A 230686-nucleotide genomic window follows, 5' to 3' on the forward strand; every position below is an offset into this window, starting at 1 on the left:
AAGATCAGACGTTTGCCGCAATCGTATATTCAAAAGCAATTGTTAAATCGGAATTATTTTCCAAGGCCTGCTCCGCGATCCATATCGGCATTAATGACGTGCGTCGCCTCACATTTCGCCGGATTCGTAAGTCCCCCGCAAAGCAGCGCACGGCGGCAGCATCATAGCTGCATCCAACTGAATCTTCCCTTTCTCGGTGCGATGACCCGGTCGCTGCGCGCTCTAACTCCAATGCGGCAGCGCTAAGGGGGCGTCGTACCTATTTCTGGATCAGGCGGGTCTCCAGCCGAGGAGCGTCCGCCATTCATGTGGTGTACATAGCCGAAGCTGAATGTTTTTCACTCTGTAAAAATGTAGTATCGAAATCAGCGAAGCCCGATAAGCTAATTACGGCACTCGATGTCTCGCTAACGTCAGTCCGATGCACCCTGCCACCACCATGACTGTATGCACCGGCTCCCCATTACTGAGCCGGCCGCCGCCTTACCGAAGCCGCAATCCCCTTCGCCATCAGATCAAGCTCCTCTGTCGACACAGGCGCATTCCCCTTTGCATACTTTGCGTTTCTCTCGACCAGAACAAGCAGATTAGGCATATCAGTCGGTGCACTGGAATCCCCTTGCACCGTAGCTAGATATCCATAATCCGTCGAGTCGTCGTCGCGCGTGATGATCGCCGAAGTCTCGACACCCTCCCGGCCATCGAGCTTGACAGTCCGGTAAGGCGCCTCTCCAACAAGCTTGATCCGCTTGCCAATTCCGTATTCATAACCCCATACGAACTCACTCTTCTGTTTAGACGTAAGCTTGGGGTCAACTGCCAACGCTTTCTCATCGAGAAAAAAAATCGTGACGTCGGGGTGATTTTTCAAGCGAAACGTTACGCCCACTTGACGCGCCGAGTCTTTCCCGTTATCGGCAACGAACATGCCCGGCAGACATACACCGTCGCCTTTAGGAATTTCGTAGGCATTGCGGGCGGAAAGACCCTTTAGAACCGCTTCAGTACGTTGCTTCGCCACAGATGGTTCCGACGATGACTCGCGAAAGCTGATCGCCCGCCGATTCTCATAAATGTAGAACCCGGCCGCACGTTGACCGGCCCAGGCAAATGCGTCCGGCCGTCCCACCGGCACCACCTCAAACCGACCGTTCTCATCGGTCGACACTGAGCTTGAAGACACCCGCGTTTTGATCCCACCCAGGATCGAACCGAACTCAGCATGCGACATCGATCCGGTTATCCGGAAGGTACCGTTATAAATAAAAACGGAGTGCACAGCTGGCTGATCGTTGGAAAACCGAATTGGATTTTCCTGCGGCTTGGAGAACGCGGTGGGAATGGTCAAAGCGACATCGGCATCGTCAGGCATCGTCAATTCGTAGCGGCCGACGCATTCCTGGCGTGCTTCCGCCATGGCACGAGACGACACAGATTGCATCGCACACACCAACGACGCGAATGCGATCGAATTCCACCGACTTCTAAACTGTCTCATCAGCTAAGTTCTCCGCCCTTGCTCGCATCGGCAGCCGACGCATCCTGTTCATAAGCGTCAGTCGGCTTCGGCACCTGATAATTCTCCGCAACAAGCGAAGTGGCAAAACCCAAGTTGTTGTTCTCGCCCCTCGTCCACTCGATAGGCAGGGAAACAATGAATCCCTTCAGTTGGGCCAGATTGGCTGCGGCTCCCTCGTGTTGCGGCTTCGTCCAGAAGGCGTCGTCGAAAGGCATCTTCCCATCGGTCGACTTCCTCTCCGGATCCCATGTTGGCCATATAGACGCGAAATCGCCTTGCTCGTCCGGCGAATCAGACAACGCTCGATTGCGAGGGATAAAGGCAAATGCCGCTTCATATAACTTCTGATTCGCGTCCGCCACCGTCTGTATCGCTTTCCAGTTCGCTGGCTTAGCAGGCTGATTGATAGTTTTCGACTAGCGGCGCGGCAATCTCCTTTTCCACGCTGGAGAACAAGAACGTCATGCAGTACAAGTTTTCTGTCAATGGCGAGCCGGTGAAACTGACGGAAGGGATGTTTGCCGATTGATTGATGAACCTGAATTAGCGCGCGAGAACGGTAGTCGATTACATCATGCAGACCCTCGACAAATTAGCAGTTACTTTGATGAAACAGTAACAAACCGTACCGCGCAGCCGAACGCCTGAACTGAATAAGGGCTGCGCGATCTGATACGGACAATCCTGCACTGACCTACGACACAGACAAAGTTGTTCCACGACTCACCAGCGTGCAGCCACAGGCAACGCGATGTCCGTGCAAGGCTACCGGCTGATCACTGACCATATTGGTGTCATCGCCTTCGCTGATCGTCTGCTTGCCGTGCTCCTTGCAATCGACCAGATCATTCTTACGCGCGATAGGCTTGCCGTCCACAGTATCGGCATTTGAGCCCGTTATCACTGTTCCGCCGTGTGGGGCAACGCTGTCGCCGACCACGATAACTTGCTTGACCACTTTGTTCTCCGCAAACCAGCGTCGAGCAACTGCATAGAGCAATTCCGACACCTGTTCCCATCACTAAAGAGTAATTTCCCGTACGCCCGGAGTGCCTGAATCGGCATTCGGGCTACCTTGATATGTCCAGCGCAATTCGTCGGTGCCGATGCCCAGGAACCGGTCGCGCGGATGCGGGAAATCCTGACCTTTTTCAACAAACGCTTGCTGATCCCATCGGTTATGAAGCGTAGCGAGCGGATGATCCGCCGCAACTCGAGCTTCCCAAATCCCAGTCTTCGTACAAGATTGTGAGCCGTTACATTGAAGCACCAATTCTGGCTCTGCAATTTCACGCAGCAACCCCGCTTCCACGGTATGCCTTAGAAAGTCCTCCCGTTGCGGCGGGGCGAGGAACGCCTCGCCGAGGTAATGCCACTGCACCTGATCTACGCCGAGCCAAGAGAATGCGGAAGGCTCGAAACGTTCGCCAGCTTGGTACCTTTCTGGCGAGCTGCTCCGCGCGTTCATCAATTGGTCCTTTGGTGCAGATCCCGGGCCAAAGAGCGCTAGCCAGTAACCATCGCGCGGCACAAGCTGATCTCCCGTTACCGCGAGCGAACTTTGCTTGAGCGACGGCACCGAATAGCCTTTCGGTACGAATTCTCGCCCTTGCAAAACCGCGCCCTGTTGCGACTTGGGTGGTTGGGTCACGGCCTTTGCGCCGTCGATGAGCATCTGAGTGTCGCCGTCCCAACGGGGCAGCGGCGCAGGCGGCGGCGGAAGAACCTTATCGAGATTGGGCAGCTTCAGGCGCCCTTGATAAAGACCTAACATATCCCCGATCTTGCTATATCGCTGGGCGCGCGCCTTATCGATGTGACCAACCAGATTGGTACCATCAGTAAGGCCAAGACCCCGATATTCAGAGCTCAGTGAATTTGCGCACTCTGCACTGCCTAGCTTTACACCTTCATGCATGATCTTTAACGCGCGCTGCTTGGCTTCCGCAGTGCCCGGGCGAGCGTAGATAAGACCAAGCTTCGCTGCGGCGTCGCCGTAACCTTGTGCGAGTGCACATTCCAACATTTGAGTTGCGACAGGAAGATTTCCCCAGAAGCCCTCGGCAGGATCATCGTATGTAGCGGCCATTTTGTAGCCGAGATAAGTCATTGCTGCCGGACTTCCCATGTCCGATGCGCGTTGAAAGAATGCATATGCGCTGGTGGCGTCGCCACCTTTGATCATTCCGTTCTGGTGATAGGTTCCCATCACGTCATACGCGTCCGGTACGCCAAGTTGCATAGCTTTTTCGACCCAGCGGATCGCCACCTCCGGGTCATGCTCAGGCACTCCGGGCGACTTGGACACTATCAGCGATGCGAGGTTGAGCATCGCTTTCCAATGATTGCGTTCAGCGGCCTGCAAGTAGAGCTGATAAATCTTTGGGTAGTCACGGTTTTTATAGTAGACATCCGGGTTATCCAGCGCTAAGGCCTGCTGAAACCATAACTCGGCTTGCGAATCAATTGGCGGCACATGTTGAGCCTGATAAACACATGCGAACGTCTTCCTGTGCGGATCGAAGAGGGGCAGTTTTTCATTTCGCGGAAGATCTGACATGGCGGTGCTCGTTTTGCTTGTGAGAATGGTGAGCGGGTTTGCTGGGGCGTTTGCGAGTGGCAGGCACGCCGTGACAACGAGGACGCGCATTAAAAAAGAGAAAAATTTCGTCATAGTTTCATTCGTATCAAGCCAGTTCTGCCGTCGTAGCGGACGGAACGCTAATCGACGCATGGAGAGTCGTAGTAGCTCGATGATCTTCGAAGGGCAACAGAAATCCTTTCATTTTTTTGGTCCCCGCCATCTGGGTATCTCGATTCTTCGCCATCAGCGTTTTCCAGTCCGTGAATGCATCCGACCATTCGCCTGCATTTCCGCCTCCTTGGACATCGCCGCCCGATTGCAGGCTGAATATCTTCTGGCGTAGTGGCGCCGCGTAGGCCTGACCCGTTACGCCAATGTTGATTTCACTGTCGGACGCCATGCTCCGCTGGTTAAGGTTCGCGCTGCCGACCGTCCCAACCCACCCTTCGATGAAGACGACGTGGGAACCGAAAGCCGCAGCACGCCCCACCGATTTGCATGAAACAACGCCTGCGCCCGCTCATTCAAGCACAGGCCCTCGCTGATGTCGACGCGATGCGCGATCAGCACCTGCTCGAGGCTCGACTGGGCCGAGCCCCAATGCAGGCGGAAGGCGCGGTTGCTTTGCGTCAGGGACGGGGAGGCGAAGGCGCGGAGCAGGTCTGTGGATAGCGCAGTGACGACATATATGCCACCAGCACAGTCCGGGCAAACTGAATGCATAACCGTGCCGCCACTGAACGGGTAAGTCACCGACACTAACACTAATTCGGCGGATATGCGAATTAGGTCAAATTAGCGGAATTACAATTTTATTCATAACCCGTCAAAACTTATCTAAAATACGCCCCACAGATTGGTGAAATTTGAACCGCGATCCTCATTTTTCGTTTTAGATTTTCACTGCGTCAATTTGTTAAATTTGAGTTGATCTACAATTACCCGCCTTTCACGAGAAAAGCGAGATTTGGGGGTTGTCTTCCGTGAGTGATGTCCAGTTATTTAGAGAGGCCCTGTCCGGGACGCTCGATCAAGAACGACGCCCGGTGCGTCTGCATTGGGGAAAGACGCAGGCTTCACTCGAACAGGCGTTGCTAGTTCAGCGTCTTGAGATCGCGGAAGGGCTCATGACCGGAATTGAGGGCCACCTAACCTGTCTGTCTTCCAGAGCGGACTTGCCCGGCAACGCGTTTCTGGGTTTGCCCGTCACAGTGCAGTTCGTGACGGACGTCGGGAAGCTACACGCCATTAGCGCTATCGTAACGGCGTGTTCCGCCGGGCAATCGGACGGTTCTCTTGCCTGCTATCAACTGACGATCAGCGATGCATTATCGGTGATGGAACGTCGCGTCAATTCACGAATGTTCCGCGGGAAAAGTTTGCCCGACATTCTAGATGTGCTGATGCGCGAATGGACACAGCGCAGTCCTGCGCTCGCTAGCGCCTTCGAGTTTGACCTGTCGGGATTGACACGCTCACGCTACCCGACCCGTGAACTCACTCGCCAGGTTAACGAATCGGACGCCGCCTTCATCCGTCGCCTTCTGCGGCGCGATGGTGCGAATGTCTTCGTCAGGGCCGGGCGCGCCTCCAACAGCGACAACGCCGGCGATAGCCCTGTCCATACGCTCGTATTCTTCGACGATCCAATGAAGCTGCCGCAGACGACAGCAGGTACGGTTCGCTATCACCGGGACGCAGGCACGGAGGAGCGCGACACGGTCCAACTTTGGGCAGAGTCACAAACGCTGATAGCTGGCGCGATACGGCGCTCGTCTTGGGACTACAAGGTCGCGGCAATGTCGCAGACAGATCAGGTGACGATTGTCGATCAAGGAAAAGCTGGCAACGACCTTGCTCGTTTGCTGTCGGATTCGGCGACTGATTCACCGCATGCCGGGGACTCGTGGGCCGACTACGACCGGATCGGAAAGGACCGAATGCTAGCTCACGAGTTGCGAGCGCAATCCGTGCACGGCGCAGGCACAGTGCGCGATCTCGCTGTGGGCCACTGGTTTACGCTCACTGGCCACCCGGCTGTCGATTTACGGCCCGCGGAACAGCGCCAGTTCATTGTCACGTCATTGCGCCACCAAGCAGAAAACAATCTACCAAAGGAATTTAACGAACGAGCGCAAGCGCTGCTGAACGCGAGTAGCAGCGTCTTTGGAACGCCCGCCGCGTCCGGGAATTCTGGCAGCGTAAGTAACTCCGATACGCGCTATGAAAACGGATTCACATGCGTTCGCCGTGGCGTGGCGCTTACACCCGCGTACGACTCACGCATTGACCTGCCAGTAGTGCACCCCATAACCGCCACGGTCGTTGGACCGAAGGATGAGGAAGTGTTCTGCGATGAGTCGGGGCGTATTCGCGTGCAAATCCAAGGCCTCAATTCTGAAGACCATACACATGCGCAGGGCGCCGGCACAAATGGCAATGAGACCGACAGCGCGCCGGTGCGGGTCGTATCTGCGCTGGCCGGCGCGAACTTTGGCGAGAACACGGTACCTCGCATCGGTATGGAGGTGTTGCTGGACCATATAGACGGTGATCCGGACCGGCTCGTGGTGATCGGGGTCCTGTCAAACGGCTCCAACACGCCAGCGACCTTCAGCCACACCGGCGCACTGCCCGGCAATCGCTATGTGTCGGGTCGAAAGACGAAAGAAATCAAAGGACAGCGATATAACCAACTCCGGTTCGACGACACAGCCGGCCAGATCAGTAGCCAGCTGGCAAGCGAACACGCTTTCACTCAACTCAATCTAGGCTACTTGACCCAGCCACGCACGGATGGAAACGGTGATGCGCGTGGAGAGGGCGCAGAGTTGAGAACGGACGCAGCGGCCGCGTTGCGCGCTGCCCAAGGCGTCCTTCTGACAACCTATGCTCGTTCTCAAGCAAGTGGACACCAACTCGATCGCGATGAACTGATCCAGTTGCTTGCAGAGTGTACCGAGCTGTTCAAGTCGCTAGGCGACTATGCCGGCCAGCACGGTGGTCAGGCAGCAGACACAGCGGGTCAAAACGAAATTGTGTCGGCGTTCAAGTCATGGAATTCGACCGACAGCACACAGTCATCGACAGGTAGTTCGCAGGCGCTCATGGCGTTCGGCGCGCAGGCTGGCTCCGTCAATATCACGCCCAAAACCCACGTTACTTACGCAGGCGAAAACGTGGACCAGGTCGCCCAGCAACATCTGCAGCTTATGAGCGGCCAGCGGTTTAACGCCACGGCCGGCCAAGGCATGCAATTGTTCGCCCGCGGAACTGGAGTACAAGCGATCGCCGGCGAGGGTCCGCTTTTGCTCCAGGCCCAGGCCGATGCCTTGACGGCCAATGCGCAGAAGGGTGTGAGAATCAGCACGAACGAAAATGAAGTGCTGGTCACTGCGCCCACAATTCGCCTCGTTGCCGAGGACGGCAGCTACGTGAAGATCGGCGGCGGCGTTACGTTGGGAACGAACGGTGACGTGAAAATTCTATCGGCCTCGCATCAATGGGGCGGTCCGTCGACGCAGACAGCCACCAAGACCGCGTTCAACAATGCGCCCACCGATCAGCGCTTCAAGTTGCACTATCCCGGGCACACCGAATCGTCGCCCGCAGTTGCTGCGCAGCAGCCGTATCGCATGACGCTCGACGATGGTCGAGTGATCGAAGGCAAGACCGATGCGAACGGTCTAACAGACCTCGTGCAGGACGACGCTATGCGTATTCTCAAGGTCGATATCCTTAAGCCCGCCCTCTAAAGAGCAACTGGAGAACGGAATGGCGAATGCCAACGATGATTACCACGTGATCGGCCAAGGGGCGGCGGTCACGCACGCTAGCCGCGCAAACGACAGGCCTGTCGCAATGCCACGCGATCTGCCGGGCATTGTGATCTTCCTTCACGGCGTCAACGATCCAGGGGCCGTCTACTCGTTCGTCGAGGAAGGGCTCTGCCACGGGCTCAATGATCGGCTGTCTAGAGACGATCTGAAGTCGGGTCTGTACGGTGCGAAATACCAGGCGCTCGCGAAAAAACCAAAGGCCGATGTTCGCATCAATGATGAGAGCATTCTCGGCGATCCGGACACGTATCTGTATCAACGAACAGCGGACAAAACCACCAACAGCGTATTGATTCCGTTCTACTGGGGTTACAGAGCGGACGACAGCAATATTGCGAAATTGATCAATCCGGGAAAGGTGAAAAGTCGCGCGGCAGACCCTAACGGCAATCTCATGACGCGCGCCCAGTACCAGGACCTTCAGGGCAACCGGCTCGACAAACACTTCGCCAAGGCAGGCGGGTTCTTTGCGAACGCGACGAACAATATCCCGGACATGTACGGTAGAGGGTTCGTTGCTGGAAAGGACGCACAGTTTGTGACCTGGTCAAATATCGCGGGCAATTATCTGTATGCCGCCAACGCGCCCGATCGCACCTACTTCGTATTGGCTGCGACGCGGCTTGCCAATCTGATCTTCACGATTCGCGCGATCAAGGCAAAGGATCTTGCCGCGGCCCAAGGCATGCTGCCTGAACACGAAACGATTACCATCATGGGACACAGCCAGGGCACGATACTGACCCTGCTTGCGCAAGCAATTCTGAAAGAGAAAGGTCATCGCTGCGTTGACACCATCATCATGGTGGATACGCCGTACGGTCTTTACGAGACGGCGGATTCAAGTCAGACCGGCCATGCGAAGCTCAAGACGCTGATTGATATCGTCAACGAAGTCGCGCAAAAACCTTACACCGTTCCGGATCTAGCCGACATGCTAATCGAGCATGACAGGCATGGTGGTCGGGCGGGACCGGGTTGGACAAAAACCAAAGGGAAGCGTCTGGACAAGAGCGGTAAGAACTGGATCACGTTCGACGAGCGGGACAATCGCGGCAAGGTCTATCTGTATTTCTGTCCTGAAGATACGGTCGTCGGGCTTAAGTCGGTGCATGGTATCGGCACGTTCGGCGTGCCTGACGAAGTGCCGGCAGATGGCGCGGCGCTCAAGGCCAATCCCAAAAAGAAGACGATGCCGGCGATGACAGCCTTGTCGCCTAAGCGGTTCTTCCAGCGGATGTGGACGCGCATGGAGCGTGATCACAACGGCGACGGTAACTACAAGAAGGTACTGGTCGGCACTAAGCCTGCGCGCGTGCCTGTACGCGAGCAATTTGAGCGACTGTCGCCAGGACCTGATATCGGCTCGCCGGCGAGCGGATTTTTTTCCCAGATCGGGGGGAGCGCGGCATCGCAAGCCCAGAATGTTGCACTGCAAGCCAAGTTCGAGCGGAATGACATCCGGTTCATCAACGGTGAAGAACTCAAACCACCATGTGAGCCTGATCTATATGGTGGTGAAGTCGTGCGGGGCGGCCCGAAACCAGGATATGCCGATGTGCCCGGCGTCTTTTCACCGGACGATGTGACGAAGAATGTTGCATTGGGCAACCAGTATGCAAGCTTGCGTTGGGTAACGGTTGAACACTCAATGGTCCCCGAGCTGGATCTTGAAAAGCTTAAAGCGCAGTTCAATTCCGGCAAGTCGCCGGACCAGCAATCGCAGAACTGGAAAGTCGGCGGAATCGGCGGGTTCGCTGTGCTGCGCGAGGAGACTCCCGAAGAGGCACGCGCACGGATGGCAAAAGACAGCAATGCTTATGATGCGAACAACTACCACTCCGGCGTATTACATAGCGCAGAGAATCACCGCTGGGTGACTGCAATGGATGTCGCCATCGGACAAGCCGTTATGCTGGACGATCCAGTGTGGCGCGACCTGCTGATTGGTATTGCCGACTGGAAATTGGATAGCACCGCACTGTCGAGACTTCAAGCGAACAAAAATTACAGCCGACTGCCAAACGAAACGAGGCAGCTAGTTGAAGCCTGCGCGAAGTATTACCAAACAGGGATGTTCCCGGAAGACAAGGTTTCTACGTATCCTCCGTCGTTAGTTACCAGCGAACTGACTCCAAAAGAGTCGGCCGCGCAGCAGGCCGCTCAACAAGAACAGTGGGCGCAGGAACAGCGATTCATGCAGGATCAAGTAGCCAAGAACTGGGGTCAACTTTGATGAGACCTCGCATTTGGCCTTATGCTTGCGCGCTTGCACTGGTCGCGGTCATCTGGACCGCGTACGTGATGACAGGGCACTACAAATATTGGCAGACGACTGGTCAGGAGATGCCGCATATGGGCAGCAGTATTCGAAACGGCGTGTTGATCGCACTGGGCGTTGCAGCAATCGTGTATGGAGCGAGCTTCGCCTGGCTTCATCGTCCTTCGGGCACATCTGCCATTGCCGCTGAGACGCCCGCGAGAAAAGATGCTCCTGCGTTGGTGACACACGGGTTCAACGGTTCTCCCGCGTTACTCTCGCAAACGGGGCAGAAGTTCGTACTCGAGGTTCGAGGAGTTGGTGTTGTGACCGGATGGGATACGAACGCGGAGATTACGCGCGGGATCGATGCCAAAGCGGACAACCACGCAACCTATTTCTCTACCAACCCCGAAGACTACCCAGACAGTGACGGCGACCGAGCAACCAATCTCAATGTGACAACCGGCACGGCGTTCGGCCTCGCCGCTCGCCATGCGGTTGAACGATGGCCGGTTCCAGTCATCGTCTGGGAGCCACCTAAGGATCCAAAGAATCAATTCCGCGCAGCGACGATCATCGCCGACGGCCGTACACAGGCGAGCCTTGGCGTGACCCTGTTTCTCTGGCAAGAGGATGCCAACACCGGCGACGGCGCCGACATGATCGAAAAGCTCTTCGCGTTTTTTGATGCGCATCCCGATGTGCCTGCCGCGCTGGTCTACAGTCGGGATGGCTCCACAGTGAGGTCACTGCTAAAGGCACCCGGCAGCGGCGGGGCACCTGCATACGGTCACGCCATCCCTGCCCTTCCTGACAGCGTCGGTGCGGTCCTGGTTTCCCGGTCCGACCGGGTCGACAAACTGATCCGGCCTTTCGCCGTCGACCAAACGCCTGAGGTCAACAAAAACGATACCGAGTACGACGTCGTCAAGCTCTGGAATTTCTACTGGGCTCGAGATCGCAGATTTCAAGAAGAAGTCGATAAAGCGAATGGCGGTTTTTTCAACGCCATTGTGCCTCGTGCCGATTGGTGGCAAACCCAATTGCCGGAGTTATGGAAAACGACCCTCAACAAGGGTCCGGGCCAGTTCACCCCGACCCCGTACATTCCTGTGCGCTGGACTGCGTGGCAAGTTGAACAGTTCGACAAGGCGCCTTTGGTTGGTTATCTGCATCGACCGGTCGACGTGAAACTCACCGACGAACACGGGCAGCCGCTGAAAACTTCGGCACAGGCTGAAGCACTCGCCACCGGCTGGAAACAGGCCGTTGCCGCGCTGCCTGACCAGAAGGAACCCAAACGGGTCTTCTATGACACGACTGGCGATAAGCAGTGGGCGATTCCCCTCACACAAGCGTTGGGGCAAGCGGGCCCTTCTGCGCCGAGCCTTGGCGATGTTAAGGAGGGTTACGACATCGGAGCGCGCATCGGCAATACCGGCGTGAGTTCGCCTTTAGTTCAGATTGGTTTGGGTGCGATCTCGAGCTATCAGGAAGGTGGGGCTAGTGCGACCATTAATCGGCGGCCAAATGGAACGGTGAGCATCGTTATGGTTAGTCCTCCGGATGCGGCGGCAAAGGCAGCGTGGGCGCAGGCGAACAGCGGTGCAAGTCCGTTTAAATAGTAGTTTTGCGACGCGTAAGTTATCTATGGATAGCGCGTCGACATAAAGTAACTGATCGCTGAGAACGAACGGGTGAAAACATGCGCGGTGTGATCCGGGTGGGGGATTCGACAAGCCACGGCGGGAAGGTGGTGACCGGTCGCGATCAATCTGTTGTGATGGGTCGTCCGGTCGCTTGCGTCGGTGACAGTTGCACGTGTCCGAAGTCGGGCCATCACGACTGCGTGATTATCGAGGGCGATCCAAATGTGCTGATCGACGGAAAAGCCGTTGCCCTCGACGGCCACAAGACGTCGTGTGGCGCTAGTTTGATTTCGAGTCTTTCGTCGTCGGGTAAGCAATGAGGTCCCTGCGGCGGCGCTGACGTTCGACCTGTGTCAACTGTTGCCCGGCTGGTGATGGCTTACTGTCGCGCGCAATGGGAAGAAGGAGCGATGCTCGACTTCAGTCGAGCATCGACGTGCCTGATTTAATACGACGCCCGTCAGGACTACTCCCTCTCAAATTTGGCGACTGAGTGTGTGCGAAATTTAGTCGTTCACCGAGCGTTCGACGTTGTTGCACAACCCCTGACAATGCGAGAAAATAGATCGGATGCCTAATGACATAGCCGACGATCACGACAGGTTGTGCTTATAAAGCATCACTGAATGGTTGGCTCGATGATGTGCAGAAGATAACGCGAAAGGGCTGAGCCAAGCAAAAAGGAGAACGAGGAAGGAGATGAAGCGCGGGACGCATGGGCTGCCACCCACACGACCCGCTGACCACAAACAACCCTACAGATCTAGGAGTTGATCATGGCTGACGCCAATCATAAAGCAGTTGCGCGTGTTACCCAACGCATCTTGACCATTTCGTCACAAAGACGACCGCGGCCGATGAAAACGTACGCGCCGGCTCATATCGAATTCTTTCCAGATTTGCCACCGGCGCCTTGGATTCGGCTTTCTGGGAGGTGGTTGGCGAAGGCGGGGTTCAATATCAGCGACAGGATTCAGGTAGAAGTGCAACGAGGGCGACTGGTCATTACGCCAAGATGACCAATGTTTCGACAACAGCCTCGGCTGGAACTGAGGCTGCTGCGACGCGTGTCGACGCCGTCACTCGATAATTGCGGCTTTGTGGGGAAGGCTAGTTATAGCGACTCGATGGGTGACTCGAAGTGGCATAATCCGCAAGGCGTTGCGCGTGGTCACATCTTAAAGTTCGGACGCGGTGAAGCCACCGTGGGATAAGACAAAGTTTGGCAAATGCGGGGGCGATTGTGGATAGTGATGTAGAAAATCTGGTCCGCTCGATAGGATTGCCTGCAAAACGGGCAATGATTCCTTTGTTTGAGGCGGTCTCAAACAGCATGCACGCAATTGACGAGTGATTTAACGACGATACTCGCAAGGGCAACATAGAGATCGAAGTATGCGAACGCCGTGACCTCCTAGACCTTCCCCATAATGAAGAAGCGGTATGGCCAGTAGAGGGATTAATCATCTCCGACGACGGGGCTGGTTTCCATAAAGAAAACTTGGCATCTTTTGAAAAGGTCTATAGCAGCCGAAAACTCAATATCGGCGGCAAAGGTTTCGGACGCTTCACTTTCCTAAAGGTATTTTCAGACGCGAAGATCGAGAGCGTATATGCCTCCGCCGTCGACTCCTATGAGCGCATTTGCTTCACTTTTGACGCGGCCAAAGAAGTTCAGATCGAGTCGAAAGAGGTGCATTCCGGCAAGCAAAAAACTATTGTCCGCCTGCACGGAGCACGTGAAGTTTACGTAAAACATCTTTCCGCAGACCCGGGCATTATCGCCAAGCGAATAATTGAACATTTCCTACCTCTCTTTGCACTTGGCAGAATGCCGCGCATCCTTGTACACGGTCGAGGAAAGACTGTAGATCTGAGGTCCGTCTATGAGGAAAGTATCGGCTCGCGCACCGCACGAGACACCATCAATTTTTCTGGCCACGCTTTCGAGTTGGCGTACGTTCGTAGCTACCGAGCGAATGTAGTTCCGCGAATCGTTCTTTGCGGAAATGGGCGCGCAGTTACGGACGAAGAATTGGGCAAGATCGCGACTGAGATGCCCGAACGCCTCCTCGACGAGGAGGGTAGACCCTACGGACTGAGGGTACTCGTGAGTGGGGATTACTTAGATCGACATCTTGATCTCACGCGGACAGATGTTATTTTCCAAAGCGACGAAGGCGACTTCGAAGACGAGCAACTGATCAACAAAGCCGATCTCTTGGAGAAAATTGGTGCGACAGTGCGCGACCGTTTCAGCAAGGAAATTGAGGAGACAGTCGCAAAACGGGAAGCGCAGCTCCAAGAGCTTGTCCGAGAAATGCCCGAATACAGGATTTTGACGCACTCGAAGTATCGGGACCGTGTTCTTCGTCGAGTTCGACTGAGCGGGGGGAAGAGCGCTATCGATGCAGAGCTGTGGCGTGAATTACGAGAGATCGAGTCCGAACACCGCGTCGAAGGTACGCAAATTAAGAAATTGCTGGATGAAGGGTTGGAGAAAGAGTACCGCTTGAGGCTCGAAGACTACACGGAGACGGAAAATGAACTTGGAAAATCGCAGTTGGCCAAGTACATCGTCCATCGCCGGGTCATCTTGGACTTGCTTGAGAGGTCTTTGCAAAAACTTGCAGGAGATGCAAGCTATGCACTCGAACAGGATCTACACAATCTCGTCTTTCCGATGGGGAAGACGTCCGTTGACATATTTCGCGATCAGCAAAATCTGTGGGTGATTGACGAGGGCCTAAGCTTCCATTCCATCTTGGCATCGGACAAGAAAATGAAGTCGGTGCCCGGACTAGGTAGCACCTCAAATAAAGAGCCGGACATTATCGGGTGCTTCTACGACCGTGCGATTACTGTTGGTCCGGACCCAGATGACGCGACGGGCGCGGCGGTGGTGATCGAATTCAAGCGACCCAAACGCGACGACTTTTTGACCTCGGATCCTCTGCGGCAAATTACTGATCGTTTTTTTGAGTTACAGGAAGGGGTGGTGACGTCCGTTACTGGACGCCAAATCAACGGAAAAAATTTGCGTTTCGTCGGGTATTTTATTGCAGACCTGACACCTTCTCTTAGACGGTGCTTGCGAAGTTTTGCGCATGAAACATTCGACGGCGAAGGATATTATTTTCAACCACCAAATTTGCCTGCGTACATTGAAGTCATTTCTTATGATCGCCTCCTTCGGAATGCACAGCGTCGCAACAGAATTCTTTTTGAAAAGCTGGGCTTGAGTCAGTAATGATTCGCAGTCGGAGCGCATCCTCGTTCCGACAAGAGGCAAGAAATGACACCGGAACGTTCACCGCGCGCGGGGACGCCGCGACGCTCGCCCAATGTCTATGTGAAGCTCTCGTCTACTTCGGCGGTACGCCGCAACATTTGCTGTTCTATGACGCGAATTAGTATGCATCAAGCGCGACGGATTCGGCGAGGACGAGGGTCGCCGAAATTGTTCGCGCTGGTAGCGACCTACGTGCAGGGAAGCGGCGCTCTAAGCCGCCGCTCTCGCACGGATTAAATCCAGCGCCGTAACCAACTGATCGACTTGATCCGCGAGAAAGATTGTCTCTGGCCCAGAAGGACACATATCCACGAACGGAGTCTCGTATAGACGCGATGGGTCCATTACGCCGTTCTGGATCAATTCTTCAACAACAAGGTTAATGAATTCGATTTGATCGGGCGTAGCGGTTGTTCCACTAACGAACTCGCTAAACGCCTGCATCGCGACTTCGCGCTCCAAGCCTACTAGCGACCGGATAAAGATACCTAGGCCCTCACTCTGATCCGTCGCGGCTTTGATGAGCTCTGGGGAACCGCCCGCTTCGACCAGCATCCTCTCCAACTCCTCAAGGTCGGCGGCCGTTAGCGGTTGGTTCCGACGGAGCCGCTGAAGAGCCAGATGATTCTCGTGCGCCCGCAGAAATGCTCTCGCTTTTACCTTGAACTTAGCCATGTTCAGGCCCGCCGTCACTTGAGGAAGCGTGACTTCGGACATTTCGCCGAGTTCGTCCTCAAAGTCCGTATAGACGATCTTCCTTTTGACCTTCGGAATAAGCTTGATAAGCGCACGAAGCCGGCGACGCGCGATCTCCAGCATCGGCACTGTGACGTCTTCCCACCATTCGTCCCCGGCGACCGCGCTAATCAGTGCGATTTGCGTCTTGATTGCAGGAATCGCAATCTGTTCCTCCAGTTCGCCAGCGATACGCTGGATCTTCTCGCGTAGACCGACGAAACCTAGGCCTGCTTGCAGAATAGCGAGTTGGGCACGTAAGACGAGCATGTCGAAACGCTTGGCTTCTTCGTCGCTGTCAGTCAGTTCGGTCGGCAAGTCCGCCACACGCGCCGACAATTCATGAAAGTCTTCTGGCGAGAGAATCTGCCACGCCTCCGCCTTACTGAATTTGTCGACGAACTGGCGCTGCGGCCGAACGACGAAGTTGTCGACGTTCATCGCTGCAACTTGCGAATGCAGCAGGGCGGCTGTTGCCGCACGCAGTTGGCCTTCGGAAATAGGGTCTCCGTAAGGCGGCGGTTCAGGTTCGCCTATTTCGTCTTTGAAGCGCTGATCAATCGCGCCAATCATTTCCAGTCGAGCCTTGAAGAGTCTGGTCCCGAGCGGTTCCGTTGTTGAGCCTTCGGCAAAATCCTGACTCGCGCCAAAAAATTCCAGGTTCTGGCAGAAATCGAAGATGAAGAAGTTCTTCTTGTCCTCGCCCGGCCCAAATAGATCGGAGCGCAGACGCGTGCCGCGTCCGACCATCTGCCAGAACTTTGTTTTGGAGCGCACCGCCTTGAAGAAGACGAGATTGACGATCTCCGGCACGTCGATGCCGGTATCGAGCATATCGACCGAAACCGCAATATGCGGCATCCTCTCAGGCTTCGAAAAGTCGTCGATGATCGATTGCACGTACGTGGTCTTGTACGTCACCATCCGCGCGAAGTGCCCCTTGTACTGCGGGTAATTATCGTCAAACCGTTTGGCGATGAACTCGGCGTGATCGTTGTTCTTAGCGAAGATAATGGTTTTACCCAGCAGATCGCCGCCCGCCACTTTCTGCCCCTTTGTCATCAGCACTTCGAGCGCTTTGTCGACTGTATCGATGTTGAAGAGCCACTTGTTCATAGCCTCTGTATCGACTTCAGCAGGCATCGTGCCGTCTTCGTTCCATTCAACGGCGTCCCATTGCTCTTTCTCTTCCTCGGAGAGATCGTCGTAACGAATGCCTTCGCGCTGAAACTTGAGCGGAACGGAAATCGGCACGGGTGGAACAAGATGCGAATTCGCCACAGCTTCGTCGAGACCGTATGCGTCGGTGGGCACGCCCTTTTCGAGGTCGAACAGGCTATATGTATCCTTGTCGACTTCGTCCTTCGGCGTGGCCGTCAGGCCGACGAGCATCGAGTCGAAATAGTCAAAGATCGCTCGATATTTCCGGTACACCGAGCGATGAGCTTCATCGATGACGACGAGATCGAAGTGCCCGACGCCGAAGCGTCGCACGCCGTTGTGAGCGTCGTCGATGAGTCCCATCATTGTCGGGTAAGTCGACACGAACACGCGGCCCTCAGTGTACTTTTCTGTGACGAGATTGACCGGCGACGCATCGGGCAGATGCGTTTTGAACGCGCCGACCGCCTGATTCACGAGCGCCACGCGGTCCGCTAGAAACAGAATGCGTTTGGCCCAATTGCTGCGCATCAGCACGTCGGCGAGCGCAATGACCGTACGCGTCTTACCAGTGCCCGTCGCCATCACGAGCAATGCCTTGCGCTGGTTCTCGATTTCGAACGTTTCTCCGACACGGCGAATGGCGCGCGTCTGGTAAAACCGCTCAACGATCTTTGTATCGATGACCGCTTCCGCCAACTTCTTGCGACTTGTGCGACGTTGAATGACGAGTTCTAGTTCTGACCTTTTATAGAAGCCTTGCAGCGCGCGGCGTGGATAGGACTGGTCATCCCAGATCCAGTTCTCGTACCCGTTTGACAGGAAAATGACCGGACGTTGGTCGTGTTCCTTTTCGAGGCAATCGGCATAGAGCTTTGCCTGTTGCTCGCCTTCCAGCGGACTTTTCGTCGTACGCTTGGCTTCGATCAGCGCGAGTGGCTTGCCGTCGTCGGACCAAAGTACGTAGTCGACGTAGCCGATGCCTTCGCTGTTCGGCATGCCGGTGACTTTGACTTCGTGGTCCTTCGCCGGGTCTAGTGTCCAGCCGCTTTCCTTGAGCATCAGGTCGATAAAGGCACGGCGCGTTTCCGCTTCCGAGTAGTCGTGTGTGTCCGGCTGCGCGCTGTTGGCCTTCTTTGCGGCGGCAACTTCTTCACGCAGTTTCTGGAGTTCTTCGTCGAGCGCAGTTTTATCGGCGAGCAGGTCGGAGAGACGTTTGTCCTTCGCGTGAAGTTCGTCGTTGAGGCGCTGGATTTGTTCCGGCGTCTTGGCGGGCGGCGCTGCACTGGCGGGCTTAGAAATCAGATCCAGCGAGAACGCGAGGCCCGGGTCAGGACGGGTCGTGCGGCTGTAGGTTCGGGCGAGCCAATAGCAAAGATGGAACAGTTCCCGCGTGGCGCCGAGCGCATCGGAGACGGCGATTTTCTTCACGCCGTGAACAGCGTGATTGCCGAGTTCCTTGATGAGGCGCGCTTTGGTAAAGAGCGCTTCGCCGACGTTTTGACGGAACGTCGGCTCGTGGATCAATGCACTGAGGTTGTCCTGGTAGGGAAGCTTGAACGCCTTGTCATGCATGTAGAGCCATGCGACTGTTATTTCTAGTGTACGACGCGCGTAGAAGCAGGACACACGCGGGTCGGTGTTCGCGGATGCCTCCGCCCTGCTCGCCGCGTCGAAGAGCATGGACCATTCGGGGGAGAGGAAGGCGAAGTTGGTCATTTTATTGTTGGTTTTTATAGGGTGCCGGTGAAGGCGCGGTGTTGGAGGGAGGAGAAGCAAAACTCCAACGCTTGGAGAGATTGCTCGTGTTGTTGTCTCATCCTATGTATTGCGCCAACGCGCAACGCATAGGCTCGTTGAAGTTCGATTGGCGCCATCGGCAAGGGCATTTCCTTAATAGTGCCCATGTTCAGGCCGTCCATAATCGCGCCTTTAGCCTTCTGTTGCAAATACCTAAGCGCCGTAGGATGCAACAGGAAATAGGAATGCAGAAACTCTGGCAAGCAGCGTTTTTGGTCCAATGTGATGCAGCAGAGATGCTTTGTGTTGATTGCCAACGGAATCGTGGAAGGGACTATCGCGCACCGCCCGCAAGTTCCCATGATCGTAATCAAAACATCGCCCGGACTGACTTTATATCGTTTCAGACTCTCGAACTTCGTCGAAGTGATGAAGCGAGACGCTCCCCACCGAAATTCATTGGCTACGACGTTGTCGATACCCAACACGGCGATCCCCTCGTCCACGAATTCGGAGTGCAGCAACTGGCTCCCAAACGGGCCCGTGCGAATACCGCCTTCAGAGGCCGCCACAGCATTTATCGTGGTCGTGGTCCAAGATTTCGCCGCGTGATCTCCGAACATCTCCAAGAAGATCGATCGCGCTAAGCTATCGAGTAGTGCGATGGCTTGCGTGCGCTTGACGCGCAGTGCATCGGCTTTATCGAGAATCGCGGCGATGCGGCGTTGTTCGGCGAGCGATGGAACTTTGATCTGAATCTGAGCTACCTGCGCAGGTCTTGCCCTAAGAAGAGAACCCCCGACTCCAGACACGGTCGTCATGAATTGCGCGTGAAACGCATCTCCTCTAAGCAAATGTCGAAGGAACTGCGGTGCGACACTTTCGCTTCGGAATACAATCCACTCACCCGAGGCGATAAGTCTTCGCCCTCGGTTTTCGCCCACGATCCACGTCCTGCGAATATGCGGGACGATCTTCGACAATAGTACGTCGTTTGGAGCGACAATTTGTTTTGTCGATCCTATCGCTGAGCCCAATTCTACTTGTGGAATTTGCGCGTCGTACGCAGGTATGCTGTACAGGTCAAAGCTTTCATCAGGAAACCGGCTCGGATCAACCGAACCGAGCTTGCTCGCCATAATCTCACCAAGCGCGAGAGTCTTTCGATCTCTCACTTCAGCATCCCCTCAAGCTCCTTCATCCCCGCCTGAATCTCCGTTTCCAGCGCATGCAACTTCGCCAAAATCTCCAGCGGCGGCAAATGCTCAACCGCCTCGTGCACCACTTCCTTATACCGATTGATCGACAGGTCATAACTCTGCGCCTCGATATCCAACTTCGGCACGCAGAAGCTCCGCTCGGTGCGTGCTCGCTCACGCTCCGTGCCCTCACGCGCATTCCAGCGCGCAAGCACATCGGGCAAGTTGTTCTTCTCGTGCTCTGCTTCCGTCAACGGCGTCGCCGGCGTCACGCCAAGCTTGTCCTCGCTCAACAGCGGCTGACGCTTGTCATCGAGACTACGCCCATCAGCCTCCATGTCGTAGAACCACACGTGATCGGTGCCGCCTGAATTCGTTTTCGTGAAAAGCAGAATCGCAGTGGACACGCCCGCGTAAGGCTTGAACACACCCGAGGGCAACGAAACGATCGCATCGAGCTTTTGATCCTCGACGATCATCCGGCGCAATTCCTTGTGCGCCTTGCTCGAGCCAAACAACACACCGTCCGGCACGATCACTGCCGCGCGCCCGCCCGGCTTCAGCAAGCGCAAGAACAGCGCGAGAAACAGCAGTTCTGTCTTCTTCGTCTTGACAATGCTCAACAAATCCTTCGCCGTGTTCTCATAATCGAGCGACCCTGCAAACGGCGGATTCGCGAGAATCAGCGAATACTTCTCATCGTCCTCCACGTGGCCTTGCGCAAGCGAATCCTTATAACGCACGTCTGGATTCTCGACACCATGCAGTGCCATGTTCATGCTGCCGATTCGCAGCATCGTGTTGTCGAAGTCGTAGCCGTGGAACATACCGTGATGGAAGTGCTCGCGCTCAGTGGCATCGCGAAGCATCGTAGGATGCTTGTCGCGAAGATATTCGCCTGCTGCAACGAGAAACCCGCATGTACCGCTGGCGGGATCGCAGATCACATCCGCGGGCGCCGGCGCGGTGAGTTCGACCATCAACTGGATGATGTGCCGCGGCGTACGGAACTGGCCGTTCTGTCCGGCGCTCGCGATCTTGCCGAGCATATATTCGTAGAGATCGCCCTTCGTATCGCGATCTTCCATCGGCACGTGATCGAGCATGTCCACGACCTTCGCCAGCAAACCCGGTGTCGGAATGGTGAAGCGCGCGTCGCGCATGTGGTGCGCGTAGGTCGAGCCGTCCGCATTCATCGTGCGCAGAAACGGAAACACGTGCTTGTCGATCAGCGAGAACATGTCCGGCGCAGCAAAGTGCTTGAACCGCGACCAGCGCATGTCATCGTAGGGTTGTCCGCCAGCGTCGCTTCCCTCGGGGAAAATGCGCCGCGCCATCGGCTTCTTCGTCACAGTGGCCTTGCGCTCTTCCAGAGTATGGATGTCATCCAAACGACGGAGGAACAACAAGTAGGTGATTTGCTCCATGACTTCGAGCGGATTTGAAATTCCGCCCGACCAGAAGGCATTCCAGATGGAATCGACTTGATTGCGTAGTGCGCCAGTGAGCATCAGTATTAGCTTTATGAGTTAAATGGCGCCAAGCGATAAGCGCGAGGAGCCCGATTTCGCTGCATTCTACTCGCAACGTTAGAGTGCAAGCTGCTCAAAACACCCTCGCCGGAAAGCGATTTCGACTTCGCCAGAATATTGGCGTCAGCATCGCGGCGCGCTGCTGACAGTATGTATTCGACGGCTCGTTGATCGGCGATTACGAAAATCGTTAAACTCCGTTCCCAGACTTACTAGATAAAGCCCATCGCCTGCAATCCGCGCGCCCTTTAGACTGTCATCGACTGAACACCGGTGCTAACGGCTAGCTCTTGAATTCGTCAAAAAATTGCGCGTCGACGGTAAAAGTCCGCACGGGCCTCAATCCCAGTTCCAGGTGCTCCAGCATGTCGATGAGCTTTTCGCCATCGATGAGCTCGATTGGAGGGACGCCGTCGCGGCCCGCCTCGCGACGCGATTCCGCTGTAAATGTGCCTGTCGTAATGATGATGCCTTTGTCGGTTCGTCCCGACATTGCTCCTCGGAAATCACGAACTTGTGACGGCGACACCGACTTTGCGTAGCGCTTGCATTGGAACAAGACTTTGAACGAGACAAGTGGATTAATTTGCAGGGTGCCGTACCCGTCTATGCCTCCATCACCACTGCTTCCGGTTACGACCACTTGCACGAAACCAGCCTCGCGAAGAAGTCGTTGAGACAACCGTTCAAATCCCGATGCGGGAAGATTCTTCAGTATCTGGATGAGTTCGTAACGATAGTCACCCGTGGCCGCACCTGTGGGTTCTGAAATTTCGGCCGACATAGGCTCCGCACCGCCGGCTCTCGCTCGCCGCTCCTCTCCAAAAATGCGGTTCCACTTCGTAGCTACGCCGCGCGCCTGCTCAATCGAGAGACTCGTGCGACGTCCGGCGTCGGTGAGCGCCCAGACTCCGCGTTGCGACGAGTCAACGAGCCCCTCTCGCACGAGATAAAGTCGTGCCCATCGCACACGGTTGCGGAAACGTCCTTCGCCTGATGGCAAGACTTCGTTTTGTGCCTCATCTGGAAGATCAAGGTCTTGCGCAATACGCTCCACGACCTCGTCAGGGCTGCCGGACCCACCGAGTGTTCTAAGTGCGTCCAACGCGGGTCCCATGTAGCGAAATATTGAAGCAATATCTTTCTTTTCTTTTGCCATCTGTATGGGTATCCCAACACTCGCAGCCCCGGTTCATGGGACGATCCGAGGATCAGACCAGTTTGCCTCTTCGCGAATGTTGTTGCTTCAGTAAAACGGATGTGGAGACCGAGCCATAAAAAAAGACCCATAAGTTTGTCGACTTAAGGGTCCTATTTTCTCAACTTATGCGTTCATCTGAGCAGCAGCCCTCAAACATCAATATTCCCCGCCCGCAACGCATTCGACTCAATAAACGCCCGACGTGGCTCCACATCATCCCCCATGAGCGTAGTGAAAATGCCATCAGCCGCAATAGCATCCTCAATCTGCACCCGAAGAAGACGACGCACTGTCGGATCCATCGTCGTCTCCCAAAGCTGCCCAGGGTTCATCTCACCGAGCCCCTTATAGCGCTGCTTCGAGATATTTCGTTCAGCATCAGCCAACAACCACTTCATAGCGGACTTGAAGTCAGTAACAGCCATACTCCGCTCGCCACGTTTAATGACAGCGCCAGTCCCAATCAACCCCTTAAACGTATTAGCGGTATTGATCAGCTGTTGATAGTCAGCAGTAAGTTGAAAATCCTGATCCAACACAGAAATCTTCTGATTCCCGTGATGCGTCCGCGCAACCCGCAGCGACCGCAACTCACGCACCGGATCATACATCGTCGTAACCTTAACCTCAGGCTTCAACGGATCATCCCTTAGCTTCGCTTCCAGAGCCTTAGCCGACGCATCAGCCGCTTCTTCGCTCGACAGGTCAATAGCAATCCCATCCATCACAGCCTCAAGCGCGCCAGCGTCATACAACCGGCTCAACCGATTAACAACAGCCTGAGCCAGCAAGTAAGCCCGGGCCAACTCACCCAAAGCATCGCCTGTAATCGGAGTCGAACCTTCAGAAGCCAACAACTCCGACCCCTGCAGCGCCAGCTTCAGAATGTGAGCATTAACCTCAGCCTCATCCTTCAAATACCGCTCATCCTTCCCAGCCTTGATCTTGAACAACGGCGGCTGCGCGATATAGATATACCCACGCTCGATCATCTCCGGCATTTGCCGATAGAAGAACGTCAACAACAGCGTCCGAATGTGCGCACCGTCGACGTCAGCATCGGTCATGATGATGATGCGGTGATAACGCAGCTTATCGAGGTTGTAGTCTTCCTTACCAATCCCGCAACCGAGAGCCGTAATCAGCGTAACAATCTGCTCCGAAGAAAGCAGCTTGTCATAGCGCGCTTTTTCGACATTCAACACCTTGCCGCGCAGCGGCAAAATCGCCTGAAACTTCCGATCCCGCCCCTGCTTCGCCGACCCGCCTGCCGAGTCACCCTCGACGATATAAATCTCGGACTTCGCCGGATCCTTCTCCTGGCAATCCGCCAGCTTCCCAGGCAGCCCAACACCGTCGAGCACGCCCTTGCGACGCGTCATCTCACGCGCCTTCCGAGCCGCATCCCGCGCGCGCGCTGCATCGACAATCTTGCTGCAAATAATCTTCGCGTCATTCGGCGTCTCGAGCAGAAACTCTTCGAGCGCCTTCGCGACCACATCCTCCACCGGCGCGCGCACTTCCGACGAGACCAGCTTGTCCTTCGTCTGCGCGCTGAACTTCGGCTCCGGCACCTTCACCGACAGCACGCACGACAACCCTTCACGCATATCGTCGCCCGAAGTCTCGACCTTCGCCTTCTTCGCAACTTCGTGATCGTTGATGTACTTGTTCAACACGCGCGTCATCGCCGCACGCAACCCGGTCAAGTGCGTCCCGCCATCACGCTGCGGAATGTTGTTCGTGAAGCACAGCACGTTTTCGTTGTAGCTGTCGTTCCACTGCATGGCCACTTCCACGCCCACGCCGTCTTTTTCGCCGCTGATGTGGAAAATATTCGGGTGCAGCACGGACTTGTTCTTGTTGATGTACTCGACAAAGCCCTTCACGCCGCCCACGAACGCGAAATCTTCTTCCTTGCCGGTGCGTTGATCGAGCAAGCGAATCCGCACGCCGTTATTCAGGAACGACAGTTCGCGAATCCGCTTGGCCAGAATGTCGTAGTGATATTCGATGTTGCCGAAAATCGTCTCGTCGGCGAGGAAGTGCACTTCGGTGCCGCGGTTCTCGGTCTCGCCGGTGATCTGAATCGGCGAAACAGCCACGCCGTCGATCTCTTCGATAATGCGGTTCTGCGGCACGCCACGATGGAATTCCATGAAGTGCTTCTTGCCGTCGCGGCGAATGGTCAAACGCAGCCACGCCGACAGCGCGTTCACGCAAGACACGCCCACGCCGTGCAGGCCGCCGGACACCTTATAGCTGTTCTGGTCGAACTTGCCGCCGGCGTGCAGCTCGGTCATCACGATTTCAGCGGCGCTGCGCTTCGGATCGTGCTTGTCGTCCATCTTCAGACCGGTCGGCACGCCGCGGCCGTTGTCGGTGATGGAAATGGAGTTGTCCGCGTGAATGATCACCTGAATGTCGTTGCAATGCCCCGCCAACGCTTCGTCGATGGAGTTGTCCAGCACTTCGAATACGAGGTGATGCAGACCGGTCCCGTCCGATGTATCCCCGATGTACATCCCGGGCCGCTTGCGCACCGCCTCCAGACCTTCGAGGATCTGAATCGAGGATGCGCCGTAGCTGTTGTCGGGTTGCGAATTGTTCGTTTCAGTCATGGATTTTTTCCGGTTCTGCGTTGCTGCAAGGTTGCTGCTCGGGACTTTTCAAAACACCATAAAAACGCCAAAGGGGCGCTGCGCCCCTTGGTGTGTTCTTTGGTGTTGGACGCGTTAGATGCGCATCGGCATCACCACGTATTTGAATTCGTCGTTCTCGGGAATCGTGATCAACGCGCTGGAGCTGGCGTCGCCCAGGCTCACTTGCAACGTGTCGACCTTCAGGTTCGCGAGCACGTCGAGCAGATACGTGACGTTGAACCCGATATCGACGCTGTCGCCGTCGTATGCGATTTCCAGTTCTTCCTGCGCCTCTTCCTGATCGGCGTTGGTCGACATGATCTTCAACTGGCCCGGCTCGATGATGCAGCGCACGCCCTTGAATTTGTCCGACGTCAGAATCGCGGCACGTTGCAGCGAGCGCTGCAGTTCTTCACGGCCGATCACGAACTGATTCTTGTGCGACTTCGGAATCACGCGCTGGAAGTCGGGGAATTTGCCTTCCACCAGTTTCGACACCAGTTCGACCTGGCCGAAGGTGAACTTCACCTGCGTTTGCGCGATGTCGATCTTCAGCGTGTCGTCGATGTCTTCCAGCAGGCGCTGCAATTCCAGAATCGTCTTGCGCGGAATGATCACTTCCTGACGCTGGAACGAGCCTTCGATCTTCATGGACGAGAACGCCAGACGGTGGCCGTCCGTTGCGACCGCCATCAGCTGGTCGCCGTCCACCACCAGCAGCATGCCGTTCAGGTAGTAGCGGATGTCCTGCTGGGCCATCGAAAAATGGACCATGCCGAGCAACTGGCGGAACGTCTTTTGGGGAACCACGAGGTTCGCGCCGTAGTCTTTAGCTTGCGCGACCGTAGGGAATTCGTCCGCGGCGAGCGTTTGCAGCGCAAAGCGGCTCTTGCCGGATTGCACGGTCAGACGCTTGTCGTTCAGCGTGAGCGTGACCTGCCCGTCGGGCATGGCGCGCAGAATGTCGAGGAGCTTTCTCGCTGCCACCGTGGTCGCTACCGAATCGCCGCCCACGCCGAAATCGGCACGCGTGGTGATCTGCAACTCGAGGTCGGTGGACAGGAACGACACGTCGGGGCCGTTCTTGGTAATCAGCAAATTGGCGAGGATCGGCAACGTATGGCGGCGTTCGACGATGCCGCTCACAGTTTGCAGCGGCCTGAGGAGGTTATCGCGTTCGGTCTTGACCAGTTGCATAGAGTTCCTTCGTTGATATAACGGCCTGCGCGCCTTCAGGCAAAGCTTCTTCGCGCGCCGCCACGACTCCCCGCCGGCGCCACGCTGCGCCTGTCACGGCGTGAAATCCGCCCGCGGCCGCCGGGCGGTTAAACCTGTATTGTGCCTGAAAACGGAACCGCCTCACTAAAATGGGGGCGAGTTTGGAAATAAACAGGTCGTTTTTTCCAGACAGACCGCTCAGCCCTTTAGCGTCTGCTCCAGCACGTGCAGTTCGTGGTTCAGTTGCGCGTCCTTGCTGCGCTCGTCGGCAATTTTGCGCACCGCGTGCAGCACGGTGGTGTGGTCGCGTCCGCCGAACAGCTCGCCGATTTCCGGCAAGCTCTTCTGGGTCAGCTCTTTCGCCAGATACATGGCGATCTGCCGCGGCCGCGCGATGTTCGCGGGACGCTTCTTCGAATACATGTCCGCGACCTTGATGCTGTAGAAGTCAGCCGTGGTCTTCTGGATGTTTTCCACCGAAATCTGCCGGTTCTGCACCGTCAGCAGGTCTTTCAGCGCTTCTTTCGTGACTTCGATCGTGATTTCGCGGCCGTGGAACTTCGAGTACGCGAGGATCTTACGCAGCGCGCCTTCGAGTTCACGCACGTTCGAACGCAAATGTTTCGCGACGAAGAACGCGACGTCCTCATTCAGGCTCACGAACTCGGATTGCGCCTTGCGCATCAGAATCGCGACGCGCATTTCCAGCTCGGGCGGCTCGATCGCCACGGTCAGGCCGGAGTCGAAGCGCGAGATCAGGCGGTCGTCGATACCCGAAATTTCCTTCGGATACGTGTCGCTGGTGATGATCACCTGCGCCTTGTTCGCCACTAGCGCCTCGAACGCGTAGAAGAATTCCTCTTGCGTGCGCGATTTGCCAGAGAAGAATTGAATATCGTCGATCAGCAGCAGGTCGAGCGAGTGGTAGTAGCGCTTGAAATCGTCGAACGCCTTGCGCTGGTAAGCCTTCACCACGTCGGACACGTACTGCTCCGCGTGGATGTAGCGGATCCGCGCGCCGGCCTTGTCCATTAGAAGCTGATTGCCGATGGCGTGAATCAGGTGGGTCTTGCCGAGGCCCACGCCGCCATACAGAAACAGCGGGTTGTACGAGATGCCAGGATTGTCCGCGACCTGGATCGCCGCGGCGCGCGCCAACTGGTTGGCCTTACCGGTCACGAAGTTGTCGAAGGTCAGAACCGGGTTCAGCTTGGAGCGCTCGTACATCGAGTCGTTTTCGCCGCTGTTGCCGTTCGAACTCGCGCTTTGGCCCGGACGCCATGTGCGGCGGGCGGCCGCGGCTTCGTTCGCGTCGAGGCTGGGCAGATCGAGATCGGCGGAATCTTCAGCGGCCGCGGCGCGCGCGTTCGCGTTTTGTTCGGCTGCGGCGCGGGCATTGGCGTTCAGATTGGCCATCGCGTTGTTCGCGCCGTTCGTACCAGCGGTGCGCGCGGCCTGCGCCGCTTGCACGGCGCCGACGGCTGCGTCCACAGCCGCACTATTGCCGGCGCTACCGCCCATCGAGCCCGGCGCGGAAACCGGACGCGCGGAAGCCGGTGCGGGCGCGGCTGCGACAGGGGCGCGCATGCCGGCTTTCGGGTCGAGTACGAATTGGACGTCGACGGGAGCCTGCCAGAAATCGCGGGCCATATCCGCGATGCGGCCGGAAAACTGGCTCTTGACCCAGTCGAGCTTGAAACGGTTCGGCGCAGCGATGCTAAGCGTGTTCGCAGCGGCGTCGAAGGCGACCGGGGCCAACGGTTTGATCCACGTCACGTACTGCTGGGGCGTCAGCTCGCGCTCCAGCAATGCGGAACAGTGTTGCCAGAAATCGTTCATCGAGTTGCTGTCGTTATGGTGTGCACGGCGGTTGCCGCTGCCCCTGTCGCGCGCACGCAACAAGGCCCTGAGCAGCCAGGCTAACCAGGCGTAATGGCTCCAGGCGCTTGTGCCACAAGGGTTTGCGGGGCAAGCGAGCCGGAGCGGCGTGCAGGATTTTTGGGAAGTAAGGCGAGATTCTAACGCCAAAACGGACCCGCAAGGGAGTTATCCACAGGGACGGATCACGAGGCTCGCTCCTCATGGAGCCGGCGCGAACCAGGCTAAACTATTGACGGTCAACGAAAAACCGGTTTAAATAGCGGGTTCCGCGAAAACCAATTCAGTGAACCACCGGCCATTGCGCTTTCAGCGATGATCGCGCGGTTATTTTTCGATCAAGTGAGAGCAACATGAAACGTACTTACCAACCTTCCGTTACCCGTCGCAAGCGCACCCACGGCTTCCGCGTTCGCATGAAGACCGCAGGTGGCCGCAAGGTCATCAACGCACGTCGCGCGAAGGGCCGCAAGCGCCTCGCCATCTAAGGCAGGCGTTGCACGCGACGCTTATGCCGGGTAGTGAAGCCCGCGGTGAAGCGGGAACGGCTGAGGCGCAGCAACTGGGCTCGGTTCCGTTGCGAGCGCAAGCCGCCTTCCCCAAAGCCGCAAGGCTGCTGAAAACGGATGAATTTTCATCCGTTTTTCGTTTGCGCCCGTGGCGCCGCACCGCTCACTTCGTGGTGTACGGCCGGCCTACCGGCAATGAAGCTCGCCTGGGCCTCGTGATCGGCAAGAAGTATGCGCCGCGCGCGGCCACGCGTAATCTGGTACGTCGAATCGCGCGTGAAGCCTTCCGGCTGCGTCGCGCGGAATTCGGCGGTTGGGATGTGCTGCTGCGTTTGCACACGCGCTTCGACAAGAAAGCTTTGCCGAGCGCCTCGTCGCCGCCGTTGAGGGCGCTGTGCCGCAGCGAAATCGAGGCGCTGCTCGACAAGGCAGCGCGCGAAGTGACCCGTCGCCAGGCGCCGCCCGCGGAAGCGCCCAAGACGGAATGACGCTCAAGTGACCACCCGCTTTGCAGTTCAGACCGCTCCGGCGGCCGTGCTGCGCGGGCGTCGCCCGGTACTCCACGTTGCGCGGCGCCGTTCGGCCGCACCAGCCATGCAAACGGTACTCATCGCTTTACTGCGTTTCTACAAGGTTGCCGTGAGCCCAATGCTCGGCAACCGGTGCCGTTTTTACCCTTCCTGCTCTGATTACGCGCGCGAAGCAATCCAGTATCATGGCGCCGCGCGCGGGACTTATCTCGCCGCCAGGCGTATTTGCCGCTGCCACCCGTTTTCCGCGGGCGGCATCGATCTCGTCCCGCCTCCCACTTCTGAAAAGCGCTGACGCGCCGTTCCATCGACACTGAGACAACGCATGGATATCAAACGCACCGTCCTATGGGTCATCTTTTTCATGTCAGCGGTCATGCTGTTCGACAACTGGCAACGCGACCACGGACGCCCGTCGATGTTCTTCCCGAGCGCCACGCCGACCAAGACCGTCGGTAGCGCCGCACCGGGAACCACGACGCCGGGAACCCAGCCCGCCGATCTGCCGGCCACCAACGCAGCTGCTCCGGGCAACGCGCCGGCGGCCACGCAAACGCAACTGGTCAAGTTCAACACCGACGTTTATAGCGGCGAAATCGACACTCGCGGCGGCACGCTGTCGAAGCTGTCGCTCGTGAACAAGGGTGACGGCAAGCAGCCGGACCTCGTCATCACGCTGTTCGACCGCACCGCGAACCATACGTATCTGGCGCGCACGGGCCTGCTCGGCGGCGATTTCCCGAATCACAACGACATCTACACGCCGTTGCCGAACCAGCAGCACGACCTGACCGGCGACGAAAAGTCGTTCCAGCTCAGCTTCGAATCGCCGGTTAAGGGTGGCGTGAAGGTCATCAAGACCTACACGTTCACGCGTGGCAGCTATGTGATCGGCGTCGACACGAAGATCCAGAACGTCGGCACCACGCCGGTGAGTCCGTCGGTCTACATGGAACTGGTGCGTGACGATCAGCCGGTGGAAACGCCGCGCTTCTCGCACACGTTCATCGGGCCGGCTGTCTACACCGACCAGCATCACTTCCAGAAGATGACGTTTAGCGACATCGACAAGAACAAGCAGGATTACGCGACCTCGGCCGACAACGGCTGGATCGCGATGGTCCAGCATTACTTCGCGTCGGCCTGGATTCCGCAGCAAGGCGTGAAGCGCGACATCTACGTCGAGAAGATCGATCCGACGCTGTATCGCGTCGGCGTGAAGGAGCCGGTGCCGACCATCGCGCCGGGTCAAACTGTCGACGTGTCCGCGCGCCTGTTTGCGGGTCCGGAAGAAGAGCGCATGCTCGAAGGCATCGCGCCGGGTCTGGAACTGGTGAAGGACTACGGCTGGGTGACGATCATCGCCAAGCCGCTGTTCTGGCTGCTCGAAAAGATCCACAGCTATGTCGGCAACTGGGGCTGGTCGATCGTGCTGCTCACGCTGCTGATCAAGGCGGTGTTCTTCCCGCTGTCGGCCGCGAGCTACAAGTCGATGGCACGCATGAAGGCGATCACGCCGCGTATGCAAGCGCTGCGCGAACGCTTCAAGGGCGATCCGCAGAAGATGAACTCGGCGCTGATGGAGTTGTACAAGACCGAGAAGGTCAATCCGTTCGGCGGCTGTCTGCCGGTCGTGATTCAGATTCCCGTGTTCATCTCGCTGTACTGGGTGCTGCTGTCGTCGGTGGAAATGCGCGGCGCGCCGTGGATTCTGTGGATTCACGATCTGTCGCAGCAGGATCCGTTCTTCATCCTGCCGGTGCTGATGGCCGTCTCGATGTTCCTGCAGACCAAGCTGAACCCGACGCCGCCGGACCCGGTTCAAGCCAAGATGATGATGTTCATGCCGATCGCGTTCTCGGTTATGTTCTTCTTCTTCCCGGCCGGTCTGGTGCTGTACTACGTCGTGAACAACGTGCTGTCGATCGCCCAGCAGTACTACATCACGCGGATGATGGGGCAGACGAAGGCCAAAGCGGCTTGATGAGATTGGCTTGAGGTGGGCGGAAGCGCCCACCGTCGTCCGAAGCTCAGATAGCAGCAGTAGAAAAGAAAAGCCGCCCGGCGCAAAACCGGGCGGCTTTTTTCATTCTCTCGGCAAAACACGTCGCGCGATGCCGCGCCTATTCCTCTTCCGCGTCTTCACCGTAAAAGCGCACGATCATCTCTTCGACCAGAAAGCGGTCTTTCGGCGTGAGCGACTCGATCTTGGAAGCGAGCTCGATTGTCTCGGCCGACGGCGGATATTTCTCGCCACGCGCCAAAGGCCTCGCGTTCACGCCCGGGGACGGCCCATAGTGCAGCCAATGCTCTTTCACGTTCAGCCATTCGGCCAGCGTACGCAACTTATCGGGCTTGGGAATCGTCGTACCGGATAACCACTTATGAGCGGTTTGCGGTGTAACCTCCCGCTCGCCTCGGTAGCGAAGGTTGAATTGCTCGGCGAGCTTGGTCCCGCCGCGAATCTTCAGCGGCTCCAGCAGATCCTTCAGCCGTTTGGCGAAGGCGGCTTTTTCTTTATTGGTCGGCATGGGCCGGATTGTGCAATTCAACGTTCAAGCAGTTGACAACCGGGCGAGTTTAGTTTTAGCGTATTTGAGATACTTTTAGCTTGCGAGCCGCGTCAGGCAACGTGTCTGCCGAATTTGTAGATTTTTGGTGTTTTTCCTTGTCTGGCGTGCCTGTCTGCGACTTCGCCGCCCTACAACTTCTTATTTATTCGCAAGGGGCGCAGTAGCAATCCTAGCTCGTTTGAGATAAATCCGAACTGCGCGAATAAGTCAGCTTCCGCCATCAACAAGAGCGTCGCGACACGGGCACCGAAAGCGCCCGCGTTACAATGCCTCGCGCCGCGCTGACCGGCGCCGCCCTCCCCTCCTCTCCGTTTTTGCCACGCTCTCTATGCTCACCACCGATTCCGATCCGATCGTCGCCATTGCCACCGCGCCCGGCCGGGGAGGCATCGGTGTCGTGCGAATTTCGTTCGGCCGCGCGGGAGAGGCGGCAGCCCAGCCACTAATGCAGGCGCTCACCGGCCAGACATTGGCGCCGCGCCACGCCAGCTACGTCCCGTTCCTCGACGTCAGCGGCAACGCGCTCGACCGCGGCATCGCGCTGTACTTCCCGGCGCCGCATTCCTACACCGGCGAACATGTGCTCGAACTGCAAGGCCACGGCGGTCCGGTGGTGCTGCAACTGGTGCTGCAGCGTTGCATCGACGCCGGCCGTGCGTTCGGTCTGCGCCTCGCCGAGCCCGGCGAATTCACGCGCCGCGCCTTCCTCAACGACAAGCTGGATCTGGCGCAAGCCGAAGCGGTCGCCGATCTGATCGAGGCCAGCACCGAGGCCGCCGCGCGCTCAGCGGGTCGCTCGCTCGACGGTGCGTTCTCGCGCGACATTCACGCGCTGGTCGAAGACGTGATCACGCTGCGCATGCTGGTCGAAGCGACGCTGGACTTCCCCGAAGAAGAGATTGACTTTCTCGAAGCCGCCGACGCCCGCGGCAAGCTCACGCGCATACGCGAGCGTCTCGCGCACGTGCTGAGCGAAGCGCGGCAAGGCGCGTTGTTGCGCGAAGGGCTCTCGGTGGTGCTGGCCGGGCAGCCGAACGTCGGCAAATCGTCGCTGCTGAACGCGCTGGCCGGCGCGGAGCTGGCGATCGTCACGCCGATCGCCGGCACGACGCGCGACAAGGTCGCGCAGACGATTCAGATCGAAGGCATTCCGCTGCACGTGATCGACACAGCCGGCCTGCGCGATACCGAGGACGAAGTCGAAAAGATCGGCATTGCGCGCACATGGAGCGAAATCGAGCGCGCGGATGTAGTGCTGCATCTGCTCGACGCGCGCACCGGCATGACGGCTGAAGACGGTGCGATTGCCGGACGCTTTCCGGGCGGCGTGCCGGTGGTACGCGTGCTGAACAAGACGGACCTGACCGGCCTCGCGCCCGCGACGCAAGCGCTCGACGCGGACCTCGAACTGAGCGAAGTGCGGCTGTCGGCGAAACAGGGCGACGGCGTTGCGCTGTTGCGCGACGAACTGTTGCGGATCGCCGGCTGGCAGGCGGGCGCAGAGAGCGTCTACCTGGCGCGCGAGCGGCATCTGATTGCATTGCGCGCGGCCGAGGAGCATCTGGCGACTGCGGCCGCGCACGCCGATCAGAACTCGCAGGCGCTTGATTTGTTCGCTGAGGAACTCAGGCTTGCGCAGGATCAGTTGAATTCAATCACCGGCGAGTTCAGTTCGGATGACTTGCTCGGAGTGATTTTTAGCAGGTTTTGTATTGGGAAGTGAGCGACGGAGCGGCGATAAGGCTAACCCGCTTTACCACAAAAGCTCTTCGCACAATTCAAAGCGCCGGATCGCCGCCGTAAACGCACACTCCGTTGACCCAAAAATCGCCAAACCTTTGGTACACAGCTGCCATAAGGTTTAAAATCGCCGCTGTCCGAGCACCCGCGATCCGAACATGCCCCGCCTAGCCGTCCCTCTCACCGAAGCCCAAGTCCGCGCGCTCGAACCGCGAGACGCCCGCTACTGCGTCGCTGACGGCAATGGTCTCGTCATCGAAATCATGACGACCGGCACCAAGATCTGGCGCTTCCGCTACACGCTGAACGGCAAGCGCCAACCGCTTGCCACCATCGGCGACTACCGGATGATCTCGCTGCGTGTCGCGCGCGCCAAGGCGCAGAAGTATGCGGAGATGGTCGCGCAAGGCATCTCGCCGGTCGCCACGGCGCGGCGCGACCGCGGCGCGGAAAGCAAAGCCGATGTCCTGCGCGAAGCCGCCGAGCTTTATCTCGCGACTGAAATGGCCGGCAAGTCGGAGGAATACCGTCGCACCACGCGGCGGGCGCTCGACAAAGACGTCTTGCCCGCCATCGGCCACATGCAGATCAAAGCGGTGACCGCCGACGACATCGTCGCGATATGCGACAGAATCAAGAGTCGCGGCTCGCCGAAAATGGCGCTGCATACGCGCAACGTGGTGAAGCGTCTCTACGAATATCTGATCGCCCGGCAACTCGCATCCAGCAATCCGGCCGAGGTCGTGCCGGCGCGCTCCATCGCTACTTTCGACAGCCGTACCCGCGTGCTTTCCGGCGACGAGATCGGCGCCATGTTCCGCTCGATCGACGCGTCGAGCATTCGCCGACCGTTGAAGCTGGCGCTGCACCTGCTCGTGCTGACGATGGTGCGCAAGTCGGACCTGGTCGAATCGACGTGGGCCGAATTCAACCTGGACAAGGCGATGTGGACGATCCCCGCTGCGCGCCTGAAAAAAGACCGCGATCGGCGCGTGCCGCTTTCCCAGCAGGCCGTCTCGATGCTGCGCGAACTCGACCACGCCAAGGCCAGCCGAAAATTCGTATTCCCGAGCGTCAGAGGCGACGATCGGCCGATCGCCAAAAGTACGCTGAACCAGGCGGTCAAGGCGCTCGGTCTGGACGTGGAGCATTTCGTCCTGCATGACTTCCGGCGCACCGCCACCGCGCACCTGCGCGAGCTGACGCAGCCGTCAGACGCGCTCGACCAGAACACGGCGACGACGCCCGAGCGTATCGAGCAAGGCGCGAGCGCGGAAAATGCCGCGAAGCAGCGATGGGTCATGCAGCGGTGGGCGGATTTTGTGGATGCGCAGATCGAAGGCGCGCGTAGAGCCTCCACCAGTACGCCTTGAAACCGGCCTCGTCGGGCGCCAAACCTTTGAAATATGGGATTTTCAATGGTACACAAAACCCGTCTCGCACGATCCAACTCACTGTTAAAAATAAGAAATTCTATTCCTCCACTAGGTTTCAAAGGTGAGGAACAAGACGCTACGAAACTGCCCGCCGCAATCTCATCACACAGACCTTTTCTCCGGCGTTTCATCGCCTAAACTGAAGGGTGGACGCAACTCGATACGGAGGCTCCCATGTCTGAATCGTTGATCGCTTATTTATTGGGGCCTGCTGTCATGCTGCTGGTCGGCGTTGCTATCTGGGCCGCGTCCCACTACCACCAGAAGACAAAGCCGCAAAGACTCGAGCGCTGGCTCGACACGCACTATGCGGAGTGGCTGCATCACAAGCACTGAGTCGCGCCTGAAATGAAAAGGCCGTCGCGTAACACGACGGCCTTTTTGTCTGTGGCGCGCGCAACGACGCGCGCGCTGCACGATTGATTACCAACCCGGCTGAGGCTCCGGATATCCGTATTGAGCCGGCGGCGGTGGCGCACCGCACGCCACATAGGCACGTTGGTACTGGTCATAGCAGTATCCCGGCGGCGCTTGCGCATAGACCGGCGCGGGCTCATACGCCGGCTGCGCATACACGGGCTGCTGGTAAGCCACCACCGGCGCCGGATTCAGCACGGAGGTCACCACCGCCCCGAGCACGGCCCCGCCGATCAGCGCGCCGACGACATCGCCGCCATTACCGTGCGCCGATGCTTGCCCGGCCACGCTCAGACTTCCCACCATCACCAACGCCACTGCGATCTTTTTCATGTTTGACTCCCCGCCGTTCAGGCATGGAACAGATTGTGGCGGGCGCGCGCAGAAATAGATGCTGCAAGTGGTAACGGGACATTACTCGTGTAACGCGGCGGGCGGCACGGCTGGCTATGCGTCGAAGTGATTACCCCGCTTCCCCATTCCACCGATCAATGTAAAATCCGCCGCATAACCTGTCAGATAGTTCTGACAACCCGCAAAGCTTTTCCAGCCCGTCGATTGAAGGATCGGACCACGTCGGCAACACGGGTCGAGACAAGCGAAAAAAGTAAGGGGCGTGCGCGTGAAACAATGGACCATCCGGCAACGGATTCTGTGCAGCTTCGGAATCGTGCTGATCGTGATGCTGGCGATGGCAATCGTCACGTTCGAACAGCTCGGCGGCATCGACCGCGACGCGAAGAGCCAGCAGGAAGATTCGATGCCCGGCCTCTACTACGCGACCGCGATGCGCGCGGCCTGGTTCGAGAACTATACCGTCACACAGCGCCTCGTCTACGTGGACGCGGATCCCGAGTCCGTCAAGCGCGACACCGAACGTTTGCAAGACACCGAGCAAACCCTTCAGAAGCTTCTCGGCGACTACGGCGCGACTATCTTCCGCGACAACGACCGTGAGTTCTTCAACGACTTCCGCCAGCAACACACCCAGTACCTGCCGATCCAGGCATCGCTGTTGAACGCCCTGCCGAGCTCAAAAGAGAACGCCGTGCGGATCTTCAACGCGCAGCTGACGCCGATCTGGGAAGCGGGCCGCCTCTCGGCGCGCAAACTGGTCGAAAACAACAAGGCCGACGCCGATAAAGCCGCCGAAAGCATCCGCAGTTCGGTCGAGGCAACCCGCGTGGTGTTGCTCGTCATGCTGTTGATCGCCGCCATCGCCGCCGTGCTGGCCGGGTACTGGCTGCTGCGCGCGGTCACCATGCCAATGGCCAAGGTGCTGCGCGTTGTCGACGTGATGCGCACCGGCGACCTGACCCAGCGCCTGCAACTGAATCGCGCGGACGAAATCGGCGCGCTCGAAGCGGGCTTCAACCGCATGACCGACGAACTCACCGCACTGGTCGGCCAGGCGCAGAAATCGGCGGTGCAGGTCACGACATCGGTGACGGAAATCGCCGCGACTTCGCGCGAACAGCAAGCCACCGCGAACGAGACCGCCGCCACCACCACCGAGATCGGCGCCACGTCGCGTGAAATCTTCGCGACCTCGCGCGACCTGCTGCGCACCATGAACGAAGTGTCCGAAGTGGCCGGCCAGTCGGCGGCGCTTGCGGGCACCGGCCACGCCGGGCTCGCGCGCATGGAAGAGACCATGCGTCTCGTGATGGAAGCGGCCGGCTCGGTCAACGCGAAGCTCGCGATCCTCAATGAGAAGGCCAGCAACATCAATCAGGTTGTCGCCACCATCACCAAGGTCGCGGACCAGACCAACCTGCTCTCGCTGAACGCGGCGATCGAAGCGGAAAAAGCCGGCGAATACGGCCGCGGCTTCGCGGTCGTGGCAACCGAGATTCGCCGCCTCGCCGATCAAACCGCCGTGGCGACCTACGACATCGAACAGATGGTCAAGGAAATCCAGTCCGCGGTGGCCGCCGGCGTGATGGGCATGGACAAGTTCTCCGAAGAAGTGCGGCGCGGCATGCTCGACGTGCAGAACGTCGGCGGCCATCTCACGCAGATCATCCAGCAGGTGCAGCAGCTCGCGCCGCGCTTCTCGATGGTCAACGAAGGCATGCAGACGCAGGCCACCGGCGCCGAGCAGATCACCCAGGCGCTGACGCAACTCTCGGAGGCCGCGCAGCAGACGGCGGAATCGCTACGCCAGTCGACCCAAGCGATCGACGATCTCACGCACGTCGCCAACAGTCTGCGCACCGGCGTGTCGCGTTTCAAGGTGACGGCCTGACGCGCCACGGCGCGCCACTCGACGCCGACACCCGCACGCTCACCACCGCCCACGCACACGCCGATGCTCTTCATCCTCTTCACGCTCGATAGCGAACGGTACGTAATCGACGCGACGCAGGTGGAGCGTCTGATGCCGCTCACACCGCAGCAGCCGCCGAAGACAATCCCCGGCGCGCCGTCGTGGGTCGCGGGCGTGCTCGATCACGAGGGCGCGCCGTTGCCGCTGATCGATCTGCCGGCGCTAGCGCTCGGCCGTCCCGCCGCGCAATTGATGTCGACGCGCATCGTGCTGGTGCGCTATCCGCATGCGGGCACGACGCGCCTGCTCGCACTGCTGCTGGAAGGCGCGACTCGCACGATTCGACTGGACGTGACGGCGTTTCACGATGCCGGACTCGACATGCCGCACGCGCGCTATCTCGGCCCGGTCGCGAGCGAAGCGGGCGGCCTCGTGCAGTGGATCCGCGTCGAACATCTGCTGCCCGACGACGTCAAAACGCTCATCTTTCCCGAGGCGCACGCATGAACGCGCATCACGACAACGCACCGCTCTATCGACGCTTCGCCGAGCTGTTGCATCGGACGATCGGGCTCGATGCGGCATCGCTCGGCCATAGTGCGATCGAGCGCGCGGTCGATCAGCGCGCGGCAGCATGGTGCGCGGACGGTCACGCCGAAGCCACGCTCGCGGACTACTGGGAGGCCGCGCAATGTTCACCTTCGATGGTGCAAGCGCTGATCGAAACGGTCGTCGTGCCCGAAACCTGGTTCTATCGCGACGCCGACGCGTTCAAGGCACTCGCGCGTCTCGCGCGTGAACGTCTCGCCGAGCGCGGCAATGCGTTGCCGCTGCGCGTCCTGAGCCTGCCCTGTTCGACCGGCGAAGAACCCTACACGATCGCGATGACGTTGCTCGACGCAGGCTTCGACGCCGCGCAGTTGCGCATCGACGCAATGGATATTAGCGACCGCTCGCTCGCCGTCGCGCAACGCGCTGTCTACGGACGCAATTCGTTTCGCGGCAATGCGTTTGCGTACCGCGACGCGCACTTCACGCGCACAGACGACGGCTGGCGTCTCGCACCGCGCATCGTCGAAGCGGTGCGTTTCTCGCGTGCCAATCTGATGCAACTCGACGTGTCGTCGCTTGGCGTCTATGACTTCGTGTTCTGCCGCAACGTGCTGATTTACTTCGACCGCGACGCGCAGCAAAAAGCCCTGCAGGCGCTCACCAGCGTACTGGCCGGAAACGGCACGCTGTTCGTCGGCCCCGCGGAAACTGGGCTTCTGATGCGCTACGGCATGCAGTCCGCGAAGATTCCGCTGGCCTTCGCGTTTCATCACGGCGCGCCCGAGGAAACGCAGTGGAATAGCTGGGACACCGCGCCGCTCGCTACCGCCGCCGCGCTTGCGATGACGCATTCGCGGATTCCCCCGCTCTCGTCGCCGCAAGTGTTTTCCGCGGAGCCTTTCGCGTGGCCCGATCCGGTTGCGCGCACGCCGTTCGGCGGCGCGACGCAGTTCGCCCCGCGTGACAACAGCGCAACGCAAGCGTACACGCACAAGACGTCGGTGCCAGCCGCCACGCCGCTGGCACACAACCCGTTGTTGCCGCCAGTCACCGCTCCGACCAACGCCGTACGAGACACACTACAAACCGCGCACGCGCTGGCCGACGCCGGCCGCCTCGCGGAAGCCGCCACGGCGATCAACGCCTATCTGGAACACCACGCTCCACACGCCGACGCGTTTTATCTGCTCGGCGTGCTGGCCGATGCCAACGGCGATGCTAACCTCGCGCGCAGTCAGTATCGCAAGGCGCTGTATCTCGATCCTCAGCACGCGGAAGCGCTCGCGCATCTCGCGGCCTTGCTCGAACTCGAAGGCGACCGCGACGCCGCACGACTGTTGATGCAACGCGCGTCGCGCGCACAGAGAGCGCAACATGGTTGACGCGCAAACGGTGAGCTTCGACGATTGCTGGAATCGCATCGGCGTGCGCGGCGATTCGTCGTGCGAGCGTCTTGTCGAGTACGTGCGCTGCCTCAATTGCCCAGTGTTCGAAGCGGCCGCGGCCAAACTGCTGGAACGGCCGATTCCATTGGTGGACCTCTCGCGACACGACGTGCGCGCGCGGGCACAACCGCAGCAAAATGCCCAAGGCGCGAGCGAATCGTTTCTCGTCTTTCGCATCGGCGACGAATGGCTCGCGCTGCCCACGCCGATCTTCAAACGCATCGTGCAAACACGGCCGATTCATACGTTGCCGCATCGGCAGCATCGCGCGGTACTAGGCGTGGTAAATGTACAAGGTGAATTGCTGGTGTGCCTGTCGCTCGCGCACCTGCTCGGTTTCGAAACCGGCGCCGGCGCACGCGACGATCGCGCGCGCCACGATCAGCCGCGTTTCCTCGTTGTCTCGCGCGCTGAAGAACACGCGGTGTTCCCGGTGGATCAGGTCGACGGCGTGCACCGGATCGCGACGGCCAGCTTTTGCGCGCCGCCTGCCACACTTTCGCATGCCGCCGCTGCCCATACGCGAGCGGTCGCGCCGTGGCGCGGCATGAGCGTCGGCCTGCTCGACGCCGACGCGCTCTTCGACACTTTGAACCGGAGTCTCGGATGACGGACGACCCACGCCGCCCGTCGCTGATCGATCTGTTCCGCGAGGAAGCGCGGACCCAGGCGCGCGTGCTCAACGACGGCCTGCTCACACTCGACCGCGCGCCTGGCGATGCGGCCGCGCTCGAGGCCTGCATGCGGGCCGCGCATTCGTTGAAGGGCGCGGCGCGCATCGTCGGCGTGCAGGTGGGCGTCGAGCTTGCGCATGCCATGGAGGATTGCTTCGTCGCCGCGCAGGAAGGACGTGCGTTGCTCGACGCGGCCTGGATTGACGAGTTGCTGCGCGGGGTGGATATCGTCGCGCGCATCGGCAACGATGAAGACGAGTCGGCGCGCGACGCGGTCAGCGTGTGTGTGGCGGCATTGCAGGCGCGGAAGACGGGCGTGCCGCCGCATGGCGCGGCAATACGGCGGGACGCTACGCCACCGGCGACCGCGACGGTCGCCGAACCACCTGCCATCGCCCCCGGTGCAAATGCGGCCCTAGACGCTGACGCTGACGCTGCGTTCAACGATTTAGCCCGCGCACTGCGCGCCGAAGGCACGTCGGCTATCTCGACCGCGCAGCCGGACCCCGACGCCGTATTCAACTCGCTAGCCGATGCGCTGCGCGCTGAAGCCAGACCGGCCAACGCTACGCCCGCTCCTCCACAAGACAACCACGCCGCCCTCGCACTCACGCAGAAGCAGCACGACGCGGACGCCGCTCCGTCCGCGTCGAACAGCACAACCGTCGCCCCCGCCACCGAACCCGGCCGCATGCTCCGCGTGCGCGCTGACAACCTCGACCGTCTGCTATCGCTATCCGGCGAGTCGCTGGTCGAATCACGCTGGCTGAAACCCTTCGCGCAATCGATGCTGCGTATCAAACGCGTCCAACGCGACGGCACTCGCGCGCTGGATCAACTGCACGAAACGCTCGCCGACCTCAAACTCGATCCGCGCACCCAGGCCGCGCTCGAAGAATTGCGCCGCCTGACCGCCGAATCGCAGCATATGCTGGCCGAGCGTCTCGCCGATCTGGAGAGCTTCGACCGCCGCTCGACGCACCTGTCGCAACAACTCTACGACGCTGCCCTGCAATGCCGCATGCGTCCGTTCGGCGACGGCACCAGCGGCCTCGCACGAATGGTGCGCGACGTCGCGCGTTCGCTCGGCAAGAAAGTGCGCTGGCAACTAGTGGGCGAATCGACCCAAGTGGACCGCGACATTCTCGACCTGCTCGAAGCGCCGCTCGGCCACATGCTGCGCAACGCGCTCGACCACGGCATCGAGGCACCCGCCGTGCGGCTCGCGCGCGGCAAGCCGGAAGAAGGCACGCTCACGCTCGACGCGCGTCACACCGCCGGCACGCTGCTCATCACCGTTTCCGACGACGGCGCGGGCATCGATCTCGACGCCTTGCGCGCGTCGATCGTGCGCAAGAAACTCGCGAGCGAGGAAACGGTCGCGCGCCTATCCGAAGTCGAGTTGCTCGAATTCCTGCTGCTGCCTGGCTTTTCACTACGCGATCAGGTGACCGAAGTTTCGGGCCGCGGCGTCGGACTCGACGCGGTGCACGACGTCGTCAAACGCGTGCGTGGCTCGGTGCGAATCACGCATGAACCGGGACTTGGCACGCGCGTGCAATTGCAGTTGCCGCTGACGCTTTCGGTGATCCGCAGCCTGCTGGTCGAAGTCGCGGGCGAGCCGTACGCGGTGCCGCTCGCGCATGTGAACCGCACGCTGCACGTGAGCCGCGCGGAGATCGAATTGCTCGAAGGGCATCAGCACATCGCCTTCTCCGGGCGGCGTATCGGCGTCGTCACCGCGCATCAGATTCTCGACGCCGCGCCGCCCGCGGACGAAAGCAGCACCGTCAGCATGATCGTCATCGGCGACGGCTCGCAAACCTACGGCGTGGTGGTCGACCGCTTTCTCGGCGAGCGCATGCTCGTGGTGCAGCCGCTCGATCCGCGCCTCGGCAAGATCCGCAACATCACCGCCGGCGCGCTAATGGAGAACGGCGATCCGGTGCTGATCGCCGACGTCGACGACTGGCTGCGCTCCGTCGAACGGCTCGTGGCGGGTGGCGATCTCAAGCACACGCAACACGGCGCCGCGCGCGCGGCTCAACGTGCCACGCGCCGCGTGCTGGTGGTCGACGATTCGCTCACCGTGCGCGAGCTCGAACGCAAACTGCTGGCCACGCGCGGTTACGACGTGACGATCGCCGTCGACGGCATGGACGGCTGGAACGCTGTACGCGGCGAGCGCTTCGACCTCGTCATCACCGACATCGACATGCCGCGCATGGACGGCATCGAATTGGTCACGCTCATCAAACGCGATCCGCAGTTGCAGTCGCTGCCGGTGATGATCGTCTCGTACAAGGATCGTGAGGAGGACCGCCGCGCCGGGCTGAACGCGGGCGCGGACTACTATCTGGCGAAAGGCAGCTTTCATGACGAAGCACTGCTCGAAGCGGTGCGCGATCTGATCGGCGAAGCATACGGTTAGTCCCGGGGAGAAACGGATGAAAATCGGAATCGTCAACGACATGCCGCTCGCCGTCGAGGCGCTGCGCCGCGCGCTCGCGGCGCGCCACGACTACGAAGTGCTATGGATCGCGCAGGACGGCCAGCAGGCGGTCGATTTCTGCACCGCGCAGCGCCCGGACATCGTGTTGATGGATCTGGTGATGCCGAACGTCGACGGCATCGAGGCCACGCGGCGCATCATGGCGCGCGCGCCGTGCGCAATCCTGATCGTCACCGTCGACGTGGGCGCGAACGCGTGGCGCGTCTATGAAGCGATGGGCGCGGGCGCGCTCGATGCCGTCGATACGCCTTCGCTGAACGGTCCCGACGCGCACAAGAGCATCGCCACGCTGATCGCGAAGATCGACCGCATCGCGGCGCTCGTCAAGGAACGCAACGCGCCTGGCGCGGCGGACGCGGCAACGCCCGCCTGCGCGACGAATCGCGACACGCCGCTGGTGGCGATCGGCGCATCGGCGGGCGGACCGGCGGCGCTTGCCACGCTGCTCGCCGGCCTGCCGAAGGATTTCGCGGCGGCTATCGTGATCGTGCAGCATGTGGACGCGGCGTTCGCCGCCGGCATGGCGGACTGGCTGAACCAGCAATCGGCGGTGCCGGTGCGGATCGCCCGCGAAGGCGACCGCCCGCAAGCGGGCGTCGCGCTGCTCGCCGCCACCGACGACCATCTGCATCTGAAACTGCCCAATGTGCTCGGCTATACGCCCGTGCCGGAAGAGACGCCTTACCGGCCTTCCGTCGACGTGTTCTTTCATAGCGTGGTGGCGCGCTGGCCGGCGCGCGCGGTCGGCGTGCTGCTGACCGGCATGGGCCGCGACGGCGCGATCGGACTTAAGGCGATGCGCACCAAGGGCTATCACACGATCGCGCAGGACGAGGCGACCAGCGCCGTGTACGGAATGCCGAAAGCGGCCGCGGCACTCGACGCCGCCGCCGCGATCCTGCCGTTGCCGCGCATCGCCGCCGCGCTCGCGACGGCGGTCAACGCGCGCTAGGCACGCATTCGTCACTTATGAGCCGTTTCGATTCACTCACATTCATTCTGGCCGAACATCATGGACACTCCTAAGCCGCATCAGAACGCCGCCGCGCAGGATTTCGCGTCGGACGCGGTGGACGCCCCCAATCTCGCGATCGACGATGCCCTCGCGCGCATCCTCGGCAATCCGCCCGCAGCCGAGTGCCCGATCATGGTGCTGCTGGTCGACGATCAGGCGATCATCGCCGAGGCGATCCGCCAGGCGCTGGCCGACGAACCGAGCGTCGACTTTCACTACTGCGCCTCGCCTGAAGAAGCGCTGCGCTGCGCCGCAGAAACGCGCGCCACGGTGATCCTCCAGGACCTCGTGATGCCGGGCACCGACGGCCTCACCCTCGTGCGCCAGTACCGGCAGAATGCGGCGACGCGCGACATTCCGATCATCGTGTTGTCGACCAAAGAAGAGCCGCTCGTGAAAAGCGCGGCCTTCGCTGCCGGCGCGAACGACTATCTGGTGAAGTTGCCCGACCGCATCGAGTTGATCGCGCGCATCCGCTATCACTCGCGTTCATACCTGAACCTGATTCAACGCGACGAGGCCTACCAGGCGCTGCGTCAATCGCAACAGCAATTGCTCGCGACGAATCTGGAATTGCAGCGGCTCACGCATTCGGACGGCCTGACCGGCCTGTCGAATCGCCGCTACCTCGATCAATACCTAGCCGCCGAATGGCGTCGCAGCACACGCGACAAGACCGGCCTCGGTTTTCTGATGATCGATGTCGATAACTTCAAGGCTTATAACGATACCTACGGGCACGTTACCGGCGACGAAGTCCTCAAGACGGTCGCGCATACCGTCGAATCGTGCCTCGGGCGCTCGGCGGACCTCGCGGCGCGCTTCGGTGGCGAAGAGTTCGCGGTGGTGGTGCCGGGCACATCGTCGGGCGGCTTGCGCCTGCTCGCGGAAAAGGTCCGCATTGCAATCGAAGGGCTGGCAATTCCGCATTCGGGCTCCGCGACCGGCATCGTGACGATCAGCATCGGCGCGGCGACGCTCGTGCCCACGGCCGCCGAACCGGTGACGAAGCTGATCGAAGCGGCCGATGTCGGCTTGTATCGCGCGAAGCGGGATGGGAAGAATCAGGTTGCGGTCAGCGATTGATTGTTCGGCCTGCGGGTCTACTAACGTGGAATGAAAACGCGCCGGTTTGCAGGGCGGGTTTTCATTTGCGGCAGTAGCGGTAGCAGTAGCAGTGGCACCAGCACTGGCAGTACATACGGCGGTTTCTAACGTGTGCGCTTCTTAGCATTGCCACGACGCGGCACCGACCGGCGCATCGCCGCGATACTTGCTGCGTGCTTCGACAAGCACGCTTGCGTCAATTGCGCCCTCGTCCACCAGCGCCTTCAACGCGGCGATCACAATCGACTTGCGGTCCACTTCGAAAAACTCGCGCAACGCCTGACGCGTATCGCTGCGGCCGAAACCATCCGTGCCGAGCGTGACATACCGGCGCGGCACGTACGCGCGAATCAGTTCCGGCACAGCGCGTACATAGTCGGTCGCGGCGACGATCGGACCTTGCGATGCATCGAGCGCCTGCGTGACATACGGCGCTGCGCTCGCTTCGCCGAGACGCGCGAGCCGTTCCGCCGCCATGCCGTCGCGCTGCAACTCGGTGAAGCTCGTCACGCTCCACACGGCGGCGTCGATCTGCCAGTCGCCCTTCAACATCTGCTGCGCCGCAATCACTTCGCCGAGAATCGCGCCCGCGCCGAGCAACTGCACCTGAGCTTGCGTGCTCTCCTGATCCGGCGCCGGCACTTGCACCGTCAGCGGATAGAGGCCCTTGAGAATCCCTTCACGCAGCGCCTGCAAGTCGCCGCCCGGCACGGAAGGCTGCGCGTAGTTTTCGTTCATCACCGTGACGTAATAGAACACGTCGCGCTGCTGCTCGACCATTTCACGCATGCCCTCGTCGACGATCGCGGCAACTTCGTACGCGAACGCCGGGTCGTACGCGCGGCAATTCGGAATCGTCGATGCCGCCAGATGGCTCGAGCCGTCCTGATGCTGCAAGCCCTCGCCGCCGAGCGTCGTCTTGCCCGAGGTCGCGCCAATCAGGAAGCCGCGCGCACGCTGATCCGCCGCGGCCCAGATCAGATCGCCGATGCGCTGGAAGCCGAACATCGAGTAGTAGATGTAGAACGGCAGCATCGGCAGATCGTGCACGCTGTACGACGTCGCCGCCGCGATCCACGACGACACCGCGCCCGCTTCCGAAATGCCCTCCTCCAGAATCTGGCCTTTCGTGTCCTCGCGGTAATACAGCATCGAGCCGAGATCTTCGGGCTCGTACAACTGCCCGAGCGGCGAATAGATCCCGACCTGGCGGAACATGTTCGCCATGCCGAAAGTGCGCGCTTCGTCGGCGACGATCGGCACCACACGCGGGCCGACGTCCTGATCCTTGAGCAGCGCGGTCAGCATGCGGACGAGCGCCATCGTCGTGGACATCTCGCGGCCGTTCGAGTCCAGCGAAAATTGCCCCCAGGAGGACACCGGCGGGACGGTCAGCCCCTTCGATGCAACTCTCCGCCTTCTGGGCAGATAGCCTCCGAGAGCCGCCCGGCGTGAATGCAGGTAGTGCATTTCCGGGCTGTCTTCCGCGGGTTTGTAAAACTTCACCTGTTCGACGTCCTCGTCCGTGAGCGGCAGGCGGAAGCGATCGCGAAACGCCTTGAGGTCATCGAAGCCCAGCTTCTTTTGCTGATGCGTGGTCATGCGGCCCTGGCCCGAGGTGCCCATGCCGAAGCCCTTCATCGTCTTCGCGAGAATGACCGTCGGCTGGCCGCGATGTTCGAGCGCCTTCGCGTAGGCCGCGTGCAGTTTGCGCACGTCGTGGCCGCCGCGGCGCAGACGGTCGATGTCGTCATCGCTCAATTGCGCGGCGAGCGCGGCAAGCTCCGGGTTCTGGCCGAAGAAGCGTTCACGGTTATACGCGCCGTCGTTAGCCGAGAAGGTCTGGAACTGGCCGTCGACGGTATGGGCGAACGCGCGCAGCAAGGCGCCCGTGCGGTCGCGCGAGAACAGCGCGTCCCAGTCGGAGCCCCAGATCACCTTGATCACATTCCAGCCGGCGCCGACGAAGTGCGCTTCCAGTTCATCGATGATGCGGCCATTGCTGCGCACCGGCCCGTCGAGCCGCTGCAGATTGCAGTTGATCACGAACACGAGATTGTCGAGCCCCTCGCGCGCGGCCAGCGAGAGCGCGCCGGTCGATTCCGGCTCGTCCATTTCGCCGTCGCCGAAAAAACCCCATACCTTGCGGCCTTCCGTTTGCACGAGGCCACGATTGGCGAGATAGCGCATGAAACGCGCTTGATAAATCGCGTTGATCGGGCCGATACCCATCGAGCCGGTCGGGAACTGCCAGAAGTCCGGCATCAGCCACGGATGCGGATACGAACACAAACCCGGACCGCCGATCTCGCGGCGATAGTGCTGCAAATGCTGCTCGCTCAAGAACCCTTCGAGGTAAGCCCGCGCATACACACCCGGAGACGAATGCGGCTGGAAATACACGAGGTCGCCCGTGCCCTCTTCTCCGCCCGGTGCGGCCGCGCGAAAGAAATGATTGAAGCCGACCTCGAACAGATCCGCCGCCGACGCGTAGCTCGCGATATGGCCGCCGAGTTCGCCGTAGGCCTGGTTCGCGCGCACCACCATCGCCAAGGCATTCCAGCGCAGCGCGGCGGCGAGCCGTTCTTCGAGTTCGAGATTGCCCGGATAGCGCGGCTGCTGGTCGAACGGGATCGTGTTCTGGTACGGCGTGACATTGGTGCGCGCCGATTCGACACCCAGCGACAGCGCGTGGCTTGCAAGCTTGTCGAACAGGAACTGCGCGCGATCGCGGCCGACATGCGCGACGACTGCATCGAGCGCCTCCAGCCATTCGGCGGTTTCCTGCGGATCCGTATCCGCCCGCTCCGCGCTTTCAACGCGTCGTGGATTGGATAACCGCAACTGCTCGCTACCGCTGGACAAATCCGTCATGGCACCACTCCCGCATCGACGCGTTCGGTTCAAGATCGAGTGAGTCAATGGTAACCATGTGCTCACAAAATGAGCGTCTCATTTGCTTGTGAACCCGGACTGCGATAGGCTATTTATTCCTGATTTCGCCATCACAACAGAATATTTCATCTATGACCACGCCACCCAGACGGCTGGACCGCATCGACATCGGCATCCTCAGCCAGTTGCAGCAGAACGCGCGCATCACCAATGCGGATCTGGCGCGCTCGGTGAACCTGTCGCCCACGCCGTGCTTCAACCGCGTGCGGGCACTCGAAAAGCTCGGTCTGTTCAAGCAGCAGGTCACGTTGCTGAACCCGGAGCCGCTCGGGCTGCGCATCAACGTGTTCATTCAGGTGAGTCTGGAAAAGCAGGTGGAAGACGCGCTGCAGCGTTTCGAGCGGGCGATTTCGGAGCGCCCCGAGGTGATGGAGTGCTATCTGATGACCGGCGACGCCGACTATCTGCTGCGCGTGGTGATGCCGGATATGCAGACGCTGGAGCGCTTCATCGTCGATCATCTGACGAAGATTCCGGGCATCTCCAATATCCGCTCGAGCTTCGCGCTCAAACAGGTGCGTTACAAGACGGCGCTGCCGTTGCCGTCGTCGGGACTGACGTTGATCGATCCCGACGACGTGTCGACTGACTGGCGCTGAAGGCGGTTTCAGTCCGTCCCGGCGTTATGCCGCCGAGGCGCCGCGCGTGTAGCGTGCGGCCGGCAGCTTATGCGACAGGTTCGGCTGCAATTGCTGACGTGCGTCGTTGAAGCGTTCCCAATCCGCCGCATCCGGCAACGACGGAATCGTCACCAGTTCGCCCTGGTCGAGGCCGGCAAGCGCGGCGTCCACCATGTCTTCGGCAGTCATCACGATCTGCTGCGGCAGATGTTCGACCGCGAGACCCGCACGGTCCCAGAACGCCGTGCTGGTGGCGCCCGGCAACACAGCCTGCAATTGCACGCCCTTGCCACCCACTTCGTGATGCAGCGACTGCGTCAAGTTAAGAACGTAGGCCTTGGTGCCGCTGTACGTGCCGTTCAACGTTTCCGGCGATAGCGCGACGATCGACGCAATATTGATCACGATGCCGTTGCCCCGCTCCACCAGGCCCGGCACGACCGCCGCCGTCAGGCGCGTGAGCGCGGTCACGTTCAGGTCGATCATTTTTTCGAGCGCGTCGACGTCCGAATCGATCAGCGAGGCGGTCGCGCCGACGCCGGCGTTGTTGACCAGCATCGTGATGTCACGATCCGTACGCAGCTTTTCTTCGATGCGGCGCACGTCGGCTTTGACGGTCAGGTCCGCGCCGATCGTTTCGACGTGGCGGCCGGTTTCCGTCGTGAGACGCTCGGCCAGGCCGTTCAGCCGCTGCACGTCGCGCGCCACCAGAATCAGGTCATAGCCGCGCCGCGCGAGGCGGTCCGCATACACCGCGCCGATACCCGACGATGCGCCCGTCACCAATGCCGTGCCCTTGCCTGTTTGCGTTGCCATTTGAATCTCTCCTTGCGGGCGTGGCGCTTCGCGCCTGTGCCCTGTCCGATAAGTGAATGGGAAAAACCGGGAAACTCCGCCGCCGCTGCCTGGCTGTTGTGCGGCATTGCGGTGTTGACGAAGCAAGTCTAGACGCGTAGCCTGCTGTCTCAAATGTCGTGTTTACCTCGTTTTAGGACATTGCGATGAGACACGTCGGCGTGGTGGTTTTTCCAGGCTTCCAGATCCTCGATATGGTGGCGGTCTCGATCTTCGAACTGGCCAACCTGGAGGCCGGCCAGCCTGAGTACGAGGTAGAGATCATTTCCGAGCATGGCGGCATGGTGCGCAGTTCGGCGGGCGTCGAGGTCGCCACCCGGCCGTTCGGCGATCCGGCGTACGACACCGTGGTGGTCACCGGCGCAATGCAGATCGCGCCATCGTCGCCGGGATTGCGGGCGTTTCTGAACGAGGCGCTCGGCGCGGCGCGGCGCACCACGAGCATTTGCACGGGTGCGTTCGTGCTGGCCGAGGCCGGGATTCTCGACGGCCGCCACGCGACCACCCACTGGTTTCACGCCCGCGATCTGCAACAACGCTTTCCGCAAACGCGCGTGGATGAAGACCGCATCTTTATCGTCGACGGTTCGGTGTGGACGTCGGCGGGTATGACCGCGTGCATCGATCTGTGTCTGGCGCTGGTTGAAAACGATCTCGGTGTGGAAGTGTCGCGCGCGATCGCCAAGAAGCTCGTTGTGTACCATCGCCGCACCGGCGGCCAGTCGCAGTTCTCGGCCATGCTGGACCTGGAGCCGAAATCCGACCGCATTCAGAACGCGCTCTCGTACGCCAAAAGTCATCTGCGCGAACCGTTGACTGTCGAGCAGCTCGCCGACGTCGCGCATCTCAGCCCGCGCCAGTTCAGCCGCGCGTTTCGCGACGAAACCCGCCAATCGCCGGCCAAAGCCATCGAAGCATTGCGCGTCGAGGCCGCGCGCGCCATGCTGGAAGCGGGCCGCCATTCCATGGAGGCGGTGGCCGCTGAAACGGGCTTCGTCGATACCGAGCGGATGCGGCGCGCCTTTCTGCGCGCGTTCGGTCAGCCGCCGCAGGCGATCAAACGCGCAGCGCGCGTGGGCGTGCTGTAACACAGGTGATGGACAATGTCGGCAACAGCGCCTTACCCGATATGACCTTCCACGATAAGAGGAACGCGATGAACTACGACGACAGCAATCCCTTCGCAAGGATTCTGCGTGGCGAACTGCCCTGCATCAAGGTGGCCGAAACCGATGCCGCCCTCGCCTTCATGGATCTGATGCCGCAAGCCGACGGGCATTTGCTTGTGGTGCCGAAGGAAGCCGCCGCTGAGATTTTCGAGTTGTCGGATGCCTCGACGGTGGCCTGCATGCGCATGACGCAGAAGCTCGCGATCGCGGTGCGCGCGGCGTTGCGGCCGGACGGCGTGTTCATCGGACAATTCAACGGCGCCGCAGCGGGACAAACCGTGCCGCATGTGCATTTTCACGTGATCCCGCGCTGGGAAGGCCAGCCACTGCGAATGCATGCGCGCGACGTCGCCGACGCGGACACGCTCGAAGCGCTCGCCAAACGTATTCGCTCACATTGGCGCGCCGACTGAGGCGATGCATCGCCCGGTTCCGCGCGCGGTCATGCGCCGTAACATGTGTAAAGGCCGCTGAAACCAGCCGCTTGCACCGTACGGCTAGACTGGTCCTTGCCTTGGTTCTCGCAAGGCATTGAGTGTGGATCTCTTTTTAGCCTGCCCGACACGGGCAGGCTTTTTTATTTGCCTTGGGTTGCCTCGCCGCCGCGCTCGCGGCACGCATTAAAAAAACCCGCACACGGCGGGTTTGATTTTGCTACCGATGGTACGGCGGCGGACCATGATGCGGCGGTGGCGGACGCCGATGATGACGGTGGTGACGCGGCGCCGGCACGCGGTGGCAACGATTTACCAGACGGCCATGTACCCACACGCGCTTGCACACCACTCGCGAATGCGCTTCGGCGGTAGTCGGCACGAAGGTGATGGCGGTTGCAGCCAGCAGCATCAATGACATCAGTTTGCGCACGAATCCTCCTGTTCAACGGGCCGCTATTTTAGGGCGGCGAGTTGATTCGTGCAGGGCGGCACGCAGGCGGACCGGGCTGGCAAGCACAGCGCGTCAGAGACGATCCCGCGAACGGCGCAGCGGATGCCGCCAGTCGATGCGGCGCGGTCTTACGTGCATCGGTCGCATCTCGTGCAAATGCCGGTGTTCTTGCCACAATTCGTCGGAGAAAAGAAAGGCGACGATGAGCAGCGGAATGACCAGAAACGCACCCAATATCAAGTTCTCGATCACGGCAGCCTCCGATTGCAGGAGCATGATTTCATTGTAGAGCACCGCGCGTACCCGTACCGTGCCGCGCACCTCACAATTGCCGCGTTCGCGCCGGGGGCGGCTCTGCGACGACGCGACGCCCTGCGCGTGCGGCACCCGCATGGCGCCTGGCTTATCGTAAGAAAGTCTCGTGGGGACGAGATAGCTTGCAAGAACTCCTCGCACGGTGCCCTGACTAACTGGAAAGCGCGCAAGCCCGCACAAACCGCGCGCATTCAAACCAAAAATTCTTGAGGGGAATTCCAATGACAACCGAACGCAGCAGCGAACTCACTTTGCGCCCGCTCGAGCGCACCGATCTGCGCTTTGTCCATGAAGTGAACAACAACGCGAAAATCATGCGTTACTGGTTCGAGGAGCCGTATGAAACCTTCTCGGAACTGACCCAGCTGTACGACCAGCACGTGCACGATCTGCGCGAGCGACGCTTCGTGGCGATCGACAACGAGGGGCAAACCGTCGGCGTGGTCGAGTTGATCGAGCTGGACTATATTCACCGACGCGGTGAGTTTCAGATCATCATCGCGCCGCATGCGCAAGGCCGCGGCTACGCGACCCTCGCCACCCAGCTCGCCACCGACTATGCCTTTTCGGTGCTGAACTTGCGCAAGGTCTATCTGATCGTCGACAAGTCGAATACGGCGGCGATTCACGTTTATGAAAAGTGCGGCTTCAGACACGAAGCCGAGTTGATCGAGGAATTTTTCGGTAATGGCAGCTATCACAACGCTTTGCGAATGTGCATGTTCCAGTCCGAGTTCTTCGAGGCGAATCGACGCGTCGACTGATTTCACGAAAGGCGCAGGCTGCCTTTTATGGCGCCCCTGCGCGCACCGTTCGTCAAGCTGGCACTCTTTATCTTCTGCAAGCACACCGTTATTTCGTGACTCTGCTTTAGTCCGTTGAATGACTTGGTGTGCAACGCACCAAATGCGCGGATTAATTGTAGTAAATCACTTAATTGACGCCTCTCGTTTACGCGAATACACGCCGCAAAGCTTTACTGGTTAAAGCGGCGTGGCCTGCTTGCCTTTTTATTATCCGTTGCAACCGCAGCCAATTAGGCCGTTGCCCAACGATTAAGCAGGTGCAAATGACGGTGCGACATTTCGCCGCTGTTGCGACCGCACACAAGATGTGCTTGTCGTTCTCTCGCGTTCTCCTAAAGTGCAAGATGCGGGTTCAAAGTTAAAGTTAAATACATAGCTAACCTGAGTATCCACCCGCACCGGAGGAAAATATGAAAATGCGAATTGCCGTTGTTTTCGCCATTGCGGGATTGGCTGCCGCTACTGTTCAGGCGCAAGACGTCATGATCAAGCCGCAGCAAACCATCCAGTTCAAGGCCAACGCGTATGGCTGCCTGTCGAAGGATAAACTCGACGCCGCCGACCAGCATGCGCAAGCCGGCGAACAGCAAAAAATGCAGGAATTCTTCTCCGGATATCAATGTGTTTCCACTCCGGAAAACTCGAGCTTCCGTGTCGTCCGCGTGGTCGGTCACGACATCGAATTCGTGAATTCCGGCAATAGCGATACGCAAGGCCTTTGGGCAAACGACCGATTCATCAAGCAATAAGCTGAACGCCGTCCATTCCGGCGAAAAGCCGGAATGTAATTTTGCGCGTCTGTCCTCTGACTTGATAAGCCGGAGGTGGTGAAGCTGTGAGTTAAAAAAATCGGCTTGGCATGACAATGCCCGGCCGATTTTATTTGCGTACACTTGCTTCGCTTCTGAACGGACAGAAAAAAGCCGATGCGGATTGTCTCGATCCGCATCGGCAGTACGCCTTCTCGCAAAGCGCAGGGAACAACCGTTTAACGCATGAACAGCCGCTCAGTGTGAATCGCGCGGCACCGGAGCGCCGCTCGATCCCACCAGGAAGTCGAGATCCGCGCCCTGGTCGGCTTGCAGCACGTGCTCGACGTAGAGCTTGTAGTAGCCGCGCTTTGGCGCCTCGGGCGCCTGCCATGCGGCGCGCCGGCGCGCGAGTTCCTCGTCGGTGACGTCGAGATGCAGGCGGCGTTCTTCGACGTCCAGTTCGATCATGTCGCCGGTCTGCACGAACGCGAGCGGGCCGCCCGCGGCCGCTTCCGGCGACACATGCAGCACCACCGCGCCGTACGCCGTGCCGCTCATGCGGCCGTCGGAAATGCGCACCATGTCCGTGATGCCTTTTTGCAGCACCTTTTTCGGCAGCGGCATATTGCCGACTTCCGCGAAGCCCGGATACCCCTTCGGCCCCGCGCCCTTGAGCACCATGATGCAATGCTCGTCGATATCGAGCGACTCGTCGTCGATCTTCGCGTGCAGTTCCTCGATGTTCTCGAACACCACCGCGCGACCGCGATGCTTGAGCAACGACGCCGTTGCCGCCGAAGGCTTGATCACCGCGCCATTCGGCGCGAGATTGCCCTTGAGCACCGCGATGCCGGCCTTCGGCTTGAACGGCTCGGCGAACGTCGTGATGACCTTCTCGTCGTGATTCGGGGCGTTGCGCACGTTATCCCAAAGGGTCTTGCCGTTCACGGTCAACGCTTCTTTGTGCAAGAGCCCTTGCTCGCCGAGTTGCTTCAACACCGCCGGCAAGCCGCCCGCGTAGTAAAAGTCCTCCATCAGATATTCACCGGACGGTTGCAGATTCACCAGACACGGCACGTTCGACCCCAGCTCCCAATCCTCAAGCGACAACTCCACGCCAATGCGCTTGGCGAGCGCAATCAGATGGACGACCGCATTGGTCGAGCCGCCGATCGCCGCATTCGTGCGGATCGCGTTTTCGAAGGCCTGGCGCGTGAGGATCTTGTCCATCGTCAGATCCTCGCGCACCATGTCGACGATGCGCCGGCCCGCAAGATGCGCGAGCACCTGGCGGCGCGCGTCGACGGCGGGAATCGCCGCGTTGTGCGGCAAGCCCATGCCGAGCGATTCGACCATCGAGGCCATGGTCGACGCCGTGCCCATCGTCATGCAGTGGCCGCGCGAGCGGTTCATGCACGACTCGGCTTCGGTGAATTCTTCCTGCGTCAGGGTGCCGGCGCGCACTTCCTCGGACATCTGCCAGACGCCCGTGCCGGAGCCGATGTTCTTGCCGCGAAACCGGCCGTTAAGCATCGGGCCGCCGGAAACGGCCAGCGCGGGCAAATTGCACGACGCCGCGCCCATCAGCAGCGCGGGCGTGGTCTTGTCGCAGCCGACCAGCAGAATCACGCCGTCCATCGGATTGCCGCGAATCGACTCCTCGACGTCCATGGAGGCGAGGTTGCGAAACAGCATCGCGGTAGGCCGCAAATTAGTCTCGCCGAGCGACATCACCGGGAATTCGAGCGGCAAGCCGCCGGCTTCATGCACGCCTTTCTTCACGTACTCCGCCAGCTCGCGAAAATGCGCGTTACACGGCGTCAGTTCCGACCACGTATTGCAAATGCCGATCACCGGGCGTCCGTCGAATTCGTCGTGCGGGATGCCCTGGTTTTTCATCCACGAGCGATGTAGAAAACCGTCGCGGTCCTTGAGGCCGAACCACGCCTGGCTGCGTAGCGGCTTTTTAGTCTGGTTCGAATCAGCCATGAAATCTCCTGTTGGCAAACGTGGGGGCGGGGCGCGCTTCAGTGCACGCGCTTGCTGCGGCGGAACTGGTCGAACAGCACCGCCAGCAGCAGGATCCCGCCGCGAATAAGGTATTGGTAAAAGGTCGGCACGTTGAGCAGGCTCATGGCGTCCTGCACCGAGCCCATGATCAGCACGCCGACCAGCACACCGGAAATCGTCGCGACGCCGCCCGTGAGCGAGACGCCGCCGAGCACGCATGCGGAAATCACGCCGAGTTCGAGGCCGACCGAGGTCTTCGGATCGCCCAGACTCATACGCGACGCAAGCATCACGCCTGCAAATCCGGTGACGAGGCCCTGCAATACGAACACTGTGATCTTGATCCGCGTCACCGGCAAGCCCGCCAGCAACGCAGCCTCGCTATTGCCGCCGACGGCGAGTACGTTCTTGCCGAACACAGTTTTCTTCAGCAAAAAGCCGAACAGCACGAAGCCGACGATGTTGCTCCAGATCGGATACGAAATGCCGAGAAACGCGCCGCCGCCGAGGTCGAAGAAACGTTCTTCGGAGATCATCACGGCGTCGCCGTTCGAGGTGATGTAGGCGAGGCCGCGCACGACCTCCATCATGGCCAGCGTAACGATCAGCGAATTGATCTTGTAGCGCGCGACCAGCACGCCGTTGACGAGTCCAACCGCGCCACCCGCAAGCACGCCGGCCGCGACGCCGAGCATCACGCTATGCGTCGCGGTGATCAAGGTCGACGCCACCACGCCCGCGAACGCGACGATCGACGCCACCGACAAATCCACTTCGCCGAGCGCGAGAACGAACATCATCGTCACGGAGATCGAGCCGATCAGCGTGACGGAGAGCAGCAAGCCCTGGATGTTTCGCGAGCTCAAAAAATCCGGCACGGTGAACGACAAAGCCGCAAACAGAATCACGAACACCATCACGATGCCGGACTTGTTGATCAGGTCCCAGGTGCGCGCGGCGCGCGCGCTCAAGCCCGCTGAGGCGACCGCTGGGGTGGAGGAATCGGTTGAAGGTGTCTGCATGGTGTTTATTCCGTTTCTATGGCTATGCCGTAATTCGATTCGGTTGCTTCGCTGTGTTGAGGATTCAAGGCGGCGTCAGCGGGGCAGGGCGAGCTTGATCAGCGCATCCGGCGTGGCCTGCGCCTTGGGCAGATCGCCGACGATGCGACCTTCCTTCATTACGATCACGCGATCCGTCACGCCGATCACTTCGGCGAGATCGCTCGACACGACGATCACCGTGCGGCCCGCTTCGGCGAGCCCATACAAAAGCCCATAAATCTCGCTGCGCGCGCCGACATCGATGCCGCGCGTGGGTTCGTCCATCAGGAAAACGTCGATGTCTTCGGCGAGCCAGCGCGACAGAATCACCTTCTGCTGATTGCCGCCGGACAGCGTGCCGATGGGCGTGTCGCCGTTGCGCGTCTTGATCGCGAGCTTGCCGATGAACTCTTTGGCGGTCTGCGCTTCCTTGCGTCCGTTGAGCACGTTGAAGCGGCTGAAATGGCGCCGGCAGCTGATGTTGAGGTTGTCCGATACCGAGGCGATCGAAACGATGCCTTCCTGCTTGCGGTCTTCGGGACACAACGCCACGCCCGCGCGCACGGCATCGCGCGGTGTGGCAAAACGCACGCGCTTGCCTTTAAGCGTGATCTCCCCGGCATCCGGTTTGACCGCGCCATAGATGAGCTTCATCAGCTCGGAGCGTCCCGCGCCGACTAGCCCGAAGAAGCCGACGATTTCGCCTTTGCGTGCCGTGAAAGAAGCCGGCTCGCGCAGGCCGCGTCCCATCATTTCCTTCACGTCGAGTTGCACGTCGCCGAGATCGCGCGAGCGATAGCCGTACACGTCGGCGATCGAGCGGCCCACCATGCAGCTGATCAGGCGATCACGGTCGAGTCCTTCACCCGCTTCAAATGTATCGATGCGGCGACCGTCGCGAAACACGGTGACGCGATCGCACAGTTCGTAGACTTCATCCATCCGATGCGTGACGTAGATGATCGCGCGTCCTTCGGCCTTCAATGCGCGAATGATCCGGAACAATTGCGTCGTCTCACGCGACGACAGCGAACTGGTCGGTTCGTCGAATGCGATCACGCGCGCGTCGCGCATCAGCGCCTTGCCGATTTCGATCATTTGCCGTTGGCCGATCGAAAGATTCTTGACCTGCTGCGACGGATCGATTCTTTCTCCGAGCCGTTCCAGTTCGCGCACGGCACGCGCGACCAGCGCTTTTTCGTCCAGTACGCCGAAGCGATTCGGCAGGGCGCCGAGCATCAGATTTTCCGCAACCGTCAGTTCCGGCACGAGATGCAGTTCCTGATAGATGATCGCCACGCCCGCGGCAATCGCGGCCTTCGTCGTGGTGAATTGCTGTTCGACGCCGTCGAGCGACAAGGTGCCCGCCGCCGGTTGATTCACGCCGGACAACACCTTGAGCAGCGTCGACTTGCCGGCGCCGTTTTCGCCCATCAAGCCGTGCACTTCGCCGCGCCGCACTTCGAGCGACACCTGGTCGAGCGCGAGCACGCCGGGAAAGCGCACGGTGATGCCGTCGAGCCGCAGATACGGCTCGGTGGAGGCGAGCGCAGGCGAGGGCGCTGCTTGCGCGGCGTGGGACTCGGTGTGTGAGAACGTCATCGAAAAACCTCAAGCTGGTGAACAACCTGTGCGGACCGCTCTCGCCTGAGCGAGAAGCGGCCCGCAGCGTGCGAACTCGAATACCGCTTAAATGCCGAGTTCTTTGCGCACGTCCTGCCAGTTGCTACGCACCATCAGCTTGCCGGTGGTCTGCGTATCGGCGGGCGGCTGCTTGCCGTCCTTGATCCACTCGACGAGGTTCTCCGTGCTTTCCTTGCCGTGCATCGTCGAGCTCACGGCGATCGTGCCGTAGAAGCCCGTCGGTTCCTTCTTCTGGAATTCGGCGAACGCTTCGCCCGCGCCGTTGATGCCGACACCAATCACGTCCGCGGCGGGAATGTGCAATTGCTCGGTCGCGCGTACGCCGCCCAGCACGCTTTCTTCGTTGAGCGCGAAGATCACCCACTTCTTGATGTTCGGATGCTGTGCGAGCACCGGTGAGGAGGCGTTGAAACCGCCTTCGTCGTCCGTCGTCTTTTGCGGGGCGTCGAAGATGTTTTCCTTCTTGAAGCCGCCGGCCAGCAGCGATTGCGTCGCGCCGTCGGTGCGCAGTTTCGCGGTCGGCAATTCGTAGTTCGTGATGCGCAGCGCGCCGACTTCTTCCGGCTTCCAGCCACGGCGCTTCATCTCTTCGGCGATAGCGGTGCCGACCTGATTGCCGATCTTGAACGCAGACATGCCCAGATGCGGCACGTTCGGCAGCGGCTTGCCGGTCGAGTCGACCAGTTGATCGTCGACGGTGACGAACTTCATGTTGTAGCGCTTGGCCCGCGCCTGGATCGCCGGTCCGAGACGCACGTCGGGCGCGCAAATCACGAAGCCTTTGGCGCCTTGTGCGCCGAGGTTGTCGATCGCGGCCAGCACTTTTTCACCGTCCGGCGTGCCGATGTTCACCACGGAGAAGCCGTCCTTCTGGCCGAGCGCGCTCGCGGCTTTCTGTTCGTTGATGAACCATGCCTGCTCCGGCATCTTCACGAGGAAGCCGACTTTGAGCGGCGCATCCGCGTGCGCGGAAAGTTGCATGGCAAAAGGCGCGGCGAGGGCGGCGGCCGCCATCGCGGATAGCGTCAAACGGCGAAGCTTGCTGGTCATATCTGTCTCCTGAAGTTAAAAAAGCTGCGTTGATTTGTTTGATTGCAGCGGGTGATGCACGGCGGCGTCAGCCGGGACGCGGATGAACGTTGGGGTGCGTGGTGAGGTGAAGCGATCGCATGACCATCAGCCCGCCACGTACGCCGTTTTGACAGCGCTCCAGAAGGCCGCGTCCGTCGCACCATAAGCGGACGCTTTGCGGCCGCCGCCGGGCGCGTGATGCTCGACGGCAGTGGTCGGCAGATTGATCGTGACGAGGCCGCTATGCACATGACGGCGGAAATGCCGCGCCCGATTGAGCGAGCGCGTGCAAATGCCGGCGCACAGACCGTAAGCGGTGTCGTTCGCGAGATGCAGCGCGTGGTCGTAGTCGTCCGCGCGCAGCACGACGGCGACGGGGCCGAAGATTTCCTCCCGCGCGACACGGTGTTCTGATTCGCCGATAAAGAGCGCCGGTTCGAAAAAATAGCCACGTGTCGCGCGTTCCAGTTGCCGGCCGCCGCTCAGCAATTGCGCGCCTTCCTGCTGACCGATGCGCACGTAGTCGAGATTGCGCTCCAACTGCACGGCGTTGGCCACGGGACCCATATCCGTGCCGTGCTTCAAGGCGTGATCGATCGAGAGTCTGGCGAGCTTCGCCTGCAATGCGTCCACGAACGGTTCGAACACCGCGCCTTCGACGATCAGTCGCGCCGCCGCGGTGCTGCGTTGGCCCGTCGAGCCATAGGCGCCGCTCAAGGCGGCGTCGACGGCGCCTTCGAGATCGGCGTCGGCCAATACGACGAAGGGATTCTTGCCGCCCATCTCCAGTTGCACGCGCGCTTGGCGCGCGACGGCGGTTTGCAGCACGCGCGTGCCGGTTTCCGCCGAACCGGTGAAGCTGATCGCCGCCGTCAGCGGATGCGCGGCGATTCGCGCGCCGACCTGACGGCCGCTGCCCATCACGAGGTTGAACACGCCCGCGGGCAAACCGGCGCGGCTGATGATCGAGGCCAGCGCCGCCGCGCAAGCCGGCGTCGATTCGGCCGGCTTGAAGACGACGCAATTGCCATGGGCGAGCGCCGCGCCGATCTTGGCCGCCGCAACCGCCAGCGGCGCGCTCCATGGCGCGATGATGCCGACCACGCCGAGCGGTTCGCGCGTCACGTCGATCTCGACGCCGGCACGTGCCGACGCGACGGGCTCAGTGAAGGCGCGCATTGCCTCGGCCGCGCAGAGCTTGAAGATCTGCCCGGCACGCGTCGCTTCAGTCAAGGCGTCGGGCAGCGTCTTGCCGACTTCGCGCGCCAGCAGCCGGCCGAGTTCGTCGCGACGCGCGAGCATCTCGCTGCCGATGGCGTCGAGCGCGTCCGCGCGGCGCTGCGCCGAACCCAACGACCACTCGCGGAAGGCCGCGTGCGCCGCTTCGATGGCCATATCGGTTTGCCGCACGTCGGCTCGTACATATTCGCCGACCGGATCGTCCAGGTCCGATGGATTGAGCGAGACGCCCGTGGTCGCGCCCGTCTCCCATCCGCCATTGATGTAATGGCGCAACGGACTTGCAACGAGTGGGACGAGCGGATCGCGGTTCATCGACGGAAAGGCGCCACGTAAGGAAGCTCAGAAAGTCCACGAATGGTATGAGCCGCCCCAATAACTTTCCAATCCCTTTTTAGGCTATCCCGATATCAATTCCGGTATGGCATGATGGAGCCTTGCCTTGGCAGCGTTTGCGGCTCGTGACTGCGAGCCGCCTCATCGGAAACAGGTCGGAGACAGGCCATGACACGTAGCTACTCGAACTGGTTCGTGCGGGCGCGGCTCAAGACGCGGCAGTTGCTATTGCTCGCGGCAATGGAAGAGGAAGGCAACGTCCGGCGTGCCGCCGACGTGCTCGGCATGACCCAGCCCGCCGCGTCGCGTCTGCTGAAAGAGCTCGAGGACATGCTGGAAGTGAGCCTGTTCGACCGCACGCCGCATGGCATGCATGCCACGCTGTATGGCGAAGTCATGATCCGTCATGCACGCATGGTGCTGTCGAATCTGAGCCATGCGCACGACGAAATCTCGGCGTTGCGTTCGGGGCTCGCGGGGCAAGTGCGGATCGGCGTGATCGCGGCGGCCGCAGCGACCATGGTGCCGCGCGCGATCGCCAGCGTGAAGGAACGCTATCCGCAACTGCAAATTTGGGCCGAAGTCGAAACCTCCGACGTGATGCTGCCGCGACTGGCGGAAGGCGAACTGGACATCATGATCGGCCGCGTATTGGAGCGGCAGAATCAGTTCAAAACTGAAGTGCGCTACGAACCGCTCGCCGACGAACCGCTTTGCGTGGTGGCGCGTCCCGGTCATCATCTCGAAAATGAGACAGGTTTGACACTGCGTGGAATCGTCAACGCGAGCTGGGTTTTACATCCTCCGGGCAGTGTTTTGCGTCATCGCTTCGATCTGATGTTTTCGCAAATCGGGCTAAATCCGCCGCAAAACGTGGTCAATACCAACAATTTTCTCGCGATTTCGAGCCTGCTGCTCCAAAGCGACATGTTGGCGGTTTTACCGGACGAAGTGGCGCGTCAGTACCAACAGTATGGCGTTCTGAAGCGGATACCGATCGATTTACCGTGCAGGATGGACACATTCGGTATCATCACGCGCCAGTCGCACCTGCGTTCTCCGGCGGCCTCGGTCGTGCTCGAAGCCTTGCGGGAAGCCGCTGGCGAGGTCTACGGCACCGCTTTCGAACCGACAGTGGCGCGATAAATGCTTCTCTCGCGGTATGCCAGCCGGCTGACGGCGCGGGAGGAACAGAAGATGTACAACAAACACGGAAAACGGCAACGCGCCGTCGACGATTCTTTTTCAGTTCGCTCCGGTGGAGCGAGCGCCTGGTTTAGCAACGGCATGGCTCTCAAATCGACGATTTACAAGGCGGAATTGCAGATCGCCAACATGGACCGGCATTACTACGCCGACCATTCGCTGACGATCGCACGCCATCCCTCGGAAACCGACGAACGGATGATGGTTCGCGTCGCCGCGTTCGCGCTGTTCGCGCAGGAGCGGCTCGAATTCTGCAAAGGTTTGTCGGATGTGGACGAACCGGATCTGTGGGAGAAGGATCTGACCGGCGCGATCGAAACCTGGATCGAAGTCGGCCAGCCGGATGAACGGCGCATCGCCAAGGCAAGCGGCCGCTCGAACGAAGTGATCGTGATCGCCTACGGCGGCCGCGCGTCGGACATCTGGTGGCAGGGCGTGCGCAACAAGGTGGAACGCATGCGCAACGTGACGGTATGGACGCTCGGCGAAGACGTCGCCACGGCCCTCGGCTCGCTGGCCGAACGGACCATGCGGCTGCAATGCACCGTGCAGGACGGCGAGGCGTGGCTTGGCAGCGCCGAGGCCGATGCGGTGAAAATCGAATGGACGGTGTTGAAGGCGCCCGCCAACGCCTGACGCTTCCTTCAATGGCGTAAGCCTTAGAGCGACGTGACGCGCGCCGCTTCCGGCGGCCCCTTGAGTTCGACCATATTGCCTTCCGGGTCGAACAGATACAGTGACTGTCCATAGCCGTCCGCGCCGTAGCGCTGGCCTAGTTCGCCAAGCCGCGCGCCGTGTTCGGCCAGATGCGCCTTGAGCGCTTCGGCGTCGAACGGATCGATGCGCAAACACACGTGATCCATGTTCCGCCCGGCGCCCGGCACGCCGTTTTCCGCGTGGTCGAGTTTGCCGCCCACCTGCAACAGATCGATCAGCGAGCGCCCCGCTCGCAACTGTGTCAGGCCCAGATCGCGCTGTTCCTTCTCGACGCTGCAGCCGAGCACGTCGCAATAGAAACGCGCCATGGCCTCGACGTTCGTCGCCCGAATGACAACGTGATCGATCTCGCGAATGTGGATTTTCATGTGGAACGCCCCTTGGCTGGCTCGCAGAACCGGTGAATCGCCAGTGTAGAAGAAGAAAGGGCAGCCCTGCGAGTGCAGTCCGTGGAAGCCGCCGTGAGGGCCGGATCAGAACCGTATGGGCGAAAAAAAGCCCGCTCTATGTGGAGCGGGCTGAATCCATATCAGGAGGAGACATGGAGGAGACAAGTACTAATATACACATCGGCCTGGTGCGACGCAATAACTTTTTAAGGGAAAACCCGATATCGTGCCAAATTGTCGCAGTTTTCCGCTAAACGGACGCCTGGCGGGGCTTCGGGTCTACGAAGAAGCGCAATGACAGAGCAAGAACCGGAGCGTAGTGTGTCGGCATGCGGCCTACATTGGTGAGCATCGACACCGTCTCTTCGGGACCATCATGAACCGCAAATCTACCGATACCGCCACCGGCGCCAGCCACTGGACTTCCGACGACGCGCGCTGGGAAGCCGTCACGCACCGCGAATCGCAAGCCGACGGCGCGTTCTTTTATGCCGTCAAAACAACCGGCGTGTTCTGCCGTCCGTCGTGCGCCTCGCGCCTGCCGCGCCGTGAGAACGTCGCTTTTTTCGCCGATGCCGCCGCCGCGCGGGCCGCGGGCTTTCGCGATTGCAAGCGCTGCCAGCCCGGCGGCCTGCCGCGCGAGCTGGAAATCGTGAATCGCGCGTGCGCCGCGCTGGACGCCGACCCGCAAGAGCGCCTCACGCTCGCGCAATTGAGCGACGCCGTGCACGTCAGCCCGTTCCATCTGCAGCGTCTTTTCAAGCGGGTGGTGGGCGTGTCGCCGCGTCAATATCAGGCCGCGCAGCGGGGCGCCGCCTTGCGCGACGCGCTCCAGAGCGGCTCGGACGTCACGCGCGCCACGCTCGACGCGGGTTTCGGCTCGCCGTCGCGGATGTACGACAGCGCATCCGCCGAACTGGGCATGGCGCCGTCCGCATATCGCCGCAAGGGCGCCGGACTCACCGTTCGCTATGCCAGCGCGCCGACCTCGCTCGGTCATGTACTGGTCGCGGCGACGGAGAAGGGCATCTGCAAAATCGGCTTCGGCGACGACAAAGCCATGCTCGCCGACGACCTGCGCGGCGAATTCGCCAACGCCGACGTGTTGGAAGATACCGAACACATGGCGCCGTTCATCGCGCAGATCGACGCCTATTTGCGCGGCACGCGTCAAGATTTCGATCTGCCGCTGGACATCGCCTCGACGGCATTCCGGCAGCGTGTGTGGGACGCGTTGCGGCGCATCCCATACGGTGAGACGCGCAGCTATTCGCAGATCGCCGAAACGGTCGGCGCGCCCCGCGCGGTGCGCGCGGTGGCCAGCGCGTGCGCGACGAATCCGGTGGCACTCGCAATTCCTTGTCATCGCGTGGTGGCCAAGGGCGGAGCGTTGGCGGGGTACCGCTGGGGTTTGCCACGCAAGGCCGCGCTGCTGGACAACGAGGCGCAGCACGCCGGCGACTTTTCGGGCGGCCAGGCCGAGCGCAACCGCCGCGCCGATGCAGACGTTGACCTCGATATCGAAACCACCACCAAACTGGACCACGCCGCGTGAGTACGCCTGACGAAGTCGCTACCCTTGAATTGCCGTTCAAACCACCCTTCGACTGGCCGCGCCTGCTGCGTTTCTTCGGCGGACGCGCGACGCCTGGCGTCGAGGCGGTGGAAGACGGCGCGTACCGTCGCGCGATCGCCTGGGCCGGCGACAGCGGCACGCTGAGCGTGCGTCTGCATCCGCGCAAGCGTTGCCTTGTCGCGAGCATGGAAGGGCCGGTGAGCCGTCACGCCGACGCGCTCGCCGCGCCGATTTCGAAGATGTTCGACCTGCACGCCGATCCGAAAAAGATCGGCGCCGAGCTCGCCGCTGACCCGTGGCTCGCGCCACTGGTCGAAGCCGTGCCCGGCTTGCGTGTGCCGGGCGCGTGGTCGGGCTTCGAGCTGGTGGTGCGCGCGATCGTCGGGCAGCAAGTCAGCGTGAAGGCGGCGACCACCATCATCGGCAGACTGGTGCAGCGCGCCGGCGAGCGCATCGAGGGGCATCCGCATGAGAACACCGCCTGGCGCTTTCCGACGCCTGCCGCGCTGGCCGCCGTGGATCTTGCGCAAATCGGCATGCCGGGTAAACGTGTAGCGGCGTTGCAGGGGTTCGCGCACGCGGTCGCCACCGGTGATGTGCCGCTCGACAGCAACATGGCCGACGCCGGCAGTCTGCGCGCCGCGCTGCTCGCGCTGCCCGGCATCGGCCCGTGGACCGTCGAGTATGTGGCCATGCGCGCATGGCGCGATGCCGACGCGTGGCCCGCATGGGACCTCGTGCTGATGCAGTCGATCTGCGCGCGCGATCCGTCGCTCGTGCGGCCCACGCAGCAGCGCGCCCGCACCGACACATGGCGGCCGTGGCGTGCGTACGCGGCGATGCATCTGTGGAATGAAGTAGCGGACCGCGCGGGCGCCGCGCGTGGCGGGTAAGTCGCCGCGTCGCGCCTGTCGTTCGACGCGGTGCGGCGCCGATGGTGGCCAACGCATCGCGCGGTTTCGGGAGAGGAAATGCGGATCGCGCGCAAGGCGCGTGGCGGATAGAGTAACGTGGCACAGATCCGACTGACTGGCGCGAAATAGCGCGAAATTGGCCCGAAAAAGCAGTGGTCCGCCATGCGCCGGCGACCCGCCGAAGCGGCCTCAAGCAGCCGTTCTGGCGAGATGTTAAAGTGCCCGCTACCGAAAATTCCGCCGAACGTTGTCAACCGCAGTGCTGCGGCACATGGCGGCCGGCAACGCCCGACTCGCATCAATGCCAAACACGACACCTTCCCACACGACCGACGCGTTCTCGCACCGCCTGTCCGTGCTGACCTCAGGCCCGCAGCGCGACGCGCTGATACGCGGCCTGCGCGGCATCGAAAAGGAAAGCCTGCGCGTGACGCACGAGGGCAAGCTCGCCTTGACGCCGCATTCGCGCGCGCTGGGTTCGGCGCTTACGCATCCATCGCTCACTACTGACTATTCCGAGGCACTGCTCGAACTGATCACGCCGGCTGAGCACGACGTCGCGCTCACGCTCGACAAGCTCGACACGCTCCACCGTTTTGTCTACGCGCAACTCGGCGACGAGATCCTGTGGAACAACTCCATGCCGGGCCTGCTGCCTGACACGGACGACGGCATTCCGATCGCGCACTACGGCACTTCGAACATCGGCAAGTTGAAGTACGTGTACCGCATCGGCCTCGCGCTTCGCTACGGCCGCACGATGCAGTGCATCGCGGGCATCCACTACAACTATTCGCTGAACGAAGAAGTGTGGCGGCGCTTGCATGCGGACCAGCAGTCCACCGCGAACGCGGTCGACTTCCAGTCCGACCGCTATCTCGCGCTGATCCGCAACTTCCGGCGCACCAACTGGCTGCTGATGTATCTGTTCGGCGCATCGCCGGCGCTGGATCGGCGTTTCCTCCGCGATCGCAAACACACGCTCGATTCGTTCGACGCCGACACGCTCTATCGTCCGTACGCAACCAGTTTGCGCATGAGCGACCTCGGCTATTCGAACACCACGGCGCAAGCCGAGTTGCACGCCGATTACGACACGCTGCCCGGCTATCTCGACGCGCTCGCGAAGGCCGTGAGCCAGCCGTATCCCGCGTACGAGGCAATTGGCACGCAACGCGACGGCGAGTGGGTGCAGATCAACACCAACGTGCTGCAGATCGAAAACGAGTTCTACTCGACGATCCGTCCGAAGCGCATCACGCATCCGGGCGAACGTCCGCTGCACGCGCTGGCCGCGCGCGGCGTGCAATATGTGGAAGTGCGCTGCATGGACATCGACCCGTTCGAACCAACCGGCATTTCGCTCGAGACGTCGCGCTTTCTCGATGCCTACCTGCTGGTCTGCGCGCTAGACGACAGCGCGCTGTTGCCGCCTGATGCTTATGCCGAAGCCAACCAGAATTTCGGCCGCGTGACCATGGAAGGGCGCAAGCCGGGCCTCGAACTGACCCGCGACGGCCAACCGGTCGCGATGACGGACTGGGCGAACGAGCTGCTCATCAAGATCGACGCTGCCGCCGCCGCGCTCGACACTCTGCACGGCGGCGACGCGCATGCACGCGCCGTCGCGGTTCAACGCGCGAAGCTGGCGGATGCATCGCTGACGCCGTCGGCGCGCGTGCTGCAGACCATGCGCGAGAAGCAGCAAAGTTTCCTCGCATTCGGTCTTGAACAAAGCGAAGCGCACGCGGCGTATTTCCGCGCGCGTCCGCTGGATGCAGAGCAGACCCAGGCTTTCACCGATCTGGCCGCGCAATCGCTCGCCGAGCAAGCCAAACTCGAACAGGAAGAAGTCGGTTCGTTCGACGCATTCGTCGCCGCGTATCGGGCGTACACGCTGAACCGGTTCAGCGTCTGAATAACACTCGCGGGTGACGTGACGAAAGAGCGGCCAACATGGCCGCTTTTTTTATTCCATGCCGGTAACGTCTACGCAACGTGCGGCGCGTTTCAAACGCCATCGGCAAATACTCCGCGCGTTCCGACGATTCTCTGATCCAGATGAAACACCGTACCCGCGCCGTAGTCCAAACTGATAGGACGCGCACCACAGAGGGAGGATTCAACGTGATGAAGAAAAGTCTGTTGGCCATGCTGTGCGTAGCGGCGGCGGGATGTTCGACGCAAGGGCAGGTCGATCCGGACGTCATGCAGATTGCGACCACGCCGCTGACGTGTTCGAACAAAACGGAATGCGATGTTTGGTGGCAACGGGCGCAAGCGTGGGTGGCGAGCCATTCGACCTACAAGATCGATGCCTCGACCGACACGTTGATCCAGACCGCCGGCCCGGATGGCGGCAAGCGCGCGTTGGCGTATCAGATTACGCGCGCCGCGAATCCGGACGGCACGGCAACGATCGGCTTCGCTGCGCATTGCGACGGATCGATGGGCTGCAAGCCGAACCCATGGGAAGCCGGCGCCGACTTCAAGCAATACGTTCGAGGCACGGCGGCCGGCGCGCCGCAAAGCGGCGCTAAACCCCCGCAAGCCGCGCCTGCGACGCCGCATCCGGATGCCATGCAGGGTCAATCGATCCCGGCGACGAATGGCGAAGCCGTCACGCAATAAAGGCTGAAGACGCGCGCGAAGAGTCGAAGGAAAAATATTGTTTCGGCGCGCGTCTGCTTAAGGCATGGTCAGACTTCAATGCCCCATTGAAGGGCCCACGCCCTTGCGCGGCTTGGTGACCCAGACCAGCGCCGCGAGCACGATAAACGCCGCGCATGAAATGCGGAAGAAATCGTTGGTGGCCATCATATAAGCCTGCGCCGTCACGACCTGGTTCAACTGCGCGGTAATGCCATCGCCGGAGAGCCCGAGACCGGCCAGTGCATTGGTATAAGCATTGGTGTTCGCGGCGTAGACGTTGACCGAATCGGTCAGCATCGCGTGATGGCGGATCGTGTCGTTCTCCCAGTAAGTCGTACTGATCGCCGTGCCGATCGCACCCGACAGCGTCCGGAAGAAATTCGACAGACCGGATGCGCTCGCCAGCCGCTCATCCGGCACGCTGGAGAGCGTAATTGTGGTCATCGGCACGAAGAAGCAGGCGACGCCGATGCCTTGCACGAGCCGTGGCCAGATCACGTGATTGAACGGCACGTCGAGCGTGAACGTGGAGTTCCAGAACGAGACGAACGCGAACACGATGAACGCAAAACTCGCCACCACGCGCAGGTTCAGCCGGTGCATGTTCTTGCCGATCATCGGCGACAAAAACAGCGCGAGCAGACCGACCGGCGCGGTCGCCAGACCCGCCAGCCCGGCGGTGTAACCCATCACCGTTTGCAGCCAGAGCGGGAAAATCACCACCGAGCCGAAGAAGGCCATAAAGCCGAACGAGACGATCACCACGCCGAGCGCGAAGTTGCGATCCTTGAATAGCGAAAGATCGACTACCGGCTCTTTCTCCGTCATCTCCCACACCAGCATGAAGGCGAGCGAGATCACCGCGATCACCCCCAGCGTCACGATAAACGTCGAGTTGAACCAGTCGCGGTCCTTGCCGAGGTCAAGCACCATCTGCAGGCACGACACGCCGATCACGAGCAGCGCGAGCCCGACCGCGTCGATGCGCTGTTTTGTCGTCTTCGTCTCACGGCCGCGCAGCAGCAGGAACGCACATACCGCCGAAAACAGACCGATCGGCACGTTGATGTAGAAGATCCACGGCCACGTGTAGTTGTCGGTGATGTAGCCGCCCATCACGGGCCCGAAGATGGGCGCGCAAATCACTGTCATCGCCCATAGACCCAGCGCGAGGCCGCGCTTTTCCGGCGGATACGAGCGCATCAGAATGGTCTGCGAAAGCGGCACCATCGGCCCGGAAACGAGCCCCTGCACCAGCCGGAACGCAATCAGCGATTCGAAGTTGTGCGCGAAACCGCACAGCGCCGAAGCGATCGTGAAGAGCAACACGGACAGCGTAAAGAGCTTCACTTCGCCGACACGCCGCGCGAGCCAGCCTGTCAGCGGCACCGCGATCGCCGAGGCGACCGAATACGACGAGATCACCCAGGTGCCCTGGCTGGTCGCTACACCAAGGCTGCCGGAAATGGTCGGCACCGCGACGTTCGCAATCGACGTGTCGAGCACTTCCATGAACGTACCGAGTGCAAGCCCGACTGTGAGCAAAGCCAAGGCGCCGCCCTTGAGCGGAGCGGGTTCGGCGGCGGGTAGGGCGGCGGCGGAAGCCGTGGCGTTCATCATTCTTCTCCTCAGCGGGAAAGCTTGTCGCGGCAGCTTTATCTGCGACTCTCGGTGGTGCGCTTACATGCCGCATCACTCTCTGCCCAGACAGACATCTTCAGACAACGACGCGCTCGGAAAAACGCGTCTAAGTTAGTGCTCGCCGTGTTCGCGCGGCGAGGCTTCGGGTGATTCGTCCAGCGATTCCTGCTGCGGCCCCAATCCGCATCCCGCGCTTGCTCCCGCGTCGATGCCGTTCGCGATGAAACGGCCGAGCAGGTCGATCAACGTGGCGTGGTCGGCGGCCGAAAATCCACGCAGCTGTTCGTTCAGCACCGCCGCGCCCAAGCCAGGTAATTGCCGTGCGGCGTCGTGGCCCTGCGGCGTCAACTCCAGTTCCACCATCCGCCGATCGGTCTCGCTGCGCGAACGCACGATAAAGCCTTTCTTTTCGAGGCGATCGAGCAAGCGCGTCATCGATCCGCTGTCATACGACATGGCGCGCGACAGTTCGAACGGCGTGCTTGCGCGCCGCGACGACAGCATCATGATCACGCCGATCTGTTGCGTGGTCAGCCCCAACGGCTTGACGGCACGATCCGTCCGCTCGACCAGCACGTTTCGAGCTTTCGTCAGGTAGTAGCCGAGACTCGATTCGAGGTGAATCTCGTCCGCCTTGTAGGGGCCTTCAGTCATCGTGTATCCGGAAACGTCTCAAGCAGAACGAATTTTAGCTGCCTAAGCAGACAAGTCAAACCTAGTTTCGCGTAGTGCGAACGACAGGAAAGCAACACGACCGCCATTCGCGGGTGGAAGTATCTTGAAATTTAATTGCATAGTCAATATTATTATAGGCAACGAGTTACGCGCGACCCGCGCCACCCGAGACCATGTTCTGACCGATTGTCTGCACGCCGCGACCGCGACGCGCGAAAAGGATTTCCCTGATGCTGTACCTCAAAAACACGCTTGGCGGCCTGAGCCGCTCCCTGACCGATTCCGCACTTAGCACCTTTCAAGGGCCGCACCGCTGGTGGAAACTCGCGTTGTTCGCCGTGCTGTTCGTATTGCCTGGCGGATCGGTCGGCGTGGCGGTGCTGGCGTGGTTCGAGCATCGGCGGGGACAGAAGGGCGTCAAGACAGCGAAAATCCAGTTGGTAGCGGCGGCCGTGCCTGCGGTGAACGCCGCTGTCGTTCCTACCGGCGCGGACAAGCACGTAGGCCCCACCGGCGCCTGTCAGGCGCGCGGCGATGCGCCGTGCCGGGCCGCTGCCGGCAAGCTGGCTCGCCAGGCGAAGTCGACGGAATCACGGGTTTGACGCCTCGCCGGTAACAGCGCGTAACCTTCGCGACACCCTCCGTAACACACCTGCCTCCTTCCTCGCTTTACCCTTTCAGTTTGCCGCGCCCAGCGGGCTCATACGCTAACATTCCGGCAGACCAAGATCTCGCCCGGCCGGCGGTATCGCCATTGGCCGCGCCGCGGCGTCCAGAAGGAATTCATTGCATGCAGTCTGATCGAATCTCGCGCGCGCGGATGCTTGCGCCTCGCGCCCTGACTATTGCCGTGGCTGCAGCCCTCGCCGGCCTGCTGGCGGCTTGCGCGGTCGGCCCCGACTACAAGCGGCCTGCCGCCGAGATTCCGGCGTCGTACAAGGAAGCCGCGCCTGGCTGGAAAGTCGCCGAACCGGCCGATCAGCAGGATCGCGGCGACTGGTGGAGCATTTACGAAGATCCTCAGCTCAACGCGCTCGAGGAGCGCCTGAACACCGCCAACCAGACAGTCGCCCAGTTCGCTGCCGCCTACCGGCAGGCGCGCGCGCTAGTCGGCGAGGCGCGGGCGGCGTATTTCCCGACTATCGGCGCGTCGGCGGGTGCAACGCGTTCCGGCAACGGGAAGTCCTCCGGCGGCAACTCGACCACGGCGACGAGCCGCTCCGGCGTCAGCAACAGTTTCAACGTGCAGCTCGATGCAAGCTGGGAGCCGGATCTGTGGGGTTCGGTCACCCGCTCCGTGAACGCGCAGAAAGCCGGCCAGCAAGGCGCCGCGGCGGACCTCGCCAACGCGCGGCTGTCGGCCCAGGCCACGCTCGCCCAGACCTACTTCTCGCTGCGGGCGCTCGATTCGACCCAAAAGCTGCTCGACGACACCGTCGCGGCCTACCAGCGCTCGCTGCAACTCACACAGAACCAGTACGCGGCCGGCGTTGCCGCGCGCTCCGACGTGATTCAGGCGCAGACGCAATTGCAATCGGCGCAGGCGTCCGCGATCGACAACGGCGTTCAGCGCGCCCAGGATGAGCACGCGATCGCCGTCCTGGTCGGCGAACCGGCCTCGACCTTCTCGATTCCGCCGGCGCCGCTCACCGCCACGCCGCCCACCGTGCCGGCGCAGATGCCGTCCGCGCTGCTCGAGCGGCGTCCGGACATCGCCTCGGCGGAACGCAAGGCCGCGGCGGCGAACGAACAGATCGGCGTCGCCATCGCCGCGTTCTTCCCGTCGCTTACGCTGTCGGCTTCCGGCGGCTTCGAAAATTCGGTGTTCTCGCAGTTGCTGACTGCGCCGTCGCGCTTCTGGACGCTCGGCCCGCAGCTCGCTGCGACCCTGTTCGACGCCGGCCTGCGCCAGGCTCAGACCGACGCGGCGCGCGCCGCCTATGACGGCGACGTCGCGACCTACCGTCAAACGGTGCTGGCCGCGTTCCAGGACGTCGAGGACAATCTCGCGTCGCAGCGCATCCTCGCACAGGAAATCGTCGTGCAGCAGCAAGCGGTGGCCTCGGCGCGCCAGGCGCTCGCCATCGTCACGAACGAGTACAAGGCCGGCACGGTCGGTTATATCAACGTGCTGACGGCGCAGACCACGGCTTTCACGGCCGAGCAGAAGCTGGAGAACATTGCCGGGCAACGGATGGTGTCGTCGGTGGGTTTGGTGAAGGCGCTGGGCGGCGGCTGGGACGCCTCGCAGATGAATCGCGAAACCGGCGATGTGGCAGCGCCGACGCCGCTGCCGGCATCGTCGGCTGCGCCTGTCGCGCAAAGCACGGCGACGCCGCCGTCACGGACGCAAGCCGAGTAGAAGCGCTGGCCGCTTTACGCAACAACATCAATGCGCTGCGATCTCGATCGGCCCGCCCCGCAACGCCAGACCCCGCGCCTCAGTGCACGAACGTCAACGCTACCGTGTCCGGCCCGCTCGGCCGCCCCAACAGGTTCAGCAATCCCGCGAGGTTATCGCGGGCCTCCGGCGCGGCGCTGGCTGTCCCATGAAACGACGTCGACGCCGCCGACACCGTGCCATTGCCGCTCAGCATCAACGGGCCCTTGGTGGTGGTCAGGTCGAGCGTGGACGACTCGCCCTGCGCCTGAAACAGCACGCGGTAGGAGCCAAGCGGCTTGACCAGCGAGACGCGCGAACTGACGTCGGTCAACGTGATGGTCAGTTGCCCGAACGCCTCCCGATTGAAACTGCGCCAGTCCGACCAGGACAGCTGCACATTGCCCTGCAGATCGAGCGTGTTAAAGGGCGCGCCAAGACCGCTCAGCAGCGAAGCCGGCACGGCGATCGCGCCGGGCGTAACAGTCGCGGTGCGCGGCGTGGCGTCGACGGTGATCGGCTCCGGCATCGCTTCGCTGTGCCGCATGATCATGCGTACGCGGCCCGTAAACAGCGGCCAGAATGCCGTGTGCCATTCGATCCGGCCAGGCAGCAGCGTCGCCGCGCTCATGTCTGAGCCGGCGGCCAGCATCAGCGTGGCCGAGCCGTGCCACAGCGAACCGGCCGGATTGACGAGATTGACGTGGCCGCCCGTCTGTTTGGCGAACTGCGGGGTGATCCAGGCGGCCGGCAGCATCGTCAGCATCACGGCCGCGGCGGACAGCACCGCGACCACCAGCCAGGGCAGCGCGACGCGCAGGCGCCGCATCCAGTAATTCATGCGAGATCCTGTGACGGCGAGATCGCGGTTATTGTCATTTCGCGGTGGACGGCTGCAACGACGCCGTCAGGTCCACCTGGCCGTCTTCCTTGAGCGCCGTGGCGTGCGCCTCCGAGACTTGCACCTTGAACTGCTTGCGCACGTCGTCGACCCAGGCGGTCCACGCCGGGAACGACGCGTTCTTCAACTGGATCTGGACCGCGTTGCCGATCACCTGAACCTGCGTCGCCGCGAGGCCGTGATCGCTGAGCGAAGCGGTAAGGGCGTCCTTCAGCGCGGCGCCGGTCGGCGCAACGCCTTGAGCCGCCGCCGACAGCTGGCGCGCTTCGTTCGCCTGCGCGGTCATCTGCGCCAACTGACGCTGCATGGCGGGCAGCGATTCACGCAGGTGTGAGCGGCCTTCCTGCGCCGGCGCCCACAGCACCGACCACGCGATCACCACGGCGAGCACGCCGCCGCCCCACGTCAGCAGGGCTTTTTCGCGCTCGGTGCGCTGCTCCCAGAATCCGGCCCATGTTTGAGCGAGTTCAGCTTTCATTGTCCGTTCCTGATGGTCCACTTGCCGGTATTGCTGTCGATCGCGCCGCTCAGGCCGTTACGCGCCAGGCGCTTCGCGAAATCGGGATCGAGCTTGACCTCCGGCTTGAAGTTCACATCGAGCCGGCGGTCGTGATAGTCGAGCGCGGCGATGCCGTTGACCGGCACCGGCGCCAGAGAGCGCGCGAGCCCATCGGCGAGCGGCAGGAAATCGTCCGGCGACAGTTCGCCCGCCGCGACGCGCAACTGCTGCAACTGGCGCGACATCTGGTCGGGCGCGTCGAGCACGACGGTCGTTTTGGGGAAGGTATTGAGCAGCAGTTCTGTCATCTGCGTGTTGATTGCATCGCGTTGGCGCGCGAGCATCAGCCACTGCACGTTTGCGCCGATGACCGCAACCAGCAGCGCGCCGACCGCGAGCAACACCGGCAGCCGCAGACGCCGCAGCGTCGCGCGGTCGAGCCGCCACGGCTGCGAGGCGAACTCGAACTGGCACAGGTCGAAGCGGCACTCCAGCGCGCGCCGCGCAAGCTGTTCGAACGGCAGCGGACTGGCCCCGTGGATGTGCGCGGCCAGCCGCGCCGGGCTATTCGGCGCGAGACTCGGCTCGTTGCCGGGCACCTCGGTGAGCATGTGCAGCGAGACCGGCGCCGCCCCGGCGAGCGCGCTGAGCGTCGCGTTCACGGCGCTGGCCGGTACCGCCAGCCCTTCGCCTTGCACTCCGCGTGCAATCGCCAGTTCGACGCGCGGCACGCCGCGCTCGCCTGCGCTGTTTGCCACGCCTTCGAGCAGCAGGGCGGGCGCGGTCTGCACCACGGCGCCGAGCACGGCGGCCACCATCGGCACCGCAGCCGCGACGCCGGGCGCCACGCCCGGCAGCGACGTCGCCACGTCGGCCGCGCCCGCCATGGCCGGCTCACCCGCATTCACCGTTTCGGCGACTTCGGCGGGCACATCGGCATCGAGCGCGGCCGCCTGCGGCAGGCAGCGCGTGACCGGCACGGCGCGCAAGCTGCGATGGCCGGCGTTGGTGAACGATTCGCAGATATACCGGAACCAGCCGCGGTCGATGATCGCCAGCAACTGCCGGCCGCCCGCGAGCGGTTTCGGGTCGACGGCGATGTGACAGGTCTGCGGGTCCTGGATCAGTTGATCCTCGACGATATTGGGCAGCGCCTGACGCAGCCGCGGGCCGCGTAGCGGCGGAAGCGTGGCGGGCATCATCAGCAGATCGCGCGCGGCGACCATCAGCACCGTGGTGGAGGCGCGCGGCAGCAGCGCGAGCGCCGACCGGCCGGTCCGCTGGGCGCGGCCCGACTTGTCGAGCAGCACGAACGGCAGCTCCGGCAGTTGCCATTCCTGCGATGGCACCGCCGGATCACGCGGCGGCAATAGAACGATCAGCGTGCTCAAAGGCCACTCTCTCTGGGAAAGGCGTTATTCATAGTTGGTCTTCTACTCGCACGATACGCGTAGTGTGAGTCAATGCGTCGCGATAGACGAGGGTCGTGCGGTCCACCTCGGCGCGTTCGTGCTGCACGCGGCCGTGGATGAGGAAGTAATTCGAGTTGACGTCGAGTTCGCTCGGGTCGATCGAGACCGATTGCACGCCGGCGCCGCGCAACGCGAGCTGTATGTCGCCGACATTGCGGAAAAACACCGTTTGCCGGCGCGCGACGAAGGCTTGCGCCGTCGACACGCTCATTCCCGGTATGACCGCCGCGATGACTTCGGCCGAAGCCGTGTTCACGTTGACTGCCGATACCGTCGGCAGCACGGTGACGAACGGCCGCAAGCGCGCGACCATTTCTGGCGTATAGCCGGGGATATCGAGCAGCGAGTCGACGCTGGTCAGCTGGATGGGGGCGTTCGCGGAGCTGTCCTCGCTGTCTTCGATACCCGGTTTGTTGGTGAAGCTGCCGCCGGTGGCGCCGCCCTGGATCGGCGGCGGGGTTGCGGTTGTGCCGTTCGTGGACGTCACGGTCTGAAAACGGGTCGCCGATTGTGCCAGGCTCGCGCGGACCTGGATTGCGGTGGTTTTTGCCAGCTGGCTGTTTGCGCCGAGCGATGCCAGTAGGCGCTGGTAGGCGCCGATTTGGTCCATGTCCAGTTGCATCACGCCTGGGGCTGGGCTCTCCACCAGATTTCTCAGGTTGAATTTTGCCTGGGCGTCTTCGATTGAACCCGATAGGTAGGTTTCTGCGCCTTGTTGTGCTCTTACTTCGCCTATTTGGCCCAGGAAATCGGATAGGCGGGTTTTGGCGATTGGGACGCCCCATAGACCGCCAAGGTAGGTGATGCCGGCTGATGTGTCGCCTTCTGAGCGGAGGATCAGGCGCGTCCAGTCTAGCGCGCCGCGGGCTACCCATTGGGCTTGTGAGAGGAGGCGCTGGTTTTCTATCCGGCGGATTTGGACTTGCTGGCGCCAGAGCATGCCCGATACCAGGATCGCTGATAGCGCGACTACTAGTAAGGCGCTGATTATGGCTACGCCGGTTTGGGTTTTTTGGGGTTGGGTTTTTTTGGTGGCCTTTTTGTTGGCCTTTCCTTGAATTCTTTGTGGTCTATTAGCGTTGCCCCTGTGCGGGGCGGCACCTACTTTCTTTGCCGCGGCAAAGAAAGTAGGCAAAGAAAGCCGCTTTACACCGCCAATGCTAAGCGGATCCCGCGCACAGCCCCGGTAGTGGACCATCTGGAATCCGTCACTTCGCACATTCAACACCCGTGACAAGGCCGTCATACCTCCCGCCTCGCACGATGTGCTCGCCGGAAGGGTATAGCTCAATGGCTTCGCTTTTGCGAAGCGGGGGCCGTCGGCTTCGCCTCGGCGAAGCGCCGGAGGCGCGGATGCACGCATAGGCGAAGCAGGGCAAAGATACCGTGACGAGCCGTCAAGCTTTGCCACGGCCCCGTGGTTCGGTTGCTTGCCGCTCGGCGCGCGGAGCGCCGCCGGAACGGATGACTGCCTGGTCACTGCCGTTTGCTGTGGGAGGGAATGTGCGTTGATCGCGCCACAAGAGTGGCTGTGCGGGGGACCCGCTTGTACGTTAGCGGTGTGAAGCCGCTTTCTTTGCTTACTTTCTTTGCGGCGGCAAAGAAAGTAAGTGCCGCCCCGCACAGGGGCAACGCTAATAGACCAAAAAGACATCAAGGAAAGGCCAAAACCAGCACCCAACAAAGAACCACCCCGTCGGACAGACAAAAAAGCGAACCTCATATCACTCTCCGACGAGAAAAACCCGAGTAACAGGCCGCGCCAACGACTTAGCCCCAACACTCACCTGCAACCCAGTCACAGACCGCGGCAGCGGCGCACTCCCCAACTGGGGCACCTTAAGATTATTGTCCGCCTCCGTAATGGCACTCTGCACCTCTCCCATCTGCGTAGTCCACCCCACCTTAGGCACATAAACCTGAGCAGAAATAGACCCAACACCGCCCATCAACGGCACACCGCTCCACCCATCACCTTCACTGCCGCGCAGCGCCCGCTGCAACTCCCCCATATTCGCCAACGGCGGCGACGCATACCGGATCACGCGTCCATCGGACACCCGATACCTCACCACCTGCAACCGCGGCGCCGCACCCGGCAAGCGGAATTCCCGCACGATCTGCAACACGCTGCCGGACACCGACACCGCCGCCTGCCCAGCCTCGTCATCCGACGCGGCCTGCCGCGCATCAATCCGCATCTGGTCGAACAACTGCGCAAAAACGCGCTCGTCCTCCATCGCGCTCGTGATGGTCTGCCGGCCGCGAATGATCTGGTCGAGCCCGCGCCACGACAGCACGGCAATCACCGCCAGAATCGCAATCGCCACCAGCAATTCGATCAGCGTGAAACCACGCGCGCCCCTCACGCCCAATCGGCGCCGGCGCTCAGAGCGAACGGTTGTTTTCATTCGCGACCACCGTCACCATCTGAGCCAGATTGCCGGACCCGCCGGGCATCGTCACCATCACTTCCACTCGACGAAACACCGGATTCGGCGTGGCCGTCACCTGCTCCGTGCAGATCAACTGCAAGTTGCCCTGCGAACAGTCGAAACTCGTCGAGCCGACGTTCGGCCAGGCATGCGTCAGATGCAACTGCGCCAACGTATTGTCCGCGCTCCAACCGGCCAGCAGGCGGCGGTGCAGATCGGCTTCGCCGCTCGCGAGACTGCCCACCGCGCGCAACGAAGCGGCCAACGCGATGGCGATAATCGCCAGCGCCACCAGCACTTCGATCATCGTGAAACCGCGCTGCGCGCCGTGGACCTTCTCGCGAGCCGTCATGCTCCTGCAAAGACGCATCTCAGTGCACCTCGTAGCGGCCATTGCCAGTGCCGACGATCGTCGCGCTCCCGGCTGCCGAAAACAGCGTGATCTGCACAGGCACGTCGATCGCCTCGGTGCCGAATACGATACGGCTGGGCTGCGAATCGGAACCCGGATAGCTGATGCTCACGCCGGTCACGCCGCCTTCCCAGCGACGCGGTCCAAGCAGGTCATCGCGCAGCGGACGCCAGCCGTCTTCCGTGCGCAGGTCGAAACGAAAGCCGCCATCGAGCGGTTGCCAGGCAATCGGCCGCGCGCGCACCTGCGCTTCGTCGCCGGCCGATTCGAACAGCAGCGCGAGACGCTGCGCTTCCTCGTTCAGATCGGTGCGCGGATTGCGTGTCATCGTCAACGCGGTCAGGGACACCAGCAAGCCCGCGATCACCAGCACCACCAGCATTTCCAACAGCGTGAAGCCCGCCGCGTGTTTGCCGGCGCCGCGCCTGCCCGCGTCTGCCGGGCGGCGCACGCCACGCGCGCACGCGCCGGCCCACGCCGCGCGCGGCAACGAAGCCGTACAGGGCGTGTCCACACGGGACTTGCAAGGGGACAATTGCATAGTGCCGGCCACAAACAATCAACTCAAAATCAAACGACGATGCATCGACAGGAATGCGCGGAGTTCAATCCCACCGCGCGCATGAAAACACCGACCCCATAAGCGCTTACTGCCACGAGCCGACGTCGGCGTCATTGCCTTCGCCGCCCGCCTTGCCGTCCGCGCCATAGCTGAACACGTCGATCTCGCCGTGCACGCCCGGATTCAGAAACTGGTAGGCGTTACCCCACGGATCGTTCGGCAGACGCTCGAGGTAGCCGCCGTCTTTCCAGTTGCTCGGCACCGGGTCCGTGCTCGGCTTTTCGATCAGCGCGCGCAAGCCTTGCTCCTGGGTCGGATAACGGCCGTTGTCCAGACGATAGAGTTTCAGCGCCTGCATCATCGTGCCGATGTCCTGCTTGGCGGCGACACGGCGCGCTTCGTCGGGACGGCTCATGATTTTCGGCACGATCAACGCGGCCAGAATGCCCAGAATCGCGATCACGACCATGATTTCGATCAGCGTGAAACCGCGTTGACGACGGCTGCGCGAACCCGCGATGTCATGACGGCGAGTGGTCGACAGTTGCATAGCTTGCTACCTCTTTTCAGGTGAAATTTTTGACTGGGCGGGGTTCGCATTTTGGCAATCAGGGTGCCATTGAACACGCCCGGCCGGTCATTTTAATGTCATGCAGTTGAAGGGTCGTGAGAAGGCGCTTTCAGCCCAACGCAATTTTCACAATAGTCCGTACAATGATGCGCATGAACGCCATCCAAATCCGCCTTCTGTCGCTCGCGCTGTTCGCCGTGTTCTGCGCGACGCTCACCTACTGGGTGATCACGCTCAGCACGTTGTCCGGTGCGCCGTTGCCCGCCGCCGCCGCGCACGCGCAGATCTCGACCGAGCAGGCTGGCACGCTGTTCGGCGGCCAGCTCACGCGCAACGCCAACCAGGACGTGCGGCTGTTCGGCATCCTCGCTTTGCGGGAAGGCGCCGCGGCCATCGTCAGCGTGGGCGGCGAACCGCCGCATGCGGTGTCGCTCGGCAGCGCGCTGATGCAAGGCACCAAACTCTCCGAAGTCCGCGCCCGCTCGATCATCATCGACCGCAATGGCGCGCATTCCGAAGTGTTCCTGCCAGCCAATCCCGCAGGTCCAACCATCTACGTGCGCTGAAGCTCAGGCGCTGAACAGCAGCGCCGCTTCAATCGATTGCGCGGTCACCCTTAGCGGTAATCGCGCAATCCACTCCTACTGCACCAGGTTGTTCAACTCGATGATCGGCAGCATCACCGCCAACACGATCACCAGCACCACGCCCCCCATCGCCAGAATCAGCAACGGCTCCAGCAGACTCGTCAGGAACATCGTGCGGCGTTCGAGTTCGCGCGCTTCACCGTCGGCCGCGCGGTCGAGCATCGTGGTCACGTCGCCGGTAGCTTCGCCCGAACGGATCAGGTGCACCAGCACGGGCGGAAACGTCTTCGTATTGCCGAGCGCGCGTGACAGCGACGTGCCTTCGCGCACACGCACGATCGCATCGTCGATGTTCTCGCGCATCGCGTTGTTGCTGAGCGTTTCGGCTGCGGCTTGCAGCGCGCGCAGAATAGGCACGCCGGCCGCGGTGAGAATGCCGAGCGTGCTGGCAAAACGCACGGTGTTGTAGCCGCGCACGAGCTTGCCGAGCAGCGGGGCAGTGAGCAGCCACCGGTCGAACGCGAGGCGCGGGCCGGGCTGCCTGAGAATCGAGCGCACCAGATACATCAGCACGATCACGCCGATCAGCATCGCCCACCACCAACTCCGCACGAACCCGGAGAGCGCCATCATCATGATGGTGAGGAAGGGCAGTTGCTGCTTGGTGCTGGCGAACACGTTCACCACCTGCGGCACCACATAGCTCAACAGAAACGTGACGATGCCGAACGCGATGATCGTGACAATGGTGGGGTACGTGAACGCGAGCACGATCTTCTGCTTCAGCGCGTTGCGTTGCTCGATGTAGTCGGCGAGCCGCGACAGCACGAGGCCGAGCTTGCCGGTGTGTTCACCGGCCGCGACCAGCGCGCGGTAAATCTCGGGGAAGTCTTTCGGATGCTGCGTCAGCGCATTGGCCAGCGAATGGCCGCCGAGCACTTCCGCGCGAATCGACGCCATCAGCTCGCGAATGTAGTCGCGCTCCGATTGCTCCGTGAGCACGGCGAGCGCTTCGTCGAGCGGCAGGCCCGCGATCAGCAGGCTGGCGAGCTGGCGCGTCAGGATCGCCTGCTCGCGTTGCGACAGACGCCGCCCCAGCGACAGCCGTTGATTGCGCTCGCCACGCGTGCGCGTCGCCGCCGGCTCCACGACGAGCGGCGTCAGTCCTTGCGAGCGCAGATTGGTCCGCGCGCCGCGCGCGCTGTCGGCGTCGAGCACGCCTTTTTGCGCCTTGCCCGTCGCGTCGATTGCTTCGAAACGAAATGCCGGCATGCGCTTAGGCTCCGCCCGTGACGCGGATCACTTCTTCGAGCGATGTCAGCCCGGAGGCGAGCCAGCGGTCCGCATCCTCACGCAGCGTGCGCATGCCTTGCGCACGGCCGGCCGCGAGAATTTCGGCATCGGCTGCGTTGCGGTGAACCAGCGTGCGGATGTCGTCGTCGATCAGCAGCAATTCGTAGACGCCGCGGCGTCCCGCATAACCGGAATGGCCGCACCGGTCGCAACCGACCGGATGGTAGCGCACGCTGCCGTCTTCCTCGACACGCTCTTCGCGGCATATCGGGCACAAGCGCCGCACCAGCCGCTGCGCCAGCACGCCGAGCAGCGACGACGCCAGCAGATACGGCTCGACGCCCATGTCGGTCAAACGCGTAACGGCGGATGCCGCGTCGTTCGTGTGCAGCGTGGCCAGCACGAGGTGGCCTGTCAACGACGCCTGCACCGCGATCTGCGCGGTCTCCAGGTCGCGGATTTCACCGATCATGATGACGTCCGGATCCTGCCGCAGAATCGAGCGCAGCGCCCGCGCGAAGGTCATGCCGATCCGTTCGTTGACCTGCGTCTGACCGATGCCCGACAGGTCGTATTCGATCGGATCCTCGACCGTCATGATGTTCGTGGTCGCGGTTTCGAGCCGCGACATGGCCGCATACAGCGTGGTCGTTTTACCGGAGCCGGTCGGCCCGGTCACGAGCACGATGCCGTGCGGCCGGCCGATCAGCTTGTCGAACGTGCCGAGCGTATCCGGCGCCATGCCGAGCGCTTCGAGGTTCAGGCGCGACGCGTCTTTTTCCAGCAGACGCAGCACCGCGCGTTCGCCGTGACCGGTCGGCAGCGTCGAGACGCGAACATCGACTGGGCGGCCGCCCACGCGCAGCGTGATGCGGCCGTCTTGCGGCAAACGCTTCTCGGCGATATCGAGTTGCGCCATGATCTTGATCCGCGAAATCAGCGCACCGTGCAGCGCTTTCTTCGGCCGCACGACGTCGCGCAACGTGCCGTCGACGCGAAAGCGCACCACAGAAGAAGTCTCGAACGGCTCGATATGAATATCCGACGCCTGCTCGCGCGCCGCTTGCGTCAGCAGCGCGTTGATCATGCGGATGATCGGAGCGTCGTCTTCCGATTCCAGCAGATCCTCCACCTCGGGAATGTCCTGCATCAAGCGCGAGAGATCGACTTCGCCTTCCACTTCGCCCACCACCTGCGCAGCGCTGCCGTCCTGGCGCGCATAGGCCTGGTTGATCGCCTGCGTGAGCTCATCGGCGGGCAGACGGACGATCGACACTGCGCCGAAGTTGCGTGCTACTTCGGACAGCGCGGCATCGCTCGTGCGTTCGCTGATCCAGACCTCCAGGCTGTCCGCATGCTGATGCGCGACCAGAATCTGGCCGGCGCGGGCGAAGCCGTACGGCACGAGCCGTGCGGCGATGGCTGAAGGCGCCTCGCGGCCACCGTGCTCCGTCGCGCCGGAGGGCGATATTGCCGCGGCTTGCGTCGCTTGCGTCGCGGCACCGGCTCGCGTTGCGGCTGGCGTAGCAGACGCTGACGGCGGCGTGGACGGCGTGCTCACGGCCGCACTCCTGGCGACGCCGTGGAAGGCGTCGCCGTGACGGGGCTGCTCTGTATCGCGGGCCCGACGGTGGCCGGACTACTCTGCACGGCGGTGCCGTTGGTTGCCGCAGCGCCATTCGTGACCGCTCCACCGTTACCCGGCGGCGGCGCCAGCTGCTGACGGCGCATCTTGTCCAGATCGAACAGATTCATCGCGGGCGAACCGCCCTGGCTCGGACCGATCGGCATCGGCGGAACCACCGGGTCGTCGTTGTCCTTCATCAGGTTGTTGTCCTGCTTGTACGCGCCCTGCACGCCTTGAATGTAGTCGTAGCGATTCGACGTCACGGCCTGTGCGGTACCACGATCGCTGATGATCACGGGTCGCAGGAACACCATCAGGTTGGTCTTGTTGCGGGTCTTCTGTTCCGAGCGGAACAGCTGGCCGATCCACGGAATATCGCCGAGCAGCGGCACCTTGCTGTTGCTCACCTGGTAGTTGTCCTGCATCAAGCCGCCCAGCACGATGATCTCGCCGTTATCGGCGAGCACCGTCGACTGGATCGAACGCTTGGTGAATTCCGGGCCGGCCGGGTTGGTCGCCGCGTTGTTCGTGCCGGTGACGATCGCCGAGTCTTCGGTGTAGAGCTGCAGCTTGAGAATGCCGCCGTCCGTGATTTGCGGCTTCACGTGCAGCGTCAGACCGACGTCGACGCGGTCGTAGGTATTGAACGCCGAAGTGGCCGTCGCGCTCGTCAGATTCGAATACGAACCCGTCTGAATAGGCACGTTCGTACCCACGACGATCTTCGCTTCCTCGTTGTCGAGCGTGATGAGATTAGGCGTGGACAGCACGTTCGCATCGGCGGTTTGCGAGAGCGCCTGGAGCAGCGCGCCGAGTCCCTGTACACCAAAGATGTTGTGAATCCAGCCGATATTCAACCCTTGCTGGAGCGTCCCGTTTCCGAGCGCGCCGGCGAGGCCGCCGGTGGATCCGGCCGCCACAGCCGCCGCCGTCAGATTGACAATGCTGTTGCTGCTGCCGGTTTGCAGATTGGTGCCGGCGAAAATCGAGTTGTTCGCCACTTGCCACTGAATGCCGAGGTTGCCGCTCGTGTTCGAGTTCAACTCGACGATCAGCGCCTCGAGATAGACCTGTGCGCGACGTGCGTCGAGCTGGTCGATCACCGCGCGCAGATTGCGGTACACCGGCTCGGCCGCCGTGATGATCAGCGAGTTGGTCGCGGAATCCGCCTGGATCATGCCGCCTTGCTGATTGTCGTCGCTCTTTTCCTTGTCGTTGCCGAAGCCGCCGTTGTTGGAACCGCCCGCGCCGTATCCGCCGCCACTGCCGCTGCCGCCCATCGGCGATGCCAACGAGCTGCTGCCGAGTCCGCCCGACGGCAGCGGCGGCGTACCCGACGAGCCCGTCGAATTGTTGCCGCCTATGCCGCCGCCGTTGTTCTGGTTGAACGAATTCGCGTCGTTCGAGTTGCTCGACGAGCCGGTCTCGCCGCCTTTGCCGAACATGCCGCGCAAGGTCTTGGCGAGCTTCGTGGCGTCCGCGTTGCGCAGCGGCACGACGTGAATGTTGCCGGGCATGGTGGTCGGCGTATCGAGTTCTTTCGCCAGCGTCCTCGCCGCCGCGAGGCGCGCGCCGTTCGACGCGCGGATCAGCAGCGAGTTGGTGCGCGGGTCGGCGGTGACCGACACTTTCAGCGTCGCGTCGGTGCTGCCGATCGAACCCGGGTCGAGCATCTTGTTGAGTTGCGTGGCGATGTCGATCGCATTGGCGTTCTTCAGCTGCACCACCGAAACCGACTGGCCCGCGGCGGAATCCACGCCCTGGATGATCTGGGCAATCCGCCGCACATTGTCGGCGTAGTCGGTAACTACAATCGTGTTGTTGGCGGGGTAGGCCGCCACGGTATTGTTCGGCGAGATGAGCGGACGCAGCACCGGCAACAGATTGTTGGCCGATTCATTCTTCAGAACGAATACCTGCGTGACCACCTGGTCGCCGCGCGCGACTGGCGCATTGCCGACGTAGGTCGGCACGCCTTGCAGTTTCGCGTCGGCCTCGGGCACGACTTTCAGTACGCCGTGATCCTGCACGAGCGCGAAGCCCTGCATGCGCAATGCGGACTGCAAGGTTTTCAGCGCCTGATCTTCCGGCACTGCGTTTTCCGACACGAGATTCAACTGACCTTTCACACGCGGGTCGACGATAATCGTTTTGCCGGTTGCCGCGCCAATCGCCTTGGCCACCTGGTCGATATCCGCGTTGACGAAGTTCAGTGTCACCTGTGCCTGTGCTGTCTGCGCGGTGATCAAGCCAGCCACCAGCAGCGCCGTTGCGACGCGACGCAAAGCCATACGATTTCTTCTCATGGAATAGGGTATCGATGCCGGCGGCCGTAGCCGCCGACGGTCATGCAGTGTGGACATGGGAGCAGGCCGCCGCCCTGTCGATCTGCCGGTCGGCCTCGCGGACGATCATCGTCCTCGTTGCCCACCGCCCGATGTCCGAAAAAAATGAACAGTAACAGTTTTTCATGTCGGATTTGTCACAAAACGAACTGTCGCGTGCGATTTCTCTAGAGACCGCCGTCTGTTGTCAAGCAATTGAAAGCTGAAGAATAGCCGGGCGATGGGCGTGAAAGCGCTTCGTTTTCTGCTCTCTTATGTCGGTTAGCCAACTTGACGGGAGTCCGCCTGCCGGTATGATACGAGCCGTTCGAGTCCCTGCTGCCAGTTGCCGACGCGGGGTTTTCCCCGATGTCCGACAATCGTCCCGGCCAGCGTGGCCCGGCGGCTGTCAGTGGCTGAAGTATGGCCGATACGATGCCTTACCGAACCTTACTCTTGCGCTTTGCTTAGTGGTCTTGACTGATGAAACGAAACTTCGTCACCGTCGCAGTAGGACTTGCCGTGCTGATGGCAGCAGGGTGCGCGCGCGCCGATTGCTTTGACGAAGCCGCGAAGTATCAGAAGGTCAACCCCTTGATTCTGCGCGCAATCGCGTGGCAGGAGTCGCACAATCGTCCCGACGCGACGCATAAAAATGCGAATGGCTCGACCGACTACGGCGTCATGCAGATCAATTCGATCCATCTGCCCGTGCTCGCCCAGTATGGCATCTCGCAAGGCACGTTGATGGAGCCGTGCAAGAACGTCTACATAGCGGCATGGCATCTGCGCCGCCAGATGAACAAGTACGGCAACACGTGGCAGGCAATCGGCGCCTATCACTCCGAGACGCCGTCGCTGCGAGACAAGTACGCGCAGCAGATCGCCGCGATCCTGCGCAAGTGGAATCTGATGCCGGCCGCGCGCTGACCGAGCCTGTCACGCGACCTCTACCCGTTTTGATGCACAATGCGGCTTCGTGTTGCCGTCGAGGCTCGTCCTCGTCGCGCTCCGCAGTCATGCGGCGCCGAGTCCGGCACGCCTTCCAATCCTCTAGCTTCTCCGTACTGCGATGAACCAGCCGCTATTGCCCGTCACCGTGCTCTCCGGTTTTCTGGGCGCCGGCAAGACCACGCTCCTGAATCACATCCTTGCGAATCGCGCGGGTTTGCGCGTTGCCGTGATCGTCAACGATCTGGCCGCCGTCAATATCGATGCGACTCTCGTGCGCGACGCCGCCGCGCTTTCTCACGTCGAGGAGCAACTCGTCGAGCTGTCGAACGGCTGCATCTGCTGCACGCTGCGCGACGATCTGCGGGTCGAGATCAAACGGCTGGCCGACGAGCAGCGCTTCGACGCGATCCTGATCGAGTCGACCGGCGTGGCCGAGCCGATGCCGATCGCCGAGACCTTCGCCTTCGTCGATGATGAAGGCGCGTCGCTCGCCGACGTCGCGCGCCTCGACACGATGGTGACGGTAGTGGATGCGTTCAACTTCCTGCGCGACTACGGTTCCGCCGACGCGCTCGCCGAGCGCGGCATCGCGGCGACCGAGGAAGACGACCGCACACTGGTCGAGCTGCTGATCGAGCAGATCGAATTCTGCGACGTGCTGGTGGTAAACAAGGCCGATCTGGTGAGCGCGGACGAACTCACGCGCCTGCAGCGAATCCTCGGCCGGATCAATCCGCGCGCAGTGCAGGTAGTCGCCCGTTTCGGCGATGTGCCGCTCACCCAGGTGCTGAACACCGGCCGCTTCGATTTCGACGAAGCGGCGAGCGCGCCGGGCTGGCTGGCATCGCTCAATCACGAACATGACCACGAGCACGGCCATGCTCATCACGGCGAGGCGGACGAATTTGGCATCGGCAATTTCATTTACCGCGCGCGCCGGCCGTTTCATCCGGAACGCCTGTGGGCGTTGCTGCATCAGGAGTGGAAGGGCGTGCTGCGCAGCAAGGGCTTCTTCTGGCTGGCTACGCGTAACGATATCGCCGGTTCGCTTTCACAAGCGGGCGGTGCTTGCCGGCACGGTCCGGCGGGCATGTGGTGGGCCGCTCAGGATCGCAGCGAGTGGCCCGACGGCGACGACGAGCTGGCCGCCGAAATCGCCGCGGACTGGTACGGCGATCCTGATGATCTGAGCATCGGCGATCGTCGTCAGGAGCTGGTGATGATCGGCGTTGGCATCGACGCGACGGTCTGGAAGGCGAAGTTCGACGCGTGCCTGCTGACCGACGAGGAATACGCGCAGGGACCGCAAGCCTGGGCGCAATTCGGCGATCCGTTCCCGGCCTGGGACTTCGACGAAGACGACCACGATCATCATGGTCACGATCATGACCACGACCACGACGGTCATGGCCACAATGAAATCGTGCATCGTCACGACTGAACTGAACGGCTTTTGCAGCTTAGCGCAATCACGCCGCGACGCCCGTCGCGGCTTCTCGATGCGCCATTGCGCGGGCAAAAAAAAACCCGCCGTTGGCGGGTGTCAACTGCCTGGCAGTAGTCTGCTTAGCGCTTGTTGACTGCGTCCTTGAACGCCTTACCAGCCGTGAACTTGACGGTCTTGGCGGCCGGGATCTTGATAGTTTCGCCGGTCTTGGGGTTACGACCCGTACGCGCTGCGCGCTTGCCCGAACCGAAGCTGCCGAAGCCGATCAACTGGACCGCATCACCCTTCGACACAGACTTCTTGATCACTTCAAGCAACGTGTCCAGCGTTTCACCGGTTTGAGCCTTGCTGGCGCCCGTCTGTCCTGCGACGGCGTCGATCAGTTCCTGTTTGTTCATTAAGGTTCCTTTCTGAGTTTAGGTTGACACGAACAGCGCGAACGCGCCGATTATACGTGCGCGGGCCGCGCCGTCGAGCAGCGCCGGCTCCGGATCCCCTCCGGACCAAAGGCGCCGGACAGATGACTGCCCGTCGGCCGTGCTGCCGCTCTCTTCGCGGCGCTTGCTATGATAGCGCAGCGCAAACCCAATCAGGACAAGGGTTTCGAAGATTTACGCGGTTCCGGGGCCGATATCGCAAGGAAAGCGCAAATATTGCGTTCGGCGACCGTCAACCGAGGCCTGAAACCCAGTATGGACGGGGCTTGCCGTTGGTTTTTGCCAACGTTCGGCGGGTCTTTTTCGCCGTCCGGCGAGCCAGGCGTGCGCGATAACGTTCGAGCCCACGCGCGGGTAACCACCGGCAGCCTCAAATTTTCTCACTCTCCCTCGCGGCGCCTGGCGCGAAGCGACAGGCCCGGGGGCATTTTTCCAGGCGTCATTTTTCGTCGCGCATGACCGATCCGCTGATCCCCGCCGTCCTCGCTTTTCGCGACAATGGCACGCCTTTTTCGCCGCTTTACGACGACATCTATCACAGCGCCGTAGGTGGTCTCGAACAGGCTCGATACGTATTCCTGCACGGCAATTCGCTGCCCGACCGGTGGCAGGGCCGCCGCATTTTCACGGTGCTGGAGACTGGCTTCGGCATGGGCATCAATTTTCTGGTGACCTGGGCCGCGTGGCGCGCCGACCCGTCGCGCTGCGAGCGGCTGCATTTCGTGTCGACCGAGAAGCATCCCTTTACCGTCGGCGATTTACGCAAGGTGGTTGCAGCGACGATTTCCGATCCCGAGATTGCCGCCCTCGCGCAAGCGCTCGCAAACGCCTGGCCGACGCTCGTTCCCGGCACGCATCGGCTTGAATTCGATGAAGGGCGCGTGGTGCTCACGCTGGTTTTCGGCGACGCGCAGGAGCGCTTGCCGGCCTTGAGGCTGCGCGCCGATGCGTTTTATCTCGACGGCTTCGCACCCGCCAGGAATCCCGAGCTTTGGACTCCGACGATCTTCAAGGCGCTCGCGCGGCTGGCAGGCGAGGGCGCCACCTTCGCCACTTACAGCAGCGCCGGCGACATCAAGCGCGCGTTGACGCAATGCGGCTTCGAGTACCGCAAGGTGGACGGCTTCGGCTGGAAACGGGCAATGCTGGTCGGCCGTTTCGCGCCACGCTGGCGTGTGCGCCGTCATGAGCCGCCGGCGCCGCTCGCCGTCGACGAAAGGCATGCGGTGGTGATCGGCGCGGGGCTGGCCGGCTGCGCGGCGATCGAACGGCTCGCCGCGCGCGGCTGGCGCGTCACGTCGCTGGAGCGGCATGCTTCGGTGGCGCAGGAGGCATCGGGCAATCCGGCCGGCGTGTTCCATCCCATGATTTCGCGCGACGACAGCGTCGCCTCGCGCGTCACGCGGGCCGGCTTTCTGTATGCGCTCCGACGCTGGGCCGCGCTTGAGCGGCTCGGCCACGCGCCGCTGTGTGGCGCTCAAGGCTTGTTGCAGATCGCCGCGGACGACGACGAGGCCCGCTCGATCAGCGAAGCAATCGCTGCATTCGGCTATCCGGCCGACTACGTCACGCCCGTCTCCGCAGCTGAAGCGCAGCGGCTCGCCGGCATGCCGCTCGTGCGCGGCGGATGGTTCTTTCCACACGGTGGCTGGATCGACCCGGCGTCGCTGTGCGCCGCGCAATGCGCCGCGGCGGGTTCACTGCTCGAGCGCCGCTTCGGCGTGGACGTCGCGCGGATCGAGCGGTCCGGCGGTCAGTGGACTGTATTCGACACCTCGGGCGAGGCCATCGCGCGCGCGCCGGTGGTGATCGTCGCCAGCGCGCACGATGCCGCGCGCATCGCCGGTTTACAGCATGCGCCGACGCGCAGCATTCGCGGTCAACTCACTTTGTTGCCGCCCGGCGCCGTGCTGCCGCCGCTTCAGATGCCGGTAATCGGCGAGGGTTACGCCGTGCCGCTGGCGGACGGCGTCACGCTCACCGGCGCCACCTATGAGCTCGACGATCCCGACACATCGCTGCGCGCAGACGGTCATCTGGAAAACCTGGAACGCGTCGCGCAGATGCTGCCGGCCTTTGCAAACGTCGCCGATCCGGCGCAATCGACTGCGTTAACGGGACGCGTCGCGTTCCGCTGCGTCACCAGCGACCGCATGCCGATGATCGGCCAACTCGCCGACGAAGCGCAGGCAGCGCTCGACGCCAAGCGTCTGCGTGGCGCATGGCCGCTCGATCTGCCTCGCACCGACGGCCTCTATGGTGCTTTTGCGTACGGTTCGCGAGGTCTCGTATGGGCGGCGCTCGGTGCGGAACTGATCGCCTCGCAACTCGAAGGCGAACCTTGGCCGCTCGAACGGGATCTCGCTGAAGACATCGACCCGGCGCGCTTCCTGTTGCGCGCATTGCGTCAGGGAACGCTGAGTTAACCTCAGGCCCCGGCCAGCATGCTCGCCGGGATGAGTTATCCACTGAAAGTTGTGGATAACCCGGCGGTTTACCGGCGCAACAGGTGTGGAACCGTTGTGGACGTAAACGGGGTAACTCTGCCGTCCCTGAAAATCGCCAAAAGTTACCCTCGTATACGCGCCGCTCCCGCACATGCTGTGCATCCTGTTATGCCGTCGGCAAGGCGATGATTCGTTTCGGTAAACAGGAGTTATCCACAGAAATCGAGGCACCTTGTTAACTGTTACTACGTATACATACAGTAAACCTGTAAACAGAAAGACCGTGGCTGGAAGAGAGCTTATTGGCGCAGCTCGGACCGCGTCAGAACCCGTAGAAAACTTCCTCGGCGATGTCCCGAAAAGCACATCTGTCGCGTTCAAACTAGCCCTCTGATCGGCCGGATTCACGCTCAAAGCGGTCGGTTTTTCCTCATGTCGGCGAGATAACGTACGTTTTTACCGTTTTGCCAGCATGTTCGCGCCTTTTCGGTCAAGGCTGAAAAAGCTATGGCACAATCGCCGTTCTTTTCCGCGTCGTGCCTTGTCTCTACAGCGGCACACGCAGCAAACGGAACGGTGCCGCTCAATCAGAATCTGATTCAAAGTCGCGGCGCTCTTTCACCGTGCCGGTTGCTACGGCCGCACCCCGAATGCGCCAGGTTCCTTGCTGCCGCAGCGCATTCAGATCATCCGATCGTTGAAAAACTCGCAACGCTGGTCACGCGAAGCGATCTCGACAGTGAGCGCTTCATGTGCTCACCCGCTCGCCGGTGTTTGCGCCGGTTCGTGTCGCCTGCCGTTGCTGCTAAGGAGAACCCATCACGATGAATTCGGCGTTTTCATTTTTTCCAGCCTGGCCGCTTTCACCCGACGCCATTTTTTGGGCTGGTCTCGCATTGCTCGCCGCCGGCCTGTGCGGTGAGCTGTGCTACCGCGCGTGGCGTTTACCGCGCATTTCCGGCTATGCGGTCATTGGCCTGATCGCCGGTGCGGCCGGTTCGGGCGTGATCGACGCGGATTCCGCGAGCGCCGCGCGGCCGCTGCTCGATGTCGCGCTCGGTTTGCTGCTGTTCGAACTCGGCAGCCGGCTCGATTTGCGCTGGATTCGTCGCAATCCGTGGTTGATTTTGTCGAGCGTCGCCGAAGCCACGCTGACTTTCGCGCTCGTGTTGCCCGTCTTGCTGTTCCTGAACGTGCCGCTGATGGTGGCAACGGTGCTCGCCGCGATCGCCATGGCGACGTCGCCGGCCATGGTGATTCAGCTGAAAACGGAATTGCGCGCGGAAGGCCAGGTCACCCAGCGTCTGTTGACCTTGACCGCGCTGAACAGCATGTATGCCGTGGTGATCGAAAAGCTCGTGTCGAGCTGGCTGCATCAGGAGATGTACGGCAACGTATTCGCGACCATCCTGCAGCCGCTTTATCTGCTGGTCGGCTCGCTCGTGCTCGCGTATCTGCTCGCGCGTACCTGCACATTCTTTTATCGACGGTTGAACATGCAGGACGAGCACTCGTTCGTCGCGCTGTTCGGCCTCGTGCTGCTGGCCATCGCGATCGCGCATCTGTTCAAGCTGTCGACCATTCTTGCGTTGCTGGCCGCGGGCATCATCGTGAAGAATCATGAGGCGCGTCCGCAGTTGTGGCCGGAGCACTTTGGCACGGCCGGCTGGTTGTTGACCGTGATTCTGTTCGTGCTGACGTTGACCTCGTTCGAATGGAAAGACATCGCGCTCGGCGGCGTCGCGGCTCTGGGTCTGATTGTTGCGCGCCTTGTGGCGAAACTGGTTGGTGTGCTGGCGTTCGCCAAGCCGAGCGGCTTGAACTGGAAGCAGGGGATGGCGCTCGGTTTGTCCTTATCGCCGATGTCGGCGCTCGCGTATCTGCTCGTCGACGACACCTACAACCTGTATCCGAACTTCGACCCGCAACTGCGCGCGATCGTGATGTGTTCCATTTTCGTGCTGCAGATCCTCGGGCCGTGGCTCGTCTATCGCAGCCTCGCGCTGGTCGCTGAGCGGCGCGAATAGCAAGCGCGAGCCAAAGAGCGCGTTGCGCTGCTCGAAGCTCGATGTTTGACACGCTTTTTCCAACTTATATTCGATTCAAAAACGGCCGGGCATGTGACTCACACCCGGCCGACCTGACTCAGGGGACGCCATGTCACTCGAACCCTTCATCGATTCGAAACCGTTTACATTTGGTGTCGAACTCGAGATGCAGATCGTCAATACGCATGACTATGATCTGACCAAAGCCGGCTCGGATCTGCTGCGCCTCATCAAGGACGAAAAGATTCCCGGCAATATCACGCCGGAAATCACCGAAAGCATGATCGAGTTGTCGACCGGCATTTGCACAACACACGAGCAGGCCGTCACCGACTTGCGCAAGATTCGCGACACGCTGGTTTCCGCGGCGGATCATTTGAACGTCGGCTTGTGCGGCGGCGGCACGCACGCATTCCAGCAATGGAGCGAGCGGCAGATCGTCGATACGCCGCGTTTTCAGTATCTGTCCGAGTTGTACGGCTATCTCGCCAAGCAATTCACGGTGTTCGGCCAGCACGTGCATATTGGCTGCCCGGATCCGAACAGCGCGCTCTATCTGCTTCATTCGATGTCGCGCTTCATTCCGCATTTCATCGCGTTGTCAGCGTCGTCGCCGTTCGTGCAGGGTGTCGATACCGGTTTTCATTCGGCACGACTGAATTCCGTGTTCGCGTTCCCGCTGTCGGGCCGCGCGCCGTTCGTGCTGACGTGGGACAGCTTCGAGGAATATTTCTCGAAGATGGTCCACACCGGCGTCGTCAACAGCATGAAAGATTTCTACTGGGACATCCGGCCGAAGCCGGGTTTCGGCACGATCGAAGTTCGGGTGATGGACACGCCGTTGTCGGTGGATCGCGCCGCGGCGATTGCGTGCTACATCCAGACGCTCGCCCGGCATCTGCTGCTCGACAAACCGATCACGCCGCAGGAAGACGATTACCTCGTCTACACCTTCAATCGTTTCGAAGCGTGCCGCTTCGGTCTGGCCGGTACCTGCATCAATCCGCAGACCGGCGAGCGCAAGACGATTTCAGAAGACATCCTCGAAACATTGGACCTGATTGCTCCGCATGCCGAAGCGTTGGGTTCGGGCAATGCGCTTGCCGAAATCGGCGCGATCGCTCGCGGTCAGGTGAATGATGCAACCTGGTTACGCGGTGTGGTCGAACGGGAAAAGTCTCTGCACGAAGCCGTCAGACAGCAGTGCTTGCAGTGGCGGGCTTAACCGAAGGCGGCATGGGCTGCGTGCAATCGTAAGGAAACCCGCTTCGAGCGGGTTTTTTTCAATAAATTATTTTCCAGCTCGACGTGCCTTAGGTTTTTATACCGTTAACGTATACAAACGTAGTAGTAGTTAACAAGCATTGCATCTGCCTGTGGACAACTGAATAATTCCCTGCAAAGTCAATGCGCTGCGTAAACCATAACTGAACTGGTCGAGAGCGCGTTGGCACCGGTATACGAGGACAACTTTGTGACAGGTGGACTTGCTCGGGGGCTTATCAAGAATCGGCGCACAAGCCATCCCTGAGTTTTCCCGTGGTTATCCACAGCTTGTTTAGGATAAGTTAGCTGTACGATTCGCCGCTCTCGCATAGAATGTCGTTTTCGCGGCCTTGCCTTGCAAGGCAGTAAATTTTTGAGATAGTAGAAAACCGTCTTGCCGCAGTTGGGCGAGGCTACCCCACACAGGCTACGGGCGCGGTCGGCGGATAGTTCGCCGGCATCGTACGAAAGCTGTAAATAAACAATTGAAGATTATGAGCGAAGGCGTATACGGAGAACAGGCGACCGGGCGGGTGACCCACAGCCTATTGCGATTGAGCACGGCAATGCGGAGCCAGGCTTGGGAATGGGCGGAGGGCGCTGGCCTGACGCCGACCCAGGGCGAAATTCTGGTCTTGCTGATGCAACGCAAAGGCCCGATGCGTCTCGGCGAAATTGCCCGTGAAACGGCGCTCACCGCCGCGACGACCAGCGATGCAGTCAGCACGCTCGAAACCAAGGGGCTGGTCGAAAAGCGCCGTGCCCTCGACGACGGCCGTGCCCTCGCGGTCCGCCTGACGGCTCGTGGCCGTACGGCCGCGAAGCGCGCCGCGCAATGGCCGGACTTTCTGGCCAAGGCGGTCGGCACGCTGCGTGACGACGAGCAGGCGGTGTTCTATCGCACGCTGCTCAAGACCGTTCATCAGCTGGAAGCGCAAGGCACGATTCCGCCGCATCGCATGTGTCTGAGCTGCACGCATTTCGAGCCGAGCAAGAATCCGAAGAAGACGCCGCATCATTGCGCGTTGCTCGACCTGAACATGTCGGATACGGATCTGCGCCTCGACTGCTCGGTGTATGAGATGGCCGACGTCGCCACCCAGAAGAAGACCTGGAAGATCTTCGCCCAATAAGGCGGCTTCTTCCGGGACAATCCGCTACACTGCCAAGCCGGCTTCAGCGGGCGGCGTTTGCCGCCCGTCAGCCGTCCGGTGCCGCGTGGCGGCAAGTCTTTAGTCAACCTGAAGGTGGGACAGGCCGATGAATCGCGAAGTTCTGGCCATTCGCCACGTGCACTTCGAGGATCTGGGCAGTCTTGAGCTGGTGCTCGGCGAGCGCGGGCGCCCGGTCCGCTATCTCGATGTCGGCTTTGCCCGCATCGAAGCGCCGAATCCGGTTTCCGCATCGCTGATGGTGGTGCTCGGCGGCCCGATCAGCGCAACCGACGACGCGCTTTATCCGACGCTCGTGCCGTTGCTGTCCCTGATCGAGAAACGCATCGCGGCGGGTTTGCCGACTCTCGGCATCTGCCTCGGCGCTCAATTGATCGCGCGTGCCCTTGGCGCTCGCGTCTATCCCGCAAGCCAAACCGAACTCGGCTGGTCCCCGCTGACGCTGACCGACGCCGGCCGCGCTTCGCCGGTTCGTCATCTGGATGGCGCGCACACTTCCATGCTGCATTGGCATGGCGATACCTTCGATCTGCCTGACAACGCAACGCGTCTTGCGTCGACGCCGGCTTGCGAAAACCAGGCGTTCGCCTGGGGCAATCATGTGCTGGGTCTGCAGTGTCATCCGGAGATCCGTACCGATCGCTTCGAACCCTGGCTGATCGGCAACGCCGGTGAACTGGTTGGCCACGGTATCGACGCGCGCCAGTTGCGGGCCGAGACCGTGAAGTTCGGTCCCGCGCTCGAAGCCGCCGCGCGACGGATGTTCGGCGAATGGCTCGATCAGGTCGAGGCGAAACCGTAAAGGCCTGAAAAGCGCCAAGCCAGCACTAAATCAGTTGCGGTGCTATGCTCGATCGCTCTCGGGTTTCTACTGGGCGTAATCCATGAGCGCGCTTTTTTCTCCGCTCACGCTGCGTAGCGTGACGCTTCCCAATCGTATCGTCGTGTCCCCGATGTGCCAGTACTCCGCCGACCGTGGCGAGGCAACCGCGTGGCACATGATCCATCTAGGCAGCATGGCGTTGTCCGGTGCCGGCATGCTGTGCATCGAGGCGACCTCGGTCGAGCCGGATGGCCGCATCACACCCGGCGATCTCGGCTTGTGGGACGACGTGACCGAAGCCGCGCTCGTGCCGGTGCTGGCCGCGATCCGCAAGCATTCGCACATCAAGGTTACGATGCAGTTGTCGCACGCCGGGCGCAAGGCGTCGAGCCACGCGCCGTGGGAAGGCGGCCAGCTGATTCCGGTGTCGCAAGGCGGATGGCTGCCGCACGCGCCGTCCGCGTTGCCGCACAAGGCCGGCGAAGAGCCGCCGCTGGCGCTCGACACGTCTGGGCTGAACCGTATCCGCGAAGCATTCGCGGCGTCGGCTCGCCGTGCCGCGCGGCTCGGTGTCGACGGACTGGAAGTGCATGCTGCGCACGGCTATCTGCTGCATCAATTTCTCTCGCCGATCGCCAATCAGCGCGACGACGACTACGGCGGCTCGCTTGAAAACCGCATGCGTTTTCCGCTTGAAATCTTCGATATCGTGCGCGCTGCGTTTCCCGCCGACAAACCGGTCGGCGTACGTGTCTCCGCGACCGACTGGGTCGACGGCGGCTGGACGCTCGAAGACACGATCGCGTTCGCGCAGGAGCTGAAAAAGCGCGGCTGCGACTGGATCGACGTGTCGTCCGGCGGCGTCTCGCCGTTGCAGAAGATTCCGCTTGAACCGGGTTATCAGATCCCGTTCGCCAAAGCGGTCAAGGAAGCCACCGGCCTCACGACCATCGGCGTGGGCCTCATCACCGACCCGTTGCATGCCGAGCAACTGATCGAAGCCGGCGACGCTGATTTGATCGCGCTGGCCCGCGCGCTGCTGTACAACCCGCGTTGGCCGTGGCACGCCGCGGCGCAGCTCGGCGCGACGGTCGAAGCGCCGCCGCAGTACTGGCGTTCGCAACCGCGCGAGCAAAAGGCATTGTTCGGCGACATTTCGTTCGGACAACGGTGAAGTTGGCAAGCCGTCGCCAGCGCGCGTCTTTTTGACGGTTGAACGAAGCCGTCTTCACCGTGTAGGATGCCGGTTGTGGCGCACGTGCGTCGCAGGTCGACGCGGCGCTCGCAAGGCGCCGCGTTTGCTATCCGCGTCAGAAAAAAGCAGCGCGTCAGACGCGGGCATTTTCGACGGCTGCCAAACTTCACCCCCAGTTCTTCACAAGGATTCATTCAATGAGTTCACGCAGGATCGCCGTGCGCCGTTCGGGTGTGCACGGCAAAGGCGTGTTTGCCCTCGAACCGATTGCGGCCGGCGAGCGCCTGATCGAATACAAAGGCGAGCGGATCTCTTGGAAAGAAGCGTTGCGCCGGCATCCGCATAATCCGGCCGAACCGAATCACACGTTCTATTTCGCGCTCGACAGCGGCAAGGTGATCGACGGCAAAGTGGACGGCAATAGCGCGCGCTGGATCAACCATTCCTGCGCGCCGAACTGCGAAGCCGAAGAAATCGACGGTCACGTGTACGTGCACGCGTTGCGCGATATCGCGGAAGGCGAGGAAGTCTTTTACGATTACGGCCTCGTGATCGACGCGCGTCAGACCAAGAAGCTCAAGAAGGAATATGAATGCCGTTGCGGCGCGCGTAAGTGCCGCGGCACGATGCTGGCGCCGCCGGAGAAGGAGAAGGGCGCGGGCAAGTCCGGCAAGGGTAAAGCGTCAGCGAAGAAAGCGAAGAAGAAATGATCCGCAGGCTGTTTGAATCGATCACGTGGGCGATCGATTCAAACGCCCGTCAAGCTTCCAGACAGTCAGATATCCACCGGCGCCGAGTGCGCCGATTTTTTTGCCGGGCGCCTCGGTTCAACGGCTTCCATATTGCTCTCCACGCTGATCGGCACGAGCGGAATACGCACGATGAAACGTGCACCGCCTTCCGGGGCGTCTTCGTAATGCACGCTGCCGTGATGCAGCACCATGATGTCGTGGACGATCGCAAGGCCGAGGCCGGCGCCGCCATCTACGCCGGCGTCGCTCTGACCGTCGCCGCGGAAGAACCGCTTGAAAAGATCGGCCTGCTGGTTGTGTGGCACGCCCGGCCCGTTGTCTTCGACGATGATCTCCGCCATGCGCAATTCGTCGATCACCGTTTGCGACACCGTCACCGTGATGCGGCCGCCATCGAAGCGCGACGGCGGCACGTACTTGAGCGCGTTATCGAGCAGATTGGCGATCACCTCGTGCAGCAGCACGGGATTGCCGCGCGCCATCAGCGGATGGCCATTGCTGGGGTCGTCCAGACGCTGAAAGCCGAGGTCGACGTGGAATGTCAACGCACGCGGCACCCATTCGGCGCCCGTGTCGAACGCGAGCGCGGCCATGTCCACGTTGACGAAACGAGCCGCCTGTTCGCCCGGCTCGGCGCGTGCGAGCGAGAGCAGCTGATTCGACAGCCGCACCGCGCGATCTGCCGCGGCACGCAGTTCACGCACGGCGGCCAGGGTTTGCTGTGGATCGCGCGCGACGGCTGCTTGCTCCGCATGCAGCTTGACGGCGGTGAGTGGCGTGCGCAGTTGATGCGCGGCGTCGGCGATGAATTTGCGCTGACCGTCGAGCGCCGTTTTCAGGCGGCCGAGCAGCGCGTTCAGCGCGCCGGTGAGCGGGCGAATTTCGACCGGCACATAGGTTTCGTCGACCGGTTCGAGCGACGTGTGAGTTTGCCGGTTCAGCGAATCGGCCAGGTCGGTGAGCGGATTGAGCTGCTGATTGACCACGCGCCACACGATCACCCATCCCGCCAGCAGCAGCAACAGCAGCGGCATCATGATCGCAACCAGGAACTCGGCGGCGATCCGAAACCGGTGATGCACCGGCTGACCGACTTCGACGACGATCGGATTACCCGTCGGCTGATCGACCCGGACCTGCGCCACTCGCACCGTCACGCCTTGATGCTGCGTTTCGAAAACGTACGCGTAATGCATGCGCCGCACGCTCGTGCCTTGCAGCGGAAGATTGTGATCGCCGGCAATTTCCGTTTCGCCCGTGCTGATGCGATAGACGAGGTGTTCGACCGGGTCCGAGAACATGGCCTGCGCGAGCGGCGGCACCGTGATGCGCGCATTCGGGCCGGCAATCTGGATCTGCTTGGAGATGGCGGTGGCGAGATCGGCGAGCGAACGGTCGACCACGTGCTGCGTGTACTGCCACGCCAGCCAGTAAGCGATCAGGCCGCTCATGAGCGCGAGCAGCGAAAGGGGAGCAGCGAGGCGCCGCAGCAGCGTGCGGCGCAGACTATTGGCGGCCGGCTGAGGCATGTTCGAACGCACGGGAAAGGAGCAACGGCGCAAGCACCGCGAAATTTCGCCGGATGCCGGCGAAGTGCGCACCCAGTGCGCGGCGCCGGCCCGGCGCCGTCAGGCCGCAGCAGAGCGTGCGGCCTTCATGACGATTATGCGGCCTGACGGATTTCCTGCAACAGATAACCGAAGCCGCGTACCGTGACGATCTCGACACGGCAGCTTTCGAGCTTTTTACGCACCCGGTGCACGTAGACTTCGATCGCGGTGTCGCCGAGATCGCCGCCGAAATGCGTCAGATGATCTTGCAGTTGCGCCTTGCTGACCACGCGGCCATGGCGCAGCAGCAGCATTTCGAGCACCGCGAATTCACGCGGTGAGAGTTCGAGTGGCTTGTCGTCGTTGAAAATGCGGCGGTCGACGCCCGACAGGCGCACACCGCCCAGCGACACTTCCGGACGCGGCATATCGCCGTGCGGACCGCTGCGGCGCATCACCGCGCGGATGCGCGCTTCGAGTTCGGTGGGCTCGAACGGCTTCAGCATGTAGTCGTCGGCGCCGGAATTCAGGCCTTGCACGCGGTCGTTGAGCTCGTCGCGCGCGGTGAGGATGATCACCGGCGTGTGACGATTGCTCTGACGGAAGCGCGAGAGCAGCGTCATGCCGTCGATGCCGGGCAGACCCAGATCGAGGATCACCAGCTCGTGGCGATTTTGCGTGAGGGCCTGCTCGGCGAAAATGCCGTCGTGGACCATGTCGACGGTGAAGCCGGCTTGTTCGAGACTGCTTTGGATGCCGCGTGCGATGGGGCGGTCATCTTCGATCAGAAGGAGTCGCATGGGTTTCGCTCAAGTACAATGGGTTAGGCGTTTGGGCAAGCGGTTCGCCGGGGCGCCTGCTGCACAGGCAGCGTGCGGCGTGGCCGTACCGAACTGGCACGAAGCGGCCACGGAGCAGGCATTGAGCGGCCTCGAAACGCCGACCGGGCGCTTCTCAACCTTGTCACATCGCACCAGTCTCCCGAAGGGCCAGGATAACTTTCGACCACCCGGCGTTTTCCTGAAAGCAATCACGAAGTCATGTCCGAGATAAGCATTCACGAACTGGAAGCCGCAATCAACTTCTGGCGCGCCCGCTCACCTTCGAGCGGCGACGAACTCGTTCTGTGCAAGGAGGCAAGCGCGCTCTCCAAGCCGTATGCGCTGATGATTGTACAGCGTCAGCACACGCTATCACCGGATCGTTTAGACGGGATTGCCAGGCAAGCGTGGGATTCTTACGTGCACCTTAAGAATAGCCTGTAGAACTGAAGGTTTGGACAAGGGATTACCTGCAATGCCCTTTCATTGCTGCCGAATTACCCGATGTTCGGCGCATAAACACGCCTGAGACCATTAGTTCGTCTGTATTACGCCGTAATACTGTCGATGAACGTCGCCAATTTGATGTCGCGTTCGGTCAGGCCGCCGGCGTCATGCGTGGACAGCGTGATCTCCACCTTGTTGTAGACGTTGAACCATTCCGGATGGTGATCCATTTCCTGCGCCTTGATCGCCACGCGCGTCATGAAGCCGAATGCTTCGTTGAAGTCGGCGAATTTGAACTGGCGCTGGATCGCGTCGCGGTCTGCCACGGCTTGCCAGCCGTGCAAGCCTGCGAGTTGCGCAGCGCGTTGTTCGGAAGTCAGTTTCTGAATCATGGTGCTACCTCGTTGGATCTGGACAGGCACGCCGGCGGGCGTGCGCATCCCTATTTTTTCACGGATGACGTCTGCCCGCAGTCGGCCTTAGTTTTTAGACATCACCGTCGGCCAGCCAGCCTTCCTGCGACCCGCGCGTGATGATGCGATCGTGCTCGAGCACGTCGCCCGCCGCGAACGCCGGTTCGGCGGCAAGTTTTGCCAGCAGTGGCGCGAAATCGGTTTGCGCCACCTTGAATAACTGCGCGAAGTCGTCGATCACGAAGTAGGTTTTCTGGAACGTGTCGATACGGTAGCGCGTGCGCATCACGCGTTCGAGATCGAAGCCGAGCCGGTTCGGCGCGGCGCTCCGCTGGCTGTAGAGCGTTTCGCCCTTGCTCGACACGATGCCCGCGCCGTAGATCTTCACGCCGTTCGGACTCGCCGCGTCGCGGATCAGCCCGAACTCCACTGTGTACCAATAGAGACGCGCGAGCAGCGGCAGCGCACCGGCGTCATGAGCAGCGAGCGCGGCGCGGCCGTAGGCGTGCATGTAGTCCGCGAATACGGGGTTGATCAGCAGCGGCACGTGGCCGAACAGATCGTGAAAACAATCCGGCTCCTGCAGATAGTCGAGCTGATCCAGCCGCCGCATCCACCACGTTACGGGAAAGCGGCGATTCGCCAGATGCTCGAAGAACACCTGGTCCGGTACGAGGCCCGGCACGGCGACGATCTGCCAGCCCGTGGCGGGTGCGAGCTTCGCGTTGATCTCGTCGAACGAGGGCACGCGGTCGGGCGACATGCCGATGGTGTCGACGCCCGCCAGAAACTCGTCGCAGACGCGCCCTTTGAGCAGCGCGGTCTGGCGCGCGTAAAGCTGTTGCCATACCGCGTGGTCGACGGCGCCGTAGCGCTCGGTCGGTTGATCGATGGTGAAATCGGCGCGGGTTTCGAGGCCGGCGTCGAATTGCTCTTTCAGTTTGGCGGTATTGGCGGTGGACATGATGCTGCGCTCTACAGCGATGGCTGTTGTGTATCGGTGATGCAAGTGTAGAGCGGCGGGAGTGCGGAATGGGCGCAAAGAAGGCGAGTTATGGGATAACTATGCAATAATCGTGCATCAACAAGCCATTCGATGCGGATATTCGACATGTTAGAACTGGATCACTTCGATCTTGCGCTGCTGGACGTGCTTCAACGCTTCGGCCGTGCGACGCATCAGCAATTAGCGGAGCAGGTCCCGCTGTCGCCGTCGCAGATTGGACGGCGTTTGCAGCGGCTGGAACAGGTGGGCGTGGTGGACGGCTATCGTGTCGTGCTCCGGCCGGAAAGACTCGGACTAGGCGTCACCGCGTTTACCAGTCTGAAGTTGAAGCACCACGGTGATTCGATCATCGAGCAGTTTCAGCAGCAGATCGATGTGCTGCCTGAAGTGCTGGAATGTCACGCCGTGGTGGGCGACGCCGACTATCTGTTGCGCATCGTCGCGCCCGATCTGAATTATCTGTCGACGTTCGTGATGAAGAAGCTGATGCGTGTGCCGGGCGTCGACAGCGTGCGCTCAAATATCGTGCTCACCACGTTCAAGCGCAATGGCCCGTTGCCGCTGGGACATCTATCGCCTGGGACGGCCGCACCTTGATGCGGCCCCGGTCGCGCTGACGCCGCCCGCGGCACTGCATTGCGTCAGTCTTAGGCCGCTTGCTTCGGCTCGTTGTCCGGGCTCAGCAAATCGACGTAGGCCACGGCCACCAGATCCGATTCCGGCACGCCGAGTGTGGCGAACATCGCGTGCGCCTCGGCGTGGCCGCCTTCTTCGTCGTCGTCCTGGGCGAGCAGCACTTCGAGTTCGATAAAGTCGCCCAGACCGTCCACCCGATCCAGATGGATCCGCGTACGCCCGGTCAGATACACATGCCGTTCCTTGGTGACGATGCCGCGCGTGGTCAGCGCGGTGGCGAGCAGCGCGTGCATGGCCTCCGGATTGGTCACCGGGCTGCGCGTGTAATACGACGCCTTCGGACCGTCGCGGTCGTCGCGCTGATAAAAGATCAACTCGGCCGGCGTGCCGTCGTCGAACTGGCGCAACTTCAGACGGCCGCGCGGCACGTCGTAGAAAAAGTCCTGCTGGCGGAAGATCAGCGGTGCGTCCGGTGCGAGCTGCGCCGCGCGTTCGCGGAGTTGCTCGAAATGCTGGGCGCGGGCTTTGATTTCAATGTTGCGTGCCATGTCAGGTTCCTGTTGAAGGATGGATTGGTCGGCGGCTTCCGGTGTTGCCGGGGCGAAGCTGCCGGGAAGGACAAATCAGGTGGAGCGGAAAAGGATGCGGAGCCGGCGCGTGAGCGCGAACCCTCAATCTAACAAAAACTGCGTGACGGTGTGGTTTCAGGCGTGGGGCAAGTGGCCGCGGTTGCTGTGCAAGCAGATCGTGCGGGTTACCTATTGCGATATGGCCACACGGGCTGCGGCTGTCATGAGAGCGGCTCATATCGCGCACTCGGCGGCGCTGTCGTATCCACCACGCAAGCAACGCTTGCGGGATCCTCAAGTCGCCCACTGCTGCTCGATCAGCTTCAACGCCGCGGCGATCGCCGGTTCCTCCTTGCGCTGCGCGAGCGTGATAAAGGTGAGCTGAGTCGGCACGGTAACACCTTCGACGATGGTCAACGCATGTGCATGCGCTTCGGCGATCGCGGTGGCGTCGCGTGCAAGCGTGAGACCGACGCCGGATTTGACCAGATCGAGCATCGACGGCTCCTGGTCCACTTCCGCGACCTTGACCGGCTTCACACCGGCTTCGTCGAAGCAGCGCGTCAGCAGCCGGTTATGCGCCGATGCTGGCGGCGTCCAGATCCACGGCAGCGCCGCGAGCGAGCGCCAGTCGCGCGCGCCCTTGACGCGGTCTTTCCAGCCGGCCGGCGCGAGCACGCGGTACTGGAAATGGGTCAGCGTGAGTGCGTAAAAAGCCGGGCCGTCGCGCGGTTCGTCTTCGGACGGCAAGCCAATGTAGTAGCCGACATCCAGTTCACCCGCGCGAACCTGCTCCAGCACCCAGCCCGACATGCCGTGGCGCAAGGCCGTCTCGATGTGCGGCCAGCTCTCCACGAGCTGTTTGAGAAAGCCGCCCAGGCGCAGAAACGCCGGGTCGAGGATGGTGCCGATCCGCAGTCGTCCACGTACTTCGTGACGCAGCGATTGCGCCGCCCGCTGCACGTCGTTCGCCGCGCCGAGCGCGCGTTCAGCGTGAGGCAGTAGCGCTTGTCCGTCGCGCGTGAGCGAGAGCCCGTGCGAGGTTCGCGTGAACAGCGTGACGCCGAGCGTCTCCTGCAAATGCTTGATTTGCAGGCTGACAGCAGGTTGGGTCAGGTGCAGTTGCACGGCGGCACGCGTGAGGTTGCCCTCGCGTGCCACGGTGACGAACGCCCGGAGCAGAGTCAGATCCATATCCTGATATTAGCGCGCCTTATAGTGCAGTTGAGCATTACTCATTGGATTTCCCGGCCCGAAGCGCCGTACGCTTCACCTTCAGCACGCCTTTATCACGCCCGGGGCACGCCGGGGCGGAAGACTTCACAGGAAAGAGGACACCATGAGCGAGACATATCAGGACGAAACCCAGCGCAGCGCGACCAGCGCCCGTGCGCTGACCCATTTCATCAACGGCAAGACGCTCGAGGGCACGAGCAGCCGTTTCGGCGACGTCTTCAATCCCGCGCAAGGCAGCGTGAGCGCGCGCGTGCCGCTGGCGAGCGTCGCCGAGGTCGATGCGGCCGTCGCCGCCGCCAAGGCCGCGTTTCCCGCGTGGAGTGAAACCGCGCCGATCAAGCGCGCGCGAGTCCTGTTCAAATTCAAGGAACTGCTCGACCGTCACCACGACGAACTCGCGGAACTGATCACGCGCGAGCACGGCAAGGTGTTTTCGGATGCGAAGGGCGAGGTAATGCGCGGCATCGAGATCGTCGAGTTCGCGTGCGGCATTCCGAACCTGTTGAAGACCGACTTCACCGATCAGATCGGCGGCGGCATCGACAACTGGAATCTGCGTCAGCCGCTCGGCGTGGTCGCGGGTATTACCCCGTTCAACTTCCCGATGATGGTGCCGTGCTGGATGTTCCCCGTCGCGATTGCATGCGGCAATACGTTCGTGCTGAAGCCATCGGAGCGCGATCCGTCCTGTTCGAATCGTCTCGCGGAATTGCTGAAGGAAGCCGGCCTGCCGGACGGCGTGTTCAACGTGGTGCATGGCGACAAGGTCGCTGTCGATGCATTGCTCGTGCATCCGGACGTCAGCGCATTGTCGTTTGTCGGTTCGACGCCGATTGCCGAATACATCTACACGGAAGGCACGAAGCACGGCAAGCGCGTGCAGGCTTTGGGCGGAGCGAAGAATCACCTGGTGGTGATGCCGGACGCGGATCTCGACCAGGCGGTGGATGCTTTGATCGGCGCCGCGTACGGTTCAGCGGGCGAGCGTTGCATGGCAATTTCGGTCGCGGTGGCAGTGGGTCATATCGCCGACGAACTGATCGAGCGACTCACGCCGCGTGTGAAGAGTTTGAAGATTCTCAACGGCATGGAATCGGATGCCGAGATGGGACCGCTGGTGACCGCGGTGCATCGCCAGAAAGTGGTCGGCTATATCGACTCGGGCGTCGAGGCGGGTGCGAAGCTGGTGGTCGACGGGCGCGGCCATCAGGTCAGTGGTCACGAGAAAGGTTTCTTTCTCGGCGGCACCTTGTTCGACAATGTCTCGACCGACATGAAGATCTATCGCGAAGAGATTTTCGGACCCGTGCTCTGCGTAGTGCGCGTGCCGGATTTTGCTTCCGCGGTGGAACTGATCAACGCCAACGAGTTTGCGAACGGCGTGTCGTTATTTACGTCCGATGGCGGCATCGCTCGCGCTTTCTCGCGGCAGATTCAGATCGGCATGGTGGGTATCAACGTGCCGATTCCCGTGCCGATGGCGTGGCATTCGTTCGGGGGATGGAAGAAGTCGCTGTTCGGCGATCATCACGCGTATGGTGAAGAAGGCGTACGGTTCTATACGCGCTACAAGAGCATCATGCAGCGCTGGCCAGACAGTATCGCCAAGGGTGCTGAATTCACGATGCCAGTGGCCAAGTAGTGTGAAAGTCAGGCGGTTGCCTTCGGCAGGCGGCGCTCCTGGTCGCATGTCGAAGGCAGAAAAAACAAATAGAGCCTAACGCCACAGTCGCATGACAACCATGCGACTGATCGGCAAAAAAGCTTAGGAGACGGAAATGAGCTATACCGACACGACGCACGCAGCCCGGCGCCTCGAAGGCGAATTCGACTACATCATCGTGGGCGCGGGGACAGCGGGTTGTGTGCTGGCCAATCGCCTGAGCCAGGATCCCGACGTGCAGGTATTGCTGCTCGAAGCCGGCGGCAAGGACGACTACCACTGGATTCACGTGCCGGTCGGCTATCTCTACTGCATCGGCAATCCGCGCACGGACTGGCTCTATAAAACGCAGGCGGAAGCGGGCCTCAATGGCCGCGCGCTGTCGTATCCGCGTGGACGCGTTTTAGGCGGCAGTTCATCCATCAACGGCATGATCTATATGCGCGGTCAGCGTGAAGATTACGATGAATGGGCGCGCGTCACCAACGACGCATCCTGGTCATGGCACTCGGTGTTGCCGGTCTTCAAACGCAGCGAAGATCACCATGCCGGCGCGAGCGAATCGCATGGCGCGGGCGGACCGTGGCGGGTCGAAAAACAGCGGTTGAAATGGAAAATTCTCGAAGAGTTTTCACGCGCCGCGCAAGAGGCCGGCATTCCCGCCACCGATGATTTCAACCGCGGCGACAACACCGGTGTCGGCTATTTCGACGTGAATCAAAAACGCGGCATTCGCTGGAACGCATCGAAGGCGTTTTTGCGTCCCGCACTCAAGCGGCCGAATCTCACCGTGATCACCGGCGCGCACACGCAACGCGTCGTATTCGAAGGACGCCGTTGCACGGGCGTCGAATATCGCGGCGACAACACGGACTATCTGGCCAAGGCGCGTTGCGAAGTGATCCTCAGTTCAGGCGCGGTGAATTCGCCGCAATTGCTTGAACTCTCCGGCATCGGCAATGGCGCGCGTCTGCGGAGTCTAGGTATCGAGGTCGTCGACGATCTGCGTGGCGTGGGCGAAAATCTGCAGGATCATTTGCAATTGCGTATGGCCTATAAAGTCGACGGCGTGCGCACGCTCAATACAGCGTCCGCGCATTGGTGGGGCAAGTTGCTGATCGGCATGCAGTACGCGTTCTTTCAAAGCGGCCCGATGTCGATGTCGCCGTCGCAACTCGGCGCGTTCGCCAAATCCGATCCGGGCGATCGCTCGCTCACGCGACCCGACCTCGAATATCACGTCCAGCCGCTTTCGCTCGATCGCTTCGGCGAACCGCTGCATCGGTTCAATGCGTTCACGGCGTCGGTGTGCCAGTTGCGGCCCACTTCGCGCGGCAGCATTCACATCGAATCCGCCGATGCTTCAGCGCCGCCCCTGATCGCACCGAACTATCTCTCCACCGATTACGACCGGCACGTTGCCGCCAACGCGCTACGTCTCACGCGCCGCATCGCGGCGGCGCCCGCGCTCGCACGTTACCGGCCGCAGGAGATTTTGCCGGGCATTCAGTACCAGACCGAAGAGGAGTTGCAGCAGGCTGCCGGCGCGGTCGGCACGACCATCTTCCATCCTGTCGGCACTTGTCGCATGGGGACGACCGACGACCCCGGCGCCGTCGTCGACAACCGGCTACGGGTTATCGGTGTTGACGGACTGCGCGTGGTCGATGCGTCTGTCATGCCGACTATCACCTCGGGCAACACCAATTCGCCGACGCTGATGATCGCCGAGCGCGCCAGCGACATGATCCGCGAAGATCGCCGTGCGCGTGTGGGCGGCAGCTTCGCGGCAGAAGCTAGCGCGACGCGGTCCATGTCCGCGGTGTGACAGACTCGCGCACGAGCCGCATGAGATGCCCGTCCGACCTGTGCGGCGGGCATCTCGCACGTATGCGGCCCGTTCGGAGCCGGTGTCATCTACTTCCACTAAGTGCAAATCCCAATGAATGCGCTGCATCATTGGCGCGACAATGGCAGCCATGCTGCGTGCCGCCCCATGGATTACCGTCCGGATTGGTGCAGTACGCCAACGAGCGGCACGGGGTGCCGCCGTCATAAAAAGTCGCGCAGTGGTTCGCGCGGAAGATCGTAATGCTTCGCCTTACTCCGTATGGAAGGGAACATGATTCTCGGCGATACGATTCTCGAAACGCGCGGCCTCACCCGTGAGTTCAAAGGCTTCATCGCCGTGAACGGTGTGAACCTGCGCGTGCGCCGTGGCTCGATCCATGCGCTCATCGGCCCGAATGGGGCAGGCAAGACCACCTGTTTCAATCTGCTCACCAAATTTCTGGAACCCACTGCGGGCCAGATCGTTTTCAACGGCATCGACATCACGGGTGAACGCCCGGCGCAAATCGCGCGGCGCGGCATTATCCGTTCGTTCCAGATTTCCGCGGTATTTCCGCATCTAACAGCATTGCAGAATGTGCGCATCGGTTTGCAGCGCCAGCTCGGCACGGCATTTCATTTCTGGAAGAGCGAGCGCACGCTGCGCCAACTCGATGATCGCGCAATGGATCTGCTCACCCAGGTCGGACTGACCGATTTCGCCGATGTGTTGACGGTCGAACTTTCCTATGGCCGCAAACGCGCGCTGGAAATTGCCACCACGCTCGCCATGGAACCTGAGCTCATGTTGCTCGATGAGCCGACGCAAGGCATGGGCCATGAAGACGTCGATCGCGTGACGGCGTTGATCAAAAAAGTATCGAGCGGCCGCACCATCCTGATGGTCGAGCACAACATGAATGTGATTGCCGGCATCTCCGACACGATTACGGTCCTGCAACGAGGCGAAGTACTCGCCGAAGGCAGCTACGCCGAAGTGTCGAAGAATCCGCTCGTGATGCAAGCCTATATGGGCAGCGCCGACGCGGCGCTCGCCGGAGCCCACGCATGAATACGATTGCCGAGCGTGAAAGCCTCGACGTAAGCGGAACGGAGAACGCCGTTCCCGCGCTGGACATCAAGGGTTTGCAGGCGTGGTACGGGGAGTCTCATATTCTCCATGGGTTCGATCTGACGGTGAACCGCGGCGAAGTCGTCACCCTGCTGGGCCGCAACGGCGCGGGACGTACGACCACGCTGCGCGCCATCATGGGCCTGACCGGACGGCGCACCGGTTCGATCCGCATTGGCGGACGCGAAACCATCAATCTGCCCACGCATCGCATCGCGCATTGCGGCGTGGGCTACTGCCCGGAAGAACGGGGTATCTTTTCGAGCCTGTCGTGCGAGGAAAACCTGCTGCTGCCGCCGCCCATCGGCGACAAGGCGCACATGATGTCGCTCGAAGAAATCTATTCGATGTTCCCGAATCTGCAGGAGCGCCGCGCGAGCCAGGGCACGCGGCTATCCGGCGGCGAACAGCAGATGCTGGCCGTGGCGCGCATTCTGCGCACCGGCGCGAGCCTGCTGCTGCTCGACGAGATCTCGGAAGGGCTCGCGCCTGTCATCGTGCAGGCGCTTGCGCGCATGATCATGACACTCAAGGCGCGGGGCTATACCGTCGTGATGGTCGAACAGAACTTTCGTTTTGCCGCGCCGCTGGCGGACCGCTTCTATGTGATGGAGCACGGCGCGATTGTCGAGCACTTCGGGGCGAGTGAGCTCGAAAGCAAGATGCCGGTCCTGCACGATCTGCTGGGCGTATAAAAACGCCCGATTGCCTCTGATAACCACAAGCGAAGAAACCAGGAGACAGGAATGAAAAAGAACCCACTCGCGCGGCTTGCCACACTTTGTTTCGCGGTCGCCGCCGGCGCCGCATTGACGATGGGCAGCGCGCAAGCGGCTGACGACGCGGTGAAGATCGGTTTCATCACCGACATGTCCGGTCTGTATGCGGACATCGACGGGCAGGGTGGACTCGAAGCGATCCGCATGGCGGTGGCGGATTTCGGCGGCAAGGTCAACGGCAAGCCGATCACCGTGGTGTATGCGGACCACCAGAACAAGGCGGACATCGCGGCGTCGCGCGCGCGCGAATGGTTCGACCGCGACGGCGTCGATCTGCTGATCGGCGGCACGAATTCGGCAACCGGTCTGTCGATGAACACCGTGGCCGGCGAAAAGAAGAAGGTGTACATCAGCATTGGCGCGGGCGCGGACACGCTGACCAATGAGCAATGCACACCGTACACGATCCATTATGCGTACGACACCACGGCGCTCGCCAAGGGCACGGGCTCGGCCGTGACGAAGCAGGGCGGCAAGACGTGGTACTTCCTGACGGCCGACTATGCCTTCGGCAAGGCGCTGGAGAAGAACACGTCGGACGTGGTGAAAGCGAACGGCGGCCAGGTGCTGGGCGCGGTGCGCCATCCGCTGTCGGCGTCGGACTTCTCGTCGTTCCTGTTGCAGGCGCAAGCATCGAAGGCGCAGATTCTCGGCCTCGCCAACGCGGGCGGCGACACGATCAACTCGATCAAGGCGGCCAAAGAGTTCGGCATTACCAAGACGATGAAGCTCGCCGCGCTGCTGATGTTCATCGACGACGTGCACAGCCTTGGTCTGGAAACCACGCAAGGCCTCGTACTGACGGACAGCTGGTACTGGAACAAGGACGCCACCACGCGCAAGTGGGCGCAGCGCTATTTCGACAAGATGAGGAAGATGCCGTCGAGCCTGCAGGCCGCCGATTATTCGGCGACCATGACCTATCTGAACGCGGTGAAGGCGGTGGGTTCGACCGACTCCGACAAGGTGATGGCGCAGCTGAAAAAGACCAAGATCGACGACTTCTATGCGAAGGGCTACATCCGTCAGGACGGCAGCATGATCCACGACATGTACCTGATGCAGGTCAAGACGCCGGCCGAGTCCAAAGAGCCGTGGGACTACTACAAGATCACGGCGACGATTCCCGGCGAGCAGGCGTTCACGACCAAGGCCGAAACGCGCTGCGCGTTGTGGAAATAATCACTGTTTCGTAACCAGATAGCTGTCTGCCTGCTTGTCTTGACGGGCGATGCGTGATGCCATGATGGTACACAGGCTGACGGCGAAGCGTTTCATATGCCGCGCGCGATCGGCGTCGTTTGCCGCTGATCGCGCGCCGGCCGGATCGTGCGTGACCGATCTCACCTTCGCGATGGGTTAAGGCTTCAATGGAAATCTTTGGCGTTCCGCTACCGGCGATGCTGAGCCAGCTGTTGCTGGGGCTCGTGAACGGCTCGTTCTATGCAATTCTGAGCCTCGGGCTGGCGGTGATCTTCGGCTTGCTCAACGTGATCAATTTTGCGCACGGCGCGTTGTTCATGCTGGGCGCCATGCTCGCGTGGATGGGCTTTTCGTATTTCGGCCTGCCGTACTGGGTGATGCTGTTGCTGGCGCCGCTGGTCGTCGGATTGTTCGGCATCGCGATCGAACGCTCGATGCTGCGCTGGCTCTACAAGCTCGATCATCTGTATGGGCTCCTGCTGACCTTTGGGCTCACGCTCGTGGTGGAGGGCGTGTTCCGCTCCATCTACGGATCGTCGGGCCAGCCGTACGACGTGCCGTCGGCGCTTTCCGGCGCAACCAATCTCGGCTTCATGTTCCTGCCGAACTATCGCGCGTGGGTCGTGGTGGCCTCGTTGGCGGTGTGCTTCGCGACCTGGTTCGTGATCGAGAAGACGCGTCTTGGCGCCTATCTGCGCGCCGGTACGGAAAACCCGAAACTGGTCGAAGCGTTCGGCATCAACGTGCCGCTGATGATCACACTCACCTATGGCTTCGGCGTAGCGCTGGCGGCGTTTGCAGGCGTGCTCGCCGCACCGGTGATTCAGGTCTCGCCGCTGATGGGCCAGCCGATGATCATCACCGTGTTCGCGGTGGTCGTGATCGGTGGCATGGGTTCGATCATGGGCTCGATTCTCACCGGTTTGCTGCTCGGCGTGATCGAAGGGCTGACGCGCGTGTTTTACCCGGAAGCGTCCGCGACCGTCGTCTTCGTGATCATGGCGCTGGTGTTGCTGGTGCGCCCGGCGGGTCTCTTCGGCAAGGAAAAATGATGCAGAGAAAAGTGCTCTACGGTCTGCTGCTGATCGTGCTTCTCGCGGTGCCCGTGCTCGGCATCTATCCGCTCTTCGTCATGAAGGTGTTGTGCTTCGCGCTGTTCGCGGCGGCGTTCAATCTGCTGATCGGCTACACCGGTTTGCTGTCGTTCGGCCACGCCATGTTTCTGGCTTCGGCCGGTTATGTGACGGGCTATGCGATCCAATCGCTCGGCTTCTCGCCGGAACTCGGCGTGCTCGCCGGCACCGCGGCGGCAACCTTGCTTGGGCTGATCGTGGGTATCTTCGCGATTCGCCGCCAGGGCATCTACTTCGCGATGGTCACGCTAGCGCTCGCGCAGATGGTGTACTTCGTGTTCCTGCAGGCGCCGTTCACCCATGGCGAGGACGGTCTGCAAGGCGTGCCGCGCGGCAAACTGTTCGGCGTGCTGGATCTGTCGTCCGACGTGGCGCTGTATTTCGTCGTGCTCGCCGTGATGGTGCTGGCCTTCCTGTTGATCGTGCGGATCGTGCATTCGCCGTTCGGGCAGGTGCTGGTGGCCATCAAGGAGAACGAGCCGCGTGCGGTGTCGCTCGGCTACGATACGGATCGCTTCAAGCTGCTCGCGTTCGTTCTGTCAGCGGGGATCGCCGGTCTCGCGGGTTCGCTCAAGGTGTTGGTGCAAGGCTTCGAGACGTTGAGCGACGCGTATTGGACCATGTCCGGCCTCGTGATCCTGATGACGCTCGTCGGCGGTATGGGTACGTTGTTTGGACCGCTGCTCGGCGCGGCGCTGATCGTCGCGCTCGAGGACCGGCTCGGCGATATCGGCGGGGCGTTGGCGGCGACCACCGGTGTCGAGTGGTTCCGCTCGCTGGGCGAATCGGTGACCATCGTCACCGGCGTGATTTTCATTGCCTGCGTGCTGGCGTTCCGGCGTGGCATCGTCGGCGAAATCATCGCGCGAGTGCGACCGCTGCGAGCTTGACGTTCAGTGAAACGGGCAATTGCTTCGGCATCCGATATAATTCGGACGTCTCGATGCGGCAGGTTGAAGAGAGTGGCAATCGAGTCGAAATGCATACACGGTATGGCTCCCGCAACCGTGCCCCAATTCAGTGCCGCAGTGCACCACTAGGGTAATTGCTAGTTGTAGTACGCGGAGTGCTCGTTTAATCTTCATGCAGTTCTGATGCACCACGAATTTTGCAGGTGGAGAGCGAGGAGACAATGAGGCACTCAGTGCCCAGACGAAAGCGCTGTTGGATTGATATCCAACAGCGCTTTTTATTTGTATTTCTGGTTAATCGCCATTCAAATTCCCGCTAATTCGGTGACCCTTTTTCATTCACCGAACATGTCTCTATTTCACATCTCCGAATCCTGCAAAACGCTTGCCGCGCGTGGCTTTCGTCCGCTAAACTCGCTATTCACCGACCGCTTGGTCGGGATTTAAATCCACAGATTTAAATTCGAATGAATAACGGGGTTGATAGGGGAGCGGGATGAAGTCGGCATTGCGTTGGATCAGCGCGGCATTGGTCGCCACCGGAGTGAGCGCAACATGGAGCGGCCATGCATTCGCGGACGTAAAAATCGGCGTGACCTTGTCGGCAACGGGCCCGGCCGCGTCGCTCGGTATTCCGGAAAAGAACACGATTGCGCTGCTGCCTAAAGAGGTGGCGGGCCAGAAAATCGACTACATCGTGCTCGACGACGCCACGGATTCCACCCAGGCCGTCAAGAACACGCGCAAGCTCACGAGCGAAGATCACGTGGATGCGCTGATCGGCTCGACCGTCGTGCCGAATTCGCTGGCCATGATCGACGTCGCCGCTGAGACCACCACGCCCATGATCTCCATGGCAGCGGCGGCGAGCATCGTCGAACCGATGGATGCGAAGCGCGCGTGGGTCTTCAAGACGCCGCAGAACGACATTCTCATGGCCACCGCGATCGCGCAGCACATGTCGAACCACGGTGTGAAGACAGTGGCCTTTATCGGTTTCTCCGACGCATACGGCGAGAGCTGGTTCAGGGAATTCGGCAAAGCCGCGGATCTCGCGAAGATCAAGGTTGTCGCGAACGAACGCTTCGCACGCAACGACGCATCGGTGACCGGGCAGGTGCTGAAGATCATGTCGCAGAATCCGGACGCGGTCCTGATCGCCGGCGCAGGCACACCGGCCGCGCTGCCGCAGAAAACGCTCAAGGAGCGCGGCTACAAGGGCAAGTACTATCAAACGCACGGCGTCGCCAACAACGACTTCCTGCGCGTGTGCGGCAAGGATTGCGAAGGCACCTATCTGCCGGCGGGTCCGTTGCTCGTCGCAGAACAACTGCCCGATTCGAACCCCGTGAAGAAGAGTGCGCTCGCCTATAAGCGCGCGTACGAAACCGCATATGGCGCCGGCTCGGTGTCCACCTTCGGCGGCCACGCATGGGACGCGGGCCTGCTGCTGCAACGCGCGATTCCGCAGGCGTTGAAGAAGGGGCAACCGGGCACGCCTGCCTTCCGCGAAGCATTGCGGACCGCGCTGGAAAGCACCAAAGACATGCCCGCGTCGCACGGCATCTTCAACATGAGCGCGAACGACCATGCCGGTCTGGACCAGCGGGCGCGCGTGATGGTGGAGATTGTCGGCGGCAAGTGGAAGTTGTCCGGCGACTGAGCGAAGGCAAAGCGATATGGACCTTCAATAGACAGAAGACGCGTGCAGTTGACGCGTCTTTTTTATTGTCCGCATCGCGTGAAAAAGTGTGGCTCCGTGGCTTCAGGACAAACCCGCATTTGGGTTGCCGTCTATTGACCTGCAATCATGCAGAACGCAATACTACTAACATGTTAGTGTTTTGTTCACAGGATATCGCAGCAGTTTGCAGTCGTGGTATGCAGCAGTGAAGTAGCACCAAAGCGGCGACGGTATTCGCGCCTGGCAGGGAAAACCATGCTTGGCACGCCAGAACCCGATAACTAGATTCAGACACCCGGCCCACGAGTCGGATTTCAGATACGCGCTTCAAAGCGTTTGGAGACTTGCAATGAGAAAGACAAAGCAGTGGGTTCGCACCGGCATTGCCATGGCATTGATGTGCAGTGCGGGCGCGGCGTTCGCTCAGGTGAAGATCGGCGTGACGCTTTCTACTACGGGGCCGGCCGCATCGCTCGGGATTCCTGAAAAGAATACGATTGCGCTGCTGCCGAAAGAGATCGGCGGCAAGACCGTGCAGTACATCATTCTCGACGACGGATCCGATACCGGCAAGGCCGTGCAAAACACGCGCAAGCTGATCGACGAAGACCACGTCGACGCGATCATCGGCTCGACCGTCACGCCGAATGCGCTCGCCATGCTCGATCCGGCTGCAGAAGGCAAGACGCCGGTGATCTCGCTGGCGGCATCGGCGGCGATCATTTCGCCGATGGACGCGAAGCGCGCATGGGCCTTCAAACCGCCGCAGAACGACAGTCTGATGGCCGATGCCATCGCCGATTACATGGAGCATCACGGCGTGAAGACGGTGGGCTTCATCGGCTTCGCGGATGCCTACGGCGACGGCTGGAACAACGTCTTCACCGCGGCGGCCGCGGCACACAATCTGAAGATCGTCTCGAACGAGCGCTTTAACCGCACGGACGCATCGGTGACGGGCCAGGTGCTGAAGACGATGGGCGCGAATCCCGACGCGGTGCTGATCGCGGGCGCGGGCACGCCGTCGGCGCTGCCGGCCAAGACGCTGAAGGAGCGCGGCTACAAGGGCAAGGTCTATCAGACGCACGGTGTCGCCAACAACGACTTCCTGCGCGTGTGCGGCAAGGATTGCGAAGGCGAATTCCTGCCGGCCGGCCCGATCCTCGTGGCGGATCAACTGCCTGACTCGAACCCGGTGAAGAAGTCGTCGCTGGCCTATAAGGCGGCTTACGAGAAAGCATATGGCGCGGGCTCGGTCGCGACCTTCGGCGGTCACGCATGGGACGCCGGCCAGATGCTGCAAGCAGCGATTCCGGTCGCGCTGAAGACCGCTCAGCCGGGCACGGAACAGTTCCGCGTGGCACTGCGCGGCGCGCTTGAGAACATCAAGGAACTGCCGGTTTCGCACGGCATCATGAACACCACGACGACCAACCACAACGGCCTCGACAAGCGCGCACGCGTGATCGTGCAGATCGTCGACGGCAAGTGGAAGCTGCAGAACGACTAACGACAAAAGCGGTATGCGCCTCTCGCGCAACGTGCGGCATGTGACGCCGCATTGCCATTCTGTTCGATGACAATGGCATCGACCGCCGCGCCGTGTTCCGGCGCGGCCGTCGCCTTTTCAGGCATAGCGGGTCGGTGGACGGCCGCGAGTTCTGCCGCCACGACGGTTTCCCAGTTTCGATTTCGACGCTTCAGGACGAGGAAGTATGGATCTATCAATTGCGGCGATCCTCGCGCAGGACGGCATCACCACCGGCGCGATCTACGCGCTGCTCGCGCTCGCGCTGGTGCTGGTGTTCTCCGTGACGCGGGTGATCTTCATCCCGCAGGGGGAGTTTGTTTCGTACGGCGCATTGACGCTCGCCGCACTGCAAACTCAGAAGTTTCCGGCCACCTGCTGGTTGCTGATGGCGATGGGCGCGGCCTGCTTCGTCGTTGAGATAGCGGGGCTGGTGCGGCATCCGGAACGGCGCCGGCATGCGGCGCGCACGCTGGTCATGCTGGTCGGCAAATATCTGCTGTTTCCGATCGCGGTCTACGCGCTCACGCAAGGCGTTTTCATGCATACGCTGCCGATGATCGCGCAGATAGCGTTGACGCTGCTGATCGTGATTCCGATGGGGCCGTACGTGTACCGGCTCGCGTATGAGCCGATCGCGGAAGCGACCACGCTGCTGCTGTTGATCGTGGCGGTGGCGGTGCACTTCGCGATGGTCGGCCTGGGTCTCGTGATGTTCGGCGCGGAGGGTTCGCGCACCACGGCGTTTTCCGACGCGACCTTCAACATCGGCACGCTGACGATTTCCGGGCAAAGCCTGTGGGTGGTCGGTACGGCAGTGGTGTTGATCGGCGCGCTGTATCTTTACTTCGATCGCTCGATCTCGGGTAAGGCGTTGCGTGCGACGTCGGTGAACCGGCTCGGCGCGCGGCTCGTCGGCATCGGCACGACGCAAGCGGGGCGCCTCGCGTTCACGCTGGCGGCGGGCCTCGGCGCGCTCTGCGGCATCCTCGTCGCACCCTTGACCACCATTTACTACGACTCGGGCTTCCTGATCGGTTTGAAGGGCTTCGTGGGGGCGATTATCGGCGGACTCGTCAGCTATCCGCTGGCGGCCGCGGGCTCGATCCTGGTTGGCCTGCTGGAGTCGTATTCGTCGTTCTGGGCGAGCGCTTATAAGGAAGTGATCGTGTTCACGCTGATCATCCCCGTGTTGCTCTGGCGGAGTCTTGCCAGCCCGCACGCCGAAGAGGAAGAGGAGTGACGCGATGAAACGGATCATGCAAAACAAGTTCTTCTGGTTGTTCCTCGTGGTGCTGTTTGCGCTGCCGGTGTTGCCGCAACCGATTCACGTGCCTGAGTACTGGGTGACGCTGCTCAACTACATCGGTCTGTATTCGATCGTCGCGATCGGTCTCGTGCTGCTGACCGGCATCGGCGGGATGACGAGCTTCGGCCAGGCCGCGTTCGTTGGTATCGGCGCCTATGCAACCGCGTATCTGACAACGCGTTACGGCGTTTCGCCGTGGCTCGCGCTGATCGCCGGCGTGATCGTGACGGCATTGATCGCGCTGATGCTCGGACTGGTGACAATGCGTCTGTCGGGACATTTTCTGCCGCTCGGCACGATCGCTTGGGGTCTCGCGCTGTTCTACCTGTTCGGCAATCTTGAAATGCTCGGCAAGTACGACGGCATCAACGGGATTCCAGTGCTGAATGTGTTCGGCATCGACCTCGAATCCGGCCGCCATATCTATTACCTGATCTGGCTGGTCGTGCTTGGCGCAGTGATTTCAGTTCAGAACCTGCTTAATAGTCGTCCTGGGCGGGCGATCCGCGCGTTACGCGGCGGCGGCATGATGGCCGAGGCGATGGGCGTGAACACCGGGTGGATGCGCGTGGTGATCTTCGTGTACGCGGCGGTGCTGGCCGCGGTCTCGGGCTTCCTCTACGCTCACTTGCAGCGCGCGGTGAACCCGACGCCTTTCGGTCTGAATCACGGCATCGAGTTTCTGTTCATGGCGGTCGTGGGCGGCGTTTCGCACGTTTGGGGCGCGGTACTCGGCGCGGCGATCCTGACGGTGCTGCAGGACTATCTGCAAACCTTGCTGCCCAAGCTACTCGGCGAGAACGGCAACTTCGAAGTGATCGTGTTCGGCATTCTGATGGTGCTGTTGCTGCAGTACGCGCGCCAAGGCGTTTGGCCGTTCGTTGCGCGTTTCTTCCCCAAAGGACCGCGCGCACATCTGGCGGATCATGCCGAGCCGTTGCCGCAGCGCAGCAAGCCGGCAGCCGGCGAAGACCTACTGACGGTAAACAAGGCGCGCAAGCAGTTCGGCGGACTGGTTGCGGTGAACGATGTCAGCTTCGAAGTGAAAGCAGGGCAGATCATCGGCCTGATCGGGCCGAATGGCGCCGGCAAGTCGACCACCTTCAATCTGGTGACCGGCGTGTTGCAGGCGACCAGCGGTGAGATCACGTTCCGCGGCGAGCGCATCGATTCGCTGAATTCACGTGAAATCGTCAAACGGGGAATCGGCCGCACTTTCCAGCACGTCAAGCTGCTGCCGGGGATGACAGTACTCGAGAACGTCGCGATCGGCGCGCACTTGCGCGGACAGGCGGGCGTGTGGCGCAGCGTCGTGCGCCTGAACAGCGCGGAAGAAGCGCGCCTGATGGCTGAGGCGGCTCGCCAGATTCGCCGCGTCGGCCTCGAGCACCACATGTACGACGAAGCCGGCAGCCTCGCGTTGGGACAGCAGCGGATTCTCGAAATCGCTCGCGCGTTGTGCTGTGACCCCACGCTGCTGCTGCTGGATGAACCGGCCGCCGGTCTGCGCTATCAGGAAAAGCTGCAACTGGCCGACCTGCTGCGGCGCCTGAAGGCGGAAGGTATGAGCGTGCTGCTGGTGGAGCACGATATGGATTTCGTGATGAATCTCACCGATCGGCTGGTGGTCATGGAGTTCGGGACGCGTATCGCCGAAGGTTTGCCGCAAGAGGTGCAACAAGATCCGGCGGTGCTGGAAGCCTATCTCGGCGGGGTGGAGTGATGGAGAACACGATGAATGCTGTTAGCCCGATTCTCGACGTTGACGGTTTGTCGGTCCGCTATGGCAAGGTGGAAGCGCTGCACGGTGCGGCGATCAAGGTGCGGCCCGGCCAGATCGTCTCGGTAATCGGCCCGAACGGTGCGGGCAAGTCCACGCTGCTGAACGCGATCATGGGCGCATTGCCGACCACGGGCCACGCGAAGGGCGCCGTCCTGTATCAAGGTGAAGACGTCAGCGCCGTGCCGGTCGAAAAGCGCGTCGCGCGCGGCATGTGCTTGGTGCCGGAGAAGCGCGAACTGTTTGCGTCGATGACGGTGGAAGACAATCTTGTCCTCGGCGCCTATCGACGCAAGCGGGCGGGGGAGCGCAACTTCCTCGACCAGCTCGAACCGGTCTTTACGCTGTTCCCGCGACTGAAGGAACGGCGCAAGCAGGCTGCCGGAACCTTGTCCGGGGGCGAACGGCAGATGCTCGCAGTGGGCCGGGCGCTCATGGGCAAGCCGGATTTGCTGATGCTGGACGAACCGAGTCTCGGTCTTGCGCCGTTGATCGTGAAGGAGATCTTCCACATTATTAGCGCTCTGCGACAGACCGGCGTTGCTACATTGCTGATCGAGCAGAACGCGCGCGCCGCGCTGCAAATTTCAGACTACGGCTACGTGCTGGAAACGGGTGAGCTGGCGCTGGAAGGCCCGGCGGCCGACTTGGCGCAAAATCCGCGCGTGATCGAAACCTATCTGGGACTGGCGAAGAAAGTGGCTTAGCACTTGGACTTGCTGCTGTTTCCCGCTCTTCAAAGCGGTGTGTTTCACGTGAAACACACCGCTTTTTTATGGGTTGGCCATTCGGCCTAAATTCGGGCCTAAACCGAACCCGTTATAATTCGCCCATACTTTTCTTTTGAAGGCTCACGCGACGATCTGGCGTGAGATCTCGCGATGCTCTTTCCCACAGAATTTGACGTAATCGTCGTTGGCGGCGGTCATGCCGGCACCGAAGCGGCTTTAGCCTCGGCTCGCATGGGTAACACGACGCTCCTGTTGACCCACAACATCGAAACCCTTGGCCAGATGAGCTGCAATCCGTCTATTGGCGGCATTGGCAAAGGCCATCTGGTGAAGGAAGTCGACGCGCTCGGCGGTGCAATGGCGGCCGCAACGGACGAGGGTGGCATCCAGTTCCGTATTCTGAATTCGTCGAAGGGTCCGGCCGTTCGTGCGACGCGCGCTCAGGCTGACCGTCTGCTGTACAAGCAGGCGATCCGGCATCGGCTGGAGAATCAGCCGAATCTTTGGCTATTCCAGCAAGCAGTCGACGATCTCATGGTGGAAGGCGACCGCGTCGTCGGCGCTGTGACACAAGTGGGAATCCGTTTTCGCGCGCGCGCGGTTGTTTTGACGGCCGGGACGTTCCTTGACGGCAAGATTCACGTGGGTTTGAACAACTACACCGGCGGCCGCGCAGGCGATCCAGCTGCAGTGTCGCTGTCCGCGCGTCTTAAGGAATTGAAGCTGCCACAAGGTCGCCTCAAGACGGGGACGCCGCCGCGGATCGACGGTCGCACGATCGATTTTTCGCAGCTTGAGGAGCAGCCGGGCGATCTCGATCCGGTGCCGGTCTTCTCGTTTCTTGGGCGCGTTGAGCAGCATCCGCGGCAAGTGCCGTGCTGGGTGACGCATACGAACGAGCGCACGCATGACATCATCCGCGGCGGTCTCGACCGTTCGCCGATGTACACCGGCGTGATCGAAGGAGTGGGGCCGCGCTATTGCCCGTCGATCGAGGACAAGATTCACCGGTTCGCATCGAAGGAGTCACATCAGATCTTCCTCGAACCGGAGGGGCTGACGACGAATGAATTCTATCCGAACGGGATTTCCACTAGCCTGCCATTTGATGTGCAGCTGGAACTCGTGCGTTCGATGCGTGGCCTGGAGCATGCACACATTCTGCGGCCCGGCTATGCCATCGAGTATGACTACTTCGACCCGCGCGGGCTGAAGGCGTCGCTGGAAACCAAGGTGATCAACGGACTGTTCTTCGCCGGTCAGATCAACGGTACAACTGGCTATGAGGAGGCGGCGGCGCAGGGTCTGCTCGCGGGCATCAATGCCGGTCTGTTTGTTCAGGGTAAGGAAGCGTGGTGCCCGCGGCGCGATCAGGCTTATCTCGGTGTGCTCGTCGACGATCTGGTGACGCGCGGCGTTTCGGAGCCGTATCGCATGTTCACAAGCCGCGCGGAATACCGCTTGAGCTTGCGTGAAGACAATGCGGATATGCGCCTCACGGAGATTGGTCGTGAGTTGGGCGTTGTTGACGACATCCGCTGGGACGCGTTTAGCCGCAAGCGCGATGCTGTTTCACGTGAAACAGAGCGTCTGCGCACGACGTGGGTCAATCCTAAGACATTACCGGCTGACGACGCGACGGCATTGCTCGGCAAGCCGATCGACCACGAGTACAGCCTGGCGGATCTCCTGCGTCGCCCGGGTGTGTCCTACGACGGGGTTTGCGGGTTGCGCGCCGGCGCCTGTGCCGCGCCGGAGGCCTTGGCCGAAGACGACGTGCTGCTGGCCCAGATCAAGGAACAGATCGAGATCGGCATCAAATATCAGGGCTATATCGACCGGCAGGCTGGCGAAATTGAGCGGAACGAGGCGCACGAAAGCACGCGTCTGCCTGAAGGACTGGACTATTCGGAAGTGCGGGGGCTGTCATTCGAAGCACGTCAGAAACTGACGCAATTCCGCCCCGAAACTATTGGCCAGGCATCGCGTATTTCGGGCATTACGCCTGCGGCGATCTCCTTGCTGATGGTCCATCTGAAGCGCGGTTTGGGCCGTCGCCCGACAAAACCCGCCGAGCCCGGCACTGACAGCACGCCGGTGACGCAATGACGGTGAGCCAGACGGGAAGCGGTGGGGACGCGTTGGCGCCGCTGCTGGCGGATGGTGTACGCGAGCTCGGCCTCAATTTGAGCAACGCGCAGCTGGACAAACTACTCGACTATGTCGCGTTGCTGTCGAAGTGGAATGCCGTCTACAACCTCACGGCGATCCGCGACCCGCGCCAGATGCTGATTCAGCACATCCTGGATTCGCTTTCGATCGTGCCGCACCTCGCGCCGCTAGGACCGTCCTCAGTACTCGATGTCGGCTCGGGCGGTGGCCTGCCGGGCATCGTGCTGGCGATTGTCCTGCCGGAATGGACCGTCACCGTGAACGACATCGTTCATAAAAAGACGGCATTCCAAGTGCAGGCCAAGGCCGAACTCGGCCTCGCGAATCTCTCCGTGGTGACCGGCCGGGTCGAGACTTTGCAGCCCGGCGCCGAAGTACCGACAAAGTTCGACGTAATTGTCTCGCGCGCATTCGCAGAGCTCGCGGATTTCGTTACACTGGCCCGTCATCTGGTTGCGGAGCAGGGTTCGATCTGGGCCATGAAAGGCGTACGGCCGGAAGGCGAGATCGAGCGCCTGCCGGTGGGCGCCCACGTGGAACGGATTATTCGGCTGAACGTGCCGTCGCTCGATGCGGAGCGACATCTGATCAAAGTTTTGGTGGATGCCGGCAGCTAGCGGCGCTAGCCGCTGGCGCGTGCCAGCCCCACAGCCGCATCCGGCATCATCCGCGATTTTTACTTCATCCAAGCTGCAAAAGGGACACACCAACGATGGCAAAAATCTTCTGCGTTGCGAACCAGAAGGGCGGCGTCGGCAAAACGACGACCACAGTCAATCTGGCCGCGAGCTTGGCAGCGCAGGGACAGCGAGTCCTTCTCATCGACCTGGACCCGCAGGGCAACGCCACGATGGGCAGCGGCATCGATAAGGCTGCATGCGCAAATACCGTCTACGAAGTGCTGGTGGACGGCGTCGCGGTGGCCGATGCGCGGGTGCGGCCGGAGGCTGTCGATTACGACGTGTTGCCCGCGAACCGCGAACTCGCCGGCGCCGAAGTTGAACTAGTCAGTGTGCAGAACCGCGAGCGCCAATTGAAGATTGCGCTCGCGGCGGTCGAAAACGAATATGAATTCGTGCTGATCGACTGCCCGCCGGCCTTGTCGCTGCTAACGCTCAACGGCCTGTGCGCCGCGCACGGCGTCGTGATCCCGATGCAGTGCGAGTACTTCGCACTGGAAGGCTTGTCCGATCTGGTCAACACCATCAAACAGGTGCACGCGAACCTCAACCGCGACCTGAAGGTGATCGGTCTGTTGCGCGTGATGTTCGATCCGCGCATCACGTTGCAACAGCAAGTTTCGGATCAGCTGAAAGAGCATTTCGGCGACAAGGTGTTCGACGTGGTAATCCCGCGCAACGTGCGTCTCGCCGAGGCGCCCAGCTATGGTTTGCCAGGCGTGGTGTTCGACAGGGCATCGCGCGGTGCGCAGGCGTATGTGCAGTTCGGCGCGGAAATGATTGAGCGGGTGCGCGCATTGAATGACGCGCCCCAGGCATCCTAAGCGGATCGAGGAAGCACGATGAACGCAGTAGCGAGAAAGAAGGGATTGGGCCGCGGCCTGGAAGCATTGCTGGGCGGTACGGCAGACATTACCGAGGCAGTCACGATCGAAGGGGCGCCGAACGTGCTGCCGCTTAGCAAGATGCAAGCGGGCAAATATCAGCCACGTACGCGCATGGACGAGGGCGCATTGCAAGAACTGGCGGCCAGCATCCGCGCGCAAGGCGTGATGCAGCCGATTCTTGTGCGCCCCATCTCGGCGGACAGTTACGAAATCATCGCCGGCGAGCGGCGGTTCCGCGCGGCGCGTCTCGCCGGCCTCGACGAAGTGCCGGTGCTGGTGAAGAACGTGCCGGACCAGGCTGCCGCCGCAATGGCGCTGATCGAGAACATTCAGCGTGAGGATCTGAATCCGCTGGAAGAGGCGCAGGGCATCCAGCGCTTGCTCGACGAGTTCAATTTCACTCATGAGCAGGCGGCGGAGTCGGTCGGCCGCTCGCGTAGCGCGGTATCGAATCTGCTGCGTCTGCTCAACCTGGCGTCGCCCGTACAGACAATGTTGTTGGCCGGCGATCTCGACATGGGGCACGCTCGCGCGCTGCTTGCCGTCGATGCCGCGACGCAAATCACGTTGGCCAATCAGGTGGTCAACAAGCGCATGTCGGTGCGCGAAACCGAAAAGCTCGTGACGGCGACTACAAAAGCCGCGCCAGCGGTGAAGGCGCGTGCGAATGGCGATGGTGGCCGCGATACTCGGCGGCTCGAAGAAGAACTGTCGGACTTGCTGGCGGCGACGGTCAAGATCAAGCTCGGCCGACGCGGGCGCGGCCAGGTGCTGGTGGACTTCGGTGATCTGGACGCACTGGAAGGCATTCTGGTCCGGTTACGTGGCAACGCCACGGCTTGATTGATGAATTGGCTGGGAAGGGCATCTGACAGCTTGCGATAAGGCCGACTGCCAATCGCAGGCTGTTGGATTCGCCGTGGATGTTTTGACGCGGCTGGTCTGCAAAAAGCGCATAGCATTGATCATTGATCGGACTTTGCGGCGGACCATTGGCCCATATCGGCATTCGACGGATTCCTAAATAAAAGCGACGCACGATAATCAGGATTACTAATATATTGAGTCGTCTCACGGCATTTGCTGGCCATCAGGATTACGGCCGTCTGCACCAGCAACTGCCATGCGGCCATCGCGATCGGACGCATTTGAGCCTGACTGATGGCGGGAGCCGCGAAGCGGTTACACCGCAAACTCGACAAGGATAACTCCTCACGGAGGAGAGCGTGTCCGACGCCAAGGCTGAGAGTTGGTCGCCATGTCGCCAGCGCATTCATGTAGCGCAGGCGAGCGGATACTTCCCGAAGGCTTTCCTTGTGGATCGTCACACGCCGCGCCGGTCCACGAATTAGCGCGCACCTACCCGGCAGCGCCCGCCGTGTCCACTTGCTTAGGCAGAAATCGGCGTTTGTTGCGTTTTCGAGACGTCTGCTACGGCGTTTAAACGACCCATCGGCGAGGGCAAATTCTCACGTTTCGCACCGCGTGTTTTGGCACCGCCCGACAGCCTTACATTTGACGTCTTTCGCCCGGTGAAACAGCCGTTCCCGCATGGTGAGGAGCCTTTTCACGCTGGTTATTGAACGGCCTAAAGTCTTGAATTGCCTGCAACTATCGCTTACAATCGCCCGGATTTAATTGCACGGGAACCCCGTAAGCGCAGCGTAAGCTCGCGGGCTGGAACAAGACTTTCGGAACACTGCGATGGCGGTCAAAACGTCGAATCAAGCGCCGAAGAATGGGCACGACGAACACCGCGCTGAACGCAAAGCTTCCGTTGCGTCCACCGGTCAGCAAGCGACACCTGACGAAGCGTGGGATGTCGAGCAGCAAGATAACAATATCGTTCCGCTCACGCGGACTGAAGCTGAAAAGCTATTTGGTCCTAACGTGAGCCGTCCATCGCGCGTCACGCCTTTCAAGGTCGTGGCAGCGCAAATGGTTTTGTCCCTGGGTGCTACGCTGGTGTGGTGGCTGTTCTACAAGCCGCCGGGCGCTGCTGCGCTGTCCGCGTTCCTGGGAGGAGCGATCTGCTGGGTGCCGAGCGCGTTGTTCGCGGCACGACTGAGAACGCTGAGCGGCGCCGAAACAGCAATGAGCTGGATGATCGGCGAAGCGCTCAAGATGGGGACAACGATCGCGATGTTTGTAGCCATCGCCTTCTGGTATCACGACGTACGCTGGGTTCCGCTGCTCGTGACTTACCTCATCGCGCTCAAGACGTACTGGATCGCCTTAGCCTGGCGCTAAGGTAGCAGCAACGAAAGTAGCAGCAAAAAATTCAGGCTGGCGCGCAGCGCCGGCATCAGGAGTGCGGATATGACATGGTCCGCACCCGGCGTGTTCCCGCAATACAGAATTGCTGCGGGACCGGCCTAAGACGATTTTCGACAATTTGGGTGGCATTAACGATATGGCAGCTAGCGAAGGCACGCGCGCTCTGGATCCGTCCGAGTACATCGCGCACCACTTGCAGAACTTTTCCACAGCGCACCAGACGTCGATTTTCGACATTCACGTCTGGAATCTGGACACCCTTTTCTGGTCGATCGTTTGCGGTCTGGCCACGATCCTGATTCTGCATCTCGCTGCCCGCAAGGCAACGTCCGGCGTGCCGGGCCGTTTCCAATGCGCGATCGAAATGCTGGTTGAAATGGTTGAGGATCAATCGAAGTCGATGATCCACGGCACGCGCACTTTCATCGCACCGCTGGCCCTGACCGTGTTCGTCTGGGTCGCGCTCATGAACTCGCTCGACTTCATCCCCGTCGATCTGCCGGGTCGCGTGATCGGCTGGCTGGGTCTGTCGGAAGTCATCCCCCATCACCGCATCGTGCCGACCGCCGACCTGAACGGCACGCTCGGCATCGCACTCGGCGTGTTCGCGCTGATGATTTACTACAACTTCAAGATCAAGGGCGCAGGCGGCTTTGTGCACGAACTGCTGTCCGCTCCGTTCGGCGCGCATCCGCTCCTGTGGATCCCGAACCTTGCATTGAACATCATCGAGTTCGTCGCAAAGACGGTCTCGCTCGGCATGCGGCTGTTCGGCAACATGTACGCGGGCGAACTGTTGTTCCTGCTGATTGCCCTGCTCGGCAGCATGTGGGGTTTCGGCGCGGACGCGTCAGTGCTCGGCTTCATCGGCCACGTTATCGCTGGCACGGTTTGGGCGATCTTCCACATCCTGATCGTTCTGCTGCAAGCATTCATTTTCATGATGCTGACGCTGGTGTACATCGGACAGGCACACGACAGCCACTAATCACGGCGTGTCGCACGACGAATTGTTTTTAGTTTTGTTTCATTTAAATCCCAGTTCCAACCAGTTCTAAAAGACTTTTCACAAAGGAGTGATCATGCAAGCTTTCATCGCCAACATCCAGGGTCTGACCGCCATCGGTATCGGCATCATCATCGGCCTGGGTGCAATCGGCGCCTGTATCGGTATCGGCCTGATGGGCGGCAAGTACATCGAAGCATGTGCACGTCAGCCTGAACTGATGAACCCGCTGCAAACCAAGATGTTCCTGCTGGCTGGTCTGATCGATGCGGCGTTCCTGATTGGCGTTGGTGTGGCAATGCTGTTTGCGTTCGCGAACCCGCTGCTGTCGAAGCTGGCAGGCTGAGGTTCCTCGGAAGTTTGCGCCTGAGCTATAACTGGTAAAGGCGCAGGGCGGAACGGGCACTCGGGCGCTGATCGAATACAGAATCGATGAGCGCCTTGCCGTTTCACTTTCCGAACTAGCAACGTTTAAGGAAACACCGTGAATCTCAACGCAACCCTGTTTGCGCAAATGGTCGTGTTCCTGATCCTCGCGTGGTTCACGATGAAGTTCGTGTGGCCGCCGTTGATCAACGCCCTCGACGAGCGCTCGAAGAAGATTGCTGACGGTCTGTCCGCTGCTGAAAAGGGCAAGGCAGAACTCGAAGCCGCTCACAAGCGCGTCGACCAGGAACTCGCTCAGGCACGCAACGACGGTCAGCAACGTATTGCTGACGCAGAAAAGCGCGCTGTGGCAGTCGCTGACGAAATCAAGGCTCAAGCACAGGCTGAAGCCGCTCGCATCATCGCGCAAGCGAAGGCCGACGCGGAGCAGCAAGTCGTGAAAGCGCGCGAAACGCTGCGCGGCGAAGTCGCCGCACTCGCTGTGAAGGGCGCTGAACAGATCCTGAAGCGCGAAGTCGACCAGGCAGCGCATGCTGACCTGCTGAATCAACTGAAAGCCGAGCTCTGATCATGGCCGAACTTGCAACCATCGCCCGTCCGTACGCAGAAGCGCTGTTTGGCGTGGCCGAAGCTGGTGACATCGCCGCCTGGTCCACGCTCGTGCAGGAGCTGGCACAGGTTGCGCGTCTGCCCGAAGTGCTGTCGATCGCCTCGAGCCCGAAAGTAAGCCGCGCCCAGGTTAGCGAACTGCTGCTGGCCGCGGTCAAGTCGCCGCTCAAGGACAACGCGCAAGCGAAGAATCTGGTGCAAATGCTGGTGGACAACCATCGTCTGCAATTGCTGCCGGAAATCGCTGTGCAGTTCGAAGAGTTGAAGAACGCCCGCGAAGGGGCGGCCGATGTGCTGATCGTCAGCGCATTCCCGCTCGAAGGCGCGCAGTTGAACGACCTCGTCGCAAGTCTCGAACGCAAGTTCAAACGCAAGCTGAAGCCGACGGTCGAGATCGACTCGTCGTTGATCGGCGGCGTACGCGTGACAGTCGGCGACGAAGTGCTCGATACCTCGGTCCGCGCGCGGCTTGCCAGCATGCAAACGGCTCTGACGGCCTGAAGCGCCTCAAGCGCCGAAGCGGCTGGCACGCAACAGAATTGACTATCAGGAGCGAATAATGCAACTCAATCCCTCTGAGATCAGCGAGCTGATCAAGAGCCGGATCCAGGGCCTTGAAGCGAGCGCAGACGTTCGCAACCAGGGCACAGTGATCTCCGTGACCGACGGTATCGTGCGTATCCACGGCCTGTCGGAAGTGATGCAGGGCGAAATGCTCGAATTCCCGGGCAACACCTTCGGTCTCGCACTGAACCTCGAGCGCGACTCGGTCGGCGCCGTGATTCTGGGTGAGTACGAACACATTTCGGAAGGCGACATTGTCAAGACGACGGGCCGCATTCTGGAAGTGCCGGTGGGTCCGGAGCTGCTCGGCCGCGTGGTCGACGCCCTCGGCAACCCGATCGACGGCAAGGGCCCGATCAACGCGAAGAAGACCGACGCAATCGAAAAGATCGCTCCGGGCGTGATCTGGCGTAAGTCGGTTTCGGAACCGGTCCAAACCGGTCTGAAGTCGATCGACGCGATGGTCCCGGTTGGCCGTGGCCAGCGCGAGCTGATCATCGGCGACCGCCAGTGCGGCAAGACCGCAGTCGCAGTCGACGCGATCATCAACCAGAAGGGCAAGAACCTCTTCTGTATCTACGTTGCGATCGGCCAGAAGGCTTCGTCGATCATGAACGTGGTGCGCAAGCTGGAAGAAACCGGCGCGCTGGAATACACGATCGTCGTGGCCGCTTCGGCTTCGGAATCGGCTGCCATGCAATATCTGGCGCCGTACGCCGGCTGCACGATGGGCGAATACTTCCGCGACCGCGGTCAAGACGCGCTGATCGTTTATGACGATTTGACCAAGCAAGCTTGGGCGTACCGTCAGATCTCGCTGCTGCTGCGCCGTCCGCCGGGCCGTGAAGCGTACCCGGGCGACGTGTTCTATCTGCACTCGCGTCTGTTGGAACGCGCGGCTCGCGTGTCGGAAGACTACGTCGAGAAGTTCACCAACGGTGAGGTGAAGGGCAAGAGCGGTTCATTGACGGCACTGCCGGTCATTGAAACGCAAGCAGGCGACGTGACCGCATTCGTTCCGACGAACGTGATCTCGATTACCGACGGTCAGATCTTCCTGGAAACCGACCTTTTCAACGCAGGTATCCGCCCGGCAATTAACGCTGGCGTGTCGGTGTCGCGCGTCGGTGGTGCGGCTCAGACGAAGGTCGTGAAGAAGCTGTCGGGCGGTATCCGTACCGACCTCGCGCAGTACCGTGAACTGGCTGCGTTCGCGCAGTTCGCCTCGGACCTCGACGAAGCAACCCGCAAGCAACTGGAACGCGGTCGCCGCGTGACGGAACTGCTCAAGCAGCCGCAATATCAGCCGCTGCAAGTGTGGGAACTGGCTGTCGCGCTGTTCGCAGCGAACAACGGCTACCTCGACGATCTGGAAGTTGCGCAAGTGCTGCCGTTCGAAAAGGGCCTGCGCGATTACCTGAAGTCGAAGCACGCAGATCTGATCAAGCGCGTCGAAGACACGAAGGAACTCTCGAAGGACGACGAAGCCCTGCTGCACACGGCTCTCAAAGACTTCAAGAAGTCCGGCGCTTACTGATCCGCGAGTGACCCGCAAGGCATAAGCGAACCTTGAAGCGGCGCGGGCCGCAGTCACACAACCCGCGCTGCTTTGGCAGCTATGCATGGGATCCGGGTAAGAGCGGAAGCGCTTAGCCGGATCGACATAGGAGCAAGCAATGGCTGGAATGAAGGAAATTCGCGGCAAGATCAAGAGCGTGCAAAACACGCGCAAGATCACGAAAGCGATGGAGATGGTGGCCGCATCGAAGATGCGCCGCGCTCAGGAGCGCATGCGCGCTGCTCGCCCGTATGCCGACAAGGTCCGCGATATCGCCGCGCACATGAGCCGTGCGAACCCGGAGTATCGTCACCCGTTCATGGTGTCGAACGAAGGCGCGAAGGCGGCCGGCATCATCCTCGTTACGACCGATAAGGGTCTGTGCGGCGGCATGAACACCAACGTGCTGCGTGCGTCGCTGCAGAAGTTCAAGGAACTGGAAGGCCAGGGCAAGACGATCGAAGCAACCGCGATCGGCACCAAGGGTCTGGGTTTCCTGAATCGTCTGCGCGCCAAGGTGGTGTCGAATGTCGTGCATCTGGGCGATACGCCGCATCTGGAAAAGCTGATCGGCGCGGTGAAGGTGCAGCTCGACCTGTACTCGGAAGGCAAGGTTTCGGCGGTGTACCTGGCGTACACGCGCTTCGTCAATACGATGAAGCAGGAGCCGGTGATCGAGCAACTGCTGCCGCTGTCGGCAGACCAGTTCGAGCGCAAGGAAGAAGACGGCGCGACGCCGAGCACGCAGTGGGACTACATCTACGAGCCGGATGCGCAGGCAGTGGTGGACGAACTGCTGGTGCGTTATGTCGAAGCGCTGGTTTATCAGGCCGTCGCGGAAAACATGGCATCGGAACAGTCGGCACGAATGGTCGCAATGAAGGCCGCTTCGGACAACGCGAAGACGGTCATCAACGAACTGCAGCTCGTGTACAACAAGAGCCGTCAGGCCGCGATCACGAAAGAACTGTCGGAAATCGTCGGTGGCGCGGCGGCAGTCTGACCTTGACGGTCAGGCACGCCGCTTCGTGTGCGCCTTCGCGGCGCACCCCACCGAAACTGCGCCTTTGCGCGAGTGAAGAATTGAGTATCTAAAGGAAAAGCGATGAGTACTACTGCTTTGGTAGAAGGCAAGATCGTACAGTGCATCGGCGCGGTGATCGACGTGGAATTTCCGCGCGACCAGATGCCGAAGATTTACGACGCGCTCATTCTCGACGGTTCGGAATTGACCCTCGAAGTCCAGCAACAGCTGGGCGACGGCGTCGTCCGTACCATCTGTCTGGGTGCATCGGACGGTCTGCGCCGTGGTACGACGGTGAAGAACACCGGCAACCCGATCAGCGTGCCGGTCGGCAAGCCGACTCTGGGTCGGATCATGGACGTGCTGGGTCGCCCGATCGACGAAGCCGGCCCGATCAACTCGGACGTGGTTCGCGGTATTCACCAGAAGGCGCCGGCGTTCGACGAACTGTCGCCGTCGACGGAACTGCTCGAAACCGGCATCAAGGTTATCGACTTGATCTGCCCGTTCGCCAAGGGCGGTAAGGTCGGCCTGTTCGGCGGCGCCGGCGTGGGCAAGACCGTGAACATGATGGAACTGATCAACAACATCGCTAAGGAACACGGTGGTTACTCCGTGTTCGCCGGTGTTGGCGAGCGTACCCGTGAAGGGAACGACTTCTATCACGAAATGAAGGACTCGAACGTTCTGGACAAGGTCGCGCTGGTGTACGGCCAGATGAACGAGCCGCCGGGCAACCGTCTGCGCGTCGCGCTGACCGGCCTGACGATGGCTGAGCACTTCCGTGACGAAGGTCTCGATGTGCTGTTCTTCGTCGACAACATCTACCGTTTCACGCTGGCAGGCACGGAAGTGTCGGCACTGCTCGGCCGTATGCCGTCGGCAGTGGGCTATCAGCCGACGCTGGCTGAAGAAATGGGCAAGCTGCAAGAGCGTATTACGTCGACCAAGACCGGTTCGATCACGTCGGTTCAGGCCGTGTACGTACCTGCGGATGACTTGACCGACCCGTCGCCGGCTACGACTTTCGGCCACTTGGACGCAACGGTCGTGTTGTCGCGTGACATCGCTTCGCTGGGTATCTACCCCGCAGTCGACCCGCTCGATTCGACCTCGCGTCAGATCGACCCGAACGTGATTGGCGAAGAGCACTACTCGATCACGCGCGGCGTGCAGCAAACGCTGCAGCGCTACAAGGAACTGCGCGACATTATCGCGATTCTGGGCATGGACGAACTGGCGCCGGAAGACAAGCTCGCCGTGGCGCGCGCTCGTAAGATCCAGCGTTTCCTGTCGCAGCCGTTCCACGTCGCTGAAGTGTTCACGGGCTCGCCGGGCAAGTACGTGCCGCTGAAGGAAACGATCCGTGGCTTCAAGATGATCGTCGACGGCGAGTGCGACCACCTGCCGGAACAAGCGTTCTACATGGTCGGCACGATCGACGAAGCCTTCGAAAAGGCCAAGAAGATCCAGTAAAGGTCGGGAGTAGCGAAGCGGGCGCCGGCGTCCGCGTGGCACAGATACCATCACGGTATCGAATCCCGAAGCCGGTGCCTCTTAATACGCTCAACCCAGCCTTGCATGGGACGAGAGTCAGCGTTAAAGCGTTAGCTCTCGTCGAGCTTTGCAGGGGACCCGAGTAAGCGCCAAAGCGCCAACTCTGGTCGCCACAGGAGTCGACACTTATGGCAACAATCAAGGTAGACGTCGTCAGCGCGGAAGAGCAGATCTTCTCGGGCCAGGCGAAGTTCGTCGCGCTGCCGGGCGAAGCAGGTGAACTCGGCATTCTGCCGGGCCACACGCCGCTCATCACGCGGATTCGTCCGGGTGCGGTGCGCATCGAAGCTGAAAACGGTGAAGAAGAGTTTGTCTTCGTCGCCGGCGGCATCCTCGAAATCCAGCCGGGCGCTGTGACGGTCCTCGCCGACACGGCTATTCGCGGCAAGGATCTCGATGAAGCCAAGGCTGAAGATGCACGCAAGCGTGCGGAAGAAGCGCTGCAGAACACGGGTTCGAACCTCGAATACGCGACCGCGCAAGCGGAACTGGCGTACGCGACGGCTCAGCTCGCTGCGATTCAGCGTCTGCGCAAGCTGCGCGGTCAGAACTAGGCAAAACGTATCAGAGAGAAAGCAGCCTTCACGGCTGCTTTTTTTTGATCTCTGCTTGACGTTTACGGAAAGGTCAGCAAAATCGTGTTTTGATTCATCGTGGCGCTTCGGCTCGCGCGGCGCGGCAATGCGCTGCGGGTAAGACTTGATGCCGGACCGACACACGCCGATGGCACAATCGATTTCAAATTCATTTCAATAGACGAGCTTGCGCTGAGCTCACGGAGATAACACCATGGCAACGCATGTGTCAGGCGAAGGTGCACTCATCGAACCCAAAGATGGGCTGTCCTATGTCCGCGGGTCGACCGACATCCCGCTGAGCGAAGCGACGGTCGGCCGGTTTCTGCGCGATACGGCGGCAAGCTTTCCGGACCGTCCGGCCGTGGTGTTTCGCGAGCAACGCATTCGGTGGACATGGAAGGAATTCGCTGAAGAAGTCGATATTTTGGCAGCAGGGCTGCTCACGCTTGGTATCGCGAAGGGTGACCGCGTGGGCATCTGGTCGCCAAATCGCGTGGAATGGTTGCTGACCCAGTTTGCTACCGCCCGCATCGGCGCCGTGCTGGTCAATATCAATCCCGCATACAGGCTCGCGGAACTCGAGTACGCGCTTAACAAGGTCGGCTGCAAGGCAATCATCGCCGCCGAGCGCTTCAAGACGTCCATGTACCTGGAGATGCTGCAGGAGCTTGCACCTGAACTGGCTACGCAGGCGCCCGGTGAACTGCACGCGGCAAGGTTGCCCGAACTGCGTTATGTGATTCGCATGTGCGACACGGAAACACCCGGCATGCTGACCTTTTCCGACGTGATCGAGCGCGGGCGCGTGTCACTCGACGTGGCGAAGCTCGACGCCATTGGCGCCACGCTCTCGTGCCACGAGCCGATCAATATCCAGTTCACCAGCGGCACGACCGGCAATCCGAAGGGCGCGACGCTGACGCACAGCAACGTGGTGAATAACGCGCGTTACATCGCGATGGCGATGCGTCTGAGCGAGCAGGACGGTTTATGCATCCCTGTCCCGCTGTACCACTGTTTCGGCATGGTGCTGGCGGTGCTGGCATGCGTATCGGTTGGCGCCAATATGGTGTTTCCGGGCGAGGGCTTCGACCCGGCCGCAACGCTGGCCGCGGTCGCGGAAGAGCAGTGCACCGCGTTGCATGGCGTGCCGACCATGTTCATCGCCGAACTCGATCATCCGAACTTCGCCAGCTACGACTTCTCGCGCTTGCGCACCGGCATCATGGCGGGCTCGCCTTGCCCGATCGAGACCATGAAGAAGGTCGTCTCCAGAATGCATCTGAGCGAAATCACTATCGCGTATGGGATGACCGAAACCAGCCCAGTCTCGTTCCAGAGCTCGACGACCGATCCGCTCGACAAGCGCACGACAACAGTCGGCCGCATTCAGCCGCATCTGGAAGTGAAAATTGTCGATCCCCTCGGCGCGATCGTGCCAGTGGGCGAAACCGGCGAGCTATGCACGCGCGGCTATTCGGTGATGCAGGGCTATTGGGGCGACGAGGCGAAGACGCGCGAAAGTATTGTCGACGGCTGGATGCATACCGGCGATCTGGCAACGCTCGACGCCGAAGGCTACTGCAACATCGTCGGCCGGCTGAAGGACATGCTGATTCGCGGCGGCGAGAACATCTATCCGCGCGAGATCGAGGAGTTTCTGTTCCGGCACCCGAAGATTCAGAGCGTGCAGGTGTTCGGCGTGCCCGACACGAAGTACGGCGAGGAGGTCTGCGCGTGGGTCGTATTGCGTTCGGGGGAGCAGGCGACGGCTGAAGAGATCCAGCAGTTCTGCCAAGGGCAGATTGCGCACTACAAGGTGCCGAAGTACATCCGCTTTGTCGATGAACTGCCTATGACGGTGACCGGCAAGGTGCAGAAGTTCATCATGCGCGAGCAGATGATCAGCGAATTGAAGCTGCGGGAAGACAAGACGGCGTAACCGTCGATGGCAGGTCCGCGCGGGCAAAACATCGCGCGCCGCGGATCGGCCAGTGAGGCACAAAGATAAAGCGTAAGGGGGCAAATCGTTTGCCGTGCAACTTCGCTCAAGTACCGCGAACGTACCCGATATAGCGCGCTATTGCGCTGCGCAAACGTTTGGCCAGACGAAAAAAAAGCGGGCCTGGAGCCCGCTAAAAACCACACGCTACGGGGTTAGCGCGAGGAGACCAAAGAAGGAACCGACTGAGACGACGACCCTGCGTCGACTACGGCCCCAGCAGGGATGCCCCTTTACAGGGCTTCGGCATAGGCCGACCGGCAAGTGCATCGTATCCGCTCACACCAAGCACCCAGCCACATCCGTGTTGAAACCGTGAGGGCATTGTGGGCGAATTAATCTACGAGCGCGGTAACAAAGTGTTTCAGGTTGTAACGCCCGCCAGATAAGGCGCTGCAGGATATTTTGCCAAAAAGAAACGATTGAACCGTAATTTTTACCGATGACTCGCTCGCAATTTCATACGCCTGATTGATGCTATTCGCGACGCATAGTGCGGCGTAATCCGTTAAGTCGATTCTGCATGAAATGGTTGCACGTTCATCTTTTGGACGCAGGATCCCCCGCGTTACAGGTCCTTGCCCGACTTCACGAGTTTCCGTAATCCAAATCACGGCAGCATTGCATCGCAGCATTCACTTGCGTACGCAATTGGGGCGCAAAGCCCGTGCTGACCGAGAGTTATGACGGCTTTATTGTTCGGGTTTTACTTAACAGCGCCTCGTACCGTTACATGATTGGCGCGTGAACGTGGTCATTTGGCGTTTCCCGACCGCCGCCGCCTTCCAGTAAAAAATGGAAAAGGAGACGGCCAAAAAACGCGTTACGCTACTTCAGCCACTTGTCCGAAATGGCTTGGTATTCGCCGGTTGCTCGCGCGAGGTGCAACCACTGGTCGACGTATTGCTGGAACGGCACATCGCCGCGCGGTAGGAGCCAAGCCTTCTCCCCGTACTGGAACGGTTTGTCCGGATGAACCGAGCAAAGGCCGGGATTCAGCTTTTGCTGCAACAAGGTTTCCGACGCGTCAGTCACCATCACGTCCGCCTTGCCGGCGAGGATCTGCTTGAATATCGTCACGTTATCCGGATAGACGGTCAGGTTCGCATGCGGAAAGTACTGTTTCGCGAAGCGCTCATTGGTGCCGCCCGGATTGACGATCACGCGTGTCGCCGGCTGGTCGATTTGCGCGACGGTCTGATATTTGTTGACGTCGTCGCACCGAACGATCGGCGTCTTACCGTCGACCATGTAGGCCTCCGTGAAAAACGCGCGCTTCTGCCGCTCGAGGGTCGGCGATACACCGCCCACGCCCACGTCGCACTTGGCGACAAAGTCGTTCATCAGATTCGACCATGACGTCTTGATGTACTCCGCCTTGACGCCGAGCGACTTGGCGAGCGACTCCGTCATGTCGATATCGATGCCTTCGAACTGGCCGTCCGCCTTGTAAAACGAGTACGGCTTGTAGTCGCCCGTGGTGCAGGCGCGCAGCGTGCCGCGCGCGAGAATTTCGTCGAGCCGCGAGGGCGTTGCCGTGGTGGCGCTGGTCTGTGCCCCAGCCACGCCTGCGTGCATCAAAACGCCGGCCAGCGCGCCGAGCAGTGCGAGTGCTGCCTTGTTCATCGAGTCTCCTTGGTTGTAAGTAATTGTTTGGTAAGTCCGTTGGATAATAGCCCGGCAATTTCCGCTTGAACATTGGCCGTTCAGCCAGGTGATGACGCCGCGGCCAACCCACCCAAAAACCGGCCGCGAGCGACGCGGCCCAACAGTTATTGGCCGGATCAAGCACGATGCGGCGGCCAGGCTCCGGTAAAATGCCCCTTTGCCCTCAGTCGTAAGCAACGTGGCCCATAAACTCCTGAACGACACTTTCCTGCGCGCACTCCTGCGCCAGCCGACCGACTACACGCCGATCTGGCTGATGCGGCAAGCTGGCCGCTACCTGCCGGAATACAACGCCACGCGCGGTCGCGCGGGCAGTTTTCTCGGTTTGGCGAAGAGCCCGGCGTACGCGACAGAAGTCACGTTGCAGCCGCTCGACCGTTATCCGCTCGACGCCGCGATACTGTTCTCCGACATCCTCACCGTGCCCGACGCCATGGGTCTGGGCCTCGAATTCGTGACCGGCGAGGGTCCTAAGTTTGTTCGCCCGGTTCGCACGGAAGACGACGTCGCGCGCCTCGCGGTGCCGGACATCGACGCCACGCTGCGCTACGTAACCGACGCCGTGCGCGAAATTCGCACCGCGCTGACCGACGCGCAAGGCCGTCAACGCGTGCCGCTGATCGGCTTTTCAGGCAGTCCGTGGACGCTCGCGTGCTACATGGTCGAAGGCGGCGGATCGGCGGATTTCCGCACCGTCAAGTCGATGCTCTACGCGCGTCCGGATCTGATGCACCGCATTCTCGACGTCAACGCGCGCTCGGTCGCGGCGTATTTGAACGCCCAGATCGAAGCCGGCGCGCAAGCTGTAATGATTTTCGACACGTGGGGCGGGGCGCTGGCTGACGGCGTGTATCAACGTTTCTCGCTGCAGTACATCCAGCAGGTGGTGAGTCAGTTGAAGCGCGACCACGACGGCGAAAAAGTCCCGGTCATTACCTTCACGAAGGGTGGCGGCCTGTGGCTCGACGAAATCGCCGACACCGGCGTGGATGCGGTCGGCCTCGACTGGACGGTGAACCTGAGCAAAGCGCGCGAGCGCGTGGGCGGGAAGGTGGCGCTACAGGGCAATATCGATCCATCGGTGCTGTTCGCGCCGCCGGCTTCGATCCGCATGGAAGCGCGCGCGGTCCTCGACAGCTTCGGGAATCATCCCGGTCACGTGTTCAATCTCGGCCACGGCATTTCGCAGTTCACACCGCCGGAGAACGTCGCCGAACTGGTTGACGAGGTGCATCGTCATAGCCGGGCGATTCGCAGCGGGGCTCATGCACCGGCATGAAGCCGTAATCGTTACCATTTTTTGTTGCGCCGCAGCGAACTGGGCTCTCGGTCTAAGGGAAAATTTGCAGCTAACAGGCCGTCAGATGGCGGTCCTGCGAAAGTCAAGACTTGACTTATGCACATTCATCACGCTGCGGCGCGGTAGAAGCTTTAGTCGTGTCCTGGCCCTTGCACATTGCAGGCGCATTTGATCTAAGCCTTGTCTGGCAAGGGTTTGACGGGTTCTGGTCAGACTGTGCGGAACCCCACAGAAGGCCGCTGCGGCGCGGTTCCCGGGCCGTCCGGGCAAAGTTCTCAACAAAGTTATCCACAGGCACTCGGACCGATTGCAATTGTTCAGCGGAATCCAAAACTTAGCGCCGAAATTGAAGTTTTACTTTAACTTCTACGGATTCGCCGTCTGCTCAATGGGCACCACGATGTGGCATCGTGTCGCGCTCATTCCTCTGATCCCTGCTGACGCGTGAGCGAAGTGTTCGTCCGCGTCGCACTCGACCATCCGCTGGCGACCTTGTTCGACTACCGTTTCGACACGCCTGTGCCTGTCGCGCCGGGCATGCTGGTGAGCGTGCCGTTTGGGAAGCGCCATATCGTAGGGCTTGTCTGCGAAGTGACCGCTCACAGCGACGTGCCGGCGGATCGTCTTCGCTCCGTGAATGACGTGTGCACAGCTTGCCCGCCGGTGTCGCCGGAATGGCTGAAGCTGGCTGCGTTCGCCGCCGACTACTACCAGCGCGGCCTCGGAGAGGTCGCGTTGCCCGCGTTGCCGCAGGCGTTGCGCGATGCGTCGCGCTGGTCGCGCCTGTTCGCGCCGGAAGAGCGCTACAGTCTCACGCCCGAAGGCCGCGCCGCGTTGCCCGATGCCCTGCCGGCGCGGGCAAGCGCCTTGCGGAAACTGGCGCAGGCGTTGGCCGAAACGGAGTTCCTGCTTGCCGCCGAGGCCCGCGCGCTACACCCCAAAGCGATTGCAACACTAGACGCCTGGCAGGCTGAGGGCTGGGTTGCGTTGGACATCATCGAAGCCGCGGCGGCGCTGACCGCAGCCGCTTCGTCTGACGCGCCCGCGCCCGCGCTGCCCACGCTCACGGACGAGCAGGCGGCCGCCGTCGAAGCCATCCGCGATGCAGACGGCTTTGCGCCGTTCCTGCTGCACGGCGTGACGGGCAGTGGCAAGACGGAGGTCTATTTGCGCGCGCTCGCGGAGATTCTGGCCGCGAAGCCTGACGCCCAGGCGCTTGTTCTCGTCCCCGAAATCAATCTGACGCCGCAGTTCGAAGCGGCCTTCCGCGGGCGCTTCGCCGCGCTCGAGGGCACGTCGATCGTCACGCTGCACAGCGGCCTTGCGGAAGGCGAGCGCGCCCGCAACTGGTTCGCCGCGCACACCGGCCGCGCGCGCATCGTCCTCGGCACGCGGCTGGCGGTGCTGGCGTCGCTGCCCAAGCTCGCGATCATTGTCGTCGACGAGGAGCACGATCCGGCTTACAAGCAGCAGGAAGGTTTGCGTTATTCGGCGCGCGATCTGGCGATTTATCGCGCCAAACAACTCGGCTTGCCGGTCGTGCTCGGTTCGGCCACACCGTCGCTGGAAAGCTGGTGGCAGGCGGACCAGGGCCGCTACAAGCGGCTCACCTTGTCGCGCCGCGCCGTCGCCGAGGCCGTATTGCCCACCGTCAAACTGATCGATCTGGAAGAGGAGCGGCGGCGCGGGCGGGCATCGGTGGAAGGTTTGTCGGGGCCGCTGATCACGGCGCTGAAGGCGCGGCTCGAACGCGGTGAACAAAGCCTCGTGTTCCTGAACCGCCGCGGTTACGCGCCGCAGCTTGCCTGCGACGCCTGCGGCTGGGTCGCCGGATGTCCACGGTGCAGCGCGTACGTCGTGCTGCATAAGCCCGAGCGCGCGCTGCGCTGCCACCATTGCGGCTGGGAAGCGCGTATCCCGCGTTCGTGCCCGGAGTGCGGCAACGTCGATATCGCGCCGATGGGCCGCGGCACGCAGCGCGTCGAAGAAACGCTGGCGAGCGCGGTGCCCGGCGCCCGCATCTTGCGCATCGACGCTGACAGCACGCGTCGTAAAGGCAGCGCGCAGGCGCTATTCTCCGACGTCCACGCGGGCGAAGTCGACATCCTCGTTGGCACGCAGATGATCGCCAAAGGTCACGACTTTCAGCGCGTGTCGCTGGTCGGCGTGCTGAACGCCGACACCGCGTTGTTTTCCCACGACTTCCGCGCGAGTGAACGGCTTTTCGCGCAACTGATGCAGGTGAGCGGCCGGGCGGGCCGTGCGGGTTTGCCGGGCGAAGTGCTTGTGCAGACACGCTATCCGCGACACGCGCTCTATCACGCGCTGGGGCGCCACGACTATGTCGGCTTCGCCAATTCCACGCTGGCCGAACGGCGTGACGCGCACTTGCCGCCATTCGTCTATCAGGCTTTGCTGCGCGCCGAAGGCCGCACGCTCGAAGCCGCGCTCGCCTTTCTGCAACAGGCGGCGGCCGAGTTGACCGGCATTGCGGCCGCCGAACGCGTGACCGTCTACGACGCCGTGCCGCTCACCATCGTCAAAGTCATGCACGTGCACCGCGCGCAATTGCTGATCGAGAGCGCGTCGCGGGCCGCCTTGCAGGCGACTTTGCGCGCCTGGCAGCCGCTGCTGCGCGGCCTGAAAGGCGTGCTGCGCTGGAATCTGGAAGTCGATCCGCTCGACATCTAAGGCGCGTCGGCGGTCTGGCGCCGTCGCTACTCCTCAGTCATGTTCTCAGAGCGAATGGTCGTTTCGTTCTGCGACGCCGCTCGCCTAAATTTCGCCGGGACACCCGTGCGCAGTTCAAAACCGCTCCCCGACATCGGCACGTGCCGACCCCACGCCGCGGCATGAAGTCCGGCGTTGAACTCGCCCGGCAACCGGAGTCAGCGTAAAAAGCCGCATCGCCACATCCGGCACGGAACACCGGACGCAACCGCTCAATCGCTCAATCGTTCAACGCGGCCCGCGCATCGCCCGCCGAAGCGCGCGATGCCGCCGTCGCACGTTCGTCGTCGGACTCGCGCCTTCCCGGTCCGCTTGTCGCGCCGCGTATGAAGAGCACGCCGCAGGTCGCGCACATCGCCCAGATGCCCAATATCACCAGCCACTTTTCCATTTCGCCTGTCCTCTAAACCCCGTACCGTTTTTTTGTGCGTGCCCGGAGGCCGCGTGCCGCTATGTTCCGTATAACGGCGCGCCGACCCGTTCTGATAAGGGTAAAAGCAAAAAGAATCACGCCAGGGAAAGTACTAAGCGCAACCGCTGTGCAGGCGCACAGCGCCATCTGGCGCAAACCCCCGCCGCACAAGGCTCCCAGCAGGGTGCAACCATACTCGGAACATGGTTGCACCTTTTTATTGGGAGGCGTACGATTCGCCCAACTTTGAGTCTTTCCCAGCGCATTCGTTTGGTATCCGAAGAAGGAAACATGGCTAGCACCACCCTTGGCGTCAAGGTCGACGACCTCCTGCGTTCCCGGCTGAAAGATGCCGCTACCCGTCTTGAACGCACTCCGCACTGGCTCATCAAGCAGGCCATCTTCGCGTACCTCGAAAAGATCGAGCACGGTCAGTTGCCGCCCGAACTGTCGGGCGTGACAGGCTCGGCGGATCTTGCCGATGGCGCCTCGGTCGAGCAGGAAGAAGACGGCGCGTCGCACCCGTTCCTCGAGTTCGCGCAAAACGTGCAACCGCAATCGGTGCTGCGCGCGGCGATCACGGCCGCTTATCGTCGTCCCGAGCCGGAATGCTTGCCGTTCCTGGTCGGTCAGGCGCGTTTGCCTGCGAACCTCGCGGGCGATGTGCAGACGATGGCCGGCAAGCTGGTCGAAACGCTGCGCACCAAGAGCAAGGGTGGTGGCGTCGAAGGTCTGATCCACGAGTTCTCGCTGTCGAGCCAGGAAGGCGTGGCGCTGATGTGCCTCGCCGAAGCGCTGCTGCGCATTCCCGACCGCGCCACGCGCGACGCGCTGATCCGCGACAAGATCAGTAAGGGCGACTGGAAATCGCACATGGGCCAGGCGCCGTCGATGTTCGTCAACGCCGCGACGTGGGGCTTGATGATCACCGGCAAGCTGGTGACGACCAATAGCGAAACGAGCCTCTCGTCGGCGCTGACGCGTTTGATCGGCAAGGGCGGCGAACCGCTGATCCGCAAGGGCGTCGATATGGCGATGCGCCTGATGGGCGAGCAGTTCGTCACCGGTGAGAACATCTCCGAGGCGCTGGCCAACAGCCGCAAATACGAAGCACGCGGCTTCCGCTACTCGTACGACATGCTCGGCGAAGCGGCCACCACCGAAGCCGACGCTCAGCGCTACTACGCGTCGTACGAGCAGGCCATCCACGCGATCGGCAAGGCCGCCGGCGGCCGTGGCATCTACGAAGGCCCGGGCATCTCGATCAAGCTCTCCGCGCTGCACGCACGCTACTCGCGTTCGCAGCAGGAACGCACAATGAGCGAACTGCTGCCGCGCGTGCGCTCGCTGGCGATCCTCGCGCGCCGCTACGACATCGGCCTGAACATCGACGCCGAAGAAGCCGACCGCCTCGAAATCTCGCTCGATCTGCTCGAAGCGCTGTGCTTCGATCCGGAGTTGGCCGGCTGGAACGGCATCGGCTTCGTGGTGCAGGCGTATCAGAAGCGTTGCCCGTTCGTGATCGACTACATCATCGATCTGGCGCGCCGCAGCCGTCACCGCATCATGGTGCGCCTCGTGAAGGGTGCGTACTGGGATACCGAAATCAAGCGCGCGCAAGTGGACGGCCTCGAAGGCTATCCGGTGTACACGCGCAAGATCTACACGGACGTGTCGTACCTCGCTTGCGCCAAGAAACTGCTGGGCGCGCCCGACGCGGTCTATCCGCAGTTCGCCACGCACAACGCCCACACGCTCTCGGCGATCTATCATCTCGCGGGCAACAACTACTACCCCGGCCAGTACGAGTTCCAGTGTCTGCACGGCATGGGCGAGCCGCTGTACGAGGAAGTCACCGGCCGCGACAAGCTGAACCGTCCGTGCCGCGTGTACGCGCCGGTCGGCACGCATGAAACGCTGCTCGCGTACCTCGTGCGCCGTCTGCTGGAAAACGGCGCGAACACGTCGTTCGTGAATCGCATTGCCGATGAAAACGTCGCGATCAAAGACTTGATCGCCGACCCGGTCGACGAAGCCTCGAAGATCGTGCCGCTCGGCGCGCCGCACGCGAAGATTCCGCTGCCGCGCAATCTGTACGGCGCCGAGCGTCTCAATTCGATGGGGCTCGATCTGTCGAACGAGCATCGTCTGGCGTCGCTGTCGTCGGCTTTGCTGGCGAGCGCGCATCATCCGTGGCGCGCCGCGCCGATGCTAGAGGACAACGAAATCGCCGTGGGCGCCGCGCGCGATGTGCGCAACCCGGCGGATCATCGCGACCTCGTCGGCACGGTCGTCGAAGCAACCCCGGAACATGTCAGCGCCGCGCTGGCGCATGCGGTCGCCGCCGCGCCGATCTGGCAAGCCACGCCGGTCGATGCGCGCGCCGATTGTCTCGCGCGTGCCGCCGATCTGCTCGAAGCGCAGATGCATACGCTAATGGGTCTGGTGGTGCGTGAAGCCGGCAAGTCGCTGGCGAACGCCGTCGCGGAAATCCGCGAAGCGATCGACTTCCTGCGCTACTACTCCACGCAGATTCGCGACGAGTTCTCCAACGACACGCATCGCCCGCTCGGTCCGGTGGTTTGCATCAGCCCGTGGAATTTCCCGCTGGCGATTTTCATGGGCCAGGTGGCCGCGGCGCTGGCCGCCGGCAACACCGTGCTCGCGAAACCGGCCGAACAGACGCCGCTGATCGCCGCGCAAGCCGTGCGTATTCTGCGCGAAGCCGGCGTCCCGGCGGGCGCAGTGCAACTGCTGCCGGGCAATGGTGAAACGGTCGGCGCTGCATTGGTGGCCGATCCGCGCACGCGCGCGGTGATGTTCACTGGTTCGACTGAAGTCGCACGCCTCATCAACAAGACGCTCTCGGGCCGCCTCGATCCGGACGGCAAGCCGATTCCGCTGATCGCCGAAACGGGCGGCCAGAATGCCATGATCGTGGACTCGTCGGCGCTCGCTGAACAGGTGGTCGCGGACGTGCTGCAATCGTCTTTCGACTCCGCCGGTCAACGGTGTTCCGCGCTGCGCGTTCTTTGTCTGCAGGACGATGTCGCGGAACGCACGCTGGAGATGCTAACGGGCGCGATGCGCGAACTGGCCGTGGGCAATCCGGACCGTTTGTCGATCGATGTCGGCCCGGTGATCGACCTCGACGCGAAGCGCGGTATCGACGCGCACGTCGCGACGATGCGCGAGAAAGGCCGCAAGGTCGAGCAATTGCCGATGCCCGATGGTTGCGCGCAAGGCACCTTCGTTCCGCCGACGCTGATCGAGCTCGACAGCATCGACGAACTGAAGCGTGAAGTGTTCGGCCCGGTGCTGCATGTGGTGCGTTACCGCCGCAGCCAGCTCGACAAGCTGCTCGAACAGATTCGCACGACGGGCTACGGCCTGACGCTCGGCATTCATACGCGGATCGACGAAACCATCGCTCACGTGATCAGCCGCGCGCACGTCGGCAACATTTATGTGAACCGCAATGTGATCGGCGCGGTGGTGGGTGTGCAGCCGTTCGGCGGTGAAGGTTTGTCGGGCACGGGTCCGAAAGCAGGCGGCGCGCTGTATTTGCAGCGTCTGCTGGCGACGCGTCCGGCCGGGTTGCCGAAGTCGCTCGCGCAGGCATTGGTTGCGGATGTACCGAACGCAGCCGAAAACAGCGACAATCCGTCCGCTGCATTGACGGCTTATCGCGATTGGCTGATCGCCGAGCAACAGCCGGTGCTGGCCGCGCGCTGCGACGGCTATCTGTCGCATATGCCGGCGGGCGCCACGGCGGTACTGTCGGGACCGACTGGCGAGCGCAACACGTACACGTTGGGCGCGCGCGGCACGGTGCTGTGCATTGCGTCGACGGCGAGCGGCGCGCGCGTGCAGTTTGCCGCGGCGCTGGCTACGGGAAATCGCGCGCTGTTCGAAGGCGCGGCTGGCGAAGAATTGGTGGCGCAGTTGCCCGCGTCGCTGAAGTCACATGCGAGCGTGAAGAAGAGCGCGGATGCAACGTTCGACGCCGTGCTGTTCGAAGGCGATAGCGACGAGCTGCTGGCGCTGGTCAAGGAGGTCGCGAAGCGTCCGGGCCCGATCGTTTCGGTGCAGGGCGTGGCGGCTCGCGCGCTGGAAAGCGGCGATGAGGATTACGCGCTCGAACGTCTGTTGACGGAACGTTCGGTCAGCGTGAATACGGCAGCAGCAGGCGGTAATGCGAATTTGATGACGATCGGTTGAGCGAACCTTAACGATCTTTTCAAAAAAGAAGGAAGCGGTACGGCGACCCCGAAACCGCTCCATCCACACCTGGTATCAAGGAGAAGCTATGCAACACAAGATGAAACAGCTGGCAGGCGCTGCACTGGTTGCAGCGATGTCGCTGGCGGGGACGGCCAATGCTCAATCGACGGAAGATGTGAAGGTCGGCTTTGCCGGCCCGATGACGGGCGCGCAGGCGCACTACGGCAAGGACTTCCAGAACGGCATCACGCTGGCAGTGGAAGACATGAACGCGACCAAGCCGGTGATCGGCGGCAAGCAAGTCCGCTTCGTGCTGGACTCGGCCGACGACCAGGCCGACCCGCGCACCGGTACGACGGTTGCACAGAAGCTGGTGGATGACGGCATCAAGGGCATGCTCGGCCACTTCAACTCGGGTACCACGATTCCGGCGTCGCGCATTTACGCGAACGCCGGCATCCCCGAAATCGCCATGGCGACGGCGCCGGAATACACGCAACAAGGCTTCAAGACCACGTTCCGCATGATGACGTCCGACACGCAGCAAGGTTCGGTCGCCGGCACGTTCGCGGTGAAGTCGCTGGGCGTGAAGAAGATCGCGATCGTCGATGACCGCACGGCCTACGGCCAAGGTCTGGCTGATCAATTCGAAAAAGCGGCGAAGGCAGCGGGCGGCCAGATCGTCGATCGTGAATACACTAACGACAAGGCTGTGGACTTCAAGTCGATCCTGACCAAGCTCAAGTCGGTCCAACCGGATCTGATCTATTACGGCGGCGCGGATTCGCAAGCGGCACCGATGGTCAAGCAGATGAAGGCACTGGGCATCAAGGCGCCGCTGATGGGCGGCGAAATGGTCCACACGCCGACGTTCATTCAGATCGCGGGCGACGCGGCGAACGGCACGGTGGCATCGCTTGCGGGCTTGCCGCTGGAAGAAATGCCGGGCGGCAAGGACTACGTCGCGAAGTACAAGAAGCGTTTCAACGAAGACGTGCAAACGTACTCGCCGTACGCTTACGACGGCGCAATGGCCATGTTCGACGCAATGAAGAAGGCGAACTCGACCGATCCGGCCAAGTACCTGCCGGTGCTCGCGAAGACTTCAATGCCGGCAGTGACGGCGTCGAACCTCGCGTACGACAGCAAGGGTGACCTGAAGAACGGCGGTATTACGCTGTACAAGGTTGTCGATGGCAAGTGGACGACGTTGCAAAGCGTGGGTGGGAAGTAAGTAGCTTTTCCTGCTAGAGCAGCTTGGCTGCCGTGTGATGGTTTGACACGGCAACAGGCGCAAAAAAAGCCCTGCGGTTTTCGAACACGCAGGGCTTTTTGTTTGGTATTTTGCGACGTCGCGTGCCAATCGAATGGCAGCGCGATTACTCCCCTCGCATCTTCCTCCCCTGCTCGCGAATCTGCTCCAACGTCGCCCCCGGCGTGCTCGCCTCTTGCGGCATACGAATCTCGATCACTGCCGCGCGCTTCGCCTCAATCGCACGTTTTAACGCGGGCAGAAAATCCTCAGTCCGCTCCACCGTCTCACCATGCGCGCCGAACGAGCGCGCGAACGCCGCGAAATCCGGATTCGTGAGTCCGGTGCCATGTACCCGCCCGGGATAATGCCGCTCCTGATGCATCCGGATCGTGCCGAAGTGACCGTTATTCACCACGATGAAAAGCACGTGCAGGTCGTACTGCATCGCCGTCGCGAGTTCTTGCGCGGCCATCATGAAGCAACCGTCGCCGGCCAGCGCCACAACCGCGCGTTGCGGATACATCGACTTCGCCGCGATTGCCGCCGGCACACCGTAGCCCATCGCACCACTCGTCGGCGCGAGTTGCGAGCGGTAATGGCGATATGAAAAGTGCCGATGCAGCCACGTCGCGTAATTGCCCGCGCCGTTGGTGAGAATCGCGTCGTCCGGCAGATGCGCGCGCAACTGCTGAATCACTTCGCCCATCTGCACATCGCCGGGAATCTGACGCGGCTTGCGCCAGTCGAGATACGCCTGATGCGCCTCGCTCGCTGCGCCCGACCAGGCGAGTTGCTCGGACAAAGGCTCCAGCTCGGCAAGCATCGCTGCCAACTCCGGCATGCCGGAGACGATCGGCAGATCCGCCGCATACACGCGACCCAATTCCTCAGCGCCCTGATGCACGTGGATCAGCGTTTGCTTGGTCTTTGGAATATCGAGCAACGTGTAGCCGTTGGTGGTCGCTTCGCCCAGGCGCGGCCCGATCGCGAGCAGCACATCGGCATCCCGGATGCGTTGCGCCAGCGCCGGATTGATGCCGAGACCGACGTCGCCGGCATAGTTCGGATGCTCGTTGTCGAGCGTGTCCTGAAAGCGGAATGCGAGGCCGACCGGCAATTGCCAGTTTTCGACAAAGCGTCGAAAGTCCGCGCACGCAGCCGGCGTCCAACCGCTGCCGCCCGCGATCACCATCGGCCGCTGCGCGCCTTCGAGCAATCCACGCAACTTCTCGATCTGCGCCGCCGACGGTGACGCCGCCACGCGCTGATAAGCAGGCGCGCCGGCCACGGCTTCGCAGGCGTCGCTCAACACGTCTTCCGGCAACGACAACACCACGGGGCCAGGCCGTCCGGACGTCGCCGTGTGGAACGCGTGGCTCAGATATTCGGGAATACGCTTCGGATCGTCGATTTGCGCGACCCACTTCGCCATCTGACCGAACATGCGCCGATAGTCGATCTCCTGGAACGCCTCGCGATCGAGATGCTCGCGCGCGCATTGGCCGATCAGCAGGATCATCGGCGTGGAGTCCTGATATGCGGTGTGCACGCCGATCGACGCATGCGTGGCGCCCGGTCCGCGCGTGACGAGCGCGACGCCCGGGCGCCCGGTCAACTTGCCGACGGCTTCCGCCATGTTCGCCGCGGCCGCTTCGTGACGGCAAACAATGGTCTGGATGCGTTCGGTTTCGTCGTGCAGCGAATCCAGTACCGCGAGAAAACTCTCGCCAGGCACGCAGAAAACACGTTCGACACCGTGCGTGAGCAAAGCATCGACGACGAGACGCGCGCCAGTGGTTTGAGCGGCGGCGGATCCGGAAACGGGAGCGTTCGGCTGCGACATTGCGATGAAGCCTCCAGGCAGTGCATGAGTGCGGTGTGAGGATGCACGCATCGGCGGGATACTCGCCGATGCGGCGCTTCGACAGCTTACGCCGAGCGCGCCTGCGCTGTCATGGCGCAGCGCAACCGTCCTGCTCGCGCGTAACGTGACACGCAAATAAAAAACGCGGGCCTGATAGCCCGCGTCGTCATTCGTCGTGAAGCCAGCAAACCGCGCGACTCAACACTCGACGATATTCACCGCCAACCCCCCGCGCGACGTTTCCTTGTACTTGGTCTTCATATCCGCGCCGGTCTCGCGCATGGTCTTGATCACCGAATCGAGCGACACATAGTGACTGCCGTCGCCGCGCAAAGCCATGCGCGCGGCATTGACCGCCTTCACTGATGCCATCGCATTGCGTTCGATACACGGAATCTGCACCATGCCGCCGACCGGATCGCACGTCAGCCCGAGGTTGTGTTCCATGCCGATTTCCGCGGCATTCTCGACCTGGCGCGGCGTGCCGCCCATGACGGCGGCGAGCGCGCCCGCCGCCATCGAGCAGGCGACGCCTACTTCGCCCTGACAGCCGACTTCGGCGCCCGAAATCGACGCGTTCAGCTTGTACAAGATGCCGATCGCCGCCGCGGTCATCAGGAAGTCGATCACGCCTTGCTGATTCGAGCCCGGCATAAAGCGCATGTAGTAATGCAGCACGGCCGGGATGATGCCGGCCGCGCCGTTGGTCGGCGCTGTCACCACACGTCCGCCGGCGGCATTCTCTTCGTTGACGGCGATCGCGTAGAGATTGATCCAGTCGATCATCGACAGCGGATCGCGCAACGCCAGCTCGGGATTGCCCGACAGCCCGCGATACAGCTGCGGCGCGCGACGTTTCACCTGGAACGGGCCGGGCAAGTTACCGTCGGCATCCGGATTGTTGATGCCGCAACCCCGTGATACACACGATTGCATCACGTCCCAGATCTTCAGCAGGCCTGTACGCGTCTCTTCTTCCGTATGCCAGACGCGCTCGTTTTCCCACATCAACTGGGCGATGCTCTTACCGGTCGATTCGCACAGCGCGAGCAACTCGTTGCCGCTGCGAAACGAGTACGGCAGCTGGTCGACGGCGGCCAACACTTTCGTATTCGGCGCGCCGGCCGTCACCACGAAGCCGCCGCCCACCGACAGATAGGTCGACTCGCGCAACGTCTCGCCCTGCGCGTCGAGCGCACGCAGCTTCAGGCCGTTCGGATGCTCGGGCAGCGCCTGACGATAAAACGAAATGTGATCCTTCAGCACGAACGGCACCTCGTGCGTGCCGAGCAATGCCAGCTTGCGGGACACGCGTACTGCCTCGAGCCGCTGCGCTATCGTGTCCGGGTCCACGGTGTCGGGCGCATCGCCCATCAGGCCGAGCATGACGCCGCGATCGGTGCCGTGCCCTTTGCCCGTCGCGCCGAGCGAGCCGTACAACTCCACTTTGACCGATGCAGTCGCGGCAAGCAGCCCATCGCGTTCGAGCCCTTGAGCGAACATCAGCGCCGCGCGCATCGGCCCGACCGTATGCGAACTGGACGGACCAATGCCGATTTTGAAGAGGTCGAAGACGCTGACTGCCATTTACTGCTCCCTGCAATTGATAAAGTTGGATTACCGCGCCGGCAGCGGCAAACACACGGCGAGCCACGCGGGCGGCGTCGGTGCGAGCTGCAGCGCGATCGGCGTAAAGCGCCCGTCGAGGCGCGCCGCGAGGTGAAACAGTTCCGTCGCGTTCTTCGGATCCCACTGACCCGAATAGCCGGGCAAGCCGGCCTCGCGACGTTTTGCATCGAACGGAACGCTCGAATGCACGAATTCTTCATGCGTCTTGCTGCCGGCCGCATACGGCGCCAGCCAGTTGAGCGCGGCTTGCAGCGAGGCGCCGTCCGCGCCCTTCTCAGGCAACCAGTTGCGGTTATGGCGACGCGCGGCGAGCGCGGCTGTCACGAGCGGCTGCAGGTCGTAGGTGACGTAATGCAGCGCGTCGCGTTCGCTGAAATCGATCGTCGAACCATCCGGCTCGATGTTGTCGCCGATATGCTCGACGAACAGACGCTGGGCCGCGTTGATCATCTTGCGGTTGTCGAGCGTGAACGCGGCCATGGCAATCAGTTTGATCCGATGGCTTTGCCAGTTGTTTCTAAACGTTCCCTTGAGCGGGCGCGGCTGCGCGTCGATTTGCCCGATGTAGCCGTTCGCGAGTTTCGTCAGAAACGCCATCGCCGCATTGCGCGTTTTCACCGGCAACGCGCTCGCCGTCATGTCGTACGCGAGGACCAGTCCTTCGAAACGGGTTTCGTCGATCGGATTGAAGCTCGGTTGATAGGTCGTGACCCAGGCGTACAGCAAGCGGTCCACGAGCTTGAGATAGCGGTCGTCGCTCGTGGCGCGCCAGGCGAGCGCGGCGTCGCGCAACAGATCGAGATCTTTCTCCGCTTCGACGCTCTGGTCGTAAATGCCTTCGTGCGGCAGCGTGCCTTCGGTATGCAGTTTCGCCAGCGCATGCGGCTGGTCGTTCAGATGCGCCTGCACATTGCTCACCAGCGCTTTCACACCGGGATCGGCGTTCGTGCGTTCGCTGGTTTGCAGCGCGGGCGCCGCGCAAAAATTCATCGCGGCCTGTGCTTGCCGCAGCGGCAGCAGCACGGCTGCGCCAGCCAACAGCAGCGCGCAGGCTTGCCGCCAGTTCGGCGCTCGCGTTGCTTCCGTCCGGCTTTGCATCAATCGCACCTTTCGCGCCATGCGAAACTCCTCGTTAGGCTGATTCGGTGTGTGATGTTAGCCGTTTGCGGGCACGAACGACAGAGAACGCAGGACAGAACTCCGCACCGCCCTGCCGCCTCTATTCGAGACGGTGGGCGATGCGCGGCAGCGAGCCTGCTTACTCGTAGTCGGCGATCGGCACGCAGGAGCAGAACAGATTGCGGTCGCCGTACACGTTGTCCGCGCGGCCGACGGGCGGCCAGTACTTCTTCGCGATCAGCGTGGGCAGCGGATACGCCGCGGTTTCGCGCGCATACGCGTGCTTCCAGTCATTCGCGATCACCACCGCTGCCGTGTGCGGCGCATGCTTCAGCGGATTGTCCTCGCGATCCGAGCGGCCTTCTTCGACCGCGCGGATTTCCTCGCGGATCGCAATCATCGCTTCGATGAAACGGTCGAGTTCTTCCTTCGATTCCGATTCGGTCGGCTCGACCATCAGCGTGCCCGGCACCGGGAAGCTCATGGTCGGCGCGTGGAAGCCGTAGTCGGCGAGGCGCTTGGCGACGTCGTCGACGGTGATGCCGCTGGTTTCCTTGATCGGACGCAGATCGAGAATGCACTCGTGCGCGACCAGTCCGCCCGGGCCCGAATACAGCACCGGATAATGCGGCGCGAGTTTCTTCGCAACGTAGTTCGCGTTGAGAATCGCGGTTTCGGTGGCGGCGGTGAGGTTCTTCGCGCCCATCATCGCGATATACATCCACGAGATCGGCAGGATCGACGCCGAGCCGTACGGTGCGCCCGACACCGCGCCGATACCGTTCGGCGCGCGTTCATAACCCGACGAGATCTGGTTCGGCAGGAACTGCGCGAGGTGCGCGCCCACGGCGACCGGACCGACGCCCGGCCCGCCGCCGCCATGCGGAATGCAGAAGGTCTTGTGCAGATTCAGGTGCGACACGTCGCCGCCGAACTGGCCCGGCGCGGTCAGACCGACCATCGCGTTCATGTTCGCGCCGTCCACATAGACCTGGCCGCCGTGCGCATGCACGATCTCGCAGATTTCGCGTACGTTCTGCTCGAACACGCCATGCGTGGACGGATACGTGATCATGATCGCCGCGAGTTTGTCGGCGTGCTGACCGGCCTTCTTCTTCAGGTCTTCGATATCGACGTTGCCTTGCGCGTCGCACGCCACCACGACCACCTGCATGCCGGCCATCTGCGCCGAAGCTGGGTTCGTGCCGTGCGCGGAAGCGGGAATCAGGCAGACATTGCGATGCGCTTCGCCGCGCGACGCGTGATACGCGTGGATGATCAGCAGGCCGGCGTATTCGCCTTGCGAGCCAGCGTTCGGTTGCAGCGACACAGCCGCGTAACCGGTGGCCGCGACCAGCATCTCTTCGAGCTGATCGATCATTTCGCGGTAGCCGACGGTTTGCTCAGCCGGCGCGAACGGATGGATCTGGCCGAATTCAGGCCACGTAACCGGCAGCATTTCCGAGGTCGCGTTCAGCTTCATCGTGCACGAACCGAGCGGGATCATCGAACGGTCGAGCGCGAGGTCTTTGTCCGACAGGCTGCGCAGATAGCGCAGCATTTCCGTTTCCGAATGATGACGATTGAACACGTGATGCGTGAGGTACGCGCTGGTGCGTTCGAGCGCGGCCGGCACCGACGCGGTGTTCGATGCCGCGAGCTTTGCGTCGAGTGCATCGACTTGCGGCACGTTGTTGGTGAAAGCCGCTTGCGCAAACACGGCGAGCAGATCGGCGAGATCGTGGCGTGTCGTGGTTTCGTCGATCGACAGGCCCACTTGCGTGGCGCTTACGCGACGCAGATTGATACGCTTCGCGGTGGCCGCGTCGAGTAGCGCTTGCGTGCGCGCGCCGGTGTCGAACGTCAGCGTGTCGAAGAAAGTTTCGTTCGCGAGCGTGTAGCCGAGCTGCTTCGCGCCTTCGGCCAGCAACGCGGCGATGCGGTTCACGCGCAACGCGATGGTCTTCAGGCCGTGCGGGCCGTGATAGACGGCGTACATGCTGGCCATGATCGCGAGCAGCGCCTGTGCGGTACACACGTTCGAAGTGGCTTTCTCGCGGCGGATATGTTGTTCGCGCGTTTGCAGCGCGAGACGCAGCGCGGGATTGCCTTGCGCGTCGACGGTCACGCCGACGAGACGGCCCGGCATCTGGCGCTTGAACTCGTCGCGCACGGCGAGGTAAGCCGCATGCGGGCCACCGAAGCCGACCGGCACGCCGAAGCGCTGCGTATTGCCGACGGCCACGTCCGCGCCCCATTCGCCCGGCGGCGTGAGCACGGTCAGCGCGAGCAGGTCGGCGGCGACCACCACGTGGCCGCCCGCTGCGTGAATTGCTTCGGTGAGCGCGCGGTAGTCGCGCACGTCGCCGTTCACACCCGGGTATTGCAGCAATACGCCGAATGCGTTTGCGTTTGCCGCGTCTGCTGCCGGGCCCACTTTCACTTCAATACCGACCGGCGTGGCGCGCGTCTTCACTACTTCGATGGTTTGCGGCAGCACGTCGTCGGCCACGAAGAACACGTTCGACTTCGGCTTGCCGATGCGTTGCAGGAGCGTCATCGCTTCAGCGGCGGCGGTGGCTTCGTCGAGCAGCGACGCATTGGAGATCGCCAGACCCGTCAGGTCGACGATCATCTGCTGGAAGTTCAGCAGCGCTTCCAGACGGCCTTGCGAAATTTCCGGCTGATACGGCGTGTACGCGGTGTACCACGCCGGATTTTCCAGCACGTTACGCAGGATTACCGTCGGCGTGTGCGCGTTGTAATAGCCCTGCCCGATGTATGAGCGGAACACCTGGTTCTTGTCCGCGAGTTCGCGCAGCGCGGCGAGCGCTTCCGCCTCGCTCTTCGGTTGCGTGAAGGGTCCGAGCGGCAGCGTTTCGGTGCGGCGGATCGTCTTCGGAATGACGGCGTCGATCAGCGCGGCGCGCGACGCAAAGCCGAGGGCTTCGAGCATGGCGTGCTGGTCGGCCGCGTCCGGGCCGATGTGCCGTTCGGCGAAGGCGTCATGCACTTCGAGCGCGGCGAGCGAGAGAGGAGTGCGGTTCATCAGACGATCCGGGTGTTCGAGCTTCATGGGTGTTCCTGGCGGTGCGGTGTCCTTTTGGCATTCGAAAAAAGGACGCGCCGCACCTGTCGGGTTAAACGTAAAGGTGAATCAGGCACCGATCGACTTGGTGTAAGCGTCGGCGTCGATCAGACGGTCTTGCGTGGCGTCAGCTGCCGGCTTGATCTTGAAGAGCCAGCTTTCGTACGGCGTGCTGTTGACCGAATCAGGCGTGTCGGCCACGGCGGTGTTGGCTTCAATGATCTCGCCCGAGACCGGCGCGTAGATGTCGGAAGCGGCTTTCACCGATTCGATGACGGCGACGGTCTCGCCCGCGGTAACGGTCTTGCCCAGTTCCTGGACTTCGAAGAAGACGATATCGCCGAGCGCTTCCTGCGCGTGGTCGGTGATGCCGACCGTCAGCGTGCCGTCCGCCTCGGTGCGGACCCACTCGTGCGATTCGGTGTATTTCAGATCGGCCGGGATGCTCATCGGATGCTCCTATGCGGTGTGATTCGGTTGTGACTTGGGAAGTAGACGCGCGCGCAGGTTTGCTTAAACCGCGAGCACTTTGCCATTGCGCACGAACGGCAGTTTTACCACGCTTGCAGGGACGTTTTTGTCACGAATCTGAACGTGTACGGTGTCGCCCGGCTGGACGCCTTTCGGCACGCGCGCGAAGGCGATCGATTCCTGCATGGTCGGGGAAAACGTACCGCTGGTGATTTCGCCTTCGCCCTGCGGCGTGACGACTTTCTGATGAGCACGCAGCACGCCCGCCGCCTTGCCGTTTTCCTTCAGAAGGATCAAACCGACGAACGCAGCCTGCGAGCCGTCCGCTTCCAGCTTGCCCTTGCCGACGAAATCGCGCGGCGAGGTGAGGTCGACGGTCCAGGCGAGCCCGGCGTCGAGCGGCGAGACGTCGTCGTCCATGTCCTGGCCGTACAGGTTCATGCCGGCTTCGAGCCGCAGCGTGTCGCGCGCGCCGAGACCGGCCGGGCGCACGCCTTGGGCTTGCAATGCATTCCACAGCGCTTCGACGTGATCTGCGGGGACGATGATTTCGAAGCCGTCTTCGCCGGTGTAGCCGGTGCGGGCGACGGTCAATTCGCCGAACGGCGTGTCTTCGATACGTGCGGCGTTGAAGGGCTTCAGCGCTTCGGTGGCGGCGCGTGCGGCCGGCACGGTTTGCCAGACCTTTTCGCGCGCATTCGGACCTTGTACGGCGACGATCGCATAGTCGCGGCGCGGCGTGATGGTCAGGCCAAAGCTGCCTTCGGCGTTGAGCTGGCCGAACCAGGCGATATCTTTATCAGCGGTGCCGGCGTTGACGACCACGCGGAAGTGGTCTTCGCCGAAGTAATAGACGATCAGATCGTCGATTACGCCGCCGTTCGGATTCAGCAGGCAGGAATACAGTGCGCGGCCGGGCGTTTGCAGCTTGGCGACGTTGTTCGCCAGCGCGTATTCGAAGAAAGCGCGCACGCGCTCGCCAGTGAAATCGACGACGCACATGTGCGAGACGTCGAACATGCCGGCGTCGGTACGCACGGCGCGGTGTTCGTCGATCTGCGAGCCGTAATTGACGGGCATGTCCCAGCCGCCGAAATCGACCATGCGGGCATTGAGCGCACGATGGGTGGCGTTGAGCGGGGTGTGTTTGAGTTCGGTCATGGGGCCTCGGGCGTCTCGCGAAACAAAAAAGGCCATGCGGCGCTACACCTCGCGGCCTTTCGGCTGCGAGCGATGCGTTGCATGGCCCCTCTGTCCTCGATACCTGAGAGATTGCGTTGCCGTGGTCACGTTGACGTGCCGCGGTGAAACGCGCGCCCCTTCGGTGGGCAGCCTGCCAGATCCGCTCGATTAAAAACGACGCGGACGGCTACTGCCGCTCTCCAGAGTGCGAAAAACCGGTGCCTCGATGTTGCCGGGGAGGCGGGTTCTTCGACGCGGTCGGTCCTTTTGCCTGAGAGTTTGCGGGTGTGCCCCTTCGGCGGCGCGGCCTGCGGTTTTCTGCGGCCAGCACGCTCTCCCGACGCGTGCGGCGAATGTACGCGAGGGCCGGGGGCTTGTCAAATAAAGGCCCGCGAGCGGCGCGGCGGTTGACTTGGCGCCTTTGCAACTGTCAAAAAAAGCGCGGGACGTGATGCCCGCGCTCATGCTGTTTCGGTGTGGAAGCTGGAATTGATTGCGGCGCGATTATTCGCCGATAGCGTGTGCCGCGTTGTCCAGTTCCTGGTTCAGCACGCGCTGTTCGTCGCCGGACAGGCCGCCGCCGTGCTGCGCGGCCATGTCGTGCGCCTCCTGACGGATCACGTCTAGGCGATGGTGCAGCGCGCCGCCTTGGGGCGGCGGGTAATAGCCCTGATTCACGCGGTTGTCGATCCGGCGGCTGAGATTGTCGATGCGACCGTCGACCTGACGCAGGCGCTGATCCGCGATCTGTTGCGGGTTGGGACGAGGCGCCGGCTGGGGTTGAGGCGCCACCACACAGGCGGCGAGGGAACTGAGCAAGGCGCACGCGGCGAGCGCGCGAATAGTACGGGGCATGGACACTCCGGTAGTCATTGTCGTTTTGTGGTGCTACCCCGGTAGCAACGGATGACCGCCGGGCCGCGCTGACCGGCAGCACGGCCTCATTTGTAACGTTATGTTCCTTTCGGGCTTGTCAGCGTTTTTTGGCCCGCACCGCGTGCACAGCGAGTGCTGTTTTAGGTACACAAGCCGTTTCGACGCGCAGGCCAAACCGTCAACGAACTCGCTCGAACGGCAGCCGGACGCCTTCTTCCGAGCTTCGGCTGGCAAGCTCGATAACCGTCATTACGTCGACGGCGTCCTGTGCGCTCACCGGGAATTTGACGCCGTTCTGAATCGCGTCGGCCACCGCGATATAGAACCCCGTGTATTCCCCATTGCGCGTCGGCAACTCGCGCTCGACTTCCTGATCGCCTTCCAGCACGCGCAGCACACCTGCGGCATTGCCCGCGCCGAAGCCGTCGTCGCCCGGACGCAGGCCCGCCTTCAACTGGTCTTCCTGCGTGTCGAGCCCGTATTTCATATAACTGCCGCGCGCGCCGTGGATGGTGAAGCGTGGCGCGAGGAGCGCCGTCAACGCGCTGGCGTGCAGCACCACTTCGAATTCACCGTAGCCGAGCTGGATATGCACATAGTCGGGCGCGCCGGCGTCGTCGCGATGGGTGCGCACCGTTGCCGATACCGTTTGCGGCGTGCCGAACAGCGCCAGTGCCTGGTCGATCAGATGCGGTCCGAGGTCAAGCAGCAAGCCGCCGCCTCGCGACGCTTCCTCGCGCCAGCGCTGCCGCACCTCCGGCCGGAAACGATCGAAGTGCGATTCGTATTGCGTGATCCGTCCCAATTCGCCGCTCGCGAGCAGATCGCGCACGGTCAGGAAATCGCCGTCCCAGCGACGGTTGTGAAACGGTATGAACAGTTTGCTTCGGGCAAGCGCGATGTTGGCGAGCGTGTGCGCGTCGGCGGCGTTCAGCGTGACCGGTTTGTCGACCACCACGTGCTTGCCCGCTTCCAGGGTGCGGCGCGCGAGGTCGAAGTGCGTGTCGTTCGGCGTGGCGATCACGATGCAGTCGAGTTCATCCAGCGCCAGCAGCGCGTCGAGGTCGGCCACCACCTTCGTGTGCGGATAGTCGGCGAGCGCGCGCTCGGGCTGGCTCGTGGCGATGGCCGCGACGCTCGCGCGGCCGCAGTGCTCGATCACCGGCGCATGGAAGGTCGCGCCGGCGAAACCGTAACCCATCAATCCAATCTTCAGCGATGCGGACATGCGTGTCTTCCTGCAAAAACGGCGCGCCGCTTTGCCACCGCGGCGACAGCGCGCAACACCGCAATTGTGGCATGTCGCGAAGGGAGGTTGTCGGCGGCCGCGATCGCATTGACGCTTTTGCGTCCGCTCCCGCTTTTCAGGCGCCCGCTGCGCGAGGCGCACCAGCCCGGCCGGGCAGCCGGATCTGCCGCCTGCCACGGTTACCGTGTGCGGTTTTCTGGTGCTGACATCCGGCCGGAGCATCCGTGTTAACATCGCTCCTCTCGCGCGTTTGGCCAGCAGATCGGAACACCTTTGCACCGCGCGGGGCGCCCGTTCCAGCCGCCTGGTCCGCGCAGCATGCCTCCGGGCCTTCGGCCGGCAAATTGCGCCGCCACGCCCTCAACCGCTGCTTTCAACCGCATTACCCATCCACAGACGATGTCCGCAGGCCTGAACCCCGCTCAAAATGAAGCGGTCCGTTATCTCGACGGTCCGTGTCTCGTGCTCGCCGGCGCAGGTAGCGGCAAGACGCGCGTGATCACGCAGAAGATCGCGCACCTGATCGAAGCCAAAGGCTTCGAGCCGCGCCACATCGCCGCCGTCACGTTCACGAACAAGGCCGCGCTGGAAATGCGCGAGCGCGTGGGCAAGCTGCTCGAAGGCAAGACATTGACCACGCCCGGCAAGGAAGGCCGCAAAGTGCCCGTCAACCAGTTGACGGTCTGCACCTTCCACTCGCTCGGCGTGCAGATTCTGCGGCAGGAAGCGGAGCATGTCGGCCTGAAACCGCAATTCTCGATCATGGACTCCGACGACTGCTTCGGCATGATCCAGGAGCAGGTCGGCTCGACGGACAAGGGCTTCATCCGCAAGATCCAGTCGATCATCTCGTTGTGGAAGAACGGCATGATCATGCCCGAGCAGGCGATCGCGATCGCCGCGAACGAGGATGAACATCAGGCCGCGATCGTCTACCGCAATTACGTGGCGACGCTGCATGCATATCAGGCAGTCGATTTCGACGACTTAATCCGTCTGCCCGCCGAACTCTTCGAGAAGAACGAGCAGGTGCGCGACCGCTGGCAGAACAAGCTGCGCTATCTGCTGATCGACGAGTATCAGGACACCAACGCCTGCCAGTACGAACTGGTGAAACTGCTGGCCGGCAAGCGCGCGGCGTTCACGGCGGTCGGCGACGACGATCAGGCGATCTACGGCTGGCGCGGCGCGACGCTCGAAAATCTCGGCCAGCTCAGCAAGGATTTTCCGAAGCTGCATCTGATCAAGCTGGAGCAGAACTACCGCTCGACCGTGCGCATTCTGACCGCCGCGAACAACGTGATCGCGAACAATCCGAAGCTGTTCGAAAAGAAGCTGTGGTCCGAGCACGGCATGGGCGACACGATCACGGTCACGCCGTGCAACGACGAAGAGCACGAGGCCGAGTCCGTGGTGTTCCGCCTGTCGGCGCACAAGTTCGAGCGGCGCGCGAATTTCCGCGACTACGCGATCCTGTATCGCGGCAATTTTCAGGCGCGCATTTTCGAGCAGGTGTTGCGGCGCGAGCGGATTCCGTATGTGCTGTCCGGCGGGCAATCGTTCTTCGACAAAGCCGAGATCAAGGACATCTGCGCGTATCTGCGTCTGATCGCCAACGCGAACGACGACCCCGCGTTCATCCGCGCAATCACTACGCCGCGACGCGGCGTCGGCAATACGACGCTCGAGGCGCTCGGCTCGTTCGCGGGTCAGGCCAAGGTGTCGCTGTTCGAGGCGGTGTACATGGGCGGTATCGAGGCGCGTCTGTCGCCGCGGCAGATCGAACCCATGCGCGTGTTTTGCGACTTCATGCAGCGTCTCACCGATCGCGCCGAGAAGGACGCTGCCGGCACGCTGCTCGACGAACTGATGGACGCGATCCACTACGAGGCCTATCTCTACGACGCATTTGACGAACGTCAGGCGCAGTCCAAGTGGCAAAACGTGCTGGAGTTCATGGAGTGGCTCAAGCGCAAGGGCACGAAGGCTGAGCCAGCGGGCGCGACGAACGACGAAGCCACCGGCTACGACACCGCCGACGGTTTCGGCGACACCGGCAAGAGTCTGCTCGGCCTGATTCAGACCGTGGCGCTGATGTCGATGCTCGAAGGCCGCGAGGAAGATCCCGACGCGGTGCGGCTTTCGACAGTGCATGCGTCGAAGGGTCTGGAGTATCCGCACGTGTTTCTGGTGGGCGTCGAAGAAGGCATCATGCCGCATCGCGGCGGTCCCGACGACGAGCCGATCGACGACGCGCGCATCGAAGAAGAACGCCGGCTGATGTACGTGGCGATCACGCGCGCGCAGCGCAGTCTGCATCTGAACTGGTGCAAGAAGCGCAAGCGCGCGCGAGAGACGGTGGTGTGCGAGCCGTCGCGCTTCATTCCAGAAATGCTGCTCGACGACGCTCCGCCCCCGACGCCCGAAGAAGCGCCGATGTCGCCGAAAGACCGGCTCGCGAGTTTGAAGGCTCTGTTGCAGAAGCCTTGAGGCGGCGCTGAGAACGTTGAGATCGCGTGGGCTTGTTTGCCGGACAAGATATAAAAAATCCCTGCACCGCGTTGCCGCGGTGCAGGGATTTTTTAGTGGTGCGGATAACGCCGCGAGCGTTTTACTTCACCGCGCTGACCATGTAGTCGACGGCGGCCTTCACGTCCGCGTCGGATGCTGTCGAGCCGCCCTTCGGAGGCATCGCGCCCTTGCCGTGCAGCGCGTAGTTATAGACCGTGTCCATCGGCTCTTTCAGACGCGGCGCCCAGGCGTCCTTGTCACCAAACTTCGGCGCGTTCAACACGCCGGCCGCATGACAAGCCTGGCAAACCTGCTGATACAACGCCTTGCCGGCCTGCGACGCGTCCGCGCTTTGCGCGCCAGCTGCTGCCGGCGCGGCTGCTTGCGGCACGCTCGCCATGGCGGCCATCGCCGCGGCGGCCTGAGCCGCACCCGCGTCGGAAGCGCCGGCCGGCGCCGCGGCGGCGGCACCGGATGCCGCCGCTGGCGCGCCCGCTGCCGGCTGAGCCGGTTCAGGGAAACTTCCGCCGGAATTGTTGGCCATGTAGGCGACCGCGCGGGCGATTTCGAAATCGCTGTAGTCGTCCGGGCTGGTGCCGCCTCGCGGGGGCATCGCGCCTTTGCCGGTGAGCGCCGTGTGCAGCAGCGTGTCGAAGCCCTGCGCGATGCGCGGTGCCCAGTCGGCGGTATTGGTGAATTTCGGCGCGCCTGCCGCGCCCGACGCGTGACACGCGGAGCACACCGCCTTATAGACTTCCTCGCCGCTCTTGTAGACGCGCGGCGCGTTGGCGTCGCGAATGTCGACCTGGGCAAATGGCTTGATGCGGGCGGTGACCTCGGCTTCGGAGAGAGAGTCGGTGCCGGCGCCGGTGCGCGTCGAATTGTCGACGTAGATCACCAGCAGAACGATGATGACGATCGGTACCGCAAAACTGGCGATGATCGCGGCGATGAGCTGCCCGGGGGTTTTGATCGGGGCTCCGTGTGGTGCTTCGCTCATGCTTGTCTCGTCTCCGTGGGTATGTGAGCGGTACAGCGTGACGGCAACTTCTTGTTCTTTAATCAGCCACGGACGATTATAGACGGAACATTTCGACGGCGGCGAGGGGCGCGGCGCGGTGTTCAGCAGGCGTTTACCCGCATCGCGCGGGTTGTGCGAAACACCGCGAAGGCCGCCATTCAGGCCGTCCGGTGGACGGTATGGCGGAAACCGGGTATCCTTTCGGTCTCGCTTTGGCGTCGCATCCGTTCTGGTGCCGCGCTTTCGTGTTGAAGCGCCCGTAGCTCAATGGATAGAGTACTGCCCTCCGAAGGCAGGGGTTGCTGGTTCGATCCCAGCCGGGCGCACCATAAAGAATCGATCTCGCTCAAGGGCTTACGCAATGTGCGCCAAGCCCTTTTGTTTTTTACGGCCCTGTCGTGTTCGCACGAGTGCCGCCTAAGGTCCCCGCATTCCCGCAAACAGTCCTTTGGCGACGCCTTTCGTACGCTCGCATGTCCTTTACAGATTCGTCCGAAAACGTCCCTCTTTATTTGTGCCACAAATTAAGAATCGGACGTTTGAAGGTCTCCATGCGGACATTTCGCATAGCCCCATCCTATCCCCTTAATTAGCATGTTTTGATCATGCAATTTCTATCGCGCGTGAATATTCCCGGAGCGGCATTTCTAGATCGCTTCACTGATTAATAACGTGTCGCGATCCATTCGCGCGCCAATCGTTTTATTGCAGGTCATGTACAAAATAACCCGGCTGATTTTAACCGCATCGATCATGATGCTATCCAATCTCGTCCACGCGCAATCGGCGGCTCCTCAAACGGGCGCAAGCGAGTTTGCCGGCCCCTATGTGGGTTTCAAGTTGGGCGTGAATACCTCCGATGCCTCAGGCGCCGTCAATAAAGCATCGCATACCACGGTTTTTCCGGGGTTTACAGCGGGATACAACTTCGATGTCGACCGCTTCGTGGCAGGCGCTGAAGTTTTTGCCGATCTGCATCACGGCTCGACAACTTCTAAAGATGGCGGAATCGATGCGAAACTTGGCATGCCATTCAATCAGTGTATGCCGTACATACGTGTTGGATTGACAATGGACAAGCCGGACACACGCCTTCACTGGGGTTTAGGCGTCGAATATAAGTTTGCAAAACACATGAGCGCGCTAGGCGAATGGACAACCGATACCAGCAATCACGACGGCACCCGAAGAACAAACAACAGTTTCACAATCGGCGTGCAATATCACTTCAACTAACGCGCTAAACTCGCGCCCACTGGCTAACCGATTAGCCCGAACAACCACCTTCACCGCAACAAGGTTGTTGAAAGCGCCCCCCTGCCGTTAGAATCCCTCGGTCACTGGGGAGTAGCCTTCCTTCATCCATTGAAGGAGAGCGCGTCAACATACTTGGCCTGCGGGTCATGGCGCGTTCGACCGGGTCGGTTTGGCGAGACCATTGACGCACTGCCTCGTTCTGGTCGGACGGGCGGCGGTGCGTCATTGGTTTGTCATCGACGTCCGACCGCGGAGCCGCCCTGTGAAACATCGTCGTAACTTGCCAGTTTCCCCTACTCCCCGTCCGCCGCGCCGCCGCGTCTGCTTGATTGCGGAGTGCCGCGCATGACCGGCCTCCTGCTCGAACTTGCCATCATGCTCGTCGTCATTCTGGTGGCGGCTGAGCTCTTCACCAATGCACTCGAGCATCTGGGTGAACGTCTCAAGATTTCCGAAGGCGTGACGGGTTCACTATTCGCCGCCGTCGGCACCGCGTTGCCCGAGACGCTCGTGCCGCTGCTCGCGATCGCCAGCGGCACGACGGATAGCGCGGTCAATCAGGAGATCGGCGTCGGCGCGATTCTCGGTGCGCCGCTGATGCTTTCCACCCTCTCCACCTTCCTCATGACGCTCGCGATTCTCGGCTCGCGGGGCGCGCGCGGCTGGGTCGCGCCGGAGCGCACGGGCTTCACGCGCGACCTGAACTATTTCCTGTGTGCGTTCGTGTTGGCCGCGGCCGCGATGTACGTGCCGCATGAGCAGATGATCGTGCGCGCGCTCTTCAGCCTGGCGCTGGTCGGCGTGTACGTCACCTATGTGGTGATGACCTTCCGCGCATCGAATGAATTGGTCGATGCCGGCCACGGCACTGAAGCGCCGGGCAAGATGCTGATCGCGCGCCTCGGCGTGCCGACCAACCTCGCGACCATCGTGGTGCAATTGGCGCTGGCCGTCGCGTTGCTGGTGTGGGGCGCGGAAGGCTTCATCCATGGTGTGCGCGGCGTGTCGCAGGCGCTCGGCGTGTCGCCGCTGCTGCTCTCGCTGCTGATCATTCCGATCGCCACCGAACTGCCCGAGAAGGTCAACAGCATTCTGTGGATTCGCCGCGGCAAGGACACGCTGGCGTTCGGCAACATCACCGGCGCGATGGTGTTTCAGGGCACCCTGCTGCCCGCGATCGGCATTCTGCTGACGCCGTGGGTGCCGCGTATCGAAGTGGTGACCGGCATCGTAGTCACGCTCGTCGCCGCGGCGTGGCTGCGGGTCAATGTGCGTGAGCGCGGCGTGCCGGTGTGGGCATTGCTGGTTTGCGGGGTGCTCTATGTCACGTATCTGGCGATTACGCTGAGCCGCTAGACGAACCGCCGGCCACAGGTGAAAACAGTCGCGGAAGGCCGCTTGTCCAACGGCCTTCCGCGTTTCACGCTCAGTTTGCCCGGGTCGTCGTCGCCGTTGCGGCCGCTGTCGCGCCGTCCGGCTTGAACACGGTTCTCCAGTCATCTTTCATATCGACGACCAGCCAGCCTTTCGCGGCGGCTTCGTCCAGACCTTTGTCGAGCTTGCCGCTCTTCGCTGCGCGGTCGTATGCGTATTCGCGCTGCGCGTCCGTGTGATGCACGAGCGCGGCGAGCCGCGGGCCGTCGCCTGCCGAGGTCCATTCGAGCATCGGCGCGTCGCCATCCGCGTTGCCGAACGCGATCACCGGACGCCTGCCGATCACACGATCGATGGCCAGCGGTTTGGCCGAGCCGTCGAGCAACGTGTCGACCTGCGCGAGACGCGTCAGCGAAACCGCGCCGTTACTCTGGCCGTACCGGTACTTGACGGTGCTGCCGATCACCTGCTCGGGCGGAATGCCATACATGCGCTGCGCCACGTCGCGGACAAACTCGACGTCGCCGCCCGTCACCAGATAGGTCTTGAAGCCATTCGCGCGCAGATAGGCAAGCAACTCGAGCATGGGCTGATACGCGAGATCGGCATAAGGCCGGTTGAAGCGCGGGTCGCTCGCGGAATCGAACCATTCGTGCACGAGCGCGGCGAACTGATCGCCCGTCATGCCGGCGTGGGCCGCGGCCAACACCCGCATCGAGCCGGCGTCGCCGCTTGCCGCCACATTCCTGAGATTGCCTTTGAGGATCGAGCGGAACGGCTCCTGGCGCTTCCATTCCGGATGCCTTGCGGCCACCGTCTTCACGCGTTGCAGCGCGAACACTAGTTGGACCGGAGCGGGCTGCTCCGGCCACAGCGTGCCGTCGTTATCGAATACAGCGATCCGGTCGGCACGCGGGATGAAATCCTTGGACTCTGGCGTCGTCACCAGCGTCACGAAGTCGACGATCGACCGTGTGGTCTTCGTGTCGTTCCATGACGCCAACGCGGCGGCCGCCGATGCGCCGGTCTGCGACACGCCGTCCTGCCGGGGCGTCACCGAGCAGGCAGAAAGAAGGATAACGGTGAAGGCAATGCAGTACCGGTGCAGCGCGCGAATCATGAAAGCCTCATCGAAAGCGGTGGGTCGAATTCAAGCGAGCGCCAGTCTAATGGGCCAAAGCGGTAATTGCAGCCGTTGTGGGATTTTTTCGACATTGAGGGGCGAGCCTGACGTTTCCCACACCGCACAAGCGTTGAGGCGCGCATGGACGACCTGCACATCGCCAGGCACAGGAAAGCGGCGACACGGGCGCCGGTCGCGCCACCAATCGTGCGCAAAGCCTGATGCCTGCGCGCGCACGCGCAGTGTGGCGTGCGGACGCAGGCTGCCCAGATGTGGTGCCGCAGGAGTGAGAATGCCGGACTTCCATTCGATGAGGACGATTATGAGTCAACCTAACTGTTTGCTCGCAGCCTGGCGGCTCGTTGCCGGATTGTGCAAAGGCGCGCTCGTGACCATCGTCGGCGTGAGTCTTTCCCAGACAGCGTGGGCGACGGAAGGCGGCATCGGCCGTCCGATTACCGGCCAACAGGTGACGCCATACGGCGGCATCGTGCCGCCCACCAGCGACTGGATCGTGTCGGCGGCCACGGTCTACTACGAAGGTTCGCTAGGCACTAGCAAGTCGATTCCGATTGCTGGGCAAGTCACGCAAGGCGTCAATGCGACGGCCGAATACACGATCCTCGCCGCGGTCAAGACGTGGGGAATTACGGTCGGCGGCTGGAACTTCGCGTCGTCGTTCGGAGTGCCGGTTCAGTACACCGACATCTCGTCGTTTCATGGCCGCTTGCCGGACGACCACGGCACGCAGTTCGCCGATTTCTTCTTCACGCCCGTCATTGCCGGCTATCACCTGACCAGCAACGACCACGTCGCATTCAGCGTGCAGATCTACGCGCCGACCGGTGCGTACAACTCGAACCGGTTAGCCAATGCCGGACAGAACACATGGACCTTCACGCCGACAATCGCTTATACGAAGTTGCTGCCGAAGGAGAACATCGAGCTGTCGTTGAATTACGGCCTTGAGTTCTACACGCCCAATAAGGACACCCACTATCACAACGCGCCGGTCAGCGTGCTCGATCTGCTCGCGCTCAAGCGCTTCAGCAACGGCTGGGGCGTCGGCGTGGTGGGCGGTTATGTCCAGCAGATCGGCCACGACAGCGGCGGCATTGCGGACATTGTCGGCGGCGCTCAGGGCCATTCCGTGGGCCTCGGGCCGATGATCACCTGGTCGGGCAAGGTGCAGAAGACGCCGGTGTCGGCGTCGTTGCGTTGGGTCAACGAATTTAACGTGAGCAACCGGCCGAAGGGCAACGTGGTGCAACTTTCGGTCAATGCGACCTTTGAATAAGGCCGGCGGCGCGCGACGCATCGCGCCATCGAAGAGGCGCCGCGCATGCAATGCGGTGCATGCGCAGCAAATCCGCCGTTACACCGCCGCGGCCGCGCGCTCTTTCTCGTACTTGATGAGCTTCAACACACGCGAATTGACGAAGTAGCGAATGTAGTTGGTCGGCGAATAGAAAATATCCGTTTGCCATTCGCCGCATAGCAAATCCTTGCCGGTGGGATCGTCCGCGGGCTGCACGATGGTGTCGGCCATGATGCGGTCGATACCCGACACATTCGGGCCGGACTCGTGCCATAGCGCGCTGTTCATGATCACGAAGTCGCCCGGATTCAGTTCCGGCGTGAGCTTCGGCCACTTGAACTCGAAGCTGTCCGGATTGATCTCGCCGGCATCGCCGAGCACGCCCAGTTTGTGCGAGCCCGCGTAAAACGACATACCGCCGTTGTCCGCGTTGACGATGCTGAGCGGCACGAACATGCTGCACTTGTTCAGATTGCCGAGGTGATAGCAACTGTCCTGATGCAGGAACACTTTGTTCGAGCTGAACCTGTCCTTGATCACGAAGCGATGGTTGTACAGCGCGACGTGATTTCCGAAGATCTGCTTGAACGTCTCGGCAAAAACCGGCTCCTTGTACATGGAGGCCAGCTTCGGCGGCAATTGCTCGGTGAGCGAAACCGGATTCGCCTTGTTGACGTCGCGGCCTTCGGCCAATTGCGCGTCGTAAAACGCTTGCCACTCGGCTTGCCATTCCTGCACGACAGGCCGCGGAATCGCGTTGCGCATCACGAATACGCCAGTCTCTTTGAAGACGTCCGGGTTGAACGTCTGCGAAGCGATCTGATCGATGACCGCCTCAACGGATGCCAAGGTATTTTTCATGTCGACGACTAGATGAATCGGAACGTAAGTTCGCTATCTTGAGTGTTCTTGAATTTATTGCACTTGGCGAGCACGTTGTATCTGATGGGAAACAGTTCCCGCCCAGGCGATTCCAGAATATCGATCTCGATAATGTCGAAGTCGCGCAGCAGAGCATTCCAGCCATGTTCCGTAATGCGCCAGCAATCCGGGCTCGGTCCGTGAATACGCCAGTTGAGCGGCGCCGAAATCAGCAGAAATCCCTCATGCCTCAGAATTCTTCTGATTTCCTTGATCGTATCAAATGGATTCACCGTGTGTTCGATGACCTCCATGCAAACAACGCAATCGTATGTGGCGTCGGGAATGGTTGAATTATGTTTTGTAATGTCGCCGACAATTGTTGGTTTATAGTTGTCAACTACGTCAAATGTGTCAACCGAAAAATTATTAAAGGTCTCCCTGACCAATAAACGTTCCTGGGGGCCTACTTCAAGCAATCGCCCGCTTTGGCCGCTGAGTTTAGTGGCAGTTCTTTTAACGAACGCGGCGAGATGGTCCCGCGCCAATGAAAAGGTGCTATTGTCGAATTCGGATGGGGTGGCCATAATAATTCCCGCTTGAATGTTGTCGCGATAATAAAGATGCGGTTGTTCAGGGTTTCCGAACCGGGACTTCGACGCCCTTCAAGTGGAAAACGAGCATCGTGCCTTCGATGTGGTAAAGCGTCATGTCGGACGCGAGATCGTCAAGATATTGCGTCAACTGCGGAAATTCACGGTTTCCGTAGTCGTGCCAGATGATGCAGCTGGGCGAGTCCGCCAGCATTTTCAGAGAATTTTCGGTGTCCTTTTTGACGTAGCTGACTTCGTGATTTGCATCGACAAAAATATACTGAAATTTCTTCGTGTATTGTGCCGCATCAAGCGTCATCGAGTCCTGAAAAATCTGTTTAACCAGATTTTTTTTGCTGGAATTCAGGTATTTTCGTTTGAAGTTGAGTGCCTCCAGCGCAAGGTTTTTGTCGCCCCCTTGAAAATCGATATTGTCAATCTCTGGCAGGTCAAGGGTATAAATCCGTTCGCATTCGACATTGCTCTCCGGGAGATTCTCCAGCAACAGGCGCGTCGTATAACCCTTATATGTACCAAATTCGAATATGAACGTCGGCTCGACGCATCGCAGAAGTTTCAGCAGCATCACCGACTCAATCGTCGTAAGCGAGCCGGCGCCTTGCGCTGGTGGCATAAAGAATTTGATTTCTTCTTCAAAATCATCCGGGATCGACAACAGGTGAGTGGGGCGGATGTGAATCATTTTTGAAGGGTGATCGATCTTGTTGTCAGTATTTGTCATGATTTCGAAAGTTGATGATTGGTGTGTTGTACACAAGCGCTTTCGCGGTATGTCTGCCTGAAATGAAGAATTTTCGATTCTAGATCGGATGCATATTTGAGCGGCTCCATCGACCACGAGTCCCGGGGAAGCAGCTTGCAGACCTCGTGATCCTCTTCGAATACTTGCCGGTTCATTCGTACGGTGGATTCGAAAAACGAATCGAGCACGCGCGTGGCGTTTTCACTCAGCGTGTTGGATGCGTACAGTCGGCTGGTGAACCGCGTGCGGCTTTCGCCTTGCCCCGCCGGGAAGAAGTTCTGCAGCGAATACGAGTAGCCGTACGTCGACGAAATCATCGTGAACGGGAAGATATAGAGACTCATATATCCCTCGTACTGGTAGTCGATGTTGAACAGCCTGCGCAGGCGCGCCAACTGGTTGGCAAGACGTGCATTGCCGAGTGGCGCGTACCAGATCGAATTGGCGCCGTCGAACACGTTCTGACCGTCGCCGAGTTGCAAGGTGGCGAGCGTTTCCGTGTGGACGGCGGCGATGTGATACGGCTCGAGTGCGTTCTCGACGGCGAGCGGCCAATAGCACTCGTAGTCGTAGCGGTTCAGATCGAGGCGCCGGTCGACATTGAACGAAATGTTCTCGAGGATATCCGCGCTCTTGCCCAACTGTTCGTACAAGCCCGTGCGCGGCTTGATCGCGAAAAACACGAAGTCGCCGCACCAGTCGACCTGGAATGTGTTGAAGCGCGCGCGGTCGATATCGCACGACTTGAAGCGCGCCTTCTCCGGTACGATGATCGTCCCGTTCTTATAAGTCCAGCCGTGATAGCCGCAGGTCGCCGGCCGATTGCCGTGCTCATCGGTATAAATGCGCGCGCCGCGGTGCGGACAGCGGTTGTCGAATGCAACGATCTCGCCGTTGTCGTTGAACAGGACGATCTCGCCCGACACGCCGTCGAACTTGATGAAGTCGCCGTCGTCGGCGAGCTCACGGCGATGGCAGGCAAGATGCCAGTACTGTTCGAACAGAATCCGGTCGAGCGTCATCTCAGAGCTTCCTGGCGGGCGCGGTGTAGATCACGGCGTCTTCAGCCACCGAGCGCATCACGATGGCGCCGGCGCCGATTTTCGCGCGTGCGCCGATCTTCAGCTTCGGCAGGATTTTCGCGCCGCTGCCGAAAAATACGCCTTCGCCGGTTTGCACGTAGCCGGTCAGATCGACGTGCGAGCTGAGCGTCGAGTAGGCGCCGAGTTTGACGTCGTGGCCGACGCTCGACTGCACGTTGACCGCGACGAAGTCGCCGACATGGGCGTCGGCCGACACCACCGCTTGAGGGCACACCACCACACCTTCGCCGAGCACGGCGGAGCGCGCGATGACGGCGCTCGGATGCACGAGGGTCGCGAACAGCGCGCCGCGCTCACGCAGGCGCGCCACCACGGCGCGTTTGGCAGCAGGGTCGCCGATAGCGACGAGCAAGGCTTCGCCATCTTGCGGGCAATAGTTGTCGATGTCGCCACGCCATTCGAGCTGGTACGGATAGCCTTCCAGCGCGGCCGGATTGGCGTCGAGAAACGCAGTGATGCTCACGCCCTGGCCCGCGTCCGCCGCGTCTTGCGCCCAGTTGATCAGCTCGCGCGCGAAAGCGCCGCAGCCAGCCACGATCAGTCGCTTCGCCATCATCGAACCTTATATCCGCCGTCGACGACGAGCGTGGTGCCGGTGATCCAGCGGCTCGCCTCGCTCAGCAGGAACAGCGCGGATTGCGCGACGTCGTCGGCCTGGCCGAAGCCGAGCAGGTGGCTCTTTTCGTAGGCCGCGAGCGCTTCGTCGGGGCTGCCGCCCGTCAGCCGCTCATGCATGGCGGTGTGAACAGCGCCGGCCGCGATCGAGTTGACGCGAATCTTGCGCGGAGCCATTTCGCAGGCAAGCGAGCGGACCAGTCCGTCGATGGCCGCCTTGGCGGCGGAGTAAGCCGTCATACCCGCCTGACCCGTCGAACCAGCTACCGACGACATGAAGACGAGCGAACCGCCATCCGCGATCACGTTTTTCTTGCTGCCGGCGCGGGCAATACCGAACGCCGCATACAAACTGCTGCCGAACACCTGATCCAATTGTTCCTGTTTCGTCAGCTTCGCGGGACGAATCAACTCGACGCCGGCCGCGTGAAACACGCCGGCAAACGTGCCGTGCGTTTCCGCGAGGTGACTCACCCATTCGGCGGTTTGATCGGCGTCTGCGAGCGATGCAACGGCGGCAGCATGGCCGCTGCCGTGAAGCCCGGCGAGCGTCGCCTGAAGGCGAGCCTCGTCGCGCCCGGCGGCAATCACGCGGCCGCCAAGGCTGGCGATCAGTTTCGCGCTGGTCTGGCCGATGCCCGACGACGCGCCGGTCACGAGATAGAGGCCGCCGGCGAGGCAGTTGTCAGCAAAGAGTGTCATGTCTCGATCGTGTCCACGATGGTGAGCGGCCCGACCGCGAGCGCCGCCGAAGCCCACGAATACCCGACGCCGAAGCCGAACATGCCCAGCTGCAGCGTTTCTTCCATCAGGCGGTGTTTCAGTTCGGTGGTCATCAGCAACGGAATCGATGCACAACTCGTATTGCCGTAGTCGCCGATATTAGTCGGCACGCGTTCAGCCGGCAGGCCGGCTTTCTTGGCCAGATGCTTGAGCATGAACAGGTTGGCCTGATGGAACAGGAACGCGTCGTACGTGTCCTTGTCGCGGCCGGCGATATCGAGCGTGCGCGAGACCAGCTTCGGCACCGCGCTCAGCGTGAAATTGAAAATCTCGCCGCCGTCCATGAAGAGGCATTGCGGCGATTTGCCGGCCATGCGTTCGTCGCCGGCGGCGTCATACGACTTGAAGCCGCCCGACGGCACGATCAGATTACGCACGCCCTTGCCGTCCGCACCGATGATGAAGTGCGCGGCCGCCTCGCTGTCCGACGCTTCGAGCGCCGTCATCGTGCCCGCGTCGCCGAACAGCAGCGTGGTGGAGCGGTCGGTCGGGTCGATCATCTTGCTGATCGTGTCGCCCACCGCGAGCAGCACGCGCTTCGCCGCGCCGGTCTGAATCAGGTTCATGCCGAGCCACAGCGCTTGCGGATAGCCGGAGCAGCCGAGGTTGATGTCGAAGGCGAGACACGCGCTCGGCAAACCCATTTCCGCCTGTAGCACGAACGCCGTGCCGGGCAGGCGGTAGTCCGGCGTTTGCGAGACGAAGATCAGCGCGTCGATCGAGTCCGCCTGCCAGCCGAGTCCGGCGAGCAGCTTCTCACCGGCTTTGCGGCACAGATCGCCGGTGCTCGTCTGCGCGTCGGCCCAGCGGCGCCGGTTGACGCCGATCATCTTGACGACGTCGCGGACAGCGGATGCATCGAACCGCTCGAGGAAGTAGTCGTTATCCACCTGTCTCGACGGCACGCACGACACCACGCCTGCGATGCGAGCGCCTTGCGTGCGTAACTCGCGCCCTGCGCTGAAGTCCGGCGAACTCATGCTCAACTCCTTAGGCTGCTTTCTTCGCCGTGCTGATCAGTGCTTCGATGTCGGCGATGGTGTTGCAATTGTTCAACGTCTGGCCGCTCAGCATCACGTTGAAGCAGTCGTCGACGAGAGCGATCGTCGACACGACGGCGAGCGAATCCCAGTTGTGCTCGTGCAAATCGAGGTCCGGCGTAATCAGGCTCGCGTCGATCTCGAAGATTTCGGCCATTCCTTCGTAAAAGTTTTCCATGTCCACTCCTGCTAGTAAGTCACCATGCAGCCGGCCCATGAGTAGCCGACGCCAAAGCCCAACAACATCAACCGACTGCCGTGCGTGAGCAGGCCGTCGTCTTTCATCTGCTTCAATGCGAGCGGAACCGTCGAGGAAACGGTGTTGCCGCATTGCTCCATCAGGATCGGAAACTTTGCTTCCGGGACCTTCATCTTCTTGCGCAGTGCTTCGAGCATGAAACGGTTCGCCTGATGCAGCACGAAGAAGTCGATTTCCTCGCGATCCATGCCGGCCTTTTCGAGCAGCGCTGTCGCCGCTTTAGGCACTTCGGCAAGCGAGAAGGCCATCACTTCGGCGCCGTTCATGTACAGATGTTCGTCGGTGCGCACGTTGCCGGACGCATCGGTCGTCTCGAGGGCGCTTTGCGCGCTCTTCGGCTCGCGAAACAGTCCCGCCTTGACGATCAGGTTTTGCGCGCCGCGCCCGTCCGTGCCGAACACGAAAGGGCCGATCGATGCGTCGCCGTCCGGGGCAGCGGTGATCGCCGTCGCGCTGGCGCCGTCGCCGAACAGGGTGCGAACGCTTTTGTCGAGCGGGTGCACGTATTTCGAATAGGTGTCGGCGGTCAGCAGCAGCACGCAGCGGGCGGCGCCCGTTTCCACCAGACCCTTGGCGAGCGAGAGTCCGTACACGTAGCCCGAGCAGCCGAGATTCACGTCGAGCGCGCCGGCGTGAGTCGCAATGCCGAGCCGGTGCTGCAACAGGCAGGCCGAAGTGGGCAGCACATAGTCGGGTGCCTGCGTGCACAGAATGACGAAGTCGACGTCTTGCGCGTTCACCGCGCCCTGGGCGAAGAGATTGCGCGCCGCTTCGTAAGCCAGGTCCGCCGCGGTCTGTTCGGCCGACGCGATATGCCTTTGCTGAATACCGGTCTTGGCCAGGATCTTGTCCGCCGGCCATTCCGGATAGAGCGCGGCGAGCTGCTCGTTCGTCAGGATCTGCTCGGGCAGAAATCCGGCGATATCGAGAATGCGCGCTTGCACCCGGTCGGATCGAACAGAGGACGTCATGATCAGCAGTCCGCGATGAGTCCGACGATGCGCTCGAGCATGCCGTCGGTCAGCGCCGGGAAAATCGGCAGACACAGCACCTGTTGCGCGGCGGCGTGCGCGATCGGCAGATTTTCACGGTGTGCCGACGGCAGACCGCGATAAATCGGGAAGTCGGAAATCAGCGGATAGAAGTAGCGGCGCGCGTAGATGTCGTGATCGCGGAACTTCTGATACAGCGCGTCGCGGCTGATCGGGAATTCCGGACCGACGAGGATCGGGAAGTACGAGTGATTCGCCACTTTCTCGCCGGCCTTCTGCATGCAGCGGATGCCGGGAATGTCGCGCAGCCGTTCGCGATACATCGCATCGATCTGCGCGCGCCGGGCCAATGCTTCGTCGATGTGCTGGAGTTGCAGCAGACCGAACGCGGCATTGATCTCGCTCATCTTGCCGTTGATGCCGGAGGCCACCACCGTCGTTTCATCGACGAAACCGAAGTTCTTCAGATGGTCGATACGCTGCTTGGTCTTCGCGTCCTGGCAGATGATCGCGCCGCCTTCGAAAGTGTTGAACACCTTGGTGGCGTGAAAGCTCAGCACCGCCAGATCGCCGTGTTCGAGCACGCTGCCGGTGTCGGTCTGAACGCCGAACGCATGCGCGGCGTCGTAGATCACCTTCAGGTTGTAGTTGTCGGCAATCTTCTGGATGGCGTCGACATCGCACGGCTTGCCGTAGCAATGCACCGGCATGATCGCGGTGGTCTGCGACGTGATGGCCGCTTCGATCTTCGCGGGATCGAGATTGAGCGTGTCCGGATCGACGTCGACGAACACCGGCTTGATGCCGTTCCATACCAGCGAGTGCGCGGTCGCGACGAACGAATAGGGCGTGGTGATCACTTCGCCCGTCACGCGCAGCGCCTGCAACGCGGTGAGCAATGCCAGCGTTCCATTCGTGAACAAGGCAAGGTGCTTGACGCCGAGGTACTTGCACAGCGCCGCTTCGAACTGCTGGTGAAACGGACCGCCGTTGGTCAGCACCTTGCTGTCCCAGATCTGCTGGAGATAGGGGATGAACTCTTCAAGCGGCGCGAGATGCGGCTGGGTAACGTAGATACGCTCGTCGATCGGCGACTCGATCGGTGACTCGATAGCGCGAAGCGGCAAAGCTGCATTCACTTGGATTCCCCTTGTTCGGACAGCACGGGCGCTTCGCTGGCGGCGCCGGTTACGTCTTCCATCGAAACTTCGAAGGCGGCGGCCGGTTCGCCGGCGCACCAGCGTTGCCACATGATCCGCAGTGCACGTGAGACGCCTGCCGCGACCACCTCGGGACGGAATGCCGCCGAGGCCGCGCAGCGTTCGCGCAGGCCGGTGCGGATGTCGGCGAGCGCGGGAATGTCGGAGGCCAATGCCACGCCGCGCGCAACGAATTCTTCCTTGTTCGCGACCACGAAGTCATCGAGCCCGACATGCGACATCCAGGTCGTACCGGCGCGGCTCGCCAGCGTGTCGCCGGCGATAGTCAGCGTGGGCACGCCCATCCACAACGAGTTCAGCACCGTGGTCGAACCCGTGTACGGGAACGTGTCCAGGCAGATATCGACGTGGAAATGCTGTTGCAGATAGACTGGAATGGTCGAACGGCGGCGGAACATCAACCGCTCGCGCTCGATGCCTTCTCCAGCGAACCAGTCGATCAGCAACTGTTCGTCTTCGTCGGTGGCGATCGCGCCGAGCAACATTTTTGCGCTCGGCTGTGCGCGCAGCAACTCGGCCCACAAGGCGATCACGTCGCGGCGCAGTTTGTTCAGGCGGTTGAAACTGCCGAACGTGACGTAGCCGTTATGCATGGCCGGCAGAATATTGACCGGCGGCGCGCTCTGCTCCGGCAGGAACGTCGCGCTCGACGGCAGATGGACGATCTTTTCGGAGAACTGGTTTTCCGCCGGCCCGAACGGCACGCCGTACTTGTCCGCCAGGTAATAGTCCATCGCGCTCAGGCCGGTCGTGCCCGGATAACCCATCCAGGTCACCTGAATCGGCGCGGGCTTTCGCGCGAACGTCAGCAGCCGGTTGCGGCCCGTGTGGCCCGACAGATCGAACAGAATGTCGATGCGTTCGTCGCGGATCTTGTTGGCGAGTTGCGCGTCCGGCATGCCGGTGATCTGCTGCCATTCATCGGCGCAATTGCGCAGCAACTGCGTGTAATCGTCTTCGGCGATGTGGTTGTTGTACACATGCAAGGACAGATTCGGGTCCTTGGCCAGATGCTCCATGATCGGCAGCAAATACGACGCGACGGCGTGGCGGAACAGGTCGCCCGAAACGAGGCCGATCTTCAGCTTGCGATCCGGCGAGCGTTTGTTCACGTGACGCGGCCACTGCGCGCGCACCGGATCTTCATGCTGACGCGCGAAGTTGGTGTGCTCGGCGAACAGCGTGCCGTGATCGATCTCCGGGTTGTGCGACAGCGTGAAGAGGAAGTTGTTGGCCGCGATGTGGTCTTTCGGATCCTTCTCCAGCGCGGCGCGGAATTCTTTCTCCGCTTCGCTCACGAAGCCGAGATCGAGCAGCAACACGCCGAGCGTGCTGTAGACGGTGGAATTGTTCGGCGTGAGTTCGATCGCGCGTCGTGCGGCGGCCAGGCCCTCGGCCACGCGGCCCTGATGAACCAGCGACATGCCGAAGATCCGCTGCGCTTCGGCGTATTCCGGGTTGATCGCGAGGATCTTGCGGCACTCCTGCTCGGTTTCCGCCGGCAAGCCTTTCAGGCGCAGCGTATCGGCCAGCACGGTGCGGCTTTCGAGTTCCTCGGGAAACAGTTCAGCGGCTTTGCGCAGCGGGGCAAGTGCTTCGTCATAGCGGCCCAGACGGTGCAGCGCGATGCCGAGCCAGCGCCACGAATTGCCGTCGGCGGGGAAGCGTTGCGTCAGGGAGCGGGCGAGTTTCACTGCCTCGACGACATTGCCTTTGTTGTAGAGGGCCGTGTAGCGGTTGGTCTCCTGCTGGCTGACCCGGCGGCCCGATGCGATGGTGGTGCGCGTGCTTTCCGCCGCCGGCGGCGTGTCTGTTGCAGCGGCCGGCTCAGCTTGCGGCTTCTGCGCCGCGACCGGCAAGGTGTGGATGACTTTGCCCGGATTGGCCATGCGCACGATCAAGCCGTCCACCGCCGGTCCCTTCAAGCCCTGCTTCTGACCCATCTCGAGCGCCAGCCATGCGGCGGCGGTTTCGCCGGCGTCGATCAGCGCGCTGATGTAGGCGGCCCAGTACTGGCCGTTGTGAGGATGCAGTCCCAGGCACTGCTCGAAAAGTGGCAGGGCTTCCGGCGTACGGGCGGTCTGGCCCAGCAGCACGCCGAGGTTGTACAGCACGTCGGCGTGTTTGGGATTCGCGTCGAGAATGGCCTGATACAGCGCTTGCGCGTCCTCGAATTCGCCCTTGTGGTGATGGTCGAGCGCCGTTTGCAACACGAGCGCGATGTCCTGCTCGAGTTGTTGTTCGGGCGTCAGGGGTTCAGCAGGCGGCTGCTCGTACAGGAGAGTCATGGTCTCGGCGCAAAATGTTCTATGGAGGAAATTGTGCGACGAGGCCGGTCTTTCCGATGCGCGGAGATGACGGTAAAAAAGCCGCCTGTTTAGCGTATGGACGAAGGGGCCGAAAAGCCGGAAGACAAGAAAAAAGCCCGCACGAGGCGGGCTGAGGGAACGAGCGCGCCTCACTTCGGCACGTAGTTCTTATTATTGGGTCGGCCGGCTGAACCGGCTTTCCGGGAACGGATGCCGCCTTGCGCGGCTCCGCTCCGGGTTTTTTACAGGCGGGCCATGCGCTGATATTCGCCGGCGGCCTTGGTACGTCCGATCGCCGCTTCGAACTCGAAATGCAGTTCGTTCTGGGTGACTGCCGCGTCCGCGAGGAGCGCCGCGTCGATCGCCTGGATCTGGCGGATCATGTCCAGCGCCGCCGGTTCCTGATCCGCGGTGAGCGACATCAGCAGCGGCGAACGCGTTTCGGTCAGGCGGGCGGCTTCCGGCCAGTCCGCGAGCGAGGCCGCCTGCTCGATTTCCCGCGTGAGCGACAGCACGCGTTCGACCAACTCCGTCTGGTTCAGGTTGTGCGCGTTCATGGCTTAGCCCTTGTTCGTGGCCAGCGCGCCCGCGCTGTTGGTGCCGCCGAACAGCGCGGTCAGGTATTGCGAATTGTTGTTCATGGTCGCCATCAACGTGTTCAGGGCGGTGAACTGCGCCTGATACTGGTTCGTCAATTGTGTCGTGTAGTCGGCGAGCGCGGTTTGTTGCGTGGCAATGCTTTTCAGGTCGGCATTCAGCGCGGTGTTGCGCGTGTCGATGATGCCGCCGGTCTGCGTGAACGTGGTGATGCTGGCGTTCAACTGTTCGGCAATGCCGTTGGTCGAGTTGAAGAGCGACGCGACCGTGGCCGGGCTGCTCGTCAGCGCGGTGTTCAGCGCGTTGTTGTCGACCACCATGGTGCCGTCGGCCGGATCGTCCTTCAGCGTGATGCCGATCGACGCCAGCGTGGTGCCGGTGCTGCCCGAGCCGACCGCGCCGCCGACGATGTTGGCCAGCGTGTTCTTGATGGTCTGCAGCGTGGAGTCGCCCAGCAGCGGGCCTTGCGACGTCGCGCCGGAGCTGAACGACGTGAGCGTGGACATCGTCGTGATGACGGTGTTGTACAGGCTCACGAAATTGTTGATCGCGGTGTTCTGCGCGGTGGTGTCCTGCGCGATGGTCAGCGTTTGCGGCGTGCCGGCGGGCGTGCCCACGGCCGCCGCCGTCAGATTGATCGTCACGCCTGAAATGGCGCCGGTCACCGCGTTGCTCGCACTGCTGCCGGCGATTCCGCCGATCGTGTACTCCGCGTCCTGCGCGAAGCCGCTCTGCGTCCAGGCGCTGCCCGAATTGGCCGACGTAATGGTCGACTGGCCGCCCGTGGTGCTGGCCGTCGACGTCACGCCGAGGCTCGACAGGCCGGTGTCGCTGGTGATGTTGCTGGTCGAAACATTGATGACGTTGGCCGCCCCCGTGTTCGCCGCGCGCAGCACGAGGTGGGCGCCGTCAGTGCCGGTCACGATGGTTGCCGTGACGCCGGGGTTGCTGCTGCTCGCGTTGATCGCCGACGCGATGCCCGAGAGCGTGTTGTTGCTGCTGTCGACGTTGATATCCATCGACTTGCCGTTCATCGAGATCGACAGCGTGCCGGTGCCCAATTGCGTCGTGGCGCCGAAGGCTGCCGACGACAAGGCTTGCGAGCTGGCGATCTGCGTCACGGCGATCGAATAACTGCCGGCCACGGCGCCGACGCCCGCTGTCGCGGTCAGCCCGGTGCCGCTCGCGGTCGCCGCGAACGTTGCCAGCGTGTTGCCGTTGGCGAGATTCGTGATGCCCGACTGCAGGGCGCTGAGCGCGGAGCTTAGCGCGCCGTATGCGGACAGCGTGGTGTTGTCGGAGGTTTGCTGTGCCGCCAGAGCCGAGGTTTGTCCGGCGACCTTCGCGTTCACGAGTGCCGTGACGAGCGACGACACGTCCATCGACGAATTGCCGGTCGAACCGCTGATGATCGACTGAGCAGCCGACTGCAGCGCGGAATTGGCACTTGCTGTAGAGGACGAGGTTGAGATCGAGGACATGCAGAGGCTCCGGGCGTCTGGAAATCTGTATTGGTTGGTGCGCGATGCTACATCACTACGTGATGGAAATGCACAGCGGGAGGCATGCCTCCCGTCGCTTGAAACCCGGCGATGCGCTTCGCTTGCGCGCGACGCATCGCCGTTACCGCGTCAGCTCTTACTGCAGGAGCTTCAGAACTTGCTGCGGGTTCGAGTTAGCTTGCGCCAACACCGAGATACCAGCTTGTTGCAGCACTTGCGCCTTGCTCAGGTTGGCCGTTTCTTGTGCGAAGTTGGCGTCCGTGATTTGCGATTGTGCCGACGACAGGTCGGTCGATTCAGCTTGCTGCGACGTCGCGATTGCCGTGAAGCGGTTTTGCGCGGCGCCCAGTGCAGCTTGCAGCGTGTTGACCGTTTGCAGCGCGTTGTCGATCGAGACCATCGCTTCGTTCGCGCCCGTGACCGTGCTGATGTCGAGGCCCGAAACCGTCGGCGGGTTGTTGATCGCGTTGATCTGAGCCACTGAGGCGACGGCGGCCGCGGAACCTGCGCCTGCCGTCGTCACTGCCGATGCGCTCAGCGTCAGGTTGGTCACCGCGGTGCCCGTGCCAGCGGCCGTGCCTGCGGTGAAAATCGCGCTGGAGACGCCCGAGGTGATGGCCGTGTTGTTCTGGTCCGTGAAGGTGTAGCCGCCCTTGCCGTCCGACAGAACATTGACCGACGTGATCGTCGCGCCGGTGCTCGTGTATGCGCCCGACGCGTTCAGGCTGACCGCGATCGTGCCGACCGTTTGACCCGTTTGCACCAGGCCGCCACCGATCTTCGCTGCCGACATCGATTGGCTCAGGTCCAGGCTGATCGTCTGACCGACGTTCGCGCCGACCTGGAACGTCACGCTGCCTGCCGAGCCGTCCAGAATGTTCGTGCCGTTGTAAGTCGTTTGCGATGCGATACGGTTCACTTCAGCGATCTGCGCCGAAACTTCCTTCTGCAGCGCTGCCTGGTCGCTCGACGACAGCGAACCGGTCGATGCTTGCACCGCCAGCTGACGGATACGTTGCAGGCTGGAGGTCAGCGAGGACAGTGCGCTCGATGCGGTTTGAATCATCGACACGCCGTCATTCGCATTCGACACGCCCTGGTTCAGGCCGTTGATCTGCGTTTGCATACGCGTCGAGATTGCCAGACCTGCTGCATCGTCAGCCGCGCTGTTGATGCGCTTGCCCGACGACAGGCGGGTGATGGCTTGCGAAAGGGCGCTTTGCGAGCCATTAAGGTTTTGCTGTGCAACCAGCGAGTTGATGTTGCTATTGATTCCGAGCATGGAAAATCTCCTAAATAAGCCTTGAGCCCAATACGCCACGTTGGCATCGGCGGAAGCACTCGTTCATTGCTGGCCGCCTCAGTGAAGGTTGACGGCCCCACTAAAAAAAACTTGAGGACCTTTATGCAATGACGGACCTATCGCTTTCGATGCCGGGCATATTGCAATGTGGCTGAAAGCCCCTTGCAGCCTTATTCGGCAGTTGCACTGCAGCTATTGAAAAGACGGCGTATTCTCGTTTTCTCTTGCGACAAACCCTGGAGAAATCATGCAAAAGCGCAGGATTGGGCGTTCGGAATTACAGGTCGCGCCGCTTATGTTCGGCGGCAATGTTTTCGGCTGGACCGCCGATGAAGCCACCTCGTTTTCGATTCTGGATGCGTTTGTCGACGCCGGTCTCGACTTTATCGATACCGCCGATGTCTATTCCGCATGGGTGCCCGGCAACCAGGGCGGCGAATCGGAAACGATCATCGGCAAGTGGTTCCGTCAAAGCGGCAAGCGCGACAAGATCGTGCTCGCTACCAAGGTCTCGAAGCATCCGCAGCGCAAAGGGTTGTCGGCGGCCAACATTCAGGCGGCCGTCGAGGATTCGCTGCGGCGCTTGCAGACCGACTACATCGACGTCTACTTTTCCCACGACGACGACACCGAAACGCCGCTCGCCGAGACGCTGGGCGCTTATCAGAAGCTGATCGAAGCGGGCAAGGTGCGGGTGATTGGCGCGTCGAATTACAGTGGCGCGCGGGTCGAGGAAGCACTCGCCGTATCGCGCCAGCACGGCTTGCCCGAATACCAACTGTTGCAGCCGGAATACAACCTGTATGACCGCGCGGAATATGAGCACGACATCGAACCGGTGGCGCTCCCCAATCAGCTCGGCGTGGTGGTGTACTACAGTCTGGCGAGCGGCTTTCTGTCCGGCAAGTACCGCTCGCAGGCGGATCTGGCCAATAAGGCGCGCGGCAGCCGGGTGGAAAAGTATCTGAATGATCGCGGTTTGCGAATTCTCTCCGCGCTAGACCGGGTTGCCGACGCGCATGGCAGCACGCCGGCCACCGTGGTTCTGGCATGGCTGATCGCGCGCCCCAGTGTTACTGCCCCTATTGCCAGCGCGACTTCGGTCGAACAGCTCAAAAGCCTCGCGGCGGCCGTCCATCTGATGCTGACGGGCGCCGATATCCGTGAGTTGGACGAAGCGAGCGCTTGAGCATGCAATAGGTGACCTGGCGCAATCCCTAAACCCCTGGTAGGATGGAGAGTTTCCTGATATCATCGGGAGTGAATTGAGATCTTTGCCTGTTTCGTCAATGCTTTTTTGTTGATGGAAGGTTGGCGAAACAGCAGCAGACGCGGCTTTTGCATTATGTCTGTCCGCGTTCCGCGGTGAACTCCCCACCTCTCTTTTCCGGCCTCCGTGGCCGCTTTGCCTCTCGTTTCATTCGTGGTTTGGCCGGGTTCTACCCGCGTTTGCCTGTTACTGGCCATGAACTGAAACGACCGGAGGGCCGGCGCGTGAGCGGTATGCCGCCACGCAATTTACCCCTATCAAGTGATTGAGTTAGGAATTAAATGACGACGATTCTTCTGAAAGAAAACGAGCCGTTCGAAGTGGCGATTCGCCGCTTTCGTCGCGCAATCGAAAAGAATGGCCTGATCGCTGAACTGCGTGAACGCCAATCGTACGAAAAGCCGACCACGGCACGTAAGCGCAAGAAGGCTGCTGCTGTGAAGCGCCTGCACAAGCGCCTGCGCAGCCAGATGCTGCCGAAAAAGCTGCACTAAGCACGCTTTTACGCACGGCCGAACGGCGGTGTGAGCTTCGAAAGAAGCCACATCGCCGTTTTGCTTTTTGAGCGTCAGGTGGAGCGCTCGGCCCGGAAAGGAATGGGCGAATGGGGTCTAAGCGCCTCTGGAGCGCGGGTTTGTGAGTCCACTAGCCGTGCGCACCGTGACGCCTGAGTGTGGCGCGCGGCAGTGATATTGCGGCGGGTTTTATCCTGCCTACGCCGCGCTTTTCAGCCGGTCGGCCGATAAGCCAAACTGGCGGGCGATCGAACCCAGACGCTCGAGCCATTCCCAAGTGCCGAAAACGTCGTGGACGTTTTGCAGACAACTGAGCAGGCTGACCGTGGGCGGGTCGTACACATTGATGCGCGAGCGCAGCAGCGCCTTCTTCAGCGCGGACACGCCGACATCCATATACGCAGGCATCTCCGCAGGCGTTTTGCCGATGAAGCGCACCGGAATGCCTTCCATCGCGGTCATGTAGTCGCGCGGTTTGATGAAGCTGCCGACCGGGCAACCGCCACAGTAGCCGCGATAAGCGCCACCGCCTCGCGGCAGTAGCGCGGCGCGCTTCTGGCCCAACAAATGACCCACGGCTTGGTCGAAAATCTCCTGATGCGTCAGGAAGTTAAGCATTTTCATGGTTGGTCTCCCGTGCATTACGCAGCGGCTATTCGTTGTTCGAGCGCGTGTCCGGCAGTATCGGGCGTGCTCCGTTCGGTGAATCCCGAAACAGCGTGGCGAAAATCCGTCAATTCCCGGGCTTGGCTCGTTTTCCACGATGCTCCCCATGCCGCAGGGTTCGCCAACTGCCGCAGCTGCAACTCATAACCGTATAACGACTGACATGCCCTGGAAGCGCAGCAGGGATTTACCGGATGGGCGCATCGCGCCAGTCCGGCGCCGAGTCCGGCGTTGTGATGCGTCGTGTGTTGTCCTCCAGGCCTTGCGCCGCGAGGTGGAGGCTGTGTACGCGCCCTGGTGCCTGGGAGTTTCCCTGAGCCATCGTCTTTTGTTAGAACTGCGGCACTAAGCGTGGGCGCATACCGGGCCGCTTCAGCCCGCTTTACGATTCCGTCCTTTCTTGCCAAGCGCCGCGCATCGCGCGCGGCACATGCAACTCGCCTCGTGGTCGTTCACCATGCCGACTGCCTGCATGAACGCGTAACAGATCGTCGAGCCAACGAACTTGCAGCCGTAGCGCTTCAGCCCCTTGCTCAGCGCGTCCGAAATGTCGGTCGACGCGGGCGCCTGCTTATAAGAAGCCCAATCGTTCTGGATCGGCGTCTGATCGACGAACGACCACACGAAGTTGGCAAGCGAGCCGTGCTCGGCCTGAATCTGCTGGACGGCTCGGGCGTTGGTAATGGCCGCTTCGATCTTGCCGCGGTGACGCACGATACTTTCGTCCTTCACCAGCGTCTCAACGTGTTTCGGCGTAAAGCGCGCGACCTCGGCGATGTCGAAGTCCGCAAACGCGCGGCGATAGCCGGCCCGTTTGTTGAGAATCGTCGACCACGACAAGCCGGCCTGCGCGCCTTCCAGCACGAGCATCTCGAACAGATGCTGGTCGTCGCGCGAGGGGACGCCCCATTCGGTGTCGTGATACTGTGCGAGCGCTTCGCTCGATACCCAGTTGCATCGCTGTGTCACTGTCGCGCTCCTGCGTTGTGATGTCGCCCGCCAGCATAGCCGATGCCGTGTGCACTGCAAGCTAGCCATTCGGCCGATTGCCGGATTGAAACTGACCTGCCACGCTATGCGTTAATCATCCACGGACCTCACTCGACTCCATGAACAAAGACTTCTTTCTGATCGGCATTGACGGCGGCGGCAGCGGCACGCGGGTCGTGCTCGGCGACGCGCAAGGCCGCGAGCTGGCGCAGGCGGCAAGCGGGCCGTCGGGGTTGGGGCTCGGCGTCGAACGTGCGTGGCAGGCTATCGCGGCCGGCTGCGGCGAAGCATTTGTCAGCGCCGGCAAGGCGCTGGACTGGTCGCGCTGCGTGCTCGGCTGCGGATTGGCAGGCGTCAACAATCGCGACTGGCTGGCCGCGTTTCGCGCACAGGCGCCCGCGCTGGCGGGACTCGCCGTGGAAAGCGACGCCTACACCACCTTGCTCGGCGCGCACGGCGGCGCGCATGGGGTGATCGTCGCGCTCGGCACCGGCAGTGTGGCGGCCGTACTGGACGGCGAGGGCGAATGCCGCCAGGTTAGCGGCTACGGCTTTCCATCGGGCGACGAAGCGAGCGGCGCGTGGCTCGGACTGCGAGCCATCGTGCATGCCCAGCATGCGCTGGACGGCCGTGGTCCCCTCGACGATCTGGCGCGGGCACTGGTCGCGCACACCGGCGCGCATGATCGCGACAGCCTCGTTGTCTGGCTCTGCGAAGCCAACCAGACGGCTTACGCGAGGCTCGCGCCGATTGTCATCGCTCACCGTACGCATCCATTCGCGGCGCGCTTGCTCGGCGAGGCCGGCGCCGAAGTGGGCAAGATGATTGCCGCGCTCGACCCGTCGGCGAGCCTGCCGGTAGCGCTGTGCGGCGGCCTCGGCGCGCCGTTGCGCGAGTACGTGCCGCAGATTTATCAGGCGCGTTTGCGCGAGCCGCTGGCCGACTCGGCGCACGGTGGATTGCAGTTGGCGCAACGTGAAGCGGTCCGCATCTGCGGCTGAAGATGGTGAACCGCATCGTGTGTGAGTCGTGCGCTTTCGGGTGGAATACTCGTGCATGGCCAACGCGTTCCGGCGAATGCGGCCGGCAACGGTAAAATACGCAGCTTCGACGCTGCCCGCCTGCCCAAACTATGTACAAAGTCATCGCCACGGATCTCGACGGCACGCTGCTCAACGCGGATCACCAGGTGGACCCGTTCACGATCGCCACCGTGCGTAAACTCGAGAGCGACGGGCTGCGGTTCGTGATTGCAACGGGCCGCCATTATTGCGACGTCGCCGGCATCCGCGACGTGCTGGGCATCAATCCGTATCTGATTACATCGAATGGCGCGCGCATCCACGCGCCGGACAATACGGTGATCCACGCCGACGACCTGCCTCCGGCTATCGTGCAGCGACTCGTACAGCCGGAAATCGCCGGCGCGCATGGCCGCGTGATCGTCAACCTGTTCGCCGATCAGGCGTGGCTGATCGACCGCGATGCGCCGGATTTGCTGAAGTTTCACCAGGACTCGGGCTTCACCTACGAGGTGACCGACCTGCCGAAACACGACGGCGTCGACATCGCAAAGGCACTCTACATTGGCGCTCCCGCTGATCTCGCGCAGGTCGCCGCCAATCTCGCGCGTGAATTCGGCGACGCTTTATACGTCACCTATTCGCTGCCGGACTGTCTGGAAGTGATGACGGCAAACGTATCGAAAGGCCGCGCGTTGCAGATCGTGCTCGAGCACCTTGGCGTGGACGCCTCGCAATGCGTCGCTTTCGGCGACAACATGAACGATATCGATCTGCTGGAAACGGCCGGCCATCCGTTCATGATGAATAACGCCAATCCCGATCTCATCACGCGTCTGCCGAACGTGCCGCGCATCGGCAACAACTTCGAAGCAGGCGTCGCGCACCATCTGCGCAAGCTTTTCTCGCTCGACGACGAATTGATGTCCTGAGTGGAAATGGAAACGGCCCGCATCCAGTTTCATGATGCAGGCCGTTTCTTTTGAGTGAGCGCGTCGGTTGGTTCAGGCTGCCAGTGACGGCGTTGCACGACCAAAGTTCATCATGGTCAGCAAGCCGCCTCATTCGCCGACGCTAGACGCAGCGGGAAGATCACCCGTGCCATCCGCCACGGCGGTTGTCATGGTCGCCCCGGTTATCGTGGCCCCAGCCGCGGTCATTGTGGTTCCAGTTGCGATCATATCGATGGTCGCCACGGTAGTAGTCGCCGCGATCGTAGCGATGGTCCCAGTCGCCGTTGCCGTAGTAGACCGGCTGGGGCGCGGCATAGACCGGAGCCGGGCGGGCATAAACCGGTGCACCGAGCGACAGGCCGATGTTCAGATCCGTATGCGCTTGCGCGACACCGCATGCGCCCGCCGCGAGTCCTGCAGCAACCAGCAAGTGAGTGACGATGCGTTTCATGTTTGTTCTCCTGTGAGGCGACGTATGTTTGTCGCACAGGTTCAATCTACGCATTCCGGTCGATGGGTACTGCGACGAGATGTTACGGACTGCAAGCATCGTCGCAGGATTTGAAAGGCGGGAGCGGCCTTACATAGATATGCCGCGCGCTGAGTGCCGTTCCGTCAAAGCCCTGCCAGATAAGGATTCGCGGCCCCTGAAGCCGCGCCGAATCGCTCCCGCCGCTGCGCTCAACCCAAATCACATGGCCGCATGCGTAATTGCGGCTTACATCTGTATAACCCGATTAATCTGCGGCGTTCGACAAAGCCGGCGATCCCACCGCTGATGAAGCCCCTTGCAACTGCGCGCAAGGGCAATCGGTCGCGCGCCCATCCAGCCCCTGGCGATCCTGTTTGAAGCTGGCGCGCGCGGTGCCGTTTTGCCAGTCGAGGCGAACAATATAAATACTGTCGAAGTCGTCGCTCTTCCAGTTCGGGACGTCTGCGGCATTGCCGCCATGCGTGTTCATCATCTGGCGCAATAGCTTCACGATCAGCTTGTGTTCCCACGCCACGACAATGAGCTTGTTGCGATTGGCGGGATTGACGAGCGCGGCGCCAAGCTGGTCGATCTGAGCGAAACCATACGGCGTTTGCACCGGCATCTGGAACTGGATGGCGGTCGGCTCGATCGTCGCAAGCGGCCGGATGTAGTAGTAGGGCTTGCCGCTGTCGTCTTTCTGCTGGCCGGGATCGGGTGCATAGATCGCGTCCGGTTTGCCGAACTTGGCCGCGATCACGGCCGGCAACGCCAGCGCGCGGTTGAGCCCTTGGCAGTTTAGTTGCCCGTAGCCTTGGGCAGGCTTCTCGCCGTGCCGCACGAACACGAGCGTTTCCGTCTGGCCGTCGGCGGCATGCGCCGTGGGTGGCGTCAACGCACCCGCGCATAAGCCGCCGATGGCGAGTGCGACGCCATGCAGGAATCCGCGGAAACGCTTCATAGGGAGCACCTGTACGAGCTTGGGAAGTCGCACGATTCTAGCAGCGGGCGCGAGTGCGTCTTCGCTGCGATATCGAGAACGCGGCGCCGTCCACCGCAAAACAAAGCGGGCGCCTTAGCGCCCGCTTTGTTGCCCAAATGACTGCGCACGAATTAATCGAGCGCCAGTTTCTGAGCATTGCCGCTGCGGCTTTCGGCGATAACCGGATACAACACGCCGGCGATCACTGCGCCGAGAATCGGCGCAACCCAGAACAGCCACAACTGATCCATCGCCGCACCGCCGACGAAAAGCGCCGGGCCAGTGGAACGCGCCGGGTTGACCGACGTATTCGTGACCGGGATCGAGATCAGGTGAATCAGTGTGAGGCACAGGCCGATGGCGATCGGCGCGAAGCCGGCGGGCGCGCGTTTATCGGTCGCGCCGAGAATGACGAAGAGGAAGAAGCCGGTCATCACCACTTCGCAAATGAATGCCGCGGCGAGCGAGTAGTGGCCCGGCGAGCGCTCGCCATAGCCGTTGCTTGCGAAGCCGCTGGCAACGAGATCGAAGCCGGGTTTGCCCGACGCGATGAGCGACAGCACCAGCGCACCCAGCACGGCACCGATCAGCTGGGCAACGATGTACGGCAGCAGGTCGCGCGCCGGAAAGCGCCCCGCGACGGTCAAGCCGACGCTGACCGCCGGATTCAGATGGCAGCCGGAAATGTGGCCGATCGCAAAAGCCATGGTCAGCACGGTCAGGCCGAACGCGAGCGACACGCCCACGAAGCCGATGCCCAGACCGTGAACCGGGCCGGCGAAGTTGGCAGCGAGGACAGCGCTGCCGCAGCCCCCGAGCACGAGCCAGAAAGTGCCGAACAACTCGGCAGCGAGGCGCTTTGACAGCTGCATGATTGGTAATCCTAAAAAGATGGGGCTTCTGCTGGCACGCGTGGCTAAGTCCGTCTGCATGCCGTGAACGCGCAATTCTAGGGAAAGGCCGCCAAATCATGTGTCAAGAATTGTCAATGTGGTGTCGCCTTTACCTTTTTATTGCGAGATAAAGATGCTGTTTTACAATTCGCCGATGTTAATAATTATCAGAGGATATCTTGCTAAATCGGTATTCTTGTCCATTGCGAATTTTTATAATTGCAGTTAGTCTGCGAGCCAATGAGTTCTAGAAAAGGGGAGAACCGGAATGTCTCAATATGCAGACCTCAAAGCGCAGATCGCCAAATTGCAGGCACAAGCGGAAGAAGCGCGGCGTACTGAAATCGACAATGTGATCGCCGACATCCGCCAAAAGATCGCTGAATACGGTCTGACGGCTCAAGACCTCGGCTTCGCGGTCGCCGCCAAGCGTGGCCGCCCGCCCAAGAAGGCGCCGCTACCGGCAAAGTACCAGGATCCGAAGTCGGGCAATACGTGGAGCGGGCGCGGCAAACCGCCCAAGTGGATCGTCGGTAAGAATCGCGAGCGCTTTTTGATTGGCGCGGCTTGAGCCGATTGGCGGTCGAGGCGAAAGCCAACTGAAGGATTATTGGCACTCGGTCTTTATTTGCTGAGTGCCAATCCGCGATGGAAGCGCATCCATACCGGTATTAAAAAAAGCCGCCCTCGAGGGGCGGCTTTTCTGGACAAAGAAGCGGGTTAACTTGGATTCGCCGCTCGCGCAAACGATTCACACGACAAATTGACTCACTATTGATCTGCAAATCGGAAACGCCGTAAGCGACGATAAGCCGCGAGTTTCGATACTCGAGCGGCAGAGCGAGAACTGCCCGGCCGCTTGAAACCGCGTTTAGCCCACCGCGACCTGGCGCAACACCGGGCGGCGCGTGGCTTCGATCAGTGCCGAATAGCCATCCACGTAATTCTGGGCCATCGTCTTCGAGCTGAAGCGGCGTTCGAACTGGGCGCGGATTTCGGTGCGCGACAATTCGTCCAGGCGTTGCAGCGCCGCGACCGCGCCTTGCACGTCCTCGACGATGTAACCCGTCACGCCATGGTCGATCACTTCCGGCACCGAACCGCGGTTGAACGCGATCACCGGTGTGCCGCACGCCATCGACTCGATCATTACGAGGCCGAACGGCTCCGACCAGTCGATCGGGAACAGCAGCGCCTTGGCGCCGGACAGGAATTCGGGCTTCTGCGCTTCATTGATCTCGCCGACGAATTCCACATGCGCCAGCGACAGCAGCGGCTCGATTTCGCGCTTGAAGTATTCCTGGTCAGCCTTGTCCACCTTGGCGGCGATCTTCAGCGGCAAACCGCTTTGTGCAGCGATCTTGATAGCCGTATCGACGCGCTTCTCCGGACAAATGCGGCCGAGGAACGCCAGATACTCCGGCTTCTTATGGGTTTGCGGCGTGAGCAGTTGCTCCGGCAGACCGTGGTAAATGGTGTTGAGCCAGTTTGCTTGCGGCAGCGGCGCACGCTGCGAATCGGAAATCGAGACTACCGGCACGTTGGAGAATGCATCGAACACGGGTTGCAGTTCCGGCAAGTCGAGGCGGCCGTGCAGCGTCGTCACGAATGGCGTGTCCATCGTCGTGAAGAGCGGGAACGGCATGTAGTCGAGGTGGAAGTGCAGCACGTCGAACTCGTGCGCGACCTTGCGGACCTTTTCCATCATCAGGACGTGCGGAGCGAGCGCATCGCGGATCGTCGGATCGAGGCGCAGCGCACGAGGCCAGCAGGCGTCGAGGTTCGCGGAGGTGACCGAGTCGCCGCTCGCAAACAGCGTGACGTCGTGGCCGAGGTCGACCAGTGCTTCGGTCAGATACGACACGACGCGTTCGGTGCCACCGTAAAGTTTCGGCGGAACAGCTTCATACAACGGCGCAATTTGTGCGATTCGCATGCGTTTTCTCCTAATCAGAACGGCATCGCACAGCGGCGCTCGAGTAGAGCGAGGAGCGAATGCCTGACGGACGGTTGGGCGCGGTAAGCCGCCGCCCGGGGGTGTTCCGAACCTGCATCGGGTAATCCCTTAGCTTCATTATCGGGATCGGCCGAGCTAATTCGAGTTATTTTTCAAACGCTTAATGTTGTTACAGCGCGAAACATGGTGCGTTACAGGTCGTCAGGACGCTGATCTCGGTCGAGGAGGAGAGCCGCCGGATGATTATTCGAACGCTGAGAAGCCCTCAGCAAGGCGCGGGCCCGAAACATGGAGCGCGACGCCTACACGGCGCACATTGCAGAGAAGTGAAAACGTCTTATAATTCCCGCTCACCGCTGTAACGGTGCGGACCATGAGTCGCTCAGACTCACCATCTGGTTCACATCAGTGAAAGCAGCATGTTCAAGGCGCATTGGAAAACTCCAGATCGCGCACCTTCGCTCTCCGCAAACCCGCTCTCCGACTCGCCTTTGTAGGAAAAATTCCTACACGAATGACGGATTAATCCGTCAACGAGGCTGGGTGTCTGTCCGATTTTCGTCCGCCCCCCCTTTCGACACAATGCTCGCAAGACCAGAAACGAGCCGATTCGCGCGGATTAAGTGCGCGCGTCCGAGCAAACGTTTCCGTAACGGCCTGACCAGCCAGATACACCCCGGGGGAATCATGAGCGCGACAAGCGATATGCTCAATGAGATCAGAGAAGTCAACCTGTCTTATCTCCTGCTCGCCCAGCGACTGCTGCGCGAAGACAAGCCGATGGGCATGTTTCGCATGGGGATTTCGGACCAGTTAGCCGATGTGCTCGCCAATCTGTCGTTGGCGCAGACCGTCAAGCTGGCGGCGTCCAATCAGGTGTTGTGCCGTTTCCGTTTCGACGACCATGCCGTGCTGTCCGCTCTGGCGGACAAAGGCAAATCCAGCGCCGTGGCCCAGGCGCATTCCGCGATCCTGATGGCAAGCCAGCCAGTCGAGCACCTCGGCTGATGGCACGTTGTAATTCAAACAAAGCGATCAGGACGGGGGAAGCGCAAACGGATGGCCTATAAGAGTGTTGTGCTCGAAGTCAGGGAAATCACCCTGGCGATCGAACTGATCGAGCTTGGCGCGCGTTTGCAATTGCTGGAAGCGGAAACCAGTCTGTCGCGCGACCGGCTCATCAAGCTATATAAAGAGCTGAAAGGGGTTTCACCGCCCAAGGGTATGTTGCCGTTTTCGACCGACTGGTTCATGACCTGGCAGCCGAACTTTCACTCCTCGCTGTTCTACAACATCTACCGCTTCATGGCCGGCCATGGCGGCTGCCCGACGATCCAGTCGATCGTGAAGAGCTACCGGCTGTACCTCGAACACGTCCAGCTGCACGACGACGAGCCCGTGCTCAGTCTCACGCGCGCCTGGACGCTGGTGCGCTTTTTCGACTCCGGAATGCTGCAAATGACCGCCTGCTGCCGCTGCGGGGGACATTTTGTCGCGCACGCGCACGATCCGCAGCATGCGTTCGTCTGCGGCCTGTGTCAGCCGCCTTCGCGCGCCGGTAAGACAAAGAAATTCGCCGACGCCCGGGCCCGCGAGAGCCTCGCCGCGGTCGAAGCCTGACCTGCAAAGCGGCCGCCGGTACGTGGCGCGCCTTCCATCGCCCATGCGGCGGGCCTTCCAGCCCGCCCACGCCGTGGCCGGTCCCGCCGGAGCGCCAACCGGCCGCATCCGCCTCTGGTTTACACCGGAGCGACGAGCCGCTTTTCCGCCAAAGTTTTCCGCTTCGTTGCCGTAAACCAGATTAACGACGGTCACCGTCGCTTCTTTGTGAGGGCTCGGCAGTGCTGATTTTCGTGGGAACACTCGTGACGCTTTTGTCCGTTTTCGGCGGTTACGCGCTGGAAGGCGGTCATCTCGGCGCGCTGCTGCAGCCCGTTGAAGTGCTGATGATCGTCGGCGCCGGGGTCGGCGCATTCATTCTGGGTAACGGAATGAAGACGATCAAGGCCACGCTGCGCGTCATTCCAACCCTGTTCAAGGGCGCGAAGTACAACAAGGACGTCTATATGGAGCTGATGGCGCTCCTCTACGTCCTGCTGGCCAAGGCGCGCAAGGAAGGCACGCTGACGCTGGAAGCAGATATCGACGATCCGTCGAAGAGTCCGATCTTCACCCAGTACCCGAAGATTCTCGCGGACCATCACATCATCGAATTCCTGACCGACTACCTGCGCTTGATGGTGGGCGGCAACATGAACGCGTTCGAGATCGAAAGCCTGATGGACGAGGAGATCGAGACGCATCACCAGGAAGGCGAGGCGCCCGCTCACGCGCTGAACAAGGTCGGCGACGCCATGCCGGCGTTCGGTATCGTGGCCGCGGTGATGGGCGTGGTGCATACCATGGCCTCCGCGGACAAGCCGCCTGCGGTGCTCGGCGAGATGATCGCGCAGGCGCTGGTCGGCACCTTCCTCGGCATTCTGCTTTCGTACGGGCTGATCGGGCCGCTCGCGAGCGTCGCCGAACAGCGCGTGACCGAGTCGACCAAGATGTTCCAGTGCATCAAGGTGACGATTCTGGCCAGCCTGAACGGTTACGCGCCGGCGATCGCCGTCGAGTTCGGCCGCAAGGTGCTCTTCTCGACTGAACGCCCGTCGTTCGCCGAGCTGGAAGAGCACGTGCGCCGCGTCAAGGCCAAATAACGGGCGCCGGGAACCGAACTCATGAGCAAGGACAAAGACCGCGCCATTGTCGTCAAGCGCTCCGCACCGAAGAAAGCCGGCCACCACGGCGGCGCGTGGAAGCTCGCGTATGCGGACTTCATGACCGCGATGATGGCTTTTTTTCTGCTGATGTGGCTGCTCAGTTCGGCGTCCACGGTGCAGCTGAGGGGCATTGCCGACTACTTCAATCAGCCGCTGAAGATCACGCTGTGGGGCGGCGACCGCAGCGCCGAGGACTCGAGCATTCTAAAGGGCGGCGGCCGCGATATCTCGACCGACGCGCAAGGCGTGACGCGCTCAAGCGAAGGTTCGAACAATCGCGCCGAGCACAGCGCCGCGCACGGCAGCGAAGACTCGATGAAGCAGTTGCAAGGCGAGCTGGAGCGTCGCGAGCAGGTTCGCCTGCACGATCTGCAGGTCAAGCTGATGGCCGCGATCGAAGCGAATCCGGTGCTGCGCCAGTTCAAGCAGCAGATCCGCATCGACTCGACGCTGACCGGCCTGCGCATCGAGATCGTCGACTCGCAGAAGCGGCCCATGTTCGCGACCGCGAAAGACCAGGTCGAGCCGTATATGCGCGACATCCTGCGCGAAATCGGCCATACGCTGAACGACGTGCCGAACCGCATCATCGTGCAAGGCCACACCGACGCCGCGCAGTACGCCGGCGGCGAGAAAGGCTACAGCAACTGGGAACTGTCCGCGGACCGCGCCAACGCGTCGCGCCGCGAGCTGGTCGCCGGCGGCATGGACGAAGCGAAGGTGATGCGCGTGCTCGGCCTCGCGTCGACGCAGAACCTGAACAAGGCGGACCCGATGGATCCGGAGAACCGCCGCATCAGCATCATCGTGCTGAACAGGAAGTCGGAGGAGGCGCTGAATCATGACGACTCCACCACGACCACCTTGTCGGACGACGCAGCCGGCTCCAAGCCGTTGCTGCAAAAGCTTGCGCAGCCGGTGACGGTTGCACCGAAGTTGCCGGCGGCAGTGCCGTCGGCCCAGTAACAGACAGCGATGGCCCTGCTGCTCGACGCGCCCCGCTGGCGCGGACAGCGGGGCGGTCCAATAGCAAAAAGCGCAGCGAGGTTTTCATGATCAGGCACATCCTGGCAATCGACGATTCGGCATCGATGCGGCAGATTCTCGCCGCCACGCTGACGACGGCCGGCTACGAGGTGACGCTCGCGGCGGACGGCAACGAAGGGCTCGAAAACGCGCTCGCCATGTCGTTCGACCTCGTGCTGACCGACCAGTACATGCCGGGCAAAACCGGCCTCGATCTGATCGCCGCGCTGCGCAACAACCCGGCTTACCAGGCCACGCCCATCCTCGTCCTCACGACGGAATCGGGCGAGCCGTTCAAGGAAGCGGCGCGAGCCGCGGGCGCGACCGGCTGGATCGAAAAGCCGCTCGACCCGGACATGCTGACCGAACTGGTGGCGGCGCTAGCCGAGCCAGACCACGCGTAAGCGCCACATAGACCCAGTTAAAGAAGCTCTCGACGCGGCGGCACGGCAGCCCAAGCCCAAGCCAAGACAGGAACTCTCGCGGTGACCCAGGCATGACACTCGACATCACTCAGTTCTATCAGACGTTCTTCGACGAAGCGGACGAACTGCTCGCGCAGATGGAGCAGTTGCTGCTCAATCTGGATATCGCTCACCCGGACCCCGAAGACCTCGCGGCAATTTTCCGCGCGGCGCATTCAATCAAGGGCGGCGCGGCGACGTTCGGTTTTACCGCGCTGACGGAAACGACCCACATTCTCGAATCGCTGCTCGACCGCGCGCGCAATAACGAACTCGTGTTGCGCAAGGACATGATCGACACGTTCCTCGAAACCAAGGACGTGTTGTCCGGCCAACTCGCCGATTACCGCGCGAGCGCCGAACCGGACGCGGCCACGGCGAAGGCGATTTGCGCGAAGCTCGAACGCCTGAACGCGGAAAGCCGCGACGGCGCGGCACCGGCTGCGGCCGCAGCACCCGCTGCGGCGAGCGCGGCACCGGCTGTAACCCAGGCAGTACGGGAAATACAGGCAGCAGAGGCAGTACAAGGCGGTACCCCGCCAGAGCACGTCGTCGAACAGGCGGTGCAGGCGGCGGGCGAATGGATTGACGGCGAACCGGCACAGACCGGGCAAGCCGTGGGAGCCGGCGAAGAAGCCGGTCCCCATCTGAAAATTACGCTACGGGGCGTTGGTGAGAAGGACCAGGAACTGCTGGCCGAAGAGCTCGGCAACCTGGGCAACATCGTCGGGCAGGTCAAGAGCGGCGGCGATCTGACGCTGTGGCTCGCGACCGATGTGACCTCCGACGACATCATCGCCGTGTGCTGTTTCGTGATCGACGAAAGTCAGATCGTGATCGGCCGCGGCACCGCACCGGCGGACGACACGCAGCAAGGCGAACCTGGAACGCCCGACGCCGCCGACTCGTCCCCGGCGCAAGCAGTACAGGCAACTCAGGCGGACCACGCAGCATCGCCGGCACCGGCGGCCGGCACCGCTGCACCCGCATCTACGGCCACGCACGGCCTGTTCGACACACCGGCCGCGTCGGCGCCGGCCGCGGCTCAACCCGCGGCGGCCACGAGCGCACCGGCGCCAGCGCCGGCGAGCGCAGCCGCACCCGCCGAGCAGGACCGCAAGGCGGCACGTCCGGCCGCGGCGGCGGGCGGCGCGGAAGGCAGCTCGATTCGCGTCGGCGTCGAAAAGGTCGATCAGCTGATCAACCTGGTCGGCGAACTGGTGATCACGCAAGCCATGCTCGCGGAAACCACCAGCACGTTCGACCCGGCGCTGCATGACCGCCTCTTCAACGGCATGGCGCAGCTGGAGCGCAACGCGCGCGATTTGCAGGAAGCGGTGATGTCGATCCGCATGATGCCGATGGATTACGTGTTCAGCCGCTTCCCGCGACTGGTGCGCGATCTGGCGGCGAAACTCGGCAAGGAAGTGGAACTCGTCACCTTCGGGCAAGCGACCGAACTCGACAAGAGCCTCATCGAACGGATCATCGATCCGTTGACTCACCTCGTGCGCAACAGTCTCGACCACGGCATCGAAACCGTGGAAGCGCGGCGCGCGGCGGGCAAGGATTCGACCGGCCAGCTGGTGCTGTCGGCCGCGCATCACGGCGGCAACATCGTCATCGAAGTGAGCGACGACGGCGCGGGCCTGCGCCGCGACAAGATTCTCGCGAAGGCGGCCAAGCAGGGCATGCAGGTCAGCGAGACCATGAGCGACGAAGAAGTCTGGAACCTGATTTTCCTGCCGGGCTTCTCGACGGCGGAGCAGGTCACCGACGTGTCGGGCCGTGGCGTCGGCATGGACGTGGTGAAGCGCAACATCCAGTCGATGGGTGGTCACGTGGAAATCACCTCGCACGCCGGCAAGGGCAGCACCACGCGCATCGTGTTGCCGCTCACGCTGGCGATTCTCGACGGCATGTCGGTCAAGGTCGGCAACGAGATTTTCATTCTGCCGCTGAACTTCGTGATGGAGTCGCTGCAGCCGCAAGCCGAAGACATCTACACGGTCGCCAACGGCGAGCGCGTGGTGCGGGTGCGCGGTGAATACCTGCCGCTGGTGGCATTGCACGAAGTGTTCAACGTCGAAGGGGCGAAGCAGGAACCGACGCAAGGCATTGTCACCATCATGCAAACCGAGGGGCGCCGCTTTGCGATGCTGATCGACGAGCTGGTGGGCCAGCAGCAGGTCGTCGTGAAGAATCTGGAAACGAACTACCGCAAGGTGCACGGCATTTCCGCCGCGACCATTCTCGGCGACGGCAGCGTCGCGCTGATCGTGGACGTCGCCGCGCTGAACCGCGAAACACGTCACGCGCACGGCGCGCTGAGCCTCGCATGATGTCCGTCACATTCGCCGCAACAGTAACACTTACTCAACTCATTTCATCCCAACCGTTTGGGGGCTAACGTGGCAGAAGTCCAATCCATCAATTCGAGCGTCGCGAACGCGACCGGTGCGAATAGCCGCCGCGACGCGCAGCAGGCAGACGCCGGCGGTCAGGAATTCCTCGTCTTCACGCTCGGCGCCGAAGAGTACGGCATCGACATTCTCAAGGTGCAGGAAATTCGCGGCTACGACAACGTGACGCGGATCGCCAATGCGCCCGAGTTCATCAAGGGCGTGATCAATCTGCGCGGCATCATCGTGCCGATCGTCGACATGCGCATCAAGTTCCATCTGGGCCGTGTCGAGTATGACCACCAGACGGTGGTGATCATCCTGAACGTCGCGCATCGCGTGGTCGGGATGGTGGTGGACGGCGTGTCGGACGTGCTGACGCTCGCCACCGACCAGATCATGCCGGCGCCGGAATTCGGCGCCACGCTGACGACCGAGTACCTCACGGGGCTGGGCACGGTCGACGGCCGCATGCTGATCCTGATGGACATCGAGAAGCTGATGACCAGCCGCGAAATGGCGCTGATCGAAACGCTCGGCGCCTGACGGCGGCAGACTTCACGAAAAAACGATTGGGATAGGGAGCATCGAAATGCTGAGCAGGTGGTCGATTCGCACGTCGTTGACGATGGTGGGGATCATTCTGGTCGCGCTGACCGTGGTGGTCGGCGTACTTGGGCTGAGCGCGTTGAATCGCGCGAGTCAATCGCTCGACCGCATTGCGCGCGGCGATCTGGTCGCCATTCACGCGCTCGACGATGCCTCGGCGTACCTGCTGCGCTCGCGCGTGTCGCTGGACCGCTTCAATGCGTTGAGCGCGGCGGGCGACACGGAGCAGGCGAAGAAGGTGCTCGATCGTGCGGAGGAGTTGTACGGTAAGGGCAATCAGAGCTGGCAGATGTATCTCGACGCGCCCAAGAGCGGCGTGGAGCAGGCGCAGCTCGACGAACTGCTGGCGCGCCGTACGGCGGTGATGCGTGAAGGCCTGGAACCGGAGTTCGCCGCGCTGCGTGCGAACGATCTGGCCGCCTACCACGCGATCGCGGATACGAAGATCAGCCCGATGTTCGTGTCTTACGACAACGCGGCCTCGGCGGTCGTCAAGAGCTTGCAGCAGCAGGCCGTGGATCAGCAAGCGAGCGCGCAATCGAACATCTCGCTGATGACGACGCTGATCATCGCCGTCACGGCGCTCGCACTGCTTCTCGTGGTGGGCATCCGCTTCGCGCTGCGCGGCCTGATCGTGCAGCCGCTCGCCGACGCGACGGCGTGCTTCGAGCGCATCGCCGCGGGCGATCTGTCGGAGACGATCAACGTTTTCAGCCGCAATGAAATCGGGCGGCTGTTCGCCGGCATCAAGCGCATGCAGGACAGCATGTCGACGATGGTGAAGGCGGTTCACAGCAGCACGGAATCGATCGACACCGGCGCGCGCGAAATCGCCATGGGCAACACCGACCTGTCGCAGCGCACCGAACAGCAGGCCGCCTCGCTGCAGGAAACCGCGTCGAGCATGGAGCAGTTGACCGGCACCGTGCGGCAGAACGCCGAGAACGCGCGTCAGGCGAGCCAACTGGCCGTCAACGCATCCGACATCGCCACGCGCGGCGGCGACGTGGTGGGTCAGGTCGTCACGACCATGCAGGACATCGCGAGCAGTTCGAACAAGGTCGTCGACATCATCGGCGTGATTGAAGGCATTGCTTTCCAGACCAATATTCTCGCGTTGAACGCGGCAGTCGAAGCCGCGCGCGCCGGCGAACAGGGCCGTGGCTTCGCGGTGGTGGCGGGCGAAGTGCGCAGTCTCGCGCAGCGCAGCGCGAGCGCCGCGAAGGAAATCAAGGAACTGATCGGCGACTCGGTCGACAAGGTGCAAAGCGGCTCGGCGCTGGTCGGCCGCGCGGGCACCACGATGGAGGAGATCGTGCAGGCCGTGCGTCGCGTGACCGACATCATGGGCGAAATCAGCGCGGCGTCCGAGGAGCAATCGGGCGGCATCGAACAGGTGAATCGCGCGGTCGTGCAGATGGACGAAGTCACGCAGCAGAACGCCGCGCTGGTCGAACAGGCGGCGGCCGCGGCGGCCTCGCTCGAAGATCAGACGCGTCAGTTGCAGGCCGTGGTGAATGGCTGGAAAGTGGCCGGCGGCGCGGTGCATAACAGCGCGGCGGCAACGCGTTCGCAAGCGACGGCGTCACGCGTGACCAGCAGCAAGAGCAAGCCGGCGGCCAAAGCCGCGCCACATGCCTCCGTGAACGGCGGCACGGCGCAGCCGGCGGCAAACACAGCATCGGCTTCGGCTTCGGCGAGCCACGACGCAGGCGCCGCGCGTGTCGAACCGGCGCTCAAGCCGAAGACGGCCCGCGCGGCATCCGAATCCGCAGCACGTCCGGCCGCAGTGAGCGCGGCCACGGCGGGCTCGGATGCGGATTGGGAAACATTCTAGGAAGTGGCACAAAGACATGCAGTCATTCGGCATCTCGCTCCATGAGGGGCGAATCATCGAAGCACGCTTTATCAGCGTGTCGCGGGCCGACTGCATGGTGGCGGAACTCGCGGGCGGGCGCGACCCCGCGAACACAATCCCTTCTACCCGGGGCGATTGTCCGGGCGGAAAGCGGGATGGCTCGTATCGCAGGCAGGAACTCTCATGATGGCAACGCGCGCACAGCAACGTCCGGACCGGGCTGACCCGGTTAGATCCGGCGAACAGGCACGGGATTTCGAATTCACGTCGGCGGACTTCGCTCGCATTCGCGAACTGATTCACCGCAGCGCGGGCATTTCGCTGTCGGATCACAAGCGCGACATGGCGTACAGCCGTCTGGCGCGGCGTCTGCGCACCCGCGGCCTCGACACCTTCAAGCAGTATCTCGACCTGCTCGAAGCGGAAAACGATCCGGCCGAGTGGGAAGCGTTCACCAATGCGCTGACCACCAACCTGACGGCGTTCTTTCGCGAGGCGCATCACTTTCCGATCCTCGCCGATTTCGTGCCGCGCCGCGCGCAGCCGGTTTCGGTGTGGTGCTCGGCGGCGTCGACCGGTGAAGAGCCGTACTCGATTGCGATGACGCTGATCGAAGCGCTCGGCGACAGCGGCGCGCGCCAGGCCTCGGTGCTCGCCACCGATATCGATACGCAAGTGCTCGCCAAAGCCGAAGCCGGCATGTACCAGTTCGATCAGGTGAAGCACCTCTCGCCCGAGCGGCTCAAGCGCTTCTTCCTGAAGGGTACTGGCGCGCACGCGGGCATGGTCAAGGTGCGCCCGGAAGTGCGCGCGCTAGTGCGCTTCGAGCAACTCAATCTCACCGACCGCGATTACCAATTGCGTTCGCAGTTCGACGCGATCTTCTGCCGCAACGTGATGATCTATTTCGACAAGCCGACGCAGGCGCAAGTGCTCTCACGCTTCGAGCCGCTGATGAAGTCGGGCGGATTGCTGTTCGCCGGCCACTCGGAAAACTTCACGTATGTCACGCAGGCATTCAAGCTGCGCGGCCAGACCGTCTACGAATTGACGCGTGACGCGACCGGCGCGCGTGCGCCGACGGCGACCCGCGGCCCGGCGACGGCATCGCATCACACGGCGAGCGGGGTGACGGTATGAGCAGCGCTTTGCCCATTGCCACCAATCTGTACTTCGACAACCACTTCCAGCGCCCCGGCGTGAAGCTGTTGCCGAACGAGTTCTACACCACGCACGAAGACATGGTGCTGGTCACCGTGCTCGGCTCCTGCGTCGCGGCCTGCATCCAGGATCGCACGGCGGGCATCGGCGGCATGAATCACTTCATGTTGCCCGACGACGGCGCGGACGTCGCGCAGGCGGCATCGGATTCGATGCGCTACGGCGCCTATGCAATGGAAGTGCTGATCAACGAACTGATCAAGGCCGGCGGGCGGCGCGAGCGTTTCGAAGCCAAGGTATTCGGCGGCGGCGCCGTGCTCGCCGGTATGACGACGATGAACATCGGCGACCGCAATTCGGAGTTCGTGCGCCGCTATCTGGCGGTGGAGAAAATCCGCATCGTCGCCGAGGACTTGCAGGGCTCGCACCCGCGGAAGGTGGCGTTCATGCCGCGCACGGGCCAGGTGATGGTGAAGAAGTTGCGCCTGCAGCAGGAAGCGGGCGTGGCCGAGCGCGAACAGGCGCTGATGCGGCAAAGCGCCGAAGCGCGCGCCGAGCGGCTCGCCGCGGCGCGCAAGCGGGTGGAACTGTTCTCGACGCCGGCCGCGCCGAGAGCCAAGGTCGAACTGTTTTCGAGTTCCGCAGGCGCCCGTCCGAAGGTCGAGCTGTTCGGCTCGCCGGCGGGAACAGCGGCGGGCAGTGCGGGCGTAGGCGCAGCAAAGCCACGCATCGAACTGTTCGGAACGCGCCCGATTAATTCAAACAACGCCAGAACTACAGAGGAGGCGTGAGCGCTGTGCAAAAGATCAAAGTACTGTGCGTCGACGATTCGGCGCTGATCCGCAGCCTGATGACGGAAATCATCAACGGTCAGCCGGATATGACGGTGGTGGCGACCGCACCCGACCCGCTGGTCGCGCGCGATCTCATCAAACAGCACAATCCGGACGTGTTGACGCTCGACGTCGAAATGCCGCGCATGGATGGTCTCGATTTCCTCGAGAAGCTGATGCGCCTGCGGCCGATGCCGGTCGTGATGGTGTCGTCGCTGACCGAGCGCGGCAATGAAATTACGCTGCGCGCGCTCGAACTCGGCGCGGTCGACTTCGTCACCAAGCCGAAAGTCGGCATTCGCGACGGTATGCTCGACTACTCGGAAAAGCTCGCCGACAAGATTCGCGCCGCCGCGCGCGCGCGCGTACGCCAGGCCGCGCCGGTGCAGCACGCGGCTGCACATGCGACGCAGGCGCCGGTCGGCGCGGCACCGCTCTTCAACAATCCGCTGCTCAGTACGGAGAAGCTGATCATCGTCGGCGCGTCGACGGGCGGCACGGAAGCGATCCGCGAAGTGCTGGTGCCGCTGCCGCCCGATGCGCCCGCCGTGCTGATCGCGCAGCATATGCCGCCGGGCTTCACAAAATCTTTTGCGCAACGCCTCAATGGTTTGTGCCGGATTACCGTTAAAGAGGCAGAGCACGGCGAACGCGTGCTGCCGGGACATGCTTACATTGCGCCCGGCCACGCTCATCTGTTGCTTGCCCGCAGTGGTGCGAACTATATTGCTCACCTGTCGGACGAGCCGCCGGTGAACCGGCATCGTCCGTCGGTGGACGTGCTGTTCCGTTCGGCCGCGCAGCATGCGGGCAAGAACGCGGTCGGCGTGATTCTGACCGGGATGGGGCGCGACGGCGCGGCTGGACTGCTGGACATGAAAAAGGCAGGGGCGTACACCCTTGCGCAGGACGAAGCGAGCTGTATCGTGTTCGGCATGCCGCGTGAAGCGATTGCGCTCGGCGCGGCGGACGAGATCGCAGCGTTGCCGGAAATGAGCCGACGTGTGATGGCGCGTCTCTCGGCAATGGGCGACCGCGTTCAGCGGGTATGATGCGGGCCGGTAGGATTTGAGGCGCTGGTTTGAGGCGCGAGTTGAGCGGTCAGGCGCCGCACCATGGATCAAGCAAAGGGAATGAAATGGATAAGGGAATGAAGATTCTGGTTGTTGACGACTTTCCGACGATGCGCCGGATCGTCCGCAACCTCCTCAAGGAACTCGGCTATTCGAATGTCGACGAGGCGGAAGACGGCGCGGCCGGTCTCGCGCGCCTGCGTGGCGGTACGTACGAGTTCGTGATTTCCGACTGGAACATGCCCAACCTCGACGGTCTGGCGATGCTCAAGGAGATCCGCGCCGACGCCAACCTCACGCACCTGCCGGTGCTGATGGTGACGGCCGAATCGAAGAAGGAAAACATCATCGCGGCGGCGCAGGCCGGCGCGAGCGGTTATGTCGTCAAGCCGTTCACGGCCGCGACGCTCGACGAGAAGCTCAACAAGATTCTCGAGAAGATGGCCAAAGCCGGGAGCTGATGTGAATCTGCCGACCAACGCGCAAGGAGCCGACGCGGCCAACGAGAGCGGCGACTTCGCGTCCGACCGCATCCTCGCCCGTATTGGACAACTGACGCGCACGCTGCGCGACTCGATGCGCGAGCTCGGGCTCGACAAGCATGTCGAGCGTGCGGCCGAAGCCGTGCCCGATGCCCGCGACCGCCTGAAGTACATCGCGGATATGACAGAGCAGGCCGCCGAACGCGTCCTGTCCGCTATCGACGTCGCGAAGCCGATCCAGGAGCAGCTGCAGAAAGACGCGGGCGAGCTCGACGCGCGTTGGGAGCAGTGGTACGCGGCGCCGATCGAACGCGAGGAAGTGCGCGCGCTGATGAACGACACGCGGACCTTCCTGCGCGGCGTGCCCGACGCGACCAGCGCGACCAACTCGCAGCTCATGGAGATCATGCTGGCGCAGGACTTCCAGGATCTGACCGGCCAGGTCATCAAGAAGATCACGGATGTCGTGTATCTGATCGAGCAGCAGTTGCTCGGCGTGCTGGTCGAGAACATCGCGCTCGAACGGCGCGAACAGTTCGCGGCGAACGCGGCGGCGCTGGCGGCCGAAGTCTCGCCGACCGGCAGCCCCGAACATCTGCTGAACGGTCCGCAAATCAATCCGGAAGGCAAAACGGACGTGGTGCAGGACCAGTCGCAAGTCGACGATCTGCTCGCCAGCCTCGGCTTCTGAGCTGCCGGCGCGACGCCGCGTCGCGCCCGCCCACCACGGGCGCCGGGCCGAAGCAGAACCTATAGCAAGCCACGCGCCCGCGTGTGCTTGCTGTCTGCCGACACAAACCACAGGCATACTACGAACTCAAGCAGCGGCACGGCGCTCCGGTGAAGACACGCGCCGGACGGTGGCACGATGGGGACAAACCCTCCGCAGTGCGACCGCAGCGGTGCCGTATGATCTGCATACATGCAGCCGGTTTGCACCACGTGCGAACCGAGCAGCAGCTCGGGAGGAGCCTTGTCATGTGGAGTCGTGTACGCCGCGCCGGGATCGTTACGGCGCTTGCTTTGCCCTGTTCGCTCATCGCCGTGCAGTCCGCTCATGCGGGACTGGGCGGCGCCCCAATGACACCGCCCACGGGCGCGTCGGTCTCGTCACGTATCGTTCAGCCCGGCAGCAGCGCCGTCAACGCGGCGCAGAGCGTGATGCGCTCCGCATCCAACGCCGGGTCTTCCGCTACGGCTTCCACGTCTTACACCGTGCGTGAGACGGCGCTCGGCAACGGCACCGTGGTCCGCGAATATCTCGCCTCGGACGGCTCCGTGTTCGGCATTGCCTGGCGCGGCCCGCAAATGCCGGATCTGAACGATCTGCTCGGCAGCTATTTCCCGCAGTATGTGGCCGGCGTGAAGGCGGTGCGCGCGGCACGCGGCGGCAGCCGCGGCCCGGTCGCGGTCGACCAGAGCGGCCTCGTGGTGCGCTCCGGCGGCCACATGGGCTCGTTCAATGGCCAGGCGTGGTTGCCTCCGGCGCTGCCCGCCGGCGTCAGCGGTTCAGATATCCAGTAATAGCGAGGACGAGACATGCGAACCAAGCATATTGCTGTGAAGCTCAAGGGCTGGATGCAGGCCGTCGTGGCCGTGGCTTTGGTGTCCGCGCTCGTCGCCTGCGGCGGCGGTGGCGGCTCCAATAACGATTCATCGAACGCGCTGAACGGCGGCTCGCTGCCGGCCAGTCCGACCCAGCAGCCGATCGCCGCGACCGCGGCGAATACCGTGCCCATCACCGTCGGCCGGGGCGTGAACGGCGTCATCAATATCCCGGCGGTCAGCGTAAAAATATGCGCGCCCGGCTCGACCACGAATTGTCAGACTATTGACAATATCCAGGTCGATACCGGTTCTTACGGGCTGCGCGTGGTCAGCTCGGTCGTGAACCCCTCGCTGCTCAGTGCGTTGCAGCCCATCACCATCGGCGGCGCCCAGCTCGCCGAGTGCGCGACCTTCGCGGACGGCTTCACGTGGGGCACGGTGCGCACCGCGACCATCGCGATCGGTGGCGAGACGACCACGGCGGCGATTCCGATGCAGATCATCGGCGACAAGGATTCGAGCACCGTGCCCACGCGCGGCTGCGGCAGCGGTTCGGCCGAAAACAAGGTCGACGATCTCGGCGCCAACGGCATTCTCGGCATTGGCACGGCGCCGACCGATTGCGGCACGACCTGCTCGGACCCGGCGCAGGCGGCCAACTTCAGCAACTACTTCGCCTGTCCGGGCGGCGTGTCGTGCGCCCGCACGGCGGTGCCGCTCGCGCAGCAAGTCGCCAATCCGGTCCCGTATTTCCCGGTCGACAACAACGGCGTGATCGTGCAGATGCCGCCGGTGTCGAATACCGGCGCGTCGTCGGCCACCGGCACGTTGGTGTTCGGCGTCGGTACGCAGGCGAACAATGCGCTCACCGGGGTCCAGCTTTTTACCACCGACGCCTTCGGTGACATGGACAACAGCGTGTTCAACGGCACGAAGGTGCAAGCCTTCCTCGATTCGGGCTCGAACGCCTACTTCTTCGGCGATAGCTCCCTCGCGCAGTGCGGCAGCAACTTTGCGGGCTTTTACTGCCCGTCGTCGGCGCAGACACGCACGCTGACGCTGGTCGGGCTGAACAATGCGCAGGCGAGCGCCAGCATCGGCATCCTGAGTGCGGCGACGCTGTTCAGCAACGGCAGCAACTACGCGTTCAACGACCTCGCAGGGCAGATCGGCGGCAACAGCAGCTTCGATCTCGGGTTGCCGTTCTTCTACGGCCGCCATGTGTATTACGGCATCGATCAGACCGCAAATGGCGGTCAAACGCCTTTCGTGGCGTTTTGATCGAAGCGTCGCACTGAAGCCTGAGACCGGACCGGCGCTCGCGCGAGACCGCGCGCGTGTCCGGTCCGGCCGCGAGCGGTCGCATCGCGTCAGCAAGGCCGACCGGCTGGCTTTCCGGCCGTCTCCATCCCTCGAAATACCCCCCTTTCTCCGCCCTTATCCGCCGATCGGTGCTTGCGTCGAGCGGGAATAATCGCTCTCACTGGAAAGAGGCGTCGTGCCTCAGCCGACTGGAGAGCTTTTGTGGCAGAGGATAGCGACCTCGAAAAAACCGAATCAGCCACTCCCCGGCGCCTGCAGAAGGCGCGCGAGGAAGGGCAGATCGTGCGTTCGCGGGAGCTGTCCACGTTTGCCCTGCTGGCGGCGGGGTTCTTCGGCGTATGGGGGATGTCCGGCAGTATCGGTGAACATTTGCAGGGCATGCTGCGCGGAGCCTTTACGTTCGATCACGCCGGCGCGTTCGAAACGCGCCGCATGATGATCGGCGCGGGCGTGGCAAGCCGCGAAGGGCTGTACGCGCTGCTGCCGATTCTTGCTTTCACCGGCGTCGCCGCCTTGTTCGCACCGATGGCGCTGGGCGGCTGGCAACTGTCGGCGAAAGGCCTGGAGCCGAAATTCGACCGCCTCAATCCGATTGCCGGCCTCGGCAAGATGTTTTCGATCAACGGTCCGATCCAGCTCGGCATGTCGCTCGCAAAGACGCTGGTGGTCGGCGTGATCGGCGGCACGGCGATCTGGAATCGCCGTGAAGAGATTCTCGCGCTGGCGACCCAGCCGTTGCATCTGGCGCTCGCCAACACCGTGCATTTGATCGCCGTGTGCTGCGGCATGACGGTGGCGGGCATGTTCGTCGTCGCCGCGATGGATGTGCCGTATCAACTGTGGCAATTCCACAAGAAGCTGCGCATGACGAAGGAAGAAGTGAAGCGCGAGCATCGCGAAAGCGAAGGCGATCCGCACGTTAAAGGCCGGATTCGCCAGCAGCAGCGCGCGATCGCCCGCCGCCGCATGATGACCAACGTGCCGAAGGCCGACGTGGTGGTGACCAACCCGACGCACTTCGCCGTGGCGCTGCAATACACCGACGGCGAGATGCGCGCGCCGAAGGTGGTCGCCAAAGGCGTCAACCTGGTCGCCGCGCGGATTCGCGAAATCGCCGCCGAAAACAACGTGCCGTTGCTGGAAGCGCCACCGCTCGCGCGGGCGCTGTATCACAACGTCGAACTCAACCGCGAGATTCCGGGCCCGCTGTACGGCGCGGTCGCCGAAGTGCTCGCGTGGGTGTATCAGCTGCGGCGCTTCAAGACTGAAGGCGGCGACGTGCCGCTCGCACCCACCGAACTCGACGTGCCCGCGGAACTCGACAAAGGCGGCGTATCGGACGACGAAGCCGAGCAGGAAGCCGCCGAGACCCTCAACGCTACTAACGACGACGCTCCAGGAGCCTCCGCATGAACGCTCGCGCCGGTTTCCTCGCCCGACGGCCGGATGCCTTGAGCAGCACCAATTTGCGCGCCCTCGCCGGGCCGGTGCTGATCTGCATGATCCTCGGCATGATGATTTTGCCGTTGCCGCCGTTCCTGCTGGATCTGCTGTTCACCTTCAACATCGCGCTTTCGGTGATGGTGCTGCTCGTCAGCATGTACACGATGAAGCCGCTCGATTTCGCCGCATTCCCGAGCGTGCTGCTGTTCTCCACGCTGCTGCGCCTCTCGCTGAACGTGGCATCCACGCGGGTCGTGCTGCTCGAAGGCCATACCGGCCCCGACGCGGCCGGCCAGGTGATCGAGTCGTTCGGCCACTTTCTCGTGGGCGGCAACTTCGCGGTCGGTATCGTCGTCTTCATCATCTTGATGGTCATCAACTTCATGGTGATCACCAAGGGCGCGGGGCGGATCGCGGAAGTGTCCGCGCGCTTCACGCTCGACGCGATGCCCGGCAAGCAGATGGCGATCGACGCCGACCTGAACGCCGGCCTCATCAACGAAGAACAGGCCAGGAAGCGCCGCGCCGAAGTCTCGCAGGAAGCCGAGTTCTACGGCTCGATGGACGGCGCGAGCAAGTTCGTGCGCGGCGATGCGATCGCCGGTTTGCTAATCATGGTGATCAACATCATCGGCGGACTGATCGTCGGTATCGTGCAGCACGACATGAGCTTCGCGGCGGCGGGCAAGAACTACACGCTGCTCACCATCGGTGACGGCCTCGTCGCGCAAATTCCGTCGCTGGTGATTTCGACCGCCGCCGGTGTGATCGTCTCGCGTGTGGCGACCAACGAAGACATCGGCACGCAGCTGACCGGTCAGCTGTTCACTAATCCGCGCGTGTTGATGATCACCGGTTGCATTCTCGTGCTGATGGGCCTGATTCCGGGCATGCCGCACTTCGCGTTTCTAATTCTCGGCGGCGGTCTGATCCAGCTCGGCCGCACGATGAAAAAGCGCGCCGAGGAGCGCAAGAACACCACGGCGCTCGTCGATGTCGCGCCGGCCGCGATGGCGCCGGTCGAAAACACCGAAGCAAGCTGGGACGACGTGACGATGATCGACACGCTCGGCCTCGAAGTCGGCTACCGGCTGATTCCGCTCGTCGACAAGAATTCGGACGGCGAACTGCTCAAGCGGATCAAGAGCATCCGCAAGAAGTTCGCGCAGGAAATCGGCTTTTTGCCGCCGGTCATTCATATTCGCGACAACCTGGAATTGCGGCCGAATGGTTACCGCATCGCGCTCAAGGGCGTCGAAGTGGGCGTCGGCGAAGCGTATCCGGGCCAATGGCTCGCGATCAATCCCGGCCAGGTGTCCGCCGCGCTGCCTGGCACACCGACGCAGGATCCCGCCTTCGGCTTGCCGGCCATCTGGATCGATACGAACCTGCGCGAACAGGCGCAGGTGTATGGCTACACGGTGGTCGATTCGAGCACGGTGGTGGCGACGCATCTGAATCATCTGGTGGTCACGCACGCGTCGGAGCTGCTCGGCCGCCGCGAAGTGCAGGCGCTGCTCGAGCGGATGCAGAAGGACACGCCGTCGCTCGTCGACGATCTGGTGCCGAAGTCGCTGCCGCTCACCACGCTGCAAAAGGTGCTGCAAAACCTGCTGGAAGAAGGCGTGCCGATTCGCGACATGCGCACGATTCTCGAGGCGCTCTCCGAACACACGCCGAAGATCACCGACGCCCACGATCTGACCGCCGCCGTGCGCCTCGCGCTGGGTCGCGCGATCACGCAGCAGTGGTTCCCGGGCGTCGGCGATATGCAGGTGATGGGCCTCGATTCGAATCTCGAACGGGTGCTCTCGCAGGCGCTCTCGACCGGCTCCAATCCGGGTCTCGAGCCGGGACTTGCGCATACGCTGCTGAACGAAACGCAGAAGGCGATGACGCGTCAGCAGAACCTCGGGCTCGCGCCCGTGCTGCTCGTGCAGCATGCATTGCGGCCGATGCTCGCGCGCTTCCTGCGCCGCAGCCTGCCGCAGCTGAAGGTGCTGTCGTATGCGGAGGTGCCCGACACGCGCAATATCAAGGTGGTGAATCTGATCGGCGCGCACGGTTAACGCGGATCGCTCACCGAGGCCGGTTTGTGGCCGATGTCTTTTGCCGGCGCTCATCGAGCGCCGGTTTTCATTCCGGCGCCTGGCTTTTCACGCTGCAAGCAGACGGCGACGTACACGCCGCGTCCGCAAAAGCGCCGTCCGACGCCGCGCGTGTTTCAAACCGGCGTGCGTGTGAATCGAAGCACGTTTCCATCGTCCGAATTGCCCGCGTTTAACGGTCTTTATCCATCGATCGTGCCTCGACGGGTTTCGCAATAATGATCTCAATGGGAAGCGGTATGTTGCCGGTCCGTTAGTCCGTTTACCTCATCGGGGGTCCAGCTTGAACATTCGTAAATTTGTCGGTGCTACCAGTCGTGATGCGCTGCGTCTCGTGCGCGAAGCGTTGGGCGCGGACGCCGTCGTACTGTCCAATCGCACGATGGACGACGGCAGCGTCGAGATCGTCGCACTGGCCGACAGCGACCTCGCCGCCCTCTCGCCGAAAGTCCCGCACGCAGGCGCCGGCGCACCGCAGGCTGGCTCGATGAATACGATGGCTGGACGCCCCGCGCTGACCGCACCGCGCGCCATGCCGGCGGCAGCGCCGATGCAGGCGAATCCGTATGCGAGCGGCATGCCCGATGTGTTCTCGTCGGTGTTCGGCGCAAGCCCCGAAGCCGGTGCGGAGCATCTGGGCAACGGCGCATCCCACACTGATCACACCGACGACGACGCGAGCGACGCATTGGCCGCCGCCCTGAAGCCGGCCGCGAACGCGCCCACGGCGACGTCGGCCGCGCCGGTCAAGGCAGCGGCGCCGATCAAGGCAGCCGCCGCGGTGCCGTCGAAACCGATCGCCCCCGAGCAACCGAGTGCCCGCGCCGCGGCCTCGCGCCTCACCGAAGACATCCGCGCCGATCTGCTCAAAGCGGCCGGCGTGCCGGCAGCGCACACCGCGCCGGGCGTCGCTGCACCAGGCGCCGACGCGCTGGGCGCCGTCGCGCAAACGCCGCGCACGATGGCCGAATCGAATCCCTGGCTGATCGACCACGCGCGCCGCATCGCCGCCGAACAGCAGCAGGAGGGCGCATATAGCGCGCGTCCCGCCGCGATGACGCCGGCGGCCGCAATGGCCAAGGGCCTTGGCGCCGCCGTCGAGCCGGGCAAGCCCGCCGCGCCGCAAGCCGCCGACACGCCCGACTGGGCGCGCGAAGGCGCGCAAGCCGCCGCGCGCCGCGCCGCGCAGAAAAACACACCGGCGCCGTCCTTGAACGACGACGCCCGCACGCCCGCTTCGGTCGCCGAAGCAATCAAGGCGCGCATGGAGCAAGTGGTCAATGACACCGTGATGAGCGAACTGTCGTCGATGCGCGGGATGATGGAAGAACACTTCGCCGGCCTGCTGTGGGGCGAGCGCCAGCGCCGCAACCCGGTGCGCGCGTCGCTCACCAAGCATCTGTTCGCCGCCGGTTTCTCCGCGCAGCTCGTGCAGATGATGGTCGACAACCTGCCGGACGACGTCGAGAACATGGACGGCGGCATGGACTGGGTCCGCTCGGTGCTCGATTCGAACCTGCCAGTGATGGAAGACGAGGACGCGCTGATGGAGCGCGGCGGCGTGTTCGCGCTGATGGGCCCGACGGGCGTCGGCAAGACGACGACCACCGCCAAGCTCGCCGCGCGCTGCGTGATGCGCTTCGGCGCCAGCAAGGTCGCCTTGCTCACCACCGACAGCTACCGCATCGGCGGCCACGAACAACTGCGCATCTTCGGCAAGATTCTCGGCGTCTCGGTGCATGCGGTGAAAGATGGCGCCGATCTGCAACTCGCGCTCTCCGAGCTGCGCAACAAGCACATCGTGCTGATCGACACGATCGGCATGAGCCAGCGTGATCGCCTCGTCTCCGACCAGATCGCAATGCTGTGCCACGCCGGTCAGCCGGTGCAGCGCCTGCTGCTGCTCAACGCGACCAGCCATGGCGACACGCTCAACGAAGTCGTGCAGGCCTATCAGCGCGCGCCGGATCAACAGCCGCTCGCCGGCTGCATTCTGACCAAGCTCGACGAAGCCACCAATCTCGGCGGCGTGCTCGATACGGTGATCCGCTACAAGCTGCCGGTGCACTACGTGTCGACCGGTCAAAAGGTGCCGGAAAACCTGTATGTCGCGACGAAGAAATTCCTGATCAAGAGCACCTTCTGCATACCGCGCGATAACTCGCCATTCGTGCCGCACGACGACGACATTCCGGCGTTGCTGTCCGCATTGTCCGCACGTTCCACGGCCGAATTGCACGAGGTCCGCTTTGGATAAGCTCATCTCCGATCAGGCAGAAGGACTGCGGCGGATGCTGGCTCGCAGCGGCTCGCGTGTGATCGCGGTGACGAGCGGCTCGGCCGGCGTCGGCTCGACCACGACGGTGGTGAATCTCGCCGCCGCACTGACGCAGCAGGGCAAGGACGTGCTGGTGATCGACGAATGCCTCGGCGAGAAGTCGGTGAGCACGATGCTCGGCGGCGTGCGCGGCGCGGGCAATTTCGCCGCCGTGATGCGCGGCGAGATGACGCTCGACGACGCCGCCGCAAGGCACTCGCTGGGCTTCTCGGTGCTGGCCGCCTCGCGTCCGAACCGGGAAGGCCATACGGCCGCGGAGTTCGGCGTGGTGTTGCGCGGTTCCGCCGACGTCGTACTGATCGACGCGGAACTCGATGCGCAAGGTCATCTCTCGGCGCTAGCGAGGCAGGCGCACGACGTGATGATCGTCACGCGCATGGCCGCGCACGCGATCACCGACGCGTACGCATGCATGAAGCGCCTGCACTACGCGCACGCCATCGCGCAGTTCCGCGTGCTGGTGAACCACGTGCAGAGCGTGAACGACGCGCATACCGCGTTTGCAAACCTGGCCGGCGTGGCTGGGCGCTACCTGACGGTGGCGCTGGAAGACGCCGGTTGTATTGCCGCCGATGCGCGGATGGCGCGAGCCCTGGAGTTGTCGCGTTGTGTCGTCGATGCGTTTCCGTCGACACCGGCTGCGCGCGACTTCCGGCACCTCGCCGCCGAGTTGCAGTACTGGCCGATGCGGCCAGCGATGTCGTCGCAAACGCCATGGTTGGCGCCTGCGACAGTTACAGCGGCGCAACACGCCGACCAACCGTCTGCGCAGCACGCCTGAGTGGCGGCACAAGGACAAGGGGAGCACGATGTATAACGCTCAGGGAAAGATTTCCCAAGCCGAAGTTCTGACGAAGTACGCACCGCTGGTGCGTCGCCTCGGCTTGCAGCTCGTCGCCAAGATGCCGGCGAGCGTCGATCTCGACGATCTGATCCAGGCCGGCATGATCGGACTGCTGGACGCGGCAGGCCGCTACAAGGAAGACCAGGGCGCGCAGTTCGAGACTTACGCCAGCCAGCGGATTCGCGGCGCGATGCTCGACGAGTTGCGCAGCAACGACTGGTTGCCGCGCAGCTTGCGGCGCACCTCGCGTGAGGTGGAAACGGCGGTGCATAAGGTTGAGCAGAATCTGGGCCGCTCGGCGAGCGAAACGGAGATTGCCGAGCACCTGCAAATGCCGCTCGACGAGTATCAGTCGATGCTGCAGGATCTGCACGGCAGCCAGCTGATCTATTACGAAGACTTCGACCGTTCGGCGGACGACGAGCCGTTCCTCGACCGCTACTGCGTCGATCACTCCGACCCGCTGTCGGCGCTGCTCGACGACAGCCTGCGCTCGGCGCTGGTGGAGGCGATCGACCGCCTGCCGGACCGCGAGAAGCTGCTGATGTCGCTGTACTACGAACGCGGCATGAACCTGCGCGAAATCGGCGCGGTGATGGAAGTCAGCGAATCGCGCGTCTGCCAGTTGCACAGCCAGGCCGTGGCCCGTCTGCGTACGCGCTTGCGTGAGATGGCCTGGGCGAACGCCGAGGCGACCTGAAGTTCGAGTATTCGATGGCCCTAGGGAGCGGTGAGCGGCGTGTCGCGTAACCGCTTTTTCTTATGCCTCGGCCATTTCATGTTCCGCGGCCAGTGCCAGAAAGGCCGAACGCGACATGCCGCGCGCCTGGGCATAAGTGTCGATCTCCTGGACCAGTGCTTCGGGCAGCGAGATATTGATACGTACCGCCTTCTTCAAGGCGGGAATATTCCGGGTGGCGACAAGTCCCCACGTGAAATCCGCATAGTCGGGATTGCGCCGGTGCTCTTGCAGCGTGCGGCGCGCGGGAATCGGCAAGCCTTCATCGAGCAGCACGTCAAGATGGGCCTCGATTGCCTCCTTGGCGTTCGCGTAGGCTTCTTCCAGCGTATCGCCCGCCGCATAACAGCCCGGAATGTCCGGCACGATGACGCCGAACGCGTGATCCGCGCTCCCCGGTTCGATCGCGATAGGGAAAGTCAGGTTTTTCATTTCAGGCCCGCCTGTTTCAGGATGCTGTTCAACGTGCCGGGCGGAAGATCTTTCTTCGGATGCGGGATGGTCACGAGACCGGTTCTTTCCGCGTGGCGAAAATGATGGTGGCTGCCCGATATGCGAACCACCTGCCAACCCGCCGCTTGAATGAGTTTCACGACCTCGGCACTTTTCATACTGCACTCCTCGAATCATACACACCATTACACAATCTCGCTAGTGGTTAGCACTCCGTTGATGCACGTCCGGATAGCCTTGAAAGGGCTCGGGACAGCGGAGCAACTCAGTAAGAGGGAAGCCATGATTTCAACGCGGCTGGCGATTTCGCGCCACCTGGCCGGATGGCTAACGTGCGCGGGAAGGAGTGCGGCGCGCTCGAAGCAGGGTGCCTGAAAAGCAAAAAGGGCTCGTCAAAAGACGAGCCCTTTTCAATCCATCTGTTTTTCAATCCATCTGAGTCAGCCCGACGCACGCGTCAGGCCAGCGGGTCCAGCGACAATCTTTACACGGCAGGACGCGCGGGAATCCGGCCATCCGGGCCATAGAAGCCGACCTTCTGCGGCACGGCCACCTGCAGCGCCGTCAGCGCCCGCTGGTTGTAGTCCATGCGCACGCGGATCAGTTCACCGTTGCTGGTATTGCAGCGTCGCGCGCGTTCGGCGGCTTTTTGCAGCAGCGACCACTGCTCAGCGACGCGCGCGTCAGTGCTAGCCGCGAGCTCCATGCCGGGCCAGCCGGCGGGAAAGCCCATCTCGGTGAGCAGCCCGTCGCGGGTGGCTTCGAGTTTGGCCAGCTCGCCGATCAGTTCGGTTTTCTTCTCGACGATCGGCGGCAGCAATTCTAGCGGCGACAAGGCAGTCAGCGCCTTGGTCTCGAGCGTGAGAATCGAGGCAAATGCCTCGACGGCCGAATATTCTTCGATGAGGGTGGCAAGCAGGGCGTCTTTCATCTCAACAACTCGCTGAACACGACGGCTCGCGCACGATCCGCGAGCCGGGTTTGTCGAACGCCGCCCGGCACTTCACCGTACTTCGATGCGTCGATCAGTTGCCGGTCGACGAGGTTTTGCTTTGCAACAGCTCGCGTGCGGTGTTCAGCACGCCGTCGGCGATCTTGCCGGAATCGATCTTCAGCGAGCCGTCCTTGATGGCCTGCTTGATCGACTCGACGTGCGCCGTGTCGATGTCGGCCGAGCCGGACGCCGCGAGGCTGCGCAGATGCTGCGACAGACCCGACAGGCTGACGCTGGCGTCGCCCGAACCGCTGGTGGTGCTCTGCGAGGCCGTGCCCGCATTCTGCGCGTTGCTGTTCGCGGTGGTCGCGTCGCTTTGTTGCGAGCGGGACAGGGCGTCTTTCAACGTCGGCAGATTCGAATTGGTTGTGGAATCGACTTTCACGATTGGCTTCCTGAACGATTTGATCCTTATAACGGCTACCGCTGATCAAAACTTTAGCGCAATCGATCAAGGCGTTACCTTTCCTTACATCTCTACCCGGGGCTTTGGCTGGCCTGATTCCGGTGCTGCCTGCCGCGCCGCTCGTGCCCGCCGGAACAGGCGTAGCGCGGGAAACCATCATGGCGTGCGCGCCGTATTGGTTCACAGCTGAATCTCCACGGTCGAGCCGTCTTTCACGATGCCGGAAATGATCTGGCCGTTGGCCGTCTTGACCCGCACCTGCTGGCCCGGCGACGCATTGTTCATCGCGCTGCCTTCCGCCGAAATCGCGAAGCCCTCGCCAGCTGCCACGACCCGCACCGTTTGCCCGATCGATACCGCCGACGCGCTTTTCAGCATGTCGCGGCGCAGCGGCATGCCGCCGGCAACGCGCGTGAGCGTGACCGAGCCGACCGCCTGCGACGGGTCCGTGACGATCGCCTGCGGCAAGCCGGTCAGATCGCCGTCACGCGCGACGAGGTCGGCGGCGGTGAGCACTTCGCCGGGCGCCATGGCACGGGCGGCCAGGTAGTAGGTGGCGTGCAGCGAGATGCGCGCCTGCAGATAAATGGTCCACGGACGCTCGCCCGCGCAGCGCACGCCGACGGTCATGCGGCCCCACAGGCGCGCGCCGCTCGGCATGAACGGTTCGAGCATCGTGCAGTCTGCGAGACCGCGCGGAAACGCCGGCGCCACGGTGATGTCGACCTTGCCGGGCAAGCCGGCGGACTGCTGCTGCAGGAATGCGAGCGCGGCGCTGCGGATCGCCTCCGGATCCTGCTGGCCGGGCAGCGGCGCGGCGGGCGCGAGTGTCGCCGGACGCAGATTCTGTTGCGCGACGGCCGGTGCGACTTGCCGCATGGCGGGCGTGCGGCCGATGGTGGCCGGCGCGGGCGTGGGCACCGCCGTTGCAACCGGCGCGACAGCGGCGCGGGTCACCACCGGCTTGCCGTTCGCGCCCAACTGCGGCGGCTCGCCGCGCGACGCCAGACTGTCGAAGCCTGCCGCCGTGGATGCCCCTGCGGCTGCGTTGAGCGGCGCATTGGCCGCCACCGGCTGAACGCCCGTGGCTTGCCGTGCGCCATTGGCCTGCGACGCGGGCGTCACCACGACCGGAACCACCTGGCGCGAACCCGGCACGACATTGACCCGTGCGACGCCGTCCATGGCGTTCGCATTGGCGCTGCCCGGCGCGGGAATCGTGACGACGCCGTTGGCGTCGGGCCTGAAGCTGGTGCGGATCATTTGCGGCGCGGCTGGCGGTTCGCCCGCGCCCGGAATGACGATCGAGCCACTTGCATTGGCGGCGCGCGTGAATGAATCGGCGTCGCGAGCCGTGGAATTCGGCGTCAGCGACTGCGCGGTGGCTGCGGCCAACGTAGCGGCGGAACCGGCACGCTTGGCCGGCGCGGTTTGCATATGCTCGGCCAGATCGGCGAGCGCGGCCGGATTCTTTTCTCCCGGACCGGGAATCACGATCGGGCCGCCGGCTTCCTGGGCCCGCGTGGTAGCTGGCAGCAACACGATGCCGCCGGCAACCCACACCGCCAGATTCACGACGAGGCGCGTCAGCAGACGCGAGGCCGTGCGCGCCGCACGGCGCGCGACGCCGGCGCCCGCACCCACGCGATGCGCCGCCGCGCAGTTCGCGCGGTGCGTCGGATCGAAGGCGGGCTGGTCCATCGTGTTTCTCCATCGAATGCATCGGTACGCCTTGCATTCTAGTGAGCGCCCCCTTTGCGCAAACGTTGAATAGAAGCCCCCTTTCCCGGTTATTCGTCCGATTGCCGCTTGCGTTCGGCCCATAAGATGCACCTCATGCAAAAAGGTCTTCCCGCCTGGTGCAGTCCTCACGCGAGGCATGCATGGGAAGCCTCGGGAACGTTCTCCGGAGATTCTTATGCTGGACAAACTCGATGCCGAATTCGCCTTTGGCCGTCAGGCGCTCGATGTGCGCGCTTACCGGCAGGAGCTGTTGTCGTCGAATATCGCCAACGCCGATACCCCTGGGTACAAGGCGCGCGACGTCGACTTTGCCTCGTCGCTCGCCGGCGCGCTGAAGAAGAGCGGCGGCGCCACTGGCACCGCGGCGTCGAACAACGCGACGCTGGCGATGACGCAGCCCGCGGGTGTGACGAGCGGCATGTCGATGGTGTCGACGGCGCCGGGCCACATGGCCGGCAAGTCGACGCTGACGCCGACCGGCGGCCCGTCCGACGACTACGGCAACCTGCAATACCGCGTGCCGACCCAGCCCGCGCTCGACGGCAACACGGTCGACATCGACACGGAGCGGGTGCAGTTCGCGGACAACACGCTGCACTTCGAATCGGGCATGACGGTGTTGTCCAGCCAGATCAAAACGATGCTGTCGGCGATCCAGTCGGGCTCGTAAGAAGCCACGCCGACAGACTCAGCAGTACGCAAGAACAATCGCTACGGGATTAACGTGAAGCCGGGTCGAACCGGTAAGAGAGAGGTCGGGAAATGCCATCCCTGATGAACATTTTTGGTGTTGCAGGCTCCGCGATGTCGGCGCAGTCGCAGCGGCTCAACGTGACGGCGTCGAATCTCGCCAACGCGGACAGCACGACCGGCCCGGACGGCCAGCCGTACAAGGCCAAGCAGGTCGTGTTCGCGGTCAGCCCGCTCGGCGGCGCGCGCACGGCTTCGGGCCAGCAGGTCGGCGGCGTGCAGGTCACCGGCGTGGTCGACGACCCGACGCCGATGAAGACGGCGTACGACCCCGGCAATCCGGCCGCCAATTCGGACGGCTACGTCACGTTGCCGAACGTCGATCCGGTGCAGGAGATGGTCAACATGATCTCGGCCTCGCGCTCATATCAGGCCAACGTCGAGACCCTGAACACCGCCAAGACACTGATGCTGAAAACGCTCACGATCGGAACCTGAGGAGAGCTCCTTGACCACCAACACCACCATCGGCGGCAGCGGCACGACAGTGTCGCAAACGCTGCTCGATACGATGAACGGCACGAACAGTGCCTCGAGTTCCACCAGTTCGACGGGCAGCACGTCCGGCACCTCGGCGACCGATCTGCAGAACACGTTTCTGCAACTGCTCGTCGCGCAGTTGAAGAACCAGGACCCGACCAACCCGATGGACAGCTCGCAGATGACCTCGCAGCTGGCGCAGATCAACACGGTCTCGGGCATCAGCCAGTTGAACACGACCCTCAGCTCGCTCGCCACGCAGATGTCGGCGGGCCAGCAGTCGCAAGCAGCGCTGCTGATCGGCTCGACCGTGCTCGCCCCGGGCAGCTCGGTGGCGGTCGCGAGCGGCAAGGCCGGTGCGTTCGGCGTGCAGCTCGCCAACTCGGTGAGCGATCTGCAAGTTGTCGTGAAGAACTCGGCGGGCCAGATCGTCAACACGATCGACCTCGGCAAGCAGTCGGCCGGCACGATTCCGGTGGGCTGGACGCCGACCGACACGACGGGCGCGACGCTGCCCGACGGCAACTACACGATCAGCGCAGTCGGCACGATCAACGGCCAGCAGGCCACGGCCACCACGCTCACGGGCGCCACGGTGCAAAGCGTCGTCATGCAGACCAACGGTACGCCGGGCCTCGTGCTCTCGAACGGCTCGACGGTCGGCTTGACCAGCGTCGCCGCCATCCTCTGATTCAGATTCTGTCAGTTACGACTTTCCAGATACGGAGACCGTCATGGGTTACCAACAAGGTTTGAGTGGTTTGTCGGCATCGTCGAGCGACCTCGACGTGATCGGCAACAACATTGCCAACGCGAATACGGTTGGCTTCAAGAGCGGCGCCGCGCAATTCGCCGACATGTACGCCAATTCCGTGGCGACGGCGGTGGGCAACCAGGTCGGCATCGGCACCAAGCTCGCCGAAGTGCAGCAGCAGTTCTCGCAAGGCACGATCACCAGCACCAACCAGGCGCTCGATGTCGCGATCAACGGCAATGGCTTCTTCCAGCTGTCGAACAACGGCTCGCTGGTGTATTCGCGCAACGGCGTGTTCCAGCTCGACAAGAACGGCAACATCACCAATGCGCAAGGCCTGCAACTGATGGGCTACGCCGCGAACAGCTCGGGCATCATCAACACCGCGCAGACCGTGCCGCTCACCGTGCCGACCGCGAACATCGCGCCGCAAGCCACCACCAAGATCACGGCGGGTCTGAACCTGAACGCGCAGGATCCGCTGATGCTCGGCACGCCGACCGTGACGCCGGCACTCGTCGCCGGCAGCACGCTGACGACGCCCGGCGCAACCATCACCAACACCGCTTCGGGCACGAACAACGACAGCTACACGGTCAACTTCACGAGCCCGACGACCTACACCGTGACCGACACGACGCTCGGTACGACGACCAGCCCCGCGACGTACACGGCGGGCACGGCGATCTCGCTCGGCAACGGTCAGACCATCACGCTCAACGGCACACCGGCGACCGGCGACAGCGTCGCGATCGCGCCGACCCCGGTGGCGTTCAATCAGAACAGCTCGTCGACGTATAACTACTCGACCAGCACGACGGTCTATGACTCGCTCGGCGGCTCGCAGACGGTCAACATGTACTTCGCCAAGACGTCGGCCGGCACGTGGAACGTGTATGCCGGCACCTCGACGGGCACGGCGCAACTGATCGGCCACGCGAACTTCAACTCATCGGGCACTCTGCTCGGCACGACGGACGCAGCCGGTGTCGCCACGACCACGCCGTTTGCCTACAACTTCTCGATTCCGACCACCGACGGTTCGTCGACGCCGCAGAAGCTGACGCTGAACATCGCCGGCACCACGCAGTACGGCGGCAAGGACGGCGTGAACTCGCTGCAGCCCGACGGCTACGCCGCCGGCACGCTGACGAGCTTCACGATCGGCGCGGACGGCACGCTGACCGGCAACTATTCGAACCAGCAAACCGCGGCCCTCGGCCAGATCGTGCTGGCCAACTTCTCGAACCAGAACGGTCTCGTGAACCTGGGCAACAACGAGTTCCAGCAGACCTCGGCTTCGGGCGTCGCGCAGATTTCCGCGCCGGGCTCGACCAACCACGGCGTGCTGCAAGGCGGCGCGGTGGAAAACTCGAACGTCGATCTGACGAGCGAACTGGTGAACCTGATCACCGCGCAACGCAACTATCAAGCGAACGCGCAGACGATCAAGACCCAGCAGACCGTCGACCAGACCCTGATCAACCTGTAAGCGACCGGGACTCACCCACCATGGATCGGCTGATCTACACCGCGATGTCGGGCAGTACGCAGGCGCTCGAACAGCAGGCAATCGTCGCGAACAACCTGGCCAATGCATCGACCACCGGTTTTCGCGCGCAACTGGCGACTTTCCGCGCCGTGCCGATGTCGTTCGGCGACGGCAGTTCGATCAACGACAACACCACGCGCACCTTCGTGCTGTCGTCGACGCCGGGTGCGGACTACACGCCCGGGCCGATCCAGCAGACGGGCAACCCGCTCGACGTGGCGATTCAGGGGCCGGGCTGGCTGGCGGTGCAAACCGCCGACGGCGGCGAAGCCTACACGCGCGCCGGCAATCTGCATGTGGATGAAAACGGCCAGCTGGTGAACGCCACCAATCAGGTGGTGCTCGGCAACGGCGGCCCGGTGTCGGTGCCGCCGGGCGCGGAAATCACCATCGGCAAGGACGGCACGGTGTCCGCGCTGACGCCGGGCGATCCGCCCACCGCGGTGGTGACGGTCGATCAGCTGAAGCTGGTGAATCCGGATCCGCAAACCATGACGCGCGGCGACGACGGCCTGTTTCGTACCGCCGACGGCAATGCCGCCGACGCCGATCCGGCCGTCACGCTCGCGCCGGCCTCGCTCGAAGGCAGCAACGTGAATCCGGTCAGCGCGATGGTCTCGATGATCACCAACGCGCGCCAGTTCCAGATGCAGACCAAGCTGCTGGAAAGCGCCGACAAGAACGATCAGTCCGCCAACCAGCTGCTCAGCTTTAGCTAACAGGGAAGAACCATGAATCGCTCACTCTACATCGCCGCCACCGGCATGAATGCGCAACAGGCGCAGATGGACGTGATCTCGAACAACCTCGCGAACGTCAGCACCAACGGCTTCAAGGGCTCGCGCGCGGTGTTCGAGGATCTGCTGTATCAGACCGTCCGCCAGCCGGGTGCAAACTCGACGCAGAACACCGAATTGCCGTCCGGCATCCAGCTCGGCACGGGTGTGCAGCAGGTCGCCACCGAACGTCTGTACACGCAGGGCAACCTGCAGCAGACCGGCAACTCGAAAGACGTCGCCATCAACGGCCAGGGCTTTTTCCAGGTGCAGATGCCCGACGGCACGACCGCCTACACACGCGACGGTTCGTTCCAGACCAATGCCCAAGGCCAGCTCGTGACGTCGAGCGGTTACCAGGTGATCCCGGCGATCACGATCCCGAACAACGCGACTTCGCTCACCATCGGCAGCGACGGCGTCGTGTCGATCACTGTGGCCGGTTCGACCAACAGCCAGCAGCTCGGCTCGATGCAGATCGCCACGTTCATCAACCCGGCCGGTCTCGATGCGAAGGGTGAAAACCTGTTCGCGGAAACCGCTTCGTCGGGTGCGCCGAACGTCGCGCAGCCGGGCCTGAACGGCGCCGGCACGCTGAATCAGGGCTACGTGGAAGCATCGAACGTGAACGTGGTGCAGGAACTGGTGAACATGATCCAGACGCAACGCGCTTACGAAATCAACAGCAAGGCCGTGACCACGTCCGATCAGATGCTGCAGACCCTGAGCCAGATGCAGGTTTAAAGCTCAAGGGACTGGGAACAAACAGGCAGCAAAACAGGCGGTAATGATGATGTCGCACTTCTCTCGTAATCCGGTTCATTCGCGCACCGCTCAGGCGCTCGTGCAGCTCACGCTGCTCGCGGCCCTGGGTGGCTGCGGCCTCGTGCCGAAGCAGCCCATCACGCAGCAACCGATGACGGCGCTGCCGCCGATGCCGCCGTCGGCGCAGTCGCCGGGCTCGATCTACAACCCGGGTTACGCGGGCCGTCCGTTGTTCGAAGACCAGCGGCCGCGCAATGTCGGCGACATCCTGACGATCGTGATCCAGGAAAACGTCAACGCGACCAAATCCTCGGGCGCGGGCGTCAACCGCAGCGGCAACACCAACTTCGACGTGCCGACCGCCGGCTTTCTCGGCGGCCTGTTCGGCAAGGTGAACCTGAGTGCGAACGGCGCCAACAAGTTCGCGGCGACGGGCGGCGCGAATGCGTCGAACACGTTCAGCGGCGTGATTACCGTCACGGTGACCGGCGTGCTGCCCAACGGCAACCTGATGGTGAGCGGCGAGAAGCAGATGCTGATCAACCAGGGCAATGAATTCGTGCGTTTCTCGGGCGTGGTGAATCCCAACACGATCTCCAACCTGAACGCCGTGTACTCGACCCAGGTGGCCGACGCGAAGATCGAATATTCCGCGAAGGGCTATATCGACGAATCCGAGAACATGGGCTTCCTGCAGCGCTTCTTCCTCAACGTGTCGCCGTGGTGATCATGCGTACCGTTCTCTTCCGTACACGCATCCGCACCCGACTCGCAGGTTTCGGCCGCGCGCTCGCCTTCGTCGCGCTTGCCTGCGCGGCGCTGCCGGCGGCCACGCCTGCCTATGCCGAACGCCTGAAGGACCTCGTGCAGATCCAGGGCGTGCGCGACAATCCGCTGATCGGCTACGGCCTGGTCGTCGGCCTCGACGGCACGGGCGACCAGACTACGCAAACGCCGTTCACCACGCAGACGCTCGCCAACATGCTGGCGAACCTCGGCATCTCGATCAACAACCAGGCGGCGGGTTCGAGCAATTCGCAGTCGTCGCTCTCGAACATCCAGCTGAAGAACGTCGCTGCTGTGATGGTGACGGCGGTGCTGCCGCCGTTCGCGCGACCCGGCGAAGCGATCGACGTGACCGTGTCGTCGCTCGGCAATGCCAAGAGCCTGCGCGGCGGCACGCTGTTGCTCACGCCGCTGAAGGGTGCCGACGGCCAGGTGTATGCGCTCGGCCAGGGCAATCTCGCGGTCGGCGGCGCCGGCGCGAGCGCCAACGGCAGCAAGGTGCAGGTGAACACGCTGGCCGCGGGCCGCATCGCCGGCGGCGCGATCGTCGAACGCGCGGTGCCGACTTCCGTGTCGCAAGCGGGCACCATGCAGCTCGACCTGAACGAGATGGACTACGACACCACGCAACGTGTCGTGGCCGCCGTGAACAACGCGTTCGGCGGCGGCACGGCCACCGCGCTCGACGGCCGCACGATTCAACTGCGCGCGCCGACCGACCCCGAGCAGCAGGTCGCCTTCATGGCGCAATTGCAGAACCTCGACGTCAAGCCGGCGCAAGCCGCCGCGAAGGTGATCCTGAACGCGCGCACCGGCTCGATCGTGATGAACCAGATGGTCACGCTGCAGAACTGCGCGGTGGCGCACGGCAACCTCTCGGTCGTGATCAATACGCAGCCGGTGGTGAGCCAGCCGGGCGCGTTCTCGAACGGCCAGACGGTGGTGGCCAAGCAGTCGCAGATTCAGATGAAGCAGGACAACGGCGCATTGAAGCTGGTGACCGCCGGCGCCAATCTCGCCGAAGTGGTGAAGGCGCTCAACGCATTGGGTGCGACGCCCGCGGATCTGATGTCGATCCTGCAGGCGATGAAGGCGGCGGGCGCTCTGCGCGCCGACCTGGAAATCATCTAAGGAAGACACAGGATGAATTCGGATACGACCAATTCCGCCGCTTCGGCGAACGACCTGACCCAGCGCTTCGCGCTCGACGTGCAGGGCTTCGCGAAGCTGAGCGCGCAGGCCAAGGCATCTCCGCAAGCCGGCATGAAGATGGCCGCGCAGCAGTTCGACGCCGTCTTCACGCAGATGATGCTGAAGAGCATGCGCGACGCGACGCCGCAAGACGGCCCGTTCGATTCGCACGACAGCGCCACCTTCACGTCGATGATGGATCAGCAGTTGTCGCAACAGATGTCGCAAAAGGGCATTGGCGTGGCGGACGCCATGCTCAAGCAGCTGATGCGCAATCAGGGCATGCAGGTAGGCGGCGGTGCGGGCGGGGCAGGCGGCGCGGGTGGCTTGGCCGGCATGGCCAACGCGTTGGGCGGCGGCAGCGGCGGCGATGAAGGCCAGACCGCGGCACTGAACGCGCTCGCCAAAGCGTACGGCAACGCGCAGGCCAACGGCCAACTGGCGATGGGCAAGGGCTACTCGGCCAACAGCGCGCTGACTCCGCCGCTCAAGGGCGACGGCAGCTCGCCGAAGGTCGACGCTTTCGTCGACAAGCTCGCCCAACCGGCGCAGGCCGCCAGCGCGGCGACCGGCATTCCGGCGCGGTTCATCATCGGCCAGGCGGCGCTCGAATCCGGCTGGGGCAAGAGCGAGATCAAGAAGACGGACGGCTCGACCAGCCACAACGTGTTCGGCATCAAGGCGACCAAGGACTGGACCGGCAAGACCGTGTCGACGGTCACGACCGAATACGTGAACGGCAAGCCGCAGCGCGTTGTGGAAAAATTCCGCGCGTACGACTCGTATCAGGAAGCCATGACCGACTACGCGAGCCTGCTCAAGGGCAATCCGCGTTACGCGCAGGTGATCAATTCGGCGCACGACGTGAACGGCTTTGCCAACGGCATGCAGCGCGCCGGTTACGCGACCGACCCGCACTACGCGAAAAAACTGATGTCCATCATGCAGAAGATGGGCTGAGCCGCCGCGAGCGCGGTTCGAATCACCTGATCATTTGATCGAATCAAAAGCATGCACGCGACGGGGCCAGGTGCATAACAAGACGGACGAGGCCGGCCGCCCATGGCGGCCGGTCCACCCGCGAAAGAGACGGCGGGTTTTAACGTTTGCGGCAAATAATTCATGACAGGCCCCTAAATTTTGGCCTGATACTGCCGCTAATCAGTTAGACCCGATACCGGAAAGCGTTGTAATGTCCGGGTGGGATGCGCGTGCTGCGGCTTCGATGAAGACCGCGCGAAAGCCCCGGCAGGAGCTCTGGCACGCGCCCGCAAGAACAAGCATACCGGCAAGCCCATGGATACTACCCAGTCGAACGGCCAGACCGACACACACGGCCAGTTGCACGCTCAGACAGCCGAAGACGGCAACGATTTTGGCCGTCGCAATCCGCTGGAGATCGGCGTTCAGTTGCGCAATCTCGTCAATCGCGGCGATTTCCTCACCGTTCAATATGCCGGCGGACAGCTCGTCACGCGTCTGCTCGAAGTCGACGTGCGCGGGCGCACCTTTACGTTCGATTGGGGCGCCTTGTCCGATCAGAACCGGGGCTTGCTGGGCGCGCCGCGCTGCCAGTTCCACGCGCAGCCGGACGGCGTGCGCGTGGAATTCGCCACCGCCACGCCGCGCGAGACGCGCTTCGAAGGACTGCCTGCGTTCGAGGCCGACTTCCCCGAGGTGCTGTTCTACGTGCAGCGCCGCGAGTACTTCCGCGTCGATGCACCGATTCTCGATCCGTACGTATGTTCCGGCCGTTTGCCCGAAGGCGACACGTTCCGCTTCGAGGTGCACGACCTGTCGCTTGGCGGCGTCGGCATGCGCACCGCCGACGAACGCGTGGCCGAATTGCCGATGGGCACGCGCCTGCTCGATTGCGAGCTGGCGCTCGGTGCGCTCGGCCGGCTCTCGCTCGATCTGCAGCTCGTGTCGCATCGCTCCACGGCGCTGCCGAACGGCACGCAGCGCTTCCAGCTCGGCTTCCGTTTCCTGACGCTGCCTGGCAGCGCGGAAAACACGCTGCAACGTCTGATCACGCAGCTCGAGATGAAGCGCCGTTCGCTGGTGCGCTGATTGAAATGTCGGATTCGCGGTGCGTGGGCGAATTGCTCGCGCATCGTGTGCGCCTGCCGGTTCATCGTCGCTTCCTTGTCACCTGTTTTCCGCACCGGCGCGCCTCATTGCGCGACGAATGACAAGCCCGGCAGGCAAGCCTCGCAAACGTTGAAACAAACGTCGAACACGCATCGGAATGACCTCAATTTTTGTCAGTCGAGGCCGTTAAACAAGATGTTCAAGTAACGCGGCGGCATGTGTACGGTGTCGCCCTTCAGGATGACGCATGTCCAATCTCATCAATCTCGGCCTCAGTGGACTGAACGCAGCCCAGTGGGGACTCACGACGACCGGCCAGAACATCAGCAACGCGTCGACGCCTGGCTACACCATCGAAACGCCGGTGTATGCGGAAAGCGGCGGCCAGTACACGGGTTCGGGCTATCTGCCGCAAGGCGTCTCGACCACGACCGTGACGCGTCAGTACAGCCAGTATCTGACCACTGAGCTGAACAACGCGCAGAGCTCGGGCAGTTCGCTGTCGACGTACAACACGTTGATTTCGCAACTGAACAATCTGATCGGCAGCCCGACCGCCGGGATCGCGAGCGCGATCACCAGCTACTTCACCGGCTTGCAGAACGTCTCGAACAACGCGTCGAGCCTGGCTACGCGCCAGACCGCGATGAGCGGTGCGCAGACGCTGGTGAACCAGATCAACGCCGCGGGTCAGCAGTACGACGCGCTGCGCCAGAGCGTCAACACGCAGCTCACCAACACCGTTTCGCAGATCAACAGCTACACGCAGCAGATCGCGCAGCTGAACGGCCAGATCGCTCAGGCCAGCACGCAAGGCCAGCCGCCGAATCAATTGATGGATCAGCGCGATCTCGCCGTGTCGAATCTGTCGCAACTGATCGGCGTGAATGTGGTGAACAGCAACGGCAGCTACAGCGTCTTCATGAGCAACGGCCAGCCGCTGGTGTCCTCCACCAACAGCTATAACCTGGGCACGGCGCCTTCGACCGGCGACACCAGCGAATTGTCCGTTCAGTATCTCGGCCAGGCGGGTGCGAACCCGGCGGCCGCGCCGCAGAACCTGCCCGACAGCAAGATCGACGGCGGCACGCTCGGCGGTCTGCTCGCGTTCCGCAGCCAGACGCTCGATCCGGGCGAGGCGCAACTCGGCGCGATCGCAGTGAGCTTCTCCGCGCAGGTCAACGCGCAAAACGGGCTGGGCATCACGCTGGCCGGCGCCAAGGGTGGCGCGCTGTTCTCGGTGGGCGGCCCGACTGTTTATGCGAACACGCAGAACACCGGCAACGCGTCGCTGAACGTGTCGTTCGCGAATCCCGCACAGCCGACCACCGGCGACTACACGCTGGCCTACAACGGCACCACGTACACGCTGACCGACAATTCGACGGGCAGCGTAGTGGGTTCGGCGACCAACCTGAGCCAACCGATCAACGGCCTGAATTTCTCGACAACCGGCACGATGAACGCCGGCGACTCGTTCACGGTCGAGCCGACCCGCGGCGCGCTCAACAGCTTCGCGACCGCCACCACCGACGCCTCGGCGATCGCCGCCGCCGCGCCTGTGCTGGGCGCCGCCGCGTCGAGCAACACCGGCACCGGCACGATCACGCAGGGCACGGTAACGGCCGGCTACACCATGCCGAATTCGACCACCACGCTCTCGTACGACGGCACGGGGCTGTCCGGCTTCCCGGTTGGTTCGACAGTGACGGTGGCAGGTTCTCCCGCCACCACGTATTCGATCACCAGCGCGACGACGGTGGTGCCGTATTCGTCGGCAACCGGCGCGACGCTGACGATCAACAACACGACCGCCGGCCAGATGAACAATGTCTCGGTGACGATCAGCGGCGCACCGGCGGCCGGCGACAAGTTCACCATCGGCCCGAACACCGGCGCGACCAACGACGGCCGCAACGCCCTGGCGTTGTCGAATCTGTCCACCGCGAAATCGCTGTCGGGCGGCACGGTCACGCTGACGGGCGCGTATGCGAACTACGTCAACAATATCGGCAACCAGACCAACCAGATTCAAACGTCGAGCACCGCGCAAAGCTCGCTGGTGACGCAGATCACCACTGCACAGCAGTCGGTTTCGGGCGTGAACATCAACGAAGAAGCAGCCAACCTGCTTCAGTATCAGCAGCTGTATCAGGCGAACAGCAAGGTCATCCAGACCGCGCAGACCCTGTTCCAGACGATACTCGGCATCTTCCAGTGAGGCGTTGACAATGCGCATCTCCAGCACGCAGTACTTCAACATGAACGTCGCGACGATGAGCGATCAGCAAGCTCAGTTGTCGCAGTTGTATGCCGAAATTTCGAGCGGCGTGAGCCTTTCCACGCCGTCGGACAATCCGCTCGGCGCGGCGCAGGCCGTGCAGTTGAGCTCGACGGCGACGACCCTGTCGCAATACACGACCAATCAGGGCACCGCGCTCGCCTCGCTGCAACAGGAAGACACCACGCTCGGCAGCGTCAATACCGTGCTGCAAACCATTCATACGCTGGTGCTGCGCGCCGGCGACGGTTCGCTGAACGACGGCGACCGCGGTTCGATCGCGACGCAACTGCAAAGCCTGCGCAGCCAGCTGATGACGCTCGCCAATTCGACCGACCCGCAGGGCAACTACCTGTTCGCCGGTTATCAAAGCAGCGCGCAGCCGTACACCACGAATTCGGCCGGCGTCGTGACCTATTCCGGCGACACCGGCACGCCCGGCGTGCAGGTTACGGATTCGCACGTGGTGCAGACCGGCGACAACGGCATTGCGATCTTCGGCAGCGTTGCGCCTATCGGCACTAGCGCCGTGCCGGCCGCGACGACCGGCAACACCGGCACGGGCGTGATCAGCCAGGTAAGCCTGACCAATCCCACCGATCCGACCAACGCCGACAAGTTTTCGATCAACTTCTCGTCGGCGACCACTTATACCGTGAGCCAGACCGATCCGGCTACCGGCGCGGTGACCACGAGCGCGCCGCAAGCGTTCACGGCCGGTTCGGCGATCACGCTCGGCGGCCAGTCGGTGTCGATCACCGGCGCGCCGAACGCGGGCGACAGCTTCACGGTGACACCGGCGACGCAAGGCAGCATGGATGTGTTCGCCAACCTGAGCCAGCTGATCACCACTTTGCAAACACCGGTATCGGGCGGCGCGTCGACGGCGAGCTTCCAGAGCGCGCTGACCACCAGCATGACCCAACTCGAGAACACGATGAACAACGTCGTGACGGCGCAAGCGGCCGTGGGCGGTCGCGAGCAGGAAGTGCAGGCATTGCAGACGGTCACGCAGACCAACACGCTGCAGACGTCGAGCAATCTTGCGGATCTGACGCAGACCGACATGGTCAAGACGATCGGCAAGTACACGATGACGCAGGCTGCACTGCAAGCGGCGCAGCAGGCGTTCGCGAAGATTCAGAATATCTCGCTGTTTCAGTACTTGAGCTGATAGCGCACGTAGTTTGAAACGCGGAAGGGCGGAAACCGGTTTGAGTCGGGTCCGCCCTTTTTCTTTTTCTTTTTCGATGAACGGCGCGGTCGATGCAAGATGCTAAAAGCTTCCCGAGGCATGATCAGTCGCATACAGCGCGACCGTCGAGATCGAGATGCCGAAGCACCAGA

Annotated in this window: 197 protein-coding genes, 1 tRNA gene and 3 riboswitches; of the genes, 117 read left to right on the forward strand and 81 right to left on the reverse strand. The window is 61.9% G+C overall.

Annotation, left to right across the window (positions count from 1 at the left end):
- Window positions 1-463: 463 nt before the first annotated feature.
- The 5 genes from ACFSNN_RS25770 to ACFSNN_RS25790 form a co-directional block, all read right to left on the reverse strand.
- On the reverse strand, window positions 464-1441 hold the full coding sequence (locus ACFSNN_RS25770; RefSeq protein ID WP_134457427.1) for a T6SS immunity protein Tli4 family protein: 978 nt from the start codon (window positions 1439-1441) through the stop codon (window positions 464-466).
- Between the two features lie 56 nt (window positions 1442-1497).
- Window positions 1498-1734: a hypothetical protein gene (locus ACFSNN_RS25775; RefSeq protein ID WP_377779199.1), complete on the reverse strand. Its 237-nt coding sequence runs from the start codon at window positions 1732-1734 to the stop codon at window positions 1498-1500.
- A gap of 479 nt (window positions 1735-2213) precedes the next feature.
- Window positions 2214-2528 carry a PAAR domain-containing protein gene (locus ACFSNN_RS25780; RefSeq protein ID WP_377688768.1) on the reverse strand — a complete coding sequence of 105 codons (315 nt, stop codon included), beginning with the start codon at window positions 2526-2528 and terminating at the stop codon, window positions 2214-2216.
- 12 nt (window positions 2529-2540) lie between these two features.
- Window positions 2541-4079 carry a tetratricopeptide repeat protein gene (locus ACFSNN_RS25785; RefSeq protein WP_134459062.1) on the reverse strand — a complete coding sequence of 513 codons (1539 nt, stop codon included), beginning with the start codon at window positions 4077-4079 and terminating at the stop codon, window positions 2541-2543.
- Between the two features lie 127 nt (window positions 4080-4206).
- Window positions 4207-4503 (reverse strand): hypothetical protein, encoded by a 297-nt coding sequence (locus ACFSNN_RS25790; RefSeq protein WP_134457429.1) that lies wholly within the window; start codon window positions 4501-4503, stop codon window positions 4207-4209.
- Window positions 4504-5077: 574 nt separating this feature from the next.
- Between ACFSNN_RS25790 and ACFSNN_RS25795 the strand changes: the two genes are divergently transcribed.
- The 6 genes from ACFSNN_RS25795 (at window position 5078) to ACFSNN_RS25820 (ending at window position 15104) form a co-directional block, all read left to right on the forward strand.
- Window positions 5078-7858, forward strand: coding sequence for a type VI secretion system Vgr family protein (locus ACFSNN_RS25795; protein ID WP_134457430.1), 2781 nt, complete (start codon window positions 5078-5080; stop codon window positions 7856-7858).
- Between the two features lie 19 nt (window positions 7859-7877).
- Window positions 7878-10178, forward strand: a complete 2301-nt coding sequence (locus ACFSNN_RS25800; RefSeq protein ID WP_377688767.1) for a T6SS effector phospholipase Tle3 domain-containing protein — start codon at window positions 7878-7880, stop codon at window positions 10176-10178.
- Complete coding sequence (locus ACFSNN_RS25805) at window positions 10178-11830, forward strand: type VI lipase adapter Tla3 domain-containing protein (RefSeq protein ID WP_134457431.1); 1653 nt, start codon at window positions 10178-10180, stop codon at window positions 11828-11830. The genes ACFSNN_RS25800 and ACFSNN_RS25805 overlap by 1 nt, the downstream gene beginning before the upstream one ends.
- Before the next feature lie 80 nt (window positions 11831-11910).
- Complete coding sequence (locus ACFSNN_RS25810; protein ID WP_134457432.1) at window positions 11911-12174, forward strand: PAAR domain-containing protein; 264 nt, start codon at window positions 11911-11913, stop codon at window positions 12172-12174.
- A gap of 537 nt (window positions 12175-12711) precedes the next feature.
- Window positions 12712-12873 (forward strand): SymE family type I addiction module toxin, encoded by a 162-nt coding sequence (locus tag ACFSNN_RS25815; RefSeq protein WP_377747397.1) that lies wholly within the window; start codon window positions 12712-12714, stop codon window positions 12871-12873.
- A gap of 482 nt (window positions 12874-13355) precedes the next feature.
- A complete protein-coding gene (locus tag ACFSNN_RS25820) occupies window positions 13356-15104 on the forward strand; it encodes an ATP-binding protein (RefSeq protein WP_377688766.1) in 1749 nt (582 codons plus the stop codon).
- Between the two features lie 252 nt (window positions 15105-15356).
- Here ACFSNN_RS25820 and ACFSNN_RS25825 read toward each other — a convergent pair whose 3' ends face one another.
- The 7 genes from ACFSNN_RS25825 to dnaA all read right to left on the reverse strand — a co-directional run bounded on the left by ACFSNN_RS25825 (window position 15357) and on the right by dnaA (window position 28413).
- The gene (locus tag ACFSNN_RS25825; RefSeq protein ID WP_134457436.1) at window positions 15357-18761 is read right to left on the reverse strand and encodes a DEAD/DEAH box helicase family protein; all 3405 of its coding nucleotides are present in this window, start codon (window positions 18759-18761) and stop codon (window positions 15357-15359) included.
- A gap of 14 nt (window positions 18762-18775) precedes the next feature.
- A complete protein-coding gene (locus ACFSNN_RS25830) occupies window positions 18776-19921 on the reverse strand; it encodes a restriction endonuclease subunit S domain-containing protein (protein ID WP_134457437.1) in 1146 nt (381 codons plus the stop codon).
- Between the two features lie 32 nt (window positions 19922-19953).
- Entirely contained in the window at window positions 19954-21492 is a 1539-nt protein-coding gene (locus ACFSNN_RS25835) for a type I restriction-modification system subunit M (RefSeq protein ID WP_134457438.1), read from the reverse strand.
- Between the two features lie 304 nt (window positions 21493-21796).
- Window positions 21797-22672 (reverse strand): restriction endonuclease, encoded by an 876-nt coding sequence (locus ACFSNN_RS25840; protein WP_134457439.1) that lies wholly within the window; start codon window positions 22670-22672, stop codon window positions 21797-21799.
- 191 nt (window positions 22673-22863) lie between these two features.
- Entirely contained in the window at window positions 22864-25335 is a 2472-nt protein-coding gene (gene gyrB / locus ACFSNN_RS25845; RefSeq protein ID WP_134457440.1) for a DNA topoisomerase (ATP-hydrolyzing) subunit B, read from the reverse strand.
- A 114-nt stretch (window positions 25336-25449) separates the two neighbouring features.
- The gene (gene dnaN / locus ACFSNN_RS25850) at window positions 25450-26553 is read right to left on the reverse strand and encodes a DNA polymerase III subunit beta (protein ID WP_007180118.1); all 1104 of its coding nucleotides are present in this window, start codon (window positions 26551-26553) and stop codon (window positions 25450-25452) included.
- A gap of 219 nt (window positions 26554-26772) precedes the next feature.
- Window positions 26773-28413 carry a chromosomal replication initiator protein DnaA gene (gene dnaA, locus ACFSNN_RS25855; RefSeq protein WP_244322799.1) on the reverse strand — a complete coding sequence of 547 codons (1641 nt, stop codon included), beginning with the start codon at window positions 28411-28413 and terminating at the stop codon, window positions 26773-26775.
- A gap of 392 nt (window positions 28414-28805) precedes the next feature.
- On the opposite strand from dnaA, the gene rpmH reads away from it, so the two are divergent.
- The 4 genes from rpmH to yidC all read left to right on the forward strand — a co-directional run bounded on the left by rpmH (window position 28806) and on the right by yidC (window position 31475).
- Window positions 28806-28940 (forward strand): 50S ribosomal protein L34, encoded by a 135-nt coding sequence (gene rpmH / locus ACFSNN_RS25860; RefSeq protein ID WP_004198824.1) that lies wholly within the window; start codon window positions 28806-28808, stop codon window positions 28938-28940.
- 23 nt (window positions 28941-28963) lie between these two features.
- Window positions 28964-29449 (forward strand): ribonuclease P protein component, encoded by a 486-nt coding sequence (locus tag ACFSNN_RS25865; RefSeq protein ID WP_012434888.1) that lies wholly within the window; start codon window positions 28964-28966, stop codon window positions 29447-29449.
- A gap of 106 nt (window positions 29450-29555) precedes the next feature.
- Entirely contained in the window at window positions 29556-29786 is a 231-nt protein-coding gene (gene yidD, locus ACFSNN_RS25870) for a membrane protein insertion efficiency factor YidD (RefSeq protein WP_007180115.1), read from the forward strand.
- A 30-nt stretch (window positions 29787-29816) separates the two neighbouring features.
- The gene (yidC, locus tag ACFSNN_RS25875; protein ID WP_134457442.1) at window positions 29817-31475 is read left to right on the forward strand and encodes a membrane protein insertase YidC; all 1659 of its coding nucleotides are present in this window, start codon (window positions 29817-29819) and stop codon (window positions 31473-31475) included.
- A gap of 139 nt (window positions 31476-31614) precedes the next feature.
- Here yidC and ACFSNN_RS25880 read toward each other — a convergent pair whose 3' ends face one another.
- Window positions 31615-32022, reverse strand: coding sequence for a transcriptional regulator (locus tag ACFSNN_RS25880; protein ID WP_012434886.1), 408 nt, complete (start codon window positions 32020-32022; stop codon window positions 31615-31617).
- Window positions 32023-32392: 370 nt separating this feature from the next.
- Between ACFSNN_RS25880 and mnmE the strand changes: the two genes are divergently transcribed.
- From mnmE to ACFSNN_RS25895, 3 genes are all read left to right on the forward strand, one after another.
- Entirely contained in the window at window positions 32393-33787 is a 1395-nt protein-coding gene (mnmE, locus tag ACFSNN_RS25885) for a tRNA uridine-5-carboxymethylaminomethyl(34) synthesis GTPase MnmE (RefSeq protein WP_134457443.1), read from the forward strand.
- 175 nt (window positions 33788-33962) lie between these two features.
- Entirely contained in the window at window positions 33963-35177 is a 1215-nt protein-coding gene (locus ACFSNN_RS25890; RefSeq protein ID WP_134457444.1) for a tyrosine-type recombinase/integrase, read from the forward strand.
- Window positions 35178-35414: 237 nt separating this feature from the next.
- Window positions 35415-35576, forward strand: coding sequence for a hypothetical protein (locus tag ACFSNN_RS25895; protein WP_166799268.1), 162 nt, complete (start codon window positions 35415-35417; stop codon window positions 35574-35576).
- An 87-nt stretch (window positions 35577-35663) separates the two neighbouring features.
- On the opposite strand, the gene ACFSNN_RS25900 is transcribed toward ACFSNN_RS25895, so the two are convergent.
- On the reverse strand, window positions 35664-35990 hold the full coding sequence (locus tag ACFSNN_RS25900; protein ID WP_134457445.1) for an ecotin precursor: 327 nt from the start codon (window positions 35988-35990) through the stop codon (window positions 35664-35666).
- A 289-nt stretch (window positions 35991-36279) separates the two neighbouring features.
- Between ACFSNN_RS25900 and ACFSNN_RS25905 the strand changes: the two genes are divergently transcribed.
- From ACFSNN_RS25905 to ACFSNN_RS25935, 7 genes are all read left to right on the forward strand, one after another.
- On the forward strand, window positions 36280-37905 hold the full coding sequence (locus ACFSNN_RS25905; protein WP_134457446.1) for a methyl-accepting chemotaxis protein: 1626 nt from the start codon (window positions 36280-36282) through the stop codon (window positions 37903-37905).
- A gap of 63 nt (window positions 37906-37968) precedes the next feature.
- Window positions 37969-38433 (forward strand): chemotaxis protein CheW, encoded by a 465-nt coding sequence (locus ACFSNN_RS25910; protein ID WP_134457447.1) that lies wholly within the window; start codon window positions 37969-37971, stop codon window positions 38431-38433.
- On the forward strand, window positions 38430-39860 hold the full coding sequence (locus tag ACFSNN_RS25915) for a CheR family methyltransferase (protein WP_134457448.1): 1431 nt from the start codon (window positions 38430-38432) through the stop codon (window positions 39858-39860). Before ACFSNN_RS25910 ends, ACFSNN_RS25915 begins: the two co-directional genes overlap by 4 nt.
- Window positions 39853-40533, forward strand: coding sequence for a chemotaxis protein CheW (locus tag ACFSNN_RS25920; protein WP_134457449.1), 681 nt, complete (start codon window positions 39853-39855; stop codon window positions 40531-40533). Before ACFSNN_RS25915 ends, ACFSNN_RS25920 begins: the two co-directional genes overlap by 8 nt.
- On the forward strand, window positions 40530-43028 hold the full coding sequence (locus ACFSNN_RS25925; protein WP_134457450.1) for a hybrid sensor histidine kinase/response regulator: 2499 nt from the start codon (window positions 40530-40532) through the stop codon (window positions 43026-43028). Before ACFSNN_RS25920 ends, ACFSNN_RS25925 begins: the two co-directional genes overlap by 4 nt.
- Before the next feature lie 16 nt (window positions 43029-43044).
- Complete coding sequence (gene cheB, locus ACFSNN_RS25930; RefSeq protein ID WP_134457451.1) at window positions 43045-44061, forward strand: chemotaxis response regulator protein-glutamate methylesterase; 1017 nt, start codon at window positions 43045-43047, stop codon at window positions 44059-44061.
- A gap of 60 nt (window positions 44062-44121) precedes the next feature.
- The gene (locus ACFSNN_RS25935; RefSeq protein WP_134457452.1) at window positions 44122-45210 is read left to right on the forward strand and encodes a diguanylate cyclase; all 1089 of its coding nucleotides are present in this window, start codon (window positions 44122-44124) and stop codon (window positions 45208-45210) included.
- Between the two features lie 141 nt (window positions 45211-45351).
- On the opposite strand, the gene mdeB is transcribed toward ACFSNN_RS25935, so the two are convergent.
- The gene (gene mdeB, locus ACFSNN_RS25940; RefSeq protein ID WP_134457453.1) at window positions 45352-48105 is read right to left on the reverse strand and encodes an alpha-ketoglutarate dehydrogenase; all 2754 of its coding nucleotides are present in this window, start codon (window positions 48103-48105) and stop codon (window positions 45352-45354) included.
- A 152-nt stretch (window positions 48106-48257) separates the two neighbouring features.
- On the opposite strand from mdeB, the gene ACFSNN_RS25945 reads away from it, so the two are divergent.
- The gene (locus ACFSNN_RS25945; protein ID WP_134457454.1) at window positions 48258-48785 is read left to right on the forward strand and encodes an Lrp/AsnC family transcriptional regulator; all 528 of its coding nucleotides are present in this window, start codon (window positions 48258-48260) and stop codon (window positions 48783-48785) included.
- Between the two features lie 24 nt (window positions 48786-48809).
- Here ACFSNN_RS25945 and ACFSNN_RS25950 read toward each other — a convergent pair whose 3' ends face one another.
- The gene (locus ACFSNN_RS25950; RefSeq protein ID WP_134457455.1) at window positions 48810-49622 is read right to left on the reverse strand and encodes an SDR family NAD(P)-dependent oxidoreductase; all 813 of its coding nucleotides are present in this window, start codon (window positions 49620-49622) and stop codon (window positions 48810-48812) included.
- Window positions 49623-49807: 185 nt separating this feature from the next.
- On the opposite strand from ACFSNN_RS25950, the gene ACFSNN_RS25955 reads away from it, so the two are divergent.
- Window positions 49808-50749 carry a GlxA family transcriptional regulator gene (locus ACFSNN_RS25955; protein WP_134457456.1) on the forward strand — a complete coding sequence of 314 codons (942 nt, stop codon included), beginning with the start codon at window positions 49808-49810 and terminating at the stop codon, window positions 50747-50749.
- Window positions 50750-50817: 68 nt separating this feature from the next.
- Complete coding sequence (locus ACFSNN_RS25960) at window positions 50818-51243, forward strand: HIT family protein (protein WP_106284957.1); 426 nt, start codon at window positions 50818-50820, stop codon at window positions 51241-51243.
- Window positions 51244-51790: 547 nt separating this feature from the next.
- On the opposite strand, the gene ACFSNN_RS25965 is transcribed toward ACFSNN_RS25960, so the two are convergent.
- Window positions 51791-52111, reverse strand: a complete 321-nt coding sequence (locus tag ACFSNN_RS25965; protein WP_244322800.1) for a hypothetical protein — start codon at window positions 52109-52111, stop codon at window positions 51791-51793.
- Between the two features lie 143 nt (window positions 52112-52254).
- Between ACFSNN_RS25965 and speG the strand changes: the two genes are divergently transcribed.
- Together speG and sap1 are read left to right on the forward strand one after the other, a co-directional pair.
- On the forward strand, window positions 52255-52797 hold the full coding sequence (gene speG / locus ACFSNN_RS25970; RefSeq protein WP_012434867.1) for a spermidine N1-acetyltransferase: 543 nt from the start codon (window positions 52255-52257) through the stop codon (window positions 52795-52797).
- A gap of 452 nt (window positions 52798-53249) precedes the next feature.
- Window positions 53250-53588, forward strand: a complete 339-nt coding sequence (gene sap1 / locus ACFSNN_RS25975) for a surface attachment protein Sap1 (RefSeq protein ID WP_012434866.1) — start codon at window positions 53250-53252, stop codon at window positions 53586-53588.
- A gap of 258 nt (window positions 53589-53846) precedes the next feature.
- Here sap1 and ACFSNN_RS25980 read toward each other — a convergent pair whose 3' ends face one another.
- From ACFSNN_RS25980 to ACFSNN_RS26000, 5 genes are all read right to left on the reverse strand, one after another.
- Window positions 53847-55580, reverse strand: coding sequence for an IlvD/Edd family dehydratase (locus tag ACFSNN_RS25980; protein WP_134457458.1), 1734 nt, complete (start codon window positions 55578-55580; stop codon window positions 53847-53849).
- A gap of 38 nt (window positions 55581-55618) precedes the next feature.
- Window positions 55619-56623 carry an L-arabinose ABC transporter permease AraH gene (araH, locus tag ACFSNN_RS25985; protein WP_106284922.1) on the reverse strand — a complete coding sequence of 335 codons (1005 nt, stop codon included), beginning with the start codon at window positions 56621-56623 and terminating at the stop codon, window positions 55619-55621.
- A gap of 75 nt (window positions 56624-56698) precedes the next feature.
- A complete protein-coding gene (araG, locus tag ACFSNN_RS25990) occupies window positions 56699-58246 on the reverse strand; it encodes an L-arabinose ABC transporter ATP-binding protein AraG (RefSeq protein ID WP_134457459.1) in 1548 nt (515 codons plus the stop codon).
- An 87-nt stretch (window positions 58247-58333) separates the two neighbouring features.
- Window positions 58334-59338 carry an arabinose ABC transporter substrate-binding protein gene (locus ACFSNN_RS25995; protein ID WP_134457460.1) on the reverse strand — a complete coding sequence of 335 codons (1005 nt, stop codon included), beginning with the start codon at window positions 59336-59338 and terminating at the stop codon, window positions 58334-58336.
- Between the two features lie 126 nt (window positions 59339-59464).
- Window positions 59465-60913: an aldehyde dehydrogenase family protein gene (locus ACFSNN_RS26000; protein ID WP_134457461.1), complete on the reverse strand. Its 1449-nt coding sequence runs from the start codon at window positions 60911-60913 to the stop codon at window positions 59465-59467.
- Window positions 60914-61102: 189 nt separating this feature from the next.
- On the opposite strand from ACFSNN_RS26000, the gene ACFSNN_RS26005 reads away from it, so the two are divergent.
- Both ACFSNN_RS26005 and ACFSNN_RS26010 read left to right on the forward strand, forming a co-directional pair.
- Window positions 61103-62080 carry a LysR family transcriptional regulator gene (locus tag ACFSNN_RS26005; protein WP_134457462.1) on the forward strand — a complete coding sequence of 326 codons (978 nt, stop codon included), beginning with the start codon at window positions 61103-61105 and terminating at the stop codon, window positions 62078-62080.
- A gap of 141 nt (window positions 62081-62221) precedes the next feature.
- Window positions 62222-62776 (forward strand): YaeQ family protein, encoded by a 555-nt coding sequence (locus ACFSNN_RS26010; protein ID WP_106303025.1) that lies wholly within the window; start codon window positions 62222-62224, stop codon window positions 62774-62776.
- Window positions 62777-62799: 23 nt separating this feature from the next.
- On the opposite strand, the gene ACFSNN_RS26015 is transcribed toward ACFSNN_RS26010, so the two are convergent.
- The gene (locus ACFSNN_RS26015) at window positions 62800-63225 is read right to left on the reverse strand and encodes a VOC family protein (protein ID WP_134457463.1); all 426 of its coding nucleotides are present in this window, start codon (window positions 63223-63225) and stop codon (window positions 62800-62802) included.
- 397 nt (window positions 63226-63622) lie between these two features.
- Between ACFSNN_RS26015 and ada the strand changes: the two genes are divergently transcribed.
- The 4 genes from ada (at window position 63623) to ACFSNN_RS26035 (ending at window position 68367) form a co-directional block, all read left to right on the forward strand.
- Complete coding sequence (gene ada, locus ACFSNN_RS26020) at window positions 63623-64801, forward strand: bifunctional DNA-binding transcriptional regulator/O6-methylguanine-DNA methyltransferase Ada (protein ID WP_134457464.1); 1179 nt, start codon at window positions 63623-63625, stop codon at window positions 64799-64801.
- On the forward strand, window positions 64798-65715 hold the full coding sequence (locus tag ACFSNN_RS26025; RefSeq protein ID WP_134457465.1) for a DNA-3-methyladenine glycosylase family protein: 918 nt from the start codon (window positions 64798-64800) through the stop codon (window positions 65713-65715). The genes ada and ACFSNN_RS26025 overlap by 4 nt, the downstream gene beginning before the upstream one ends.
- 322 nt (window positions 65716-66037) lie before the next feature.
- Complete coding sequence (gene gshA, locus ACFSNN_RS26030; protein WP_134457466.1) at window positions 66038-67654, forward strand: glutamate--cysteine ligase; 1617 nt, start codon at window positions 66038-66040, stop codon at window positions 67652-67654.
- Between the two features lie 212 nt (window positions 67655-67866).
- The gene (locus tag ACFSNN_RS26035; protein ID WP_208949491.1) at window positions 67867-68367 is read left to right on the forward strand and encodes a hypothetical protein; all 501 of its coding nucleotides are present in this window, start codon (window positions 67867-67869) and stop codon (window positions 68365-68367) included.
- A 75-nt stretch (window positions 68368-68442) separates the two neighbouring features.
- On the opposite strand, the gene ACFSNN_RS26040 is transcribed toward ACFSNN_RS26035, so the two are convergent.
- Both ACFSNN_RS26040 and ACFSNN_RS26045 read right to left on the reverse strand, forming a co-directional pair.
- Window positions 68443-70005, reverse strand: coding sequence for a DHA2 family efflux MFS transporter permease subunit (locus ACFSNN_RS26040; protein WP_134459066.1), 1563 nt, complete (start codon window positions 70003-70005; stop codon window positions 68443-68445).
- A gap of 135 nt (window positions 70006-70140) precedes the next feature.
- Complete coding sequence (locus ACFSNN_RS26045) at window positions 70141-70683, reverse strand: MarR family winged helix-turn-helix transcriptional regulator (protein ID WP_134457468.1); 543 nt, start codon at window positions 70681-70683, stop codon at window positions 70141-70143.
- Window positions 70684-70934: 251 nt separating this feature from the next.
- On the opposite strand from ACFSNN_RS26045, the gene ACFSNN_RS26050 reads away from it, so the two are divergent.
- Window positions 70935-71306 carry a hypothetical protein gene (locus ACFSNN_RS26050; protein WP_134457469.1) on the forward strand — a complete coding sequence of 124 codons (372 nt, stop codon included), beginning with the start codon at window positions 70935-70937 and terminating at the stop codon, window positions 71304-71306.
- 188 nt (window positions 71307-71494) lie between these two features.
- Window positions 71495-73066 (forward strand): efflux transporter outer membrane subunit, encoded by a 1572-nt coding sequence (locus ACFSNN_RS26055; protein ID WP_134457470.1) that lies wholly within the window; start codon window positions 71495-71497, stop codon window positions 73064-73066.
- Window positions 73067-73145: 79 nt separating this feature from the next.
- On the opposite strand, the gene ACFSNN_RS26060 is transcribed toward ACFSNN_RS26055, so the two are convergent.
- The 8 genes from ACFSNN_RS26060 to gspG form a co-directional block, all read right to left on the reverse strand.
- Window positions 73146-73925, reverse strand: coding sequence for a type II secretion system protein N (locus ACFSNN_RS26060; protein WP_134457471.1), 780 nt, complete (start codon window positions 73923-73925; stop codon window positions 73146-73148).
- Between the two features lie 34 nt (window positions 73926-73959).
- Window positions 73960-74463 (reverse strand): type II secretion system protein M, encoded by a 504-nt coding sequence (locus ACFSNN_RS26065; RefSeq protein ID WP_012434848.1) that lies wholly within the window; start codon window positions 74461-74463, stop codon window positions 73960-73962.
- Complete coding sequence (gene gspL, locus ACFSNN_RS26070; RefSeq protein ID WP_134457472.1) at window positions 74460-75875, reverse strand: type II secretion system protein GspL; 1416 nt, start codon at window positions 75873-75875, stop codon at window positions 74460-74462. Before gspL ends, ACFSNN_RS26065 begins: the two co-directional genes overlap by 4 nt.
- 28 nt (window positions 75876-75903) lie before the next feature.
- The gene (gspK, locus tag ACFSNN_RS26075; RefSeq protein ID WP_208949492.1) at window positions 75904-77202 is read right to left on the reverse strand and encodes a type II secretion system minor pseudopilin GspK; all 1299 of its coding nucleotides are present in this window, start codon (window positions 77200-77202) and stop codon (window positions 75904-75906) included.
- 478 nt (window positions 77203-77680) lie between these two features.
- Window positions 77681-78367 carry a PulJ/GspJ family protein gene (locus tag ACFSNN_RS26080; RefSeq protein ID WP_134457473.1) on the reverse strand — a complete coding sequence of 229 codons (687 nt, stop codon included), beginning with the start codon at window positions 78365-78367 and terminating at the stop codon, window positions 77681-77683.
- Complete coding sequence (gspI, locus tag ACFSNN_RS26085) at window positions 78345-78761, reverse strand: type II secretion system minor pseudopilin GspI (RefSeq protein ID WP_134457474.1); 417 nt, start codon at window positions 78759-78761, stop codon at window positions 78345-78347. Before gspI ends, ACFSNN_RS26080 begins: the two co-directional genes overlap by 23 nt.
- Window position 78762: 1 nt before the next feature.
- On the reverse strand, window positions 78763-79344 hold the full coding sequence (locus ACFSNN_RS26090; protein WP_134457475.1) for a GspH/FimT family pseudopilin: 582 nt from the start codon (window positions 79342-79344) through the stop codon (window positions 78763-78765).
- A gap of 106 nt (window positions 79345-79450) precedes the next feature.
- A complete protein-coding gene (gene gspG, locus ACFSNN_RS26095) occupies window positions 79451-79915 on the reverse strand; it encodes a type II secretion system major pseudopilin GspG (RefSeq protein ID WP_134457476.1) in 465 nt (154 codons plus the stop codon).
- Window positions 79916-80088: 173 nt separating this feature from the next.
- Between gspG and ACFSNN_RS26100 the strand changes: the two genes are divergently transcribed.
- Window positions 80089-80502, forward strand: coding sequence for a general secretion pathway protein GspC (locus tag ACFSNN_RS26100; protein ID WP_134457477.1), 414 nt, complete (start codon window positions 80089-80091; stop codon window positions 80500-80502).
- Between the two features lie 75 nt (window positions 80503-80577).
- On the opposite strand, the gene gspF is transcribed toward ACFSNN_RS26100, so the two are convergent.
- Genes gspF through gspD form a run of 3 tightly spaced genes read right to left on the reverse strand, consistent with a single transcriptional unit; the run spans window position 80578 to window position 85734 of the window.
- Window positions 80578-81795: a type II secretion system inner membrane protein GspF gene (gspF, locus tag ACFSNN_RS26105; protein WP_134457478.1), complete on the reverse strand. Its 1218-nt coding sequence runs from the start codon at window positions 81793-81795 to the stop codon at window positions 80578-80580.
- A 4-nt stretch (window positions 81796-81799) separates the two neighbouring features.
- Window positions 81800-83377: a type II secretion system ATPase GspE gene (gspE, locus tag ACFSNN_RS26110; RefSeq protein ID WP_134457479.1), complete on the reverse strand. Its 1578-nt coding sequence runs from the start codon at window positions 83375-83377 to the stop codon at window positions 81800-81802.
- Window positions 83374-85734, reverse strand: coding sequence for a type II secretion system secretin GspD (gene gspD, locus ACFSNN_RS26115; RefSeq protein ID WP_134457480.1), 2361 nt, complete (start codon window positions 85732-85734; stop codon window positions 83374-83376). Before gspD ends, gspE begins: the two co-directional genes overlap by 4 nt.
- 516 nt (window positions 85735-86250) lie before the next feature.
- Here gspD and ACFSNN_RS26120 point away from each other — a divergent pair.
- Both ACFSNN_RS26120 and ACFSNN_RS26125 read left to right on the forward strand, forming a co-directional pair.
- Window positions 86251-86697: a lytic transglycosylase domain-containing protein gene (locus ACFSNN_RS26120; protein ID WP_134457481.1), complete on the forward strand. Its 447-nt coding sequence runs from the start codon at window positions 86251-86253 to the stop codon at window positions 86695-86697.
- A gap of 142 nt (window positions 86698-86839) precedes the next feature.
- A complete protein-coding gene (locus ACFSNN_RS26125) occupies window positions 86840-88162 on the forward strand; it encodes a GTP-binding protein (protein ID WP_134457482.1) in 1323 nt (440 codons plus the stop codon).
- Between the two features lie 125 nt (window positions 88163-88287).
- Here ACFSNN_RS26125 and ACFSNN_RS26130 read toward each other — a convergent pair whose 3' ends face one another.
- Entirely contained in the window at window positions 88288-88566 is a 279-nt protein-coding gene (locus tag ACFSNN_RS26130) for an HU family DNA-binding protein (RefSeq protein WP_006050811.1), read from the reverse strand.
- A gap of 494 nt (window positions 88567-89060) precedes the next feature.
- On the opposite strand from ACFSNN_RS26130, the gene mnmC reads away from it, so the two are divergent.
- The 7 genes from mnmC (at window position 89061) to ACFSNN_RS26165 (ending at window position 98266) form a co-directional block, all read left to right on the forward strand.
- A complete protein-coding gene (mnmC, locus tag ACFSNN_RS26135) occupies window positions 89061-91031 on the forward strand; it encodes a bifunctional tRNA (5-methylaminomethyl-2-thiouridine)(34)-methyltransferase MnmC2/FAD-dependent 5-carboxymethylaminomethyl-2-thiouridine(34) oxidoreductase MnmC1 (protein ID WP_134457483.1) in 1971 nt (656 codons plus the stop codon).
- Window positions 91032-91876: 845 nt separating this feature from the next.
- Window positions 91877-93079, forward strand: a complete 1203-nt coding sequence (locus ACFSNN_RS26140) for a cation:proton antiporter (protein ID WP_012434834.1) — start codon at window positions 91877-91879, stop codon at window positions 93077-93079.
- Window positions 93080-93209: 130 nt separating this feature from the next.
- The gene (locus ACFSNN_RS26145; protein WP_106303085.1) at window positions 93210-94325 is read left to right on the forward strand and encodes a YbdK family carboxylate-amine ligase; all 1116 of its coding nucleotides are present in this window, start codon (window positions 93210-93212) and stop codon (window positions 94323-94325) included.
- Window positions 94326-94860: 535 nt separating this feature from the next.
- Window positions 94861-95499 carry a MarR family winged helix-turn-helix transcriptional regulator gene (locus ACFSNN_RS26150; RefSeq protein ID WP_012434832.1) on the forward strand — a complete coding sequence of 213 codons (639 nt, stop codon included), beginning with the start codon at window positions 94861-94863 and terminating at the stop codon, window positions 95497-95499.
- 127 nt (window positions 95500-95626) lie between these two features.
- Entirely contained in the window at window positions 95627-96340 is a 714-nt protein-coding gene (locus ACFSNN_RS26155; protein ID WP_134457485.1) for a glutamine amidotransferase, read from the forward strand.
- An 82-nt stretch (window positions 96341-96422) separates the two neighbouring features.
- Window positions 96423-97535: an NADH:flavin oxidoreductase/NADH oxidase gene (locus tag ACFSNN_RS26160; RefSeq protein ID WP_134457486.1), complete on the forward strand. Its 1113-nt coding sequence runs from the start codon at window positions 96423-96425 to the stop codon at window positions 97533-97535.
- A 218-nt stretch (window positions 97536-97753) separates the two neighbouring features.
- Window positions 97754-98266 carry an SET domain-containing protein gene (locus tag ACFSNN_RS26165; protein WP_134457487.1) on the forward strand — a complete coding sequence of 171 codons (513 nt, stop codon included), beginning with the start codon at window positions 97754-97756 and terminating at the stop codon, window positions 98264-98266.
- A gap of 65 nt (window positions 98267-98331) precedes the next feature.
- Here ACFSNN_RS26165 and ACFSNN_RS26170 read toward each other — a convergent pair whose 3' ends face one another.
- Together ACFSNN_RS26170 and ACFSNN_RS26175 are read right to left on the reverse strand one after the other, a co-directional pair.
- On the reverse strand, window positions 98332-99837 hold the full coding sequence (locus ACFSNN_RS26170; protein ID WP_134457488.1) for a sensor histidine kinase: 1506 nt from the start codon (window positions 99835-99837) through the stop codon (window positions 98332-98334).
- 134 nt (window positions 99838-99971) lie between these two features.
- Window positions 99972-100658: a response regulator gene (locus tag ACFSNN_RS26175; RefSeq protein ID WP_007180058.1), complete on the reverse strand. Its 687-nt coding sequence runs from the start codon at window positions 100656-100658 to the stop codon at window positions 99972-99974.
- A 240-nt stretch (window positions 100659-100898) separates the two neighbouring features.
- On the opposite strand from ACFSNN_RS26175, the gene ACFSNN_RS26180 reads away from it, so the two are divergent.
- Window positions 100899-101123 carry a DUF3717 domain-containing protein gene (locus ACFSNN_RS26180; RefSeq protein ID WP_012434827.1) on the forward strand — a complete coding sequence of 75 codons (225 nt, stop codon included), beginning with the start codon at window positions 100899-100901 and terminating at the stop codon, window positions 101121-101123.
- A 104-nt stretch (window positions 101124-101227) separates the two neighbouring features.
- On the opposite strand, the gene ACFSNN_RS26185 is transcribed toward ACFSNN_RS26180, so the two are convergent.
- Window positions 101228-101566, reverse strand: a complete 339-nt coding sequence (locus ACFSNN_RS26185) for a 4a-hydroxytetrahydrobiopterin dehydratase (protein WP_134457489.1) — start codon at window positions 101564-101566, stop codon at window positions 101228-101230.
- A gap of 46 nt (window positions 101567-101612) precedes the next feature.
- Window positions 101613-102503 (reverse strand): phenylalanine 4-monooxygenase, encoded by an 891-nt coding sequence (gene phhA / locus ACFSNN_RS26190; RefSeq protein WP_244322802.1) that lies wholly within the window; start codon window positions 102501-102503, stop codon window positions 101613-101615.
- Between the two features lie 147 nt (window positions 102504-102650).
- On the opposite strand from phhA, the gene ACFSNN_RS26195 reads away from it, so the two are divergent.
- Window positions 102651-103142: an Lrp/AsnC family transcriptional regulator gene (locus ACFSNN_RS26195; RefSeq protein ID WP_106284948.1), complete on the forward strand. Its 492-nt coding sequence runs from the start codon at window positions 102651-102653 to the stop codon at window positions 103140-103142.
- A gap of 50 nt (window positions 103143-103192) precedes the next feature.
- Here the strand turns inward: ACFSNN_RS26195 and ACFSNN_RS26200 are convergent, their stop codons facing one another.
- Entirely contained in the window at window positions 103193-103729 is a 537-nt protein-coding gene (locus ACFSNN_RS26200) for a class IV adenylate cyclase (RefSeq protein ID WP_134457491.1), read from the reverse strand.
- Window positions 103730-104044: 315 nt separating this feature from the next.
- Window positions 104045-104944, reverse strand: a complete 900-nt coding sequence (locus ACFSNN_RS26205) for a LysR family transcriptional regulator (protein ID WP_134457492.1) — start codon at window positions 104942-104944, stop codon at window positions 104045-104047.
- A 145-nt stretch (window positions 104945-105089) separates the two neighbouring features.
- On the opposite strand from ACFSNN_RS26205, the gene ACFSNN_RS26210 reads away from it, so the two are divergent.
- From ACFSNN_RS26210 to ACFSNN_RS26285, 16 genes are all read left to right on the forward strand, one after another.
- A complete protein-coding gene (locus tag ACFSNN_RS26210) occupies window positions 105090-106628 on the forward strand; it encodes a CoA-acylating methylmalonate-semialdehyde dehydrogenase (RefSeq protein WP_134457493.1) in 1539 nt (512 codons plus the stop codon).
- Window positions 106629-106764: 136 nt separating this feature from the next.
- Window positions 106765-108477, forward strand: a complete 1713-nt coding sequence (locus ACFSNN_RS26215; protein ID WP_134457494.1) for a GMC family oxidoreductase — start codon at window positions 106765-106767, stop codon at window positions 108475-108477.
- Between the two features lie 294 nt (window positions 108478-108771).
- Window positions 108772-109551: an ABC transporter ATP-binding protein gene (locus ACFSNN_RS26220; RefSeq protein WP_007180049.1), complete on the forward strand. Its 780-nt coding sequence runs from the start codon at window positions 108772-108774 to the stop codon at window positions 109549-109551.
- Window positions 109548-110306, forward strand: a complete 759-nt coding sequence (locus tag ACFSNN_RS26225; protein ID WP_012434819.1) for an ABC transporter ATP-binding protein — start codon at window positions 109548-109550, stop codon at window positions 110304-110306. Before ACFSNN_RS26220 ends, ACFSNN_RS26225 begins: the two co-directional genes overlap by 4 nt.
- A gap of 51 nt (window positions 110307-110357) precedes the next feature.
- Window positions 110358-111572, forward strand: a complete 1215-nt coding sequence (locus tag ACFSNN_RS26230; protein WP_134457495.1) for an ABC transporter substrate-binding protein — start codon at window positions 110358-110360, stop codon at window positions 111570-111572.
- Window positions 111573-111760: 188 nt separating this feature from the next.
- Complete coding sequence (locus tag ACFSNN_RS26235) at window positions 111761-112645, forward strand: branched-chain amino acid ABC transporter permease (protein WP_134457496.1); 885 nt, start codon at window positions 111761-111763, stop codon at window positions 112643-112645.
- A complete protein-coding gene (locus tag ACFSNN_RS26240) occupies window positions 112645-113616 on the forward strand; it encodes a branched-chain amino acid ABC transporter permease (protein ID WP_166799298.1) in 972 nt (323 codons plus the stop codon). Before ACFSNN_RS26235 ends, ACFSNN_RS26240 begins: the two co-directional genes overlap by 1 nt.
- A gap of 517 nt (window positions 113617-114133) precedes the next feature.
- Window positions 114134-115300, forward strand: a complete 1167-nt coding sequence (locus ACFSNN_RS26245) for an ABC transporter substrate-binding protein (RefSeq protein WP_134457498.1) — start codon at window positions 114134-114136, stop codon at window positions 115298-115300.
- Between the two features lie 370 nt (window positions 115301-115670).
- On the forward strand, window positions 115671-116831 hold the full coding sequence (locus tag ACFSNN_RS26250) for an ABC transporter substrate-binding protein (protein ID WP_134457499.1): 1161 nt from the start codon (window positions 115671-115673) through the stop codon (window positions 116829-116831).
- Window positions 116832-117036: 205 nt separating this feature from the next.
- Window positions 117037-118092: a branched-chain amino acid ABC transporter permease gene (locus ACFSNN_RS26255; RefSeq protein WP_012434813.1), complete on the forward strand. Its 1056-nt coding sequence runs from the start codon at window positions 117037-117039 to the stop codon at window positions 118090-118092.
- A 4-nt stretch (window positions 118093-118096) separates the two neighbouring features.
- The gene (locus ACFSNN_RS26260; protein ID WP_134457500.1) at window positions 118097-119881 is read left to right on the forward strand and encodes a branched-chain amino acid ABC transporter ATP-binding protein/permease; all 1785 of its coding nucleotides are present in this window, start codon (window positions 118097-118099) and stop codon (window positions 119879-119881) included.
- An 11-nt stretch (window positions 119882-119892) separates the two neighbouring features.
- A complete protein-coding gene (locus tag ACFSNN_RS26265; protein WP_208949493.1) occupies window positions 119893-120645 on the forward strand; it encodes an ABC transporter ATP-binding protein in 753 nt (250 codons plus the stop codon).
- Window positions 120646-120819: 174 nt separating this feature from the next.
- Window positions 120820-122778, forward strand: a complete 1959-nt coding sequence (gene mnmG / locus ACFSNN_RS26270; protein WP_134457502.1) for a tRNA uridine-5-carboxymethylaminomethyl(34) synthesis enzyme MnmG — start codon at window positions 120820-120822, stop codon at window positions 122776-122778.
- Complete coding sequence (gene rsmG / locus ACFSNN_RS26275) at window positions 122775-123458, forward strand: 16S rRNA (guanine(527)-N(7))-methyltransferase RsmG (protein WP_134457503.1); 684 nt, start codon at window positions 122775-122777, stop codon at window positions 123456-123458. The genes mnmG and rsmG overlap by 4 nt, the downstream gene beginning before the upstream one ends.
- Window positions 123459-123553: 95 nt before the next feature.
- Entirely contained in the window at window positions 123554-124345 is a 792-nt protein-coding gene (locus ACFSNN_RS26280; protein WP_012434808.1) for a ParA family protein, read from the forward strand.
- An 18-nt stretch (window positions 124346-124363) separates the two neighbouring features.
- Complete coding sequence (locus ACFSNN_RS26285) at window positions 124364-125251, forward strand: ParB/RepB/Spo0J family partition protein (RefSeq protein WP_134457504.1); 888 nt, start codon at window positions 124364-124366, stop codon at window positions 125249-125251.
- A 122-nt stretch (window positions 125252-125373) separates the two neighbouring features.
- On the opposite strand, the gene ACFSNN_RS26290 is transcribed toward ACFSNN_RS26285, so the two are convergent.
- Window positions 125374-125736 (reverse strand): hypothetical protein, encoded by a 363-nt coding sequence (locus ACFSNN_RS26290; protein WP_134457505.1) that lies wholly within the window; start codon window positions 125734-125736, stop codon window positions 125374-125376.
- Between the two features lie 376 nt (window positions 125737-126112).
- Between ACFSNN_RS26290 and ACFSNN_RS26295 the strand changes: the two genes are divergently transcribed.
- The 10 genes from ACFSNN_RS26295 to ACFSNN_RS26340 all read left to right on the forward strand — a co-directional run bounded on the left by ACFSNN_RS26295 (window position 126113) and on the right by ACFSNN_RS26340 (window position 135910).
- Window positions 126113-126658 carry an ATP synthase subunit I gene (locus ACFSNN_RS26295; RefSeq protein ID WP_134457506.1) on the forward strand — a complete coding sequence of 182 codons (546 nt, stop codon included), beginning with the start codon at window positions 126113-126115 and terminating at the stop codon, window positions 126656-126658.
- 163 nt (window positions 126659-126821) lie between these two features.
- Complete coding sequence (gene atpB / locus ACFSNN_RS26300; protein WP_106284871.1) at window positions 126822-127673, forward strand: F0F1 ATP synthase subunit A; 852 nt, start codon at window positions 126822-126824, stop codon at window positions 127671-127673.
- Between the two features lie 94 nt (window positions 127674-127767).
- The gene (atpE, locus tag ACFSNN_RS26305) at window positions 127768-128037 is read left to right on the forward strand and encodes a F0F1 ATP synthase subunit C (protein ID WP_007180033.1); all 270 of its coding nucleotides are present in this window, start codon (window positions 127768-127770) and stop codon (window positions 128035-128037) included.
- Window positions 128038-128175: 138 nt separating this feature from the next.
- Window positions 128176-128646: a F0F1 ATP synthase subunit B gene (locus ACFSNN_RS26310; RefSeq protein WP_006050845.1), complete on the forward strand. Its 471-nt coding sequence runs from the start codon at window positions 128176-128178 to the stop codon at window positions 128644-128646.
- Window positions 128647-128648: 2 nt separating this feature from the next.
- Entirely contained in the window at window positions 128649-129188 is a 540-nt protein-coding gene (locus tag ACFSNN_RS26315; protein ID WP_006050846.1) for a F0F1 ATP synthase subunit delta, read from the forward strand.
- 58 nt (window positions 129189-129246) lie between these two features.
- Window positions 129247-130788, forward strand: a complete 1542-nt coding sequence (atpA, locus tag ACFSNN_RS26320; protein WP_134457507.1) for a F0F1 ATP synthase subunit alpha — start codon at window positions 129247-129249, stop codon at window positions 130786-130788.
- A gap of 139 nt (window positions 130789-130927) precedes the next feature.
- Complete coding sequence (atpG, locus tag ACFSNN_RS26325) at window positions 130928-131812, forward strand: F0F1 ATP synthase subunit gamma (RefSeq protein ID WP_012434802.1); 885 nt, start codon at window positions 130928-130930, stop codon at window positions 131810-131812.
- 102 nt (window positions 131813-131914) lie between these two features.
- A complete protein-coding gene (atpD, locus tag ACFSNN_RS26330) occupies window positions 131915-133309 on the forward strand; it encodes a F0F1 ATP synthase subunit beta (RefSeq protein WP_106303157.1) in 1395 nt (464 codons plus the stop codon).
- 209 nt (window positions 133310-133518) lie between these two features.
- Window positions 133519-133944 (forward strand): F0F1 ATP synthase subunit epsilon, encoded by a 426-nt coding sequence (locus ACFSNN_RS26335; RefSeq protein WP_012434800.1) that lies wholly within the window; start codon window positions 133519-133521, stop codon window positions 133942-133944.
- A gap of 235 nt (window positions 133945-134179) precedes the next feature.
- Window positions 134180-135910 carry an AMP-binding protein gene (locus tag ACFSNN_RS26340; RefSeq protein WP_134457508.1) on the forward strand — a complete coding sequence of 577 codons (1731 nt, stop codon included), beginning with the start codon at window positions 134180-134182 and terminating at the stop codon, window positions 135908-135910.
- Between the two features lie 888 nt (window positions 135911-136798).
- Here ACFSNN_RS26340 and ACFSNN_RS26345 read toward each other — a convergent pair.
- Complete coding sequence (locus ACFSNN_RS26345) at window positions 136799-137596, reverse strand: transporter substrate-binding domain-containing protein (RefSeq protein ID WP_134457509.1); 798 nt, start codon at window positions 137594-137596, stop codon at window positions 136799-136801.
- Window positions 137597-137816: 220 nt separating this feature from the next.
- Between ACFSNN_RS26345 and hemE the strand changes: the two genes are divergently transcribed.
- Window positions 137817-138917 carry a uroporphyrinogen decarboxylase gene (gene hemE, locus ACFSNN_RS26350; protein ID WP_134457510.1) on the forward strand — a complete coding sequence of 367 codons (1101 nt, stop codon included), beginning with the start codon at window positions 137817-137819 and terminating at the stop codon, window positions 138915-138917.
- A 465-nt stretch (window positions 138918-139382) separates the two neighbouring features.
- Window positions 139383-141629, forward strand: a complete 2247-nt coding sequence (locus ACFSNN_RS26355) for a primosomal protein N' (protein WP_208949494.1) — start codon at window positions 139383-139385, stop codon at window positions 141627-141629.
- Window positions 141630-141888: 259 nt separating this feature from the next.
- Here ACFSNN_RS26355 and ACFSNN_RS26360 read toward each other — a convergent pair whose 3' ends face one another.
- On the reverse strand, window positions 141889-142059 hold the full coding sequence (locus tag ACFSNN_RS26360) for a hypothetical protein (protein WP_166799269.1): 171 nt from the start codon (window positions 142057-142059) through the stop codon (window positions 141889-141891).
- Between the two features lie 312 nt (window positions 142060-142371).
- Here ACFSNN_RS26360 and putA point away from each other — a divergent pair, with 312 nt between their 5' ends.
- Window positions 142372-146301 (forward strand): trifunctional transcriptional regulator/proline dehydrogenase/L-glutamate gamma-semialdehyde dehydrogenase, encoded by a 3930-nt coding sequence (gene putA, locus ACFSNN_RS26365; RefSeq protein WP_134457511.1) that lies wholly within the window; start codon window positions 142372-142374, stop codon window positions 146299-146301.
- Between the two features lie 88 nt (window positions 146302-146389).
- The gene (locus tag ACFSNN_RS26370; protein ID WP_134457512.1) at window positions 146390-147538 is read left to right on the forward strand and encodes a branched-chain amino acid ABC transporter substrate-binding protein; all 1149 of its coding nucleotides are present in this window, start codon (window positions 146390-146392) and stop codon (window positions 147536-147538) included.
- 145 nt (window positions 147539-147683) lie between these two features.
- On the opposite strand, the gene ACFSNN_RS26375 is transcribed toward ACFSNN_RS26370, so the two are convergent.
- The 8 genes from ACFSNN_RS26375 to ACFSNN_RS26410 all read right to left on the reverse strand — a co-directional run bounded on the left by ACFSNN_RS26375 (window position 147684) and on the right by ACFSNN_RS26410 (window position 159016).
- The gene (locus tag ACFSNN_RS26375; RefSeq protein ID WP_134457513.1) at window positions 147684-149402 is read right to left on the reverse strand and encodes a thiamine pyrophosphate-binding protein; all 1719 of its coding nucleotides are present in this window, start codon (window positions 149400-149402) and stop codon (window positions 147684-147686) included.
- A gap of 219 nt (window positions 149403-149621) precedes the next feature.
- Window positions 149622-151010 (reverse strand): L-serine ammonia-lyase, encoded by a 1389-nt coding sequence (locus ACFSNN_RS26380; protein ID WP_134457514.1) that lies wholly within the window; start codon window positions 151008-151010, stop codon window positions 149622-149624.
- A 30-nt stretch (window positions 151011-151040) separates the two neighbouring features.
- Entirely contained in the window at window positions 151041-152171 is a 1131-nt protein-coding gene (locus ACFSNN_RS26385; RefSeq protein ID WP_134457515.1) for an alginate lyase family protein, read from the reverse strand.
- A 139-nt stretch (window positions 152172-152310) separates the two neighbouring features.
- Window positions 152311-155247, reverse strand: a complete 2937-nt coding sequence (gene gcvP, locus ACFSNN_RS26390) for an aminomethyl-transferring glycine dehydrogenase (protein ID WP_134457516.1) — start codon at window positions 155245-155247, stop codon at window positions 152311-152313.
- Between the two features lie 81 nt (window positions 155248-155328).
- Window positions 155329-155709: a glycine cleavage system protein GcvH gene (gcvH, locus tag ACFSNN_RS26395; RefSeq protein ID WP_134457517.1), complete on the reverse strand. Its 381-nt coding sequence runs from the start codon at window positions 155707-155709 to the stop codon at window positions 155329-155331.
- A gap of 63 nt (window positions 155710-155772) precedes the next feature.
- A complete protein-coding gene (gene gcvT, locus ACFSNN_RS26400; RefSeq protein WP_106303192.1) occupies window positions 155773-156891 on the reverse strand; it encodes a glycine cleavage system aminomethyltransferase GcvT in 1119 nt (372 codons plus the stop codon).
- 80 nt (window positions 156892-156971) lie between these two features.
- A riboswitch (glycine riboswitch) is annotated at window positions 156972-157126 on the reverse strand.
- A gap of 35 nt (window positions 157127-157161) precedes the next feature.
- Window positions 157162-157262, reverse strand: a riboswitch (glycine riboswitch).
- 154 nt (window positions 157263-157416) lie between these two features.
- Entirely contained in the window at window positions 157417-157767 is a 351-nt protein-coding gene (locus tag ACFSNN_RS26405; RefSeq protein ID WP_134457518.1) for a hypothetical protein, read from the reverse strand.
- A gap of 199 nt (window positions 157768-157966) precedes the next feature.
- The gene (locus ACFSNN_RS26410; RefSeq protein WP_134457519.1) at window positions 157967-159016 is read right to left on the reverse strand and encodes an oxidoreductase; all 1050 of its coding nucleotides are present in this window, start codon (window positions 159014-159016) and stop codon (window positions 157967-157969) included.
- A gap of 420 nt (window positions 159017-159436) precedes the next feature.
- Here ACFSNN_RS26410 and ACFSNN_RS26415 point away from each other — a divergent pair, with 420 nt between their 5' ends.
- Window positions 159437-161527 (forward strand): UvrD-helicase domain-containing protein, encoded by a 2091-nt coding sequence (locus ACFSNN_RS26415; protein ID WP_134457520.1) that lies wholly within the window; start codon window positions 159437-159439, stop codon window positions 161525-161527.
- Between the two features lie 121 nt (window positions 161528-161648).
- Here ACFSNN_RS26415 and ACFSNN_RS26420 read toward each other — a convergent pair whose 3' ends face one another.
- Entirely contained in the window at window positions 161649-162548 is a 900-nt protein-coding gene (locus ACFSNN_RS26420) for a c-type cytochrome (protein WP_134457521.1), read from the reverse strand.
- 274 nt (window positions 162549-162822) lie between these two features.
- Here ACFSNN_RS26420 and ACFSNN_RS26425 point away from each other — a divergent pair.
- The 3 genes from ACFSNN_RS26425 to ACFSNN_RS26435 all read left to right on the forward strand — a co-directional run bounded on the left by ACFSNN_RS26425 (window position 162823) and on the right by ACFSNN_RS26435 (window position 165182).
- Window positions 162823-162898: transfer RNA gene (locus ACFSNN_RS26425), tRNA-Arg, on the forward strand.
- Window positions 162899-163241: 343 nt separating this feature from the next.
- Window positions 163242-163805 carry an outer membrane protein gene (locus ACFSNN_RS26430; RefSeq protein WP_244322803.1) on the forward strand — a complete coding sequence of 188 codons (564 nt, stop codon included), beginning with the start codon at window positions 163242-163244 and terminating at the stop codon, window positions 163803-163805.
- A gap of 94 nt (window positions 163806-163899) precedes the next feature.
- A riboswitch (yybP-ykoY riboswitch) is annotated at window positions 163900-164071 on the forward strand.
- 100 nt (window positions 164072-164171) lie between these two features.
- Window positions 164172-165182 (forward strand): sodium:calcium antiporter, encoded by a 1011-nt coding sequence (locus tag ACFSNN_RS26435; protein ID WP_134457522.1) that lies wholly within the window; start codon window positions 164172-164174, stop codon window positions 165180-165182.
- Window positions 165183-165252: 70 nt separating this feature from the next.
- On the opposite strand, the gene ACFSNN_RS26440 is transcribed toward ACFSNN_RS26435, so the two are convergent.
- A complete protein-coding gene (locus tag ACFSNN_RS26440) occupies window positions 165253-166320 on the reverse strand; it encodes an HAD family hydrolase (RefSeq protein ID WP_134457523.1) in 1068 nt (355 codons plus the stop codon).
- A gap of 325 nt (window positions 166321-166645) precedes the next feature.
- Between ACFSNN_RS26440 and ACFSNN_RS26445 the strand changes: the two genes are divergently transcribed.
- Entirely contained in the window at window positions 166646-167620 is a 975-nt protein-coding gene (locus ACFSNN_RS26445) for a SphA family protein (protein WP_244322804.1), read from the forward strand.
- Window positions 167621-167698: 78 nt separating this feature from the next.
- On the opposite strand, the gene ACFSNN_RS26450 is transcribed toward ACFSNN_RS26445, so the two are convergent.
- The 14 genes from ACFSNN_RS26450 to ACFSNN_RS26515 form a co-directional block, all read right to left on the reverse strand.
- Window positions 167699-168502 (reverse strand): phytanoyl-CoA dioxygenase family protein, encoded by an 804-nt coding sequence (locus ACFSNN_RS26450; RefSeq protein WP_134457525.1) that lies wholly within the window; start codon window positions 168500-168502, stop codon window positions 167699-167701.
- Window positions 168503-168510: 8 nt separating this feature from the next.
- Entirely contained in the window at window positions 168511-169089 is a 579-nt protein-coding gene (locus ACFSNN_RS26455; protein WP_134457526.1) for a class I SAM-dependent methyltransferase, read from the reverse strand.
- Between the two features lie 46 nt (window positions 169090-169135).
- Entirely contained in the window at window positions 169136-169837 is a 702-nt protein-coding gene (locus ACFSNN_RS26460; RefSeq protein ID WP_134457527.1) for a class I SAM-dependent methyltransferase, read from the reverse strand.
- On the reverse strand, window positions 169834-170880 hold the full coding sequence (locus ACFSNN_RS26465; protein ID WP_134457528.1) for an aromatic ring-hydroxylating oxygenase subunit alpha: 1047 nt from the start codon (window positions 170878-170880) through the stop codon (window positions 169834-169836). The genes ACFSNN_RS26460 and ACFSNN_RS26465 overlap by 4 nt, the downstream gene beginning before the upstream one ends.
- Window position 170881: 1 nt before the next feature.
- Entirely contained in the window at window positions 170882-171514 is a 633-nt protein-coding gene (locus ACFSNN_RS26470; RefSeq protein ID WP_134459074.1) for an acetyltransferase, read from the reverse strand.
- The gene (locus ACFSNN_RS26475) at window positions 171514-172278 is read right to left on the reverse strand and encodes an SDR family NAD(P)-dependent oxidoreductase (protein WP_134457529.1); all 765 of its coding nucleotides are present in this window, start codon (window positions 172276-172278) and stop codon (window positions 171514-171516) included. Before ACFSNN_RS26475 ends, ACFSNN_RS26470 begins: the two co-directional genes overlap by 1 nt.
- Window positions 172275-173339 (reverse strand): ketoacyl-ACP synthase III, encoded by a 1065-nt coding sequence (locus ACFSNN_RS26480; RefSeq protein WP_134457530.1) that lies wholly within the window; start codon window positions 173337-173339, stop codon window positions 172275-172277. Before ACFSNN_RS26480 ends, ACFSNN_RS26475 begins: the two co-directional genes overlap by 4 nt.
- A 10-nt stretch (window positions 173340-173349) precedes the next feature.
- Entirely contained in the window at window positions 173350-173577 is a 228-nt protein-coding gene (locus ACFSNN_RS26485; RefSeq protein ID WP_134457531.1) for an acyl carrier protein, read from the reverse strand.
- 11 nt (window positions 173578-173588) lie between these two features.
- Window positions 173589-174629: a ketoacyl-ACP synthase III gene (locus ACFSNN_RS26490; protein WP_134457532.1), complete on the reverse strand. Its 1041-nt coding sequence runs from the start codon at window positions 174627-174629 to the stop codon at window positions 173589-173591.
- Window positions 174630-174631: 2 nt separating this feature from the next.
- Window positions 174632-175789, reverse strand: a complete 1158-nt coding sequence (locus ACFSNN_RS26495; RefSeq protein ID WP_134457533.1) for a DegT/DnrJ/EryC1/StrS family aminotransferase — start codon at window positions 175787-175789, stop codon at window positions 174632-174634.
- On the reverse strand, window positions 175786-178158 hold the full coding sequence (locus tag ACFSNN_RS26500; RefSeq protein WP_134457534.1) for an O-linked N-acetylglucosamine transferase family protein: 2373 nt from the start codon (window positions 178156-178158) through the stop codon (window positions 175786-175788). The genes ACFSNN_RS26495 and ACFSNN_RS26500 overlap by 4 nt, the downstream gene beginning before the upstream one ends.
- Window positions 178159-178421: 263 nt before the next feature.
- Window positions 178422-178736 (reverse strand): flagellar protein FliT, encoded by a 315-nt coding sequence (gene fliT / locus ACFSNN_RS26505; protein WP_134457535.1) that lies wholly within the window; start codon window positions 178734-178736, stop codon window positions 178422-178424.
- 3 nt (window positions 178737-178739) lie between these two features.
- Window positions 178740-180257: a flagellar filament capping protein FliD gene (fliD, locus tag ACFSNN_RS26510; protein WP_134457536.1), complete on the reverse strand. Its 1518-nt coding sequence runs from the start codon at window positions 180255-180257 to the stop codon at window positions 178740-178742.
- A gap of 157 nt (window positions 180258-180414) precedes the next feature.
- Window positions 180415-181560: a flagellin gene (locus ACFSNN_RS26515; protein WP_012434742.1), complete on the reverse strand. Its 1146-nt coding sequence runs from the start codon at window positions 181558-181560 to the stop codon at window positions 180415-180417.
- A 268-nt stretch (window positions 181561-181828) separates the two neighbouring features.
- Between ACFSNN_RS26515 and ACFSNN_RS26520 the strand changes: the two genes are divergently transcribed.
- A complete protein-coding gene (locus tag ACFSNN_RS26520) occupies window positions 181829-182770 on the forward strand; it encodes an aldo/keto reductase (protein ID WP_134457537.1) in 942 nt (313 codons plus the stop codon).
- Between the two features lie 362 nt (window positions 182771-183132).
- Complete coding sequence (gene rpsU, locus ACFSNN_RS26525; protein WP_006050883.1) at window positions 183133-183345, forward strand: 30S ribosomal protein S21; 213 nt, start codon at window positions 183133-183135, stop codon at window positions 183343-183345.
- Between the two features lie 219 nt (window positions 183346-183564).
- Here rpsU and ACFSNN_RS26530 read toward each other — a convergent pair whose 3' ends face one another.
- Both ACFSNN_RS26530 and ACFSNN_RS26535 read right to left on the reverse strand, forming a co-directional pair.
- Window positions 183565-183990: a hypothetical protein gene (locus tag ACFSNN_RS26530; protein WP_134457538.1), complete on the reverse strand. Its 426-nt coding sequence runs from the start codon at window positions 183988-183990 to the stop codon at window positions 183565-183567.
- A 414-nt stretch (window positions 183991-184404) separates the two neighbouring features.
- On the reverse strand, window positions 184405-185001 hold the full coding sequence (locus tag ACFSNN_RS26535) for a DNA-3-methyladenine glycosylase I (RefSeq protein ID WP_166799270.1): 597 nt from the start codon (window positions 184999-185001) through the stop codon (window positions 184405-184407).
- A gap of 140 nt (window positions 185002-185141) precedes the next feature.
- Here ACFSNN_RS26535 and ACFSNN_RS26540 point away from each other — a divergent pair, with 140 nt between their 5' ends.
- Window positions 185142-186023 carry a glucosamine kinase nucleotide-binding domain-containing protein gene (locus ACFSNN_RS26540; protein WP_134457540.1) on the forward strand — a complete coding sequence of 294 codons (882 nt, stop codon included), beginning with the start codon at window positions 185142-185144 and terminating at the stop codon, window positions 186021-186023.
- A 131-nt stretch (window positions 186024-186154) separates the two neighbouring features.
- Window positions 186155-186976, forward strand: coding sequence for a Cof-type HAD-IIB family hydrolase (locus ACFSNN_RS26545; RefSeq protein ID WP_134457541.1), 822 nt, complete (start codon window positions 186155-186157; stop codon window positions 186974-186976).
- Between the two features lie 160 nt (window positions 186977-187136).
- On the opposite strand, the gene ACFSNN_RS26550 is transcribed toward ACFSNN_RS26545, so the two are convergent.
- The 3 genes from ACFSNN_RS26550 to aqpZ all read right to left on the reverse strand — a co-directional run bounded on the left by ACFSNN_RS26550 (window position 187137) and on the right by aqpZ (window position 189323).
- Window positions 187137-187448 (reverse strand): PXPV repeat protein, encoded by a 312-nt coding sequence (locus tag ACFSNN_RS26550; RefSeq protein WP_134457542.1) that lies wholly within the window; start codon window positions 187446-187448, stop codon window positions 187137-187139.
- 286 nt (window positions 187449-187734) lie between these two features.
- A complete protein-coding gene (locus tag ACFSNN_RS26555; protein ID WP_134457543.1) occupies window positions 187735-188430 on the reverse strand; it encodes a histidine phosphatase family protein in 696 nt (231 codons plus the stop codon).
- A gap of 152 nt (window positions 188431-188582) precedes the next feature.
- The gene (gene aqpZ / locus ACFSNN_RS26560; protein WP_134457544.1) at window positions 188583-189323 is read right to left on the reverse strand and encodes an aquaporin Z; all 741 of its coding nucleotides are present in this window, start codon (window positions 189321-189323) and stop codon (window positions 188583-188585) included.
- A gap of 289 nt (window positions 189324-189612) precedes the next feature.
- Here aqpZ and ACFSNN_RS26565 point away from each other — a divergent pair, with 289 nt between their 5' ends.
- Window positions 189613-189915, forward strand: coding sequence for an H-NS histone family protein (locus tag ACFSNN_RS26565; RefSeq protein WP_011490230.1), 303 nt, complete (start codon window positions 189613-189615; stop codon window positions 189913-189915).
- 300 nt (window positions 189916-190215) lie between these two features.
- Here the strand turns inward: ACFSNN_RS26565 and ACFSNN_RS26570 are convergent, their stop codons facing one another.
- Complete coding sequence (locus ACFSNN_RS26570) at window positions 190216-191280, reverse strand: glycosyltransferase family 4 protein (protein ID WP_134457545.1); 1065 nt, start codon at window positions 191278-191280, stop codon at window positions 190216-190218.
- A 708-nt stretch (window positions 191281-191988) separates the two neighbouring features.
- On the opposite strand from ACFSNN_RS26570, the gene flhD reads away from it, so the two are divergent.
- The 20 genes from flhD to ACFSNN_RS26670 all read left to right on the forward strand — a co-directional run bounded on the left by flhD (window position 191989) and on the right by ACFSNN_RS26670 (window position 214278).
- Window positions 191989-192309, forward strand: coding sequence for a flagellar transcriptional regulator FlhD (flhD, locus tag ACFSNN_RS26575; protein ID WP_012434732.1), 321 nt, complete (start codon window positions 191989-191991; stop codon window positions 192307-192309).
- A 51-nt stretch (window positions 192310-192360) separates the two neighbouring features.
- Window positions 192361-192921: a flagellar transcriptional regulator FlhC gene (gene flhC, locus ACFSNN_RS26580; RefSeq protein ID WP_134457546.1), complete on the forward strand. Its 561-nt coding sequence runs from the start codon at window positions 192361-192363 to the stop codon at window positions 192919-192921.
- 221 nt (window positions 192922-193142) lie between these two features.
- Window positions 193143-194003: a flagellar motor stator protein MotA gene (gene motA, locus ACFSNN_RS26585; protein ID WP_006050895.1), complete on the forward strand. Its 861-nt coding sequence runs from the start codon at window positions 193143-193145 to the stop codon at window positions 194001-194003.
- A 21-nt stretch (window positions 194004-194024) separates the two neighbouring features.
- Window positions 194025-195032, forward strand: coding sequence for a flagellar motor protein MotB (motB, locus tag ACFSNN_RS26590; protein WP_134457547.1), 1008 nt, complete (start codon window positions 194025-194027; stop codon window positions 195030-195032).
- A gap of 86 nt (window positions 195033-195118) precedes the next feature.
- On the forward strand, window positions 195119-195496 hold the full coding sequence (locus tag ACFSNN_RS26595) for a response regulator (RefSeq protein WP_007179975.1): 378 nt from the start codon (window positions 195119-195121) through the stop codon (window positions 195494-195496).
- Between the two features lie 92 nt (window positions 195497-195588).
- Window positions 195589-197898: a chemotaxis protein CheA gene (gene cheA / locus ACFSNN_RS26600; RefSeq protein ID WP_134457548.1), complete on the forward strand. Its 2310-nt coding sequence runs from the start codon at window positions 195589-195591 to the stop codon at window positions 197896-197898.
- Between the two features lie 69 nt (window positions 197899-197967).
- Window positions 197968-198504: a chemotaxis protein CheW gene (cheW, locus tag ACFSNN_RS26605; RefSeq protein WP_012434728.1), complete on the forward strand. Its 537-nt coding sequence runs from the start codon at window positions 197968-197970 to the stop codon at window positions 198502-198504.
- Between the two features lie 46 nt (window positions 198505-198550).
- Window positions 198551-200404: a methyl-accepting chemotaxis protein gene (locus ACFSNN_RS26610; protein WP_134457549.1), complete on the forward strand. Its 1854-nt coding sequence runs from the start codon at window positions 198551-198553 to the stop codon at window positions 200402-200404.
- A gap of 204 nt (window positions 200405-200608) precedes the next feature.
- Window positions 200609-201565, forward strand: coding sequence for a CheR family methyltransferase (locus ACFSNN_RS26615; protein WP_134457550.1), 957 nt, complete (start codon window positions 200609-200611; stop codon window positions 201563-201565).
- Window positions 201562-202377, forward strand: a complete 816-nt coding sequence (gene cheD, locus ACFSNN_RS26620; protein ID WP_134457551.1) for a chemoreceptor glutamine deamidase CheD — start codon at window positions 201562-201564, stop codon at window positions 202375-202377. The genes ACFSNN_RS26615 and cheD overlap by 4 nt, the downstream gene beginning before the upstream one ends.
- A gap of 5 nt (window positions 202378-202382) precedes the next feature.
- Window positions 202383-203471: a protein-glutamate methylesterase/protein-glutamine glutaminase gene (locus ACFSNN_RS26625; protein ID WP_166799271.1), complete on the forward strand. Its 1089-nt coding sequence runs from the start codon at window positions 202383-202385 to the stop codon at window positions 203469-203471.
- Between the two features lie 86 nt (window positions 203472-203557).
- Window positions 203558-203953 (forward strand): chemotaxis response regulator CheY, encoded by a 396-nt coding sequence (cheY, locus tag ACFSNN_RS26630; RefSeq protein ID WP_012434722.1) that lies wholly within the window; start codon window positions 203558-203560, stop codon window positions 203951-203953.
- Between the two features lies 1 nt (window position 203954).
- Window positions 203955-204665 (forward strand): protein phosphatase CheZ, encoded by a 711-nt coding sequence (cheZ, locus tag ACFSNN_RS26635; RefSeq protein WP_134457553.1) that lies wholly within the window; start codon window positions 203955-203957, stop codon window positions 204663-204665.
- 287 nt (window positions 204666-204952) lie between these two features.
- Window positions 204953-205498, forward strand: coding sequence for a DUF2844 domain-containing protein (locus ACFSNN_RS26640; RefSeq protein ID WP_134457554.1), 546 nt, complete (start codon window positions 204953-204955; stop codon window positions 205496-205498).
- A gap of 15 nt (window positions 205499-205513) precedes the next feature.
- Complete coding sequence (locus ACFSNN_RS26645; protein WP_134457555.1) at window positions 205514-206803, forward strand: DUF3443 domain-containing protein; 1290 nt, start codon at window positions 205514-205516, stop codon at window positions 206801-206803.
- 243 nt (window positions 206804-207046) lie between these two features.
- Window positions 207047-208258 carry a flagellar biosynthesis protein FlhB gene (gene flhB / locus ACFSNN_RS26650; RefSeq protein WP_134457556.1) on the forward strand — a complete coding sequence of 404 codons (1212 nt, stop codon included), beginning with the start codon at window positions 207047-207049 and terminating at the stop codon, window positions 208256-208258.
- On the forward strand, window positions 208255-210357 hold the full coding sequence (flhA, locus tag ACFSNN_RS26655) for a flagellar biosynthesis protein FlhA (protein ID WP_134457557.1): 2103 nt from the start codon (window positions 208255-208257) through the stop codon (window positions 210355-210357). The genes flhB and flhA overlap by 4 nt, the downstream gene beginning before the upstream one ends.
- A 322-nt stretch (window positions 210358-210679) precedes the next feature.
- The gene (flhF, locus tag ACFSNN_RS26660; RefSeq protein ID WP_134457558.1) at window positions 210680-212653 is read left to right on the forward strand and encodes a flagellar biosynthesis protein FlhF; all 1974 of its coding nucleotides are present in this window, start codon (window positions 210680-210682) and stop codon (window positions 212651-212653) included.
- Window positions 212646-213515, forward strand: a complete 870-nt coding sequence (locus tag ACFSNN_RS26665) for a MinD/ParA family ATP-binding protein (RefSeq protein WP_134457559.1) — start codon at window positions 212646-212648, stop codon at window positions 213513-213515. Before flhF ends, ACFSNN_RS26665 begins: the two co-directional genes overlap by 8 nt.
- Window positions 213516-213543: 28 nt before the next feature.
- Entirely contained in the window at window positions 213544-214278 is a 735-nt protein-coding gene (locus tag ACFSNN_RS26670) for an RNA polymerase sigma factor FliA (RefSeq protein ID WP_012434714.1), read from the forward strand.
- Window positions 214279-214338: 60 nt separating this feature from the next.
- Here the strand turns inward: ACFSNN_RS26670 and ACFSNN_RS26675 are convergent, their stop codons facing one another.
- From ACFSNN_RS26675 to flgA, 5 genes are all read right to left on the reverse strand, one after another.
- On the reverse strand, window positions 214339-214749 hold the full coding sequence (locus ACFSNN_RS26675; RefSeq protein ID WP_134457560.1) for a type II toxin-antitoxin system HicB family antitoxin: 411 nt from the start codon (window positions 214747-214749) through the stop codon (window positions 214339-214341).
- Window positions 214746-214928: a type II toxin-antitoxin system HicA family toxin gene (locus tag ACFSNN_RS26680; protein ID WP_134457561.1), complete on the reverse strand. Its 183-nt coding sequence runs from the start codon at window positions 214926-214928 to the stop codon at window positions 214746-214748. The genes ACFSNN_RS26675 and ACFSNN_RS26680 overlap by 4 nt, the downstream gene beginning before the upstream one ends.
- 326 nt (window positions 214929-215254) lie before the next feature.
- On the reverse strand, window positions 215255-215701 hold the full coding sequence (locus tag ACFSNN_RS26685; protein WP_134457562.1) for a flagella synthesis protein FlgN: 447 nt from the start codon (window positions 215699-215701) through the stop codon (window positions 215255-215257).
- 94 nt (window positions 215702-215795) lie between these two features.
- On the reverse strand, window positions 215796-216149 hold the full coding sequence (gene flgM / locus ACFSNN_RS26690) for a flagellar biosynthesis anti-sigma factor FlgM (protein ID WP_134457563.1): 354 nt from the start codon (window positions 216147-216149) through the stop codon (window positions 215796-215798).
- A 201-nt stretch (window positions 216150-216350) separates the two neighbouring features.
- The gene (gene flgA / locus ACFSNN_RS26695; RefSeq protein ID WP_134457564.1) at window positions 216351-217871 is read right to left on the reverse strand and encodes a flagellar basal body P-ring formation chaperone FlgA; all 1521 of its coding nucleotides are present in this window, start codon (window positions 217869-217871) and stop codon (window positions 216351-216353) included.
- 217 nt (window positions 217872-218088) lie between these two features.
- Between flgA and flgB the strand changes: the two genes are divergently transcribed.
- From flgB to flgL, 12 genes are all read left to right on the forward strand, one after another.
- A complete protein-coding gene (gene flgB / locus ACFSNN_RS26700; protein WP_116143690.1) occupies window positions 218089-218583 on the forward strand; it encodes a flagellar basal body rod protein FlgB in 495 nt (164 codons plus the stop codon).
- A 92-nt stretch (window positions 218584-218675) separates the two neighbouring features.
- A complete protein-coding gene (gene flgC / locus ACFSNN_RS26705; protein WP_012434707.1) occupies window positions 218676-219101 on the forward strand; it encodes a flagellar basal body rod protein FlgC in 426 nt (141 codons plus the stop codon).
- 10 nt (window positions 219102-219111) lie between these two features.
- Window positions 219112-219834 (forward strand): flagellar hook assembly protein FlgD, encoded by a 723-nt coding sequence (gene flgD / locus ACFSNN_RS26710; protein WP_134457565.1) that lies wholly within the window; start codon window positions 219112-219114, stop codon window positions 219832-219834.
- A gap of 43 nt (window positions 219835-219877) precedes the next feature.
- The gene (locus ACFSNN_RS26715) at window positions 219878-221389 is read left to right on the forward strand and encodes a flagellar hook protein FlgE (RefSeq protein WP_134457566.1); all 1512 of its coding nucleotides are present in this window, start codon (window positions 219878-219880) and stop codon (window positions 221387-221389) included.
- A 20-nt stretch (window positions 221390-221409) separates the two neighbouring features.
- Entirely contained in the window at window positions 221410-222168 is a 759-nt protein-coding gene (gene flgF / locus ACFSNN_RS26720; RefSeq protein WP_012434704.1) for a flagellar basal-body rod protein FlgF, read from the forward strand.
- A 12-nt stretch (window positions 222169-222180) separates the two neighbouring features.
- Window positions 222181-222969: a flagellar basal-body rod protein FlgG gene (gene flgG / locus ACFSNN_RS26725; RefSeq protein WP_012434703.1), complete on the forward strand. Its 789-nt coding sequence runs from the start codon at window positions 222181-222183 to the stop codon at window positions 222967-222969.
- A gap of 49 nt (window positions 222970-223018) precedes the next feature.
- Window positions 223019-223717: a flagellar basal body L-ring protein FlgH gene (flgH, locus tag ACFSNN_RS26730; protein ID WP_041759058.1), complete on the forward strand. Its 699-nt coding sequence runs from the start codon at window positions 223019-223021 to the stop codon at window positions 223715-223717.
- 2 nt (window positions 223718-223719) lie between these two features.
- Window positions 223720-224907, forward strand: a complete 1188-nt coding sequence (locus ACFSNN_RS26735; RefSeq protein ID WP_134457567.1) for a flagellar basal body P-ring protein FlgI — start codon at window positions 223720-223722, stop codon at window positions 224905-224907.
- 12 nt (window positions 224908-224919) lie between these two features.
- Window positions 224920-225927 carry a flagellar assembly peptidoglycan hydrolase FlgJ gene (gene flgJ / locus ACFSNN_RS26740; protein WP_134457568.1) on the forward strand — a complete coding sequence of 336 codons (1008 nt, stop codon included), beginning with the start codon at window positions 224920-224922 and terminating at the stop codon, window positions 225925-225927.
- A 336-nt stretch (window positions 225928-226263) separates the two neighbouring features.
- Window positions 226264-227037: a flagellar brake protein gene (locus ACFSNN_RS26745; protein ID WP_106303353.1), complete on the forward strand. Its 774-nt coding sequence runs from the start codon at window positions 226264-226266 to the stop codon at window positions 227035-227037.
- Between the two features lie 268 nt (window positions 227038-227305).
- Window positions 227306-229279 (forward strand): flagellar hook-associated protein FlgK, encoded by a 1974-nt coding sequence (gene flgK / locus ACFSNN_RS26750; protein WP_134457569.1) that lies wholly within the window; start codon window positions 227306-227308, stop codon window positions 229277-229279.
- Window positions 229280-229289: 10 nt separating this feature from the next.
- Window positions 229290-230513, forward strand: a complete 1224-nt coding sequence (flgL, locus tag ACFSNN_RS26755) for a flagellar hook-associated protein FlgL (RefSeq protein WP_134457570.1) — start codon at window positions 229290-229292, stop codon at window positions 230511-230513.
- Window positions 230514-230686 lie beyond the last annotated feature (173 nt).

Origin of the sequence: Paraburkholderia dipogonis, from assembly GCF_042680985.1 — a bacterium.
In the GTDB taxonomy this organism is placed as follows: domain Bacteria; phylum Pseudomonadota; class Gammaproteobacteria; order Burkholderiales; family Burkholderiaceae; genus Paraburkholderia; species Paraburkholderia phytofirmans.

Coding starts and splice junctions, on each gene's coding strand:
- ACFSNN_RS26465 (WP_134457528.1), bottom strand. CDS start 170,880: ATGACGCTCGACCGGATTCTGTTCGAACAGTACTGGCATCTTGCCTGC.
- ACFSNN_RS26245 (WP_134457498.1), top strand. CDS start 114,134: ATGAAGTCGGCATTGCGTTGGATCAGCGCGGCATTGGTCGCCACCGGA.
- gcvH (WP_134457517.1), bottom strand. CDS start 155,709: ATGAGCATCCCGGCCGATCTGAAATACACCGAATCGCACGAGTGGGTC.
- ACFSNN_RS26015 (WP_134457463.1), bottom strand. CDS start 63,225: ATGAAAATCCACATTCGCGAGATCGATCACGTTGTCATTCGGGCGACG.
- yidC (WP_134457442.1), top strand. CDS start 29,817: ATGGATATCAAACGCACCGTCCTATGGGTCATCTTTTTCATGTCAGCG.
- ACFSNN_RS26555 (WP_134457543.1), bottom strand. CDS start 188,430: ATGAAGCGTTTCCGCGGATTCCTGCATGGCGTCGCACTCGCCATCGGC.
- ACFSNN_RS26420 (WP_134457521.1), bottom strand. CDS start 162,548: ATGAGCGAAGCACCACACGGAGCCCCGATCAAAACCCCCGGGCAGCTC.
- ACFSNN_RS25880 (WP_012434886.1), bottom strand. CDS start 32,022: ATGCCGACCAATAAAGAAAAAGCCGCCTTCGCCAAACGGCTGAAGGAT.
- ACFSNN_RS26050 (WP_134457469.1), top strand. CDS start 70,935: ATGCTGTACCTCAAAAACACGCTTGGCGGCCTGAGCCGCTCCCTGACC.
- araG (WP_134457459.1), bottom strand. CDS start 58,246: ATGACGTTCTCACACACCGAGTCCCACGCCGCGCAAGCAGCGCCCTCG.
- ACFSNN_RS26685 (WP_134457562.1), bottom strand. CDS start 215,701: ATGAAAGACGCCCTGCTTGCCACCCTCATCGAAGAATATTCGGCCGTC.
- flhD (WP_012434732.1), top strand. CDS start 191,989: ATGAGCGCGACAAGCGATATGCTCAATGAGATCAGAGAAGTCAACCTG.
- cheD (WP_134457551.1), top strand. CDS start 201,562: ATGAGCAGCGCTTTGCCCATTGCCACCAATCTGTACTTCGACAACCAC.
- ACFSNN_RS26645 (WP_134457555.1), top strand. CDS start 205,514: ATGCGAACCAAGCATATTGCTGTGAAGCTCAAGGGCTGGATGCAGGCC.
- ACFSNN_RS25810 (WP_134457432.1), top strand. CDS start 11,911: ATGCGCGGTGTGATCCGGGTGGGGGATTCGACAAGCCACGGCGGGAAG.
- ACFSNN_RS26315 (WP_006050846.1), top strand. CDS start 128,649: ATGGCCGAACTTGCAACCATCGCCCGTCCGTACGCAGAAGCGCTGTTT.
- ACFSNN_RS26065 (WP_012434848.1), bottom strand. CDS start 74,463: ATGAAAGCTGAACTCGCTCAAACATGGGCCGGATTCTGGGAGCAGCGC.
- ACFSNN_RS26145 (WP_106303085.1), top strand. CDS start 93,210: ATGTCACTCGAACCCTTCATCGATTCGAAACCGTTTACATTTGGTGTC.
- ada (WP_134457464.1), top strand. CDS start 63,623: ATGAACCGCAAATCTACCGATACCGCCACCGGCGCCAGCCACTGGACT.
- ACFSNN_RS26360 (WP_166799269.1), bottom strand. CDS start 142,059: ATGGAAAAGTGGCTGGTGATATTGGGCATCTGGGCGATGTGCGCGACC.
- ACFSNN_RS26215 (WP_134457494.1), top strand. CDS start 106,765: ATGAGCTATACCGACACGACGCACGCAGCCCGGCGCCTCGAAGGCGAA.
- sap1 (WP_012434866.1), top strand. CDS start 53,250: ATGAAAATGCGAATTGCCGTTGTTTTCGCCATTGCGGGATTGGCTGCC.
- atpB (WP_106284871.1), top strand. CDS start 126,822: ATGGCAGCTAGCGAAGGCACGCGCGCTCTGGATCCGTCCGAGTACATC.
- ACFSNN_RS26260 (WP_134457500.1), top strand. CDS start 118,097: ATGAAACGGATCATGCAAAACAAGTTCTTCTGGTTGTTCCTCGTGGTG.
- cheB (WP_134457451.1), top strand. CDS start 43,045: ATGAAAATCGGAATCGTCAACGACATGCCGCTCGCCGTCGAGGCGCTG.
- ACFSNN_RS26715 (WP_134457566.1), top strand. CDS start 219,878: ATGGGTTACCAACAAGGTTTGAGTGGTTTGTCGGCATCGTCGAGCGAC.
- speG (WP_012434867.1), top strand. CDS start 52,255: ATGACAACCGAACGCAGCAGCGAACTCACTTTGCGCCCGCTCGAGCGC.
- ACFSNN_RS26120 (WP_134457481.1), top strand. CDS start 86,251: ATGAAACGAAACTTCGTCACCGTCGCAGTAGGACTTGCCGTGCTGATG.
- ACFSNN_RS26195 (WP_106284948.1), top strand. CDS start 102,651: ATGTTAGAACTGGATCACTTCGATCTTGCGCTGCTGGACGTGCTTCAA.
- ACFSNN_RS26210 (WP_134457493.1), top strand. CDS start 105,090: ATGAGCGAGACATATCAGGACGAAACCCAGCGCAGCGCGACCAGCGCC.
- ACFSNN_RS26035 (WP_208949491.1), top strand. CDS start 67,867: ATGAAGAAAAGTCTGTTGGCCATGCTGTGCGTAGCGGCGGCGGGATGT.
- ACFSNN_RS25835 (WP_134457438.1), bottom strand. CDS start 21,492: ATGCTCACTGGCGCACTACGCAATCAAGTCGATTCCATCTGGAATGCC.
- ACFSNN_RS25840 (WP_134457439.1), bottom strand. CDS start 22,672: ATGGCAAAAGAAAAGAAAGATATTGCTTCAATATTTCGCTACATGGGA.
- ACFSNN_RS26440 (WP_134457523.1), bottom strand. CDS start 166,320: ATGATTCGCGCGCTGCACCGGTACTGCATTGCCTTCACCGTTATCCTT.
- gspI (WP_134457474.1), bottom strand. CDS start 78,761: ATGCGTCTTTGCAGGAGCATGACGGCTCGCGAGAAGGTCCACGGCGCG.
- flgC (WP_012434707.1), top strand. CDS start 218,676: ATGCCATCCCTGATGAACATTTTTGGTGTTGCAGGCTCCGCGATGTCG.
- ACFSNN_RS25965 (WP_244322800.1), bottom strand. CDS start 52,111: ATGCGGGTGCCGCACGCGCAGGGCGTCGCGTCGTCGCAGAGCCGCCCC.
- rsmG (WP_134457503.1), top strand. CDS start 122,775: ATGACGGTGAGCCAGACGGGAAGCGGTGGGGACGCGTTGGCGCCGCTG.
- ACFSNN_RS26370 (WP_134457512.1), top strand. CDS start 146,390: ATGCAACACAAGATGAAACAGCTGGCAGGCGCTGCACTGGTTGCAGCG.
- gyrB (WP_134457440.1), bottom strand. CDS start 25,335: ATGACTGAAACGAACAATTCGCAACCCGACAACAGCTACGGCGCATCC.
- aqpZ (WP_134457544.1), bottom strand. CDS start 189,323: ATGCAGCTGTCAAAGCGCCTCGCTGCCGAGTTGTTCGGCACTTTCTGG.
- ACFSNN_RS25890 (WP_134457444.1), top strand. CDS start 33,963: ATGCCCCGCCTAGCCGTCCCTCTCACCGAAGCCCAAGTCCGCGCGCTC.
- ACFSNN_RS26295 (WP_134457506.1), top strand. CDS start 126,113: ATGGCGGTCAAAACGTCGAATCAAGCGCCGAAGAATGGGCACGACGAA.
- ACFSNN_RS26550 (WP_134457542.1), bottom strand. CDS start 187,448: ATGAAACGCATCGTCACTCACTTGCTGGTTGCTGCAGGACTCGCGGCG.
- ACFSNN_RS26345 (WP_134457509.1), bottom strand. CDS start 137,596: ATGAACAAGGCAGCACTCGCACTGCTCGGCGCGCTGGCCGGCGTTTTG.
- ACFSNN_RS25925 (WP_134457450.1), top strand. CDS start 40,530: ATGACGGACGACCCACGCCGCCCGTCGCTGATCGATCTGTTCCGCGAG.
- atpA (WP_134457507.1), top strand. CDS start 129,247: ATGCAACTCAATCCCTCTGAGATCAGCGAGCTGATCAAGAGCCGGATC.
- flgH (WP_041759058.1), top strand. CDS start 223,019: ATGTCGCACTTCTCTCGTAATCCGGTTCATTCGCGCACCGCTCAGGCG.
- ACFSNN_RS26545 (WP_134457541.1), top strand. CDS start 186,155: ATGTACAAAGTCATCGCCACGGATCTCGACGGCACGCTGCTCAACGCG.
- ACFSNN_RS26005 (WP_134457462.1), top strand. CDS start 61,103: ATGACACGTAGCTACTCGAACTGGTTCGTGCGGGCGCGGCTCAAGACG.
- ACFSNN_RS26130 (WP_006050811.1), bottom strand. CDS start 88,566: ATGAACAAACAGGAACTGATCGACGCCGTCGCAGGACAGACGGGCGCC.
- ACFSNN_RS26475 (WP_134457529.1), bottom strand. CDS start 172,278: ATGACACTCTTTGCTGACAACTGCCTCGCCGGCGGCCTCTATCTCGTG.
- atpD (WP_106303157.1), top strand. CDS start 131,915: ATGAGTACTACTGCTTTGGTAGAAGGCAAGATCGTACAGTGCATCGGC.
- ACFSNN_RS26220 (WP_007180049.1), top strand. CDS start 108,772: ATGATTCTCGGCGATACGATTCTCGAAACGCGCGGCCTCACCCGTGAG.
- mnmG (WP_134457502.1), top strand. CDS start 120,820: ATGCTCTTTCCCACAGAATTTGACGTAATCGTCGTTGGCGGCGGTCAT.
- ACFSNN_RS26280 (WP_012434808.1), top strand. CDS start 123,554: ATGGCAAAAATCTTCTGCGTTGCGAACCAGAAGGGCGGCGTCGGCAAA.
- flhC (WP_134457546.1), top strand. CDS start 192,361: ATGGCCTATAAGAGTGTTGTGCTCGAAGTCAGGGAAATCACCCTGGCG.
- dnaA (WP_244322799.1), bottom strand. CDS start 28,413: ATGAACGATTTCTGGCAACACTGTTCCGCATTGCTGGAGCGCGAGCTG.
- ACFSNN_RS26530 (WP_134457538.1), bottom strand. CDS start 183,990: ATGAAAATGCTTAACTTCCTGACGCATCAGGAGATTTTCGACCAAGCC.
- ACFSNN_RS26055 (WP_134457470.1), top strand. CDS start 71,495: ATGCAGTCTGATCGAATCTCGCGCGCGCGGATGCTTGCGCCTCGCGCC.
- ACFSNN_RS26040 (WP_134459066.1), bottom strand. CDS start 70,005: ATGAACGCCACGGCTTCCGCCGCCGCCCTACCCGCCGCCGAACCCGCT.
- ACFSNN_RS26340 (WP_134457508.1), top strand. CDS start 134,180: ATGGCAACGCATGTGTCAGGCGAAGGTGCACTCATCGAACCCAAAGAT.
- ACFSNN_RS25920 (WP_134457449.1), top strand. CDS start 39,853: ATGGTTGACGCGCAAACGGTGAGCTTCGACGATTGCTGGAATCGCATC.
- ACFSNN_RS26670 (WP_012434714.1), top strand. CDS start 213,544: ATGTATAACGCTCAGGGAAAGATTTCCCAAGCCGAAGTTCTGACGAAG.
- ACFSNN_RS25945 (WP_134457454.1), top strand. CDS start 48,258: ATGACCACGCCACCCAGACGGCTGGACCGCATCGACATCGGCATCCTC.
- ACFSNN_RS26745 (WP_106303353.1), top strand. CDS start 226,264: ATGGATACTACCCAGTCGAACGGCCAGACCGACACACACGGCCAGTTG.
- ACFSNN_RS25815 (WP_377747397.1), top strand. CDS start 12,712: ATGAAAACGTACGCGCCGGCTCATATCGAATTCTTTCCAGATTTGCCA.
- ACFSNN_RS25825 (WP_134457436.1), bottom strand. CDS start 18,761: ATGACCAACTTCGCCTTCCTCTCCCCCGAATGGTCCATGCTCTTCGAC.
- ACFSNN_RS26410 (WP_134457519.1), bottom strand. CDS start 159,016: ATGTCCGCATCGCTGAAGATTGGATTGATGGGTTACGGTTTCGCCGGC.
- ACFSNN_RS26455 (WP_134457526.1), bottom strand. CDS start 169,089: ATGGCCACCCCATCCGAATTCGACAATAGCACCTTTTCATTGGCGCGG.
- ACFSNN_RS26480 (WP_134457530.1), bottom strand. CDS start 173,339: ATGAGTTCGCCGGACTTCAGCGCAGGGCGCGAGTTACGCACGCAAGGC.
- ACFSNN_RS26045 (WP_134457468.1), bottom strand. CDS start 70,683: ATGACTGAAGGCCCCTACAAGGCGGACGAGATTCACCTCGAATCGAGT.
- ACFSNN_RS26385 (WP_134457515.1), bottom strand. CDS start 152,171: ATGGCGCGAAAGGTGCGATTGATGCAAAGCCGGACGGAAGCAACGCGA.
- ACFSNN_RS25995 (WP_134457460.1), bottom strand. CDS start 59,338: ATGACCAGCAAGCTTCGCCGTTTGACGCTATCCGCGATGGCGGCCGCC.
- ACFSNN_RS26680 (WP_134457561.1), bottom strand. CDS start 214,928: ATGAAAAGTGCCGAGGTCGTGAAACTCATTCAAGCGGCGGGTTGGCAG.
- ACFSNN_RS26335 (WP_012434800.1), top strand. CDS start 133,519: ATGGCAACAATCAAGGTAGACGTCGTCAGCGCGGAAGAGCAGATCTTC.
- mdeB (WP_134457453.1), bottom strand. CDS start 48,105: ATGACGGATTTGTCCAGCGGTAGCGAGCAGTTGCGGTTATCCAATCCA.
- ACFSNN_RS26435 (WP_134457522.1), top strand. CDS start 164,172: ATGACCGGCCTCCTGCTCGAACTTGCCATCATGCTCGTCGTCATTCTG.
- ACFSNN_RS26265 (WP_208949493.1), top strand. CDS start 119,893: ATGAATGCTGTTAGCCCGATTCTCGACGTTGACGGTTTGTCGGTCCGC.
- ACFSNN_RS26230 (WP_134457495.1), top strand. CDS start 110,358: ATGAAAAAGAACCCACTCGCGCGGCTTGCCACACTTTGTTTCGCGGTC.
- flhA (WP_134457557.1), top strand. CDS start 208,255: ATGAACGCTCGCGCCGGTTTCCTCGCCCGACGGCCGGATGCCTTGAGC.
- gspG (WP_134457476.1), bottom strand. CDS start 79,915: ATGCAACTGTCGACCACTCGCCGTCATGACATCGCGGGTTCGCGCAGC.
- ACFSNN_RS25790 (WP_134457429.1), bottom strand. CDS start 4,503: ATGGCGTCCGACAGTGAAATCAACATTGGCGTAACGGGTCAGGCCTAC.
- ACFSNN_RS25805 (WP_134457431.1), top strand. CDS start 10,178: ATGAGACCTCGCATTTGGCCTTATGCTTGCGCGCTTGCACTGGTCGCG.
- gspD (WP_134457480.1), bottom strand. CDS start 85,734: ATGGCTTTGCGTCGCGTCGCAACGGCGCTGCTGGTGGCTGGCTTGATC.
- gspK (WP_208949492.1), bottom strand. CDS start 77,202: ATGACGGCCTTGTCACGGGTGTTGAATGTGCGAAGTGACGGATTCCAG.
- ACFSNN_RS26450 (WP_134457525.1), bottom strand. CDS start 168,502: ATGAAAAATACCTTGGCATCCGTTGAGGCGGTCATCGATCAGATCGCT.
- ACFSNN_RS25800 (WP_377688767.1), top strand. CDS start 7,878: ATGGCGAATGCCAACGATGATTACCACGTGATCGGCCAAGGGGCGGCG.
- phhA (WP_244322802.1), bottom strand. CDS start 102,503: ATGTCCACCGCCAATACCGCCAAACTGAAAGAGCAATTCGACGCCGGC.
- ACFSNN_RS25950 (WP_134457455.1), bottom strand. CDS start 49,622: ATGGCAACGCAAACAGGCAAGGGCACGGCATTGGTGACGGGCGCATCG.
- ACFSNN_RS25915 (WP_134457448.1), top strand. CDS start 38,430: ATGAACGCGCATCACGACAACGCACCGCTCTATCGACGCTTCGCCGAG.
- ACFSNN_RS26225 (WP_012434819.1), top strand. CDS start 109,548: ATGAATACGATTGCCGAGCGTGAAAGCCTCGACGTAAGCGGAACGGAG.
- ACFSNN_RS26540 (WP_134457540.1), top strand. CDS start 185,142: ATGAACAAAGACTTCTTTCTGATCGGCATTGACGGCGGCGGCAGCGGC.
- ACFSNN_RS25775 (WP_377779199.1), bottom strand. CDS start 1,734: ATGCCTTTCGACGACGCCTTCTGGACGAAGCCGCAACACGAGGGAGCC.
- ACFSNN_RS25830 (WP_134457437.1), bottom strand. CDS start 19,921: ATGGCGAGCAAGCTCGGTTCGGTTGATCCGAGCCGGTTTCCTGATGAA.
- flgK (WP_134457569.1), top strand. CDS start 227,306: ATGTCCAATCTCATCAATCTCGGCCTCAGTGGACTGAACGCAGCCCAG.
- ACFSNN_RS26470 (WP_134459074.1), bottom strand. CDS start 171,514: ATGGCGAAGCGACTGATCGTGGCTGGCTGCGGCGCTTTCGCGCGCGAG.
- yidD (WP_007180115.1), top strand. CDS start 29,556: ATGCAAACGGTACTCATCGCTTTACTGCGTTTCTACAAGGTTGCCGTG.
- motB (WP_134457547.1), top strand. CDS start 194,025: ATGAGCAAGGACAAAGACCGCGCCATTGTCGTCAAGCGCTCCGCACCG.
- flgF (WP_012434704.1), top strand. CDS start 221,410: ATGGATCGGCTGATCTACACCGCGATGTCGGGCAGTACGCAGGCGCTC.
- ACFSNN_RS26080 (WP_134457473.1), bottom strand. CDS start 78,367: ATGAAAACAACCGTTCGCTCTGAGCGCCGGCGCCGATTGGGCGTGAGG.
- ACFSNN_RS26250 (WP_134457499.1), top strand. CDS start 115,671: ATGAGAAAGACAAAGCAGTGGGTTCGCACCGGCATTGCCATGGCATTG.
- flgJ (WP_134457568.1), top strand. CDS start 224,920: ATGAATTCGGATACGACCAATTCCGCCGCTTCGGCGAACGACCTGACC.
- rpsU (WP_006050883.1), top strand. CDS start 183,133: ATGACGACGATTCTTCTGAAAGAAAACGAGCCGTTCGAAGTGGCGATT.
- ACFSNN_RS26060 (WP_134457471.1), bottom strand. CDS start 73,925: ATGAATTACTGGATGCGGCGCCTGCGCGTCGCGCTGCCCTGGCTGGTG.
- ACFSNN_RS26160 (WP_134457486.1), top strand. CDS start 96,423: ATGAGCGCGCTTTTTTCTCCGCTCACGCTGCGTAGCGTGACGCTTCCC.
- ACFSNN_RS26235 (WP_134457496.1), top strand. CDS start 111,761: ATGGAAATCTTTGGCGTTCCGCTACCGGCGATGCTGAGCCAGCTGTTG.
- ACFSNN_RS25935 (WP_134457452.1), top strand. CDS start 44,122: ATGGACACTCCTAAGCCGCATCAGAACGCCGCCGCGCAGGATTTCGCG.
- ACFSNN_RS26520 (WP_134457537.1), top strand. CDS start 181,829: ATGCAAAAGCGCAGGATTGGGCGTTCGGAATTACAGGTCGCGCCGCTT.
- ACFSNN_RS26380 (WP_134457514.1), bottom strand. CDS start 151,010: ATGGCAGTCAGCGTCTTCGACCTCTTCAAAATCGGCATTGGTCCGTCC.
- ACFSNN_RS26565 (WP_011490230.1), top strand. CDS start 189,613: ATGTCTCAATATGCAGACCTCAAAGCGCAGATCGCCAAATTGCAGGCA.
- ACFSNN_RS26675 (WP_134457560.1), bottom strand. CDS start 214,749: ATGAAAAACCTGACTTTCCCTATCGCGATCGAACCGGGGAGCGCGGAT.
- flgL (WP_134457570.1), top strand. CDS start 229,290: ATGCGCATCTCCAGCACGCAGTACTTCAACATGAACGTCGCGACGATG.
- ACFSNN_RS26515 (WP_012434742.1), bottom strand. CDS start 181,560: ATGCTCGGAATCAATAGCAACATCAACTCGCTGGTTGCACAGCAAAAC.
- ACFSNN_RS26460 (WP_134457527.1), bottom strand. CDS start 169,837: ATGACAAATACTGACAACAAGATCGATCACCCTTCAAAAATGATTCAC.
- flgB (WP_116143690.1), top strand. CDS start 218,089: ATGCTGGACAAACTCGATGCCGAATTCGCCTTTGGCCGTCAGGCGCTC.
- ACFSNN_RS26405 (WP_134457518.1), bottom strand. CDS start 157,767: ATGCCCCGTACTATTCGCGCGCTCGCCGCGTGCGCCTTGCTCAGTTCC.
- ACFSNN_RS26205 (WP_134457492.1), bottom strand. CDS start 104,944: ATGGATCTGACTCTGCTCCGGGCGTTCGTCACCGTGGCACGCGAGGGC.
- flgG (WP_012434703.1), top strand. CDS start 222,181: ATGAATCGCTCACTCTACATCGCCGCCACCGGCATGAATGCGCAACAG.
- atpG (WP_012434802.1), top strand. CDS start 130,928: ATGGCTGGAATGAAGGAAATTCGCGGCAAGATCAAGAGCGTGCAAAAC.
- ACFSNN_RS26640 (WP_134457554.1), top strand. CDS start 204,953: ATGTGGAGTCGTGTACGCCGCGCCGGGATCGTTACGGCGCTTGCTTTG.
- ACFSNN_RS25895 (WP_166799268.1), top strand. CDS start 35,415: ATGTCTGAATCGTTGATCGCTTATTTATTGGGGCCTGCTGTCATGCTG.
- gcvP (WP_134457516.1), bottom strand. CDS start 155,247: ATGAAGCTCGAACACCCGGATCGTCTGATGAACCGCACTCCTCTCTCG.
- cheY (WP_012434722.1), top strand. CDS start 203,558: ATGGATAAGGGAATGAAGATTCTGGTTGTTGACGACTTTCCGACGATG.
- ACFSNN_RS26735 (WP_134457567.1), top strand. CDS start 223,720: ATGCGTACCGTTCTCTTCCGTACACGCATCCGCACCCGACTCGCAGGT.
- ACFSNN_RS26185 (WP_134457489.1), bottom strand. CDS start 101,566: ATGCGCACGCCCGCCGGCGTGCCTGTCCAGATCCAACGAGGTAGCACC.
- ACFSNN_RS26175 (WP_007180058.1), bottom strand. CDS start 100,658: ATGCGACTCCTTCTGATCGAAGATGACCGCCCCATCGCACGCGGCATC.
- ACFSNN_RS26570 (WP_134457545.1), bottom strand. CDS start 191,280: ATGCGAATCGCACAAATTGCGCCGTTGTATGAAGCTGTTCCGCCGAAA.
- ACFSNN_RS26165 (WP_134457487.1), top strand. CDS start 97,754: ATGAGTTCACGCAGGATCGCCGTGCGCCGTTCGGGTGTGCACGGCAAA.
- ACFSNN_RS26155 (WP_134457485.1), top strand. CDS start 95,627: ATGAATCGCGAAGTTCTGGCCATTCGCCACGTGCACTTCGAGGATCTG.
- ACFSNN_RS26595 (WP_007179975.1), top strand. CDS start 195,119: ATGATCAGGCACATCCTGGCAATCGACGATTCGGCATCGATGCGGCAG.
- ACFSNN_RS25785 (WP_134459062.1), bottom strand. CDS start 4,079: ATGTCAGATCTTCCGCGAAATGAAAAACTGCCCCTCTTCGATCCGCAC.
- ACFSNN_RS25900 (WP_134457445.1), bottom strand. CDS start 35,990: ATGAAAAAGATCGCAGTGGCGTTGGTGATGGTGGGAAGTCTGAGCGTG.
- ACFSNN_RS26615 (WP_134457550.1), top strand. CDS start 200,609: ATGATGGCAACGCGCGCACAGCAACGTCCGGACCGGGCTGACCCGGTT.
- ACFSNN_RS26150 (WP_012434832.1), top strand. CDS start 94,861: ATGAGCGAAGGCGTATACGGAGAACAGGCGACCGGGCGGGTGACCCAC.
- ACFSNN_RS25960 (WP_106284957.1), top strand. CDS start 50,818: ATGAACTACGACGACAGCAATCCCTTCGCAAGGATTCTGCGTGGCGAA.
- cheA (WP_134457548.1), top strand. CDS start 195,589: ATGACACTCGACATCACTCAGTTCTATCAGACGTTCTTCGACGAAGCG.
- ACFSNN_RS25955 (WP_134457456.1), top strand. CDS start 49,808: ATGAGACACGTCGGCGTGGTGGTTTTTCCAGGCTTCCAGATCCTCGAT.
- ACFSNN_RS26285 (WP_134457504.1), top strand. CDS start 124,364: ATGAACGCAGTAGCGAGAAAGAAGGGATTGGGCCGCGGCCTGGAAGCA.
- ACFSNN_RS26500 (WP_134457534.1), bottom strand. CDS start 178,158: ATGACTCTCCTGTACGAGCAGCCGCCTGCTGAACCCCTGACGCCCGAA.
- ACFSNN_RS26240 (WP_166799298.1), top strand. CDS start 112,645: ATGCAGAGAAAAGTGCTCTACGGTCTGCTGCTGATCGTGCTTCTCGCG.
- ACFSNN_RS25910 (WP_134457447.1), top strand. CDS start 37,969: ATGCTCTTCATCCTCTTCACGCTCGATAGCGAACGGTACGTAATCGAC.
- ACFSNN_RS26255 (WP_012434813.1), top strand. CDS start 117,037: ATGGATCTATCAATTGCGGCGATCCTCGCGCAGGACGGCATCACCACC.
- ACFSNN_RS26375 (WP_134457513.1), bottom strand. CDS start 149,402: ATGTCGCAGCCGAACGCTCCCGTTTCCGGATCCGCCGCCGCTCAAACC.
- gshA (WP_134457466.1), top strand. CDS start 66,038: ATGCCAAACACGACACCTTCCCACACGACCGACGCGTTCTCGCACCGC.
- ACFSNN_RS26200 (WP_134457491.1), bottom strand. CDS start 103,729: ATGGCACGCAACATTGAAATCAAAGCCCGCGCCCAGCATTTCGAGCAA.
- fliD (WP_134457536.1), bottom strand. CDS start 180,257: ATGTCCTCGATCTCAACCTCGTCCTCTACAGCAAGTGCCAATTCCGCG.
- ACFSNN_RS25980 (WP_134457458.1), bottom strand. CDS start 55,580: ATGGCTGATTCGAACCAGACTAAAAAGCCGCTACGCAGCCAGGCGTGG.
- ACFSNN_RS26485 (WP_134457531.1), bottom strand. CDS start 173,577: ATGGAAAACTTTTACGAAGGAATGGCCGAAATCTTCGAGATCGACGCG.
- ACFSNN_RS26610 (WP_134457549.1), top strand. CDS start 198,551: ATGCTGAGCAGGTGGTCGATTCGCACGTCGTTGACGATGGTGGGGATC.
- putA (WP_134457511.1), top strand. CDS start 142,372: ATGGCTAGCACCACCCTTGGCGTCAAGGTCGACGACCTCCTGCGTTCC.
- ACFSNN_RS26415 (WP_134457520.1), top strand. CDS start 159,437: ATGTCCGCAGGCCTGAACCCCGCTCAAAATGAAGCGGTCCGTTATCTC.
- fliT (WP_134457535.1), bottom strand. CDS start 178,736: ATGAACGCGCACAACCTGAACCAGACGGAGTTGGTCGAACGCGTGCTG.
- rpmH (WP_004198824.1), top strand. CDS start 28,806: ATGAAACGTACTTACCAACCTTCCGTTACCCGTCGCAAGCGCACCCAC.
- araH (WP_106284922.1), bottom strand. CDS start 56,623: ATGCAGACACCTTCAACCGATTCCTCCACCCCAGCGGTCGCCTCAGCG.
- ACFSNN_RS26140 (WP_012434834.1), top strand. CDS start 91,877: ATGAATTCGGCGTTTTCATTTTTTCCAGCCTGGCCGCTTTCACCCGAC.
- flgA (WP_134457564.1), bottom strand. CDS start 217,871: ATGGACCAGCCCGCCTTCGATCCGACGCACCGCGCGAACTGCGCGGCG.
- ACFSNN_RS26490 (WP_134457532.1), bottom strand. CDS start 174,629: ATGACGTCCTCTGTTCGATCCGACCGGGTGCAAGCGCGCATTCTCGAT.
- dnaN (WP_007180118.1), bottom strand. CDS start 26,553: ATGCAACTGGTCAAGACCGAACGCGATAACCTCCTCAGGCCGCTGCAA.
- ACFSNN_RS26180 (WP_012434827.1), top strand. CDS start 100,899: ATGTCCGAGATAAGCATTCACGAACTGGAAGCCGCAATCAACTTCTGG.
- gcvT (WP_106303192.1), bottom strand. CDS start 156,891: ATGACCGAACTCAAACACACCCCGCTCAACGCCACCCATCGTGCGCTC.
- ACFSNN_RS25865 (WP_012434888.1), top strand. CDS start 28,964: ATGCCGGGTAGTGAAGCCCGCGGTGAAGCGGGAACGGCTGAGGCGCAG.
- ACFSNN_RS26090 (WP_134457475.1), bottom strand. CDS start 79,344: ATGCAATTGTCCCCTTGCAAGTCCCGTGTGGACACGCCCTGTACGGCT.
- gspF (WP_134457478.1), bottom strand. CDS start 81,795: ATGCCGGCATTTCGTTTCGAAGCAATCGACGCGACGGGCAAGGCGCAA.
- ACFSNN_RS26010 (WP_106303025.1), top strand. CDS start 62,222: ATGGCTCTCAAATCGACGATTTACAAGGCGGAATTGCAGATCGCCAAC.
- atpE (WP_007180033.1), top strand. CDS start 127,768: ATGCAAGCTTTCATCGCCAACATCCAGGGTCTGACCGCCATCGGTATC.
- mnmC (WP_134457483.1), top strand. CDS start 89,061: ATGACCGATCCGCTGATCCCCGCCGTCCTCGCTTTTCGCGACAATGGC.
- ACFSNN_RS26125 (WP_134457482.1), top strand. CDS start 86,840: ATGAACCAGCCGCTATTGCCCGTCACCGTGCTCTCCGGTTTTCTGGGC.
- ACFSNN_RS26170 (WP_134457488.1), bottom strand. CDS start 99,837: ATGCCTCAGCCGGCCGCCAATAGTCTGCGCCGCACGCTGCTGCGGCGC.
- ACFSNN_RS26100 (WP_134457477.1), top strand. CDS start 80,089: ATGAACGCCATCCAAATCCGCCTTCTGTCGCTCGCGCTGTTCGCCGTG.
- ACFSNN_RS26000 (WP_134457461.1), bottom strand. CDS start 60,913: ATGAACCGCGATCCGCTCGTCCCACTCGTTGCAAGTCCGTTGCGCCAT.
- ACFSNN_RS25770 (WP_134457427.1), bottom strand. CDS start 1,441: ATGCAATCTGTGTCGTCTCGTGCCATGGCGGAAGCACGCCAGGAATGC.
- ACFSNN_RS26445 (WP_244322804.1), top strand. CDS start 166,646: ATGAGTCAACCTAACTGTTTGCTCGCAGCCTGGCGGCTCGTTGCCGGA.
- mnmE (WP_134457443.1), top strand. CDS start 32,393: ATGCTCACCACCGATTCCGATCCGATCGTCGCCATTGCCACCGCGCCC.